The organism is Agrobacterium tumefaciens, assembly GCF_009649785.1.
GTDB lineage: Bacteria > Pseudomonadota > Alphaproteobacteria > Rhizobiales > Rhizobiaceae > Agrobacterium > Agrobacterium tumefaciens.
Genome location: NZ_WJOK01000005.1, coordinates 1 through 230,686, shown reverse-complemented (window position 1 = coordinate 230,686; position 230,686 = coordinate 1). Strand labels below are relative to the sequence as shown.

Sequence of the window (230,686 nt, the reverse complement as noted above, 5' to 3'; positions counted from 1 at the left end):
CCGCGTATCGAAGCCGCCTTGTCGATGCTGCTTGACGGACCGTTGCCGCAGGGCGCCCGGTCGCTTCATCACGTCCTTGTCGTTGGCGCAGCGCAAGTGCTTCACCTTGATGTCCCCGATCATTCTGCGGTCGATCTTGCCGTGGAACAGGCCCATCGCGACCCGCGCAACAGGCGTTTTGCCAAGCTGGTGAATGCCGTCCTCAGGCGATTGGGCCGGGAAAAAGCAGAAATCGAAAAGGCGATCGCGGATGTGCCCGTGCTGCCGGACTGGTTCTACGCTCGGCTTGTTTCAGCTTACGGAGATGAGGTTGCCAAACGGATTTCCGAAGCGCAGCTGACGCCCTCTTCCATCGATCTCACGGTGAAGAACGATCCGGCGGTCTGGGCGGAAAAGCTGGGCGGTACGGTTTTGCCGAATGGCAGTGTCCGTCTCGGTGAATTTGAAGGCCAGATTCCCTCGCTTGAAGGCTTTGCCGAGGGTGCCTGGTGGGTTCAGGATCTCGCGGCCAGCATGCCTGTCAAGCTGATGGGCGATATTTCCGGCAAACGTGTTGCCGATCTCTGTGCAGCTCCGGGCGGCAAGACCGCCCAGCTCGCGCTTGCCGGTGCGAAGGTGACTGCCCTGGACCAGTCCAGCAATCGTCTTCGCCGCCTCAGGGAAAATCTCGACCGGCTTGGTCTTCACGCCGAAACCGTTGAAGCCAATATGCTAAAGTACCAGCCGGAACAGCTTTTCGACGCCGTTCTTCTGGATGCCCCCTGCTCGTCTACCGGCACGTTGCGTAAACATCCCGATGTCTGCTGGACGAAGGACGAGGATGATATTGCCAAGCTTGCCGCTCTTCAGGGCCAGATGTTGCGACACGCGCTCACGCTGGTGGGAGCCGGCGGCATTGTGGTGTTTTCCAATTGCTCGCTCGATCCCTCTGAAGGGGAAGCGATGATTGCACAGGTCCTGGCGGAAAACCCGGACTTCGAGCGTGTTGCCGTTCGCAAGGACGATTGGCCGGGAATGGAAGCCGCCGTCACTGCCGAAGGCGATCTTCGTACAACGCCGGATATGTTCGGCGGCATCGATGGGTTTTTTAGCAGTGTCTTGCGTAAGAAGTAGAAAAAAGCCAAGCTTCCGCGAATCATTGGATAATTGCCGATACGTTCCGATCATCACGGTTCACTCATAAAAACAAAACATGTGAAACGGGAAACACAGCTTGTCAGGGTCCTTTGCAGGCAGCATCAATGCCGCCGGTCTTCTCTCGCGGATGGCGTATCGTCATCTGTGTGTGGGCCTCGCTCCTTTGCGCCTGCGCATATCCCGGTTTGCCAATCGCGTTCCCGATGTTCTCGTGGCGGCGCCGACTGATCTGAGGGCAATCGATCCGTATTTTGCCGAGGAATTGCTGCGGGGCCGGATTGCGCTCGCCGGCCGCGTCGTAGAAACCGGCGGTCTATCGCCATTTCAGGTGGACTATCCCTCGGTGGTTTTTGAAGAGCGGCTGCATGCATTCGGCTGGCTGCGGCATATCCGTTCCGACAGATCGAGTGAGGCCAGCAAGCGGGCGCGCCGTATCGTTGCCGAATGGATGACTATTCACGGCAAGCGGGTTGCGGGGATCGCCTGGTCTCCGGAGATCGCGGCACAGAGGCTGATTGCCTGGCTGTCCCATTCTCCCGTCGTTTTACATGAGGCCGATGCGGGTTTTTATCGTCGTTTCCTGAAAAGTCTTGCGTTTCACGTGCGTTATCTCGACAGGATCGTCAAACATGCGCCGGATGGCGAAGCGAGGCTGCGGATCAGGATTGCGCTGGCCGTCGCATCCATAGCCATGCCGACCCGCCTGTCCCATATTACTCGGCACGGAATGAAGCTGGCGCAGGAAATGGAACGCCAGATTCTTCCAGATGGCGGGCATGTTTCCCGCAATCCGAGGGTCATGCTGGATTTGCTGCTCGATCTTTTGCCGCTTAGGCAAAGCTACATCAATCTCGGTCACGATCTGCCCTCGGGGCTGGTGCCGGCGATTGACAGGATGTTTCCGGCCATCCGGTTTTTCCGCCATCAGGGCGGCGATCTGGCGCTGTTCAATGGCGCTACCGCCACGCTTGCCAATGAACTTGTGTCGGTACTTCGTTACGATGAGACAGCCGGCCGGCCGTCCAAAATGCTGCCGGATGTCAATTATCATCGTCTTGCAACCGATGAGACGGTCATCATCGTGGACACTGGTCATCCAGGCTCGGCGGAGCTTTCGCGTAACGCCCATTCGGGCTGCCTGTCCTTTGAGATGTCCTGTGGCAAGAGCCGGTTCATCGTCAATTCGGGCTTCCCGAAAAATGCAGCACCCGAATATCAGCGAGCGAGCCGCTCGACGGCGGCCCATTCAACGGTCACGCTGGCCGACACGTCGTCTTGCAGACTATCCCGCTCGAGACTGCTCGGGCCGATCATGGTTTCCGGTGTCAGTCAGGTGGAGAGCCGCCGCGGAACGGATGCAAATGGCAATGATGTCCTGTGGGCGTCGCATGACGGTTATTTGCAGAATTTCGGTTGCTATCACGATCGGGAAATTGAGCTGAATGTTGCCGGTACGAAGATAAAGGGCCGTGATCTGCTTCGGGCCGACGAGAATGTGGTGAAGGCGCAATTGCAATCCATATCGGCGGTATCGCGGTTCCATATCCACCCGCACATCCAGCTATACCAACAGGACGAGGAGTCGGTTTATCTGGAGGCAGCGGATGGAACGACCTGGCTGTTTTCGGCGCCGGGACTGGAGCTTTTCGTGACCGAGGATGTTTTTATGGCGGATGCATCCGGCATGCGGCCTTCGCAGCAGATCGAGCTGCCATTCAATCTGGCGAATACTCGGGAGATCCGCTGGATCATCGAACGCAAGGCGTAGAGGATTCCTGGCGAGTTTCAGGCAAAAACCGCCATAGTTTTCGCCGTTCCGCGTCCCCGCTGTTTATTAATATGGCAAGCTGTGTTAACGCGGCGGCAATTGCTGGATCAATCCCAGTCCAGCCTGTCCTCCCCGTTAAACGGAGTATGCCCGATGGCTGTCGTTTCCAAAAAAATCCCCGCTCCCGATAAAGTCAAAATCCGTACAGCCCTTCTTTCCGTTTCTGACAAGACGGACATTATCGAGCTGGCGACTGTCCTGTCCAAGCTTGGCGTCAAGCTGCTGTCGACGGGTGGCACGGCAAAGGCCATCGCTGACGCGGGACTGCCGGTAACGGATGTTTCCGATGTGACCAATTTCCCGGAAATTATGGATGGTCGCGTCAAGACCCTGCATCCCAACGTGCATGGTGGACTTCTGGCTATCCGGGATGATGCTGATCACGTCGAGGCAATGAAGGCTCACGGTATCGAGGCGATCGATCTCTCCGTCATCAATCTCTATCCCTTCGAGGAGGTTCGCGCCAAGGGTGGCGACTACCCCACGACGGTCGAGAATATCGATATTGGCGGCCCGGCAATGATCCGCGCTTCGGCCAAGAACCACGCCTATGTCACTGTTGTCACCGATCCGTCCGACTACCCTGCGCTGGTGGAAGCCCTGCAGGCCGATGACGGTCAAACCTCCTACGCGCTGCGCCAGACCTTCGCCGCCAAGGCATATGCCCGCACCGCCGCTTATGATGCGGTGATTTCCAACTGGTTTGCTGAGGCGCTGGCTATCGAAACGCCGGATTATCGTGCCATCGGCGGTGCGCTGAAGGAAAAAATGCGTTACGGCGAGAACCCGCACCAGAGCGCCGGTTTTTACCTGACCGGCGAAAAGCGCCCCGGTGTTTCCACGGCGACGCTTCTTCAGGGCAAGCAGCTTTCCTATAACAACATCAATGATACGGATGCAGCCTACGAGCTGGTAGCGGAATTCCTGCCGGAAAATGCGCCGGCTGTAGCGATCATCAAACACGCCAACCCCTGTGGTGTTGCGACGGGTCCTACACTTGCAGAAGCCTACCGGCGCGCGCTGGCATGCGATTCCGTTTCGGCCTTTGGCGGCGTCATCGCCTTGAACCGCACGCTCGATGCGGAAACGGCAGAAGAGATCGTCAAGCTCTTCACCGAAGTCATCATTGCACCCGATGTGACGGAAGAGGCAAAGTCCATTATCGCCCGCAAGCCCAATCTGCGACTGCTGGCAGCTGGTGGCCTGCCAGATCCGCGCGCTGCCGGCATTACGGCCAAGACGGTTTCCGGCGGTCTTCTGGTTCAGAGCCGTGACAACGGCATGGTCGAGGATCTGGAACTGAAGGTGGTCACCAAGCGTGTGCCGACACCTCAGGAACTTGAAGACATGAAGTTCGCCTTCAAGATTGCCAAGCACGTGAAGTCCAATGCGGTGATCTATGCCAAGGACGGCCAGACGGCAGGTATCGGCGCCGGACAGATGAGCCGGGTGGATTCCGCCCGTATCGCCGCCCAGAAGGCGGAAGATGCGGCCAAGGCACTCGGCCTTGCTGAGCCGCTGACGCGGGGCTCTGCCGTGGCTTCTGAAGCGTTTTATCCCTTCGCCGATGGTTTGCTTGCAGCTATTGCAGCAGGTGCCACCGCAGTCATTCAGCCTGGTGGTTCCATGCGCGACCAGGAGGTGATCGATGCGGCCAATGAGCACAATGTGGCGATGGTCTTTACCGGCATGCGTCACTTCCGCCATTAAGCAGAAACGGCGCACAGAATTTAAAAGGCCCGGAAAGTGATTTCCGGGCCTTTTGTTTCACGTGGGACAGTCCGATGCACATATTGGAAGCGGGTCAGGTAACCGCGCCCACCTGCCACGGCACAAATTCATTGTCGCCGTAGTCGTAAATCTCACTGACGGTCTTGTCTCCCGAAGCGACTGCAAGAATGTGCTCGAAAATTCGTTTGCCGGATTCCTCGATGGTTTCCGCGCCGGTAACGATCTCGCCGCAGTTGAGGTCCATGTCTTCCTTCATGTGTTCATACATTTCGGAATTGGTGGCGATCTTGATGCAGGGTGCCGGCTTGAATCCCGATACGGAGCCGCGGCCGGTGGTGAAACAGATGACGTTACAGCCGCCGGCGACCTGGCCGGTGACGGCAACAGGATCGTAACCGGGCGTATCCATGAAGACGAAGCCCTGCTCAGTAACGGTTTCCGCGAATTCGTAGACCGCTTTCAGTGGCATGGAGCCACCTTTGGCCACTGCGCCCAGCGATTTTTCCAGAATGGTGGTCAGTCCACCAAGCTTGTTGCCGTGCGATGGGTTGTTGTTCAGCTCATCGCCGTTGCGAGCGGTATAATCCCGCCACCAGTCGATGCGCTGCAAAAGCTTTTCGGCAACAGCAGGCGTGACGGCACGCTTCGTCAGCAGGTGTTCAGCACCGTAAATCTCCGGCGTTTCGGCAAGAACCGTTGTACCGCCGTTGCGGACGATGAGGTCTGATGCATATCCCAGGGCCGGGTTTGCCGATATTCCGGAGTAACCATCCGAACCGCCACATTCCAGCGCCACCTTCAGTTTCGAAAGCGGCTGTTCAGTGCGCTGGGCAGCATTGACCATTGGCAGCATCGCCTTAATCTCGGCAATGGCGGCATCGATCGTTTTTCGTGTGCCGCCGTGCTGCTGGATCGTCATGGTGCGCAGCCGTTCGCCCTCCTCCATCTTGTAATGTTCGAGGATGGGGGCGATCTGGTTGGTCTCACAGCCGAGGCCGATCAGCAGAATACCGCCGAAATTCGGGTGGCGGGCATAACCCTGAATGGTGCGGATCAGAAGACGATAACCTTCCGATTTCGTATTGAGCGCGCAGCCGCCGCCATGGGTCAGTGCCACAACGCCGTCGACATTGTCGAACCCTTCAAGGCCGCCCTGCTTGTTAAAATAATCGGCGATGTAACGCGACACGGTGGCGGAACAGTTCACGGATGCGATGACGCCGATGTAGTTGCGTGTGCCAACGCCACCGAGACCCCGGTCAAAACCCTTGAAGGTCCGGCGCTCGCCCTCGGGCAGCATGCCTTTTTCCTCGATATCGACACTGAACTGATGCGTGTGTTCGGAAGGCACCATGGCGAGATTGTGCAGATGCACATGCCGGCCAGGCTCGATATCCTGTGTCGCGATGCCGATCACCTGTCCGTATTTCAGGACCTCGTCTCCGGATCTGATAAACGTCAGGGCCACCTTGTGGCCGCGTCCGATCAGCTCCCGGGCTGTCAGATCGCCTCTGCCCGTCGCACCACCGGCCGGTATCGACCGGCGTGCCACCGCGACATTGTCGTTGGCGTTCAGCAAAATGGTTGCCTCGGAATTCTCACTCACGGGTTTTTCTCCTCCCCGGTACATTGCCTGCTATGTTTTGAATTCAGCCGTCTACCCAGCGTCTCTTGGAACCTTCCAGATGGGTATGCATGGCCGCCTGCGCCAGCAGCGGATCTTTCAACTCCAGGGCCGCCAAAATCGCCTCGTGCTCCTGAAGGGCGTGGGTCCAGGTATCGCGATCCTCAAATTTCACACGCAATTGTGCCGAAATCGGGCTGTGGCGCTCATCGAAGAGGTTTGCCACCAGCCGGGCCAGAACGCTGTTACCGGATTGTTCGGCAATGGTGACGTGGAAAAGCCGGTCCTGATCGAGAGGTTTGCGCGCGGCCTCGATTTCCTGCTGCATCGTGTTGAGAATCTGGCGAAGGTTTGCAATCGTTTCATCGGTCATGCGGCTCGCCGCCAGTACGATTGTTGCGCCTTCCAGCGCTGCGCGCGCTTGCATCAGTTCGGAGGGGCTGTCGCCCAAGGATTTGGTGTTGTGGGTTGTCTGAAGGGCCTCGGTGGACACATAGACACCGGAACCCATGCGGATTTCGACGGTGTTGTCGATTTCAAGCGCAATCAGTGCCTCGCGCAGTGATGGTCTCGAAACCCCGAGCTTCTGTGCCAGTTCCCGTTCGGCGGGAAGTCGTGTTCCAGGCAGAAACTCTCCCAGATCGATCAGCTCGCGTATCTGGTCCGCAATCTGCTGATAAAGCCTGCGTGGTTCCGCTATTTTGGCCTGACCATTCATGTGTTTTCTGACGAACCTTGTCTGTTATCTGAATTTGGCCTTACCGTAGCGCCAAGCGCATCAATACGCAAGAAATTACTTAAATACATGAATTTACAATGTTATTTCAATAAGTTTTTTGAGATGATTTTGCGTGTACCAGACGCGGGATTCAAATTTTGGGCTAATTGGCTTGACCATTTTAAAAAAGCGGCCTAACCATTTGGCTCATTATTGCCCCCGGTGGAGCGGGGAGCGCGGGTGGAGGTTTCTTGATGTCGCAGGGCGCATCGACAATTCGAGGCGATTTTTCGCCTGAGGAGACGGCGCGCGGCCTTGGTTCAGGCCTCCTGCGTCTCGAAAACATCAGCAAGGAATTTCCGGGCGTCAAAGCGTTGTCGAATGTGCATTTCGACTTGCGCAGCGGCGAGGTTCACGCTGTTTGCGGCGAAAACGGTGCCGGAAAATCCACCCTGATGAAAATCATCAGCGGCGTTTACCAGCCAAGCGACGGAACCATCCTGCACAAGGGCGTCAAAGTGCAATATGCATCGCCGCTGGAATCCGAAGCCGCCGGCATCGCCATCATCCATCAGGAACTCAACCTCGTTCCGCATCTTTCCGTTGCCGAGAACATCTATCTCGCCCGCGAGCCGCGCCGTGGTTTCCTCGTCGACCGCAAGAAGCTGCGGCTTGATGCAAAGCGCTGTCTCGATCGGCTGGGCGTCGATATCGACCCTGACCAGATTGTCCGCGGCCTCTCGGTCGCTCAATGTCAGATGGTGGAAATTGCCAAGGCGCTTTCCCTGGATGCTGAAGTCCTCATCATGGATGAGCCGACCTCCTCGCTGACCGAGCAGGAAACGCGGCTGTTGTTCAAGGTGATCCGCGATCTCAAGGCTTCTGGCGTCGGCATCGTCTATATTTCCCACCGGCTCGATGAAATGGCCGAAATCGTCGACCGCGTGACGGTTCTGCGGGACGGGCGTTATATTTCGACCGACGATTTTGCATCGATCACCGTTGACGATATCGTCACGCGCATGGTCGGGCGTTCGCTGGAGGAGAAGTTCCCGGAACGCACGTCGCGCCCTACGGATGATGTTATTTTCTCGGTGGAAGGGCTGACGCGCAAGGGTGTGTTCCACGATGTCGGTTTCTCGCTGCGGCGCGGTGAGATTCTCGGCTTTGCCGGACTGATGGGTGCTGGTCGCACGGAAGTCGCACGGGCGATTTTCGGTGCCGATCCTCTGGATGCTGGCAAGGTCGTTTTCAACGGGCGGGAGCTTTCCATCAGTTCCCCGCGAGATGCCATCGAAGAGGGTATCGCCTATCTGTCCGAAGACCGCAAAAGCGATGGTCTTGCGATCAAGATGTCGGTTGCGGCCAATACGACGCTTGCCAATATCGGCGAGGTCTCCAACCGCTTCGGGCTGATCGACTTCAAGAAGCACGACGATGTCGCCAGACGTTACGTCGATCTCCTGAACATTCGTACCCCTTCGATCGAACAGACGGTGCGGCTGCTTTCAGGTGGCAATCAGCAGAAAATCATCATTGGCAAATGGCTGTTCCGGCAGTCGCGCGTGCTGTTTTTCGACGAGCCGACGCGCGGCATCGATGTCGGCGCAAAATTCGCGATCTACAAGATCATGGACGAGCTGGCTGCACAGGGCATCGGCGTCATTCTCATCAGTTCGGAACTGCCGGAAATTCTGGGACTGACGGATCGTATCGCCGTTTTCCACCAGGGCCGGATCACGGGCGTGCTTGAGACCGCCAAGACCAATCAGGAAGAAATCATGCGGTACGCGTCCGGTTACGGCCGGGCCGCGCAGTGAGGAACGACATGGCTAATATTGCAGAACCCAAGAAGAGCTTCGCTTTCAGCGACCGCCAGAAGGACATCATCCAGAAGTTTGCGGCTCTTGGCAGTCTCGTTGTGCTGGTTATGGTGTTTTCCGCCACCAGCAGCGCCTTCTTCTCCGTCAACAATGCCATGACCATTGCGCTTCAGGTGACCTCCATCGCCCTTCTCGGCATTGGTGCGACCTGCGTCATCATCACCGGCGGCATCGATCTTTCCGTTGGTTCGGTGCTTGCTCTGGCCGGTGTCGTTGCCGCGCTTGCGGTGAAGGAGTTGGGTATGCCGGTGCCGGTCGGCATGCTGCTTGGCATTCTGACGGGGTCGCTTTGCGGTCTCATCAATGGCCTCATGGTCACGCGCTTCAAGCTGCCACCGTTTATCGCGACACTCGGCATGATGTTGATCGCCCGTGGCGTGGCACTGCAGATCACCGGCGCGCGAGCGGTTTCCGGCCTCGGCGAATCCTTCGGTGAACTCGGCAACGGCGCCCTCTTCCGCATCGTCAATATTGGTGATGACGGTTTTCCGAACGTAGTGTTTCCGGGCATTCCCTACCCCGTCATCCTCATGGTGGTTATTGCGCTGGCTGTTTCCTTCATGCTCAACCGCTCCATCCTTGGCCGTCACATCTATGCCGTCGGTTCGAATGCGGATGCTGCGCGTCTGTCCGGGGTAAACGTCGCACGCGTCACCAATTTCACCTACATCCTGTCCGGTACGCTCGCCGGGTTGACCGGTTGCGTGCTGATGTCGCGCCTCGTCACAGCCCAGCCGAATGAGGGCGTGATGTATGAGCTGGACGCCATTGCCAGCGCCGTTATCGGCGGCACATCGCTCATCGGCGGCGTGGGTACGATTTCCGGCACGGCAATCGGCGCCTTCGTCATAGGCATCCTGCGCAACGGTCTCAATATGAATGGCGTGTCCGCCTTCACGCAACAGATCATCATCGGTCTTGTCATTCTGGTCACCGTCTGGATCGACCAGCTGCGCAACCGCCGCTGATACAGGGCTGCGGACCCTATCCGCAAACAAGATCGGCACGGGAGGCCCGGTATGCCGACATCACGGAGGAAGAAATGAACAAGCTTACGACCGCCCTTCTGACATCCGCAATCGCGCTGTGGAGCGTCTCCACCGTGCAGGCCGGCGAAATCGCCGTCATCGTCAAGACCGTCAACTCCACCTTCTGGCAGAACGTTCAGAAGGGCGCCGATGCGGCGATGAAGGACTCTGCCGGCAACACCATGACCTTCCAGGGTCCGGCTTCTGAATCGGCCATCGCCGATCAGGTCAACATGGTTGAAAACGCTGTAAACCGTAAGGTTTCGGGTATCGTTCTTGCTCCTTCCGATCCTGATGCGCTGGTTCCGGCTGTCAAGAAAGCCTGGGAAGCCCGCATTCCCGTGGTTCTGATCGACTCACAGCTCGCCAAGGGTTCCGAGCAATATTATCAGTCCTTCCTGGCGACCGATAACAAGAAAGCCGGCGAACTGGCTGCTCAGGCGCTGATCGACAAGGTTGGCAAGGAAGGCAAGATCGCCGTGATGTCCTACGTCGCCGGTGCCGGTTCGGAAATCGGACGCGTTGGCGGTTTCACCGACTATATCCAGATGCATTCCAACCTTAAGATCGTAGGTCCGTTCTATTCGCAGTCGCAGATGGCGACGGCGCTGAACCAGACAACCGACGTTCTGGCCGCCAATTCCGATCTCAAGGGCATCTTCGGCGCCAACGAACCCACCGCAATCGGTGTAGGCCGCGCGCTCGCTCAGGCCGGTAAGGCAGGCAAGGTCGTCGGCATCGGCTTTGACGGTAACCAGGACCTTCAGGGCTTCGTCAAGGACGGCACGCTTGCCGGCATCGTCGTTCAGGGTTCGTATCAGATGGGCGAAAAGGGCATCCAGACCGTTTCGAAGCTCATCAGCAAGGAAAAGGTCGAAAAGTTCGTCGACACCGGCGTTGTTGTTGTCACCAAGGACAATATCGAGAAGCCGGAAGCCAAGAACGTTCTTTATTAACGCATGACGGCGCGCCGCTCTTTGAGCGGCGCGCCTCACAAATTTCAGAAGCGGGATTTCAGTCAATACCGCATACGGTTTTCACATCCGCTCTACCGAAAAATTCAGGAAGCCCTTGCGATGAAAGTCTCCGATACACGTAAATTGCCGCGCCGTGCCGTTGAAGTCACGGTCATGGGCCTTGGTTGCGCGCAGATGGGTAATCTCTACCGCGTTACGCCCTACGAGGAATCCAAAGGTGCGTTCGACAAGGCATGGGAAAGCGGCATTCGCTATTTCGATACCGCACCTTTTTACGGTTACACGCGTTCGGAGCGTCGTCTTGGAACCATGGTGACGGAGCATGACCGAAGCGAATACACCCTCTCCACCAAGGTCGGTCGCGTCATGGTTCCCGATGAAACTGTGGGCCCGGAAGAGGACGCCTATATTGCGCCGCTGCCTTTCCGCCCGGTCTATGATTATTCCTATGACGGTATTCTGCGCTCCTTCGAAGCGAGCCAGCAGCGGCTCGGCGTTCTGAAGCCGGATATTCTCTATGTGCACGATATCGGCTCTTTCACGCATGGCGAAAAGCACCAGCACTACTGGGAGCAGCTGACCACCGGCGGCGGCTTCCGGGCACTCGGCAAGCTGCGCGAGGAAGGGTCGACGGGTGCTATCGGCCTCGGCGTCAACGAGTGGGAAATCGTCGGCGACGCCGTGGATGTTTTCGACATCGACGTTGCCATGCTTGCCGGCCGTTATACGCTTCTGGAGCAGCAGAGCCTTGCCTTCATGAACCGCTGCGCGGAAACCGGCGTTGCGATCGTGGTCGCCGGTGCTTTCAATTCAGGCATTTTGGCAGGCAACCGCAAATTCAACTATGCCGATGCGCCTGCCGACATCATCACGCGGGTGGATGCGCTTCAGGGCGTTTGTGACGACGTTGGTGTTTCGTTGCAGGCGGCTGCGCTGCAGTTTCCGCTCGGGCATCCGGCTTCGGTCACGGTCGTATCCGGCGCGCGCAATGCGCAGCAACTTGCCGCAAACATCGAATGGTTCGAACAGGTTGTTCCGGACGAATTCTGGTCGGAGCTGCAAAAGCGTGGCCTGATTTCCGAAGGCGCACCCGTGCCCGGCACAAAGGCCTGAAGCGATGATCATCGATGCCCACCAGCATTTCTGGCTGATGAAGGATCGTGCCGGGCAATGGCCGCCACCGTCTCTGGCTGCCATCTACCGTGATTTTCTTCCGCAGGATCTGTTTCCTCTGCTGGCAAAGGCCGGAGTTTCCGGAACGGTGCTGGTGCAGACGATGGAAAGTACGGCCGATACGGATTTCATGCTCGATCTGGCTGGCAGCACCGATTTCATCAAGGGCGTTGTCGGCTGGGTGGACATGAAGTCCGTGGATGCTACGGCGGAAATCTCCCGGCGGGCAAAACATCCTGCCTTCAAGGGCGTACGGCCGATGCTGCAAGGCATGGAAGATGTGACCTGGATCGACGATCCCGCGCTCGATGCCGCCGTGGATGCGCTGGTGAAACATGCACTGGTGTTCGATGCGCTGGTCCTGCCGCCGCATCTGTCGCATCTTCTCGCTTTCGCGCGCCGCCATCCGCAATTGCCTGTTGTCCTCGATCACGGCGCGAAGCCGCTTATCGCCACGGGCCAATATGGCGACTGGCGCAGGGACATGGCAGCTTTGGCGGCCCTTCCCAACCTCCATTGCAAGCTGTCCGGCCTTTTGACCGAGCGTGGCGAGCAGAGACCGGAAGCCGTCCGGCCCTATGCCGAAACCATTCTGGAACTGTTCGGCGGCGAACGCGTGATCTTCGGCAGTGACTGGCCGGTATTGCGGCTGGCTGGCGACTATCAGGAATGGCTGGACTTCTGCCGCGAAATCGTGCCTGAGCACGACCATGCGGCCGTCTTTGGCGGCAACGCCGTTCGTTTTTATTCCCTTCCCAACAGGTGATGCATGCTGGCGATTTTCTGCGAGACCCCCGGTCAACTTGTCCCCAAGGAACTACCAAAGCCCGCCCGTGGCGAAGGTGAAGTGCTCGTGCGTATTCGTCGCATTGGTGTCTGCGGCACGGACCTGCATATTTTCACCGGTAATCAGCCTTATCTTTCCTATCCGCGCATCATGGGCCACGAGCTTTCCGGCACGGTGGAAGAGGCGCCGGAAGGCAGCCATCTTTCTGCGGGCGATGTGGTTACCGTCATACCCTATATTTCCTGTGGTGAGTGCAGCGCCTGCCGCAAAGGAAAGAGCAATTGCTGCCGCAACATCGGTGTGCTCGGCGTTCATCGCGATGGCGGCATGGTCGAATATCTGAGCGTTCCGCAGCAATTCGTGCTGAAGGCGGAGGGCTTGAGCCTCGATCAGGCGGCAATGACCGAATTTCTGGCGATTGGCGCGCATGCCGTGCGTCGTGGGTCGGTGGAAAAGGGTCAGAAGGTCCTGATCGTCGGCGCCGGTCCGATCGGCATGGCGGTTGCGGTTTTCGCCGTTCTCGATGGCGGTGAGGTGACGATGATTGACGGGCGCACCGACCGGCTGGATTTCTGCAAGGACCATCTCGGCGTTGCCCATACGGTGAAGCTTGGCGAGGGCGACAAGGATCGCCTGTCGGATATCACCGGCGGCGATTTCTTCGATGCCGTTTTTGATGCGACCGGTAATCCTAAAGCCATGGAGCGTGGCTTTTCCTTCGTCGGCCACGGTGGTTCCTATGTGCTGGTTTCCATCGTTGCCAGCGATATCTCCTTCAACGATCCGGAGTTTCACAAGCGTGAAACCACGCTGCTTGGCAGCCGCAACGCCACGCCGGAGGATTTCGAGCGGGTGTTGCAGGCGCTGCGGGAAGGCAAGGTACCGGAGGCACTCATCACTCACCGCATGACACTTGCCGATGTGCCTTCCAAATTCGCCGGGCTGACCGATCCAAAAGCCGGAGTCATCAAGGGCATGGTGGAGGTCGCATGACGACCGACACACCCATCCTGCAATTCGGTACCAGCCGCTTTCTTCTGGCCCATGCGGATTTGTTCATTTCGCAGGCGCTGGAAAAAGGCGAGGCTCTCGGGCGCATCGCAATCGTCCAGACGACCGGCAATGCGGAGAGCCTGAAGCGTGTGGCAGCATTGAACGATGGCACGCCCTATCCGGTGCGCATTCGCGGCATTCGCGACGGGCAAGAGGTGGATGAGGAAATTCCAGGTAAGGCTGTCGCGCGCGCGCTGACGGCGGCGGCCGACTGGGCCGAGGTGCGGCGCATCGCCTGCGGGGCAGGGGTCATTCTGTCCAATACGGGTGACCGCGGTTATGAGCTGGATTCGTTCGACGGGCCGGGTCTTGCCGACGACTTCACGCTTGTACCAAAGAGTTTTCCTGCAAAGCTCTGCCTGTTGCTGCTGGAACGTTTTCAGACCAATCCGGAAGCCCCTATATCGATCTTTCCTTGCGAGCTTGTTCCGCGCAACGGCGACCGGTTGAAAGAGGTTGTTCGCCAGCTTGCCGACGAATGGCAGCTGCCGGCGGGTTTCGGCTTCTACCTGAATGAGAAGTGCCGTTTTGCCAACAGCCTTGTAGACCGCATCGTTTCCGAGCCGATCGATCCGGTTGGCGCAGTTGCCGAGCCCTATGCGCTTTGGGCAATCGAGAAGCAGGAGGGCCTTGTTCTGCCCTGCACCCACCCTGCGGTGGTGCTGACTGATGATCTCGACCGCTATGAAAAGCTGAAGCTGTTCCTGCTCAATCTTGGCCATTCCTATCTGGCGGAGCGATGGTTGCGGGATGCCCGTGCGAAAAACGAGACCGTGCGGCAGGCAATGGCCGACGATGCGCTTTCGGGAGATCTGGAAACGCTCTGGCGGGACGAGGTTCTGCCGGTCTTTGCCGCAGAAGGCATGGGGGAAGAAGCGCAAGCCTATATCCGTGCGGTGCGGGACCGTTTCCTGAATCCCTTTCTCGCCCACCGGCTCGCGGACATTTCAGGCAATCACGATGAAAAGAAACGCCGTCGTTTTGTCCCGGTCATCGCTGCGGCGGAACGTCTGGGGTTAAACGTGCCGCAGCAGAAACTGCGTGCGGCGCTCGCCACCATCAAGCGATAACGGAGTTTTGTATGCAGCGCATGGGAATGGTCATCGGCGTCAAACCGGACATGATTGCGGAATATAGAAGACTGCACGCCGCCGTCTGGCCCGAAATTCTGGCGCTCATCAGCGATTGCAACATACGCAACTACACGATCTTCCTGCGCGAACCGGAAAATCTGCTGTTCGGATATTGGGAATATCACGGCACCGATTTCAGCGCCGATATGGCGAAGATGGCGGCAAGCCCAAAGAACCAGGAATGGTGGTCTTTCACCATTCCCTGCCAGCAACCACTCGAAAGCCGCAAGGAAGGCGAGTGGTGGGCAATGATGGAAGAAACCTTCCATCACGACTGAACGATTTCCTTTGACACTGACCGCGAGTGAACGGCCATGACCAAAATTACTGATCTGCGAGTTTTCGACCTGCGTTTTCCGACCTCCCAGAGCCTTGATGGTTCGGATGCGATGAACCCCGACCCGGATTATTCGGCGGCTTACGTCATTCTCGACACCGACGAACCGGAACTGAAAGGTCACGGGCTGACCTTCACCATTGGCCGCGGCAATGAGATTTGCTGCATGGCCATCAAGGCGATGCGCCATCTGGTGGTGGGAACCGATCTGGCGACGGTGACCGAGAACCCCGGCAAATACTGGCGCCACCTAACTGGTGATAGCCAGCTTCGCTGGATCGGCCCGGACAAGGGCGCGATGCATCTCGCCACCGGCGCTGTCGTCAATGCTGTCTGGGATTTGCTGGCCAAAAAGGCGGGTAAGCCGGTCTGGCAGCTTGTTGCCGATATGAGCCCTGAAGAAATCGCCGATATCGTCGATTACCGTTATCTAACTGACGTGCTGACGAAGGACGATGCGCTTGCGATCCTCAAAAAAGCCGAAAGCGGCAAAAAGGAACGTATCGAGACGCTGAAGAACGAAGGCTACGCCTGCTACACCACATCAGCCGGCTGGCTCGGTTATGACGACGCCAAGCTGCGCCGTCTTTGCCAGGAAGCGATAGATGCCGGTTTCAACCATGTAAAGATGAAGGTTGGCCGTGATCTCGAAGACGATATCCGCCGCCTCACCATCGCCCGCGAGGTGATCGGCCCCGACCGTTATCTGATGATCGACGCCAACCAGGTGTGGGAAGTGGATCAGGCGATTGAATGGGTCAAGCAACTTGCCTTCGCCAAGCCCTTCTTCATTGAAGAGCCGACCAGCCCGGACGATGTCGCCGGCCATCGCAAGATCCGTGCAGCCATCGGCTCCGTGAAGGTGGCAACCGGCGAAATGTGCCAGAACCGTATCATGTTCAAGCAGTTCATCGCCGAAGGTGCAATCGACGTCGTGCAGATCGACAGCTGCCGCATGGGTGGTCTCAACGAGGTGCTGGCGGTTTTGTTGATTGCTGCCAAATACAATTTGCCGGTCTGGCCGCATGCCGGTGGCGTCGGCCTTTGCGAATATGTGCAGCATCTGTCGATGATCGACTATCTCGTGGTTTCCGGCACCAAGGAAGGCCGCGTGATCGAATATGTCGACCATCTGCACGAGCATTTCATCGAACCCTGCGATATTCGCAATGCCGCGTACATGCCGCCGAAGCTGCCCGGTTTCTCCATTGAAATGAAGCCGGATTCTATTGCGACCTACACGTTCAAGGGATGATTGAAGGATAACAGCGCTTCCGTGAGGCGCTGCCACTCCGCTTCGCTGCCGGGAAGGCCGAAACGCATGTCGTTCGGCCTTTCATCAAAAATGCGCACCAGAATGCCGTGCAGGCCAAGGTGATCGAACAGTTCTTTGGCCCGGTGGTCCCGCACCAGGGTAAACAGGGACGTACCGCCGGCAATCTTCAGGCCCGCTTTTTCCAGCAATTCACTCATACGCTGTGCTTCTGCCGCAAGCCGGAGGCGCATGGATGATTGCCATTCCCTGTCCGCCAAAGCCTGCATCGCGATATTGAGCGCCGGCCCGGATACTGCCCAGGGGCCAAGCCTTGCCTCCAGTTCGGCAGCGATGTCGGGATGCGCAAGCGCAAAACCGAGCCGGACCCCTGCCATGCCATAGAACTTGCCGAAGGATCGCAGTACCACCAGCGCGTCGCGCCCTGCGGCATTTGCAAGGCTTTCCGTATGTCCCGTCTCGATAAAGGCCTCGTCTACGACGAGCAGGCCGCCTTTGCGGCGCATCGCCTCGGCCAGCGACAACAAAGCTTCTCGATCCGTGATGCGACCATCGGGGTTGTTGGGATTGACCACCACCGCATAGTCGTAAGCTGACAGACCACTGATATGGTCTACCTCGGTCACTGCCAGTCCGGCCATGCGCGCGGTTCGGGCATGTTCGGCATAAGCGGGGGAGAGCACGGCTCCGCTTTTCGCTCCGCGTTCGAGTGCCAGGTGAGCCAGCAATGGCATCAGCATCTGGGTGCCGGGGGACAGAGCCACATGCCCGGCTGATGGTGCGCCGAAAGAGGCGACGGCCAGCCTTTTCAATTCTTCGGCCGCGTCAGGCTCCGGCAGGCGGGCAAATGCGCTGGCGGGAACGGGAGAATGCGGGTAGGAGTGCGGATTGATCCCGGTCGACAGGTCGATCCACGGTTCCGGCGCTTCAGGAAACATCAGACGCGCCTTGCCGAGATTGCCGCCGTGACGGATCGTAGCCTGCGCCTTTTCCGGTACCTTATCGCCCATGTTCTTCGCTCTCGCTTTTCTGTCGCTCTTGATCGAACGCCTGACTGGATATCCGGACTGGCTGTTCAAACGCATCGGTCATCCCGTCACCTGGATCGGTTCGCTTATCGCGCTGCTGGACAAAAAATGGAACCGGGAGAGTGCTTCATTTTCGCAGCGCAAGGCGGCAGGCGTCGTGGCGCTTTCCGTTTTTCTGGCGCTGACGGTGCTTGTTGCATGGTTAGTGCAATCGGTTCTGCTTTTATTGCCCCTTGGTCTGTTGCTTGTTGCGGTGCTTGGGGCGTCACTTCCGGCCCAAAAAAGTCTGGAACAGCATGTGGAGGCCGTCGCCATTGCGCTGGAACGCGAGGGGATTGACGGCGGGCGCAAAGCTGTCTCCATGATCGTCGGGCGCGATCCGCAGGCGCTGGATGAGGCGGCAATCTGCCGGGCGGCGATTGAAAGCCTGGCTGAAAATTTCTCTGACGGCATTGTCGCCCCTTCCCTCTGGCTTGGTCTTCTGGGGCTGCCAGGCGGTGCGGGTTATAAGGCAATCAACACGGCCGACAGCATGATCGGTCATCGCTCGCCACGCCATGAGGCCTTTGGTTGTGCGTCGGCCCGGCTGGACGATCTGGTCAATTTGCCGGCATCGAGACTGAGCGGCGGTCTTTTCGTGGTCGCCGCGTTTTTCGTGAAGGGTGCATCACCGAAAGGGGCAATTGCCGCGATACGCCGCGATGCGCGGCATCACCGCTCTCCCAATGCCGGCTGGCCGGAGGCGGCATTGGCCGGGGCACTGGGCTTTGCGCTGGCCGGGCCGCGCTCCTATGGCGGGCAGATGATCGAGGCTCGTTTCATGGGCGAAGGCGGAAGAGCGACACTGGTTGCTGGCGATATTCGCACAGCGCTCAGGCTGGCGAGGATCGCAGACTTCCTGCTGATCGCGCTGTTCGGATTGCTGGCAATCCTTATCGCGCTATAGAAAGCAGTCTGTCGAGATCGAGGTGGTTCTCCATATGGGCCGCCAGGCGATCAAGAACGGCATCCACCTGCGCATCATAGTTCAATTCAGTGCCCTGCCCACCAAGCCGCTCAAGCCACGCCCCGCGTTGGCGGTCATCCGCAAACAGGCCGTGGATATAGGTGCCTAAGATGCGGCCATCGGGCGAAATTGCGCCATCGGCATGCCCGTCAATGGTCGAAAATGGCAGGTTGCACGCAGCACCCGTCGTCTCGCCAACATGCATTTCATAGCCGGATAAGGGAATTCCGTCGAAACTCTGTCCCTGCACGGAAACGAGCCTCTTGTCGCCGGTCAAAACCGTCGTCACATCCAGCAGGCCCAACCCCTCGACCGTCATTGGTGGTCCTTCGATGCCGTCAGGGTCGGCAACGGTTTTTCCAAGCATCTGGTATCCGCCGCAGAGACCGAGAACATAACCGCCGCGGCGCACATGTGCCTTGATGTCGATGTCGAGGTCTGCATTTTTCAGCACGGCGAGATCAGCTATGGTGGATTTCGAACCGCAGAGCAGAACCAGCCGGCAATCGGCGGGAATGGTCTCGCCCCGCCGCACTCGGATCAGTTCCACATCCGGCTCCATGTCGAGCGGATCCAGATCGTCGAAATTGGAAATATGCGGCAGGATCGGCACCGCAATGCGGATTTTCGCGCCGGGCTTTTGTTGCGCTGGGCCAGTAAGCCCAAGGGCGTCCTCCGCTGGCAATTTCGCAGCATCGGAAAAATGCGGCAATAGCCCGATGGACGCCCAGCCGGTCTTTTCCGCGATCATCCGCATGCCGTCTGAAAACAGCATAGGGTCACCGCGAAAGCGGTTCACGATGAAGCCCTCTATCATCGCGGCATCACCACGTTCGAGAACGGTTTTTGTGCCCACGAGGCTGGCGATGACCCCGCCCCGGTCGATATCGCCGATCAGAATCACGGGAGCATCTGCGGCGCGGGCAAAACCCATATTGGCGATGTCGTTAGCGCGGAGGTTGATTTCGGAAGCACTTCCCGCCCCTTCCACCAGCACCAGATCGGCCTGTTGTTTCAGGTGCTCGAAGCTCTCCAGCACACGCGGCATCAGCCCGGCTTTCATGTGCTGATAATCGGCAGCTTTGGCATTGCCGACAATTTTGCCCTGTACGACGACCTGTGCGCCGGTTTCGCTCTGCGGCTTTAAAAGCACCGGGTTCATGTGAACCGACAGCGGAACGCCTGCCGCCCGCGCCTGCAGCGCCTGCGCGCGACCGATCTCGCCGCCATCGGCGGTGACCGCCGCATTGTTCGACATGTTCTGCGGCTTGAACGGCATGACGGACAGGCCACGCCTGATGAAGGCGCGGGCAAGGCCAGCCACCATCAGCGATTTGCCGACATCCGAGCCGGTTCCCTGAAACATCAGCACACGTGCAGTCATGTCAGTATTCTATCCCGGCCTGCGCCTTTACGCCCGCCTTGAAGTGATGTTTGACGAGGGTCATTTCCGTCACCATGTCGGCAGCGTCGATCAACGGCTGTTTGGCGTTGCGGCCGGTAACGATGACATGCAGATCGGATCTACGGTTGGAAAGCGTTTCGACGACCTCTTCCAGCGGCAGGTAATCATAGCGGAGCGCAATGTTCAGTTCGTCGAGAACCAGCAATCCGATCGTTTCGTCGGCCATCAGTGCTTTCGCTTCCTCCCAGGCCTTTGTAGCTGCCGCGACATCGCGCTTCAGGTCCTGCGTGTCCCAGGTAAACCCCTCGCCCATGGTGCGCCATTCCACCCTGTCGCCGAACAAAGTCAGGGCCTGCTGTTCACCCGTCGACCATGCGCCCTTGATGAATTGCACGACGCCGACCCGCCGCCCGGTGCCGAGCATGCGCAAAGCAAGGCCGAAAGCGGCCGTGGATTTGCCTTTGCCAGGGCCGGTATTGATCATCAGCAGACCTTTTTCGATCGTCTTTTCCGCGACTTCGGCATCCTGAACCGTCTTGCGGTTGACCATTTTCTGCCGGTGGCGTTCGGCTTCGCTGTCGCTGATATCGCGTGTCATCGCGTTTTCCTTCTCGTCCAGCGGCGCGGGACCGTATGCCCCGCCATTCGGAGCGGCGACTATACTCAATTTGCCGCACCCGGCAATCGACAAGCCGGCAGCATTGACCGTCACGCCCGTTCAGCCTAAGGGTAAGGCACTGACGGTCTTTTCCCGGCAACGGGAAAAGCTAAGAGGGAACACGGTTCCACCCCATAACGGGTCATTCCGTGGCTGCCCCCGCAACTGTAAGCGGTAAGCCCGCACTATGAAGCCACTGGACCATAAAATTGGCCCGGGAAGGTGGTGCAGGGTGTTTTAAAGCCGCAAGCCAGGAGACCTGCCGTTTCAGGAAAAAACGTCTCCCGGGCGGGGTGCTCCGGTCAGCCGGTCGAATTGATTTGCAGCCGCGCTTTTCAGTGCGCTGTTTTCGACATCCGCACCCCGATGAGTTTAAAGGCGCGGAAAGCGGAACGGTTTGGATATTACCACAACATCTTCTTGTGCGGACGGGACAATGGAAGTCAACACAGCTTCCGGCGTGGTCGTTTTTGTCTGCCGAAGCTGTCGCGACGACACCGATCCCAATGCGGAGCCGCGCCCCGGCACCATCCTTGCGGAAGCTGCCATCGCAAAAGCGCGTGACTCCGGCATCGATGTTCGCTCCGTCAATTGCCTTGCCAATTGCAAACGAGGCCTCAGTGCCGTGCTGCGCGGTGCCGATGGCTGGTCCTATGTATTCGGCGGGCTGACGCCCAACGATGCGGAAGACCTGCTCACGGGCGCACAAATGCTGGCCGCCTCCGCAGATGGCCTGATGCCCTGGCGCTGCCGCCCCGACACATTGAAGCGCGGCATGGTGGCGCGCATTCCCCCATTCGATTTTACCGAGGAGAGATCATGAGCACCCTTCTGGACCGCGTTCCCTGCACCATCGTCACCGGCTTTCTGGGGGCTGGAAAAACCACGCTGCTGCGCGGTCTCCTCGAAAAGCTTGATGGCAAGCGGCTTGCCATCATCGTCAACGAATTCGGTGATATCGGCATCGATGGCGATATCCTCAAGGGATGCGGCATTGAGAGCTGCCCGGAGGAAAACATCGTTGAGCTGGCCAATGGCTGCATCTGCTGCACGGTGGCGGATGATTTCCAGCCGGCCATCGAACAGATTCTGAGCCGCCAGCCGAAGGTGGAGCACATCCTCATCGAGACCTCCGGCCTTGCCCTGCCCAAGCCGCTGGTGCAGGCATTTCAATGGCCGGCCATCAAGAGCCGCGTGACGGTTGACGCTGTGGTTGCCGTGGTGGATGGCGCTGCCCTTGCCGAGGGTCAGGTGGCGCATGACATGGAAGCCCTTGCCGCCCAGCGCGCAAATGACGAAGCCCTCGATCACGACGATCCGGTCGAAGAGGTTTTCGAGGACCAGATCGCCTGTGCCGATCTTATCGTGCTGACCAAGGCGGATCTGCTCGATAGCGCCGGTCTGGAAAAGGCGAAGGCTCATATTCTCGAGCATTTGCCGCGGGCCGCAAAGATCGTCGTCGCCTCGAATGGCGTCATCGATCCGGCCGTGCTGATCGGCCTCGGTCTTGCGGTTGAAGAGGATATCGAAAACCGCCGCACCCATCACGATGGTGAACTCGACCACGAACATGACGATTTCGACAGCTTCGTCATCGACCTGCCGGCCGTGACCGATCCGGAAGCGCTGGCGGCTCGTATCGCCGAGACGGCGGCTGCGGAAAATGTTCTGCGCATCAAAGGTTTCGTCGAAGTATCCACCAAGCCGATGCGCCTGCAGGTGCAGGCAGTCGGTAGCCGCGTCAACCATTATTATGACCGTCCCTGGGCGGCCGGTGAAGAGCGCCGCAGCCGCCTCGTCGTCATAGGCGAAAAGGGCCTCAACCGCGAAAAGATCGAACAGATGCTGGCCGCCTGATAGAAATGCACATTCTCGCCACCACATCTTCGTCTCTGGACGACCTGATCGAGCCGGTTGATCTCAACCAGCCGCGATCGGATGTGGTGATGCTGTCTTTTTCGGCAAGCGATCTTGCCGGGCTGGAACAGGCATGGCGGCAGGCAGAGGGCGCGCTTCCGTCCCTGTCCGCTGCCAACCTCTCCGAGCTTCGGCATCCGATGTCGGTCGATCTGTGGATCGAAAAGACGGCCGAACATGCCCGTGTCATCCTTATCCGGATTCTCGGCGGCGCGGAACGCTGGCGCTATGGCGTCGATCAGCTCAGCACGATGGCGCGGCGACGTGGCATAAAACTTATGCTCCTGCCGGGTGAATGCAGTGAGAGAGACGAAAAGCTCGAAGCGGCCTCGACTGTTGATCGCCAGACGTTGGCGTCCGTCCTCGCCTTCTTCCGCGAGGGTGGGCGGGAAAATATGGACCGGCTTGCCATTGGTCTTGCTGCCCTTGTAAGTGGTGGCGCATGGCCAGATATCGAGGCTCAACCGCTGCCGAAAGCCGGCTTTTACCGGCCGGGTAACGGCGTCGTGGATCAGGCGGAAGCCTGCGCCGGTTTTCCCGCCGGTGCAGCTGTCCTTCCCATTCTCTTTTACCGCTCCATGCTTCTTGCTGCCGATGCGGCGCCCGTGGATGCGCTTTTTCACGCGCTCTCTCAGCGCGGTTTTGCGCCATTGCCGATTTTCGTCAGCGGCCTCAAGGATGGGGAGGCGATCCGCTTTCTCGAAACCGTACTGCCCGAACTCCAGCCCGCCGCCATCGTTGCCGCCACGGCTTTTGCCAGTCAAATGGACGACAGCGGTAAAACCCTGTTTGACCGCCTCGGCGTGCCGGTGTTTCAGGTGGTTATGGCGACGACGCGACGGGACGGCTGGGCGGAAAATGCGCGCGGTCTCAACCCTTCCGATCTTGCCATGCATGTGGTTCTGCCGGAACTCGATGGCCGGATTCTTGCTGGCGCAATCTCGTTCAAGCAGGTGCGGACTGATGGCGGTATCAGCCTCATCAATGTACCGGAGGCTGATCGCGTCGAACAGGTGGCAAACCGAATCGCTGCCTTTCTGCAATTAAAACAGTCCACGCCACAGGAACGGCGGATCGTCATTCTGATGCCGGATTATCCCGGTGCTGCGCCGGGGCGCACGGGTTATGCCGTTGGTCTCGATGTGCCGCAAAGCGTGCTTGAAATGCTGCGCGATCTGGCCGCGGCAGGATATGTGGTTTCGGATATTCCCGAAACGGCGCGGGCTTTGCTGGATTGTGTCGAGCAGCAGGAAGCGGCTGTCGGACTTTTAGACTATCGTGATTTTCTTTTGGGTTTGCCTGAAGGGGTTGCCGCCTCCGTGGATAGCACGTGGGGTTCGGCCGAACAGGACGACGCACTAGCCGACGGCGCATTCCGTTTTCGCGTCGCCCGTTTCGGCCAGATATTCGTGGCCCTGGCACCGGATCGTGGGCGAAATGAGGATCGGCGGGTGGATTACCATGACCCTGCCCTGCCGCCACGTCATGCGTTGGTCGCTTTCGGCGCCTGGATGCAGCGTGTCGCAGGGGCGCATGCCATTGTGCATGTCGGTGCGCATGGCACGCTGGAATGGCTGCCCGGCAAGACAGTTGCGCTTTCCCGCGATTGTTTTCCTGAAATCGTCACCGGGTCTTTGCCGGTGGTCTATCCGTTCATCGTTTCCAATCCGGGCGAAGCGGCGGTTGCCAAACGGCGGATCGCTGCTGTCACGATCGGCCATGTTCCGCCTGTGCTGGTAGATGCCGGGCTTTCGCCGGAACAATCGGCTCTTGAACAGCTCGTCGACGAATATGCGCAGGCAGATGGGCTCGACCGCCGCCGCCGCGACCGGCTGGCGAAACTGATCGTAGAGAAGGCGCTGGAAACCGGTCTTGCGGCGGATGCCGGTGTCGGTGCAAAGGACGATGCCGATGCGGCGCTGTCGCGCATCGACGCCTTCCTCTGCGACCTCAAGGACTTCGCTATCAAGGATGGCCAGCATGTTTTTGGCCGCAGCCCCGAAGGCGAGACCGATCTTCTGAGGCTTGAAAGTGCTGCGGCGGAAAAAACGGCGCTGCTTGCCGCGCTCGATGGCCGCCATATTGTCCCCGGTCCTTCCGGCGCACCCGCGCGCGGGCGTCTCGATGTCCTGCCGACGGGCCGCAATCTTTATGCTGCCGATCCGCGCACCATGCCGACGCCGACGGCTTTCGAGCTGGGCCGCATGGCGGGCGAAGAAGTACTTCGGCACCATCTGCAATCCCATGGCGACTGGCCGAAACATCTGGTTTTTGATCTCTGGGGCAGCGCCAGCCTGCGCAATGGCGGCGAGGATGTGGCGCAGGCGCTGCATCTGATGGGAGCGAGACCGATCCATGACCTGGCGACGGGCCGCGTCACAGGCATCGAGGTTCTGCCGCCGGCCAGTATCGGGCGGCCGCGTGTCGACGTCACATTCCGGATTTCCGGCCTGTTCCGCGACATGTTTCCGGCGTTGATCGCTCTTCTAGACGCCGCCGCCAAGGCTGTCGCGCGGCGGGATGAAGCGCCGGGTGACAATCCGCTGGCGGAAGAAGCGGCGGCACTCGGGCATATACCGGCACGCATCTTCGGCTCCGCACCCGGCACCTATGGTGCGGGCACTGAGGAGAAACTCGCCAGCGGAAAATGGGAAGAACGTGAGGAACTAGGGCAAGCCTATCTGGATGCGGCAAGCCATGCCTTTGGCGGTGCGGATGGGCTTGAGATTTTCGAGGATGCCGGTTTTGTCGAGCTGGTGCGCCGTGCCGACCTTCTCGTTCACACCGGTGACGATCCGGGCCGGGATCTTCTCGACGGCTCGTCAGATGTCGCCTTCATCGGTGGTTTTTCCGCCGCAAAAGCACTCCTTGGCGGCGTTGCCGATATTGTGGCGCTGGATACGACCGATCCCGCGCGTCCGCGCGCGCGATCCATTTCGCAGGCGCTGACGCGCGTTGTTCGGGCCCGCGCCGTCAATCCGCGCTTCATTGCCGGCCAGATGCGGCACGGCCCGCGCGGGGCGGCGGAATTTGCCGAGACGGTTGACCGGCTGATCGGTTTTGCGGAAACCACCCATGCGGTATCTTCCTCGCTGATCGAGGCGCTTTACGACGCCTATTTCGGCAATGAGGATGTTCGCGATTTCATCCTGCGGGAAAATCCGAAAGCGGCGGAGGTCATGGCGACGCGCTTTTTATCCGCCCGTCGTCGCGGGTTGTGGCACAGCCGCCGCAATGCAGTGGATGCGGAACTTGAAATGCTGATCCTGCCCCGTTCTGAAAGGGTCGGCGCATGAGGACGGCCCCTTCCGATCCGGTCCAGCCGTTTGGCCGCCGTGGGACGTGTCCGGCCTTATCGACCCCGATGCTGACCGGTGACGGATACCTGTCGCGCATCGCATTCGAGGCGGATATTGCGCCCCATGATATGATAGCACTTTGCGAACTTGCCGAGCAGCACGGCAACGGGCTGATAGACATCACGGCACGCGGCAGCCTGCAATTTCGCGGCCTGACGCGGGAAAGCGCCTGCGACCTGGAGAATGATGTTCTGGCGCTCGGTTTGCCGCTTCGCGACGGACTGGCAGTCGAGACCTCACCTCTTGCCGGTCGGGACGATCGGGAAATCTCCGATGGCAGTGCCATTGCGGATGAGATTCGCAGAGAGGCTGCTGCGCTGGCGCTGCATGAAAAGCTCGCCGCCAAAATGTCCGTCATCATCGATGGGGGCGGCCGTCTTTCCATGGGCGATTTGCTGGCCGATATCCGTCTGAAGGCGGTGCGGCTCGATCATCGAGTTTTCTGGCAATTGCTTGTCGGAGGTCCGGAGAGCAAGGCGCTACGGGCGGGATTTGTTGAAGCCGACAAGGCAGCCGATGTGGTCCTGTTGCTGCTCGTCCATCTGGCCGGCAAAGGACCGCTTGCCCGTGGCCGCGATCTGGATTTGCGGACGATAAAGGCGATTTGCGGAGACCGCCTGGTAGATAGCGAGAACGAAGGCGAGATGCCTGCGCCTTCTTCGCCCCTGGGGCTGATGGCGGCCGGTAATGGTACCTTTGCTGCCGGTATCACTCCTGCTTTCGCGCAAGTTCGTGCTTCCGATCTGTCGCGGCTCTGTGGACTGGCGCGCGCATTTGATATCGAAACATTGCGGCCGTCGCTCAATCATAGCCTGCTATTTTTCGGGTCGCGGGATGCTTGCGATGCGCTGATGCAAACCGCGGACAGTGCCGGTTTCATCACAAGGGCAGGGGATGCGCGATCTTCCATCGCTGTCTGTCCCGGCACGCCGGGATGCGCTTCGGCTTTCTTTCCCACACATGATCTGGCGGCCTTTGCATCGCGGGAACTAGCTTCCATGCTCGATGGCTCCTTCACATTGCATCTCTCCGGCTGCGGAAAGGGTTGCGCGCATCCCGCCCCGTCGTTTTTGACCTTTTCCGGTACCGCCGATGGTCTGGCCTTTTCGTTTTCGGGCCGCGCCTGCGACCCGCAGGACGGTATTTTACCTTTCGAGCAACAGAGGACGGCGCTTTCGCGGCTTGCCCGTCTTTGCGAAAAAGAACATAAGCCCGGGGAAAACGCTGCCGACCTGCTTGCCCGTCTGGGTAAGGAGGCAATCGTTGCCGCGCTTCGACAGGATGACCGATGACCGACCATGACTATATTCGCGACGGCAATGCGATTTACGAGCGCTCCTTCGCCATCATTCGCGAGGAAGCGGATTTGTCCGCTTTTACCGAAGATCAGGCGGATATCGCCATTCGCATGATCCATGCTTGCGGGCTGGTGGAAGCGGCCAGCCATTTCCGTTTTTCTCCGGATTTCGTTGTCGCTGCACGTGGTGCTTTGCTGGCGGGCAAGCCCGTTCTGTGCGATGCGGAAATGGTCGCCCACGGCGTGACCCGCGCCCGCCTTCCGGCCAATAATGACGTGATCTGCACCCTTCGCGATCCGCGCACCCCTGAGCTTGCGAAAACGATTGGCAATACCCGTTCCGCCGCCGCACTCGATCTCTGGGCGGAAAAGCTGGACGGTGCTCTCGTTGCTATCGGCAACGCGCCGACAGCGCTGTTCTATCTTCTGGAGATGCTTGAAAAGGGCGCTCCACGTCCAGCTGCCATCATCGGCATGCCGGTCGGTTTTGTCGGTGCGGCGGAATCAAAGGATGCGCTGGAGGCTAGTTTGCTCGGCATTCCCTATGCCATCGTCAAGGGACGCATGGGTGGATCGGCCATGACGGCCGCTGCCGTCAACGCCGTTGCGAGGGCAGGTCTGTGAGCGCGGCTCTTTTCGAAAATTCCAAGGGTAAACTCGTGGGCGTCGGCACCGGCCCCGGCGATCCAGAGCTTCTCACGCTGAAAGCCGTGCGCGCCATCGAAAATGCCGATGTCCTCGCCTTCTTCTGCAAGAAAGGCAGCAGCGGCAATGGTCGCGGTATCGTTGAGGCCTTCATTCGTCCGGGCACACTGGAAATGCCGCTGGTCTATCCGGTAACCGTCGAGAGCGACAAAAACGGCGAGGATTATCGCGGTGCGATCGCCGCATTTTTCGATCAGTCGGCAATGGATATTGCTGCCCATCTCGATGCCGGGCGCAATGTCGCCGTGCTGTCGGAAGGCGATCCGCTGTTTTACGGTTCCTATATGCATCTTCATCTGCGGCTTGCGCCTTCCTATGAGGCGGAGGTCGTTGCCGGCATTACCGCCATGTCCGGCTGCTGGTCGATGGCCGGTCTACCGCTGGTGCAGGGTGACGATATCTTGAGCGTGCTTCCCGGCACGCTGGCCGAAGATGTGCTGACAGAGCGTCTGTCCGGCACGGATGGCGCCGTGATCATGAAGGTCGGGCGCAACCTGCCGAAGATCCGCCGGGCGCTGGAAAAGGCCGGCAAGCTTAATGAAGCGCTGTATGTCGAGCGCGGCACCATGGTGAACAGCCATGCGGTGCTGCTGATCGAGCGGGACGCATCGCCCGCCCCCTATTTTTCGCTGGTTCTGGTACCTGGCTGGAAAACCAGACCCGCTGGCGGTGAAGCGCCATGACCGGCAGGCTGGTCGTTGTCGGCCTTGGCCCTGGCAGTTCTGCGCAGGTGACACCGGAGGCGCTCGCCGCCGTTGAGGCGTCGGAGGATTTCTTCGGTTACATTCCCTATCTCGATCGGCTGTCGCTCAGACCCGACCAACGTCGCCATGCCTCTGACAATCGCGAGGAAATCTCCCGTGCCGAACAGGCTCTGCGGCTTGCAGCCGGGGGCGGCAAGGTCTGCGTGGTTTCGGGCGGCGATCCCGGCGTTTTTGCCATGGCGGCGGCTGTTTGCGAGGCGATTGAACATGGCCCGCGCGAATGGCGCGAAATAGACTTTTCGGTCGTGCCGGGCGTGACGGCCATGCTTGCGGTTGCTGCACGAGCCGGCGCGCCGCTCGGGCATGATTTCTGCGCCATCTCGCTGTCGGACAATTTGAAGCCCTGGGGCATTATTGAAAAGCGGCTGATCGCGGCTGCGGAAGCCGGATTCGTGATGGCTTTCTATAATCCCGTCAGCAAGGCGCGCCCGCACCAGCTTGGCACGGCCTTCGATCTTTTGCGCGCACATTTGCCCGGCTCGGTGCCGGTGATCTTTGGCCGTGCGGCAGGCCGTGCGGATGAGCGCATCCGGGTCGTGCCTTTGTCGGAAGCATCGAGCGACATGGCGGATATGGCCACCTGCATCATCGTCGGTTCGGTTGAAACCCGTCTGATCGAGCGTTCGGACAAAGATCCGCTGGTTTACTCGCCGCGTTTTTCGAAAAGAGAAAGCTGATGGCGGATGGCGGTGAGCGCAGTCGCTATATCCGGCACGTTCGCGCCATCGAGGATTGCGGCGTTCAGCTGTGGCGGCCGCTCGATCATGATAACCGACAGGCCAAGCCGCCTCGCCGCTTCGATCTTACCGTAACTGGCGTTGCCGCCGGAGTTCTTGGAAACCACAGTGCCGATACGGTTTTCCTCCAGCATGCGGATCTCTTCATCCAGCGCAAAGGGGCCGCGCGCTGTAATATAGCGAGCATCCGGCACCTTCAGCGGCGGCTCTACCGGATCAACGCTGCGAATGAGATAGCTGTGTTGGGGTGCGGCCTCGAAAGGAAGAAGTTCCTGCCGGCCGAGCGCCAGAAACACCCGCTTGCCTTCATCGCCGAGCGCGATAACAGCCTGTTCGACGGTATCGACCCTCTGCCATTTGTCATCCGGTTGGCGGTCCCAGGCGGGGCGAGAAAGTGCTACAAGCGGAACTTTGGCAAGTCTCGCCGCCTCCACGGCATTTGCGGAAATCCTCGCCGCATAGGGATGGGTGGCGTCGACCAGAATATCGAAATTCCCGGTGCGGATGAAATCCGCCAAACCCGCAGCACCGCCGAACCCGCCACTGCGCATCGGCACCGGCTGTTCCACTGGCGAAAGCGTACGCCCGGCCATGGAAAGCAGGATTCGGTAGCCGGAGTCCACCGCCAGCTTGCCGGCCAGAATGCGAGCATCCGCCGTGCCGCCAAGGATGAGTATGGAGCGTGTCATGACGTCTGAATATTCCGGAACGGGCAACGCTTCCACTCAAAAGAAGGCTTCCACTGAAAAGAAAGGCAAGCCATGGCTTTTCATCGTCGGCATTGGCGAAGATGGGCTGGATGGGCTCGGTCGGAATGCCGTGGCGGCAATAGAGGCGGCCGAGATTGTTTTCGGTGGCAAACGCCATCTGGAACTGGCGGCTGCAGCCATTCGTGGTGAGGCGCGCCCTTGGCCGGTGCCGTTCGATGCGGAGATGAGCGATGTCGTGGCGTTGCGCGGTAGACGGGTCTGCGTGCTCGCCTCCGGCGATCCGTTCTTTTATGGCGCCGGCGTCACACTTCTGCGGCGGATACCGTCGGAGGAGACAGTCTGCTATCCCTCACCTTCAGCCTTCTCCCAGGCCGCGGCGCGGCTTGGCTGGGCCTTGCAGTCGACCGAATGCGTGTCGTTGCACGGGCGTTCCATCGATCTTTTGCGACCGCATCTGCATCCCGGAGCGAGGATCATCGCGCTTACTTCGGATGAGCGCGCGCCCTCTCTCATCGCGGAATTGCTGTCTCAATCCGGTTTCGGCCAGTCGGAATTTGTCCTGCTCGAAGCTTTGGGCGGAAAGCGGGAGAGGCGGCGGCAAATCAGGGCGGTCGATTTTACCTTTGACGACATCGATCCTTTGAACGTCGTGGCTATCGATGTCGTTGCTGCTGAGGGCGCACGCGTCCTGCCTTTTGTGCAGGGGCTGGATGACAGCCTGTTCGAACATGACGGGCAGATCACCAAGCGTGAAATCCGTGCCGTGACGCTTTCATCGCTGGCTCCGCGCCGGGGCGAGCTGCTGTGGGATATCGGTGCCGGTTCGGGTTCGATTGGTATTGAATGGATGCTGTCGCACCCCTCGCTCCGTGCCATCGCCATAGAACAGCATCCGGAAAGAGCCGAACGTATCGCCCGCAATGCCGAGGCGTTTGGCGTTCCGGGGCTTGAAGTCATGATCGGTGCAGCACCTGCGGCTTTTGAAGGCCTGCCTCAACCGGATGCGATCTTCATTGGTGGTGGTGGCAGCGAAACGGGCGTGTTTGAGGCTGCTCTGGAGGCCTTGAAGCCAGGCGGGCGGCTGGTTGCCAATGCGGTGACGCTTGAAATGGAAGCGGTGCTGCTTGCGGCCCATGCCAGATTCGGCGGTTCGATGATCCGTCTCGATGTGTCGCGCGTTGTTGCTGTCGGCTCCATGTCGGGCTGGCGTCCGGCCATGCCGGTGACGCAATGGAGCTGGGTCAAGCCATGGTGACTGTCGCTGGCATAGGCTGCCGCAAGGGCACGGGTTCAGATGCAATTATTGCAGCCGTGCACGCTGCCGAGCTTGCTTTTGGCATGACCGTTGAATGCTTGGCGACTGCGCCGCTCAAGGCAAAAGAAGCTGGTCTTGTGGAAGCGGCGAAACGTCTGGCGCTGCCGCTTGAAATCGTATCGAAGGAACAGCTCGAGGCGGCTGCTTCGAAAACAATGACATTTTCACAGGCAAGCCTTGATCATGCCGGGACGCCCAGCGTCAGTGAAGCGGCGGCACTTGCTGCCGCCGGAGAAAATGCGCGGCTGGTCGCGGCGCGTCTCGTGGTTGGCGATGTGACGGTAGCCATCGCCACGACGAACGACGCGCGAAATGACCGCGCCATCGAACATGGAGAACAAAAATGACGGTTCATTTCATCGGCGCCGGTCCGGGCGCCGCCGATCTCATCACGGTGCGCGGGCGCGATCTTATCGCTGCCTGCCCGGTCTGCCTTTATGCCGGCTCGCTGGTGCCGAAGGCGCTGATCGAGTATTGCCCGACGGATGCACGCATTGTCGATACGGCAGCACTGTCGCTTGATGAGATCGAGGCGGAGTTCGTTGCGGCGGCAAAGGCCGGCAAGGATGTGGCACGGCTGCATTCCGGTGATCTGTCCGTCTGGAGCGCCATGGGTGAACAGATCCGCCGGCTGGAACGGCTGGGTCTCGATTATACCGTGACTCCAGGTGTGCCCTCTTTCGCTGCTGCCGCTGCCACCCTGCAGCGGGAATTGACGGTGCCGGAAGTGGCGCAAAGCCTTGTTCTGACCCGTATTTCGGGCCGCGCTTCGAAAATGCCCGAGGGCGAGACGCTGAAAGCCTTTGGTGCGACGGGGGCGACACTTGCCATCCATCTCGCCATCCATGCCATCGGCAAGGTGGTGGAAGAACTGACGCCGCTTTATGGTTCCGATTGCCCAGTCGCCATCGTTGTCCGCGCCTCCTGGCCGGATGAGCGGGTCATTCGCGGCACGTTGTTCGACATCGAAGGAAAACTGGCGGCCGAACCGGTGGAGCGGACGGCGCTGATCTTCGTCGGGCATGGGCTTGCCTCTACGGATTTTCGCGAGAGCGCACTTTATAGTACCGATTATGGCCGGCGGTTCCGCTCCCCGAAGGAAGATGCGAAGGGCTGATGCGACGGCGTAGAGGCGGTGCGTCCCTTGAGCGTGCCCTGACGATCGAACACCAGAATATCAAGCTCGATGCCGGGCACCTTCAAAGCGGCAGCCGCTGTTACCCAGGCTTTTTCCGCAACGATCGCACCGAGGTCTATCCCCGCGCGTTCGGCCAGCTCAAAGGCGTGCGCAACCATGTTGGCCTGACGAATGGCGAGGGCAAGATTTTCATCTCCGCCAGCCTCGGTTGCGAGTACCGCCAGCGCATCAAGATCGGCCAGGCCTTTCTTGGAATGAACGTCCAGCATGCCCTGGGCGAGCTTCGTCATCTTGGCGACGCCGCCGGCAATGGTTACCCGTTCGACGGGGTGGCTGCGCAGATATTTCAGCATGCCACCGATAAAATCACCCATGTCGATCAGTGCGGTCTCTGGCAGGCCGTACACTGCCTGCCCCGCCTTTTCCGAGGTGTTGCCGGTCGCGCCGAGCAGATGGGTGCAGCCGGTGGCGCGCGCCACATCGATGCCGCGCCAGATGGAGTGGATCCATGCCGAGCAGGAAAACGGGATGACGATGCCGGTGGTGCCAAGGATGGAAATGCCGCCGACAATACCGAGCCTGCCATTCAGGGTCTTTTCCGCGATTTTCTCGCCGTCCCGAACGGAAATCTCGACTTCGAAATCGGCATCGTCACCGGCTACTTCGCGAATGGCGGTTTCGATCATCTTGCGAGGTACGGGATTGATCGCGGGTTCGCCCGGCGGAAGGGGCAATCCAGGCCGGGTGATGGTGCCGACGCCTTTTCCGGCCTTGAAGGTTATGCCGCTGCCGGGCTTTCCCCGTCGCACGGTGCTTTCGATAAGCGCACCATGGGTCACGTCGGGATCGTCGCCTGCATCCTTGACGACGCCGGCTCTTGCGAAGTTTTCACCTTTTTCCTCGGTGGCGAGAAAAAATGCCGGCCTCGCGCCGCTTGGAAGTTCGACTTCGACAGGGTAAGGAAACTCGCCGGTCAGAAGGGCAGCGCAGGCCGCCTTCGTGGCGGCTGCCGCGCAAGTGCCCGTGGTCCAGCCGCGGCGAAGGGTCTTTCCATCCGTTTCCATATGAATTCCTATAGCCGGGACGGCTATTTCCGTCATCGTTAAAAAAGCAGCCGAGAAGAATGTCGATAGCGCAGGTTTTGAACAGCATCGCCGCAAAAGGTCCGGTCTTTGAGGACGGGCATGTCTGGCTCGCAGGCGCGGGTCCGGGCGATGTGCGTTATCTGACGCTCGAAGTGGCGCTCGCGCTTTCGCAGGCCGATGTGATCGTGCGCGACGCGCTGGTGAGCGACGATGTCGTTTCCCTCGGGCCCCAGGCTGAAATCGTGTTTGCCGGCAAGCGCGGCGGCAAGCCGTCGGCAACACAGGACGACATCACCGCCTCCCTGATTGATCTCGCCCGACAGGGTAAGAAGGTGTTGCGGCTTAAGGGTGGCGATCCGTTTATTTTCGGGCGTGGCGGCGAAGAGGCGGAGGCGCTTGTCCGCGCCGGCATCTCATTTCGTATCTTGCCGGGCATGACCTCGTCGCTTGCAGCCCTTGCTTCAGCGCGCATTCCCGCCACCATGCGCGGTATCAGCCGCGCTGTCACGCTTGCCACCGGCCATGCCGCCGGGACCGAAGAGGATCTGGATTGGCTGGAATTGGCGAAGACACAGGAACCCATCGTCGTTTATATGGGGCTTAAGAACATAGGCTCGATCGCCGGTCTTCTGATGCAGGGCGGTCGTTCGGGCAAGACGCCGGTCGCCGTCATCATGTCGGCAACGACCGCGCAAGAACGGATTTTCATCGGCACACTGGAAAGCATAGCTGACGATGCAAAACGGGAAAAATTCGAGGCGCCGGCGCTGATCGTTATTGGCGAGATCGTTTCGATGCGCGACCGACTTGGGGTGCCGACCTTATGACCACACGGGCGATCATCATCGGCGCACCGCGCTCTGGATCCGGCAAGACCAGCGTAACAATCGGCTTGCTCAGGGCCTTTGCCCGGCGCGGCATAAAGGTGCGCGGCATCAAGACGGGGCCGGATTATATCGACCCCGGCTTCCATGCCTTCGCCACCGGCACATCCGGCCTCAATCTCGACAGCTGGGCCATGCAGCCGGAATTGCTTCGACACCTGCTGTTGCAGCAGGCTGATGGTGCTGACCTCGTTTTGATCGAAAGCGCCATGGGCCTGTTCGACGGTATCCCCGTGGCGGAAAACCGCACCGGTTCTGCGGCGGATCTGGCCCGGCTGTTCGGCATTCCCGTGCTGCTGGTGTTGGATGTGTCGGGTCAATCGCAGACAGCCGCTGCTGTTGCCTATGGTTTTGCCCACTATGATCCTGTTGTCACCATGGCGGCGGTGGTGCTGAACCGCGCCGGCAGCGAAAGACACCGGACGCTGTGCACGGAGGCCATCGAAAAAATCGGTCTGCCTGTCGCAGGATGCGTCATGCGTGATCCGTCACTCATCCTGCCGGAACGGCATCTGGGGCTGGTGCAGGCCAGCGAACATCCGGAAATCGACGCGCATATAGAACGGCTGGCGGATGCGATGGAAAGGTCCATTGATCTCGATGCCTTGCTTTCGCTCGCTGCGCCTGTAGATGTGCCCTCCGGCTCGGTGGAGGCAGCGATTGCGCCGCCCGGCCAGCGCATCGCGCTTGCAGACGACGCGGCTTTCACCTTTCTTTATCCGCACCTCAAGAACCACTGGCATGCAGCGGGGGCGGAGATCGTGCCCTTCTCACCGCTGGCCGACGAGGCGCCCGATGAGACCTGCGACATTTGCTGGCTGCCAGGTGGTTATCCCGAACTTTACGCTGAAAGGCTTACCGATGCTGCCGGGTTTAAAGCGGGGATTGTCCGTTTTGCCGAGACGAAGCCGGTGCATGGCGAGTGCGGCGGCTATATGGTTTTGGGAGCGGCGCTGGAAGATGCCGATGGTGTCACCCATGCCATGACCGGGCTTCTGTCACATGCCACCAGTTTCGCCACGCGCAAGATGAACCTCGGTTACCGGCAGGCTGCAATCGTGGCAGATGGGCCGCTGGGCAAAGCGGGCGAAGTTCTGCGCGGCCACGAGTTTCACTATGCGCGTGTTATCGATCCGGGTCACGATGAGCCTTTCGCTCAGATCGCTGACGGACAGGGTCGTCCGCTCGGCCCCTCCGGTGGCAGGCGGGGTCTTGTTTCAGGCACTTTCTTCCACGCGATAGCCAAAGCCGGGTAAGCAATTTGGCGTCCGGATGCGGGGTTGCGTCAAAGTGGAGCGGGCTGAGAAAGTTTGTAGTCTGGTGCGATAGGTAAGTGCTATATAGCCACTGTCGTCCCGAGTTTCCGAAACGCTATTTCAATGAAAAGACTGCGCCTATTCATTTCTGCCGCCCTTGCCGTGGCCATGATACCGGTTCCGCTCGAGATCGGTGCTGGTCAAATGCGGGCTCATGGCGGCGAAGATTATGCAACGCTTGAAAAACTCGGCGCGGCGCTGTTCGATGATGCCAATCTCTCCATGAACCGGACGATGGCGTGTTCCACCTGCCATATGCAGGCGGCGGGTTTTTCCGATGCGCGCGAAAGCGACAAGGTCGGGCGGGACGTCTCTCTCGGCGATGACGGGATTTCGCTGGGCGACCGCAATGCGCCGACTGCAGCCTATGCCCGGTTCACGCCGCCATTCGGCAGGAACGCTGCGGGAGAGTATGTCGGCGGGCAATTCTGGGATGGTCGTGCCTCCCTGCTGGAAGACCAGGCGGGTGGACCACCGCTCAACCCGATCGAAATGGGCATGCCGGATAAAGCCTCTGTCGTCAAACGGCTGAAGGAAAACCCTGATTATGTTGCGGCGTTCGGCACACAGTTCGGCAGCGATGTTTTCCAGAGTGACGAAGGCGCCTTTGCTGCGATGACCAAGGCGCTGGCGAGCTTCGAGCGTTCCGATGAATTCTCCACCTTCGATTCCAGGTATGACCGTTTCCTGCGCGGCGAAGAAAAGCTGACCGATCAGGAGGAGCTGGGCCGGGTTCTGATCTCCTCGACACAGTTCACCAATTGCAATACCTGCCATGAAATCCGTGGCGCCAAGGGTTTGGAAGACGGCCTCTTCACCAACCACAAATATTTCAACATCGGTGTTCCGGCCAACACGTCGGTCAGGGCAGCCAACGGCTCCAAGCCGGATGCGGTCGATCTCGGATTGGCGCAAAATCCCGCCGTGGCCGGCGATCCGGCTCAGCGCGGCAAGTTCAAGGTGCCTACTCTTCGCAACGTCGCCGTCACTGGTCCCTACATGCACAATGGCGTGTTTAAGGATCTGCGCACGGTGGTGCTGTTTTACGTGAAATACAAAAGCAAGAAACCCAGCCGGCAGATCAACCCTGAAACGGGTAAAACCTGGGATGCGCCGGAAGTGCCTGATAATATCGCTATGACAGAGCTGACTTCCGCACCGGCGCTGGACGACAAGCGTGTGGACGCCATCGTCGCCTTTTTGAAGACGCTGACTGACAAAAGATATGAACATCTTTTGCCAAAGGAAGATGGGCAAGCGACCGTGCCGCCTGCCCAACCGGTTGCCGTCAGCGTTACGCCGAAAGCGCCTTGAATTCTGCGAGAACCGCGTCACCCATTTCGGAGGTGCTGACCTGACGGGAACCGTCGGACATGATGTCGGCGGTGCGGATGCCCTTGTCGAGCACGTTCGCAATTGCAGTTTCGAGCTTCGTTGCCTCATCAACCATATTGAACGAATAGCGCAGGCACATGGCGAATGACGCGATCATGGCAATGGGGTTGGCGATGCCCTTGCCGGCAATGTCAGGTGCCGAACCGTGCACCGGCTCGTACATGGCCTTGCGCTTGCCGGTCTTGGCATCTGGTGCACCAAGCGATGCCGACGGCAGCATGCCGAGCGAGCCCGTCAGCATGGCAGCGACGTCGGAAAGCATGTCGCCGAAGAGGTTGTCGGTCACGATCACGTCGAACTGTTTGGGCTTGCGCACCAGCTGCATGCCGCCGGCATCGGCCAGCATATGCTCCAGCTGAACGTCCTTGTATTTCGCAGCGTGGGTTTCGGTGACGACCTGGTTCCACAAAACGCCAGACTTCATGACGTTGCGCTTCTCCATGGAGCAGACGCGGTTGTCGCGTGTGCGTGCCAGTTCGAAAGCGACGCTGGCGATGCGCTCGATCTCGAAGGTGTCGTAGATCTGCGTGTCGATACCGCGCTTCTGGCCGTTGCCGAGGTCGATGATCTGCTTGGGCTCGCCGAAATAGACACCGCCCGTCAATTCGCGGACGATGAGGATATCGAGACCCTCTACCAGCTCCGGCTTCAGTGAGGAGGCTTCGGCAAGTGCCGGGTAGCAGATGGCGGGGCGCAGGTTGGCGAAAAGTTCGAGATCCTTGCGCAGGCGAAGCAGGCCGGCTTCCGGGCGGTGTTCGTAGGGAACGCCATCCCACTTCGGGCCGCCCACGGCGCCAAACAGGATCGCATCGGCGGCAAGGGCCTTTTCCATATCTGCGTCGGAAATCGCGACGCCATGGGCATCATAAGCGGAGCCGCCGACCAGACCTTCCTGCGTGGTGAAGCCGGCATTTTTCGCGCTGTTCATATAGTCGATCAGTTTGCGGACTTCGGCCATGGCCTCGGGGCCGATACCGTCACCGGGCAGAAGGAAAAGCGTGCGGACTGTCATGAGAACCCTCCTTGGGCGGCGCGCCGGAAACCATCATGAAGGGTTTTCGATTGCGGCGAGCGCGGCGTCAAACTCGTTTCCGTCCTGCCGCCTCACAAGTCACATCGCCAGCCGAACGGGATCGGGGGCTTCTTATCCCCGCCTCAACGGCATTTCAAGCAAAGCAAAAGCCGATCCGGTACGGTTTTGTACGGGATCGGCTTTTAAAAGAGGATAGAAGTGCGGTCAGGCCCAGGGGCGGACCGAGGCAGTTGCCTTTTCGAACGTGTCGATGGCGCCGGAATGCTCCAGTGTCAGGCCGATGTCGTCGAGGCCGTTCAGCATGCAATGGCGCTTGAATTCATCGATCTCGAAGGTGATCGTGCCGCCATCAGGGCCGCTGATTTCCTGACGTTCCAGATCGATGGACAGAACGGCGTTCGAGCCGCGCGAGGCGTCGTCCAACAGCTTTTCGAGATTCTCGGGGCTGACGACGACAGGCAGAATGCCGTTCTTGAAACAGTTGTTATAAAAGATATCGGCGAAGCTGGTGGAGATCACGCAGCGGATGCCGAAATCGAGAAGCGCCCATGGTGCATGTTCGCGCGAAGAGCCGCAGCCAAAATTATCGCCCGCGACGAGGATCTGGGCGTTCTGGTAAGCGGGCTTGTTCAGCACAAAATCTGGATTGGGCGAGCCATCTTCGAGATAACGCGACTCGGCAAAAAGGCCGGTGCCAAGACCCGTGCGCTTGATGGTCTTAAGATAGTCTTTGGGAATGATCATATCGGTGTCGATATTGACGACCGGCATGGGCGCAGCAACGCCCGTCAGCTTGGTGAATTTTTCCATCTGTCGCTTCCCGTGTTTCCCTGGTCACAAAATCCGGCGAGGACTGACGCCCGCCGGATATTTTCTGTCGGGAAATACTGCAAAACGGATCGCTTTAGAAGCGCAAACCCGCATTCTTCGGTACGCCGCGTGCAGCGTTCTCGCATTTTGGCAGGATTAACGATCTCAGAGATCGATGATCGTGCCTTTGCCGTCGTTCCAGACGCGCATGTCGCGCTGGTTGCGGGGCTTGACCGGAATGGGTGCCGGCTTCATACGCGCCGAAAGCAGACGGGCAGCGCTGAGAACGGCGAGCACGCCGATAAAAGCGACCGTAAGCGAGGCGGTAAAAAGAGCCACCAAAGCCAGAAGTGCGATGCCGGATGCGGCAATGAAAAATGAACGGATGCCTTGCATGATTCAACCTTTCTTTCCAGACGAATGTGGGCCTTCTTCTTCCGGCTTGCAAGAGGATTCAGTGGATTGTGGTGTTGCAGATGTCACAAAAGCTTGACACAAGTGCGGCATGACTAATTTTTTCGAAAATATTCCTGTGAGACCGCGCCGTTCGCTGCTGTCGGTTCCGGCAATCAATGTCAGGGCGCTCGAAAAAATCCGCGATCTCGATTGCGATGGGGTTATTCTCGATCTGGAGGATTCCGTTGCACCCGATGTGAAGGGCGAAGCGCGAGAGAATCTGGGCAGGCTGTTTTCGGATGCGCACTTTGCGGGACGCGAGATCATTATCCGTATCAATCCGCTGTCAACGCCGGATGGTATGGAGGATTTAAAGCTCGTGCTTTCCTGCCGGCCGGATGCGGTATTATTACCGAAGGTAGAGCAGCCCGCCGATATTAACGATGTGGCCGATCTTCTGGCGGAGGCCGATGCGCCCCAGGGCTTGAAAATCTGGGCGATGATCGAGACGCCGCTCGGTGTGTTGAACGCAGCGTCCATTGCTGACGCTGCCCATACGCCGGATGGACGGCTTGCCGCTTTCGTCCTCGGACTCAACGATCTGCGCAAGGAGACACGGGTTCCTTCCGTGCCCGGGCGAACCTACCTCGTGCCATGGATGATGCAGGTGGTGCTTGCCGCCCGCGCCTATGGGCTTGATGTCATCGATAGCGTGTCGAATGATTTTCGCGATATCGCGGCTTTTGGCACCGAGTGCGAGCAGGGCCACGCCATGGGCTTCGATGGCAAGATGCTGATCCACCCGGCCCAGATCGAGCCCGCCAATCGTCACTTCGGCCCCGATGAGGCCGCTGTCGCTGAAGCCAGGGTGATTATTGACGCTTTCGCAAAACCCGAATCTGTGGAATTGAACGTCATCAACATGAACGGGCGGATGATCGAACGGCTGCATGTTAGCCAAGCCGAAAGGCTGGTCGCCATGGCCGATATCATCGCACAACGAAAGGCGCAAAAGACGTGAAGGTCTATCGTTTCATTACAGGTCCCGATGACGCGAAGTTCTGTCACCGGGTCACCGAAGCTCTGAACAAGGGGTGGGAACTTGCCGGTTCACCCAGCTACGCCTTCAACGCCGCAAGCGGCGTCATGCATTGCGGCCAGGCCGTGACCAAGGTGGTCGAGGGCAAGGAATACCACCCGGATATGAAGCTCGGCGAGCAATAAGAGGAGTGGCTGCCGGCGGGCTCAGCGCTCCGCCGCGGCCTCGTCGGCGCTTTCTTCGATCCGCTCCATGTCGTCATCCGACAGGCCGAAGTGATGGCCGATCTCGTGGATGAGGACATGGGTGATGATGTCGCCTAGCGTTTCCTCATTCTCGGCCCAGTAGTCGAGAATGGGGCGGCGATAAAGCGTGATGCGGTTCACCATCTCGCCGGTTTCCATGGTGAAACGTTCGGAGATACCGCGCCCCTCGAACAATCCCAGCAAGTCGAACGGTGTTTCGAGCGCCATGTCCTCGAACACTTCGTCTGTTGGGAAATCAGAGATCTCGATGACGAGATCCTTGGTCAATGCACGGAATTCTTCTGGCAGGTGGCCATATGCCTCGATCGCAAGCGACTCGAAGGCGGAAAGTGTCGGCGCATGGCGGTCCCGCCAATCGTCGGTCTGGTCTATGCGGGCCATTTCTGCTCCTTGTTGAAGGCCCATATAAACACTTGCTGCGCAAATTTCGAGACCTGACTGCTTCGCTTGCCAAAAAAGCATGAAATTCTTGGCGTTAGAGTTACTTTTCAAACATCCGTCATCTTGACATAAACTGATGTCTCGCGTAATTCGCACCCAAATTGATGGCGTATTGCGCCTTCTGTTTATTCCGCCCTTCAAAGGCGGCTTCACCGGCAGACTTTCAAAAGGGCATTCAGTCCTGACGGATTTCCGCTACTCCGACTGATAAAAAGACGGCCAGCTTGCTTTGCGGGCAGAGCCGGAACGAACATGAAAGGATAACAAATGTTCGCAGTCATCAAGACCGGCGGTAAGCAGTACCGCGTAGCGGCCGATGCCGTGCTGACCATCGAAAAGCTGGAAGCAGAGGCAGGCGCAACCGTAGAATTCACCGAAGTTCTCGTGATCGGCGAAGGCGCCGACGCTCAGTTCGGTGCTCCCTTTGTCAAGGGTGCCATCGTCAAGGCTGAAGTTGTCGAGCACAATCGCGGCAAGAAGGTCATCGCCTTCAAGAAGCGTCGTCGTCAGAACTCCAAGCGTTCGCGCGGCCATCGTCAGCATCACACTGTCGTCCGCATCACGGACATCGTTGCTGCCTGATAGGCGCGACACGGGAAACAAGGTTTAAAGGAGAACTCCAATGGCACACAAAAAAGCTGGCGGTTCATCGCGTAACGGTCGCGATTCCGAATCCAAGCGCCTTGGCGTAAAGAAGTTCGGCGGCGAAGCTGTCATTCCAGGCAACATTATTCTGCGTCAGCGCGGAACCCAGTGGCATCCGGGCGCCAACGTTGGCATCGGCAAGGACCACACGATTTTCGCACTGACCGCAGGTAACGTGAACTTCCGTACGAAGGCCAACGGCCGCGTATTCGTATCCGTGGCCCCGAAAGCGGAAGCCGCAGAATAAGCCGGTAAGCGTCATATGCAGCCGGTGTCCCATCGACCCGGCTGAGACGTATCAGGTTCAGTCAAGAAAACAGGGGAGATGGGGTACCACCCAACTCCCCTTTTTCTTTAACCCCCAGGAGGGACTGAACCATGCAAGCTGAATTGTTGAGGGTTGACCAATCACGGTCACCCGAAGAGCGGCCGAGGCCCGATCGGTCGAGGAGCGATTGCCCCGTTTTACTGTCGCAGAGGCTGGTTTTACGCAAGCCTCACGAAGAAGACATCGACGCCCTTGCCCATCTTGCCAACAATGCCAATATCGCGACCATGGTGTCGCGTATGCCGCACCCGTACACGGCCAAAGACGCCGCGGACTTCGTGCGACGCACCAATGCTGGCGAGATCGGCAAGTGCGTCTATGCGATTACCCGCATGGACAATGGCGAGTTTCTGGGTTGCTGCGCGCTTGAGCCGCAGGAAGACGAAAAGACGCTGGAAATCGGTTACTGGCTGGGGGAACCCTACTGGAACCGGGGCTACATGACCGAAGCCACGCATGCGCTGATCGACATGGCCTTCCGCACGCGTGAAATCGACCAGATCGATGCCCGCTGCCGGGTCACCAACATCCCCTCGCGCCGGGTCATCCAGAAGTGCGGTTTCCAGTTCCAGGGCTCCGGCATGGTCGGTTCGCTGGCATTGGGCGGCATGGTACCGGTAGAATGGTACAGGCTGGACCGCAAGACCTGGGTTTCGCTAAAGAGCTGGGGGGACATGGGATGAGCACGATCGAGCTTACCCGTCACCGGGCAACTGCGACGGTCGCGCCGCCCGGCCCCTGCCCGGTCATCGAGACGTCGCGTCTGGTGCTGCGTCCGCAGCGGCTTTCCGATGCTGGCAGCATTGCGGAATCGCTTGGCGATTTTGCCGTGACCAGGATGCTTGCCCGTGTTCCCGCGCCGTATCATCGACAGGATGCGCTGGAATGGCTGGTCCTGCGTACTTCAGGCACCCTGCCCGATTGGGATTTCGCCATCACAAGCGGTGACGATACACTCATCGGCGTCGTCTCGGTCGAATTGCGGCACGGCGAGTGGCATCTCGGCTACTGGCTGAACCGGTTCTACTGGGGCAAGGGTTATATGACCGAGGCGGTGGCCGCCGTGGTCGAGCGGTTCTTCCGCCGCATGCCCGGTGTGGTTCTCCATTCCGGTGTGTTTGCGGATAATCCGGCTTCGCTGCGCGTGCAGGAAAAACTGGGCTTCCGGGTGACCGGCTGCCACCAGATTTACGCCACGGCGCGTGCTGCGATGGTGGCGCATATCGATACGGCGATCACGGCTGAGGATTTCGTTCAGCAGCACCGCTGACAATCAAAACAAGGCCGGTTTCCGCAAACCGGCCTTGTCTCACGCAGGCGCTTCCCGCACGATAGTCTTTGACCTTGTGGAGAAGCGCTTGTATTCGAAACGACGATATTTTTGTTTGGCACAACGCCTTGAGCTGATGTGCCCGCAAACCGACAGAACGGCAGTCCGATGAAATTTCTCGATGAAGCAAAAATCTATATCAAGTCCGGTGATGGCGGCGCGGGCGCCGTTTCCTTCCGGCGCGAAAAATTCATCGAGTTCGGCGGCCCTGATGGCGGCGATGGCGGACGCGGCGGCGACGTCTGGATCGAGGTGGTCAACGGTCTCAACACGCTGATCGACTTCCGCTTCCAGCAGCATTTCAAGGCCTCGATCGGACAGCACGGCATGGGTAAGACCCGCACCGGCGCCAAGGGTTCCGACGTGGTTCTGAAAGTGCCTGTCGGCACGCAGATTTTCGAGGAAGACAACGAGACGCTGATCGTCGACCTGACAAAGGAAGGCCAGCGTTTTCGTCTTGCCGCTGGCGGTAACGGCGGTTTCGGCAACGCCTATTTCAAGTCTTCGACCAATCAGGCGCCGACCCATGCCAATCCGGGCCTTGCGGGCGAAGAAAAGACGCTCTGGCTTCGCCTGAAGCTGATCGCTGACGCCGGTCTCGTTGGTCTGCCGAATGCAGGTAAGTCGACATTCCTCGCGACCGTGACGCGCGCGCGGCCGAAGATCGCCAATTATCCTTTCACGACCCTGCATCCGAACCTCGGCGTTGCGACCATCGATGGCCGTGAATTCGTGCTGGCCGATATTCCCGGCCTGATCGAAGGCGCGCATGAGGGTGTTGGCATCGGCGACCGTTTCCTCGGCCACGTGGAGCGCACCCGTGTGCTTCTGCATCTCGTCTCCGCTCAGGAAGAAAAGGTCGGGCAGGCCTATAAGACTGTTAAGGCCGAACTGGATGCCTATGGTGGCGGGCTGACCGACAAGCCAGAAATCGTGGCGCTTTCGCAGATCGACGTGCTGGACGAAAAAGAACTGAAAAAGAAGGCAAAGGAACTGGAAAAGGCCTGCGGCCGTCCTCCGCTCCTTCTGTCTGCCGCTGCCCACATCGGTATGACGGAGGCGCTGCGCGCCCTTCGCGATATCATCGTCTCGGCAAGCAATGGCGGCGAGACCGCCCTTCCCGACCGCTCAATGCCTGTGGATAGCGAGGCCGAGGAAGAGGACGATCGCCTATGAGCCTCACCCGCAAACCGCTGGGTAGCCACCACCGGATCGTTATCAAGATCGGTTCGGCACTTCTGGTGGACCGGAAAAGCGGGCTGAAGAAAGATTGGCTCGACGCCATTTGCGAGGACATCGCTGCGCTGAAGAAAAACGGCGCAGATGTTCAGGTGGTGTCTTCTGGCGCCATCGCGCTCGGCCGCACGGTGCTCGGTCTGCCCTCCGGCGCATTAAAGCTGGAGGAAAGTCAGGCAGCGGCGGCCGTCGGCCAGATCGCTCTGGCGCGGGCTTGGTCGGAAAGCCTGTCGCGGCATGAGATCGTCGCTGGCCAGATTCTGCTGACGCTGTCCGACACCGAGGAGCGCCGCCGTTACCTCAATGCGCGCGCCACCATCAACCAGCTGCTGAAGATCGGTGCCATTCCGATCATCAATGAAAACGACACGGTGGCAACCACCGAAATCCGCTACGGCGACAATGACCGTCTGGCCGCCCGCGTGGCCACCATGACCGGTGCCGATCTTCTGGTATTGCTGTCTGATATTGACGGGCTTTACACGGCTCCGCCGCATCTTGATCCGGATGCGAAGTTCCTTGAGACGATTGCAGATATTACGCCCGAGATTGAGGCCATGGCAGGCGGTGCGGCTTCCGAGCTTTCACGCGGCGGCATGCGCACCAAGATCGATGCTGGCAAGATCGCGACCGCTGCAGGCTGCGGCATGATCATCGCTTCCGGCAAGACGCTCAATCCGTTGAAGGCCATCGAAAACGGCGCCCGCTCCTCGTGGTTTGCGCCATCAGGCACACCGGTGACGGCGCGAAAGACCTGGATTGCCGGTCAGTTGCAGCCGGCAGGTGAGATTCATGTGGATGCGGGTGCGGAAAAAGCGCTCTATGCCGGTAAAAGCCTGCTTCCCGCGGGCGTGCGGGTGGTGAAGGGCAATTTTGGGCGCGGCGATGCGATTGCCATTATCGGCGTTGAAGGCCGAGAGGTCGCGCGCGGCCTTGCAGGCTACGATGCGGAAGAGGCGCGTCTTATCATCGGTCACAAGTCCAACGAGATCGAGGCGATACTTGGCTATGTGGGGCGTGCGGCGATGATCCATCGCGACGATCTGGTAATGACGGGTGCCGCCGTGAAAGTTAAAAATACTGAAAAGGATGAGGTCCATGCCTGAACAGGCCGTGAAGCAGAGCCATGATATTGATGCACTGATGATGACCATCGGTGCACAGGCAAAATCTGCTTCGCGACCGTTGTCCATCGCAGGTACGGATCAGAAAAACCGTGCGCTTCTCGCCATGGCGTCCGCCATCGAGGCGTCGAGGGAAACGATCCTTGCCGCCAACAGGAAAGATCTGGCGGCGGCGGATAATAGCGGCCTTGCCGCTTCCTTCATCGACAGGCTTACGCTTGAAGATGCGCGGATCGCCGGCATCGCCGAAGGCATCCGCTCGGTTGCCGCGCTGCCTGATCCGGTTGGCGAAGTTATTGCCGCCTGGGATCGCCCGAACGGTCTGAAGATCGAGCGCGTGCGCACGCCGCTTGGCGTCATCGGCGTGATTTACGAAAGCCGCCCGAATGTGACTGCAGATGCCGGCGCGCTCTGCCTCAAGGCGGGCAATGCGGTCATCCTGCGCGGCGGCTCGGATTCGCAACATTCATCGCGTGCTATCCATGCCTGCCTCGTCGAGGGCCTGAAGATCGCCGGCCTTCCCGAGCATGCCATTCAGCTGGTGCCGGTCACCGACCGCGCTGCCGTGGGCGCGCTTCTTGGTGGATTGAATGGCGCGGTTGACGTGATTGTGCCGCGCGGAGGCAAAAGCCTGGTTGCGCGGGTGCAGTCCGAGGCGCGTGTGCCGGTCTTTGCGCATCTGGAAGGTATTTGCCATATCTATGTCGACGGATCGGCCGATCTCGACATGGCGAAACGCATCGTCGTGAATGCCAAGATGCGCCGCACCGGCATTTGCGGCGCGGCGGAAACGCTGCTGGTGGATGTCGCTGTTGTTGCCACGCATCTTGAACCGCTCGTCAAGGGCCTGATCGAGGCCGGTTGTGAAGTACGCGGTTCGCAGGCCGTGCGTAATGTTGTCGAGGGCTTGAAAGCCGCAACGGAAGATGACTGGCGCACCGAATATCTCGATGCGATCATTTCGGTTGCTGTCGTGGACGGTATTTCCGGCGCGATCGAGCACATCAGCACCTATTCGTCCAACCACACGGAGGCGGTGATCGCCGAGGACCCAGGGGTGGTCGAGCGTTTCTTCAACGAACTCGATTCGGCCATTCTGCTGCATAACGCTTCCACGCAATTTGCCGATGGCGGTGAATTCGGAATGGGTGCGGAAATCGGCATCGCCACGGGCAAGATGCATGCACGCGGCCCGGTTGGTGTCGAGCAGCTCACCTCGTTCAAATACCGCGTGCATGGCACCGGTCAGACGCGGACCTGATAGTTGCTGGTCGAAACACGCCTCGACAGACGTTATCTCACCATGCCGCATGTGGAGCGCGGCATGGTCGTCGGGCTGTTTGGCGGCTCCTTCAATCCGCCGCATGCCGGCCATGCCCTTGTTGCCGAAATAGCGCTTCGCAGGCTGGGTCTAGACCAGCTCTGGTGGATGGTGACGCCAGGCAATCCGCTGAAAAGCCGCTCGGAGCTGGCATCTCTGGAGGATCGTATCGCTGCCTGCGAAAGGCTGGTCAGCGATCCCCGCATCAAGGTGACAGCTTTTGAAAAATCGCTGGGGATCAGCTACACGGCCAATACGCTTGCCAAGGTGAAAGCAAAAAATCCGCATGTTCGCTTCATTTGGATCATGGGAGCCGACAATCTGAAAAGCTTCCATCGCTGGCAACAATGGCGAAGGATCGCCGAGACCTTTCCGATTGCGGTGATCGACCGGCCGGGTTCCACCCTCTCCTACCTCTCCTCCACCATGGCGCAGGCCTATAGCCAGGCGCGGATCGATGAGGATGATGCGGGTGTTTTGTGGAAAAAAAAGGCGCCTGCCTGGGTCTTTATCCATGGTCCGCGTTCCACGCTCAGTTCGACGGCGCTCCGCAATAATCACAAATGATGTATGCGACAGCCGTTGAAGGCTCCATATCTTGAAAAGTTAATGCTTTGGTGCCACCTTAATCTGGTGACGCACAGATTCGCGTCGCCAGTGCCTGTTTTGTCATTCTTGGAAAGGGAAAACCTCTGACAACAGTACACGCCAAGGGAAGAGCATTTGTTGCTATCCCGAAGGGTCAGGACAGTGGCGCCGATGCCGCCGACCACGCCCTCGAAACCGTCCTCGCGAGCCTCGAGGACTCCAAGGCTGAAGATATCGTATCTCTCGACATTGCCGGAAAATCGGCGCTTGCGGACTACATGGTGGTGGTCTCCGGGCGATCGAACAGGCATGTCTCGGCGATCTGCGAGCATCTTCTCAAGGATATGAAGGATGAAGGGTTTGGAAGCGCCCGCGTCGAAGGTCTCGAGACCGGAGATTGGGTGCTGATCGATACCGGCGATATCATCGTTCATGTGTTCCGTCCGGAAATCCGTGTCTTCTACAACATTGAAAAAATGTGGGCGACGCCGGAAATGCCGGAAGACACGCTGCATTGATGCGGTGAGCCTTTGACGTCGCACATCGGGCCTCCCGAATATCATTTTTGATTTCGGGTCGATGTGTGTGGTCGGAAAGCAAGCCGGCCGCATAGGAATCCGTAGGCTATGCTGTTAAGAGCGTGACCCTGTTGGGTCACGATGGATGCAGGTTTGCGATGCGGATTTCGATTTTTGCGGTGGGACGGCTGAAATCCGGCCCGGAAAAGGATCTTGCGACCCGTTATATCGAACGCCTTGCCAAAACCGGCCCGGCGATCGGGTTGGAGTTTTCGCGCGTGATCGAGGTCGCGGAAAGCCGGGCATCGAACGCGGAGACGCGCAAGCGCGAAGAAGCGGCGATGCTGGAAAAACATCTGGCTGATGGTACCGTGCTTGTGCTGCTGGACGAGCGCGGCAAGGCGCTGGATAGCCCGGCCTTTGCCTCATTTTTTGGCGATCTGCGTGATAGCGGCAAGCGCGACCTCGTGATCGCGATTGGTGGCGCCGACGGCCTAGATCCTGCACTTTACGACAGAGCGGCGGCCGTTCTTAATCTCGGCAAGCTCACATGGCCGCACCAGATCGTTCGTATTCTGATCGCCGAACAGCTTTACCGCGCCGTCACCATCCTCTCCGGTCATCCCTATCATCGCGTTTGAGCGTGATCTTCATGTGGAAAATTGTCTCAATTTCAACATGAAGCTTCGCGAGACGGAAAGGCGTGGAAGGCTTTGAAGCCAGCCTGTTTCTGGCCTCTTGGAAGATTGGGGCAAAATCCCTAATATCGGCGCTCCTGCTTCGGCATCAAAGAAAGTTCAAATGGACAAGAGGTCTCAACGAAAACGCCACGCTGCCCTTGCGGGCGCGGTTTTCGCTGTCCTTGTCCTGGGGATTTCCCCCGTTGAACGCGCCTTTTCGCGCGACGATGCGGGTGCCGCGCCTGCTGGTGAGGGTGATTCGTCGCCGGAGGCGCTTCAGACGCTGGAAAAGCGCCGTGATCAGAACCGCCAGGATCTGGAAGAACTGGTCGACAGCATCGGACTTTCGGAAGACAAGACGCGAAATCTCGAGGAAAGCATTGCTTCCCTTAATCAGGATAGCGCCCGTATCCGCGACGAGCTGATAGCGTCGGCTGCGCGCCGCAAGGCACTGGAAACCAAGATCAGCGATGGCGAGGATCGTCTGGCCAAGCTTTCGGTCCGCGAAGATGGCGTCAAGGCATCACTGCGCGAGAGGCGTGGCGTGCTGGCGGAGGTTCTGGCGGCGCTGCAGCGTATGGGCAGAAACCCTCCCCCCGCCCTTCTCGTTTCGCCTGATGATGCGCTGGCTTCGGTGCGCAGCGCCATTCTTCTCGGCGCCGTCGTGCCCGGCATTCGCGGTGAGACCGACAAGCTGGTTTCTGCTCTCAAAGAATTGACCGACGTCAGGCAGGCAATCGCTCGCGAAAAGGACGATCTTACGGGTATGATGACGGCAAGTCTGGAAGAGGAAAAACGCCTCGACCTGCTGCTTGCTGAAAACGACCGCAGAAATTCGCAGACGGCCGCGGCGCTGGAGGCGGAACGTAAGCGATCCGAGGAGCTTGCAAGCAAGGCGACCAGCCTTGAGGGTCTGGTCGGTTCGCTTGAAAGTGAGATCAGTTCGGTGCGGGAAGCTATGGAAAGGGCGCGTGCGGAAGAGCAGCGCGTGGCCCGTCTTTCCGAAGCGGAACGTGAGAAGGAGCGTGCCGCAGCCGAGGCGGGAATGCCCGATAAAAACCGTATTGCGCCCGCATATCCCTTCGCGAGTTTGAAGGCAAAGCTGGACCTGCCGGTGGCTGGAGATGTGTTGCGCCGGTTCGGCGATGCGGATGGTACGGGCCACTTTTCCAAGGGAATTGTCGTCGCGACCGGACCTGAGGCCATCGTGACGGCACCCGCAGACGGCTTTGTTGTATTTGCCGGAGATTTTCGCAGTTACGGCCGAATGATCATCCTCAATACGGGTGACGGATACCATGTGGTCATGACGGGAATGGACAATGTGAGGACACGACAGGGAATGTTTGTGTTCTCCGGAGAGCCAATCGCCTCCATGGGTGCAAAAAGAGTAGCGAGTGCAGCAGCATTGGCGCTGGAAACCGACCGGCCAACGCTCTACATTGAGTTCAGGAAAGATGGTGTGCCGGTTGATTCCCAACCTTGGTGGACCGCAAAAAATACCGGAAGGGCGCACAATGATTCGTAAGGTTTCGCTTCTCCTTATCGGTGGGCTTATGGGCGCCACGGCGATGAGTGTGATTTATTCGGCGAGCATGCCGGCACAGGCGGCCGGGCCTTCGACCTATAAGGAACTGTCAATCTTTGGCGACGTGTTCGAACGTGTGCGTGCGCAATATGTGACGCCGCCGGATGACGAGAAGCTGGTCGAAAACGCCATCAACGGCATGCTCAGCTCGCTTGATCCGCATTCGAGCTTCATGAATGCCAAGGACGCCAACGACATGCGCACCCAGACCAAGGGTGAGTTCGGCGGTCTCGGCATCGAAGTGACCATGGAAAATGAACTGGTCAAAGTCATCTCGCCGATGGACGACACGCCGGCTTCGCGCGCAGGCATTCTTGCCGGCGACTATATTTCGGAAATCGACGGTACGCCGGTTCGCGGTCTGAAGCTGGAGCAGGCGGTCGAGAAGATGCGCGGCGCGGTCAAGACGCCGATCAAGCTGACGATCATCCGCCAGGGCGCCGACAAACCGCTCGAATTCACCGTCATGCGTGATGTCATTGCCGTACGCGCGGTCAAGTCCCGTGTCGAGGGCGATGTCGGTTATCTCCGCGTCATCTCATTTACCGAGAAGACCTATGACGATCTCGAAAAGGCGATCAAGAAGATCAAGACGGATGTGCCGGCTGACAAGCTGAAGGGCTACGTGCTCGATCTGCGTCTCAACCCCGGTGGTCTGCTCGATCAGGCGATCAATGTTTCCGACGCCTTCCTCCAGCGTGGCGAAGTCGTTTCGACCCGTGGCCGTAACCCGGACGAGACCCGTCGCTTCAATGCAACGGCTGGCGATCTGACCGATGGCAAGCCGGTTATCGTGCTCATCAACGGTGGCTCTGCTTCGGCGTCTGAAATCGTCGCCGGTGCGCTGCAGGATCTGCGTCGCGCGACTGTGGTCGGCACGCGCTCCTTCGGCAAGGGTTCGGTCCAGACGATCATCCCGCTCGGCGAGGCCGGCGCGCTGCGTCTGACCACGGCGCTTTATTACACGCCGTCTGGCAAATCGATCCAGGGCACGGGCATTACGCCTGATATCAAGGTCGAACAGCCGCTGCCGCCGGAATTGCAGGGCCGTGTCACGACCGAAGGTGAATCCAGCCTGACCGGCCATATAAAGGGCCAGAGCGAAACGGACGAAGGTTCGGGTTCTTCAGCTTACGTTCCGCCGGAAGCCAAGGACGATATCCAGCTGAATTATGCGCTGGACCTGTTGCGCGGTGCCAAGACCGATCCGTCGTTCCCGCCGAACCCGGACAAGGCTGTGGTCAACAAGCAGTAAGATGGATGCGCCGGCCAGCCGGCGCATTTTCTCGATTGCCTAACCGTTTGGACGGATCGTTCATTGCCTTCTGACCTGCGAAAACCGCTTCTGGGTCGACAGAAAAAAAGCGCCGGTATCAACCGGCGCTTTTCCGTCATTATGGTTCTGTCCGCGCTTGCAGTTCTGACGATCGGCGGGCTTTCCGTCTATACGGCCCTGTCGCCCGGCAATCTGCAGAAGACGGCTTCCGGGCCGGACACCCAGCCCCAGCTCCCCGAAGATGCTCCGAAAACGGCAGCAGCCGATGTGGCGGATCCCAACGATACGGCTGGTCTGAAGCCGGAAAGCGGCCGCTCCGGCGCGAATATAAATCGGGCGACGATGCCGGATGGCAATGTGGTATCGGTCTATTCTCCTCGCCCCCGTGACAGCGACGGACCGGTGCTGATGAGCGGCCAGACCTACGGTCAGGATCCGCGCATGGCCACGCGGCCGAATGATGCATTGCTGGAAGAAACCGCATTCGGCAGATTGCCGGTCGTCGGTGCCGATGGTTTGCGGCCGATGGAGCAATATGCCCGGCCATGGTCCGGCGCACGCGGCACCCGGGTGGCGATCGTGGTCGGTGGTCTCGGCCTCAGCCAGACGGGTTCGCAAAAGGCGATCCGGGAACTGCCGCCGGAGGTGACGCTCGGTTTTGCTGCAAGCGGTAACAGCCTGCAGCGCTGGATGCAGGAAGCACGCCGTGAGGGGCATGAAATCCTTCTCCAGATACCGCTGGAGCCCTTCGGGTATCCCGGCACCAATCCCGGCCCGGACACGCTGCTGGCGGGCGATCCCGCGAAGGTCAATATCGACCGGCTGCATCGCTCCATGGCGAAAATTACCAATTATACTGGCATCATGAATTATCTCGGCGGGCGTTTCCTTTCCGAGCAGGCGGCGCTCGAGCCGGTCATGCGCGATATCGGCAAGCGCGGGCTGCTTTTTCTGGACGATGCCTCTTCGGCGCAGTCGCTGAGCGGCGGGATTGCCAAAGCCATTTCCGCGCCGCAGGGCTTTGCCGATGTTCTGCTTGACGGTGAGGTCACCGAAGCCACTATCCTGCACAAGCTGGACGAATTGGAGCGGATCGCGCGACGTAACGGTCAGGCGATCGGCGTTGCCTCGGCTTTTGACGAAAGCATCGCTGCAATCTCGAAGTGGTCGCGGGAGGCGGGCGGTCGTGGTATTGAGATCGTTGGTGTTTCTGCGCTTGTTTCGCAGCAGGCGGGGCAGTAAACCTTCTGCGCGGCCATTCCTTAGCGCCTTTTCGGCGCGCAGACAGTGCGGGTTTCCAATGACAATCAAAGCAGAAGATTTGCCTTACCGTCCCTGTGCGGGGATTATGGTTCTGAACGCCGAAGGCCTTGTCTGGGCCGGCCGGCGCATCAGGGAAGGCAATTCGGAATATGACGGTTCACCGCAATTGTGGCAGATGCCGCAGGGCGGCATCGATGACGGTGAACGGCCTTTGACGGCCGCCATTCGCGAACTTTACGAAGAGACGGGGATGAAAACGGTGACGTTGCTGGCGGAAGCGAGCGACTGGATCCATTATGATCTGCCGCCCGAACTGATCGGCATCGGCCTGAGAGGCAAGTATCGCGGGCAGGCGCAACGCTGGTTTGCCTTCCGTTTCGATGGCGACGAAAGCGAAATCCAGATCGACCCACCTCCAACAGGGCATACGGCTGAATTCGACGCCTGGGACTGGAAGCCGATGGAAAGCCTGCCAGAGCTCATCGTGCCCTTCAAGCGCGCGGTCTACGAGAAAGTGGTTGCGGAATTCCGGCACCTTGCCGGCAAGTAATAAAAAAGGCGGCCACTGGCCGCCTTTTCTTTGGTCGATTGCGAAAGCTTATTCTGCCTCGTTGGCGGAATCGGCGTTGAGTTGGCCGTATTTTTCCGCACCGATCTTGCCGAGCAGTTCGAGCTGGGTCTCAAGGAAGTCGATGTGACCTTCCTCGTCGATCAGCAGTGCTTCGAACAGCTTCATCGAGACATAGTCTCCGGCCTCGGAACAGATGTCGCGCGATTTCTTGTAGGACGTCCGTGCGTCATATTCGCCCGCCAGATCGGCTTCGAGCACTTCCTTGACGTTCTGACCGATGCGCAGGGGAGCCAGGGTCTGGAGGTTGGGATGACCTTCCAGGAAAATGATACGATCGATGATCTTGTCGGCGTGCTGCATCTCTTCGATGGATTCCGCACGCTCCTTCTTTGCAAGCTTGGTGTAGCCCCAGTCATTCAGAAGTCGGTAGTGAAGCCAATACTGGTTTACCGCACCGAGTTCTAGAAAAAGGGCTTCGTTAAGCCGCTCGATGACTCTTGTGTCGCCTTTCAATGTCCGCTCTCCTGTTCTCTTCATGGAATCGCTTCAAGCGGGACATAAAATCAAAAACATCTGCTTCCGTCGAGTGGCGACGGGCGTGATATTCTTCAGTTGTCTGTATGATCAGGTCGACGACAGTCGGGAAACAGCCGCAGCAGCGGCCACGTTTTTCCATGGCATGATACACTTTTGCCGGAACGATAAGCTGCCAACAGTCCTCATCGAGGAGTTCGTTAATGACGTCCCGGATATCGTGGTCGGTGATGTAATTGCAGCTGCAAACCAGCATGATCGACTGCCTGTATGACGCAACACGTTGTTTTCGTTCTTAAACCAAAACAGGACACCCACTGTCAAGAAAAACCTCCGAGGATATCCGAAAGTGAACTCTGGATTCATTCTAAACTATACGAAAACTGTCGTATTTTCATTAGTTTAGCAGTTCCTATATTGCGGTATTTTTCGATCAAGTTTTTGTGCGTGGCGATATCATCAGGGCAAATATCACGAAAAGTTTACCTGCTTCCTTCCCGTTAGAAGGGTGCCGATCTCAGGCGAAATATTGCCCGCCATTTGCGGTCATCGTGGAGCCGGTTATGAAACCAGCCTCGTCCGACACGAGAAACAGGACGCAGCGCGCGATTTCTTCCGGTTCGCCCAGGCGCCCGACCGGGATTTGCGGCACGATCCGCTCGGCCAGCACTTTCTCCGGTATAGCCCTCACCATCTCCGTGCCGATGTAACCGGGGCAGATGGCGTTGACGGTAATGTTGCGGCTTGCGCCTTCCTGGGCGAGCGCCTTGGTGAAGCCGATATCGCCAGCCTTTGAGGCGGAATAGTTGACCTGGCCTGCCTGGCCCTTCTGGCCATTGATGGAGGAAATATTGACGATGCGACCGAAGCCGCGGTCGCGCATACCCGGCCAGACTGGATGCGTCATGTTGAAGACGCCGGTGAGGTTGGTGTCGATCACCTCGCGCCATTGCTGCGGTGTCATCTTGTGAAACATCGCATCGCGGGTGATGCCGGCATTGTTGACGAGAACCTCGACGGGGCCGAAGGCCTCTTCAACCTGGGCTATGCCTTTCACGCAGGCATCATAGTCTCGCACGTCCCATTGAAACGCGGGGATGCCGGTTTCTTTCTGGAAGGCCTCTGCCCTATCGGTCGTGAAGGCGTAATTGACGGCCACCTGGTAGCCGGCTGCCTGCAAGGCGCGGGCTATTGCTGCGCCTATGCCGCTTGTCCCGCCCGAAATTAACGCAACCCGGCTCATATGGCCTCCATTTCCTGAACTGTTTTAGCCGTGCTCAACGGCCACAGAAATGCGGCCAATGGGAGACCGCTTCTACCCTATTGGCCGCTGAACCGGAATTGCTTTTTGGAAGGCCGCACGGCGGTTTTCAGAGCGCCTCGATGCACATGGCAACACCCATGCCGCCGCCGATGCAGAGCGTCGCGAGCCCCTTCGATACGTTGCGGCGGCGCATCTCGAAAATCAGCGTGTTCAGCACACGGGCGCCGGATGCGCCAATCGGATGGCCGATGGCGATCGCACCGCCATTGACGTTGACGATATCAGGATCAAGACCAAGCTCACGCACGACAGCGCAGGACTGGGCGGCAAAGGCTTCGTTGGCCTCAACGAGGCCGATATCGCCGATCGACCAGCCTGCCTTGGCCAGCGCCTTGCGTGAGGCGGGGATGGGGCCGGTTCCCATGATCTGCGGATCGACACCCGCCGTCGCCCAGGAGGCGATGCGCGCCAGCGGTTTGATACCGCGCTTTGCCGCTTCCTGCTCCGACATCAAAAGTGTGGCAGCAGCGCCATCATTGAGGCCGGAGGCGTTGCCGGCCGTTACCGTGCCCTCCTTGTCGAAGGCGGGGCGCAGCTTTGCCATGATTTCCAGCGAAACACCGGTACGGATGTGTTCGTCAGCATCGATGATGATATCTGCCTTGCGGCCCTTGACCGTGAAAGCCACGATCTCATCCGCAAAACGGCCGGCGCTCTGCGCGGCTTCGGCCTTGTTTTGCGATGCGACAGCGAACTGGTCCTGTTCATCACGGGAAAGCTGCCATTGCCGGGCGATGTTCTCGGCGGTTATGCCCATGTGATAGCCGTAAAAGGCATCCGTCAGGCCGTCTTTCAGCATGGTGTCGATCATCTTGAAATCGCCCATCTTCACGCCGCCACGTAAATGGGCGCAATGGGGCGCCATGGACATGGATTCCTGACCGCCGGCAATGATGATGGCCGCGTCGCCGGTAACGATCTGCTGCATGCCGAGTGCGACAGCGCGCAGGCCGGAACCGCATAACTGATTGATGCCGAAGGCGGTTGCTTCCTGCTGAATGCCGGCTTTCATTGCCGCCTGCCGCGCCGGGTTCTGCCCTTCGCCTGCCGTCAACACCTGACCGAGGATGACCTCGTCGATTTCATGGGCTGCGACACCGGCGCGCTCCAGGACGGCGTTGATGACGGTTGCCCCAAGCTCGTGGGCGGGCGTATTGGCAAAGCCACCATTGAAAGAACCGACGGCAGTGCGCGCAGCGCTGGCAATCACGATTGAAGGCGTCATCTGTTTCTCCTCACTTGCGGGCGGAGACTGGCAAAGCTTTGAATACAAGTCAAATGCCGAAAGTTGCTTTAAAAGATGTTGCTAAATCAAGCCGGAATCTTGCGGAAAATTGCTGCGCAAAAAACAAACTGTTGCGATGCACAAAACATTTGTCACGAGGCTTGTTTTGCGCATACACTTCGCGCGGGAAGAGCAATAACACCAAAAAACAAGAAAATACCATCATCGCGAGGAGGCGGGCATGGCAAAACACGACGGCGAAACAATCATTAAAAAATATGCCAACCGGCGGCTCTACAACACCGGAACCAGCACCTATGTGACGCTGGATGATCTGGCGCAGATGGTTAAACGCGGCGAGGACTTCAAGGTTCAGGACGCCAAATCATCCGAAGACATCACTCATGCGGTTCTAACGCAGATCATTGTTGAACAGGAAGCCAAAACCGGCAATACGCTTTTGCCAACGGCGTTTTTGCGGCAATTGATCTCCTATTACGGTGACCAGATGCAGATGGTCGTTCCGACATTTCTCGAACATTCGATGAAAACCTTCTCCGATCAGCAGAGCCAGATGCAGGAGCATATGGCCAAGGCGTTCGGTGACGGGTCGCTTGCCCGGAATTTCCAGGCTCCATTGCAAATGATGGAAGAGCAGATCCGCCGCAATACCGAACTGTTCCGGCAGGCGATGCAGGGGTTCACGCCTTTTGCAATGCCGCAGGCGCCCAAGGAAACGCGCAAGCCGAATGCATCCGAAATCGATGAGCTGAAGTCGCAGCTGCGCGCATTGCAGCAAAAACTCGATCAGCTCTGAAGGAGGCTGGAGCATTTCGGGTGAGACCCCTCAAATGCTCTCTCCGGTTCTTTAGCTTGCCGCCCGTTCCGGGACGCGCAGCAACAGAACAAAGCCCAACCCCAGAAACACGATGAGGGTGGCCATGCCAATATGTGCGGAGCCACTGAGGTAGGTTGCTATTGAAAAGGACAGCGTCGCCATGAAGCTGGTGGCGCGGCCCGATAGCGCATAGATGCCGAAATAGCGTCCCGCCTCGGCAATGGTGATGTTGCGCGCCAGATAGGAACGCGACGAGGCCTGAACGGGACCGAAGGCGAGGCCAATCAATATGCCATAGAGCAGATAGGCCTTTTCCGCGCCGGTTGCGAAGATGCCGCCATTGTCCGCTGTGGGCAATTGGATCCAGCCAAACAGTGTCGAGCCCTTTCCTGTCGAGACGATGCCGACCGTCGCGATGAGCAGAAGAACCAGGCTGATGAGTATGGTGATCCGCGAGCCAAGTTTCTGATCGACGCGCCCGGCCGCAAAGCAACCCACGATGGCGACGACGTTGAGCAGGATGCCGAAGAGGCCGATTTCCATCGTCGCCCAACCGAACATTCCCGCCGCAAATACGCCACCCAGAATGAGCACGCCGTTGACGCCGTCCTGATAAAGCATACGTGCAATCAGGAACCGCAACAGGACGGGTCTGTCTCGAAGTTCGCGCAGGGTTGTCTTGAGCTCCGCAAGACCAGAGCGGATCGCCGCTCCGAAGGGTAGGCCCCTGTCCGCATCCGGGGTCAGCAGAAACATCGGCAGAATGAAGAGCAAATACCAGATTGCAGCTATCGGGCCGGTTATTCTGGCGTCCTCGCCGGTTGCGGGATCGAGACCGAAAAGCGGCTTGATACCGGCGATAGTCAGCCCTGTCTGTGGATTTGCGGCCAGAAGCGTCACCACGGCAATCAGCACCACCATGCCGCCGAGATAACCGAGCCCCCAGGCGAGATTGGAAATGCGTCCGACATTCTGCGGATTGGTCAGTCGCGGCATCATGGAATCGTTGAAGACGATCGAAAACTCCGCCGCGATGGATGCGAATATCATGCAGACGATGGGCAGGATGATCGGCGAACCCGGTGCTGCAAACCAGAGGAATAAAAGACTGACGATCTTGATGGCGGCAAAAAAGGCGATCCACGGTTTGCGCGCGCCGGACTGGTCGGCAATGGAGCCGAGGATGGGCGAGAAGAGGGCGATGATGATCGAGGAGACCGTCGCCATATTGCTCCATGTCGCCTGCGCCGAAATAGGATCATCGGTGAGGCGGGCGACAAAGTAGGGTCCGAAAACGAAGGTCGTAACGACCGTGAAAAAGGGCTGTGCCGCCCAATCGAACATGACCCAGCCCCAGATGCCGCGTTTGGCAACCACTGTTTCCGCATTTGGGGAGGGGACAGTCATTCATCGTCCTATCGGATATGGGGGATAAAATGCGTGATGCCGGCGCAAACGCTTCATTTATGGCCATCCGGGCCAGTCACCCGGATGGCGTTTGTCGAATGGTCGATCAGCGCGTCTGAACGATATCACCAAGCAGCCCTGCCGCCACTGTCAGGCGGGCGAGATTGGTATCGCCGCTTTCGCTCAGTGCACCGAGTTCCGAGACGATGCGATTGACGCGCACGCGGTCGGCCGCATACCAGGCCTGAACCGGGTCCTTTTCCTTCGCATACTCGGTGAGGGCCGAGATGACGATCCGGCGTCTCGACAAGGCGATCTGGTCCTGGCTGCGCAGAAGAGCCAGGCTCTCGTAGTGATCGGCCGGCGTGATGCGCTGGCTGGCATCCAGCAGCCGCGCGACACGGAAGGTCGAGGAGACCGTGGCGTAGCTTTCGGCGGCGCGGGCAAGCGTCGTGCCCGCATTTTCGGCGATACGCATGATCTCTGGCACATAGACCAGCAGGGAAAGCGTATCCAGCTCTTCCAGAAGGCCAGAGGGAACACCGTCGATTTCCGTGACCCCAAGCTCGCGGCGATATTTCGCCGCTGCCGGCGATAGCGTCTTGATGGCAGTTTTCAGGCGCTCGATTTCGGTTGCCATGTCGCTCGTTCCAGCGCCCACGCTCCCGGTTTGCAAATAAAGCCTGCTTGCATCGGAGTAGATGCGGGTGATCGTGGCATAAAGTCCGTTCTGGACTTCTCCGCCGATCTTTCCGTCAAGCGCGTCGACCTCGCTCCAAAGACGTTTGAGGCCGAAACCGTCCTCCACGATCACCGCTGCCTTGACGACATCCGCCGACAGGAGGCCGCTCGCATCGGCGAGTTTCTGCACGAAGCCAGGGCCGCCGCGGTTTACCACGGCATTGGCGAGCGCTGTCGCAACGATTTCGCGGTGCAGGCGATGCGCCTTGATATCGTCTGCATAGTTCTTCTGCATCTTGGCCGGGAAATAGTCTGCGAGCAGATGCTGGAGATAGGGTTCGTCGGGCAGCGGGCTTGCCACCAGAGCGTCGAACAGTGTCAGCTTGGCATAGGAAAGCAACACGCCGATTTCCGGCCGGGTCAGCGGCTTGCCGGTGGCATATCTTTCGCTGAGCTCGGCATTGCTCGGCAAGGTTTCGACCTTGCGGTTCAGTTGGCCGGTTGCCTCCAGCGCGCTCATCAGGCGGCCGAGTTCTTCCCGGTTTGCAAGCCCAAGCCGCTCCGTCAGCGAGATTGCCAGCGATTGCAGGTAGTTGTTGCGCAGCACCAGCTGCGCCACTTCCGGCGTCATGGAGGCAAGAAGCTGGTTGCGCTTCGGCATCGTCAGGCGACCGCTATTGACCGCGGAGGCGAGGGCGATCTTGATATTGACCTCGACGTCGGAGGAGTTCACGCCGGCCGAGTTGTCGATGGCGTCGGAATTGCAACGCCCACCCGCCAGCGCATAGGCGATACGGCCCTTCTGGGTAATGCCGAGATTGGCGCCTTCGCCGATGACCTTGGCGCGCAGCTCGGTGGCGTTGACGCGGATGGGGTCGTTCGCCCTGTCACCCACCTCGGCGTTGGTTTCCACCGCCGCCTTGATATAGGTGCCGATGCCGCCGAACCACAGAAGATCGGTTGGCGCCTTCAGAATGGCGGTCATGATCTCGAAGGGTGTAGCGACGGATTTGTCGATGCCGATGGCAGCGACGGCTTCCGGCGTCAGCGTCACCGATTTTTCGGAACGCGAGATGATCATTGCGCCTTTAGAGAGCGTTGAACGGTCGTAATCCTGCCAGCTTGAGCGTGGCAATTCGAAAAGCCGCTTGCGCTCAGCGAAGGATTTGTCGGTATTGGGATCCGGATCGATGAAGATGTCGCGATGATCGAAGGCTGCGATCAGCCTGATCTTTTCCGACAGCAACATGCCGTTACCGAAAACGTCGCCGGACATGTCGCCGACACCTGCCACTGTGAAGGGCGTGGTCTGGATGTCGGTGTCCATTTCGCGGAAATGACGCTTTACCGTTTCCCAGGCACCGCGTGCGGTGATTCCCATCTTCTTGTGGTCGTAACCGGCGGAACCACCCGATGCGAAGGCATCGTCCAGCCAGAAGCCGGCGTCGTGGGCGAGGCCGTTTGCCGTATCGGAGAATGTCGCTGTCCCCTTATCGGCGGCGACGACGAAGTAGGGATCGTCCCCATCAAGCCGCAACGTATCGGCCGGCGGTACGACGGCGTCGTCGACGATATTGTCGGTGATGGACAGAAGAGTGCGGATATAGGTCTTGTAGGCTTCACGGCCTGCATTGAAGACCTCGTCGCGGGAGCCGCCAACAGGCAGGTTCTTCGGGAAAAAGCCGCCCTTGGCGCCAACGGGAACGATCACCGCATTCTTGACCTGCTGCGCCTTGACGAGACCGAGCACTTCCGTGCGGTAATCCTGGCCGCGATCCGACCAGCGCAGACCGCCGCGCGCCACTTTGCCAAAGCGCAGATGCACGCCTTCTACTTCGGTTCCGTAGACGAAGATTTCGCGGAAGGGACGCGGATCGGGCAGGCCGTCCAGATGTTTGGGATCGAACTTGAACGCCAACAGGTCACGCGGCGTGCCATCGGTGTTTTTCTGGAAGTAGTTGGTACGAAGCGTGGCGTCGATGGCGTTGACATAACGCCGCAAGGTGCGGTCTTCGTCGAGATTGGGAACACCGCTCAATGCCGCTTCGATCGTCTTGTGCATCTCTGCCAGTTTCTTCAGCCGCTTCTTCTCGTCGATGGACGGATCGAAGCCAGTCTTGAACAGCGCGAAAATATTCCGTGAAATGGCCGGATATTTAAAGAGCGTTTCGGAAATATGCTCCTGGGAATAAACGATTCCGGTCTGGCGCAGATAACGCGCATAGGCGCGCAGGACGGACACTTCGCGCACGGTTAGGCCGCAGGCGAGGATCAGCCGGTTGAAGTTGTCATTATCGACCTTGCCCGAGAAGGCAGCAAGGAATGCTTCTTCGAGTTTCTGTCCGTATTGCGGCAGATCCAGCGTCACGCCCTTGGCGACGGCGAGTTCCATATCATGCAGCACGATGTCGCGCTTTTCGCCATCCGAGATGACGCCGATGTCGAAGGTGCGCTCACTGATGACGTTGAAACCGAGGTTTTCCAGCAGCGGCACACGGCGCGACAGTGGCAGATGGCCATCCCGATGGAAGATCTTCAGCGACAGCGTCTCAGCTGACTGGCCTTCCTGCTGGTAAAACTCGATGCGGACCGGCTCACCCTTCACGGTGGCCAGAATATCCGCCATGTCGCCAATCGCCTCTTCCGGCGTGAAGGCTTCCTGATAGGCCTGATCCACCTCCAGCACCGGTGCACCCGGTTCGGAAAGGGCAACGAAATGGTCTATCCAGCGTGCTGCGATATCGCTGACGGCATCCTCCAGCTTGTCCTGCGCGATACGCGGCGTCTTGCCTTCCGTGCGGCCGACGATGAAATGGACGCGGGCGACAGCGCCTTCGGGGAAGGCCGGGTAATAGGCGGAAATATGCCCGTCATAGACCTTGCTCAGATAGTCGCCGATCTTCTCGCGCACATAGGAATTGTATTCCTCGCGCGGCACGAAGATGATGGCCGAGACGAAGCGGTCGAAACGGTCGATACGTGCGAGGACGCGCACGCGTGGGCGGTCGCTCAGTTCCATGATTTGCTCGATGAAGCGGATCAGAAGATCCGTTTCGATCTGGAAGAGATCGTCGCGCGGATAGGCTTCCAGCGTGTTCTGCAGAATGCGGCCGGAGTGGCTGTTCGGATCAAAACCGAAATGCCGCTCGACATCCGCAATTTTGGCACGCAGCAGCGGGATGTGCTTTACCGAACGCGTATAGGCGGTGGCGGTGAAAAGGCCGACGATGCGCAATTCACCGATGACATTCCCATCCTCGTCGAAGCGCTTGATGCCGATATAATCCATATAAGCGCGGCGATGCACGATGGACTTCACATTTGCCTTGGTGACGATGAGGAAATCCGGACCGTCGAGGAAGGCGAGGATTTCAGGCGTCGTCGTCACGGCGTCCTTGCCAAGGCGCAGCACCCGCACATCCGGATCGCTCAAACTGCCGAGGCCGACGCCGTCACCGCGCTCGATTTTCGCGTTCTTTCCCGTTCCGGAATAGGTGTAATCGCGCATGCCGAGGAAGGTGAAATTGTCGTTGCGAAGCCAGTTGAGAAACTCGACGGCTTCCGCGCGCTCGGTCTTGCGCCGCGAGGAGCCGCGTTTTGACAATTCGTCTAGGGCTTCGTCGAGTTTCGACAGCATGGGCCGCCAGTCTCTGTAGGCGGACTGAACCTGCGCCAGCACGAAACGCAATCTTTCTTCCAGCGCCGTTGCGGCCTGCTGGGTCAGTGGGGCGATGTGCAGCTGGATGAGGCTGATATTCCCGGCGGGATCGTCATCAGGCTCCGCAAGGCGATAACCCGCCTGCGCCGTTTCATCCGGCACCAGAATGGGGTGGACCGCGAGATAGAGGCCGCGATAGCTGCTTGTGACCTCACCCATGACGGAATCGTAGAGGAAGGGCATATTGCGGCCGATAATCGTCAGAACCGTTACCGGAATATCTCGCGGGGTGACGCCCTCCACCTGGGCGATGCTGATATGGGGCGCGTCTCCAGTCCAGCGCGAAAGAGCCTCGAAACTGTGCGCCGCGCTTGCGGCCAGCATTTCGGCGGAATAATATTCTATGTCGTCGGCGCTTGCTCTTCCATAGAGTATACCCGGATCAAGAAATGGCGCGTTTTCGGCAATTGCCTGCTGTCGTGCTTTTTCGATCTGTTTTTCGCGTTTTGGATTATTTCTGTAGCCCATTTGATGTGGATTCCTCCAAAAATCACACTTTAACGTAAAAAAGCACCGTCAATTTGCGGATTTTGCCTTTTCATTCGAATCGGATATTGGCGTGTAATTACGAAGAGTTTAAGAGGCTTTCGTGTTTCTTCAGTTGGGAAGTGAAATTTTTTTGCTTCTTATACGGTAGGGACCGGTTACGAAGCATTTGACAGTATTCCGGTAGCCCATTTATAGGTGGTTCTTTGGCCGCCATGTGATGTTGCGGCCACGGTCGAAGCAAATTATTGATTTGTGCCTATTTTTGTGGTACACCAACGATACTGATCCACAGCGTGGCATTTGTGTGCCCAAAAACACCACGAAAGCAACACCTCTTTTGCACGCGGTTTCCGTGACATATCGAGCGTTTACGTTATCGAAGCCCGCAATGCGGGAAGGTGTGTTTTTGCGTGCACGGCTGGACCAGTGCGGAGTCACCTGACGGTTCCCCCGTCTCATCAGGGCCTGACCGACCCAACCCCGGCGTTGCCGGGTATGTAACAGGGAGTTTTTAGAACGAATGACGACCCAGCAGAAGAAATCTCCAGCACATCACGGTTTCAAAACCGGTGAAGCGATTGTGTATCCCGCTCATGGTGTCGGTACCATTTCTGCCATCGAGGAACAAGAAGTTGCCGGCATGAAGCTTGAGCTTTTTGTCATCGATTTCGAAAAAGACAAGATGCGTCTTAAAGTTCCCGTCGCTAAAGCCGTGAGCATCGGCATGCGCAAGCTTTCCGAAGGCGATTTTGTCGAGCGGGCGCTGAAAGTGGTGCAGGGCAAGGCGCGTGTGAAGCGTACCATGTGGTCGCGCCGCGCCCAGGAATATGATGCGAAAATCAATTCCGGCGATCTTATCGCGATTGCTGAAGTTGTTCGCGATCTTTACCGTGCGGAAAACCAGCCGGAGCAGTCCTATTCCGAGCGTCAGCTTTACGAAGCTGCTCTTGATCGCATGGCGCGCGAAATTGCTGCTGTCAACAAGATGTCTGAAACCGAGGCTGTCCGCCTGGTGGAAGTCAACCTTGCCAAGGGTCCGAAGCGCGGCAAGGCCGTCGAAGAGGACGATTCTCAGGAAGAAGCCGCGTAATCACCGGCTTTCTCTTTTTTTAAAAAAACCCGCCAAGAATGGCGGGTTTTTTTGTGCCTGATCTACAGGATGCGAATTTTCGTACCCTTGCGCATAAGAGGCAGAATGCGCCTCATGTCGCGGGGATGGAGAGCGACGCAGCCGGCGGTCGGCTCATATCCCGGGCGGATCATATGCATGAAGATTGCCGAACCGCGGTTCCGACTTCTCGACGTGATGTTCCAATCGAGCACGAGGCAAACGTCATAAAGGCCGTCCTTTCGCATCATCTCCTCGTGGCTCAGTGCGAAAGGGGACTTGACCAACCTGTTGTAACTGGCGCTGCGTGGCTCGTCGCACCAAAGCATGGATTGCTGCGTCCGTTGCATCGGCAATGTCGTGGCGATGGCGGGGTTACGGTCGCCGCGATAAAATCCGTGCAGCAGGCGCGTGACGGAAATCGGTGACTTTCCATCTCCCTCGCGTTTGAGCACGGTACGGCCGTTGCGCCCGATCGCTGCGGGAAAGGTGAGATGCCCGAGCTGAACGATGGCCCGGCTTATTTTCAAAGGCGCCGGCCGAACCATGAGCGTCGATGCGCGTTTATGTTGCTTTACGGGCTGTCTGCTCATGTTTTTCACGAGATTTTGCTTTGCAGGTTATCTAACGTGAAGTCATAGCACTTCGTAATATCATGGCAATGGGTTGACCTTTTATCGGCAAACCGCTGAATTGGCTGACAATTAGAGCGCCGTGCCTTATTTCGGAGGCACAATGGATGCTCTAACTCTTTTAAACTACGCATTGCGCTTTCCGAAAATCAACGGCGATTTTTGGGCCGATGCGCTAAAGTAAGAAAGGCTGAGAATCCGAATGACGGCTCGCACTATCCTTTTGGTGGACGACGACGACGATCTTCGGGAGACGCTGACTGAGCAACTATCTCCCTATGAGGAATTCTCGCTTCTGAGCGGCGCAAACGCTGCGCAGGCGATGCAGACCGCAAAGACTGCCCAGGTCGATCTTCTGATCATGGATGTCGGTCTTCCTGACATGGATGGCCGCGAGGCGGTGAAACTGCTGCGCAAGGGTGGCTTCAAGGCACCGATCATCATGCTGACCGGGCACGATACCGATTCCGACACTATCCTCGGTCTCGAAGCGGGCGCCAATGATTATGTGACGAAGCCATTCCGCTTCGCCGTCCTTCTGGCCCGCATCCGGGCGCAGCTGCGTCAATACGAGCAGAGCGAGGATGCGGTTTTCACCGTTGGCCCTTATCAGTTCAAACCCAGCCAGAAGCTGCTGACGACTGAAGACGGCAAAAAAATCCGGCTGACGGAAAAGGAAGCGGCGATCATCCGTTATCTGTACCGCGCCGGGAGCGCCGTCGTTACCCGCGACGTCTTGCTGGAAGAGGTCTGGGGTTATAATTCCGGAGTGACGACGCATACGCTCGAAACGCATGTGTATCGTCTGCGCCAGAAGATCGAGCGAGACCCCTCCAATGCCGAAATTCTGGTGACCGAGAACGGCGGATACAAGATCGTTCCCTGAACGAACGCCCTTTCTGCGTCCGAGAGGACGCAGAATATTCTAACATCTTGTCTTTTGAAGGCCGATATCCGAAAACCGCTATAGTGGTGCAGGCGGTTTTCTGGAGTAGCAATCGACATGGCCTTGACGGATGACATCATGCTTCTGGGGCAAGTGCCGTTGTTTGCGGGCTTCAGCGACGATCAGTTGCGGCTGATCGCCTTCGGCGCGGAACGCCGCCGCGTGGCGGCGGGTCAGACTTTGTTCCGGGAACATTCCCCGGCCGAGTGCGCCTTTGCGGTGACGTCAGGCCATTTCGAGCTATTTACGGCCGGGCGGGATGGAAAACCCGCGTTGCAGGCGACACCGGGCAAGGGGGCGCTTCTTTCGGAGCTGGCGCTTTTCACGCTCTGTGAGAGGAAATTCACCGCCATTGCCGCGGAGGATTCCGAGGTCATCCGGATAACGCGCATTCTCTTTCACCGGCTGGTGGAGGAGTTTCCCGAGGTTGCCGATATCGTGACGGCACGCATTCGCGATAATATCGCCGCACTCGCGGCGGGCGCGGCACGTTTGCAGAACCGCTTCTCCTGATTTTAAAGAGCCAGCGCTTCAGAAACGGAAATGGGCCGTAACCGGAACGTGGTCGGATGGCCGGTTCCAGCCGCGTGCTTCGCGCAAGATATCGATCTTTTCAAGCGAAGGGCCGAGATCCTGCGACGACCAGATATGGTCGAGACGGCGGCCACGGTCTGCGGCTTCCCAATCCTTGGCGCGGTAGCTCCACCAGGTATAAATCTTTTCACTATCAGGCACGTTCAGCCGCATCAGGTCGAGCCAGTTGCCCTTCTTCATGATATCGAGCATGCCGTCAGTTTCCACCGGTGTATGGCTAACGATCTTCAGCAGTTGCTTGTGCGACCAGACGTCATTTTCAAGCGGCGCGATGTTGAGATCGCCCACGAGAATGGAAGAAGTGCCGGGCACGCCGTCGGCGCGAAGCGCCTTCATCTCTTCGATAAAATCCAGCTTGTGGCCGAATTTCGGGTTTATCGACCGGTCGGGTTCGTCACCGCCAGCCGGAACATAGAAATTATGCAGCCGTATGCGGCGCGATCCAACCTGAAAAATCGCGGAAATGTGTCGTGCATCGCCTATACCGCAATAGTCCTGACGGTGATCTTCTGTCAGCGGAATTTTCGAAGCGATCGCCACACCGTGATAGCCCTTCTGGCCATGGATGATGACGTGCTCGTAACCGAGCGCCTTCAGCGGCTTCATCGGAAACTCGCCATTCGGGCATTTCGTTTCCTGCAGGCAGAGAATGTCGGGTTTGTAACGCACCAGAAACTGCTCCACGATCGGCATTCTGAGCCTGACCGAGTTGATGTTCCAGGTGGTTATCGAAAACGACATGCATGTGCTCCGCTTCTATAGCCTCGAAGCCGATTGTTTCGAGGCATGTTTCCGGGGCGCAGGCTTATAACATCGCGATGAAAACGGGAATGCATTTTAGCGGCAAAATGAAAAAGGCGACCGAAGGGCCGCCTTTTGAACTGTCGCCGTGGACCGCCCGGCCTTTAGCCGCGTTTGCGGACTTCTTCGTAGTTGATGTTGAAAACGCGTTCGTCGAGGTTAACGCCCGTCTGCACGTTGAAGATCATGACAGTTGTGTCCTTGTTCTGGGCATCGGTCGTCGTCCATTGCCTCAGATCGAAGGTTTTCGGGTCAAACATCAGGGTAATGGTGGAATCGCCGAACACGCTCTTGTCACCCAGTACGATGGTGGTCAGGTCCGACTCTTCCTTCACGTTCCGGACCTTCTGGTTGCTCAGATCGATCTTGTCGGACAAAAGCAGGCTGAGCGGGGTCTTTGACAGTGGATATAAATCCCATGTCTTCAGCTTCATGTTGCCGATGACGACATTCTTGCCGTCGGAGATGACCCGCATGGGCGAGGGGTCTTCATAATTGAATCGAAGCTTGCCGGGCCGTTCTATGTAAAATTTGCCGCCGGTCTGTTCACCGCGCGGGCCAAACTGGACAAACTCTCCCATCATGGTTTTGACCGACGAGAAGTGATTGGCAATTTTCTGCGCGGTCGCGCTGTTACCGGCAGCCTGAGCAAATGCGTTGAGCGGCGACAGGCCGGCCATGACCGCAGCCATGGAAAACGCCGTCAGCACGCCACGTCGCGTCACGCCGTTCTCTGGTGTGTTTGCGGTGGCAATCTCGCCGGTGGTGAGGTCGTTCATTCTGTTCTCCTTCATCGCAGCGATTTTCCGCATAAAGGCGGCGGCTTCATGACGTTGAAAGCGTGTATTAACGCTTCTTCGCCCCGCTTGGTTGCCGTCTTCGCCTCACGCATGTCGTTATCCCGAAACCACGACAGCCTTTTGGGCGACGTGCATTACCGCTCGATGATGTCTGCTTCCGTTGGTACGAGTATTTCGCGTTTTCCGGCATGATTGGCGGGGCCGATGATGCCCTCCTGCTCCATGCGTTCGATCAGCGAGGCGGCGCGGTTGTAGCCGATGCCGAGACGCCGCTGGACGTAGGAAGTGGAGGCCTTGCCGTCCCTCAGCACGACAGCCACGGCCTGATCATAGGGGTCTTCCGAATCGGAGAAATTGCCGGCGCCGGCCGGGCCGCCGCCATTGCCTTCCTCATCGTCTTCCTCGGTGATCGCTTCCAGATATTCCGGCGTGCCTTGCGTCTTGAGATAGGCGACGATCTCTTCCACTTCATTGTCGGAGACGAAGGGACCGTGCACGCGCTGGATGCGGCCGCCACCGGCCATATAGAGCATGTCACCCATGCCGAGCAGCTGTTCTGCGCCCTGTTCGCCCAGAATGGTGCGGCTGTCGATCTTCGACGTTACCTGGAAGGAGATGCGGGTCGGGAAGTTCGCCTTGATGGTGCCGGTGATGACGTCGACGGACGGACGCTGGGTTGCCATGATGACATGGATGCCAGCGGCACGCGCCATCTGAGCGAGGCGCTGTACGGCACCTTCGATATCCTTGCCTGCCACCATCATAAGATCCGCCATTTCGTCGATAATGACGACGATATAGGGCAGGGGCTTCAGGTCGAATTCTTCCGTCTCGTACATTGCCTCGCCGGTCTGGCGGTCGAAGCCGGTCTGCACCGTGCGGGTGAGGATTTCGCCCTTGTCGATCGCCTGCTGCACACGGCTGTTGAAGCCATCGATGTTGCGCACACCGATCTTCGACATCTTCTTGTAGCGCTCCTCCATCTCGCGCACCGTCCACTTCAGCGCCACGACAGCTTTTTTCGGATCGGTAACGACGGGCGAGAGCAGATGCGGAATACCGTCATAGATCGATAGTTCGAGCATTTTCGGGTCGATCATGATCAGGCGGCATTGCTCTGGCGACATGCGGTAAAGCAGCGACAGGATCATGGTGTTGATGGCGACCGACTTGCCCGAACCCGTGGTACCGGCAACGAGAAGATGCGGCATCTTGGCAAGATCGGCGATGACGGGTTCGCCGCCGATGGTCTTGCCGAGCGCCATGGCGAGCTTGGCCTTGCTGTTTTCAAAGTCGCGGCTGCCGACCAGTTCACGCAGGAACACGGTTTCACGCGTCTGGTTCGGAAGCTCGATGCCAATGGCGTTGCGGCCAGGCACGACGGCAACGCGCGCGGCGATCGCGCTCATGGAGCGGGCGATGTCATCGGCAAGGCCGATGACGCGTGAGGATTTTATGCCGGGTGCTGGTTCCAGTTCGTAGAGCGTGACGACCGGGCCGGGGCGGACGTGAATGATTTCACCCTTGACGCCGAAATCCTCGAGAACCCCTTCCAGAAGGCGGGCATTCTGCTCCAGCACTTCCTCGTTCAGCGTATGGTCGCGAACGACGTTCTTGGGTTCCGCCAGAAGATGCACGGTGGGCAACTGGAAACCGTCTGCGGCAATAAAGGAGGCCTGCGCTTCCCTTGCCACGCGCTCGCTGGGCTTCGGGCGTGCGGAAGGGGCGGTTATTCTGGGCTGGCCGCGCCCAGGTGCCTGTCTTGCCACGAACTTCGGGTCGTTCTCGTCCAGGCTGTGGTCGTCCGAGAGAATGCCGTTGGGCAACCGCCGACCGTCTGCGTCCAACGACGGTTCGTCGTCCTCGTCCGCATCATGATCGGGCGCGATGGAGGGAGGCGACATCTGGCGACGGGATGCGGCGCGTTCTTCGAAAGACGGTTCCGCGCGCTGGTCGAGGCGGTTGATCGCCGTCTTGAGGCGGGAGGGTTCGTTCAGCGTGCCGAATTCATATTCGTTGAAATCGTAAGGGTGTTCGAATTCGCCGTGCAGGGATTTCGACTTCAGGCCGAACAGGCGGCGAAGGCGGGCCTGCGAGATGTACCAGTAATGTGCGATTGCGCCGAAGGCGAGAATATTGGCGAAGAAGCCTTCGCCCTCGTCATCGTCTTCTTCCTCGACCTGACGGGTGGCACGGGCCTTGTTTGCGACCGGCGCGCGTTCTTCCTGTTCCAGGTCATCTTCCGGGCGTCCCACGAGACCGGCGGCAAACAGCATCATCAAGGCGGCGGGAGCAGCGAATATAGCGCCCAGCACCGTCGCAATCGTGCCGGTGGGGTAAGCGCCGATGAAGAGAGCAGGGAAGCGCAGGATCATATCGCCGATGACGCCACCGATGCCGTTCGGCAGCGGCCATGTCACGGGCGCGGGAAAACAGCCGAGCGAGGCGGCGCAGACGATGGCGCCGGCGATCCAGGCGACGAGGCGGGCGGGTATCCGGTTGAACTTGCGACCGGCGATCAGGGCGATCGCCCAGGCAATCACCGGCAAAAGCGCGATGATTGCGGAAAGGCCGAGGAACTGCATCACGATATCGGCGAAGATTGCGCCGCCGTAACCGAGAAGATTGGTGGGTTGGTTGCCTGTTGCATAGGACAGGCTCGGGTCCGCCACGTTCCATGTGGCAAGTGCGGTAATCCCCAGCGCAATCGTGGCAAGCAAGGCAAAACCGGCAAGAGCCATGACCTGCCGCACGAAAAACGCCGTCAGCACGAAACGCGTGTGACGACCGTCGAATGTCGGAGAATTCATTCTGCCCATGTCCCTGAACCCGTAGTTTTTGTGGTTTCGGCAAGATCCGGCAGTTGACCAGATCCCGGATTGACAGGGAAAACTAACAGCTTGCTGGTTAATGTCGTGTTAACCATGCGGTTTTTTAAAAGCCGCTTCCGGATTTGCGGCAAAGAAAAGGCCCGCCGAAGCGGGCCTTCTTTTGGGAGAGGGGATGGAGAACCCCTTTTCCCGGATATCAGGAGTGGTAGGCGGCTTCGCCGTGGGTCGCAAGGTCGAGACCTTCGCGTTCCGCTTCGACCGGAACCCGCAGACCAACGATCACGTCGACGATCTTGTAGAGGATTGCCGAGACGACTGCGCACCATACGATGGTGATGGCGACGGCAACGAACTGCGTCCAGAGCTGCGAGGAGATGGAGAAGTCCGCCTTACCCGTGCCGCCAAGCAGCGGCGACGTGAAGATGCCGGTGCCGAGGGCGCCGATGATGCCGCCGATGCCGTGGACACCGAAGACGTCAGCTGTGTCGTCGTAGCCGAACTTGTTCTTCACAACCGAGACGAAGAAGTAGCAGATCGGCGAGACGATGAGGCCGAGAACGATAGCGCCCATGGGTCCGACGGAACCGGCCGCAGGCGTTACGGCGACGAGGCCGGCGATCATGCCCGAAGCTGCGCCCAGCATGGAAGCCTTGCCGCGGGTGAAGCTTTCAACCAGCGACCAGGAAACGATGGCTGCTGCAGTGGCGAGGAAGGTGTTCATGGTTGCAAGAACCGCACCGCCAGATGCTTCGAGGTTGGAGCCGGCGTTGAAGCCGAACCAGCCGAACCACAGCATGGCTGCGCCAACCAGCGTCAGCGTCATGGAGTGCGGGGCCATCATGTCCTTGCCGAAGCCAGTACGCTTGCCGACCATGATCGCGCCGATCAGACCGGCGATACCGGCATTGATGTGGACGACCGTGCCGCCGGCGAAGTCGAGAGCGCCCATGCCGAAGATCAGGCCATTCGCGTCCCAGACCATGTGAGCGATCGGGAAGTAGACGAAGGTGGCCCACAGGATGGTGAACAGGATGACTGCCGAGAACTTCACGCGTTCCGCAAATGCACCGATGATCAGCGCAGGCGTGATGGCCGCAAAGGTCATCTGGAAGGCGATGAAGGTGTATTCGTAGATCACGACGCCCTGGGAGAAGGTTGCCGAGGTGCTGTCAAGCGAAACGCCGGACAGGAACAGCTTGCCGAAACCGCCGAAATACGAGCCGGTGCCGCCGCCGAAGGCGAAGGAGTAACCGTAGATTACCCAGACGAGCATCATGACCGCGCCGATGACCGTGCACTGCATGAGAACGGAGAGCATGTTCTTGGTGCGCACGAGGCCGCCATAAAACAGGGCGAGACCCGGAATGATCATGAAAAGCACGAGGATCGTCGCGACATACATGAATGCGGTATCGGCTTTTTCCGGAACGGGGGCCGCCGCTGCTGCTGCCGGCGCGGCATCCTGCGCAAAGGCGATTGCCGGGGCCATCAGGGCCGCCACACCGGCACCCAGTTTGCCGAGCGTTGAAAACTTGTTGAGTTGCATAGCTAGAAAACTCCCTGTCAGCCGTGCTTCAAAGCGCTTCTGTGTTGGTTTCGCCGGTACGGATGCGCACGGCCTGTTCGATAGAGTAAACGAAGATCTTGCCGTCACCGATCTGCCCGGTTTTTGCAGCCGACGCGATTGCCTCGACAGCCTTGTCGACGACGTCTGATGCAACCGCGATCTCGATCTTCAGTTTGGGAAGAAAGCTCACCGCATATTCCGTGCCGCGATAAATCTCGGTATGTCCCTTCTGGCGTCCGTAACCCTTTACCTCGGTCACGGTCAGGCCTTGGATGCCGACGCCGGTGAGCGCTTCGCGCACTTCATCCAGCTTGAACGGCTTGATAATGGCCATCACAATTTTCATCTGGTTTCCCATCCTTTGTTTGTCCTCGGCACGGAGCCGACTCTCCTCGCGCTGGCAGATCAGTAACAGCGACTACGGACATACATTCAAAGGGCGTGCCAGTTTTGATGCGGCATCTAAGTTATTGAAATATAAAAATTATATGACGGGCGTCTGAAAAACGGGCATTGGGTGGCGCAATTTTCGTCTATTAAATGTGCGATTTTTCAAAAAAGCGCATTATTTAAGCATTTGCCCTTTTGCGGATCAAACCTTCCTGTGCGACGGAGGCGATCAGTTCACCCTGTCTGGTGAAAATATTGCCACGGGTCAGACCGCGTGCTCCCGAGGCGCTGGGGCTGTCCTGCGTGTAGAGCAGCCAGTCGTCCAGCCGGCAGGGACGGTGGAACCACATGGCGTGATCGAGGCTCGCCACCTGAATGGCCGGATCGAAGATCGTCGTTCCGTGGGCATAGAGCGACGTGTCGAGCAACGTCATATCCGAGAGATAAGCGAGAATGGCCGACTGGAAACGTGGATCGTCCGGCACATCGCCGACAGCGCGAACCCAGATATCCTGCTGCGGTTCCAGCTTTTCTTTCGAAATATAATGTGTCAGCGAAACCGGCCGGATCTCTATCGGGCGCTTGTTGCTCCAGTATTTTCGGATCGAAGCGGGTGCGTTGGCGAGGAAGGCCGCCTGCATCTCATCTTCACTCATCAGCCTTTCGGGCGGCGTCACATCCGGCATTTTTATCTGATGATCGAATCCGTCCTCGACGATCTGGAATGACGCCGACATGGAGAAGATTGCCTTGCCATGCTGGATGGCGACCACGCGCCGGGTGCAGAAGCTAGCACCGTCGCGAATGCGCTCCACCTGGTAGAGGATGGGCACCAGCGGGTCGCCGGGGCGCATGAAATAGGAATGCAGTGAATGAACGAAACGGTCGTCATCCACGGTTCGTTGAGCTGCGATCAATGCCTGCGCGATGACCTGGCCGCCGAAAACGCGCTGCCAGCCGATTTGTGGGCTTTCACCCCGAAACAGGTTTTCTTCCAGCTTCTCGAGATCGAGTGTGGATATCAGATTGGCCATCGGATCTGACGTTTGCGAGGGATGCGACATTTTTTCGGCCTGCTCCGGCTGTAGGAAGACGTCACATGGTCTATAGTGCGCCGATGATGCGTGCACAAGATTTGAGGAGAAGCGCGATGGTGGACGTGGTGGTGGCAGGCGGCGGTTATGTCGGCCTTTCCGTTGCTGTCGCAATTAAGCAGGCAGCCGGACATCTTAATGTGCAGGTGGTTGAAGCCGCTCCCGAGGATGTCTGGAAGAAGGACGTCCGCGCCTCCGCCATTATCGCGGCGGCCACGCGTATGCTCGACGTTTTCGGCATATGGAACGAGATCGAGCCGGAGGCCCAGCCGATCCACAAGATGATCGTCACCGATTCGAAGACCGCCGATCCGGTTCGCCCGGTGTTTTTGACATTCGACGGCGCGGTGGAGGAGGGCAGGCCCTTCGCTCATATGGTCCCGAATGTCGCGATGGTGGGTGCGCTGCGAGGCCTGTGTGAGCGCCTCGGCGTCGAAATCCGCCATGGTCTCAGTGTTTCCGGTTTTTCCGCCGGCCCGCAATCGACGGCTATTTCACTTTCCGACGGCTCGTCGCTTGAGGCGCGACTGCTCATAGCCTGCGATGGGGTCCGCTCGGCTTTGCGGGATATGGCAGGAATAAAAACCGTACACTGGAATTACGATCAGTCCGGGATCGTCACCACCGTTGAACACGAGCGGCCGCATGAGGGCTGCGCGGAGGAACATTTTCTGCCGTCGGGGCCTTTCGCCGTGCTTCCCTTGAAAGGGAACCGCTCCTCGCTTGTCTGGACCGAACGTACGGCCGATGCCGACAGGCTGGTTGCTGCCGACGATCTGGTGTTCGAGGAGGAACTTGAACGCCGGTTCGGCCACAAGCTCGGTCCGGTCCGTCCCGTCGGTCCCCGTCGCGCCTTTCCGCTGGGCTTGACGCTGGCGCGTTCCTTCGTCGCGCCACGTTTTGCACTTGCCGGCGATGCGGCGCATGGAATTCACCCGATTTCCGGTCAGGGCCTCAATCTCGGCTTCAAGGATGTTGCGGCACTGGCCGAAACCGTGGTCGAGGCCGACCGCCTCGGCCTTGATATCGGCTCTCTCAACGTTCTCGACCGTTACCAGTCCTGGCGGCGTTTCGACACGTTGCGGATGGGTGTGACGACGGATGTGCTGAACCGGCTTTTCTCCAATGATGTCGGTCCCATTCGCGTCATGCGTGATTTCGGTCTGGGTGTGGTCGATCGTTTGCCGGGTCTCAAATCCTATTTCATCGGTCAGGCTGCCGGTACGACAGATGCGGGCGCGCCGCGCCTGCTTGCCGGCGAGGCGCTCTGATACTGCCGTTCCTGCCTGTGCCGGAGCGGCTTTTCAGCGATTGCCGCTTGACAGTCGATTCCGGTATTTTCCGCCGGAAGCCGGTGCCGCAAAGCTGAATCCGGACAAGGACTTATCCGGATTCACAATCTGGTATAGGGCAGGCATCTGCCAACCAGATGTTGCGGAGAACAAAAGCTGAATCCATTGGAGTCAGCGATTCGTATTCGATTCGTTCGCAGACTGTTCCGTATCCGAATCAATTCCGGTTTCGCCGGATTCTTTTTAATATTTCAAGTATCTGAATCAAAAAGGAAAATTCCGGCGAGGAAGGACCTGTTACCACTTTGCGGACAAGGCCTATTGCCTTTGTCGGCGGGCATTGCCATGTGTGTTGCGTGTGCGGCCCGTATCAGTGAATGGCGGGCGGTACAGCAAGCAGATGAAGTCGATTCACGGATAGTACGTTGAATTTTCGCCCCATGATCCTGAGCGGCCGCGGTGTCACGGCCGTTCTCGGCCCCACCAATACCGGCAAGACCCATTACGCCATCGAGCGCATGGTGGCACATGGCAACGGTGTCATCGGCTTTCCGCTGCGCCTTCTGGCGCGTGAGGTCTATACCCGTCTTGTCGAAAAGGTGGGCGCGCCGAATGTGGCGCTGATAACCGGCGAAGAAAAGATCGCCCCTCCTAAAGCCAAATATTCCGTCTGCACGGTGGAAGCCATGCCGCGCGAGACGACGGCCGCATTCGTCGCCATCGATGAAGTGCAGCTGGCGGGTGATCTGGAGCGCGGGCATATCTTTACCGACCGCGTGCTGCATCTGCGCGGGCGGGAGGAAACGCTGCTTCTGGGTGCGGGCACGATGCGCCCGATCCTCGAAAAGCTGCTGCCGGGAATTACCGTGGTCGAACGTCCGCGCCTGTCGCAGCTTTTTTATGCGGGCCAGAAGAAGATAACCCGCCTGCCGCAACGCACGGCAATCGTCGCCTTTTCGGCTGAAGAGGTCTATGCCATTGCCGAGCTGGTACGCCGCCAGCGTGGTGGCGCAGCCGTTGTGATGGGCGCGCTTTCGCCGCGTACGCGCAACGCCCAGGTGGGGCTCTACCAGTCCGGCGACGTAGAATATCTCGTGGCGACTGATGCCATCGGCATGGGCCTCAACCTTGATGTCGATCATGTCGCCTTTGCGCAGGACCGCAAGTTCGACGGCTATCAGTTCCGCAATCTCAATCCGGGCGAGATCGGCCAGATCGCCGGCCGCGCCGGCCGCCATCTTCGCGATGGCACCTTTGGCGTGACGGGGCGCGTCGATCCATTTGACGACGAGTTGGTGGAGCGTATCGAAACCCATCAGTTCGACTCGGTGAAGGTGCTGCAATGGCGGACGAAAAATTTCGATTTTTCCTCCATCACCAATCTGCGTCTGAGCCTCGAAGCTGCCCCGGCGATCCAGGGACTGTCACGGGCCTTGCCGGCGATCGACCAGCAGGCGCTCGAATATCTGTCGCGCTACCCTGAAATCATCGACGTGGCGACGACGGAGGCGCGGGTGGAAAAACTCTGGGAGGCCTGCGCGCTTCCGGATTATCGCCGCATTGCGCCCGCTCAACATGCTGATCTGATCTCAACGCTCTATTTCGATCTGGTAAAACGTGGCACGGTGAACGAAGATTTCATGGGCGAACAGGTGCGCCGCGCCGATCGTACCGATGGAGAGATCGATACCTTGTCTGCAAGGATTGCGCAGATCAGAACATGGACTTATGTATCGAACCGCCCAGGATGGCTTGCCGATCCGACACACTGGCAAGAAAAGACGCGGGAAATCGAAGATCGATTGTCCGATGCTCTACATGAAAGGTTGACGAAACGCTTTGTTGATCGCAGGACATCTGTGCTCATGAGGCGCCTGAGAGAGAATGCGATGCTTGAAGCTGAAATCAGTGTAAATGGTGATGTCTTCGTAGAAGGACATCACGTCGGCCAGTTGGCCGGGTTCCGGTTCACGCCGGTGCCGGGAATGGAAGGGCCGGATCAGAAGGCCGTGCAGGCTGCTGCGCAGAAGGCGCTCGCGCTCGAATACGAGGCGCGTGCCGCGCGTCTGCACGCCAGCGGAAACGGTGATCTCGCTTTGAGCTCCGATGGTCTGGTTCGCTGGTTGGGCGAACCGGTGGCCCGCCTTTCGGCAGGCGACAATATCATGAAGCCGCGCGTGATCCTCTTTGCCGACGAGCAGTTGAGCGGCAATGCCCGCGATCATGCGCTGGCGCGCGTCGAACGTTTCGTCAATCATCAGATTGCGACCGTGCTGAAGCCGCTGGACGATATTTCGCGCGCCGAAGACCTTCAGGGTCTGGCGAAGGGGCTGGCGTTCCAGCTGGTCGAAAATCTCGGTGTCCTGTTCCGCCGCGACGTCACCGAAGACGTGAAGTCGCTGGATCAGGATGCGCGTGCCTCCATGCGCCGCTACGGCGTGCGTTTCGGCGCCTATCACGTCTTCCTGCCCGCGCTTCTCAAGCCCGCTCCGGCGGAGCTTGTCACGCTGCTCTGGGCGCTGAAGAACGATGGTCTCGGCAAGCCGGGTTACGGCGATCTCATTCCGGTGCTGGCCGCCGGTCGCACCTCTGTCGTGACGGACCCGACCTTCGAGCGGATGTTCTACAAGCTCGCCGGTTTCCGTTTCCTCGGAAAGCGCGCCGTGCGTATCGACATTCTCGAGCGTCTGGCCGATCTCATCCGTCCGCTGTTGCAGTGGAAGCCCGGTCAGCAGCCGCGTCCGGAAGGCGCTTATGACGGCCGCCGTTTCACGACGACGACCGCAATGCTTTCCATTCTCGGCGCAACGCTCGACGACATGGAAGAAATCCTCAAGGGTCTCGGTTATCGTGCCGATCAGGTAACGGCGGAAGAGGCGCAGGCCTTCCTCGCCAACCAGACCGGTGCTGCCGCTCCGGCCGCTTCTGAAGCGGTGACGGAAGACGAGAGCGCAGAGACCGAACACGAGGAACCGGCTTCGGAAGAGCAGGTTCCCGAGACGACCACTGTCGAAGCTGCTGAAGAAGCGCCGGTTGCGGAAGCTGTGGGCCAAGAGGCTGCTGTTAGCGAGGCTGCGCCGACGGAAAGCGCCGAGGCTGCCGAGCCGAAGCCTGTTCTTCTGTGGCGTCCGGGTGGTCGCAACGAAAACCAGCGTGGTGAAAACCGTCGTCCCGGCAACCGCGGTCAAGGCCGTGGCGAGGGTCGCGATCAGGCGCCACGCGAACAGGGTGAACGTCGTGGCGAAGGCCGTCGCGATAATCGTGACGGAGCAAATCGCGAGGCTGCCAATCGTGGCGGTGACGGCGAGCGCAAGCGTGATGGCGGACGTCCCGACCGTGGCAACAACCGCAATAATGATCGTCAGGATCGCGGGGAGCGCAAGGACAGGCCGGACCGCAACGACCGTGGCGGGAAACCGCAGGGTCAGCAGCGTAAGGAAAAGCCGATCGATCCGGATTCGCCCTTCGCCAAGCTTGCTGCTCTCAAGGAGCAGCTGAAGAAGTAAGCTATGGGGAGCAACGAACAGCCACTCGAAAGCACGCGTCAGCGTCTGGACAAGTGGCTGTTCTTTGCCCGCATGGCCAAATCCCGTTCACTTGCCCAGAGCTACATTCAGTCGGGCAAGGTCAAGGTCAACGGTGTCTCCATTCGCCAGCCCAGCCATCTGGTAAAGGCTGGTGACAGGCTCGATATCGGTTTCGAGCGCATGGACAAGGTGCTTGTCGTCAAATCCGGGGGCGAGCGGCGCGGGCCCTATGAAGAGGCCAAACTTCTCTACGACGATCTGACGCCGCCGCGCGAGCCTTCCGACAGGCTGAGCCCGCTGGAGCAGGCGATACGTCAGCCGGGAAGCGGTCGCCCCACCAAAAAAGAGCGCAGGGCGCTCGACAGGTTCCTGTCGGACAGCGACGGAAACAAAGAATAGAATAAACCTTCAAGTCTTAGCGGTTTTTCAGAATTGTTTATCCTTGCTATCTGAAGGCAAAGGCATTACCTCACTTGCAAAATTGCCCTGTCTGAATTCCGGGCGACGGCTTGTGTTCCGAAGCCCACAGACCCGGCCTGCATATTCTGGAGTTCATCATGACATATGTCGTGACCGACAATTGCATCCGCTGCAAATACACCGATTGCGTTGAAGTCTGCCCTGTCGACTGCTTTTACGAGGGTGAAAATTTCCTCGCTATCAATCCTGACGAATGCATCGATTGTGGTGTGTGCGAACCGGAATGTCCTGCCGAAGCGATCAAGCCCGACACTGAGCCGGGTCTCGACAAGTGGCTGAAGCTGAATACGGAATATGCGGCGATCTGGCCGAATATCACCATCAAGCGCGACCCCTTGCCGGAAGCCAAGGAAATGGATGGCGTGACAGGCAAGCTCGAGCTTTATTTCTCTGCCGAGCCGGGTAAGGGCGACTGAGTTCTCAACGACTGGTGTCCTTGGTATCATGATTTTAAAAGCCCTCGCAGCGTCAGCGTGAGGGCTTTTTGCCGACCTTCAGCGAGTTATCCGCCGCGGCCTGATTGCAATGTGGTCGATAGCAGGGTCAAAAGCGCCACGCTGTCTTCCAGGCTTTGGCGCTGGCGGCTTTGCAATATGGCCGCTTGCAGGCGGTTCATCTCACGGGCGATCGCCGCTGGCTGCCAGGTTCGCAACGCTCTCTCGATCACCGGTTTCCTGCGAAAATGGATGTGGCGTCCAAGCGTTTGCATGACCTGCCCGGCCTGCTGCTTTTTCTCATCCATTTCGGCACGCATCTGATCCAGCAACTGAAATTGCTTGAGGCATCCCTGAAGCACGAGAAAGATCGGCGTCTTCGACGAGACGATCTTCTGGGTGGCGTGGAAAAAGGCGTTTCTGTCGCCCTTCAGGATGGCATCGACGGCGTCGTCAGCCGAAACCGTGCTGGCATCGCCGATGATTGCCAGCACATCATCTTCCTCGATCACCTCTGCGCCACGGCAATAGAGCGCAAGCTTGCGGATCTCGTTGCGCGAGGCAATCCGGTCGCCGCCCAACTGCTCGATCAGCCTCTGCCGTGCGGCCGGGGCAATGCGCAGATTGTCGGCAGACAGTTCCTGATCGATCAACGCATTCAACGAACGGGCGTCATCCGCATAACACGGGATTGCTGCGATAGAGCGAGCGGGTTCTGCGATCTTGCGCAGGCCCGTGCCTTTTTTGATGTCGCCGGCCTCGATGATGAGAAAGCTGGCTTCGGGCGGCGTCTCAGCCAGAATCTGGAGAGCATCCACCAGCGCCTTTTCAGCCGAGGCACTTTTGATCCAGACGAGTTTTTCGCCACCGAAAAGGCCGATGGCGTTCACCTCGTCGAGAAGGCGGCCGGGATCGCCCTGCAGGTCGGATGCGCTCAGCTTCAACGATGCAAAGGCGTCATCCGGGTCAATGCCGGTCTTTTTGGCGATGAGGTTGGCCCGCTCCGACACGAGGCCGCGATCCGGGCCGTAGAGCACGAAAACGCGAAAGCGCTCCGCCGGATTTTCGGCGAAGCGCTCAAATTCATGCGATTTTATCTCTGCCATGGCCGCCGCTCTCAGCGGCCAAGGGTGGCAGCGATATCGGTACGGATGATTTCAGCCAGTTCCCGGGCCGCACGGTTTTCTGCGTCGCGGATCGCCCTGATCTTGGCGAATTCCTGCTGTGGCAGATCCACCTGCGCCGTTACGCTACGCCGCGCGGAGCGCAGGATCTGGCCGTCGGAAATACGCGTCAGGACGTAATTACCGTTCATCACAACACGGCCTGGGTAAGGGCCGTTATAATTGCTGTTGGTACGGGTCGTCAGATCGTAGTTCTCGACTTCCGTGGACGTGGCGCTCGAGCTTACGGATAACTTGACGTTGTACTGAGCCGTAGCCGGTTCACCCGCACCGCCGGACACCAGGAAGATCAGCTGATTGCGCACTTCCTGCGTTATGCGGTCGCCGGCATTAGAGATGCTGACAGCCGCCAGTCTCTCCTTGGTTCCGGAAGCCTCGCCGTAAAGCGGGCGAACCTGGCAGCCTGCCAGAAGACCGGCCATCATCACGACGGAAACTGCTGCCGCAACTCGGCTCCATCTCGAAAAAACGTCAGACAACAATGTTCACAATCCTCTGCGGAACCACGATGACTTTTTTGGGCTCGCCACCGGCAAGAATGGATTTGACGGCATCCAGCGCAAGGGCAGCCGCTCGGACCGCATCTTGATCCGCATCGCGCGCGATTGTCAATTCGCCGCGCTTCTTGCCGTTGACCTGAACGGGCATGACCACATCGTTTTCCTCGACCAGCGAGGGTACAAAAGTTGGCCACGGCGTCTGGGCGACGAGACCCTCGTTGCCCAGCGCCGACCAGCATTCTTCGGCCAGATGCGGCGTCATGGGGGCAATGATGCGAATGAGGATTTCGACGGCATCACGCGCCGCCGCCTTGACGTCATCAGGCTTGCCACCAGCCGCGACATCCGCCAGCGGAGCTGCGAGCGCGTTGACCAGTTCGTAGATGCGGGCGATCGCCTTGTTGAAGGCAAGCTTGTCCAGATCCTCCTGAACGGCCTTCAGCGTCTTATGGGCCGCCTTGGATACTGCCAGGCCCTCGCCCTCGCTCGCGTGCTTCGGCGTGACGCTCTTCAGTTCGGTCGCGACTTCGCCGATGATGCGCCAGACGCGCTGTACGAAGCGGTTTGAGCCTTCCACACCGGCTTCGGACCAGATGACGTCGCGGTCGGGCGGGGAATCCGACAGGACGAAGAAGCGAGCGGTATCCGCACCGTAGGATGCGATGATGTCATCCGGGTCGACCACGTTCTTCTTCGACTTCGACATCTTCTCGATCGAGCCGATTTTCACTTCCGCGCCGGAGGACAAGAGGAATGCCCGGCGGGCGCCGTCAGTCTCTTCGATGCGCAGGTCGGCGGGCGCTACCCATTCACGGGTCAGGCCTTCACCGTGGCTGTAGGTCTCGTGCACAACCATGCCCTGCGTGAAGAGGCCCTTGAAGGGCTCCTTGACGCCGACATGGCCGGTCTCGCGCATGGCGCGGGTGAAGAAGCGCGAATAGAGCAAGTGCAGAATAGCATGCTCGATGCCGCCGATATACTGGTCCACCGGCAGCCAGTGGTTTGCGGCCTTCGGATCCGTCGGCTCATCTTCCCAAGGCGCGGTGAAGCGCGTGTAGTACCAGCTGGAATCGACGAATGTGTCCATCGTGTCGGTTTCACGGCGTGCGTCATGGCCGCATTGCGGGCAGGCAACGTGACGCCATGTGGGGTGGCGATCCAGTGGGTTGCCGGGCACGTCGAAGGTCACGTCGTCGGGCAGCTTGACCGGCAGGTCCTTCTTCGGAACCGGAACTACGCCGCAGACTTCGCAATGGATGACGGGTATCGGGCAACCCCAGTAACGCTGGCGGGAAATGCCCCAGTCGCGCAGGCGGAAATTGACCTTGCGCTCGGCCTGCGGCGTGTTGCCCAGCGTCTGGGCAGAGAGCTTCTGCACGACCGCCTCAAAGGCGTCAGTCGTGTTCATGCCGTTCAGGAAGCCGGAGTTGATCATCACGCCATCATCGGTGAAGGCGACGTCTTGAATGGTGAAGCTGGCAGCGTCGGGGCCTTCCGGTGCAACGACGGCCACCACCGGCAAATCGTATTTACGGGCGAAATCCAGATCGCGCTGGTCACCCGAAGGGCAGCCGAATATCGCGCCGGTGCCGTAGTCCATCAGCACGAAGTTGGCGACATAGACCGGCAGTTCCCACGTCGGGTCCAGCGGATGCACGACCTTGACGCCGGTATCGATACCCTTCTTTTCCGCTGTTTCCAGCGCTGCGAGAGACGTGCCATGGCGGCGGCACTCGTCGCAGAACTCGGCAATATCAGGGTTCTTCTCCGACAGCTCTCTTGCCAGCGGATGGTCGGCGGCGATTGCCAGGAAGGATGCGCCGAACAGAGTGTCGGGACGCGTGGTATAAACAGTGATGTCGGCAAAGCCTTCCGGCACTGTGCCAGCAACGGTCTGCCAGCGCAGCGAAAGGCCTTCGGAGCGGCCGATCCAGTTCTTCTGCATCAGGCGTACTTTTTCCGGCCACTGATCCAGCGTGTCCAGCTCGTCCAGCAGATCCTGGCTGAAATCGGTGATTCGGAAGAACCACTGCGTCAATTCGCGCTGTTCGACCAGCGCGCCGGAACGCCAGCCGCGGCCGTCGATGACCTGCTCATTGGCCAGAACGGTATGGTCGACCGGATCCCAGTTGACCTTGGACTGCTTGCGGTAGACCAGACCCTTTTCCATGAAATCGACGAACAGCGCCTGCTGGCGGTGGTAATATTCCACATCGCAGGTCGCAAATTCGCGGGTCCAGTCCAGCGACAGGCCCATGGATTTCAGCTGGCCACGCATGGTGGCGATGTTCTGATAGGTCCAGTCCTTCGGGTGAACCTTGTTCTGCATAGCCGCGTTTTCGGCAGGCATGCCGAAGGCGTCCCAGCCCATGGGGTGCAGAACGTTGAAGCCGCGCGCGCGCTTGTAGCGCGCAACGACATCGCCCATCGCGTAGTTGCGGACGTGGCCCATGTGAATGCGTCCCGACGGGTAGGGAAACATCTCTAGAACGTAATACTTCTCGCGCGGATCGCTGTTGTCGGTCACGAAAACCTTGTCTTCGTTCCATTTCTGCTGCCAGCGCGGCTCGGCGTCGCGAGGATTGTAACGTTCGATGGCCATTGTTTAGAATTCCGGGTATCGAGGGGAAAAATTTGCGCTGACCTTCACCATGAAACGACCGGGGCGTCAAGTTTGGCGGGGCCTCCGGGCGTTCAATCTTGGCCAGCGTGCCTCAAATGGTGCTAAACCCGCTTGGCATCAAGGCAATCGGCGTCTAGTTAGCGTTCAGAATGTTTCAAATAGAGGTCCTGTGATGGAAATCGAAGCACGTCTTGAGGATGTCAGGCAACGCATAGCGGAGACAGCGGAAAAGTCCGGCCGCAAGGCGACGGATGTTTCTCTCGTCGCCGTCTCGAAGACGTTCGATGCGCAAGAGATCCAGCCGGTGATCGACAGCGGCCAGCGCGTGTTCGGCGAGAACCGCGTACAGGAAGCGCAGGGCAAGTGGCCTGCGCTTAAAGAAAAGACATCGGGTATAGAGCTGCACCTGATCGGGCCGCTGCAATCCAACAAGGCGGCGGATGCAGTTGCGCTGTTCGACGTCGTACAGAGCGTTGATCGGGAAAAGATCGCCCGTGCGCTTTCTGAGGAATGCGTCAAACAGGGCCGCAGCCTTCGTTTTTATGTGCAGGTCAATACCGGGCTGGAGCCACAGAAGGCTGGCATCGATCCACGCGAGACCGTCGCCTTCGTGGCTTTTTGCCGGGACGAGCTGAAATTGTCGGTAGAGGGCCTGATGTGCATTCCGCCTGCGGATGAAAATCCCGGTCCGCATTTTGCGCTTCTGGCGAAGCTTGCCAGACAATGCGGCCTCGAGAAGCTTTCCATGGGCATGTCGGGGGACTTCGAGACTGCGATAGAATTCGGCGCCACCAGCGTGCGTGTCGGCTCGGCAATCTTCGGTGCCCGCTAGAGCATTTCCGGCAAAGCGCATAGCCGGTTTACTGGAAGTGCCCTGAAGCTCTGAAAACAAAAAACCCGGCACGACGGCCGGGTTTTCATAAACGGAAAGACTTTCGATCAGTAGTGATCGTCCTCGTCTTCGTCCTTCGGAGCCGATTTCAGCGAGCTGAGCTTCTTGAAGACGGCGTCCGCGTCGATCTGCTTTTCTTCTTCGTCGCGCTGGAAGTTGTAATCCAGACCTTCCGTCGCCGTTGCCGGCTGCAGCGTGTTGCCAAGCTCTTCTGCTGTCGGCAGCGGGCGGCCGCGCGATGCGCGTTCAACTTCAAGATCGAGATCGATCTGGCTGCAGAGACCAAGCGTTACCGGGTCCATCGGGGTGAGGTTTGCCGAGTTCCAGTGGGTGCGGTCGCGGATCTGCTCGATGGTGGATTTGGTGGTGCCAACAAGACGCGAAATCTGCGCGTCCTTCAGCTCAGGATGATTGCGGACCAGCCAGAGAATGGCGTTCGGACGATCCTGACGCTTGGAAACCGGCGTGTAGCGCGGGCCACGGCGCTTGGATTCCGGCACACGAACCTTTGGCTCGGAAAGCTTGAGCTTGTGGTTCGGGTTGCCTTCAGCGCGGGCGATCTCGTCGCGGGAAAGCTGTCCGGTCGCGATCGGGTCGAGGCCCTTGATGCCCTGCGCGGCTTCACCGTCGGCGATTGCCTTGACTTCGAGCGGATGCAGTTTGCAGAACGTGGCGATCTGATCGAACGACAGCGCGGTGTTGTCTACCAGCCATACAGCCGTAGCTTTTGGCATGAGCAATTGTTGAGCCATAGATACAGTCCTTCTGTCCGTCCGCGCCGGGGTCGCGGGCGTGGTATCAACCACTGATTTCCGGGATATTGGCGCTCTATAACCGGATTGCATCATAATTGCAATTCTTTGCGAAACAAATGCCTTTGTCTAATTGCCGTGTGCATTTGAACTGCTATGAATTCAACACATGCCTGAGGTGGGAGTCTCAAGGTCGCGCATATCAAGCCATATCTGGTTCCAGGAGGAGTTCATGTCTGCCAAAATCTACCCCGTGCTCAAATCGGCGAAAGCCCGCACGCTCATCGACAATGAGCGTTACCAGAAATGGTATCAGGAGAGCGTCGAGGATCCCGAGAAGTTCTGGGACAAGCACGGCCGGCGGATCGACTGGTTCAAGCCCTATACCAAGGTCAAGAACACGTCCTTCAAGGGAAGAGTGCCGATCAAGTGGTTCGAGGACGGCCTGACGAACGTCTCCTACAACTGCATCGACCGGCACCTGAAGACGCATGGCGAACGCACGGCGATCATCTGGGAAGGTGACAATCCCTATATCGACAAGAAGATCACCTACAATCAGCTCTATGACTATGTCTGCCGCCTGGCGAACGTGCTGAAGAAGCATGGTGTCAAGAAGGGCGACCGGGTCACCATCTATATGCCGATGATACCCGAGGCGGCCTATGCCATGCTCGCCTGCGCCCGCATCGGCGCCATTCATTCGGTCGTGTTCGGCGGCTTCTCGCCGGAAGCGCTGGCCGGCCGCATCGTCGATTGCCAGTCCACCTTCGTCATCACCTGCGATGAAGGCGTGCGTGGCGGCAAGCCGATCCCGCTCAAGGAAAATACCGACAAGGCGATCGATATTGCCGCCAAGCAATATGTCATCGTCAACAAGGTTCTGGTCGTGCGCCGCACCGGCGGCAAGACCGGCTGGGCGCCCGGCCGCGACATCTGGTACCATCAGGAAATCGCCACGGTGAAACCGGATTGCCCGCCGGTGAAGATGAGGGCGGAAGATCCGCTGTTCATCCTCTACACGTCAGGCTCCACCGGCAAGCCGAAGGGCGTGCTGCACACCACGGGCGGCTATCTCGTCTATACGTCGATGACGCATGAATACGTCTTCGACTACAAGGACGGGGAGGTCTTCTGGTGTACCGCCGATGTCGGCTGGGTCACCGGCCATTCCTACATCGTCTACGGGCCGCTGGCGAACTGTGCGACGACGCTGATGTTCGAAGGCGTTCCCAACTTCCCGGATCAGGGACGGTTCTGGGAAGTCATCGACAAGCACAAGGTCAACATCTTCTACACCGCACCGACGGCGCTCCGATCCCTGATGGGGGCGGGCGACCAGTTCGTCACGCGTTCGTCGCGCGAAAGCCTGCGGCTTCTCGGCACGGTGGGCGAGCCGATCAATCCCGAAGCGTGGGAGTGGTATTACCATGTGGTCGGCGAGGACAAGAGCCCCATCGTCGATACCTGGTGGCAGACGGAAACGGGCGGCATTCTCATCTCGCCGCTGCCGGGTGCGACGGACCTGAAGCCGGGTTCGGCGACGAGGCCGTTCTTCGGCGTGCAGCCGCAGCTGGTCGATGCCGAAGGCAACGTGCTGGAGGGGCCGGCCGACGGCAATCTCTGCATCATTGATAGCTGGCCGGGCCAGTCGCGATCTGTTTACGGGGATCACCAGCGCTTCGTCGACACCTACTTCTCGACCTATAAGGGCAAGTACTTCACCGGTGACGGCTGCCGGCGCGATGAGGACGGTTATTACTGGATCACTGGCCGCGTCGATGACGTGCTTAACGTCTCCGGCCACCGCCTCGGCACCGCCGAAGTCGAGTCGGCACTTGTTTCGCATCATCAGGTTTCGGAAGCGGCGGTCGTGGGTTACCCGCATGCCATCAAGGGGCAGGGCATTTATTGTTATGTCACGTTGATGGCAGGCCAGAGCGGCGACTATGCGCTGCGCGAGGAGCTGGTAAAGCACGTCCGCAACGAGATCGGGCCGGTTGCGACGCCAGACAAGATCCAGTTCGCGCCAGGCCTGCCGAAGACCCGTTCGGGTAAGATCATGCGGCGTATTCTGCGCAAGATCGCGGAGGATGATTTCGGCGCGCTTGGGGATACATCGACGCTTGCAGATCCCGCGGTGGTCGAAGATCTCATCGCCAACCGGCAAAACCGCACGGCGTCCTGATTTTCTGGAAGAGGCTGCTTTGGCAGCCTTTTTCTTTTCTGTATTCGCATAAACAAAAACACCCGGAGGCTGACCTCCGGGTGTTTTAATTTTATCCAGACAGGATTACTGGCCGCGGATCTTCTTCAGGTCCGCCAGAACGGCGTCAACGACGTCGGCACCGATTTCAGCCTTGTGCTTTTCGTAGACGACCATCGACTTTTCGCGGATACGTGCCTGCTCTTCCGCAGACAGCGAGTTCACTTCAAGTCCTGCAGCCTTGATCTTTTCCAGCGACTTCTGGTTCAGTTCGCGGATGACCTTGCGCTCTTCGTCACGGCCGACGACTGCGCATTCGCGCAGGGCCGTCTGTTCTTCGGGCGTGTAGCTGTCGAAGATCGGCTTGGAGAAGAGGAAGAGGAACGGCGTGTAGGCGTGGTTCGTCTCGGTGATGTACTTCTGCACCTCGTAGAACTTGGAGGTGTCGATCGTCACATAGGGGTTTTCCTGTGCGTCGATCGCGTTGGTTTCAAGTGCCGAGAACACTTCACCGAAAGCCATCGGCGTTGCATTGGCGCCGAGGTTCTGGAAGGTGTCGAGGAAGATGTTGTTCTGCATCACGCGAACCTTCAGGCCGGAAAAGTCTTCCCACTTGTTCACGGCGTGCTTGGAGTTCGAGAGGTTGCGGAAACCGTTTTCCCAGTAGGCCAGGTTTACGAGGCCCTGTTCTTCCAGCTTCTTGTTCATCATGTCGCCGAAGGCGCCATCCATCACGGCATCGGCTTCCTTGGCGTTGGAAAACAGGAACGGCAGGTCGAAGACGCCGAGCGACGGGATCAGGCCGACGAGCGGTGACGAGGACGTAACAACCGCTTCCTGAACGCCGGAGCGTAGGGCCTGCGTCGCCTGAAGGTCGCCGCCGAGAGCGCCGCCCCAGAATGCCGTCAGCTTCAGCTTGCCGCCCGACTTGTCGTCGAGGCAGGCCTGCATGGCCTTGATGCCGTTGCCGACCGGGTGGTCCTGGTTGATGCCGTTCGAAACGCGGATGTTGCGGCTGTTGAATTCAGCCATTGCCGGGGCTGCGGCGCCCACCGCGAAAGCGATGGCCGTGGTGGTCAGAAGAAGCTTTCTCATAATATCCTCCCTTGGATTTTGGTTGAGAAGTGGCGATTAACGAAGGTACTGCAGCGGAACCATCACGATGTCCGGGAAAATCACGAGCAACGCCAGAACGATGGTTTCTGCAACGAGGAAAGGCCATACACCGATCGTGACCTTGCCGAGCGGGATGCGTCCGACGCCTGAGACGACGTTCAGCACGACACCGACCGGCGGGGTAATCAGGCCGATGGCATTGTTGATGATGAAGAGGACGCCGAAATAGACCGGGTCGATGCCTGCCTGCTTGACGATGGGCATCAGAACGGGCGTCAGGATCAGGATGGTCGGTGTCAGGTCGAGCGCGGTTCCTACGATGAAGACCAGCACCATCATGGCAACCATCAGAAGCATCGGACGATCGATCAGCGGTTCGATATAACCGGCGACTTCGTTTGGAATGTTCGCAGCCGTGATGAGCCATGCGGAGACGAGGGCTGCGCAGACAAGGAACATGATGATCGAAGTGCTCTTGGCAGCGCGCAGAAGAACGTGGAACAGATCCGCCGGCTTCAGTTCGCGGTAGATCACCATGCCGACGAAAAGAGCGTAGCCGGCAGCGACAACGGCGGCTTCCGTCGGCGTCATGATGCCTGCCTTGATGCCGCCCAGAATGATGACCGGCATGCCAAGCGCCCAGCCGGCGCGGACCGTGGCAACCAGACGTTCCTTGCCCGAGGTCTTGGGCAGGGGCTTGATGTTATCCTTTCGGACCACGATCAGCCAGGCGATGATCAGCGAAATGCCCATCAGAATGCCGGGTACGATACCAGCAAGGAAAAGCTGGGTGATCGAAACGTTGGCGGCGACGCCGAAGACGATGAAGGCCATGGAGGGCGGAATGACCGGGGCAATGATGCCGCCTGCAGCGATGAGGCCGCCGGAGCGCGGAATGTTGTAACCGGCTTTCGCCATCATCGGGATGAGGATTGCGGCAAGGGCTGCGGTGTCGGCAGCGGCCGAACCGGAGATGCTGGCCATGATGATGGCCGCGACAATCGCCACGATGCCGAGACCGCCCCTGATATGGCCCACAAGCGCAATCGCAAAGTCGATGATGCGGCGGGAAAGACCACCGGAGTTCATCAGTTCGCCAGCCAGAATGAAGAAGGGGATGGCGAGCAGCGTGAAGGTGTCCGCGCCCGAAATCATGTTCTGGGCGATGATCGCGGTGTTGAACATGCCCATGTACCACATGAGCACGACGCCACAGAACATCAGCGAGAAAGCGACGGGAACGCCAATCGCCATGGCTCCGAGAAGAGAGCCGACAAAAACGAAAAGTGTCATGGTATCAGCGCTCCGAAAGCTGTTCGATCGTGAGGTTCTCGCCGGCGAACTGGGCGATTTCATCCTCTGTCACGCGGCCCGTCACATAACGGTAGAGGCGTTCCAGAGCGATGATGAACATCAGACCGCCGGTGAACATGCCGATGCCGTAGACCCAGATCATCGACAGCTTGGTGACAGGCGCATGCATGCTGGCGTTGATGGCAGACTGCTTCCATGTTCCCCAGAAGAAGATGGCGGAACAGCCCAGAATGATAATGTTCGACAAGACCATGCACACGACACGGGCGCGGCGCGACAGGAACATCACGAGAGTTTCGATGCCCATATGGCTGTTTTCACGGAAGGTCAGTACGGCGCCGATGAAGGTCAGCCATACGAAGAAGTATCGCGACAATTCTTCCGAGATATTGATGCCGGAATTCATGGTGTAACGCATGACAACGTTGACGAAGACCATGATCGACATGCCGGCGAGCAGCAGGACGAGAATGATTTCGAGAATCCGGTAAAAGAGATTGATGGTCTTTTGCATTTTCCCCTCCCGAAGAAATATCTGGAGCATTTTCGACGAAGGATCGCCCTCAATGCTCCACCTATGGGTTTTCGCAATTCTGGGCGCAAAACCGCGATGCAGTTTTGCTGGATTGCCTAGAGCAGCCCGCGTTTCGCTAGGTTGCGCATGAGGGCCGCGGTGCCGAATGTCCATTCCGGGCATTCGTCTGTCGTCGTGACCCAGTTGATCAGCTTGCCGAGCTTGGGCGTGGAGATTTCGACACGGTCGCCCTTGGAGTGGGTGAAGCCGAGACCCGGGCCATGGCGGTCCTTTACCGGCGCGAACATCGTACCAAGGAAAAAGACGGCGCCGTCAGGATACTGATGGTTGCGGTTCAAGAGCTGGGAAGCGAGGTTTTCCGGCGTGCGGCTGATCGCCTGCATTGCGCTTGCACCGGTCATGGTGAAGCCGTCCTCGCCTTCGACCAGAAGCGATATCTGCGCCTTCTTCACGTCTTCGATGGTAAAGCGTCCATCAAACAGGCGGATGAAGGGACCGATTGCGCAGGATGCGTTGTTGTCTTTTGCCTTGCTGAGCAGGAGGGCGGAGCGGCCCTCGAAGTCACGCAGGTTGACGTCGTTGCCGAGCGTCGCGCCAACGATACGGCCGTCGGAGGCAATGGCCAGCACCACTTCCGGCTCCGGGTTGTTCCACTGCGACTTCGGGTGAACGCCGATCAGCGCGCCGCAGCCGACGGAGGCCATGGCCTGCGCCTTGGAGAATATCTCCGCATCCGGACCGATGCCAACTTCCAGATATTGCGACCACAGGCCCATTTCCTGTAGCAGTTTCTTCACTTCCGCTGCTTTTTCCGAACCGGCCTCAAGTCCCTTGAGATTGTCGCCGAGAACCGGCGCCAGCCGTCCGCGTATTTCCTGCGCGCGAAGTGGATCGCCCTTGGCCTGCTCCTCGATCACGCGTTCCAGCATGCTGTCGGCGAAGGTCACGCCTGCAGCCTTGACGGCCTGAATATCGTTGGGGGCGAGAAGTTCACCAGCGGAGCCATCCAGAAAGGCCTCGAGCGCGCCAAGCGCCACGAATGTGCCGGTGTCTGCAAGGAGCTCCAACAGATCCGTCTTTTCCAGAAGTTCCGACATGGTCGGCGAAAGAGAGGTGAGGTCGTAAAGCACGCCGCCTTTGAGCAGAACGGGGCAGGGGCCGCCTTCGCTTTTCGACCATACGCGGCCGACGAGCAGGGCGTTTTCAAAGTCTTCAGGCAAAATAGCGGTAGCGTCGATGGACCTTGAGCCGGTCATATATATCCTCCCCTTCAGCCCTCCGACAGCCGCCTCCTGCGGTCATATTGTCTGGATGTCTGACAACCTAATCTCATTCTTCTTAGTATGACTTTTACAGCGAGTCTAGCGGCACCGCAGACAAAATTATCGTCTTTCGCCTCTGGATTGCCGGAAAGCAGCGAAACCTGTCCTATAGCTTTGCCGTTTAAGCTTCTGTTTGCGGCTCAGAAGATATCCAGTTCCAGATTGACCCGGCTTGCTGCCCCGAGCAGATGTTTGCGCATCGCATCCTTGGCCGCAGTCGCATCGGCGCGTTCGACGGCTTCGAAGATTGCCACGTGTTCGGCGATCGTCACCTCGAGGATTTCCCCGAAAATAGCACGGGAGAAGGCGATGTTGATAGCCGAGCTGATGCGTTCTGCGATAAAGCCGAGAAACATCAGGAAATATTCGTTCTGCGTCGCTTCCGCCAGAATACGGTGAAAGTCTAGATCGGCCGCAACGCCCTCCGTCGACCAGTCGTCGGTTGTTCGCATCTTTTCCAGTGCCGCCGCCAGCCGCGCCAGCTGCTGCGGGTTGCGGTGGAGTGCTGCCAGACCCGCCGCCTCGATTTCCATCGGCATGCGAAGCTGGAAGAGATCGCGGAAATTTTCCGGATCGTTCAGACGGGACCGCTCGATGCGAATGGACAGTCTCTGCCGGGGATCGGTAACGAAAGCGCCCACGCCTTGCCGTGTTTCGACAAAACCTTCGTTGCGCAATTGCGCGATCGCTTCACGGATGACCGAGCGGCTGACGCCGAAGGTTTTGGCCAGAACATGTTCCGTCGGCAGCCTGTCGCCCGGCCCGAGTTTCGAATCATTGATTTCGCGGGCGATCTCCGCGGCGATCCGGCCGGGCAGATGATCGTTGCGATGTATCTGACTGAACTCCAGCGTCATGATTGCTCCCGTTCCACAGAAACGATTGGTCCGTTTTTTCCCGCGGCAGGCGACTTCCTCCTTCGCCGTCAGCGGGGTTTTCAGAGGCGGCGTATTCCGCCGCCTTTGCTGTTTCTCGATTAGCTATCCGGTTGCAGGGTTATCTGGCAACCGGGATTCATCCGCAAATCGGGGTCAAAGGCATTTTTCAAACCCGTGATCATCCGGCGCTGCACATCAGATAGCCGGCTTTCGAAATCGGAGCGTTTCAGGCGGCCGATGCCGTGCTCGGCGCTGATGCTGCCGACGTAACGGTCAAGGACTTCGTTGACGAGGGTTTTCGATTTGTAGATGAAGGCTTCGCGCTCCTGCGGCGTTGCTCCGTTTGGCGGCAGCACGTTGAGATGGACGTTGCCGTCTCCGACATGGCCATAGGAAACCGCCAGGCATTCCGGCAGTTTTTCCGCCAGTTCAGCCTCTGCTTCGGCCACGAACGCCGCAAGTTTTGACAGCGGCACGGAAATATCGGTGCGCATATGGCTGCCGCGTAGCGCCTGACCCTCGTTCATGCCCTCGCGGAAAAGCCACAGCGATTGCGCCTGTGCTCGCGAGGAGGCGATGACGCCGTCCAGCACCAGACCGTCTTCCATGACGCCCTCGAGGAACCGTCCCATCAGGTCGGCAGTGTCTACTAGCCCCGAGCCGGAAATTTCCATCAGCACGTAGGCCGGATAATCTCCGGCGATCGGCATTTTAAGGTCGGGGATTGCTTCGATTGCGAGCGTGAAGGCGACGGGCGGCATGAATTCGAAGGCGGACATCAGGTCGCAGCATTCGCGGCGGGCGCGGCGATAAAGCTTGATGGCGTCATCCAGCGAATTGAGGCCGAGCAGTGCCGTCTCGACATGTTCTGGATTGGGGTAGAGCTTTACGGACACGGCCGTTATGATGCCGAGTGTTCCTTCCGCGCCAATGAAAAGCTGCTTCAGGTCAATGCCACGATTGTCCTTACGCAGCGTCGACAGGCCATTCCAGATGGTGCCATCAGGCAATACCACTTCGAGACCGAGCACCAGTTCGCGGGTCATGCCGTAACGCAGAACGTTGATGCCGCCAGCATTGGTGGAGACGTTGCCGCCGATGCGGCAGCTGCCCTGCGCGCCGAGCGACAGCGGAAAGAACATTCCCTTGTCCTGAACCGCATCCTTGAATTCCGACAGAATGCAGCCGGCTTCAACGACAGCCGAAAAATCGTCGCTGTCTATGGTGCGGATGGCGTTCATGCGCTCGAGGCTCAGCACGACCTGACGCTTTGGCTCATCGGGAATGCCGCCGAGCACCAGCCCGGTATTGCCGCCCTGAGGGATGATGGCGAGACCGAGTTCAGCGCAGGCGCGAACCGTATCGGAGACTTCCTTGGTCGAACGGGGGCGGATGACGGCTACCGCCGAACTGGTGACGTCGCCATGCCAGTCGCGGCAATAGCGCAGCATGTCTTCCTGCGATGTCAGCAGCAATGCCTCGCCCAGCCTGTTCTTCAGCGAGAACCGCAATTCCTCGATATCGTGTTCGCTCACGATCGTCATTCCACCCTCTCCGTCCAATCCGCCCTAAAATATCCGGGCAAAGGTCTTTCGCCCTTGCTTTTGCCGGTTTGTGAAAAAATACTATTTTCAATCAAACCATATAAGGTTATCAGACAACCTTACAAGCTAATTTATCGGTTCACGAGCCGATGATGTTTTTTCGGTCTCGGGAGAATGACCGGGCCAAAGAGGAGGAAGATATGCATATCGCAATCATCGGTGCTGCAGGCATGGTTGGCCGTAAGCTGACGCAGCGTCTCGTCAAGGATGGATCGCTTGGCGGCAAGTCGATTGACAGATTCACGCTTATCGACGTGTTTCAGCCTGAAGCGCCCGCCGGCTTCTCCGGTGCGGTTGATGCGCGCGCAGCCGATCTGTCCGCGCCGGGCGAAGCCGAAAAGCTGGTCGAAGCCCGCCCCGATGTGATCTTTCATCTTGCTGCCATCGTATCCGGTGAAGCCGAACTTGATTTCGACAAGGGCTACCGTATCAATCTCGATGGCACGCGTTATCTCTTCGACGCCATCCGCATTGCCAACGGCAAGGACGGTTACAAGCCGCGCGTGGTCTTCACCTCGTCGATCGCCGTATTCGGTGCGCCGCTCCCTTATCCGATTCCGGATGAGTTCCACACCACGCCGCTGACCAGCTACGGCACGCAGAAAGCGATCTGCGAGCTGCTGCTCTCCGACTATAGCCGTCGCGGTTTCTTCGACGGTATCGGCATTCGCCTGCCGACGATCTGCATTCGCCCCGGCAAGCCCAATGCGGCTGCTTCCGGCTTCTTCTCCAATATCCTGCGCGAGCCGCTGGTTGGTCAGGAAGCGGTTCTGCCGGTGCCGGAAAGCATTCGCCATTGGCACGCTTCGCCGCGTTCCGCTGTTGGTTTCCTTCTTCATGGCGCGACGATCGACGTGGAAAAGGTCGGTCCGCGCCGCAACCTGTCCATGCCCGGCCTCAGCGCCACCGTTGGCGAACAGATTGAAGCGCTGCGCAAGGTTGCCGGCGAAAAGGCCGTTGCCCTCATTCGCCGCGAGCCGAATGAGATGATCATGCGCATGTGCGAAGGCTGGGCGCCCGGTTTCGAAGCAAAGCGCGCCCGTGAACTTGGCTTTACGGCTGAAAGCTCCTTCGAAGAGATCATTCAGGTTCATATCGAGGACGAACTGGGAGGTTCACTGAAATGAGTGTCGGCGGGGAGGAGAAGAAGCGGTCGGTTGCCTTTATCGGCACAGGCCTGATGGGCGGGCCGATGGCCCGGCGTCTGCTGGGCGCGGGCTTTTCGGTTGCGGTGTGGAACCGCAGCGTCGAAAAGGCTGAGGCGCTGGTTGCCGATGGCGCGGTTCTCGCGGCATCGCCGGCCGAAGCCGCCAGGGGTGCCGATATCGTCATCACCATGCTGAGCGACGGCAAAGCCGTGGGCGAGGTGCTGTTCGAGGCGGGTGTGGCGGACGCGCTGGAAAAAGGCGCTGTTGTCATCGACAGCAGCTCCATTGCGCCGCCTATTGCGCGCGAACACTCCTCCCGGCTACGGGCAATGGGCATTCATCATGTCGATGCGCCGGTCTCCGGCGGTGTGCCGGGCGCAACGGCGGGTACGCTCGCGATCATGGCCGGTGGCGATGAGGCGCTGATCTCTGGTCTTTCGGATTTCTTCGCGCCGATGGGCAGGCTCACCTATGTCGGCCCCTCCGGTGCGGGCCAGCTTTGCAAACTCGCAAACCAGCAGATCGTCGCCATCACCATCGGCGCGGTTGCCGAGGCGATGATGCTTGTGGAAGCGGGCGGGGCATCCCGCGAAGGGTTCCGTAACGCCATACGTGGCGGTTTTGCCGAAAGCCGGATATTGGAATTGCACGGCGAACGCATGGTGAAGCGCGATTTCGCGCCAGGCGGACCCTCCAAGTTCCAGCTCAAGGATCTGAACGGGGTGCTGGCGACGGCGAAGGATTTGTCCCTGACGTTGCCTTTGACCCAGCAGGTAACGCGGGAGTTCGATGATTTCGTCAGCGATGGTGGAGCCGATATCGACCATAGCGGTATCCTGCTTTACCTCGAAAAACTCAACAACCGGGAACAGGGCTGAGGCGGTCTCATGAGCGACGACAAGACACCCGTGCGGCGGCTGCGATCCCAGGACTGGTTCGACAACCCTGACCATCTCGACATGACGGCGCTCTATCTGGAGCGCTTCATGAATTATGGCGTGACGCCGGAAGAGCTGCGTTCCGGTAAGCCGGTCATCGGCATCGCGCAGAGCGGCAGCGACCTGACGCCCTGCAACCGCGTCCATGTCGAACTGGTCAAGCGGGTGCGCGATGGTATCCGTGATGCGGGCGGCATCCCCATCGAGTTTCCGACCCATCCGATGTTCGAAAACTGCAAGCGACCGACAGCGGCGCTTGACCGCAATCTTGCTTATCTCAGCCTGGTGGAAGTGCTTTACGGTTATCCGCTCGATGGCGTCGTGTTGACCACGGGCTGTGACAAGACCACGCCTTCGGCGCTGATGGCGGCAAGCACGGTTGATATTCCGGCTATCGTCTTATCCGGTGGGCCGATGCTCGACGGATATCATGACGGCGATCTGGTTGGTTCCGGCACGGTCATCTGGCGCATGCGCCGCAAATACGGCGCCGGCGAAATCACCCGCGAGGAATTCCTGCAGGCGGCGCTCGAATCCGCTCCTTCGGTCGGTCACTGCAACACCATGGGCACGGCCTCTACCATGAATGCCATTGCCGAAGCGCTCGGCATGTCGCTGACCGGCTGCGGCGCAATCCCGGCCGCTTACCGCGAACGCGGCCAGATGGCCTATCGCACCGGCCGCCGTGCCGTCGAACTGGTTGTCGAGAATATCAAGCCTTCGGATATCATGACGCGCGAGGCGTTTTTGAACGCGATCCGCGTCAATTCGGCGATCGGCGGTTCGACAAATGCCCAGCCGCATCTGGCGGCGATGGCGAAACATGCGGGCGTCGAACTTCGCGAGGAAGATTGGCAGGTTCACGGTTATGACATTCCGCTCATCGCCAATGTCCAGCCCGCCGGAAAATGGCTGGGCGAGAAATATCACCGTGCCGGCGGTACGCCCGCCATCATGTGGGAGCTTCTGAAGGCAGGCAAGCTTGACGGGAGCTGTCCGACCGTGACCGGCAAGACCGTGGCGGAAAATCTGGACGGGCGGGAATCGACCGACCGCGATGTGATACTGCCTTACGATAAGCCGCTCAAGGAACGGGCCGGTTTCCTCGTCCTCAAGGGCAATCTGTTCGATTTCGCCATCATGAAGACGAGCGTGATCTCGGCGGAATTCCGGCAGCGTTATCTGAGCGAGCCGGGTCGTGAGGGGATTTTCGAGGGCAAATGTGTGGTTTTCGATGGTTCGGAAGACTATCACGCCCGTATCAACGATCCGTCTCTCGATATCGATGAGCGCACCATTCTCGTCATTCGCGGGGCCGGACCGCTCGGCTGGCCGGGTTCGGCTGAGGTCGTCAACATGCAGCCGCCGGACGCGCTGTTGAAAAAAGGCATAACCAGCCTGCCGACAATCGGCGACGGCCGGCAATCGGGAACCGCGGATAGCCCGTCGATCCTCAATGCCTCGCCAGAAAGTGCCGCCGGTGGAGGACTGGCATGGCTTCGCACGGGTGATGTAATCCGCATCGACTTCAATCAGGGCAAGTGCGACGCGTTGGTACCGGATGCAGAGCTTGCTGCCCGAAAGGCCGATGGCATTCCTGCGGTGCCTGCGGATGCCACGCCCTGGCAGCGCATCTATCGTCAATCGGTGACCCAGCTTTCGGACGGTGCGGTTCTGGAAGGGGCCGCGGATTTCCGCCGGATTGCCGAGAAGATGCCCCGGCACAACCATTGACCATTCATTTGCAAGCGCATGACGAAAGATCCCCGGCCAAGACCGGGGATTTTTCTTGTCCAGCCGGTTTCACTATTAATTGCGACCTCCTAATGTACACCCAACATCCGCATTACAGGGGCAGGGCATGACAGATATTTCGATGATTGAGGCAGCGCGCCAGCGCATCGGCGAACATGCGGTGCGGACACCGCTTCTGTCGTCGCATTTTCTGGATGAGATTGCCGGGCGAAAGCTGTTCGTGAAGGCCGAGTGCCTGCAAAGAACGGGTTCGTTCAAATTTCGCGGCGGCTGGTCGGCGGTATCCGGTCTGCCGGCCGATGTGCGCGCCCGTGGCGTGATCGCCTTTTCCTCGGGCAACCATGCGCAGGGCGTCGCGCTTGCTGCTCGTCTGCACGGCGTGCCTGCCGTCATCATCATGCCCTCCGATGCACCAAAAATCAAAATCGACAATACCCGCGACTATGGTGCGGAAGTGGTGCTCTATGACCGGGCGAATGACGATCGCGATGCCATTGGCGACCGCCTGTCGAGCGAGCGCGGACTGACCCTTATCAGGCCCTACGACGAACCGCTGGTGATTGCAGGGCAGGGGACTGTCGGGCTGGAAATCGCCGAACAGGGCTTGGAACTCGGTATCGATGCGGCCGAGGTTCTCGTGCCCTGCGGCGGCGGCGGCCTTACATCCGGCATCTCCCTTGCCCTTGCGGCGAAAGCGCCGAACTACAAGGTCAGGACGTCAGAACCCGAGCGGTTCGACGATGTGGCGCGCTCACTCGCAGCGGGCAAGATCGAGCGGAATGCAACGACTTCCGGTTCGATCTGCGATGCAATCGTCACGCCTCAGCCCGGTAACATCACCTTCCCGATTATGGTTGGGCTTTGCGGAAAAGGCATTGCCGTGACCGAAGAGGAAGCATTGCGGGCCATGGTTCTCGCCTTCAACAGGCTGAAGGTCGTTGTCGAGCCGGGCGGCGCGGTGGCCTTGGCGGCGGCGCTGTTTCACGGCAACGAGCTGGAGAGCGAAACGGTGATTGCGGTTGCCTCCGGCGGCAATGTCGATCCGGAGATCATGGCGAGCGCACTGTCCCGTTTCGGCTGAGATCCGGGTGGGATCAGGCCTCGAGCCGTGCCGCAACCTCGTTGGCTATCGCCAGTGAGGCGGTGAGGCCGGGGCTTTCGATGCCGAAAAGATTGACGAGACCGGCAAGGCCGTGGCTTTCCGGCCCGTCGATGCGAAAATCCATGGCCGGTTCGTCGGGTCCTGAAATCTTCGGCCGGATGCCCGAATAGGCCGGGATCAGCGCGTGTTCCGGTAGGCCCGGCCAATAGCGGCGGATCGCGTCGCCAAAACCCTCCATGCGGCGGGGATCGACGGCATAATCAATGGTGTCGACCCACTCCACATCCGGCCCGAAACGGGCCTGGCCGGCAAGATCCAGCGTCAGGTGCACGCCAAGGCCGTGGGTGTGCGGAGCGGGGTAGATGAGCCGTGAAAAAGGCGACTTGCCGGTCAGCGAAAAATAGCTGCCTTTGGCGAAACGCGCCTCCGGGATCGTGTGCTTCGGCAATCCCTCGATCTGTTTTGCTGCCAGCGGTGCCAGAAGGCCGGCGGAGTTGACGAGTAGCCGGCATGTCAGGCTGAGAGGTTCCTTGCCGCCAACGTGAACGCGGAAACCGTTGCCGGTCGCTTCCGCCCTTTCGAATGGTGCATTCAGGGCGAGGGCTGCGCCATGGTCTTGCGCGTCGCCGAGCAGCGCCAGCATATAACCATGGCTATCAATGATGCCGGTCGAAGGTGAAAGCAGGGCCGCTACGCAGTTGAGCGCAGGCTCGAGCGACAGCGCCTGCGTGGCATCGACCAGTTCGAGGTCGTCGCAGCCATTGGCGTTACCCTTTTCCTTGAGGGTCGCCAAGAGAGCCGTCTCGTCCGCGTTCGCTGCCACGATGAGTTTGCCGCAGCGGCGGTGCGAAACGCCATGGCTCTGGCAGAACGTATAAAGCCGCTCCCTGCCTTCAACACAAAGGCGTGCCTTGAGGCTGCCTTCAGGATAATAAAGCCCGGCGTGAATAACCTCGCTGTTGCGTGAAGAGGTGGCGGAACCGAATTCCTTTTCGCCTTCGAGGATGATGACGGAAAGACCACGCATCGCCAGCTCGCGGGCCGTCGCCAGTCCGATCACCCCGGCTCCTATGATGATGGCGTCTATATCCGTCATGGTCCTTATCCGAGCCTGCCAATGATTTTGAACGGAAATGCCGTCTGCGACGTTGATCCTGCGCAATGGGTAGATTGATGCTTGTCCGGCGGCAAGTCGCGATCCGTATTTTTCCCAATGCGCCGAACTTATGGAATTTTATCTCTACTGAAACAGTGGGGAATAAAGCTATTCTTTACGGGAAATAAGCAGTGCCCGCTTTGACGGGCCGAGCAAGGAAGGGAGTTGTACAATGTCTTATTCCAAGGCCGGAAAAGCAAAAGACTTTGTCTCGCAGCCCCAGTCGCAGCGAAACTGGAGAGATTCGGTTCACGCGGCTCTTGTCGGCGTGTGCGTGGCTTTTGTCGCGGCGGTCATACTCGGTCTCGTTCCCTGATCCTCCCAGATTTTCTCATCAGGAAACTTGAGAAAAAAAGGCCGGTCGCTCCTCCGACCGGCCTTTTTATATTCATTCACGCCTTGAGATAATCCTCCGCCAGATCGACCCAGAAGGCGGTTCCGATTGGCAGGATATCGTCGTTGAAGTCGAATTTCGGATGGTGCAGCGGCGGGTCGTTTTCGGTGCGCGCGGTGCCGAGGAAGAAGTAGCAGCCGGGCCTTTTTTCAAGCATGTAGGCGAAGTCTTCCGCGCCCATGGACGGGCGCTGCATTTCAACCACCTTTTCCGCCCCGGCGAAACGACGGGCCAGACCGGCGACATAGTCCGTTTCCGCCTTGTGGTTGACGGTCGCATTGTAGCCGCGCTCGTAATCGAGCGTGACACTCATGCCATAGCTGGCCGCCTGGCCTTCGGCTATCGCCCGGATACGCTTTTCCAGTTCGTCGCGCACACCCGCGTCGAAGGAACGGATGGTGAGCAGCATCTCCGCCTTCTCGGGAATGACGTTGCTCGCAACACCAGCATGGAATGCGCCAACAGTGACGACCGCCGACAGTTGCGGATGGATGTTACGGGACACCACCGTCTGCAAGGCCATGATGATACTGGCGCCCGCAACGATAGGGTCGGCCGCATCCTGCGGTTCTGCGCCGTGGCCGCCATATCCGTTGACGGTGATCCTGCATTCATCGACGGCGGCAAGGATCGGGCCGTCGCGCAGGACGAATTGTCCGAAGGGCACGCCGGGATCGTTATGGAGGGCAAAAACCGCATCGCATGGGAAGCGGTCGAACAGTCCGTCCTCGATCATGATGCGGGCGCCGCCGAAATTCTCCTCCGCCGGCTGGAAGATCAGATGCAGGGTCCCATCGAAATTCCTGCGTTCGGCGATGATCTTCGCGGCTCCCAGGAGCATGGCCGTGTGTCCGTCATGGCCGCAGGCATGCATGACGCCATCATAGGCGCTTGCATATTCCGCTCCGGTTTCCTCACGGATCGGCAGGGCATCGATATCGGCGCGAATGCCGAGCGTGCGGGCACTGTCGCCATTGCGGAGCGTGGCGACGATACCGGTTCCGGCAAGTCCGCGCGTTACTTCGTAACCCATTTCCACCAGCTGCCCAGCAATGAAATCCGAGGTCTGGAATTCGGAAAGACCGATTTCGGGATGCCGGTGCAGGTGGCGGCGGATTGCTACCACATCCGGCATATGGTTGGCGAAGGAGGCTATGTTTGCGGTCTGTCTGGTCATTTTCGAAGTCCCTGGTTACGCCGCTTTTTTCCAGCGCTTTTTGCAAATTTCATAGCAGCATATACGCGGGCATGTAAGGGGCGTTCCCGGAGCCGGAATGCCTTGAAATTCATCGCTTGCATCGTATCGCGACAGGTGGCATGGAACTATAGACGTCCTGGGGCATTAGCGTTTCGGATGTGGCGCAGGCCTTCTCGGCCTCGCGTTGCCCTTCAGGTGTCAAAGGGGGACTATCTGACGTTGCGCGAACAATTTTCGCCGTGGGGGAAGGTGCGAAATCCGGTTGGAACGGCATTGCCGGGCCATAGGGCGAAATTTTCCTGTCGTCGAAAATCCATTCTCCGCAGAGATCCCCGGCTTTGCATGGTCGGAGGGATCGCGCAGCAAAACGCCGTGCTTGCGGATATTCGCCGTTTGACGATGCGTTGCACACAACGTCTGATCCGGTTCACCGAAGGTTCAGGATAAGTCATAAATATAGCGTGGCCCGATTTCGTGCGTATTCCCGCCACGGACGAAACGCCGGTCAAGTCGAACAATTCTCCATAAAGTTCAGAATACGAGCCGATGTCATTTCATATTACCCCGACCGCCGCCGCCCGTGATTCCGAGACGAAGCAGATCGATCACAATGATTCGATCCGCGCGTCCTATATGACGGTCGAGGAACTGCATGATGCCGGTGCCGCGCTTTCGCGCGACGGTGCCGATACCCTTCCCGGCTTCATGGAGTTCGACTTCTTCGAGCGCCACCGTGAGAACGAGAAGGAAATCCTGCGGGTCTACCGCACAACGGCCGTCGACGCGGAAAATGGCGCGACGATAACGCCGGCGGCGGAATGGCTGCTCGACAACCACTACGTCATCGAAGAGGCGATCCAGGAAGTCCGCCGCGATTTCCCGCGCAAGTTCTATCGCCAGCTGCCGACAATGACGGTGGGCGGCGTGACGATCCCGCGGGTCATGGCGCTCGGCTGGCTTTATGTCGCCCATACCCACAGCACGGTCTCGCGCGAGAATATGACGGCGCTGGTGGATGGCTACCAGACGTCGAAGACGCTGCAGATCGGCGAATTGTGGGCGCTGCCCTCCATCATCCGTTTTGTCCTCATCGAAAATCTTCGCCGCATTTCCATTCGCGTGGAACGCTCGCGCCGCATGCGCCAGAAGGCGAATGAAGTCGTCGACGAAATCATTCGCCTGAACGATGCGGAAGCCTCCGCGGCACTTCTCAAGCAGGTCGATTCGCTGGTCGATGACCCGACCTTTGCGACGCAGTTCCTCTATCGCCTCAGAAACGGCTCGCAGACTTCGGGTTTTGCGGTGGCCTGGCTTGAAGAACGCCTGCATGCTGCGGGCACCGACGCTGAAAACGTCATGATGTCGGAACACAACCGGCTGGCCTCTGGCAATGTGACGATGGGCAATATCGTCAAGAGCCTGAGGGAAATCGACGATACCGAATGGTCGGTGTGGTTCGAGGAAGTCAGCCATATCGACAAGGTCCTGCGCGAGGAAACCGATTACGAGATTCTCGATTTCGGTTCGCGCAACACCTATCGCAACACGATCGAGCTTCTGGCGCGTCGCTCCCCCAAGACAGAGGTAGAGGTCGCGCGTGCCGCCGTGGAAATGGCGAGATCCGGCGAGCCTGCCGAGGTGTCTGAAAACCATCGCGTCAATGTCGGCTCCGTACTCGTCGGCGAGCGCCGGTTCGAGCTTGAAAAGGTGCTCGCTTACAGGCCGCTGGTCTCGCAGCATATCGTCCGGTCTATGCGCAAGTTCAACTGGCTCGCAATTGCGGCGCCAGTGTTTCTCATCACCGCGCTCGTCATGCTTGCCGTCGGCTGGTTCCTGGCCGAAGCGGGCATGCCCTGGTATGTGGTGACCGCATTCCTCTTGATGTTTGCATTGCCTGCTTCGGAAGGCGCGACCGGTTTGTTCAACACGCTCGTCACTTTCTTCGTGAAGCCGTTCCGGTTGGTCGGATACGAGTTCAAGAACGGTATTCCACAGGACGCCCGCACGCTTGTTGCCGTGCCCTGCATGTTGACCAGCCGCGACAGCGTCGACGAGATGATGCGCAATATCGAGGTGCATTATCTCGCCAATCCGCATGGCGAGATTTATTTCGCGCTGGTCAGCGACTGGCGCGATGCCCAATATGAGCAGTCCGGCGACGATCTCGAGATTCTCGAATATGCCAAGCGCGAACTGGCGGCGCTGAACAGCCGTTATGCCTTCGATGGCAAGACGCGTTTCTACCTGCTGCACCGCCGCCGCATCTACAACCCGTCCGAAGGCTGCTGGATGGGCTGGGAGCGCAAGCGTGGCAAGCTGCATGAACTGAACATGCTGCTGCGCGGCGACAAGGACACGACATTCCTCGGTGGCGCCAATATTGTGCCGGCCGATGTCAAATACGTCATGACGCTTGATGCCGATACGCGCCTGATGCGCGATGCGGTGACCAAGCTCGTCGGCAAGATGCATCACCCGATCAACCGCCCCGTCATCGATCCGGTCTCGGGACGTGTGGTTGAAGGTTATGGCCTGTTGCAGCCGCGCGTTACGCCTTCGCTGACGACGGGCAAGGATGCCTCCGTCTTCCAGCGTGTCTTCTCGATCAATCGCGGTATCGACCCTTACGTCTTCACCGTTTCCGACGTTTATCAGGACCTGACCTCCGAAGGCACCTTCACCGGCAAGGGTCTTTACGACGTGGATGCCTTCGAGGCGGCGCTTAAGGGCCGGATCGAGGAAAACTCCATCCTCAGCCACGATTTGCTCGAAGGATCCTTTGCGCGCTGCGCGCTGGTGACCGATGTGGAACTGGTCGAGGATTTCCCGACCCGCTACGAGGTGGAAGTCTCGCGCCAGCATCGCTGGGCGCGTGGCGACTGGCAGCTGCTTCCCTATATTCTCGACCGCGCCCGTGGTGTTACCGCGATCGGCCGGTGGAAGATGGTCGATAACCTTCGCCGTTCGCTGACGCCGATTGCATGGTTCTTCGCCTCGATCCTCGGCTGGTATTTCATGGACCCGCTCGGTGCGCTGATCTGGCAGATCCTGCTGATCTTCTCGCTGTTCGTCGCTCCGACGCTCTCGCTGCTTTCCGGCCTCGTGCCGCGCTCCACTGATATCGTGCCTCAGGCGCATTTCCACACCATCTGGTCGGAAATCCGCGCCACCAATGCGCAGGTTGCGCTGCGTATCGTCTTCATTGCCGATTCTGCCTGCATGATGACGGATGCAATTGTCCGTTCGCTCTACCGTCTGCTCGTCAGCCACAAGCTGATGCTGGAATGGCGCACCGCCGCCAGCATGCAGTCTAGCGCCCAGGGCGGCATCACCTATTATTTCCGCCAGATGTGGCATGCGCCTGTTGTGGCCATGCTCGGCCTGTTGTTTGCGGCGCTGCCCGGTGACAACGCCTTCCTGATCGGCATTCCCTTCACATTGCTCTGGGTTCTGTCTCCCGCCGTTGCCTGGTATGTCAGCCAGTCGGCGGAAACCGAAGACCGGCTGTTCGTTTCGGAACACGTCTCTTTCGAGCTTCGCAAGATCGCGCGTCGCACGTGGCGTTATTACGAAGCCTTCGTGACGCCGCAGGAAAACCACCTGCCGCCGGACAACTTCCAGGAAACGCCGGAGCCGATTGTTGCCTCGCGTACATCGCCTACCAATATTGGCGTTTACCTGCTTTCCATCATTTCGGCGCGCCAGTTTGGCTGGATCAGCTTTGCCGATACGCTGGAGCGGATCGAGAACACGATCCAGACCGTAGAGAAGATGGAGAAACATCGCGGCCATCTCTACAACTGGTACCATACGGACACGCTGCAGACGCTTGGTCCCCGTTACGTTTCGGCGGTGGACAGCGGTAATCTCGCCGGTCACCTGATTGCGGTTTCGTCTGCCTGCCGCCAGTGGGCAGAAGCGCCTTCCGCGCATCTTCAGGGTAATCTCGACGGTATCGGCGATCTCGCCGGTATTCTGCGCGAAACGCTGAAAGCGCTGCCTGACGACCGCAAGAACCTGCGTCCGCTGCATCGCCGCCTTGAAGAACGCATCATCGGTTTTTCGAACGCTCTTGCCTCGGTCAAGCGCGAGCATGAATTCGCATCGATCCGCGTCATCAATCTTGCGGTACTCGCGCGCGACATCCAGAAGCTCGCTACCAATGTCGATCACGAAGTGAAGTCTGCGCAGAGCGCGGAAGTGACACGCTGGGCACAATTGCTCGTGGATTGCTGCGAGGCGCATATTTCAGACAGCGCCATCGACCTCACCAATATGGAGCCGCTACGCCAGCGTCTTGCATCGCTGCGTGACCGCAGCCGCAACCTCGCTTTCTCGATGGATTTCACGTTCCTTTATCGCAAGGATCGCCGTCTTCTGTCGATCGGCTACCGCGTCGAAAGCAAGGAACTGGACGAGGCCTGCTACGACCTTCTGGCGTCCGAATGCCGCCTGACCAGCCTGTTTGCCATCGCCAAGGGCGATCTGCCGACCGAGCACTGGTACCGTCTCGGCCGCCAGGTCGTGCCGATCGGTGCGCAGGGCGCGTTGGTCTCCTGGTCGGGTTCGATGTTCGAATATCTGATGCCTCCGCTCGTCATGCAGGAGCGTCAGGGTGGCATTCTCAACCAGACCAACAATCTGATCGTCAAGGAACAGATGAACCACGGCCGCCGTCTCGGCACGCCATGGGGCATTTCCGAAGCGGCGTTCAACGCCCGCGATCACAACATGAACTACCAGTACACCAATTTCGGTGTGCCGACGCTTGGCCTCAAGCGCGGTCTCGGCCAGAATGCTGTCATCGCACCCTATGCGTCGATCCTCGCAAGCCAGTACGATCCTGACGGTGCGCTGGAAAACCTCGACAAGCTGCGCAAGCTTGGCGCGCTTGGACAGTACGGCTTCCATGATGCCGTGGATTTCACGCCGACACGTGTGCCTGACGGCAAGGTCTGCGCGGTGGTCTACAACTATTATGCCCACCACCACGGCATGTCGATCGCGGCTGTCGCCAACGTCGCCTTTGACGGTGTGTTGCGCGAACTCTTCCATTCCGACCCGGTAATCGAGGCGGCCGAACTCCTGTTGCAGGAAAAGGCACCGCGCGAAGTGCCTGTCATGAGCGCCAAATACGAGCCGGAAACCCCCGGCAAGGAACAGGCAGACCTGCTGCGTGCGGAAGTGCGCTCCATCGCCGACCCGGCCGTGCGCGACCGCGAAGTGGTGTTCCTGTCGAACGGCCATTATTCGACGATGCTCACCTCAACGGGTGCTGGATATTCGAAATGGAACGGTCAGGCGATTTCCCGCTGGAAGGCCGACCCGACCGAAGATCGTTGGGGAACCTTCATCTTCCTGCGCGATACCACCAATGGACAATGGTGGAGTGCGACGGCTGAGCCGCGTGTCATCGAAGGCGAAAAGACAAAGACGATCTTCACCGACGACAAGGCCGAATTCCACAAGAATGTCGGCGATCTGCAGAGCGTCGTTGAATGCATCGTCGCCACCGAGCACGATGCCGATGGCCGCCGCGTCACGCTGCTCAATGTCGGTTCCGAGGATCGTTACATTGAAGTGACCTCCTATATGGAGCCGGTCATTGCGTCGGAAGACGACGACAACGCCCATCCGCTGTTCTCGCGCATGTTCGTGCAGACGGAGATCGGCCGGCGCGGCGATGTCATCCGCGCCTGGCGTAACCGCCGCAGCCCGAATGAGCCCGGAACGATCATCGCGCATCTTGCTGCCGATAACGCCGGCCCATCGCGCCCGACGGAGTTTGAGACGGACCGTGCCAAGTTCATCGGCCGCGGCAGATCGCTCGGTGAAGCGGCTGCATTCGATACCGGTGCCACGCTTTCCAACACCGATGGCTTCACGCTCGATCCAATCCTGTCGTTGCGCCGCACTGTGCGCGTACCGGCCGGCAAGAAGGTGAGCGTGATTTTCTGGACGATTGCCGCGCCGAGCCGCGAGGAAGTCGACAAGGCGATCGACCGTTATCGCCATCCGGACGCATTTGCCCATGAACTCGTGCATGCATGGACGCGCACGCAGGTGCAGATGCGCCATGTGGGTGTCACTTCGCAGCAGGCCGCCGCTTTCCAGCATCTCGGCCGTTATCTGACCTATCCGGACATGCATCTGCGCGCGGATTCGGAAACGCTGAAAACGGGCCTCGCTTCGCAGCGGGCGCTCTGGCCGCTTGCCATTTCGGGCGATTTTCCGATCTTCAGCCTGCGTATCAACGACGATATGGACATGGATATTGCCCGTGAGGCGCTCAGCGCCCACGAATATCTGCGTTCGCGCGGCGTGATCTTCGATCTCGTCATCGTCAACGAACGGGCCGCGTCGTATGCACAGGATATGCAGCATGCGCTGGATCATATTTCCGAGGCACAGCGTCGAATCAATCCCGCCGATGGTGGTAGGCCGCATGTGTTCTCCGTTCGCCGCGACTTGATGGACGAAGAGACCTGGAGCGCGCTTCTGGCGGCCTCCCGTGTCGTGCTGCATGTGAGGAATGGCAAGATTGTCGACCAGATCAACCGCGCCGTGTCGCTTTTTGCGGCGCATCGCGGTCCTGACGGCGCGACTGAGGCCGCGCAGGCTCGCCTGCCGGTGCCTGCGTTCCCCGTCGCTGAGGCTGTCGAGGATGCGGGCGATCTCGATTTCTGGAACGGTTTTGGTGGTTTCGCCAAAAGCGGAGAGGAATATGTCGTGCGCCTGCATGGTGGGCAATCCACGCCGCATCCTTGGATCAACGTCATCTCGAACGAAAGTTTCGGCTTCCATGTGTCGGCGGAAGGCGCTGGTTTCACCTGGAGCCGCAATTCCCGTGACTATCAGCTGACACCCTGGAGCAACGATCCGGTCATCAACCGGCCGGGCGAGGCCTTCTATGTTGCCGATGTGGAAACAGGAAAGCTCTATACGCCCTGTGCTGCCCTTTCGCGTGATCCGGAAGCCCTGTTCGAAACCCGTCACGGTCTCGGTTACTCCGTAATGACCGGCAAGACGGATAAGCTTGAAGTTGAGGTGACGCAGACGGTAGACCGTGAAAAGCCGGTCAAGTTCTCGCAGCTCATCGTACGCAACAAGGGTTCGAAAAGCCGCCGCCTGAAGGTCTATGCTTATGTGGAATGGGTGCTGGGCAATAATGGCCAGAAATCTGCGCCGTTCATCCTGAGCAGGCACGATGCCGGCAGCAATGCGATTTTTGCTTCCAACCCTTACAGCATCGACTATAGCACCCGCACTGCCTTCCTGACGCTCGACAGCGAGGCAAGCGGCTTCACCACCAGCCGCCGTGAATTCATCGGCCGCTTCGGTTCTGCACAGGCTCCGCAGGGCATTGTGTCCGGTGCGGCACTCAGTGGCAGCACCGAGGTGGACGGCGATCCCTGCGCCGCCTTGATGCAGGAAATCCACCTGAAGCCCGGTGAAGAACGGCATATGACCTTCATTCTCGGCGATGCCGACAATGCGGAGGAGGCGGCAACGCTGGTCGAACAAGTCCGTGCGGCGGATTTCCAGTCGGTGCTGGAGGGCAGCAAGGCGTTCTGGACTGGCTTTACCGGCCAGTTGCAGGTTACCACGCCCGATGCCGGCTTCAACCACATGGTCAATAGCTGGTTGCCCTATCAGGCGCTGGCGTGCCGCATCCTGGCGCGCACGGCCTTCTATCAGTCGAGCGGCGCCTTCGGCTTCCGTGACCAGCTTCAGGACACGCTGGCATTCCTGCTCTACCAGCCGGATCTCGCTCGCAAGCAGATCCTGCGTGCGGCAGGCCGCCAGTTTGCTGAAGGCGACGTCCAGCATTGGTGGCTGCCTTTGACCGGTGCAGGTGTCCGCACGACGATCTCTGATGACGTGGTCTGGCTCGCTTATGCGATCAACCAGTATGTCTCGGCTACGGGCGATGCGGCCATCCTTGATGAAAGCATCCCCTTCATCAAGGGACCGGCATTGATGCCGGGGCAGCACGATGCCTTCTTCCAGCCGGAGACGAGCGACAAATCCGCTAGCCTCTACGAACACGCGGCTCTGGCGCTTGATCTCGCGATCCATCGCACCGGCGAAAACGGTCTGCCGCTGATTATCGGCGGTGACTGGAACGACGGCATGAACCGTGTCGGCATCGGCGGCAAGGGCACCAGTGTCTGGCTTGGCTGGTTCCTGGCCGGAGCGCTTCGCGACTTCATCGCGATCGCCGAAAAGCGCGGTGATACAGACCGTGTCGGCAGGTGGTCGGCGCATCGCGAAAAGCTTCGCAATGCTCTCGAAACTGCGGGTTGGGACGGCAGCTATTACCGTCGCGGTTATTTCGATGACGGCACGCCGCTCGGTTCCGCCACCAGCGAGGAATGCCAGATCGATTCACTTGGCCAGAGCTGGAGCGTTCTTTCCGGCGAGGGTGAGGAAGGCCGGTCACGGCAGGCGATGGACGCCGTCATTGAGCATCTGGTCGATGAAAAGGCCGGTATCATCCGTCTGTTCACCCCGCCATTCTCGCGGGCGCCGCATGACCCGGGTTATATCAAGGGATATCCGCCGGGTGTGCGCGAAAACGGCGGACAATATACCCACGCGGCGACCTGGGTAGTGCTTGCCCTTGCCAAGCAGGGGCGTGCGCAGGAGGCGTGGAACTGCTTCAAGCTGCTCAACCCCGTCAACCATGCGCTCGACGCGGCATCGTCCGAAACCTATCGGGTCGAACCCTATGTGGTGACCGCCGATGTCTATGGTGAGGGCGCTTATGCGGGTCGCGGCGGCTGGAGCTGGTACACGGGTTCCGCCGGCTGGCTCTATCGCGCCGCGATCGAGGGCATTCTCGGTATCACCCGAACCGAAGGCAAGCTTCACATCGCGCCGTCGCTGCCCGAAGACTGGAGCGGCTTCTCGGTGAAGATCACGCTGGACGGTAAAGCAAAGGACATCGTCGTCAGCCGTAAGGCCGGCACGGCGGAGGTCTCCGTGTCCGTTGACGGCAAGCCCCTGTCGGCTGACGATCGGGTGATCCCGTTCGACTGATACGACCGGCTCTACGTTTGCTTTTAAAATCAGGCTCCTGCGGTGACGCAGGGGCCTTAATTTTTATTGTGGCTGCCCTGGTATTGTTTGTCTGCACGGAGGCGCGGTAACAGCTTTGTCCTGGCGGGTATCTCCAGCATCATCTCATGAGAGAAATGACACAGCCTCGCGAAGGTCTTGCAAGCGCCAACGAGAATGTAAGCCGTGCTCCTCTCGACGTGGCACGCAGGCAGAGCAGTTTTACAGAGCCATGTTTCTGCGCTGTTGGATCGCTGAATGCTGATGGCTAAGGCTAAGGCTTGGCCCTTTCCTGCATTATCAAGGCACATGTCTGCTGCTTCGCAGACTTTGGAGAAAGGACAAAGAAAAAGGGCGGACACCACGGTGCCCGCCCTTATTATATTCCGTAAGCCAGAGTGTCAGGAGGCGATGGCTTTAGGCCGGGGCTGGCCCTCGTCCTCTGTCAGCAGGCCGCTGGTGCGCAGCAGCGAGGTGAAGCGTCCGCCACGCTGGCTGAGCTCGTCGAACGTGCCCTTTTCAATGATACGGCCCTGATCGAGGAACAGCACCTGATCGGCATCGCGCACCGTGGAAAGGCGGTGGGCGATGATGAAGGTCGTGCGGTTCATTCTCAGCGCGTCCACGGCGGCCTTAACCCGAGCTTCCGTTTCCACGTCCAGCGCGCTGGTTGCCTCGTCAAGGACCAGGATGGGAGCGTTCTTCAGGATAGCACGCGCAATGGCGATACGCTGGCGCTCGCCACCGGACAGGCGGTTGCCGCGTTCACCCACCTGGGTCAGGTAGCCGGTGATACGGCTGTCGATGAAATCCGTCGCAGCAGCAGCTGCTGCTGCTTCCACGACCTCCGCGTCGGTAGCAGATTCGCGACCAAGGCGGATGTTTTCGCGGATGGAGCGGTTCAGAAGGCCGGCATCCTGGAACACCGTGGCGATGGAGTTTCTGAGCGAGTTCTTCGTCACCGTCGAGATGTCGGTTCCATCGATCAGAATCTGGCCTGAATCCGGATCATAGACACGCTGCAGAAGATTGATGAGCGTGGTCTTGCCCGCGCCCGTCGGTCCGACGATGGCAATCGTCTGGCCGGCCTTGGCCGTAAACGAGATGTCGTGGACGCCCTGCTTGGTGTTGGCGAAACCGAAATTGACGTTGCGGAACTCCACGGTGCCGGAGACATTGGACAATTCGCGGGCGTCGCCCGGTTCTTCCCGTTCCTTGACGGAATCCTCCAGCACGAAGAAATCCTCGAGCTTTGCGCGCGCCTCGAAAATCTGGGTCACGAACTGACGCATCTGATCGAGACGGCCGATGAGAAGATTGGCGAAACCGATGAAGGCAATCACGTCACCGACGCGCAATTCGCCGTTCTTCACCAGCACGGTGCCGATGACGAGGATGATCATCATCGAAACGGTGGAGGCAGTGCGGTTCAAGGCACTTGCGAAGGCCCACCAGTCGAGCACCGGATATTGGGCGCTCAGCAGTTTTTCGGTGAAGGATTTCAGCGCCTTCGTTTCAGCCTCGATGCGGTTGTAGCTGTGCAGGACGGACACGTTGCTGATGGAATCGCTGACATGGGCAAAAACGCTGTGATAATGCTCCTCGACCGAAGCCTGGCCATCCTTGGTGCGGCCCATCACCCACTTGCCAATGAACCAGTAGACGATGCCAAGACCGATCAGGACGAAGCTGAGGCGCAGGTCCATGGCAATGGCTGTCGGAATAAGCAGTACGAGCGCGACGAAAGTCGCCAGATGCGTGCGCATGAATTCGAGCCAAAGGCCGAACAGCGTCTCGCTGGCGCGCAGAAGCGTATGCAGCGCGTTCGAGGTGCCTCGCAGATGGTGCCAGGAGAGCGGCATGGAGATGATCCGGCCGAAGGCTTCCGTCAGCAGGGTCGCGCGGCGACCATGGGCCAGCCGGTCGGCCTCGCGGGCGACAGCGACATAAGCCACGGTGTTGAAGACGCCGAAACCCGCCCACAGGATGAGGATGGACGTGACATCGGAGCCGGAGGAGATGGCGTCGATGATCCGTCCAAACAGCACGGGTTCGGCAATGGTGATCGCTGCAAGAATGATGTTGGCGATGACAACGATCAACACCCGCCATTTATGTACGGTCAGATAGCGCAGGGCGCGTGTGTAAACCTGAAACAAAGTCAAATTTTCAATCCAGTCCAGCGTCGGTTTCGAGCGGTTGATTGTTCGGTCTCAATACAATGCTGTTTTAGCAAGGTTGCATGAGACGGCGAAATTTGTGTAATTATCGCTCTTTCAGTCTGAATGGCGGCTTAACAAACCGAGCACGCGTGCGAACCGAAAAAAAACTGAACCCGATGTTTCTAGGGGACGCCGTCACAAGATTTTGCATGTTCGTTTCAGGGATTGCTAACGACGATATGTTCAGTCTGAACCGACCGGCGCCCGAGTAACATGACGTCCTCGCGGGACCATGTCCTTCATGTCATCCCTTCCAGCCAAGCTCCGGGCATGTGTCTTTATGCATGATATTCTTCACTTCATCTCTGCGTGCTACCAGGCGGGAAACGCTGATCGTGTTCGCTCCGAATTTGTAACACTTATTCGCGAATATGGTTTCGAATATTTCCTCGTCAGCCGGCGGATGACCGGGGAGCTTGCTTCCACCGGCCAGATTCTCGCACAACATCTCCCGGAAGGGTGGATCGAGGTCTACCGCGCCAAGAAATATAATCTCGTCGATCCCGTCCGTAAGGTGATCGGCATGGTGCACAAGCCGTTTCAGTGGAAAGAGGCGCTTGAGGGCCTGCCCCGCGCGATGCATCGAAAAAGGGCGAATGTGTTTTTTCACGATGCCGGCCGTTACGGTCTGCAGGGTGGGTATGCCTTTCCGGTGCACGGGCGCGCGGGATTCATCGGCGCGGTGTTCCTTGGCGGCGAGGACCGGCAATTGCCTTCGTTGCACGTTGAGCTGCTGGATGCGGCCACGCGCGCGGTGTTCTGGCGTCTGCTCGATCTTTCAGGCCAGGTCCATAACCTCAACAACGCGCCGAATGTTTCCGCTCTTGAACTTACAAGGCGGGAAATGGAAGTTCTGACGCTGATGGCTGATGGCATGACCTCAACCGAAATTGGACGCCAGCTATCGATCTCCAATCACACGGTCGACTGGTATATCAATGGAATCCAGCGTCGGTTCAGCGCCAAGAACAGGCAGCATACTGTAGCACTCGCCTTTCGCAACGGCCTGCTGAGCTAGTTACGACAGTACGCTTCTCTCCCGAATTGCCCTTTTCAAGACCGGGTTTTGCTGCTTAATTCCGCAGTGCAGCAGAAATTCTGTTTTGGCGTGTGGGGAGACCGTCTTGAAAATATCGAAAATACTTGTTGCCAACCGATCCGAAATTGCGATCCGAGTTTTCCGGGCAGCGAACGAGCTGGGGATAAAAACCGTCGCCATTTGGGCGGAAGAGGACAAGCTGTCTTTGCACCGCTTCAAGGCGGATGAAAGTTATCAGGTCGGCAGGGGGCCGCATCTCGCCAAGGATATGGGACCAATCGAGAGCTACCTCTCGATTGAGGAGGTCATCCGCGTGGCCAGACTTTCCGGCGCGGACGCGATCCATCCCGGTTACGGCCTTTTGTCCGAAAGCCCCGAATTCGTTGAGGCCTGTAACAAGGCTGGCATCACCTTCATCGGACCCACGGCAGATACGATGCGCCAGCTCGGCAACAAGGTTGCCGCCCGCAATCTGGCGATCTCGGTCAATGTTCCCGTTGTTCCTGCAACCAAGCCGCTGCCGGATGACATGGCCGAGGTGGAGCGGCTGGCCGAAGAGATCGGTTATCCCGTGATGTTGAAGGCCTCCTGGGGCGGCGGCGGTCGCGGCATGCGCGCCATCCGCAAAAAGGAGGATCTGGCACGCGAGGTCACCGAGGCCAAGCGCGAGGCGAAGGCCGCTTTCGGCAAGGACGAGGTCTATCTCGAAAAGCTGCTCGAGCGCGCCCGCCACGTCGAGAGCCAGGTTCTCGGTGATACCCATGGCAATGTCGTGCATCTGTTCGAGCGCGATTGTTCGATCCAGCGCCGCAATCAAAAAGTGGTTGAGCGCGCGCCGGCACCCTATCTCAGCGAAGCGCAGCGTCAGGAACTGGCCGCCTATTCCTTGAAGATCGCGGCTGCGACCAATTATATCGGCGCCGGCACGGTCGAATATCTGATGGATGTCGATACCGGCAAATTCTACTTCATCGAGGTCAATCCGCGCATTCAGGTGGAGCATACCGTCACCGAAGTCGTGACCGGCATCGATATCGTCAAGGCGCAAATCCATATTCTGGAAGGGGCCGCCATCGGCACGCCGGAATCGGGTGTGCCGAAACAGGAGGATATCCGCCTCAACGGCCATGCGCTGCAGTGCCGTATCACCACGGAAGACCCGGAGCACAATTTCATTCCCGACTACGGCCGTATAACGGCGTACCGCTCGGCGTCCGGCTTCGGCATTCGTCTGGATGGCGGGACGTCCTATTCGGGGGCGATCATTACCCGTTATTACGATCCGCTTTTGGTGAAGGTAACGGCCTGGGCGCCGCAGCCGGATGAAGCGATCAGCCGCATGGACCGCGCGCTGCGCGAATTCCGAATTCGCGGTGTTGCGACCAACCTGACCTTCCTCGAGGCCATCATTGGCCATGCGAGTTTCCGCAACAACACCTATACGACCCGCTTCATCGATTCGACGCCGGAGCTGTTTGCACAGGTCAAGCGTCAGGACCGCGCTACGAAACTGCTCACCTATCTTGCCGATGTGACGGTGAACGGGCATCCGGAAACCAAGGGCCGCGTTAAGCCACCGGCAAATGCGGCACAGCCGGTGGTTCCCTACATCGATGCGCCGACGCCTGATGGCACCAAGCAATTGCTCGACCGGCTGGGGCCGAAGGGCTTTGCCGACTGGATGCGCAACGAAAAGCGGGTGCTGGTAACGGACACGACGATGCGCGACGGCCATCAGTCGCTGCTGGCCACGCGCATGCGTACCCATGACATTGCCGGCGTCGCAAGCGTCTATGCCAAGGCCTTGCCGCAGCTTCTGTCTCTGGAGTGCTGGGGCGGCGCCACTTTCGACGTTTCCATGCGCTTCCTGACGGAAGACCCGTGGGAGCGCCTGGCGCTGATCCGCGAGGGTGCGCCGAACCTGCTGCTGCAAATGCTGCTGCGCGGTGCGAACGGCGTCGGGTACAAGAACTATCCAGACAATGTCGTGAAATATTTCGTCCGTCAGGCTGCGAAGGGCGGTATCGACCTGTTCCGCGTGTTCGACTGCCTGAACTGGGTGGAGAATATGCGCGTATCGATGGATGCGATCGCCGAGGAGAACAAGCTCTGCGAAGCGGCCATCTGCTACACGGGCGATATCCTCAATTCCGCGCGTCCAAAATACGACCTGAAATATTATACCAACCTCGCCGCCGAGCTGGAGCGTGCAGGCGCGCACATCATCGCCGTCAAGGATATGGCGGGACTTCTGAAGCCTGCCGCTGCCAAGGTGCTGTTCAAGGCGCTGAGGGAGGCGACCAGCCTGCCTATCCATTTCCACACGCATGACACATCCGGCATTGCGGCTGCGACCGTCCTTGCCGCCGTCGATGCGGGCGTGGATGCGGTGGATGCCGCCATGGATGCGCTTTCGGGCAACACGTCCCAGCCCTGCCTCGGTTCCATCGTGGAAGCGCTGGCCGGATCGGAACGCGATACGGGTCTCGATACCGAATGGATCCGCCGCATCTCGTTCTACTGGGAGTCGGCGCGCAACCAGTATGCGGCTTTCGAAAGCGATCTGAAGGGCCCTGCCTCGGAAGTCTATCTGCATGAAATGCCCGGTGGGCAATTCACCAATCTCAAGGAGCAGGCGCGCTCGCTCGGTCTTGAGAGCCGCTGGCACGAGGTCGCGCAGGCCTATGCCGACGCCAACCGGATGTTCGGCGATATCGTCAAGGTCACGCCGTCCTCCAAGGTTGTCGGCGATATGGCGCTGATGATGGTGAGCCAGGATCTGACGGTCGCCGACGTGGAAAATCCTGATCGCGAAGTGTCCTTCCCGGACTCGGTGGTTTCGATGCTGAAGGGCGATCTTGGACAGTCGCCAGGCGGCTGGCCGGAAGCCCTGCAGAAAAAGGCGCTGAAGGGTGACGCGCCCTATACGGTTCGTCCAGGCTCTTTGCTGCCGGATGCCGATCTCGATGCGGAGAGAAAGGCGATCGAGACCAAACTCGAGCGTTCCGTGAACGACTTCGAATTCGCATCCTATCTGATGTATCCGAAGGTGTTTACCGATTTCGCGCTGACATCCGAGACCTACGGTCCGGTATCCGTGCTTCCCACCCATGCGTATTTCTATGGCATGGAGGACGGTGAAGAGCTGTTTGCCGATATCGAGCGCGGCAAAACGCTGGTCATCGTCAATCAAGCCTCTTCCGGCACTGACGATAAGGGCATGGTGACGGTGTTCTTCGAGATCAACGGCCAGCCGCGCCGCATCAAGGTGCCGGATCGCGCTCATGGCGCATCCGGCTCTGCGGTGCGCCGCAAAGCGGAACTCGGCAATGGCACACATATTGGTGCGCCGATGCCGGGTGTCATCAGCCGCGTCTTCATCAATCAGGGTCAGGAGGTCAAGGCCGGCGACGTGCTGCTCTCCATCGAGGCCATGAAGATGGAAACCGCGCTTCACGCCGAACGCGATGGCAAGGTCGCCGAGGTTCTCGTGCGCCCGGGTGACCAGATCGACGCAAAGGATCTGCTGATCGCCTACGCGGAATGATGCCCACACGGCATCGCTAGCCGCGATATTTTGTCTTTCGTTATAAACGCCCGCCCTCCCGGCGGGCGTTTTGCTGTTGCACCTTCACTAAAACTCAAATATGCATGTTCGTGCACGTTTGTTCCTGTTTATGCATGAGTCCCGATGAGCGATCATTTTGTCAGCGAGCGGCAGGCGCTCATCCTTGCACAGTTGCGGCAAAGCGGCCGCGTGCTTGCACAGGATCTGGCCCAGAATTTCGGCGTTTCGGAAGACACGGTCCGCCGGGATCTGCGGGATATGGCGGCGCGCGGGGAGTGTCTGCGCGTCTATGGCGGGGCGTTGCTTTCCGATAGCAAGACGGTGCCGCTGAAGACACGGATCGCCGAGGATGCCGATCGCAAGGCTTCGTTGGCGCGGGCAGCAATTCCGCTTTTTGAGCCGGGCATGGTCGTCTTTATCGATGCCGGCTCCACCAATCTGGCCATTGCAAGAGCTATCCCCGCCGGTCTCAAATTGACGGTGGTAACGAATACGCCTGCTATTGCCGCTGAACTCACGGGGCGGGCCGATATCGATTTGATCATGATCGGCGGCAAGGTCGATCCGGCCGTCGGTGCGGCCATCGACGCCTTGGCGTTGCGGCAACTCGAGCTGATGCGGCCCGAACTGTGTATTCTTGGCGTTTGCGGTGTTGCGGCTGAGACCGGCCTGTCGGCGGATATTTTCGAGGATGCCGTGTTCAAGCGGCTTGCCTGCAGCGCCAGCCAGCGGATTGTTGCCGCCATCACCACGGAAAAGCTGGGCCTCAAGGCGGCGTTTCACGTGCACGACTTTTCTCCGCCTCTTTCCCTGGTGCTCGAACATGACGCCGACCGCACATTGGTCGAGGCGCTGTCGGCAAAAGGCGTACAAGTTCATTTCGGCGACGATGACGCCGTCCAACTCTCTCACGGTCAAGTCTGAAGGATATTACCGATGAACGGCCCCACGACATTTTCGCCGACGGTCAAGCGCTCGTCCTATCTGACGCGGCACAGGCTCGGTGTATCCCTGCTGTTTTTGATGAACGGTTTCATGATGGGATCGTGGGCGCCCAAAATACCGGAATTTGCGGCGCGCTTATCCCTCAGTGAAAGTGCGCTTGGCCTGATCATTCTGGTTTTCGGCGTCGGCTCGCTGGTTTTCATGCCGATCGCCGGTTCCCAGATCGCCCGTTTCGGATCGCGAACGGTCAGCCTTGCGAGTGCGGCTATTTTCTTGCCGACACTGCTTTTCATCTCCTGGGCAGACACGATCTGGGCAGGTGTGATTGCGGTTTTCCTGTTCGGCGGGCTGACAGGGGCGATGGATGTCGCCATGAACGCCAATGCGGTGGCGGTCGAGCGTGACATGCGCCGCGCCATCATGTCGTCGTGCCATGCTTTCTGGAGCCTGGGCGGCCTGATCGGTGCCGGTCTTGGCGGTTATCTCATCACGACCATTGGCGTGCAGGGGCATGCGATCGCGTTGACGGTCATCGCCCTTGTTTTGCTCGTCGTCGCGTGGCCGCGCGTTCTTGCGGATCGCCCGCATGCCGAGGAGGAGCGTCCGAAAGGTGGCTTGCCGCTGACGCCCTTGCCGTGGATTATCGGTCTGATGGCGCTGTTTTCGATGATTCCGGAAGGCGCGATCCTCGATTGGGGTGCCCTTTATCTGCGCAATGAACTCGGCGCTTCCGTGTCCCAGTCCGGTTTCGCATTCGCGGCCTTTTCCATGACCATGGCGGCCATGCGTTTTGCCGGCGATCTGGTGCGCGACCGGTTCGGCGCGGTCAATACCCTGCGGTTCTGCTCGGTCATGTCGATTGCGGGCCTTCTGATTGCGGGTCTTGCGGGAAATTCCACGTTTGTGATCATCGGCTTCGCTATTGCCGGCATCGGTATTTCCAACATGGTGCCGATCGCCTTTTCGGCGGCGGGGAACATGCCGGGATTGGCACCCGGCATCGGCCTGTCGGTCGTCACCACCATGGGTTATTCCGGGATTCTGGTAGCACCCTCGGCCATCGGCTTCATTGCCGAACATACCGGCCTGGCCAGCGTATTTCTCGCTCTGCCGTTGTTGCATGTGGTGGTTTTGCTGCTTTCGCGGCTCGCCCGGCATGCGGATGGTGCGGGCAAGGAATAGGCGTCTCGAATTTTGCCATGATTGCGGTAAAGTAGAAGCTCTTATGCGTTGGGTGTTGACAAGCAGGCCCCCTTGTTTCACCTCAATTGCCAGACCTTGCCGCAAGCTCCAGAGACCGCCATGACGTCACACGCCGATTACGATCCAAAGCCCCGCCGTGCATCCGTTGCCGTCGACGTAGGGGGCGTCATCGTGGGTGGCGGTGCGCCTGTCGTCGTACAATCCATGACCAATACCGACACGGCGGATATCGACGCCACCGTGCAGCAGGTGGCGGCACTCTTCCAGGCCGGTTCTGAAATGGTGCGCATCACCGTCGATCGCGATGAGAGCGCTGCCGCTGTGCCGAAAATCCGCGAGCGGCTGCTGCGCCTTGGCATGGACGTGCCGCTGATTGGCGATTTCCACTATATCGGCCACAAGCTTCTGGCCGATCATCCGGCCTGTGCCGAAGCACTGGCGAAATACCGCATCAATCCCGGCAATGTCGGCTTCAAGGACAAGAAGGACAAGCAGTTCGGCGAAATCGTCGAAATGGCGATCCGTTATGACAAGCCGGTTCGCATCGGCGTGAACTGGGGGTCGCTCGATCAGGAATTGCTGACGACGCTGATGGACAAGAACAAGGAGCAGGATTTTCCGCTCTCTGCCCGTCAGGTCACCCGCGAAGCCATCGTCCAGTCGGCACTGATTTCCGCAGAGCTTGCCGAAGAAATCGGCCTGCCGCGCAACCGCATCATACTGTCTGCCAAGGTCAGCCAGGTACAGGACCTGATTGCCGTTTATTCGATGCTGTCGGAACGCTCCAACCATGCACTGCATCTCGGTCTTACCGAAGCCGGCATGGGTTCCAAGGGCATCGTCGCCTCGTCTGCTGCCATGGGTTATGTGCTGCAGCACGGTATTGGCGACACGATTCGCGTCTCGCTGACGCCGGAGCCGAACGGCGACCGCACCCGCGAGGTGCAGGTGGCGCAGGAATTGCTGCAGGTCATGGGTTTCCGCCAGTTCATTCCGGTGGTTGCGGCATGTCCCGGCTGCGGGCGCACCACCTCTACCGTCTTTCAGGAACTTGCCCAGAATATCCAGAATGACATTCGCAAGAACATGCCGATCTGGCGTGAAAAATATCCCGGTGTGGAAGCGCTCAATGTTGCTGTCATGGGCTGCATCGTTAATGGCCCCGGAGAAAGCAAACATGCCGATATCGGCATTTCACTGCCCGGAACCGGCGAAAGCCCCGCTGCACCGATCTTCATCGATGGCGAGAAGGCGCTCACCCTGCGCGGTCCCAACATCGCCGCGGATTTTGAAGCGCTTGTGATCGATTACATCGAAAAGCGTTTTGGCCGGAAAGATGCGGCGGAGTAAAAACTACCGTGAAAATGCCGAAATTCCACTGTCATACCGCCTGAACCCTTCGGAGCATCAAAACACATGATCAAAAAAATCGCGATCGTTGCCCTTTGCGGGACCTATCTTTCCGCGTGCACCACCACCGATCCCTATACGGGTGAGCAGAAGATGTCGAACACGGCGGGCGGCGCTGGTATCGGCGCTGTCGTCGGTGCTCTCGGTGGTCTGGCTGTCGGCGGTTCGCCGGTCGGTCGCCGCAACGCAGCCCTCATCGGCGCCGGCATCGGTGCACTCGCCGGTGGCGCAATCGGCAATTACATGGATGGTCAGGAATCCGAGCTTCGCGCCCAGCTTCAGGGCACTGGCGTTTCCGTTAGCCGCCGTGGCGACAGCATCGTTCTCAACATGCCGTCGAACATCACCTTCGCGACGGATCAGGATCAGGTCATCCCGCCCTTCTATCAGACACTCGATTCCGTCGCTATCGTGCTGAACAAGTTCAACCGCACGCTCATCGACATCAACGGCCATACCGACTCCACCGGCAGCCAGCAGCACAACCAGGCGCTTTCCGAGCGTCGTGCGGCGTCTGTTGCAAACTATCTCGGCGCACGCGGCGTCGACCAGCGCCGTATTTCGACTCTCGGCTTCGGCCCCTCGCAGCCGATCGCTTCGAACGCAACGCCGGATGGCCGCGCCCAGAACCGTCGCGTCGAAGTGCTGATTTCGCCGCTCAAGGGCTGATTGGCTGAAAAACGGTGAGCCGGGAAACCGGCTCAGCTTTTCCGTTCGGCGATGAATCTGGCGGCCGCGATGAGTATCGCGGCCTTTTCGCCGTAGGGGGCCAGAAGTTCGGAGGCTTCTGCCACCTGTTCCTGAAGCTTGAGGCGCGCCCAGTCTTCACCGCGTAGTGCCACCAGCGTTCCCTTGCCGCGTGCGGCGTCCTTGCCGGTTGCCTTGCCCATGGTGGCGGCATCGGCGGTCAGATCCAGGAGATCGTCGGCAAGCTGGAAGGCAAGGCCGATCTTTTCACCGAAGAGGCGCAGTCTTTGCCTTTCGGAAACATCGCTGCCGGCGATGATCGCGCCTGCCTCGCAGGCGAAGCGCAGCAGCGCACCGGTTTTCATAGCCTGCAATGTAATAATGCCGGTCTCATCAGGTGCGTTCTTTTCCGCAGCCAGATCGAGCGCCTGACCGCCCGCCATGCCGCCGATGCCTGCGGCGCGGGCGAGCGAGAGCACGAGAGCCGCCTTGCGGTCTGCCTGGAGAGGATTTTCGTCCGATGCGATAATGTCGAAAGCGAGTGTCAGCAGGCTGTCGCCTGCGAGAATGGCGGTCGCCTCGTCGAATTTGCGGTGCACTGTCGGCTGGCCGCGGCGCAGGTCGTCGTCATCCATCGCTGGCAGATCGTCGTGCACCAGCGAGTAACAATGCAGGCATTCCAGCGCGGCACCGACATGATGGGCTGCTTCGGCATTTCCGCCGAGCAAGGCCGTGCTTTCTATGACCAGGAAGGGCCGCAGGCGTTTGCCGCCGTTCAGTACACCATGACGCATGGCGTCGAGCAGGTTTTGCGGGCGCGTAATCTCATCCGCACGCGCCTCTGCGGAAAGCAGGCGACCAAGCAGGGATTCGGTCTGTGCCGCGTTATCGCGCAGCTTCGTTTCGAAATTCGTCATCTGAGCGTCCATGCCGCGCTCTTTGGCATGGCGCGCGGGGTCAGGCAACCTTTTCGTGATTCCTGAGGTCAACTGTTTGACCGGACTCGCCTTGAAGGCGGCAATGGAATATGAAAGGCTTCGATTGGTGCGGGGCTTTGACGAATATTGAGCAGTACGCCTGAAAGCGACGCAGATTACGCCGTGCTGGCGGAAGACCGGAGCAGTCCGAAGGTGGATTTTCGCACGTTGGCAAAGCGTATCATCATGACCTTGCTGGCTTTGCTGATCCTGCCCTATCTGCTGATCCCGGTTTATGCCCTGCCTTTCATGCGGCCGGTCTCGACGCTGATGCTTGCCGATCTGGTGACACTTCAGGGTTATGACCGGCGCTGGGTGCCGCTCGAGGATATTTCGCCGCGCCTTGTGCAATCCGTGATGATGTCCGAGGACGGACAATTCTGTTTCCACGGCGGCGTTGACTGGAACCAGATGCAGTCCGTGGTCAACAACGCGCTCGAAGGCGCGTCCACCCGTGGCGCCAGCACCATTCCCATGCAGACGGCCAAGAACCTGTTCCTCTGGAACGGTCGCTCGTTCTTGCGCAAGGGGCTGGAGTTGCCGCTGGCGATTGCTGCCGATTTCGTCTGGTCCAAAAAACGGATGATGGAGATTTATCTCAACGTTGCGGAATGGGGACCCGGCATTTACGGCATCGAGGCCGCAGCACAGCACCATTTCAAGGTACCGGCGGCAAAGCTAAGCTCCCGCCAAGCGGCACTGCTTGCCGTTTCCCTACCCAATCCCATCGATCGCGTTGCCAGCAAGCCGGGGCGTGGTTTGCAACGGCTTGCCGGCCTTATCGAACGGCGTGCCCGAGCATCGGGCGGTTATGTGGGATGCGTGCTGGACTGAGCCCAGCCCGCCGTCTCAACCCTTCTTGAAAATATAGTCGGTTTCCTGACGCAGGGTCTCGCCGGGACGCAGGATCGCGTAGGGGAAATCGGGATGATTGACGGCATCCGGCCATATCTGCGTTTCCAGACAGAAACCGGCAAAGGGGCCATAATGGCGGCCATCGAGGCCTGGAACGGGAACATTCAGCTTGAAGGCTGAATAAAATTGCACGCCGGGTTCGGTGGTGTGAACCTCAAGGGTAATGTCGGAGGCGGGCGAATAGGCGCGGGCAACCTTGCGCTTGGCGCGACGCTCGGGCGAAAGGCAGAAATTATGGTCGTAGAGCACCTGCTCGCCATCCTCCGTTCGCCGCATCGGCGTCGGGTGGCGCAGGTCGAAGACGGTGCCTTCGACGGAGCGGATTTCGCCTGTCGGGATCTGTTTGTCGTTGGTTGGCAGATAAAAGTCAGCGGCGATGCTGATCTCATGTCCAAGTGCGGTATCAGCACCGTCGAGGTTGAAATAGGAATGCTGGCAGATATTGGCGATGGTCGGTTGGTCGGTCACCGTTTCATAGACCACCGAAAGCACGCCGCCGTCGCGGATCGTATAGGTCGCGGTCACCGTGCAATTGCCGGGATAACCGGCGCGGCCGTCGGGATCGATGATCTGCAGAACCGCATGGCTTTCGCCGTGTTCCATCAGCATCCAGTTACGTTTGCCCATCCCGTCGCTGCCGCCATGCAGGTGGCTGACGCCTTTTTCGTTCAGTTCCAGCTGGTATTCGTGCCCGTCGATCGAGAATTTTCCGTCACCGATACGGTTGGCATTGCGACCGGGTGTGGCGCCGAAATAGGATGAATATTTGTAGTCCTCGAATGTATCGAAGCCGAGAACGAGCGGCGGCTGGTGCCCATCGAGGCGCAGGTCCTGAATGACGGCGCCCCAGGTGATAACCTTGGCCGTCAGCCCGCCCTTCGAGATGGTGACGCGCTCAACCTTTTCGCCGGTTGCCGTGAAACCAAAATTCTCCCGTGCCGCCGCGTCGCTCATTGCGTCATTCTCCCGATATCTTTGAATTGCCGGCGGACGTTGCGTCATTTTCCGGCAATTCGCAATCCCGCAATTTACGCCGCTAGTTTGCCGATTGCTTCGAGGTCATAAGGCGTCGTCTGATATATCTCGTTGATCCAGTTGCCGAAAAACAGATGGGCATGGCTGCGCCAGCGGTTGAGCGGGGCAAGCTCCGGATCATTGTGCGGAAAATAATCATGCGGCAGCTTGATTGGGACGCCCGAGTTCACATCGCGGAAATATTCATCCGAAAGCGAGGTTGAATCATATTCGACGTGGTTGAACATATAGAGGCGGTTGCCCTCTTTTTCATGCACCAGACATACGCCCATTTCCTCTGACTCCATCAGGATTTCGAGTTCCGGGTGTTTTTCGATGTCGGCGCGGCGCACTTCCGTCCAGCGTGAGACCGGAACCTGAAAGTCGTCGGAAAAACCGTTGAGATATATCGACGAGGGGCAGAGATTGCGGTGACGATAGACACCGAAAGCCTTTTCCTTCAGTTCGTATTTCGGCACACCATGGAAATGATAGATGGCGGCCATCGCGCCCCAGCAGACGTTCAGCGTCGAATGGACGTTGGTTTGCGTCCAGTCGAAAATCTTTTGCATCTCGTTCCAGTAGGTCACGTCTTCATAATCAAGCATCTCGATGGGCGCGCCTGTGATGATGAAACCGTCGAACTTGCGGTGGCGCACTTCCTCCCATGTCTCATAGAAGGACAGAAGGTGCTCTTCCGGCGTATTCTTGGCACGATGGCCGCCAATGCGGATCAGCGAAAACTCCACCTGCAGCGGCGATGCGCCGACGAGGCGCGCCATCTGCACTTCCGTCTTGATCTTGTTCGGCATGAGATTGAGAAGCCCGATCTGGAGCGGGCGGATATCCTGCCGGATGGCCGCCGTTTCTGTCATGACCCGCACGCCCTCATGAACGAGGGTGTCGAAGGCGGGAAGCGTATCGGGAATCTTGATCGGCATGTCGAACTCTCTTTTCGGATGACGTAAAGAACGTTGCGAAAACAAAAAAACCGGCAGCGAAATCGCAGCCGGTCCCAGGAAATTACCCTTTTCCTCGACCCTTTAGCGACTTCTTTAAAGTGGCTGCAAGCCGGTCGGCAAATCACCACTGAGGCGTTTCATAATCCCGAAGCCGACGAAAATCAATATCGGCTTATTTCATCGGGTTTCTGCCTTTCCATTTTTGCCTGAGGTGCGATAAGGCAGGGCATGGATAGAGAACGCTTCACCATTCTGCTTGGCGGCGATGTCACCGTTACCGACCGCCTCAAAGCGGCGGTTGAGGGTAGCCGTGTGATTGCGGCCGATGGCGGCATGCGCCATGCCGCACCGCTCGGGCTCACACCCGAGCTCTGGGTGGGGGATTTCGATTCCACCGACAAGGACCTGCTGGACGCCTGGCCCGATGTGGTGCGACAGCCCTATCCCGCTGCAAAGGCTGTGACCGATGGCGAAATTGCGGTGTCGGAGGCACTTGCCCGCGGCGCGCGTTCTCTGGTGCTTGCCGGTGCGCTTGGTGGAGCGAGAAGCGACCACGCACTTCAGCACCTTCTTTACGCGGTGGCGCTTACTGAGCGTGGTCTCAACGTTACGCTGACCTCCGGCGAAGAGGAGGCCCGCCCGCTGCTGGCAGGGTCGTTCGACCTTGATCTGCCACCCGGTGCGCTGTTTTCCGTTGCCGGGTTTACCGACCTTGTGGGGCTCGATATCGGCAATGTGCGTTATCCTCTCAAGGATTTCCCGCTTGCTTTCGGCTCTTCCCGCACTATTTCCAATGTCGCGAATGGCGGCCCTGTGCATTTCTCGCTGAAAAGCGGAAAAGCCATCGTGCTCGCCCGCCCTTATGATCTGACCGGAGCCTGACGCCTTGGCACCCCCAATTTTGAAACTCGATGACATCAAGCTGACCTTCGGCGTGACCCCGCTGCTCGACGGCGCCAATCTTCAGGTGGAGCCGGGCGACCGCATCTGCCTTGTCGGACGCAACGGTTCGGGCAAGTCGACCCTGATGAAGATCGCCGCTGGTCTGGTCGAGGCGCAGTCTGGCGAGGTTTTCCGTCACCCCTCCGCCACCATCCGTTATCTGGAACAGGCGCCGGATTTTGCCGGTTACGACACCGTGCAGGCCTATGCCGAGGCGGGGCTGGGACCTGGCGACGATCCCTATCGCGTTACCTATATTCTCGAGCATCTGGGCCTGACGGGACAGGAACATCCGGATAGCCTGTCCGGCGGCGAAGCGCGGCGCGCGGCCCTTGCCCGCGTCATGGCGCCTGAACCCGATATTCTGATGCTGGACGAGCCGACCAACCATCTGGACCTGCCCACCATCGAATGGCTTGAAGGCGAGTTGCAGCAGACGCGTAGCGCGCTGGTGCTGATCTCGCACGACAGGCGTTTTCTGGAGAAGGTTTCGACCTCGACCGTGTGGCTGGATCGCGGCCAGTCCCGTCGTCTCAATCGCGGTTTTGCGCATTTCGAGGAATGGCGCGACAAGGTGCTGGAAGAGGAAGAGCTGGAGCAGCACAAGCTCGGCAAGGCCATCGAGCGTGAAGAACACTGGATGCGTTACGGCGTGACCGCGAGACGCAAGCGCAACATGCGCCGCGTGGGCGAGCTTCAGGCAATGCGTGCGGACTATCGCGGCCACAAGGGACCGCAGGGCAGCGTGCAGGCGACGGCTGCGGAGGTGCGGGAATCCGGCAAACTGGTCATCGAGGCAGACGCAATCACCAAGTCTTACGGCGAGCGCGTGATCATCGCGCCGTTTTCGCTACGGGTGCATCGCGGTGATTGCATCGGTCTCGTCGGGCCGAACGGTGCCGGCAAGACAACGCTTTTGAAGATGCTGACCGGCCAGCTTCAGCCCGATAGCGGCACGGTAAAGCTCGGCACCAATCTGGAAATCGCGACGCTTGACCAGAAGCGCGAGGATCTCAATCCAAACGATACGCTCGCTCATTACCTCACCGACGGTCGCGGCGACAATTTGCTGGTCAATGGCGAGTTGAAACATGTGACGGGTTACATGAAGGACTTCCTGTTCCAGCCGGAACAGGCCCGCACGCCCATCCGCAACCTCTCCGGTGGTGAGCGCGCCCGTCTTATTCTTGCGCGCATTCTGGCGCGGCCTACCAACCTGCTGATCCTTGACGAGCCGACCAACGATCTCGATATCGAAACGCTCGATCTGTTGCAGGAAATCGTTGCGGGCTTTTCCGGCACGGTCATTCTCGTCAGCCACGACCGCGATTTCCTCGACCGTACCGTCACCTCCACAATCGCGCCCGCCAATCCGGACCAGCCGGATGGACGCTGGATCGAATATGCCGGCGGCTATTCGGACATGATGGCGCAACGCAAGGGTGCCGCAGAAGAAAAGCGCAAGGCGGAGAAGCAGGAAAAGGCAAAGACCACCCCTTCCGCCTCCGCGTCGCAGGACCCTTCAAAGGCCAAGGGCAAGCTTTCTTTCAAGCAAAAATTTGCGCTCGAAAACCTTCCAAAGGAGATGGAGAAGGCGCAGGGCGAAATCGCCAAGCGTGAGCAGCGCATGGCCGACCCCAATCTGTTCACCAAGGACCCGGCTACCTTCAATACGCTGGCGCAGGAAATGACAAAGCTGCGCGAAAAGCTCGAAGCCATGGAAGAGGAATGGCTGGAGCTGGAGATGCTGCGCGAGGAAATTGAAGGGTGACTTGGTCGCGATTTCTTGACTGAGGTCTCATCCACCTTTGACAGGGAGGCGGAATTGCCGTTTCCTGTGCGGGTTCGGAGGAGTTCAGAAAATGCGCATGATCTTCGTCAATCTGCCGGTCAAGAATATCGAGACATCGAGAAGCTTCTTCACGGCTCTCGGTTTCACCTTCAATCCGGAATATTCGGATGACCGCACGCTCTGCATGATCGTTGAGGAGAACATCTTCGTGATGCTTCTTCAGGAGGAGCGTTTTCGCGATTTCATCAATGGCGATATCGCCGACGCCACACGCAGCACCGAGGTCCTGACCTGTCTCACAGCGGGAAGCCGTGAGGAAATCGACCGGATGATCGAAACGGCGCTTGCCTCCGGTGGCAACACCTGGAAACCGGTTCAGGATCACGGTTTCATGTATGCCGGTAGTTTTCAGGATCCCGACGGCCATGTCTGGGAACTGGTGCACATGGTGCAGCAGGCCTGACGGCAGCCATCTTGCCAATCAGAGACAGCGGGACTACATCATCATCTTGATCTAACGGGGTGTCTTTTGTGCTTGCGTGCAAAAGGCTGAGAGGCTTGCCAACCCGAAGAACCTGATCCGGTTCATACCGGCGGAGGGATTAGACGGCTTAAGGCAAGCGGCTATTTCCCTTTTCGTTTTTTGAGGAGATACCCGTGCGCCGTCGTCTTTTCCTGAATTCCCTCGTTGCCGTTTCGTTGTTTCTGCCCGGTCTTGCCACTGCTCAGGACAGACAGGAACTGACTGTCTACACCTATGAAAGCTTCGTTTCCGAATGGGGTCCCGGCCCCAAGGTGAAAGAGGCCTTCGAGAAAGTGTGCAATTGCACGGTCAATTTCGTCGGTGTGGCGGATGGCGTGGCGCTGCTCAACCGCCTGAAGCTTGAAGGGGCGGCGTCGAAGGCGGATGTCGTTGTTGGTCTCGACACCAATCTGGTCGCGGAAGCGAAACAGACCGGCCTCTTCGATATCAGCGGTATCGATGCATCGGCGGCCAAGGTGCCGGGCGGTTACAAGGACGACGTTTTCGTCCCTTACGACTACGGTCATTTCGCCGTTGTCTATGACACGCAGACGATAAAAAATCCGCCGACGAGCCTGAAGGATCTGGTGGACGGCGATCCTTCACAGAAAATCGCCATTCAGGACCCGCGCACCTCCACGCCGGGGCTTGGCCTGCTGCTCTGGGTGAAGTCCGTTTACGGCGACAAGGCACCGGAAGCCTGGGCGAAGCTCCGGAAGCGCATTCTCACCGTCACGCCGGGCTGGTCGGAATCCTATGGCCTTTTCACCAAGGGTGAGGTGCCGATGGTGCTCTCCTACACCACGTCGCCTGCCTATCACATGGTCTCGGAAAAGACGGATCGCTATCAGGCCGCGGGTTTTTCCGAGGGGCACTACATTCAGATCGAGGTTTCCGGCCTTCTCAAAAACGCGCCGCACAAGGAACTGGCGAAGCAGTTCCTCGCTTTCACGCTCACATCAGGATTTCAGGATGCCATTCCGGAAAACAACTGGATGATGCCGGTCGCGGCAACGTCCACGCCCCTGCCCGAGGCATTTTCCAAACTCGTCGTACCGCAGAAGACCTTCCTGATGGACCCGGAAGAGGTGGCGAAGAACCGCAAGGCCTGGATCGATGAATGGCTTGCGGCCATGAGCATGAACTGAGCAAGAGGCACGCCCGCGCATGATGCTGCGTCGCGACTACAGATGGTCGATCATTGGCGGAACGGCGGCGTTTGCCGCCGTTTTCCTGTTCATGGCGCTTGCTGTCTCAGCACTCCTGTCTTTCGATGCCGGCACATCCGCCGCCGGAATCGTGGATGCCTACACGCTGCGCATCCTGCGCTTCACGCTCTATCAGGCAACGTTGTCCACTGTTCTTTCCATTGTTCTCGGCCTGCCGGTGGCGCTTGCGCTCTCCCGCAGACAGGATTTTCCGGGGCGGATTTGGATTATCAGGTTGATGGCTGTGCCGATGGGGCTGCCGGTCATCGTCGGCGCCTTCGGCATCATCACGATCTGGGGCAGGCAGGGTGTTTTGAATACTGCCCTTGTTTTTGCCGGTGCGGAGCAGCCCTTCAGTATTTACGGCCTCTCCGGCATTCTCGTCGCCCATGTGTTTTTCAATCTGCCGCTTGCGGTGCGGCTGATGCTGGCCGGGCTGGAGCGGATTCCGGGCGAATATTGGCGGATGGCGGCAAGTCTTGGCATGGGGCCGGTTTCGGTTTTCCGCTTCATCGAGTGGCCGGCCGTCTCGCGGCTTGTTCCCGGTATTGCCGGGCTTGTCTTCATGCTGTGCGCCACCAGCTTCACGCTAGTGCTTCTGCTGGGCGGTGGACCGGCGGCAACGACACTTGAGGTCGCAATCTATCAGGCGCTGCGGTTTGATTTCGATCCGCAACGGGCAATCGCGCTTTCGGTTTTGCAGATTGCAATCACAGCAGTTCTGCTCGGCCTTCTTGCCTTTTTGCCATTGCCCGAGGCGGAAATTGCCTCGCTTGGCCGCCCTGTTCGCCGTTTCGACGGCAAGCGTGTTGGCGCGCGCCTGTGGGACGGAGCGGCAATCATTTTTGCGGTTCTGCTGGTCGGCCTGCCGCTTGTTGCCATAACCGTCTCGGGTTTGGGGGCCGATCTGCCGCGTCTTTTGTCCGCGCCGATCTTCCTGCGTGCGGCGGCGACCAGCCTTGCAATCGCTGCGCTCTCCGCAACTCTCGTCGTGCTCTGCTGCTTTGCGATCATCGGTGCGCGACAGGCCGTGGGTTCCAAACGGCGCGCGGCTCAACCCTTGCGCCTTTTGTCCGCCACGCTCGGGGCGGGGTCATCGCTGGTGCTGCTGGTGCCGCCCGTCGTGCTGGGAAGCGGGTGGTTCCTGTTGCTGCGGCCCTTTGGAGATGTCAGTTTTTATGCTCCCGTTCTCGTGGCGCTCATCAACATGCTGATGGCGTTGCCGCTTGCCATGCGGGTGCTGGAGCCAGCCTTCACCAGCCATTTTTTACGCACGTCCCGGCTCTCCGCCAGCCTTGGGCTTCAGGGATTGACGCGGCTGCGGTTCGCCGATCTGCCGGTATTGCGGCGGCCACTGCTGATGGCGTTTTCCTTTGCCATGGCCCTGTCGCTCGGTGATCTCGGGGCGGTTGCGCTGTTCGGGTCGGAAAATTTCGTCACGTTGCCATGGCTGGTCTATAGCAATATGGGCAGCTACCGCACCAATGATGCCGCCGGATACGCGTTCATCCTTGGCGTCGTCTGCCTGCTGCTTGCCGCGGGCGGCGTTTCACGGCAATCCCAATCAGCAAGGGCGAGCATATGACGGGTGACGAATTTGCCGTGGGGCTGGACAAGGTCAGGCTGCGGCTCGGAACGCAGGATTTCGATCTCGATTGTGCATTCCCGCAAGGCCAGATGACCGCCGTTGTCGGTGCCTCCGGTTCTGGCAAGTCGACGCTCCTCAATCTCATCGCCGGTTTTGAATTGCCCGATTCCGGGCGCGTCCTGATCGGCGGGCGGGACATGAAGGCGCTCGATCCTTCCGAGCGACCGGTCTCCTTGATCTTCCAGGATAATAATCTTTTCGCCCATCTCGATATCTTCACCAATGTCGCGCTCGGCATCAGCCCCGGGCTGAAGCTGGGGGAGGAAGACAGGCAGAGGATCGACGTGGCGCTCACACGCGTTGGTCTTGCGGGTTTTGACAAACGTTTGCCGGGCACGCTTTCCGGCGGGGAAAGGCAAAGGGCGGCGCTGGCGCGTGCGCTGGTCCGGAAAAAACCGGTCATGCTGCTGGACGAGCCTTTCGCGGCCCTAGATCCGGGGCTGCGGGCGGGCATGACCTCCCTGCTTCTCGACTTGCATGCCGAAACAAAAAATACGGCGATTATTGTTACGCACCATCCAGACGACATAAAAAAGCTGGCGCAGCGGGTGGTTTTTCTTGATCGTGGCCGCGTTGTCTATGCGGGCTCGACCACAGATTTCTTCGCCACACAAAATGTGAAGGCGGTCGACAGTTTTCTGAACGGCTGATCGCCTTATTTTCGACGCGTGCCGCTGGCAATCGCTTTAGATAACTTCAATGGCCTTAATTTGCACTTGCCAGTTTCAAGTCGTTGCCCGAGAAAAGACGAGAATTATTGCGTTCTTCAGGAATATTCCGGACTTGATGGATCGTTTTTACCGTTTCGACATTCATGGCTCGTTGGGGCGAATCTGTTATTCTGGTCTGCAATTAACGGATGATCAGGAACGTTAGAGGCAGGCATAGAGAATGAGAAATAGCATGACTGCGCAGTGGAGGCTTTTCTCCCGTTCAGGCCTTCGCCGTTCGGGCAGGATGGCTGCCGTGTGTTCCGTGCTGACGGCGTCTGCCGTATTCCTGTCATCGTGTCAGTCTCTCTTCAGCCCGGCCTACCAGTCCACCTTGCGGCCTTCGGACAATCCGCAGACCGTGGAAGAGGTGCAGAAGAATGATCCCCGTGCGCAGATGGGCGCGCGCGAACATCCGCGTATTGTGGCGAGTTATGGTGGCGAATATCGTGATGCCAAGACGGAGCGGCTTGTCGCCCGTATTGCCGGCGCGCTGACGGCTGTTTCGGAAAATCCGCAGCAATCCTATCGCATCACCATCCTCAACTCGCCTGCTATCAACGCTTTTGCGCTGCCGGGGGGGTATCTTTACGTGACGCGCGGGCTTCTGGCACTCGCCAACGATGCATCGGAAGTGGCCGCCGTGCTTTCGCATGAGATGGGCCACGTTACCGCAAACCACGGCATCGAGCGCCAGCGCCGGGAAGAGGCGGAGGTGATTGCAAGCCGTGTGGTCGCCGAGGTTCTGTCGAGCGATCTCGCCGGCAAGCAGGCGCTTGCGCGCGGCAAGCTGCGGCTTGCGGCTTTTTCGCGCCAGCAGGAATTGCAGGCAGACGTGATTGGTGTGCGCATGTTGGGTGAGGCCGGCTACGACCCCTTCGCATCGCCGCGGTTTCTGGATTCCATGGCAGCCTATGCGCGTTTCTCCTCGGCTGATCCCGAAAATGACCAGAGCCTCGACTTTCTTTCCAGCCACCCCAACACGCCGCAGCGCATCGAGCTTGCACGCCGGCATGCCCGCGCCTTCGGTCAGGACGGTCAGGTCGGGGATCGTGGTCGCGACTGGTTTCTGGATGGCATAGATGGCCTGCTTTACGGCGACAGCCCGCAGGAGGGTTATGTCCGAGGCCAGACCTTCCTGCACGGAACGCTCGGTATCCGTTTCGATGTGCCGGAAGGTTTTGTCATCGACAACAAGGTCGAGGCCGTTCTTGCGACGGGTCCGGGCGATGTGGCGATCCGTTTCGACGGCGTGGCCGATCCGAAACAGACCACTCTTGCCAATTACTTGACCAGCGGCTGGGTTGCCGGCCTAATGCCGGAAACCGTGAAGGAAACGCAGATCAACGGTCTGGAGGCTGCGACAGCCCGTGCGACGGCGGACAAATGGGACTTTGACGTTACCGTCATCCGTGTCGGTCAGCAGATATTCCGCTTCCTGACGGCCGTGCCGAAGGGGAACACGCAGCTCGATTCCATCGCCAACGTGTTGCGAACGAGTTTCCGCAAGATGACGCCGCAGGAGATCGCATCGTTAAAACCTCTGCGCGTGCGCGTGGTGACGGTCAAGCCCGGTGAAACCGTGGCAACGATTGCCGCACGTATGATGGGGACCGACCGCAAGCTCGACATGTTCCGCATGATGAATGCGATGAGCGCCACCGCCACGCTTCAGCCCGGCCAGCGGGTGAAGATCATTGCGGAATGAGATGCTAACAAAAAACCCCGGATTGTGATCCGGGGTTTTTCGTTTCAGACGTTATCGATAATTACCGCCACTCGCGCACATCGACGAAATGACCGGCGATGGCCGCCGCCGCTGCCATGGCGGGGGAGACGAGGTGGGTGCGGCTCTTATAGCCCTGGCGGCCCTCGAAGTTGCGGTTCGAGGTGGAGGCGCAACGTTCGCCAGGCTTGAGGCGGTCGTCATTCATGGCAAGGCACATGGAGCAGCCCGGTTCGCGCCATTCGAAACCGGCTTCGAGGAAAATCTTGTCCAGACCTTCCTTTTCCGCCTGCTCCTTCACGAGACCGGAGCCGGGCACGATCATGGCCGAGACGGTGGGCGCGACCTTGCGGCCGTCGACGATCTTTGCCGCTGCGCGCAAATCCTCGATACGGCCATTGGTGCAGGAGCCGATGAAAACGCGGTCGATGGCGATATCGGTGATGCGCGTGCCGGGTTTCAAGCCCATATAATCCAGCGCACGCCACTTGGAAGTACGCTTGTTTTCTTCCTCGATATCATCCGGATTGGGAACGATGCCCTCGACGGACGTCACGTCCTCAGGCGATGAGCCCCAGGAGACGATCGGCGGCAGATTGGCGGCGTCCAGCACCACGATCTTGTCGTAATGGGCGCCTTCATCGGATTTCAGCGTTTTCCAGTAGGCGATGGCCTGTTCCAACGTCTCGCCCTTTGGCGCGCGCGGCTTGTCCTTGATGTAGTCGAAGGTGGTCTCATCAGGCGCGATCAGACCTGCACGGGCGCCGCCCTCGATGGTCATGTTGCAAACCGTCATGCGGCCTTCCATGGAGAGCGAGCGGATCGCCTCACCGGCATATTCAATCACATGGCCGGTGCCGCCCGCTGTGCCGATCTCACCGATAATGGCGAGGATGATGTCCTTGGCGGTGACGCCTTCCGGAACCTTGCCATCGACACGCACCAGCATGTTCTTGGCCTTTTTCTGGATCAGCGTCTGGGTCGCCAGCACATGCTCCACTTCCGACGTGCCGATGCCGTGCGCCAGCGCGCCGAAAGCACCATGGGTGGAGGTGTGGCTGTCGCCGCAAACAATCGTCATGCCCGGCAGGGTGAAGCCCTGTTCCGGGCCAACGATGTGGACGATGCCCTGACGCTTGTCGCGCTCGGAATAATATTCGACACCGAAATCCTTGGCATTCTGCGCAAGCGCTTCCACCTGGATACGGCTTTCCTCGTTCTTGATGCCTTCCAGCCGGTCGGCTGTGGTTGGCACGTTATGATCGACGACGGCAAGCGTGCGGGTGGGCGAATGAACCGGACGGCCGGCGATGCGCAGGCCTTCAAAGGCCTGCGGGCTCGTCACCTCATGGACCAGGTGACGGTCGATATAGAGAAGACAGGTTCCGTCCGGGTCACGATTGACGACGTGGTCGTCCCAGATCTTGTCGTATAAGGTGCGGGGTGCGCTCATGGCTCTATGCCTTGTCATGGAAAGGTAAAATCAGGGTTCAGTAAGGCGGTGGACAGCGGGTGCTGTCAGGCGAGCCTAAGTCGGCTGTTGAGCGCCCCGGAAATGCGCGCAAAAAACCGTGCCGGCAGACGCTTGTGGTCCTGCAGCACATAAACATTCTGCGCGAGACATCCGAATTTAGATCCCATGGCGGTCTTCATAGCAGATTGCCGGTTTCGCGGCAATATGAATGCGCGCAGACCGTAAAACGGTGACCCGGCGGCTTTGATGTGCGCCGCATCATGCACTCAGGGCATTTAAAATGCCGGTTTCGCAGCCTTTTCGGCATTGGTTATGATGCAATGCAACTTGCGTATCTTGCGGCGCACATATAGATGGGTCCCCTTATCATTTGCATTTCGACGAGCAATCGAAGGGAGGGAAAAGCACATGGTATCGGAAAAATCCCTAATCTCGAAGATCACCTGGCGGCTGATGCCGTTTCTTGGCCTTCTCTATCTCATCGCCTATATCGACCGGCAGAATGTCAGCTATGCCAAGCTGCAGATGGTCGATGCGCTGAGCCTCAGCGAATATGCCTACGGACTTGGCGCTTCGCTGTTCTTCATCGGCTATTTCCTCTTTGAGGTTCCGAGCAACCTTTTCCTCAACCGTTTCGGCGCCAGCAAATGGTTCGCCCGCATTCTGGTGTCCTGGGGTGCCGTCACCATCGCGCTTGCCTACACGCAGAATGCGACGATGTTCTACATCCTGCGCTTCCTGCTCGGGCTTTGCGAGGCCGGTTTCTTCCCGGGCGTGCTGTTCCTGATGACGCTGTGGTTCCCGCGCGATTATCGCGGCCGCATGATCGGCCTGTTCATGATCTTCAGTGCGCTTGCCAATGCCATCGGCGCACCGCTTGGCGGCATGCTGCTCGATCTCGATGGTTTCCTCGGTTATGCTGGCTGGGAATGGGTGTTCCTGGCGACGGGTATTCCCGCCGTGATCGCCGGTATCGTTACCTTCTTCTATCTGGACGATACGCCGGAAAAGGCGAAGTTCCTGACGCAGGCCGAGAAGGACTGGTTGAAGAACCGCCTGGCCGAAGAAAACAAGGGCATGGAAGAGCATGCGGAGGACGGCTTCAAGGCGCTGATCAATCCGCGCGTGCTGTTCATGGCGCTCTGCTATGTCGGCTTTCCGCTGGCGGCCTATGGTCTCAGCTACTGGCTGCCGACGATCGTAAAGAGCTTCGGCGTTTCCAACACCGCCAACGGCTTCATCAATATCATCCCCTGGGTGATCGTGGCCGTCGCTCTCTTCGTCGTGCCCCTGGCGGCTGACAAGGCAAAAAACAAAACGCCTTATATCGTCGGCCCTGCCTTCGTCGGCGCGTTTTGCCTGCTGATGTCGGCGCTGCTCAGCGATCCGGTATTGCAGTTCGCCTTCCTTTGCATCGCCGCTGCGGGCATTTTTGCCGGCCAGCCGGTGTTCTGGAGCCTGCCCGGCCGCTTCCTCAAGGGAGCCGGTGCTGCTGCCGGCATCGCCGCCATCAATTCCGTCGGCAATCTCGGTGGTTTCGTGGCGCAGAACGTGGTGCCCTGGATCAAGGACCAGACCGGCAGCACCATTGCGCCGATGTTCTTCCTTGCCTTCTGCCTGGCGCTGGCAGGTGTGCTCGTCATCATCGCGGCGCGAAAAATGGGCAATCAGGCCGAGGCCGCCTGATCTGCAAGATTGCGGCAGCCGGCATAATTTCCGAACCGCCGCATATGTAAAAAATCATGGCCCGGATATGTCCGGGCCATGATCCATTTAAACGGTAACCGATGAAATTCTCTTCGAGAGAAATTACGCCGTAAACCAATCGCTGCCGGTCAGGTGAACGCCGGAGAGAATGATCTTCTCACCCTTGTGCTCGCCAGTAACGTTGTAGCTAAGGACGGTATCGTTATCATAGGTCGAAACCGCCCAGTTATCGATCACTGTACCGACCAGCTTGAGCTTGTCCATGGAGGCGTTGAAGCCTTCGATGGTATCTGTGGCAAAGCTCTTCGCCATGTCACCCAGATTGAAGACGAAGGTATCGGCGCCACCGCTTGCGATGATGTGGTCGATGCCCTTGCCACCGGTGACCAGCGACGAAGCGAGCTTTACACCGCTCAGGTCGATAGAGTCGTTACCCGCACCGGCATCGATCTTGACGGAGGTGTAGCTGCCGTCGGTGATACCAGCACCACCATTCACAGCGCCGGTATTGGCGGCAAGACCGCCCGTGCCCGCAGCCGACGTGTCATTGAAGGCAGCGCCGGCCTTGACGGTGATCGTGTCGTTGCCTGCGCCGGTGTCGATGTTGAAATTGTTGACCCAGGTCTTTTCGTTCGAAACGACAGATACGGTAACCGTGTCGTTGCCTGCGCCGGTCGTGATGTTACCGCGCTTGGCATTGAGAACTTCAACGGTGGACGAACCGGTGCCGCCGAGGTGAACGTCTACCTGTACGAAATCCTTGAACTTAAGGTTTTCAGAGGTGTCAGACTGGGCGAGAGCGTTCTTCACCGAATTCCATGCCGAGGATACGTCAAATGTGAAGCCGTTTGCGTTGGGGTCGTAGCCGACATCGACAGTGCCACCAGCACCGGTACCGGCAACCGCCACAGCGCCAACGCTGACAGCGCCTGAATCGAGCGTAGAGCCGTTTTTGACCTGTGCTGTGGATTCCGTGAGGAGCTTATATGCTTCCTGATCGATCAGGCTGGTGAGCGACGAAACCGATGCCGCGCCGCCATTACCGAAAGTTACTTTTAACGCCATTTTACTCTCCTATAAATTTTTGAGAATTCGATGTATCGAAATTAAATTTAATAAATATTGCGGGTGATAATTAGTACATTATAAATGGCAAGACAATATGAGAAATTGTTTTTTTTGGAAAAATTCTCGCTCTTGGTGTATTTGCGAATCGTTTCTAAGAAAACATGTAATGTAAGTCTTTTATTCCTGCAGGAACGTCTTTCTAAGCCTGTCCTGGAACGGTTTGACAAAATAGGAAAGAACGCTTCTTTCGCTTGTCTGTATGAAGACTTCGGCCGGCATGCCCGGATACAACCGTCCACCTGGTATATGGTCCATTCCAGTTTTGCTCGGCTTGATGCGCAGTGCGTAAAATGACGCCCCGCTTCGGGAATCTGTCTGCAAGTCCGGGGCGACGACTGCGACTTCAGCGCTTACATCCGGCGTCGTGCTCTGATTGAAAGCCGTGAACCGAATGGTCACTGGCTGCCCGACATAGATTTGGTCTATGTCGTTTGGAAGAACATTGGCGTCGATTGCAAGATCTTCCTTTGCCGGCACCACCAGCATAAGCACTTCGCCCGGCTGGATGACGCCGTTTATGTTGTGTACCGACAGCTGGTAGATACGCCCCGCAATCGGCGAGCGAATATCGAGGCGGTCGAGCTGGTCGCGTGTTGCCGCAAGCCGTTCCTCGTATTCCGCAACGGTGGCTTCGATTGACGTCAGATCTTTTGTGACCTCGGACTTGCGGTCCTCGTCAAGCTGAAGCGACTGCAAGTCCATTTCGCTCAGCTTGCCTACCGTCTGCGCACGCGCGGCCATATACTGGCCCTGCTGACCTTCGAGATTGGAAAGCTGCCGCTTGAGAAGGTTGAGGCGCTGAAGCGTTACCAGCCCCTTGGCATATAGCTCCCGTGTCTTTGAGACGTCTTCCCTTACGATAGCAAGTTCATTGTTGGTCGCCTCAATCTGCACGTCCATGCCCCGCGCTTCATCGGCTAGCTGATCCTTGCGCGTTACCAATTGCTTCTTCATGCCGATCAGTGCACTGCGACGGCTGTTGAAAAGGTTCTGCTCACTGTCGATGAATGTTTTGGCAGCTTTCGAATTGGTCAAGACGGCCAGATCTTCCGGCGTTGTGAAAGAGGTGGCGTCGGAGATTTCGGCACGCAGACGCGCGCGGCGTGCATAAAGCTGCGCGAGCGTATTTTCGACAATGGACAGGTTTGCCTGAACGATCGTGCCACTCAGCCGCAGCAAAACCTGACCGGCCTCCACCGTGTCACCTTCCGCAACATTGATCTGGCTGACAATACCGCCGGAAAGGTGCTGAATTTTCTTGGAGTTGCCTTCGACAACGACCCGGCCCGTGGCGACGACCGCCCCCGAAAGCTTCGCGAGAGCCGCCCAGCCACCCAGGCCGAAAAGAAGGCCGGCAGCAAGAACGACTACGGCGGTTGAGTGTTTGACGATAGATGTTTTCGTCACGCCGGTTTTTTCTCCCTCAACCATTTTCACCCACCCGGCTTTCCAGCTTACGTACTTCTTCTTCTGTTTCCGGCACCTGGCGAATATTTTGACGCAGGATTTGCGCAAGCACCTCTTCCTTGGTGCCGAAGCGAAGCATGCGGCCATTGCTCATCACCATCACAAGATTGACGCTTTCGATGGCGCTCGGACGATGGGCAATGACGACCACGATGCCGCCTCGCGCCCTTATGTCGCCAATGGCGTTGCGCAAGGCTGCCTCGCCTTCGCTGTCCAGATTGGAGTTCGGCTCATCGAGGATGACAAAGAAGGGATCCCCGAAAAGCGCCCGCGCCAGGCCGATGCGCTGTTTTTGCCCGCCTGACAATGCCTCTCCTCGGTCGCCGATATAGGTGTCGTAACCGTGGGGCAGGTTCAGGATGAGATCATGAACCTGAGCGGCCTTGGCTGCCGAAACGATGGCTTCCGCCGTTGCGTCACGGTCGAAGCGCGCGATATTTTGCGCGACCGTGCCTGGCATCAGCTCCACCTGCTGGGGCATGTAACCGATGGATTTACCGAGAACCTCGAAATCCCACTGGTTCAGTCCGGCGCCATCGAAGCGCACGGAGCCGCGCTCATAGGGCCAGATACCGGTTATCAAACGTGCCAGCGTGGATTTACCGGAAGCGCTCGGCCCAATGATGCCAAGGCCATCGCCCGCGTTCAACGTGAAGGAAATATCGGCCACGGTATCTCGCGCACCATTGGGCGGACCGCCGGTCACGCGATCGATGGCAACGGTATATTTCGGTGGCGGCAGGGAAAGCGGCTGTGCGGGTTCCGGTACGAGTTCGAGAAACTCGTTGATGCGTTTCCAGCCCTGTCGCGCAGTCATGAAGCTGCGCCAGTTTGCAATTGCGTGTTCGACAGGGCCCAGCGCTTTGGCCGAGAGGATGGAGCCTGCGATGATGCTACCCGCTGACGCATGCCCCTCGATAACCAGCAGGGCGCCGATTGCCATCACACCCGACTGTAACAAAAGGCGGAATGTTCGGGAAATTGCGGCGAGCATGCCCGCCGTGTCCGACGTCGAGAGTGTGACGGCGCGGTAATTGGAGTGCAGATCGTCCCACATCGACGTCACCGCATTCATCATGCCCATGGTTCTTATGGACTCGATGTTGCGCTGGCTGCTGCCGACGAGTGCATTTCTCTGTCCGCGCACGGTGTAGGCCTGTTTGGTCGCCCTTTCGGTCAGCCAGTTGGTTATGAGCGTCAACACGACAAGGACCAGGGCGCCGCCAAGCACGGCAAAACCGATCCAGGGATGCAAGGCAAAACAGATCAGCAGATAGATGGGCAGCCAGGGAATATCAAAGAAAGCTGCTGGTCCCGGCCCGGACAAGAATTGACGTATCTGATCGAGATCGCCGACGATCTGCAGCCCGTCTACCTTGCCATAGGCGGCAAGTGGTGCGCTGATTGATGCCCTGAAGAGCTTCTGATTGAGCTCGTCGTCCATATTGTCCGAGATGCGAGCCAATATCCGGCCGCGCAGAGCATCGAACCCCACGAGAAAGGCATAGAGAATAACCAGCAGAACAACGAGAGCGACAAGAGAAGGAATACTCTTGCTCGGCAGAATCCGGTCATAAACCTCCAGCATGAAAAGTGAGCCGGAAAGGTTGAGAATATTCATGAGTGCGCTGGCAAGGCCGACAGCGAAGAAAGCGCGCTTATTTTTTGTTAAAAAAGAATTAAAAAAAAACATATCAACACCTAAAACTGCGCGAAAATTGCACAATAAGTGAAACTAGGCAATGCTATTAGAGAATGTTCTAAATAAATTAGGCAAAGAGATAAGTGGCAATACGACTTTGATCTTGATCTGTCGATACGGAGATGGGGTCGAAGGCTGGACGTGACGCTATGTCGCCCACCAGAGTGTTATGGCGCAACGATGCAACAAAAAAGGCGGTCCAAAGACCGCCTTCTCCGTAAATCCATCAAAATGGAAATCTTATTCCGCTGCAGTTTCCGCAGCCTTTGCTGCTTCTTCCGCTGCCTTGGCTTCTGCTGCTTCGGCTGCTGCCTTTTCGGCGGCGAGAGCCTGTGCTGCTGCTACCTTTTCAGCTTCCAGACGTGCCTTTTCTTCGGCGACTGCCTGGCGCTCGGATTCGTTCAGCTTGCGGGCGCGCGTACCGGTGTTTTCAACGATACGGGCAGCCTTGCCGCGACGATCGCGCAGGTAGTAGAGCTTCGCGCGGCGAACCTTACCGCGGCGAACGATTTCAACGCCTTCGACCAGCGGGGAGTAGATCGGGAATACGCGCTCGACGCCTTCGCCGTAGGAGATCTTGCGAACGGTGAAGCTCTCGGAAAGGCCGCCGCCTGAACGGGCGATGCAAACGCCTTCGTAAGCCTGAACGCGGGTACGGTTACCTTCGGTAACGCGCACGTTGACGCGCAGCGTGTCGCCCGGAGAAAACTCAGGCAGGGTGCGCTTCGCTTCGATCTTGGCAGCCTGTTCGGCTTCCAGCTGCTGAATGATATTGGTCATGTTAACCTCTGATTTCTTCTGAAACAGCCAGAGCGCTCAACGTTTCGTCTGTCGGTCAATGCCTTCAGACCATGCCGTGCGGCAGGAGCGGGTTCGCCATTCTTTGCTTGCGGTTAAAGGGGAAAACCCCAATTCCACGCGGGCACATACACGAGGCAGCGGCATTTGTCATCCCTTCATGACAATATTTTATCAATTGTGGGCGACGTACGGGCTGTTGCGAAGGTGCGTTTCCCCGGTTATGGCATGGAAACCTTGGGAGGGGCCATGTCCGTACTTATTATCATGATGCTGTTTGCGACCGGCTTTCTATCTGGCGTGGTCAATGCGATCGCCGGTGGCGGCACCTTTTTGACCTTCGGGGCGATGACGCTTGCAGGCCTGCCGCCGATTGTCGCCAATGCCACGTCGGCGATCGTGCAGTTTCCCGGTTACATCACCTCCGTGATCGCCTACGGGCCTGAAATCCGCGCCCACTGGCGCGAGGCGATCCTCCTGTCGGCCGTCTCCATCGTCGGCGGGCTGGCGGGGTCGCTTTTGCTCCTGTCGCTCGACAACCCCTCCTTCCGCCAGCTTGTGCCATGGTTGCTTCTGGCCGCAACCGTTGTTTTTGCCGCTGGCCCGTGGCTGCGACCGAAGGCCAGTGCCGAGCGTTCACCCGGTAATGTGCCGAGCCTCTTCTTTCAGTGGCTCGCCTCCATCTATGGTGGTTTTTTCGGGGCGGGCATGGGCATCATGATGCTGGCCATCCTCGGAATGACCTCGGGTGGCAGCTATCATCATCTGAATGCCCTGAAGAACCTGCTCTCGGTGGTGATCGCGATCATCGCCATTACGATCTTCGTCAGCGGCGGCGTCGTTTCCTGGTGGGCCGCCCTCATCATGTTCCCGGCGGCCGCGCTTGGCGGATATGTGGGAGTGCACACGGCAAGGCGGGTGCCGCAGTGGATCATCCGCTGGCTGGTCATTGCAGTCGGGCTGGTGCTGACGGCCTATTATTTCGTCTCGGTTTAAACCTTGGCCTTTTCCAGCAGGTCGGGCCGTCTTTCCTTCGTCAACGCCAGCGCCTGCTCGTGCCGCCATTTGTCGATGACGGCGTGATTGCCCGAGGTGAGAACGGCTGGGATGTCGCGGCCTTCCCAGACCTGCGGACGGGTGTAGTGCGGATGCTCCAGAAGCCCACCCTCGAAGCTTTCATGCACGCCTGAGAGATCGTTGCCCATGACGCCCGGCAGAATGCGGACAATGGCGTCCAGAAGCGTCAGCGCGGCCGGCTCGCCGCCGGAGAGAATGTAATCGCCGATCGACACTTCCTCCAACCCGCGCGCATCTATGACCCGCTGGTCGACGCCTTCGAAGCGTCCGCACACGATAATCGCGCCGTCGCCTGCCGCCAGTTCGCGCACTCGGTCCTGCGACAGTGGCCTGCCGCGCGGGCTCATCAGCAGACGCGGTCGCGTATCTCCATCTGAAACATTGTCGATGGCTGCGGCCAGAATGTCGGGTTTCAGCACCATGCCGGCGCCGCCGCCTGCCGGGGTGTCGTCCACGCTTCTGTGCCTGTCGGTGGCGAATTCACGGATCTGCACGGCCTCAAGCGACCATTGCTCGCGCTCCAGCGCCTTGCCCGCCAGCGAATATCCGAGATGCCCGGGAAACATTTCCGGGTAGAGCGTCAGAACGGTAGCCTTGAACGTCATGGCCTTATTTCTTGCCGAAAGGCGATGCGCCGGTTTCGTCTTTGTCGTCCGGATTGTCGATCAGGCCAGCAGCCATGGGATCGATGAGAATGCGTCTCGCCTCCAGATCGATTTCAAGCACGGCTGCTTCCGAAAAGGGGATGAGGGCGGGACGGCGGCCCGCACCTTTCAGCTCCAGGAGGTCGCCTGCGCCGAAATCGTAAACGGCGCTGACGGCGCCATAGCTTTTGCCTTCGGCATCGACGGCTTCCAGCCCTTCGAGGTCGGCATAATAAAATTCGTCGTCGTCCAGCTCATCGTCCGGCAGATTGTCGCGTTCGATGAACAGTTCGAGCCCGTTCAGGCTTTCCGCCGCATTGCGGTCGTTGATACCCCTGAAGCGGACGACAACCACATTCTTGCCCTCGCGGACTTCCAGAATTTCGAAGACGCGGCCATCGGCGCTCACCAGATTACCGTAATCGCCGAGCGCCATCGGTTCGTCCGTATAGGTGCTGACGCGGACTTCGCCGCGCAATCCCTGTGCGCCGCCGATCTTTGCCATGAGTATCGGGTTTTCCAGCTTTGCCATCGGGCCGTCCGTCTTCTGGTGTTGGTTGCGTCTGGTTTACAGCATCAGCGTGAAAATCGGAATCGATTTTCACAGTGCACGATGCGCAGATCCAACGCGTTAGAGCATAGTTCCTGACGCTCTAAAGTTTGTTGATACCAAAATAAACAAAAAACGGGCGGCATGGAAAACCACGCCACCCGTTCTCTAAAATTCTATTGCAGATTATTCTGCAGCAGAAGCTTCTGCTGCGGCAGCAGCGGCGTCTTCAGCCTTCTGCTTCTTTTCTGCAACGCGTTCCAGAGCGCGCTTGCCCGGCAGTGCCTTTTCCGGGTTGCTGCGAGCGGCGCGATCGGCAAGGCCTGCCTCTGCGAGGAAGCGCAGAACGCGGTCGGTCGGCTGTGCGCCCTTGGCGATCCATTCCTTGATGAGGTCAGCCTTCAGCTCGATGCGCTGCGGGTTGTCCTTGGCGAGCATCGGGTTCCAGGAACCGACCTTCTCGAGGAAACGGCCGTCGCGGGGCGAACGGGCGTCAGCAACGACGATCTGGTAGTACGGGCGCTTCTTGGAACCACCGCGTGCGAGACGAATTTTAAGTGCCATGTTATTTACTCCTTGAGATAGCTTGCCCGCCGGTTAGGCGGTCTTTTCATTACCGCCATGTTCGGCGGCTATTGCTTCATGATGCCGGATGACTTCCTTGATGACGAAGTTTAGAAACTTCTCGGCGAAATCCGGATCCAGATTTGCATCCTTTGCCAGACGGCGAAGGCGTTCGATCTGGTATTCCTCGCGCGCCGGGTCCGCCGGCGGCAAATTGTATTTTGCCTTCAGCACGCCCACCGCCTTGGTACAGCGGAAACGTTCGGCAAGAATGTGAACCAGTGCGGCATCGATATTGTCGATCGACTGGCGGTATTCGGAAAGCTGGGCTTTCACTTCTGCGTTGTTCACTGGCGTCGCCCTCACTTCTTTTTCGGGAAGCCGGGCAGGCCCGGCATGCCGCCAAGACCCGGCAGCTTTGTCCCGCCCAGACCGGGTAGCCCGCCGGGCAGACCACCGAGACCGGGCATTGCGCCCGGCTTGCCAAGACCGGCAGCTTCAGCCTGTTTTTGAAGTGCTTCGAGCTGCTTCGGGTCGATGTTCGACAGATCAGGCATGCCGCCGCCCATCATGCCACCAAGCCCCATCTTGCCCGCAAGGCCGCCCATCATCTGCTTCATGATGCCGCCCTTGCCCTTGCCGCCCATGGCTTTCATCATGTCGGCCATGCCACGGTGCATCTTCAAGAGCTTGTTGATTTCGGCGGCATCGGTTCCGGAACCGGCGGCGATGCGCTTTTTGCGGCTGTGTTTGAGGATATCGGGATTGGCGCGTTCGGCCTTGGTCATCGACGAGATGATGGCGATCTGGCGGTCGAACATCTTGTCGTTGAGGCCTGCGGAAGCCATCTTGTCCTTCATGCCGGCCATGCCGGGCATCAGCCCCATGATACCGCCCATGCCACCCATCTTCTTCATCTGGGCAAGCTGGTCGGAGAGATCGTTGAGGTCGAACTTGCCCTTGGCCATCTTCTCGGCCATGGCACGGGCTTTTTCCGCATCGATGTTTTCGGCAGCCTTCTCGACCAGCGAAACGATGTCGCCCATGCCGAGAATACGGTCGGCGATACGGCGCGGATGGAACTCGTCGAGTTCGTTCATGCGCTCGCCGATACCGATCAGCTTGATCGGCTTGCCGGTGACGGCGCGCATGGAGAGGGCCGCACCACCGCGCCCGTCGCCATCCATACGGGTGAGCACGAGACCGGTGATGCCGACGCGCTCATCGAAATTGCGCGCCAGATTGACGGCGTCCTGACCGGTCAGCGAATCCGCGACCAGCAGGATTTCATGCGGGTTGGACTTCTTCTTGATGTCGGCCATTTCCAGCATCAAGGGTTCGTCGATATGGGTGCGGCCGGCGGTGTCGAGAATGACGACGTCATGGCCGCCGAGCTTGGCGGCCTGCACGGCGCGTGCGGCGATATCTGTCGGCGACTGGCCGGCGATGACCGGCAGCGTATCGACACCGGTCTGCACGCCCAGCTGGCGAAGCTGTTCCTGTGCGGCCGGACGACGCGTGTCGAGAGATGCCATCAGCACCTTCTTCTTGTCGCGGTCGGTCAGGCGCTTGGCGATCTTGCCTGTGGTCGTGGTCTTGCCCGAACCCTGCAGACCCACCATCATGATGACGACGGGGGCGGCCGCATGCAGGTCGATTGAGACGCCTTCGGTGCCGAGCATCTCGACAAGTTCGTCATGCACGATCTTGACGACCATCTGGCCGGGCTTGATGGATTTCAGAACGGCTGCGCCGACAGCCTTTTCACGCACCCTGTCGGTGAAGGAACGCACGACTTCCAGCGCAACGTCCGCTTCCAGAAGCGCACGGCGAACCTCACGCAGGGCGGCGGCAACATCGGCTTCCGTCAGCGCGCCACGGCCGGTCAGTCCATTCAGAATGGAACCAAGGCGGTCCTGGAGGTTTTCAAACATCGTTTCTTCCTTCTTCGTTCCGGGATCTCCGAAACGTCGGTGCTTTCGCTGCCAAAAACAAGACGCAAAGCCAAAAAGCACCCGAGGGCGCATCGCGCTGTCGGGTGTTGACCTCCGGGATCTCTTTATACCTTTGCGGGTCCCGGTCGGCGGCTTGGAGTCATGAAACTGCCAGCTGATTGGCCGCGATAAACAGGAAAGTGCCGTGAAAGTCAAGACAGTGCCGGTTTTCATGCGGCAAAGCATGCCTTGTCATCTTTACGTGATCAGACGAAAGCTGCGATGGCGGTGCTTGAACGGCGTCGCCTGGCTTCTTATACCTTTCCCATGAAACGTCGAAACTTCTTTCGTTTTTCCGCACTTGGTCTGCTTGCTCTTGCGGGCGGCGGCCTGTTTGCGCGCCGCTCTAACGCCAGCGCCTATTATAGTGGGCCGGTCTCCGATCATTTCGACGGGGTGCGTTTCTTCAATCCCGGCGGCTCGCCGCCCGGCAATTTCATGGGCCTCCTGAAATGGCGCTTCAACGGCGAGCGCGCCACGTGGCCGGAAAACTATCCCAGCCCGTTTCCGTTCGCAAAGCCGGAACCCCGCATCGACGGCAAGGACATTCGCGTCACCTTCGTCGGTCACGCCTCCTTTCTTATCCAGACGGCAGGGCTGAATATTCTCATCGATCCGGTGTGGTCGCAGCGTACCAGCCCGTTCAGCTTCGCCGGTCCCAAACGCGTCAACCCGCCGGGCATCCGTTTTGAGGATTTGCCGCCTATCGATCTGGTGCTGGTGACGCATAATCACTACGACCATCTGGATATGGAAACGCTGAAGCGCCTGCATGTCGCGCACAAGCCGCTTTTCATCACGCCGCTTGGCAATGACGCCATCATCCGCACCGGCGTCGAGGCAGCGCGCATCAAGGTGGGGGACTGGGGCGATGTCCTTGAGATTGGTTCGGTCAAAATTCATTTCGAGCCGTGCCACCATTGGTCGGCGCGTGGGCTGAACGACCGGCGCATGGCGCTGTGGGCTGCCTTCGTCATCGAAACGCCTTATGGCAAGATTTATCATATCGGCGATACCGGCTTCCACGACGGCCTCAATTATCACGCCGCGCGCAAGAAACACGGTGAGTTCCGTCTCGCCAACCTGCCTTTCGGCGCCTATGAGCCGCGCTGGTTCATGAAGGGCCAGCACCAGAACCCTGCGGAAGCCGTGGAAGGCATGAAGATCTGCGGTGCGGCACATGTCTGCGGCCACCATTGGGGCACTGTGTAACTAACCGATGAAGCGGTCGAAGCTCCTCTTGTCGCGCTGAAGGCAGCGCTTGCTGAGCAGGGGATAGACGAGAGCCGCTTCCAGCCCATGCGGCCCGGCGAAGTCTTCGACGTACCTTCCGCCTGAGCGGCTCAGCGGTTTGCGCCGCAACAGTCTGGTAATTTGCCGTCCTTTCCGCCATATAGAGCGAAAGTGCGGGCAAAGCCCGTCTTTATTCCGGTTTCAGGTGGTTTTCAGGTTCAGTACGATGGCGGATACGGTCGAATTTGCGAAGATGAACGGGCTTGGCAACAAGATCCTCGTTGTCGACATGCGCGGCCGCAGGGATATGGTGACGCCTTCGGCGGCCATCGCGCTCAATGCCGATCCCGCCACGCAGTTCGATCAGATCATGGCGATCCACGATCCGCGTGTCGGCGGCACCGATGCATTCATCGATATCCTTAATTGCGACGGCACGAAGGCGCAGGCCTGCGGCAACGGCACGCGCTGCGTGGTGCAGGCGCTGTCCTCTGAAACCGGCAAGACCACCTTCACCTTCCAGACGGTGGCGGGCATCCTGAACGCCGTTGAGCATGAAGACGGCATGATTTCCGTTGATATGGGCCTGCCGCGTTTTCGCTGGAGCGACATTCCGCTTTCTGAAGAGTTCCACGATACGAGCCGCATCGAGTTGCAGATCGGGCCGATCGACGCGCCAATCCTGCATTCGCCCGCCGTCATGTCCATGGGAAACCCGCACGCCATTTTCTGGGTGGATCGCGATCCGATGGAGTTCGATCTGGAGCGCTTCGGCCCGCTTCTGGAAAACCACCCGATGTTCCCTGAAAAGGCCAATATCACCCTGGCGCAGGTTATTTCCGACAGTGCGCTTCGCACCCGCACCTGGGAGCGCGGCGCCGGGCTGACGCTCGCCTGCGGTTCTGCCGCATGTGCCGCTGCCGTTTCCGCTGCGCGCACCGGCCGCACGGGCAGGAAAGTCACCATCGATGTCGCCTCCAGCCCCGTGCGTGTGCCGCTGACAATTGAATGGCGCGAGGACAACCACGTCATCATGACGGGGCCGGCCGAATGGGAATGGTCCGGCATGGTCGATCCCATCAACGGCACCTGGTCGCGCGATGCCGTGGCTGAGCAGGGGGCCATATGAGCGGCGTCGAGGTCATAACCTTCGGCTGCCGTCTCAATACCTATGAATCGGAAGTGATGCGGGGGGAGGCCGAAAAGGCCGGGCTCAACAATGCCGTCTTGGTCAATACCTGCGCGGTGACGGGCGAGGCGGTGCGCCAGGCGCGCCAGGCCATCCGTCGGGCAAGGCGCGACAATCCGCATGCGCGCATCATCGTGACCGGCTGTGCTGCCCAGACTGAAAAACAGATCTTTGCCGAGATGCCCGAAGTGGATGCGGTGCTGGGCAATGAGGAAAAGCTGAAAAGCGCCTCCTATCGCGCACTGCCGGATTTCGGCGTTTCGGCGGAAGAAAAGCTGCGCGTCAACGACATCATGAGCATCAAGGCGACGGCGCCGCAGATGGTCAAGCACATTGACGGGCATGTCCGTGCCTTCATTCAGGTGCAGAACGGCTGCGACCATCGCTGTACCTTCTGCATCATTCCCTATGGGCGGGGCAATTCCCGCTCCGTGCCGATGGGCGCTGTGGTCGAGCAGGCGCGCAGGCTGGTGGAAAGCGGCTATTGCGAAATCGTCCTGACCGGGGTGGATGCTACCAGCTACGGTGCCGACCTGCCGGGCGAACCTTCGCTAGGGCTTCTTGCCAAAACATTGCTGAAGCAGGTGCCGGAAATCTTGAGACTTCGGCTATCCTCGATCGACAGCATCGAGGCCGACCACCATCTGATGGATCTGATTGCCGGTGAGGCGCGTTTCATGCCGCATCTTCACCTGTCCCTCCAGCATGGCGACGACATGATCCTGAAACGCATGAAACGCCGTCATTTGCGGGCCGATGCCATCCGTTTCTGTCACGAGGTGCGGTCGCTCCGGCCGGATATCGCATTCGGTGCTGATATGATCGCAGGTTTTCCGACCGAGAACGAAGAGATGTTCGAAAACGCCGCGACGCTTGCGGAAGAATGCGGCATTTCCAGCCTGCACGTATTTCCCTACAGCCCGCGTTCCGGCACGCCGGCGGCGCGTATGCCGCAGCTCGACCGTGCGCTGGTGAAGGAGCGGGCGGCGAGGCTTCGCGAACGTGGCGAGGCACTCAGGCTCGTGCATCTGCAAAATATGGTTGGTTCGACGCAAACGATCCTCGTTGAAAACACCGGTTTTGCGCATACCGACAATTTCACGCTGGTGGCGGCGCCCGATCTTCTCACGCGCACTCTTGCGCAGGTTGAGATTACCGGCCACAACGGCAAACATCTGAACATGAAGCTTCTCGCAGCGGACGCGGCCTGAAGCGGCACAGGAAAAGACACGGGAACGACCATGGCCCTCGGCTTCATCAAAAAAGTCTTTTCTTTCGGCAAGGACAAGGCCGGGACTGACGGCAAGCCGCAAGAGGATTCCGCGCTTGAACGCGCCAGAGAAAATGTCTCTTTCGATGAGGCGCTGAGCGAAGCCGAAGCGCATCCCATTGTCGAAAAAGACCCTGTTTCCGAACTCGAGATCGAGACGGCCGGTGGGCCCGCTCCGGATGCCGATGCGGCCCTTTCCGATGACCAGGAGGAAGAGGACGCGCCACTTCTGCCCGGTGCCGAGCAGGCCGGAGACATCGGCGTTGTTCCGCTGTCGCTGTTGCAGGCCGAAGCCGCCGCCGAAGAACAGGCCGAGGTTTTGCCCGAAGCTGCCGATGCCGTGCTCGATGCAGATGCGATGGATGCGCTGCTCGATGAGGCGGAGGCTGCCGGTGCCGTTGAGCCCTCTGCCGTTTCGCCGATCTTGCCGAAAGGTTTTGCGGCGGCAAGCGAGCGCGAAGAGCCTGTCGCCGAAGCGCCGCAGCCGAAGCTCAGCTGGTTCCAGCGCCTGCGGGCCGGGCTTGCGCGCACCTCCTCGCAACTTACCACCCAGATTTCGGCGCTGTTCACCAAGCGCAAGCTGGATGAGGATACGCTCGACGAACTGGAAGACCTTCTCATCCAGTCGGATCTGGGTGTCGAGACCGCCATGCGCATCACCGGCGCCCTGTCTTCGGAACGTTACGGCAAGGATGTCAGCGGCGAGGACGTGGCGCGCATCATGGCAGGTGAGATCACCAAGGTCCTGAAACCTGTCGCCAAGCCGCTGGAACTCGATCTTTCACACAAGCCGCATGTCATTCTCGTCGTCGGCGTGAACGGCACCGGCAAAACCACGACCATCGGCAAGCTCGCCTCCAAGCTCTCGGGCTCTGGCCTCAAGGTCATGCTCGCGGCCGGCGATACGTTCCGTGCGGCGGCAATCGAGCAGCTCAAGATCTGGGCGGATCGCACCGGCTCGCAATTCATCGGCACCAAGCTCGGTGCGGATGCCTCGGGTCTCGCTTACGACGCCTATGAGCAGGCGCGTGCGCAAAAAAGCGATGTGCTCATCATTGATACTGCCGGCCGTTTGCAGAACAAGACGGAGCTGATGGCGGAGCTGGAAAAGATCGTGCGCGTGCTCGGCAAGCTCGATCCCGATGCGCCGCATACCGTGCTTCAGACACTGGACGCCACGACCGGGCAGAACGCCTTGAACCAGGTGGAGATATTCCGCAATGTTGCGGGTGTTTCGGGCCTGATTATGACAAAATTGGATGGCACGGCGCGGGGCGGTATCCTCGTGGCCATTGCCGCCAAACACAAGCTGCCGGTGTATTTCATTGGTGTGGGTGAAGGCGTGGACGATCTGGAGCCCTTCGAGGCGGAAGATTTCGCCAAAGCCATTGCGGGAGTTTGAGTATGGATATTGAAAGCAATTCCAAGGAAAGCGAAAAGATGGTGGCGGAAATCAGCCCGCTCCTGAAATTCGTGCTCGAGCTTGGCCCGCTTATGGTGTTCTTTTTCGCCAATTCCCGCGGCGAATGGCTGGCCTCCACTTTTCCGGTACTGACGGAGTTCGGCGGGCCGATCTTCATCGCCACCGGCCTGTTCATGATCGCAACCGCAATTGCGCTTTCCGTCTCATGGATGCTGACACGCAAGCTGCCGATCATGCCGCTGATATCAGGCATCGTGGTTCTCGTGTTCGGTGCGCTGACGCTGTGGCTGCAGAACGATACCTTCATCAAGATGAAGCCAACCATCGTCAATGCGCTGTTCGGCGTCATTCTGCTGGGCGGCCTGTTTTTCGGCCAGTCGCTGCTTGGCTATGTCTTCAATTCGGCCTTCAGGCTGAACGATGAGGGCTGGCGCAAGCTGACGCTGCGCTGGGGCGTGTTCTTCCTCTTTCTCGCCGTGCTGAACGAGGTGGTCTGGCGCATGTTCTCAACCGACGCATGGGTTGCGTTCAAGGTGTGGGGCACGATGCCGATCACGATCATCTTCACCATGGCGCAAATGCCGCTCGTCATGCGTCATTCGCTCGAACCGCTGAACAAGGACGAAAAATGACAGTTGCAGAGATGCCGGCTTCCCGTCCGCGCTCGTTCAAATGGTTCGGTGTCGCCGCCGGACTTCTTCTCCTGCAGATCGTCATCCTCTATGCCATGGGCCGCATTCCCATTTGCGAATGCGGTTATGTGAAGCTGTTCGAACCCGGTGTGAACACGCCGGGCAATTCCCAGCATCTTGCCGACTGGTACACGCCCTCACACATTATCCACGGCTTCCTGTTTTACGGGCTCGCCTGGCTGCTGTTTCGCAAGAAACCCCTTTCCATGCGGCTTTCTTTTGCGGTTTTGATAGAGGCAGCGTGGGAAATTCTCGAAAACTCGCCGCTCATTATCGATCGTTACCGCACGGCGACCATGGCGCTGGGTTATACCGGCGACAGCATCCTGAACTCCGCTATGGACACCGTTTTCATGGCGCTGGGTTTCCTCTTCGCCGCCCGCGTGCCGGTGTGGCTGACGGTTGTGATCGCCATCTTCTTTGAAATCTTCACCGGCTGGCTGATCCGCGATAATCTGACGCTGAACGTAGTGATGCTTGTCTGGCCCGTCGAAGCGATCAAGCAATGGCAGAACGCGCTCCCGCCAATGTGAAGATATCTGCCCGTACGTGCGTCGGAAAGGCACGAAAACCCTGCGTTATATGCAAGTTTTCTTAAGGGCATTGCGGTAGTGTCCGGGCTCAAAGGCTCGTCTTTCCGTCCGGCAGAACACTGTGCAAGATAATTTCGCCTACCTTCTCCCCTTCATCATGCTGACATTCGGTGTGGTATTCCTGTTCCTGCAGAGGACCGGCCACGCTTCGGCGCGATATTGGGGTTTCGGATATCTTTCGGCGGCGTTTGGTTTTGCCGCACCTCTGGTGCTTGGCGGCTTGCCCTTCGAAGTACAGGCGATCGTCTCGAACCTGTTGTTTTTCTCTGCCTTTTTTCTCTACGGCCATGCGCTGCTTACCCATTTCGGACGGCCGCTTTATACGACGACGCGACTGTCGATCGTGGCTGCGGCGGTTTTGCTGGTCTCGTTCCATGTCTTCGTCACACCGGATCTGAAACGTGAGCTGGTCATCGGTGATCTTGTCTGCGCCCTGCTGCTCGCCATCCCGGTCTGGATCGTGCGGAAGCGACCCCTGGCGCTTGCAGACAGGCTGATGGTGGCGATTGCGTCACTCGTGGTGCTCGAAACGCTGGTGCGCATCGGCATGTTGCTGGTGATGACGCCGAACGGTTCGATGATCGAACTCAGTGAATTCTTCGAATCCGACTATGCTTTCTACATGCAGCTTGCCGCGAGCATATTCGGCTTTCTCCTTGCGCTATCCGTACTCGCGAGCCAGATTTCCGTGACTGTCGACCGGCACCTGCAAGCGGCTGAGCACGATCCGCTGACCGATGTGCTGAACCGCCGTGGGTTCGACCGGCGCGTTCCCGATTTTCGCAGCGGGACACCAATAGGCGCAGTAATTGCGTGCGACATAGATCATTTTAAGCGTATCAACGATGACTATGGCCACGCCGCCGGTGATATCGTTCTCATCGGCCTTTCAGACCTTCTCAGGAAAAGCGCGCGTAGCGACGCTCTGGTGGCGCGTTTCGGTGGCGAGGAATTCGTGGTTTTCCTGCCCGGCCACACCGCCGCCGCGGCCGGTCACCTTGCCAATGCCATGCGTTTGAACCTTCTGTCGCTGGATTGGCGTAGCCGTGGCGTGGCCACCAAGGTCACGGCGAGCTTCGGCGTTTCAGCTGTCGCGAGGGGAGATCATTCAATTCACGATGCGATCAAACGCGCTGACGACAGCCTGTATGCGGCAAAGCGTGGTGGCCGCAATCAGGTCGTGCTTGAAGGGATGGGTTTGCAGGCGACAGCCGAAGGGCCGTCGCTAAGGGTGATTTCCAAGGTATAATACCGTTCGGCGCGCGGGCTACTTTCCGGCCGCAGCGGTGATCGCCGGCAATAAATCCCGCTCGACGCTGCGGGCATCGAAGGGGCCGACCTTTTTGTAGAGGATCGTGCCGTCGGCGCCGACCAGATAGCTTTCAGGGATACCATAGACACCCCAGTCGATCGCGGCCTTGCCGTTCGGGTCGACGCCTATCGCGGCAAAGGGATTGCCGAGTTCGCCGAGAAAACGAAGCGCGTTGTCCGGTTTGTCCTTATAGTTGATGCCGACGACGGTGATGCGTTTGTCTTTCGCCAATTCCTGAAGGATGGGATGCTCCTGACGGCACGGAATGCACCAGGAGGCGAAGACGTTGACCAGCGTCAGCTTACCCTTGACGGCGGCCTCGTTGAGGGCCGGCAGGTTTGAGCCTTCCAGCGGCGGCAGCGACAGTGCGGGCGCCTTGGTTCCGATGAGCGCCGATGGAATGGCGCTGATATCCAGCCCGTTGACGTCCTGATCGTAGAGCATCTTGCCGGCGATAATGGCAAAACCGCCGAAAAGCAGAAGCGGCAGAAGCGCCAGGGCATATCGTGTGCGCCCCGTGCTTTTGGCTTTGGTGTTCTGGTCCTGGCTGGCCTGCGTCATCGGGTTTCACCCGCAGAAGCGGCTTTTGCCCTGCGGCGCACGCCGGATGCTTCCAGTTCTTTCAGTTCCCGTTTGCGCGCCTGACCATCCAGGATGACCCAGGCGATGAGACAGAGGACAACAAGGCCGGTCGCCGCATAGGACATGCCGATATAAAAGGCGTGTGTCATGTTGTCATGCCTCCCGGTTTGCCATGCGGGCGGCAAGCCGCCGTTGGGCTGCCACGCGCCGGCGCCAGATTTCGTTACGCATTGCGGCGATGTGCAACGTGAAGAACAGTAGCGTGAAGCCGATCGCCATGGTCAGAAGCGGCCAGAGAAACTCCGAATCGATTGCCGAGCCGCCCATGCGGATGACGCTTGCCGGCTGGTGAAGCGTGTTCCACCATTCAACTGAAAACTTGATGATGGGAATATTCACAAAACCAACGAGGATGAGCACGGCGCTGACACGGGCGGCCCTGGAAGGGTCGTCCATGGCGCGGTTGAGCGCTATCAGGCCAAGATACATCAGAAAAAGCACAAAGACGGACGTCAGCCGCGCGTCCCATACCCACCAGGTTCCCCACATGGGTTTACCCCAGAGCGAGCCGGTAACAAGCGCAATCAGCGTGAAGGCGGCGCCTATGGGTGCGGCCGCCTTGTGGCTGACATCCGCAACCGGATGACGCCAGACGAGCGTGCCGATCGCTGAGACCGCCATGACCGTATAACACATCATCGAAAGCCAGGCGGAGGGGACATGCACATACATGATGCGCACGGTATAACCCTGCTGGTAGTCGCCATCTGTCGTGAAAGACAGATAGAGACCGGCGGCCAGCACCAGTGCCGTCAGGACCGCAAGCCAGGGCAGAATGCGTGCCGAGAGCGCCAGAAACCGCGTGGGATTGGCGAGATCACTGAATTTGGTGATGGTGAAAGTCTGCTGGTTCATGCCGTTTGTGTAACCCGAGAATGGCTGCCCCGCAATTGATCGCCGTCAATCGTAGATCGGCAATTGCGGTTTCATCAATCCATAACATTGCGCAATGCCAAAGCGGCAAAGAAAGGACCGGTCACGGCTGAAAATAACGTGATCGCGCAGAGAATGAGGAAGGGCGGCAGAAAGGGTGCCGGATCCTGCACCGCCGCATAGGACGCGCTGACGCCGAAGATCAGTACCGGAATGGCCAATGGCAGCACAAGGATGGAGACCAGAAGGCCGCCGCGCGGCAAGGCAACGGCGACAGCGGCACCCACCGCGCCGATGAAGGTAATGGCGGGCGATCCGACAAGGAGTGTGAGCATCACCGCGCCGATCGCCACTTCGTCCATGTTCATGAACAGGCCGATGAGCGGCGAGGCGATGACCAGTGGCAGACCCGTTCCCACCCAATGTGCCAGGCATTTGACGAGCACGGTCAGCACAAGCGGGTTTTCCTGCATGAGTATGAGGTCTAGCGAGCCGTCATCCCGCTCTGCCTGAAACAGCCTGTCGAGGCCGAGGAGGGTGGAGAGCAGCGCGCCGATCCAGACAATGGCTGGGCCGATGCGTGCAAGCAGATTGAGATCAGGCCCGACACCGAAGGGGATGACGGCGACAACGGTCATGAAGAACAAGACGCCGATCAGCGCGCCACCGCCGGCGCGGATGGAGAGTTTCAGGTCGCGGAGGAAGAGGGCGGTCATTGGAGGCGCCTCGGTAGGCGGGCATACCCCGCACACGCACCCATCACGCCCAAGCCTCCACACCTGCAAAGCCCGTCATCTGCAATTCCCGCGCATTGTCGAGCCCAAGCGGCTGATGGGTCGCAGCCATGACGATGCCGCCTCTCCTCAGGTGGCTCTTGACCAGATCCGTAAACATGCCGTCCGCTGCTTTGTCGAGCGCCGCTGTCGGCTCGTCGAGAATCCACACCGGCCGCCACGCGATCAAAAGTTTTGCCATGGCAAAACGTCGCTGCTGGCCTGCGGACAGGTAACCGAAGGGCAGGTGGGTGATGCCCGCAAGGCCGACGATGTCTGCCGCCTCATCGATATCGACACCGGCGCCGCCGGTGAAGTCACCGAGAAAGTCTTTCCAGAACCGCAGATTCTCCGAAACCGTCAGTTCCGTTTTCATTGCGTTGCGATGGCCGAGATAATGGCAGGCCTCCGATGGACGCATGTCCGCTTCTATTCCTTTGCCGGCTATCTTTACCCAGCCCTGCTCGGGGCGCAGCAGGCCGGCTACAGTGCGCAGAAGCGTGGATTTTCCCGAGCCGTTGCGGCCGGTCAGCACCAGCGCTTCGCCGTCACTTAACTTGAAGGAAATGTTCATGAATATGAAATCTTCGCCGCGTCGCACGCCAAGATTTTCCGCGGTCAAATCCATGCTGCGTTTCCGTATAAGATTTTCATCGTCTCGCATAAAAAAATCGATTTGATTTCCTGAATGGTCTGGCACGTTTCTGAGAAATTATCTATATGGGTGTCAACCACGCCAGCGGCCGGCGTGAACATCATCTTGCGCCGGACTTGACGATTGCGAGGAGCAATTTTCACGTGCGGACAGCGGAAATGGTCGTACCCGCATCCTGATGTGCATGAGTGCATAGGTGTCCGCACGCACGTGTTGGCTATCAGAGTAAGCGGGGTTTTTTATCCATGCCCAAATCACTCGACAGTTTTCATTGTCGTTCCGTCCTTACCGTTGATGGTAAGGACTACGTCTATTTCAGCCTTCCCAAGGCTGAGGCAAACGGCCTGAAGGGCGTTTCCAAGCTCCCCTATTCCATGAAAGTTCTTCTGGAAAACCTGCTTCGTTTCGAGGACGGCCAGTCCGTCACCAAAGAGCATATTCTGGCCGTTGCAGAGTGGCTGAACAATAAGGGCCTGACCGAAAACGAAATCGCTTATCGTCCCGCCCGCGTTCTCATGCAGGACTTCACCGGCGTTCCGGCTGTGGTCGATCTCGCCGCCATGCGCGATGCCATGGTGTCGCTCGGTGGCGACCCGGAAAAGATCAATCCGCTCGTTCCCGTCGACCTCGTGATCGACCACTCTGTTATCGTTGACGAATTTGGCACGCCGACGGCGTTTGCCCGAAACGTCGAGCTTGAATATGAGCGCAATGGCGAGCGTTACCGCTTCCTGAAGTGGGGCCAGCAGGCATTCAAGAACTTCCGCGTGGTTCCGCCCGGTACCGGCATCTGTCACCAGGTAAACCTCGAATATCTCGGCCAGACCATCTGGACCAAGGAAGAGGACGGCGAAACGATCGCTTACCCGGATACCTGCGTCGGCACCGACAGCCACACCACCATGATCAACGGTCTTGGCGTTCTCGGCTGGGGCGTTGGCGGTATCGAGGCTGAAGCAGCGATGCTCGGCCAGCCTGTCTCCATGCTCCTGCCCGAGGTCATCGGCTTCAAGCTGACCGGCAAGGTGAAGGAAGGCGTGACTGCGACCGACCTCGTGCTGACCGTCGTGCAGATGCTGCGCAAGAAGGGCGTGGTTTCCAAATTCGTCGAATTCTTCGGCCCCGGCCTCGATTCGATGACGCTGGCCGACCGTGCCACCATCGGCAATATGGGTCCCGAATATGGCGCTACCTGCGGCTTCTTCCCGGTTGACGGCGAGACCATCAACTATCTGACCATGTCCGGTCGCACCAAGGACCGTATCGCGCTTGTCGAAGCCTATTCGAAGGCGCAGGACATGTGGCGGACGGGCGACGGTTCCGACCTCGTCTTCACCGACACCCTTGAACTCGACCTCGGCGACGTCGTGCCATCCATGGCCGGTCCGAAGCGTCCGGAAGGCCGTCTGCCGCTCGAAACCATTGCACCGAATTTCGCGGCGGCTCTCGAGAACGACTACAAGAAGCCCGGCCAACTCCACAGCCGCTATGCGGTTGAGGGTGAGGAGTTCGATCTCGGCCATGGCGATGTGGCGATTGCCGCCATCACCTCCTGCACCAACACGTCCAACCCTTCCGTTCTCATCGCTGCCGGCCTTCTCGCCCGCAATGCGGTTGCCAAGGGTCTGAAGTCCCAGCCGTGGGTGAAGACCTCGCTGGCGCCGGGGTCGCAGGTCGTTGCCGAATATCTCGACAAGTCGGGTCTGCAGAAGGATCTCGATGCGATTGGCTTCAACCTCGTCGGTTTCGGCTGCACCACCTGCATCGGCAACTCCGGCCCGCTGCCCGCACCGATCTCCAAGACGATCAACGACAAGGGCCTGATCACGGCCGGCGTCCTCTCCGGCAACCGCAACTTCGAAGGCCGTATCTCGCCCGATGTTCAGGCGAACTATCTCGCCTCGCCGCCGCTCGTCGTGGCCTACGCGCTTGCCGGCACAGTCCAGAAGGACCTGACGAAGGAGCCGATCGGCGACGACCAGAACGGCAATCCGGTCTATCTCAAGGATATCTGGCCGACTTCGCAGGAAATCCAGGAATTCATCCTGAAATACGTCACACGCGAACTTTACGAATCGAAGTACGCTGATGTCTTCAAGGGTGACGCGAACTGGCAGGCCGTTCAGGTTCCCCCGGGCCAGACCTATGCCTGGGACGACAAGTCGACCTATGTTCAGAACCCGCCTTACTTCGTGGGCATGGGCAAGACTGGTACGGGCCTTACGAACATCAAGGGCGCCCGCGTTCTCGGTCTCTTCGGCGACAAGATCACAACCGACCACATTTCCCCGGCCGGTTCGATCAAGGCTGCTTCGCCCGCCGGCGCCTATCTGACGGAGCACGGCGTGGGCGTTGCCGACTTCAACCAGTACGGTACGCGTCGCGGCAACCATGAAGTCATGATGCGCGGCACCTTCGCCAATATCCGCATCCGCAACCACATGCTCGGCCCGAACGGCAAGGAAGGTGGCTACACCATCCACTATCCGTCGAAGGAAGAGATGTCGATCTACGACGCTGCCATGAAGTACAAGGCGGAGGGCGTTCCGCTCGTCATCTTCGCCGGTGTCGAATATGGCAACGGTTCTTCCCGCGACTGGGCGGCGAAAGGCACCAACCTGCTCGGCGTCAAGGCAGTCATCGCACAGTCCTTCGAGCGTATCCACCGCTCCAACCTCGTCGGCATGGGCGTCGTTCCCTTCGTCTTCGAGGAAGGCACGACCTGGGCAAGCCTTGATCTCAAGGGTGATGAAGTCGTCGAGATCGATGGTCTCGAAGGTGAAATCAAGCCGCGTGAAAAGAAGATCGCCAAGATCACCTACAGCGACGGTTCGGTGAAGGAAGTTCCGCTTCTTTGCCGCATCGATACGCTGGATGAAGTGATCTACATGAACAATGGCGGCATTCTGCAGACGGTTCTTCGCGATCTGGTTGCCTGACAAAGCTCAGACCAGCAAAGGACGCCGGGATTTTTCCCGGCGTCTTTGCGTTTCATCATCTCTTTTTTTGTGATTGCCACTCACCCCTTCGTGACTTTCTATTGAAGTGGAATAGACGTTATTTTCCGGTTTGAATCCGGTTGGGTTGATCGCATCAATTCGTCTGGATATCTGCTCCGGACAAAGGTTCTTGTAATGCCGCTGAAATTGCCCCTGTCGATATGTCTTCTCGGCACGTTCCTCGTCACATCCGCGCATGCGCAGGAAGCTGTGAAGGGCGTTGTCGAGTTGTTTACATCGCAGGGATGCGCGTCCTGCCCGCCGGCGGACGAAGCGTTGCGCAAGATGATCCAGAAGGGTGATGTGGTCGGCCTCTCCTACCATGTCGACTACTGGAATTATCTTGGCTGGACAGATTCCCTGGCATCGAAGGAAAATACAGAGCGGCAATATGGCTACATGCGCGCCCTCGGCCGCAACGGTGTCTATACGCCGCAGGCCATCCTGAACGGTCGCGACCACGTCAAGGGTGCGGATGTCCGCGGGATTTACGACAGGCTGGATGCTTTCAAGCGGGAGGGCCAGGGGCTGAACGTGCCGGTCGCGTCCAAATTTGCCGGTGACGAGGTGGAGATCGATATTGGCGCCGGTAGCGGCAAGGCCGATGTCGTGGTCGCCTATTTCACGCGCGAACAGACGGTGGATGTGCAGAAAGGCGAAAACCAGGGGAAGAAAATGTCCTACTGGCACAGCGTCTATGACGTGCAAACGGTTGGAATGTGGGATGGTTCACCGATGACGGTGAAGCTCCCGGCGAGCGTGGTGGCAAAGGTGAAAAAGGGCGGCTGCGCCGTGCTGTTGCAAACGGCAAATGCCAGCGGCGATCCGGCGGCAATCGTCGGCGCAAGTATTTTACTGGGGAATGAAACACCCTGATCGCCTGTCTGGCGATGGAAGATCCGATCCGGGCATTGGGGGCTGGGGGTAAAGGGTCAATGCACCGGATCGGGTCATCTTGGTGCCTAGGCATCAATTGACAATAGGACTATTCCATTCAATTCGGGCCATGGTTTGACCGAAATACGGCAGGCCGTGCTAAAATGGCTGCCTAAATGGTTACCTTTTTTACCCCTGCTTTTTTCTAAGGCAACGTCCTTATGGGCATCGGAGGGCGTCTTTCTGCGTCGCAGACGCCGGGTTTCGCTGCCGTCCTAAGACCGTAAAACCCGCCTCCAAAGTTGCGATCTCATGTTCAATGGCTGTTCGAGACTTGCAATTTTGTCTTCTCCGGCTCACATTAATCGGACGACTTGGGTGGAATCGGAGGTATTGGATGACCGATCAACCGGATGTGCAGCAGGTTCAGACCGCTTCACGCGACAGTTCCACCGTTGTCGATCTCCGCGAGTACAAAAAAGATAAAGACCCTCTGCCAATTACATTCCACCGGCGTGAGCTGGATGCGATCCTGCGCATCTATGGCCGCATGGTGGGAGAGGGCGAGTGGCGCGACTATGCCATCGACCACTTGAAGGAAAAGGCGGTATTTTCAGTCTTTAAACGCTCGGGTGAAATGCCGCTCTACAGGATCGAGAAGAACCCCAAGCTGGCGGCGAAACAGGGGGCCTATTGCGTGGTGAATACGGATGGCCGCATTCTCAAACGTGGCCACGAGCTGCCGCAGGTTCTCAAGGTTTTCGACAAGGTCCTGAAGCTCATCGAGTGAGATGAGACGGGACGAGCTACCCTGCCGCAGCTTCGTGCGGACACGCGGGTGGAGAGGCGATCAAGTCTCGAATTTCGGTAAATAAAAAGGCGGCCGAATGGCCGCCTTTTGCATGTTTGCCAGTTGGGTTGCTGCCCTTACTTGTCACGGTTGCCCATGAACTGCAGGAGGAACATGAACAGATTGATGAAGTCGAGATAGAGCGTCAGCGCACCCATGATCGCCTTGCGGCCAGCCACGGCAACTTCGTCGCCATCGAAATACATTTCCTTGATCTTCTGCGTGTCATAGGCGGTGAGGCCAGCGAAGATCAGCACACCAATCGCGGAGATCGCGAACTGCAGCGCGGAAGAGGCGAGGAAGATGTTGACGATGGACGCGATGATCAGGCCGAACAGACCCATGATCAGGAACGAACCCATGCCCGAAAGGTCTTTCTTCGTGGTGTAACCGTAAAGCGAGAGCGCGCCGAACGAGGCAGCGGTCACGAAGAACGTCTGTACGACGCTCTGGCCGGTATAGACCAGGAAGATCGAAGACAGGGACACGCCCATCAGCGCCGCATAGACCCAGAAGGTCATCTGGGCGGCAGAAACGCTCATGTTCTGGATACGGAAGCTAAGAAAGAACACCAGTCCGAGCGGTGCGAGCATCACAACCCAGCGCAACGGCGATGCATAGAGCAACTGGGCGAAAGCCGGATTGGTGGTCGCGAGCGTGAAGGTAGCGAACGCCGCAACACCGGTGATGACCAGAGCCAGTGCCATAAGGTTGTAAACCTTGAGCATGTAGGCACGAAGACCTTCATCGATCATCGCACCAGTCTGTGCACGGGTCTGGGCCATGCGGTTCTGGTAGTTATTGAAGTCAGCCATTGTTTCCTCTTTTGAGCTCCGTAATTGCTACGGTGTCGGGATACCTCCCGGGCGCCGCTGCGGAGCTTCAGCAAGCCTGCCCAAGAATATGATGGCAGAACGTGTCCGATACAAGGCCTTTTGCAGTCGAAAAGACACCATATGCGCGAAAAGCGCTCACGTTTCAGCGATCATTACAAAGAATTAATCGTTAAAGTTAAGCAGCGCACAACCGAAGATTATTCACCCGCCTGCCGCAAAACCGGAGCGGCCTTCTGCCCGAGAATTCGCCATGTACCCATGAGGCCGATGCCTACCGTCATGACGAGGGCGACGACGACCGTGCCGATCGCCACATCCGGCAGGAAACTGGAGGGCAGCTTCATGATGCGGGAAATGACGAACCAGGCGGAGACGCCGCCGGCAAAAAGCGCAAAAACGGCGGTGGCGAGACCGAGCATCATATATTCATAGGAGAAGGCGCGGATCAGCAGGCTGCGTGTACCGCCCAGTGTTTTCAGGATCACCGCATCATGGGTGCGGGCACGGTTTCCGGCGGCAAGAGCGCCGGCGAGAACGAGGACGGAGGCTATGAGCGCAACGGCCGCTGCTGCGCGTATGGCGGTGGCAAGCTGGCCGACCAGCCGGTTGACCACATCGAGCGCGTCCTTCACGCGTACGCTTGTTATCGTCGGGTAGGCGTTGGTGACGGCGCGCAATATCTGGCCCTCCTCGCTTGCGGATGCGGAGGGGTCAGCGAGTGTGGCAAGCCAGGTATGTGGTGCGCCACGGAAGGTATTGGGTGAAAACACCATGACGAAATTGATCGACAGCGATTCCCATTCGACATTGCGCAGATTGGCGATCTTTGCCGTGATGCTGCGGCCGAGCACGTTGACGGTAACGGTGTCGCCGATCTTGAGGCCCAGTTCCTGCGCCTCTTTCGCCGCAAAAGAGACCAGCGGCTCGCCGCTATAATCCGGTCCCCACCATGTTCCTTCGGTCAGCTTGGCGTTTTCGGGAGCATCCTGCGAATAGGTTATGCCCCGATCACCGCGCAGCAGCCAGCGACCGGATGGCGGCACGTCTATCTTCGTCACGTCCTCGCCATTGAGCGCCAGAATGCGGCCGCGCAGCATCGGCACCTCGGTCAGCGTGCCCTGAGGCGCTTCTTGCCTGAGAAGATCGCGGAAACCCTGCAACTCGGTGCCCTGAATATCCACGAAGAAGAAATTCGGCGCTCGTTCCGGCAGGCTGTCGGTCAGTTCGCGGCGCAGATTGCCGTCGATAAGCGTCAGGGTCACCAGCAACGTCAGCCCGAGGCCGAGGGAGAGAACGACGGAGGGGGTGAGCGCACCCGGCCGGTGAATATTGCCGATCGCCAGGCGAAGGGCGGCGGAATGAACGCGCGGGCTGCGTTTGGCGATGGCCTTGACGCCCGACGCCACCAGTCGCAGCACCACAAACGCGAAGGCGATGGCGGCAAGGAAAACCGAGGCGATGAAACGTTCTTCTGCCGAAAAGATGGCAAGTATGGCCAGCGCAGCCAACAACAAGCCCGTCACTGCGAGATAAGGCCAGGATGGCCAGCTGCCCTCCTCGAACCCCTGCTCTCGAAAAAGGGCGGTCGCGGGAACTTCGCGCGCCTGGCCGAGTGGCACGATGGCGAAGGCAAGTGTCGTCAAGATGCCGAACAGGGCGGCAAGACCAAGTGCTGCCGGATAAAAGGCAAGCTCTTTCGGCACCGGAAGCACACCCTCCAGAAACCGCATGGCAATCAGCGGGGCGATGGCGCCCACAGCGAGGCCTATGATGATGCCAACGGCGGCAATGAACACGATCTGGAAGAGATAGGTCATGGTGACCACGGAAGCCGGCGCGCCGAGGCATTTCAGCGAGGCGATCGTGGTGCGCTTGGAATCAAGAAAGGCGCGAACGGCGTTCGCAACGCCGACGCCGCCAACGATGAGGGCGGTCAGGCCCACCAGCGTCAGGAATTGCGAGAAGCGGTTGACGTTTTCGGTAAGCGATGGCGCTGCCCGGTCACTCGTGCGGATGGACCAGCCGGCATCGGGAAACGTCTTGTTGGCCGCATCGGTCATCGTGGCCCGCGCTGCAGGATCGTTCAGCATGATCTTGTAGGCGTGTTCGACCAGACTTCCGTTCTGAACGAGGCCTGAGGCGAAAAGCGCATCGCGGCTGACCATCAGCCTTGGGGCAAAACCGAAGCCGTCGGACAGGGCATCCGGCTCGTCGACAACCGTGCCGGTCAGTTTCAGCTTCACATTACCGAGAAGGATGTCGTCGCCGACCTTGATGCCCAGCCGCTCCAGGAGAAGCGGCGCGGCAACGGCGCCATAGGTATCGCCGTTCGCAGCCAGAAGCTCGCTCAGAGGCCGGTTTGGATCTGCTACGAAGGCGCCGTAAAGCGGATAGGCGCCGTCTACGGCCTTCACTTCCGTCAGCGTCTGTTCGGAACCATCGGCAAGGCGCGCCATGGAGCGCAGCCCGGTGGAAACGGCGATTTTGCCGAGGCCATCGAGGTAGGCCCGCTCCTCTGCGGTTGCCTCCCTGTTGCGCAGCTCGAAGCGCACATCGCCAGCCAGTATCGATTGGCCTTCCGTCGCAATCGCGCTGGTGACGGCGCGTGACACGGAGTTGACAGCGGCAATGGCGCCGGTTCCGAGCGCGATGCAGGCGAGGAAAATATAGAAGCCACGCAAACCGCCGCGAATTTCGCGCCGCGCGAGCCTCAATGCGTTTTTGATGTTGGCAACAGACGGGAGAATGGAGCCGATCATGCCGATACCGCCCTAGCCATATGGGCAGCGGCGCTGTCACCCTCTATCTCGCCGGAGCGCACCTTGATCTGTCTTGAGCAACGGGCGGCCAGTGACGGATCATGGGTGACAAGGATCATCGTCATGCCGCGTTCGGCCTGTTTTGAGAAAAGAAGATCGGCGATCTGCTGGCCCGTATCCGCATCCAGATTGCCGGTCGGTTCGTCTGCGATCAACACGGCGGGGGAGGGTGCAAGCGCGCGGGCGATCGCAACACGCTGCTGTTCGCCACCGGAGAGCTGGCCGGGATAATGGTTGAGGCGTTCGCCGAGACCGACAGCTACGAGTTCCCGTTTGGCGATCTCGAAGGGGTTCGGCACGTTGGCCAGTTCCAGCGGAACGGCTACGTTTTCCAGCGCCGTCATATTGGCGATGAGGTGGAAAGACTGGAAAACGATGCCGATATTCTTGCCGCGGAAATCCGCGAGAGCATCCTCGCCGAGCTTATGCAATTCCGTGCCCGCTATGAAGATCTCGCCGCTATCCAGCCTTTCGAGACCGGCAAGCACCATCAGAAGGGTCGATTTTCCCGAACCGGAAGGGCCGACGATCCCCACCGCCTCGCTTTCGCCAATGGCAAGATCGATGCTCTTGAGAACGTGAACGGAGGCGGCGGCGTTGCCGAGCGTGAGGTCGGCCTTCTTAAGCTCTATGATGCTTTTCGTCACAATTCTCGTTCCTATATATGATGAAAACAGTCTGGCGGTGTCGATGCGGACGGTATTTCAGACAATGCAAACCAAGTTAGGAAAGCCGTGATGAGATTTAAAGCTGCCCTGTTTCACTTCATCGTCATTTTAGCCGCCGCCTTTTCCGCCTCGGCGGCCATGGCGCAGGAGCGGACATTGCAACTGGTTGGCCTGGGCGACAGTCTCATGGCGGGTTACCAGTTACCCCCCACCGATGGCTATACGGCACAGCTTGAAGCTGCATTAAAGGCCAAGGGCATCAATGTTACCGTCACCAATGCCGGTGTGTCCGGCGATACGTCCTCAGGCGGTCTGGCTCGGGCGGAGTGGTCGGTTCCCGATGGCACGGACGGGGTCATTCTGGAACTCGGCGCCAATGATGCGTTGCGCGGTATTGCGCCGGAACAGACGGAAAAGAACCTCGACGCCATCATTTCCGGCTTTCAGAAACGCAACATAGCGGTGCTGCTAGTCGGCATTATGGCACCGCCGAACATGGGTGACGATTACGCCAAGCGCTTCAACCCGATCTATCCGAAGCTTGCAGAAAAATACAACCTGCCGCTTTATCCGTTTTTTCTGGATGGCGTGGTGACGGATGATAAGTTGAAGCTGGAGGACAAGATGCATCCCAATACGCAGGGTGTGGCGATGATGGTGGAGAAATCTTTGCCGGCTGTTGAAAGCTTCATCAAGACAATCGGTGCGCAAAAAAAATAAGCACTTGCGCCCGCCTGCATTGCATGATTCGCTATGCTTGTTCTGCCAAGAGATTCGGGGAGCTCGCCATGCCGAGACTGTTTATCGCCCTCGAAATTCCGCGCAATGCGGCTATGAGCCTGTCATTGTTGCGCGGTGGTCTGCCGGGAGCCCGGTGGATCGATGTGGAGAATTATCACATAACCCTGCGTTTTATCGGCGATATCGACGGGAGAACCGCCGATGAGGTCGTTGACAGGCTGGACCGGATCGACAGGCCGGAATTCCAGCTCAGTCTCAACGGGATGGGTTCCTTCGGCTCCAAGAAACCGCATTCGATCTGGGCGGGGGTTTCCCCCTCGCCGGAAATGAATGCGCTTCAGGCGGAGGTCGAGAGGATCTGTCAGAGGATCGGCCTGCCGCCGGATCCGCGCAAGTTCATGCCGCATGTGACGCTGGCGCGGTTGCGCTCTTCACGGCTGGACGATGTGGTGCAGTATCTTTCCGGACGCGGCAATTTCCGCACATCGGCCTTCACGGTCGGTCGTTTCGTGCTGATGTCGTCCAAGGAATCGGTGGGTGGCGGACCTTACATCGTGGAAGAGGTGTTCCCGCTTCACGAAGCGCGGTCCAGCGCCATCTTCTCGAGCAACGAGCTGCATCCTGCAAAAAGCATGTTGTAGACGGCCAGAAATCCGTCGTCGCCACCGAAATAGGGATCGGGCACGTTTTCGTGGCGTCCCGAAGCGTAGTCCAGGAACAGGTGGATTTTGTGCTTCCGGTTTTCGGGCGCCTTTCGGAGCAGTTTCGCGAGATTTCCTCCGTCCATGGCAAGGATGAGATCGAAGGTCTCGAAATCGGCCTGGCTGACCTGCCGTGCACGCTGCAGGGAAATATCGATCCCATGCTTGCGGGCGATTGCGATGGATCTGCGATCCGGGGCGGTACCGGTGTGCCAACCGCCGGTGCCGGCGGAATCGACAGTGAGTTGGCGAGATACGCCTTCGGTTTCGGCAAGGTTTGTCAAAATGCCTTCGGCAAGCGGTGAGCGGATGCCCATGCAGACAAAAAGAACGGCTGTATGTTTCATTGAATATGCGTCGATCCGGTCGTTGAGGCGTTAATGTTTCTCCGAAACAGCGGATCGCATGTCAAGCGGAGGCAAGATGCATGAAATATCCAAGACTTGAACCGGAAGCCGTCCGGCAGGCGCTTTTAAAACTCGAAGGCTGGTCCTTGCGCGAGGACGGGGCAGCAATCGTCCGGTCGTTCAAGTTTGCGAGTTTTGCGGAGGCTTTCGGTTTCATGGCCGAGTCCGCACTCGTGGCAGAAAAGCTCAATCATCATCCAGAATGGTCTAACGTCTATTCGCGCGTCAGGGTCTGCCTCACCACCCACGATTCGCAAGGCGTTACCGAGCGGGATTTCCTGCTCGCGGAGGCCATGCAGAAGGCGGCAACGGGCCGTGGGAATTGAACGGCGGGCTTTAACTCCCATATAATAACCGTGACCGGAGGACCGTCGATCATGGATGATGTGAAAATCGGTGAAATTCTTTTGCCCGGGGAAACGGGCAGCGAGGGCGAACGCGAACGCGTCGTGCGCGCCAAATTCTGGCCGAAGCTGAAGCGTGTGATGACAAAGGTGCCCTTCGCGCGCGATGCGGCAGCAGCCTATTATTGCGCGATCGACCGGGATACTCCGCTGCGTGCCAAGGGCATCATTCTGGCCGCGCTCGCCTATTTCATCATGCCGTTTGATGCCATACCGGACATGCTGGCGGTCGTTGGATTTACCGACGACATCGCGGTCATTACGGCCGCGCTTGCGATGATCCGCGCCCACATCAAGATGGAGCATTACGATGCGGCGGATGCCATGCTGAAACGGCAGCAGGAGGCCGAATAACACGTCTGTGATGACGAGGCTCCTCGGAGCCGGGCAGGTGACAAATTGTTGCCTGAATTTGTGTGTCATAGACATGACGGGGAGGGCGTGCCACGCCTTTCTTCTCAGGGTGCGGGCGTAGCCGATCTGTAACACTTCAAGACGTTTTCGGCATTTTATACGTGTTGTTGACGGTTTGGTAACCGCTTCCTGACCACAATGAGAAAAGACGATCCGCACCTGAACGTGGCCGATCCATACACATGGAGCCCGCCGCTGCTTCGGGCCAATGGAAGACAATAACCCGGCAGGAAATTCTATGTTTGTAAGAAGTGTAGCAACCGCAGTGGCCATTTTGCTGACCAGCGTCGGCGTAGCATCTGCACAGTCGCCCACGCGCATCCAGCAGTTCAATGCATGGGGCGCCTATTCGTACAAATCGGGCAACAGCACCGTCTGCTACGTTCTTTCCATCCCCACTTCCAAGGAACCGGCGAGCGTCGATCACGGCGATATCTTCTTCATCGTGTCGCAGCGTCCGGGCCAGAATATTTCCTACGAGCCGCAGGCCATGGTGGGTTACCCGCTGAAGCAGGGCTCCAAGGTCAATGTCACGATCGACAACAAGAACTTCGTGATGTTTACCAAGGACAAGGCTGCCTGGGTTGAAAATGCTGCCGAAGAACCCGCTCTCGTTGCCGCGATGAAGGGCGGCAAGTCGATGACGGTGAAGGCGGTGTCCGGCCGCGGCACCGCGACTTCCTATTCCTATTCGCTTTCTGGCATTTCGGCTGCTTTCAAGCAGATCGAAAGCTGCAAGTAATCCTGACGCTTCGTCAGCTTCGTGATTGGCCGGTCATCGACCGGCCATTTGCGTTTTTGCTTGTTTGATGCTAAAGGCGCGGCAACATTGACAGGCGGATGCGCGAAAAGTGCTCCGCCTTTGATTTTCTCGACATGCAGACGATTTTCCGCCTTTCCTAAAGGCCGGTCGTGCGATGCATTGGATGATGGGATAGCGTGATGTCCGTATTGCATGCCCCTGCCGGTCTGGCAGTCAAAACTCCCCTGATCGCCAATAGCGATCTCATGTCCGGCAAGCCGTCGCTGATCGGCATGACGCGTGAGGAAATGGGCGAGGCGCTGGCCGAGATCGGCGTGCCGCAGAAGCAGGTGAAGATGCGTGTCAGCCAGTTGTGGAACTGGCTGTATGTGCGCGGCGTCTCGGATTTCGACAACATGACCAATGTTGCCAAGGAACTCAGGGAAAAGCTGAAAGCAGCCTTCACCATTGCCCGCCCCGAAATCGTCGAGGAGCAGATTTCCAACGACGGCACCCGCAAATGGCTGATGCGTTTTCCGCCGCGCGGTGCGGGACGTCCTGTCGAGATCGAGACGGTCTATATTCCCGAAGAAGGACGCGGCACGCTTTGCATTTCGAGCCAGGTGGGCTGTTCGCTGACGTGTTCCTTCTGTCACACCGGCACGCAGCGTCTGGTGCGGAACCTGACGGCCGAGGAAATTCTCTCCCAGCTTCTGCTCGCCCGCGACCGGCTCGGCGATTTTCCTGACGGTTCGACGCCGGTCGGCGCCTATGTGCCGAGCGAAGGCCGCAAGGTCTCCAACATCGTGATGATGGGCATGGGCGAACCGCTCTACAATTTCGAACATGTGAAGACCGCACTTCTGATCGCCACCGATGGTGACGGCCTGTCGCTCTCCAAGCGTCGCGTGACCCTGTCCACCTCGGGCGTCGTGCCGGAAATCTTCCGCACGGGCGATGAGATCGGCGTCATGCTGGCGATTTCACTGCATGCGGTGCGCGACGATCTGCGCGACATGCTGGTGCCGATCAACAAGAAATACCCGCTGAAGGAGCTGATCGAGGCTTGCCGCAATTATCCGGGTGTCTCCAACGCCCGCCGCATCACCTTCGAATATGTGATGCTGAAGGATGTGAACGACAGTCTGGAAGACGCCAAGATGCTGGTGCAGCTTCTGAGGGGCGTTCCAGCCAAGATCAATCTCATTCCGTTCAATCCGTGGCCAGGCACGAATTACCAGTGCTCCGAATGGGCGCAGATCGAGAAGTTCGCGGATTTCATCAATCAGGCGGGTTACGCTTCGCCGATCCGTACGCCGCGCGGCCGCGATATTCTCGCTGCCTGCGGCCAGCTGAAATCGGAATCCGAGCGCATGCGCAAAACCGAAAGGCTGGCTTTCGAGGCGATGATGATTGCCAACCACGGTGCGGACGACTGAATCGACGCCAATCGCGGCAGAAAGCTTGGTTCGTTACGGTTCTTTGATTGATTTCGGGCGGTCTTGTTTCTAATAAGACGGCAATAAGAAACCAACTGGAGGATACCTATGCGTGCATTCATTCTGGCGCTCGCAGCCGCGAGCGCCCTCGTTCTGCCGGCCAAGGCTGAAAACGTCACCGTTGCCGTCACCGCCATTGTCGAACATCCGGCGCTTGACGCCGCACGTGACGGCGTCAAGGCAGCGCTTGCCGAAGCCGGTTACAAGGAAGGCGAGAACCTCAAGTTCCTCTACGAGTCCGCGCAGGGTAATCCAGGCACCGCAGCGCAGATTGCGCGTCAGTTCGTGGGCGAAGCCCCCAATGTCATCGTGCCGATCTCCACACCGTCCGCTCAGGCCGTCGTTGCGGCGACGCGCGACATTCCGGTTGTCTTCACGGCTGTTTCCGATCCGGTTGGCGCACAGCTCGTCAAGGACATGCAAAAACCCGGCCGCAACGTGACCGGACTTTCCGACATGCTGCCGATTGCTGAGCATCTGGCGCTGATCAAGGAAATTTCGCCCAACGCCAAGTCCATCGGCTTTATCTACAACTCCGCCGAGGCCAACTCCGTCTCGACGCTTGCAGCGCTGAAGGCTGAGGCTGAAAAGGCCGGCCTGAAGGTCGTTGAATCTGTCGCCACAAAATCCGCCGAAGTGCAGGGCGCGACGCGCGCACTGGTCGGCAAGGCCGACGTGATCTACGTGCCGACCGACAATACCATCGTTTCCGCTTTCGAGGCGGCAGCTGGCGTTGCGAGTGAGGCGAAAATTCCGCTTTATGCCGCCGATACGGATTCCGTTGCGCGCGGTGCGGTTGCGGCTCTCGGCTTCAACTATTTCGACGTTGGCAAGCAGACCGGCGCTGTCGTTGTTCGCATTCTCAAGGGTGAGAAGCCCGGCGACATTCCGGCAACCGTTGCCGTCGGCACCGATCTGGTGATCAACAAGAAGGCTGCTGAAAAAGCTGGCGTCACCTTCCCCGAAAGCGTGACGAAGCGCGCCACCAAGGTCATCGACTAAACCGGACTTCGGGCGGCGGTCACTCGCCGCCCGCTTTGCGCGGCACGCAACGGTGCCCGTATCCGCCGACGCGGCGGCAATAACAAGGACATTACCGTGAGCCAAATCGCTTTCTGGGGTGCCGTGGAACTGGGACTGGTCTTCGCCTTCGTGGCGATCGGCGTCTATCTCGCTTTCCGGGTACTTGATTTTCCTGATCTGACCGTTGACGGTTCCTTTCCGCTCGGCGCAGCCGTTGCGGCCGTGATGATCATCGCCGGCCTCAATGCGTGGGTCGCGACGGCGATTGCGATGGTTGCCGGCGCCGGTGCTGGCATCGTTACGGCCACGCTCAACGTTCGGTTCAAGATACTCAACCTGCTTGCGTCAATCCTGACGATGATCGCGCTATTTTCGGTGAACCTTCGGGTGATGGGAAAACCGAATGTGGCGCTGCTCAATCAGGATACGATGATCTCGCCGTTCTACGGTCTCGGTCTTTCCGAATATCTCGTGCGGCCACTCTTTATCGGCGTTCTGGTATTGCTCGCTGTCATTCTCGTCTGGCGTTTCCTTGAGAGCGACGCGGGCCTTGCCATGCGGGCGACGGGCGCGAATGCGCGGATGGCGCGCGCCCAAGGGGTGAAGACCGGCAACCAGATCTATCTTGGCATGGCGCTTTCGAATGCACTGGTCGCGCTCGGCGGCGCGCTTTTTGCGCAGACCAATGGCTTTGCCGATGTGACTGCCGGTGTCGGCACCATCGTCGTCGGGCTTGCGGCCGTCATCATCGGCGAAACGCTGTTCGGCTCGCGGGGCATTCTGATTGCGCTCATCGGCTGTGTTTTCGGCTCCATCGCCTACCGCCTTGCCATCCAGCTCGCTTTGTCGAGCGATGCGCTGGGTCTCAAGGCCTCCGATCTCAATTTCGTTACGGCAGTATTGGTAGCCATCGCATTGATCCTGCCTCGACTGCGCCGCGGGGGAGCAACATCGTGATTTCCCTTTCCGACATTCAGGTCATCTTCGGGCGTGGCACACCGCTGCAAAAGCAGGCGCTGGCCAAGATCGATCTTACCATCGAGGATGGTTCCTTCGTTACCGTGATCGGCTCCAACGGTGCCGGCAAATCCACGCTTCTCGGCGTTCTCGCGGGCGATGTCCTGCCGACGGCCGGAAAGGTGATGGTTGGTGGCGCCGATGTCACACGCAAAACGACCGCCAGCCGGGCTGGGCGGGTGGCGCGCGTGTTTCAGGACCCATTGGCTGGCAGCTGTGGCGCGCTCACAATTGAGGAGAACCTTGCGCTTGCGGCGTCTCGCGGAGAGCGTCGCGGCTTGTTGCCGGCGCTTGGGCGCGGCAGGCGGGATTTCTTCCGGGAGCGTATCGCTTCGCTCAATCTCGGTCTGGAAAATCGTTTGAAGGACCGCATGGACCTGTTGTCCGGCGGGCAAAGGCAGGCGGTCTCGCTTGTCATGGCAACGCTTTCCGGTTCGGACGTGTTGCTGCTTGACGAACATACGGCAGCACTCGATCCCGGCATGGCGGAGTTCGTGATGGAGCTGACCCGCAAGGTGGTTTCCGAGCGCAAGCTGACGACGCTGATGGTTACCCATTCCATGCGTCAGGCGCTGGACTATGGCGACCGCACGATCATGCTGCACGCCGGTGAGATCGTGCTCGATGTGTCCGGCGAAAGCCGCAAGGGTCTTCAGGTCGAAGATCTTATCGACATGTTCCGCAAGATACGCGGCCAGACGCTTGATGACGATGAGCTATTGATCGGCTGATGAGTTATCCGAAAGGCGCCTGCGGGCGCCTTTTTTATTTGTGCGTCATCGCGTCTGGGTGAGGAAAATCTTGACGGCGAAAAGCGAAAATACACCGGCGATCGTATAATCCAGCCCGCGCAGAACCTTCTTGTTGCGCTGGAGCCAGGCCGACAGCACATCGGCGGCAACGACGATGCCGATGCCGATCGGCAGCGCCACGATGATTGACCAGAGCCCAAGGAAAATAAGCTTGCCGGTGACATGCGGATCGGATGCGCTGACGAATTGCGGCAGGAAGGTCATGAAAAAGATGATGACCTTTGGATTGAGCAGATTGACCCAAATACCGTTCAGCAAGGCGGATTTAAGTGAGGATTGCTGTTTTTCGCCCGTGGTCTTGACCATCACGAAATCCGAGCCCTTGCGGATCGCCTGAATGGCGAGCCAGACAAGATAGGCGGCCCCGCCGGTCTTCAGGATGAGGAAGGCTGTCGGCGATGCGACGATGAGGGCCGCGACGCCGAAGGCAACCAGCATTGTATGCACGGTAATGCCGAGATTGGTGCCCACAAGGGTCATGAAACCCGCTGCCCGGCCCTCGCGTATTGACCGGCTGATCCATAGCGTCATGTCAGGCCCGGGCGTGACCGCCAGAAGCAGGATGGCGACGGTGAAGGCGGCAAGTGTTGGCAGGCTCGGAACGAAATCCATCGCGGCACCCGTAAAGCTGGAGACTGCCGTTGCTTAACGCGAATTCGCGTTTCTGCCAATGTTTTTGCGCGCCGGGACATTGGTACGAAAACCGGGGATGATCAAAAGTGGATAGCCGCCGCAACTTTCAAAGTGCGGCGGCGTCGGGCGATCAGTTTTTGAGGAAGCTGGTGAAGGCGGCGGAATATTCGGTGTGCCAGCGCGACAGTGGCGGACGATTTTGGACGATGTCTTGAGCTGCCCACAGAATGCGTTTCTCGTCCGTCGGGCGATCCACTTCGCCATCCGGGCAGAGAATGTAGAAATCGCCCCTGGCGATGCGCTCGATCATGAAATCAACGGTTTGCTCGCCGGTCCAGGCTCCTGCTGGTTTTTCCGTCCTGCCATTTGCCGTGAGGCCGGTAAAGACGAAACCGGGGATCAGGAGATGGGCGGAAACCGCGCTGTTCGGAATATTGCGCAGCTCGTGCTGTAGCGCTTCCGTGAAGGCTTTGACGCCGGCCTTCGAGACATTATAGGCCGGATCGCCCGGCGGGGTGGTGATGCCCTGTTTCGAACCGGTATTGATGATGAGCGCGGCCTCGCCATGGGCGACCATGCCCTGCCCAAACACCCGGCTGCCGTTCACGACACCCATCAGGTTGACGTTGATAACTTTTTCCCAGTTGGCCTGAGCGCCGAAGATGGCGCTGCCCGGCTGGATGCCGGCATTGTTCATCAACACATGAACCCGCCCGAAACGCTGGATGACAGCGCGTTCCAGCGCCTCCAGCTCATCGAGTTTCGACACGTCGGTCGGTATTGCAACGATCTGTGCTTCGCCGTCCTTTGCGATGGTCAGAATATCAGCATGCGCTGCGGCAAGCTTGTCACCGTCGAGATCGACGAGGACGACGCTCATGCCGAAACCGGCGAATTTCCGGGCCGCGGCAAGTCCGATACCGGAGGCCGCGCCGGTGATGACGGCGACATTATCTTCCTTGAATGCGGGGTGGATGGTCGTCATAGGTTTTCCTTTCGCGTCGTTTTGTGCTGTTTCCAGCCGTTTGCAACGTTGCCTGAACCCTGAGTGGCTTCATTCACGGTCTTCAAGTTGATCGCGCCGCTTCATGTTAAAGCGCGAAATCGCATAATGCATGTGACAATTCGTTCGTTCCAGTCATGACGCGCTGTTGCGGGGATCTGACCTTTCGCAAATGCCTATTGCCCTTTCGTCCTATTCGTTGTTTTGTCGGGCATCTTTTCCGAAAATCGCTTCACAGTTTTCGGGTTGCACTGTAAAAGTGCCGAAATCCCAAGGAAATGGCGGTACCCCGATGCCGTCATCATGCAGATGGACATCATAATGGCACTCCCGAAAGACGTTAAGAAAGTCGTTCTCGCCTATTCCGGCGGCCTCGACACCTCGATCATCCTGAAGTGGCTTCAGACGGAACTCGGCGCTGAGGTCGTGACCTTTACCGCCGATCTCGGCCAGGGCGAAGAGCTTGAGCCGGCGCGCAAGAAGGCCGAGTTGCTGGGCATCAAGGAAATCTTCGTCGAGGACGTCCGCGAAGAGTTCGTGCGTGATTTCGTTTTTCCGATGTTCCGTGCCAACGCCGTTTATGAAGGTGTCTATCTGCTCGGTACCTCCATCGCCCGCCCGCTGATTTCCAAGCACCTGATCGAGATCGCCAAGAAGACCGGTGCCGATGCCATTGCGCATGGCGCCACCGGCAAGGGCAACGACCAGGTCCGTTTCGAGCTTTCGGCCTATGCGCTGAACCCGGATATCAAGATCATCGCCCCATGGCGCGACTGGACTTTCAAGAGCCGGACCGACCTTCTGGAATTTGCCGAAAAGAACCAGATTCCCGTGGCCAAGGACAAGAAGGGCGAAGCGCCGTTCTCCGTCGACGCCAACCTGCTGCACTCCTCGTCCGAGGGCAAGGTTCTGGAAGACCCGGCTAAGGAAGCCCCGGAATATGTGCACATGCGCACCATTTCCCCGGAAGCAGCGCCTGACAAGGCAACCGTTATCAAGGTCGGTTTCCGCAAGGGTGATGCCTGCTCCATCAACGGTGTGGAAATGTCGCCTGCCACGCTTCTGGCGACGCTCAACAATTATGGTCGCGAAAACGGCATCGGCCGTCTCGATCTGGTCGAGAACCGCTTCGTCGGCATGAAGTCGCGCGGCGTCTACGAAACGCCCGGCGGCACCATCCTGCTGGCTGCGCATCGCGCGATCGAATCCATCACGCTCGACCGGGGTGCCGCGCATCTGAAGGACGATCTGATGCCGCGTTACGCCGAACTCATCTATTACGGCTTCTGGTTCTCGCCCGAGCGCGAGATGCTGCAGGCCCTGATCGACAAGAGCCAGGAGCATGTGGAAGGTGAAGTGACGCTGAAGCTCTACAAGGGCAATGTCATGGTGACCGGCCGCGAGAGCGCGAAGTCGCTCTATTCCGACGCGCTGGTGACGTTCGAGGACGACCACGGTGCTTATGACCAGAAGGACGCAGCTGGCTTCATCAAGCTCAATGCCCTGCGCCTGCGCACCCTTGCGAAGCGTAATCTCGGCAAGTAATTCTGCTTAAGTATGAATTGGAAAAACCCGCAGGTGGCAACGCCTGCGGGTTTTTTCATGTCTCTCTTCTGGAAACGGCGCGAAAGCCGATGTAGCTGGCAACGGCCACGAATTCCATAACCGGAATGATGATGCCGAAGCTGGTCAGCGGGGAACCTATGAGCGAGGCCATTGCCCCACCCGCAAAGCCAGATCCCATCTGGATGAAACCCATCATGGCCGATGCCGAGCCGGCGATATGCGGGAAGGGGGCGAGGGCCGCCGTGACCATCGAAGGCGTCAACAGCGCGATCCCGACGGTCGCCACTGCGACGGGGCCCATGATGGAGAGGAAGGATGGCGGCACGAGGAAAACCAACAGCATGATGAGAAGACCGCCCGTGCCGGAAAAACAAAGGCCAAGCACGACGGAACGCCGGTCGCCCAGTCTCGGCGCGATGTAACGCAACGCAATCGACCCGAAGAAATAGGCGCCTGTTTGCATCAGCATGCCGACACCGAAGGCCGTGGGGGACATGCCGACTTCGTTGATAAGGATGAAGGTCAGCATGGTGGCTTGCGCATAAAGTGCGCCGATGGAGCCGCCGAGCACGAGGGCGGCCAGAAGAAAACGCGGCTGCTTCAGCAATGTGCCATAGGCCGACAGAAGGTGTCGGGGTCGGATCCTGGTTTTGTCAGGCACCGTCGTTTCACGCAGAAAAAGCACCACCGAAAGGATGGCGATAGCTCCGAGACCGGCCATGAGGAAAAACACCGATTGCCAGCCAAAAGCCGCAAGTGACAGACCACCGATCGTCGGCCCCATCGCAGGGCCGATCGCCAGCATGATGCCGATGAGGTTCATGATGCTGGAGGCTTCCGGGCCGGTGAACTGATCGCGCACCACGGCGCGCGCAACAGTCATGCCGACGGAAGCGCCGATGCCCTGAACGAGGCGCGCGAACAGCAGCACTTCGATGGTTGGGGCCAAGAGGGCGAGCACACCACCGCCCAAAAAGATCGACAGGAAGACGAGGCTCGCCTTGCGCCGCCCGAAGGCGTCGGATGCCGGCCCGGCAAGCAATTGGGCAAAGGCAAAACCGGCAAAATAGAGCGACAGGCTGAGTTTTATGGCGGAGTCGGTGGTTGCGAAAACCCGTGTCAGTTCCGGCATGGCCGGCGTGTAAATCGACATGGAAATGGGCGCCAGCGCTGTCAGCAATGCTCCGAGCAAAGCCGTGCGTTTTCTGGACATGATCGTTTTCGACATTGCGATCAGCCGTTCTGGCCCTGCTGTTCCGGTTGCAGATTGTTGCGAAGCGTCTGCAGGAAGCTACGGAAAAGCGCGACTTCCTCTTCGTTCAGTCCCTGTGTGGCCTGAAGAACGAGCTGGTCGATTTCATGACCGACAGCTTCCAGCATGTCCGCGGAGGTTTTCGTCAGGACGATACGTTTGGAACGCCTGTCCTGCGGGTCCTGCTGGCGTTCTATCAGATTGAGTGACTGCAACTTGTCGAGATAGGCGCAGATCGTCATGGGTTCGATGCCGAGACGGGCGGCGATGTCAGCCTGTTTGCTGCCATCGATAACCGCAACTGTCAGCAATGCTCTTGCTTCGCCGGGGGTAAGGCCCAGTCCGGCTTCCGAGATACGGCGCTCAAATGCACTGTTCAGCAGGCGTGCGCCGCTGTTCAGCAAAAATGCCAATGAATCTTTTTCGCGTGTGCCCATGCTTCGCCTTTTGGTAAGTCAGCCTTACTAAGTTTCGGACGATAAGCAATGGCGCATAAATCATATTATCGAAAATTGCGTAAAGTATTCGTCAGTTTGATTGCGGGACGTCCAACAACATTGCCTGTCATCGTCACGTCGAAGCAAAAAAAGACAATACGTCCTGCATTTTTTCCACTTCATCCGTCGTGCCAATGGAACGGGCAATCTCGATCCGGTCAGAAAAATACGTCACAAAGTCGAAATCCGTGTCGTCGGTCACGTCGGCAATGTCAATCACCTCGCCATTGGCATTCAGCGTTTGTGCCGGAAGTTCGGACGAAAGCTCAAGCCAGGTATCGTGGCTGATTTTTCCGGTATCGTAATATGCCTGCGCGATTTCCCGCAATTGCCGGGGGCTGACACTGGTGAAATCGATGCGGTCTATCGTTTCTTCAAAGCCGGTGGCCGTGTCGGATGGGGATGCCTTGCCGAAATCGGGGCTTCCCACGGGTCTGCTGTTTTTGGGATTGTCCCTGAAAAGGAAACTATTGGCAGACCTTAAAGAATAAATCTCCATAATACATATCTCCATCATGGGATATTATTGCGAGAAATCAAAACATGCCGTCGCCATGCCGGTCAATACTTGGCGGTGTTGACGATCATGTCTTCCACACCAAATTCCGGCATATTGAATTGGCGGTGGAGGCATGCCCATATGGGCGTAAACCGGAATTGTACAAGGAAGATGAAATGCCATCCACGACCGCGCCCTATCCCGCACTCGTTATCTGGAACGGTCAGAACGGTCTGCCGAAATTCGATGCGGTCAAGGATGAGGATTTTGCTCCGGCCTTTGAAGCCGCCCTTTTGTCCCATGAACAGGAAATCGATGCGATTGCCGGCAATCCGCAGGCGCCGACCTTCGAAAACACCGTGACCGCGCTTGAAATCGCCGGCGACGAACTCTCGCGCATTTCGGCGCTGTTCTGGAACAAGGCGGGTGCCCACACCAACAGTGTCATTCAGGCACTGGAGCGGGAAATCGCGCCGAAAATGTCACGGCACTATTCCAAGATCGGCATGAACGAGTCGCTGTTCAGACGCATCGACACTCTATGGGAAACGCGCGATGCGCTTTCCCTGACCGGCGAGGAAAAACGCGTTCTCGAACGGCACTGGAAGGGTTTCGTGCGCTCCGGCGCAAAGTTGCAGAAAGACCGTCAGGAGCGTCTGGCTGCCATCAATGAAGAGCTTGCCAGTCTCGGCGCCAAATTCGGGCAGAATGTTCTGGCGGATGAAAAGAGCTGGAAACTTCTGCTTTCTACCGACGACGAGCTTTCCGGCATTCCCGGTTTTCTGCGTGATGCCATGGCAGGCGCCGCGCGCGAACATGGCGAAGACGGCAAATTTGCCGTTACCCTTTCCCGCTCCATCATCGAGCCATTCCTGACCTTCTCCGAACGCCGCGACTTGCGCGAGCAAGCCTTCAAGGCCTGGGTGGCTCGCGGCGAAAATGGTGGCGATACCGACAACCGCGCGACCGTCCGCCGTACGCTGGAACTGCGTGAGGAAAAGGCACAGCTTCTCGGCTACAAGAATTTTGCTGCCTACAAGCTGGACGACACGATGGCTAAAACGCCGGATGCCGTGAACGGTCTTCTGGGCCAGGTCTGGGAAAAGGCCGTGCTGCGCGCAGGTGAGGAGGAGGCTGAACTTGCCGCCATCATCGCCGCGGAGGGCAAGAACCACGAGGTGATGCCCTGGGACTGGCGCCATTACGCCGAAAAGCTGCGGGCACAGAAATTCAGCTTCTCCGAGACTGAATTGAAGCCGTATCTGCAATTGGAAAAGATCATCGATGCGTGTTTCGATGTGGCCAACCGGCTCTTTGCAATTCGTGCCGTCGAGATCAAGGGTGTCTCCGCCTATCATCCCGATGTGCGGGTTTTTGAAATCCGCGACGACAAGGGCGACCTGAAGGCCATGTTCCTCGGCGATTATTTCGCCCGCCCGTCCAAGCGTTCCGGCGCGTGGATGAGTTCGTTCCAGTCGCAGCACAAGCTGCCTTTGAAGAACGGCACTGTCGGTGAAATACCGATCATCTACAATGTCTGCAATTTTGCAAAACCGGCAGAGGGAAAGCCTGCGCTGCTTTCGCTCGATGATGCGCGCACGCTGTTTCACGAATTCGGCCACGCCCTGCACGGCATGTTATCTGATGTCACCTATCCTTCCGTTTCCGGAACGGGTGTGTCGCGCGATTTCGTCGAGTTGCCGTCGCAGCTTTACGAACACTGGCTGACCGTGCCGGAAATTCTGGAGAAATATGCCCTGCATTATGAAACCGGGGCACCGATGCCAAAGGCGCTGCTGGACAAGGTTCTGGCAGCACAGACCTTCAATGCCGGTTTCAGCACGGTGGAATTCACTTCTTCGGCCATCGTCGATATGGCGTTCCATACCCGTGACAGCGTCGGCGATCCCATGGTCGTACAAGGTGAGGTGCTTTCCGCCCTGAACATGCCGAAGTCCATCGTCATGCGGCATGCGACGCCACATTTCCAGCATGTGTTTTCCGGTGATGGTTATTCGGCCGGTTATTACTCCTACATGTGGTCGGAGGTGCTGGACGCCGACGCGTTTTCTGCCTTCGAGGAAACCGGCAACGCCTTCGATGGTGAAATGGCGCGCAAGCTGAAAGAGAATATCTATTCAGTCGGTGGCTCGATCGATCCGGAGGAGGCCTATCTCGCTTTTCGCGGCAAGATGCCAAGTCCCGATGCCATGCTTTTGAAGCGCGGCCTCGTATAAAAGACTGTCATATTCTTGAGCTAGAACCTGAGCGCAGGGGGCATATGACAATGCCCCCCTTTCGCATTTGCAAAAAAAAGGTTATGAGCGCGCCAAACTAAATTGGCGCATCTCACGACGGTAGCGCCCAACCTCAGAGATTTTGAACAATGGCAATTCGCAACATCGCGATTATCGCGCACGTTGACCATGGAAAAACGACGCTCGTTGACGAGCTTCTGAAGCAGTCCGGCTCGTTCCGCGACAACCAGCGCGTTGCGGAACGCGTGATGGATAGCAACGATCTCGAAAAGGAACGCGGCATCACCATTCTTGCCAAGGCGACTTCGGTGGAGTGGAAGGGTGTTCGCATCAACATCGTCGACACCCCCGGCCACGCCGATTTCGGCGGCGAAGTTGAGCGTATCCTGTCGATGGTGGATGGCGCGATCGTTCTGGTCGATAGTTCCGAAGGCCCGATGCCGCAGACGAAGTTCGTCGTCAGCAAGGCGCTGAAGGTTGGTCTTCGCCCGATCGTCGCGATCAACAAGATCGACCGTCCGGATGGCCGCCATGAAGAGGTCATCAACGAAGTTTTCGACCTTTTCGCAAACCTCGATGCTACCGACGAGCAGCTCGACTTCCCGATCCTTTACGGTTCCGGCCGTGACGGCTGGATGAACGTCAACCCAGAAGGTCCGAAGGATCAGGGTCTTGCACCGTTGCTCGATCTGGTTCTCGAGCATGTTCCGGAGCCTACGGTTGAAGAAGGTCCGTTCCGTCTGATCGGTACGATCCTCGAAGCCAACCCCTTCCTCGGCCGTATCATCACCGGCCGTATTGCTTCCGGTTCGATCAAGCCAAACCAGGCCGTGAAGGTACTTGGCCAGGACGGCAAGACGATCGAAACCGGTCGTATTTCCAAGATCCTCGCATTCCGCGGCATTGAGCGCACATCCATCGATGAGGCCCATGCGGGTGACATCGTCGCCATCGCTGGTCTTTCCAAGGGCACTGTTGCCGATACCTTCTGTGACCCTTCCGTCACCGAGGCGATGACCGCGCAGCCGATCGATCCGCCGACCGTTACCATGTCCTTCATCGTCAACGACAGCCCGCTTGCCGGCACCGAAGGTGACAAGGTCACGAGCCGCGTCATCCGCGACCGTCTGTTCAAGGAAGCCGAAGGCAACGTCGCGCTGAAGATTGAAGAGGCTGAAGGCAAGGATTCGTTCTTCGTTTCCGGGCGTGGCGAATTGCAGCTGGCAGTTCTCATCGAAACCATGCGTCGCGAAGGCTTTGAGCTTGCAGTTTCGCGTCCGCGCGTTGTCATGCACAAGGATGAGAACGGCGCTATGATGGAGCCGATCGAAGAAGTCGTGATCGACGTCGATGAAGAGCATTCCGGCGTCGTCGTTCAGAAGATGTCCGAGCGCAAGGCTGAAATGGCTGAGCTCCGTCCGTCCGGCGGTAATCGCGTTCGTCTGAAGTTCTACGCTCCGACCCGCGGCCTGATCGGCTACCAGTCGGAACTTTTGACTGACACGCGCGGCACGGCGATCATGAACCGTCTGTTCCACGACTATCAGCCGTACAAGGGTGCGATTGCTGGTCGCGTTAACGGCGTTCTTTTGTCGAACGGTTCGGGCGAAGCTGTCGCCTACGCCATGTTCAACCTGGAAGATCGTGGCCCGATGATCATCGAGCCGGGTGAGAAGGTTTATGCCGGCATGATTATCGGCATTCACTCTCGTGATAACGATCTCGAAGTGAACGTGCTGAAGGGCAAGCAGCTGACCAACATCCGCGCCGCCGGCAAGGATGAAGCCGTAAAGCTGACGCCGCCGATCCGCATGACGCTCGACCGCGCGCTTTCCTGGATTCAGGACGACGAGTTGATGGAAGTGACGCCGAAGTCCATCCGTCTGCGCAAGATGTTCCTCGACGCCAACGATCGCAAGCGCTTCGAAAAGGCGAAGCTCGCAGTTTGATTGCGGCTTCCCGTCAAGAATTGAAAAAACCCGGCCGCGAGCCGGGTTTTTTTATGCGCATGTTTTATTTGTGCATGAGTCGAAAGACCCTTGTGTCAAAGGTTAAGGATGCGTTAATTTTTCTCGGTCGTCCACATGAATAGGCTGTGGGTAAGCTTGCTGTCGTTAACCTTTATGGCTGGCAAGTTTTCATGGTCGGGGCCAGAATCGCGTTATGAAAACGTTATCCATAGATGTTCGCCGAGCCGAACCGCAAGATGCGCGCGCAATAGCCGAAGCGCACCGTCTGTCATGGCAACAGGCCTATGCCGGGCTGATCCCGCACCGACCGCTGACGCAGATGCTGGAGCGCCGCGGCGAAATCTGGTGGAAGAAGGCGACCCGGGGTTCCGCAACCATGCTGGTGGTTGAAGTGAAGGGCGTGGTTGCCGGATATGCCACGCTGGGCTTAAGCCGTGCGCGTGGGCTGCCGCATGACGGCGAGATCTACGAGCTTTATCTGCGGCCGGAATATCAGGGCATCGGGCTTGGCTCGCTGCTGTTCACGGAAGCTCGCCGGCTGCTGACCTCGCTCGGCTGCAACGGTGTTGTGGTCTGGTGCCTCGAAGATAGCGAGGTCGCCAATCGGTTTTTCCGTTCCCATGGCGGCCGGGACATCGCCGAGGGCATGGAAGATTTCGGCGGCAGGTCGCTGCGCAAGATCGGTTTCGTCTGGAACTAAGTACGCAGCCGGGTGATTTCACGCCGGTTTCATTTTTTCCGGTCGGCCATTCGCAATCCCGATGCCCTCAAATTCGGCATTCTGCCTTATCCGCCTAAAGCCATGTTGCAATACGGCGACTTTCCCAGTATCGAAAACCAAATCCAACCCCGTCGAATGAGGGAAGCGAATGCGTATCGATGCAATTTCCATTGGCAAGAATCCGCCGGAAGACGTGAATGTTATTGTCGAGGTGCCGGTTGGCGGCCAGCCGATCAAGTACGAGATGGACAAGGACGCCGGTGCGCTGATCGTCGATCGCTTCCTCTACACGCCGATGACCTATCCGGGTAACTATGGCTTCGTGCCGCACACGCTTTCCGACGATGGCGACCCGATCGACGTTCTTATCTGCAATACCCGCCCGCTGGTTCCCGGCTGCGTGATCAATGTGCGCCCCATCGGCGTCATGATCATGGAAGACGACGGCGGCAAGGACGAGAAGATCCTCGCCGTTCCGGTTCCGAAGCTGACGCGCCGTTACGACAAGGTCCACAACTACACCGACCTGCCGGAAATCACGCTGAAGCAAATCGAGCACTTCTTCGAGCACTACAAGGATCTGGAGCCCGGCAAGTGGGTGAAGATGGGCGGTTGGCAGGATGTCGACGTTGCCAAGAAGCTGATCGTCGAAGCCATCGAGCGCTACAAGACGCAGGGCTGATTTCAGCCCGTTGCCTTAGACTTCCAGCTTTCTAAAAAGCTTTTCGAAATCCTCCGGGTCGGTATCGATCCGGAGGATTTTTTTACGCGCTGTTTCACCTGAAATGAAGGTGATGGACGATTTGGGCAGGCCGAATTTTTTCGCCAGCAAAATGACCAGGGCCTTGTTCGCCTTGCCGCCTTCAGGCACTGCGCTGACGCGGGCCTTTAGATGGGCATTTCCGGCAGCATCCTGCTCCACGCCGTCAATGGCATCGCGTCCCCCGTTCGGGGTGAGGCGAACGGACAGGCGTATGTGATCGCCGTGTCTTTGCCAGAGGTCGCTCAAGCGACCATGGGATAGAGCGTATTCCACATGAAGGAGCGAATGAAGAAGATGATCAGCAGCAGGATGATCGGCGAAATATCGATGCCGCCGAGATTAGGCAGAATGCTACGGATTGGGCGCAGAACCGGCTCGGTGACGTTGACCAGAAAGCTGCCGATGGCATTCACGAACTGGTTGCGGGAGTTGATGACGTTGAAGGCGTAAAGCCAGGAAAAAATGGCGCTGGCGATCAGCACCCACGTATAGAGGTTCAAAGCCAGATCGATGGTCTGAAACAGGGCAAGCATCAATATCTCCGTATCTTGATTGCAAGACATTTAGACATTCGCTCGTGAACCGGCAAGTGTTGCGCCTATAGGGCTGGCGATTCTTGTCGTATCGCTCTATTGCAGACTTCTCATATTGTCTCGAGAGCACCCAGCCGATGTCCCTGCCTTCTGCCGAAAACCGCTTCGGTGCATTCCGGCATAGTTCCTATCGCCGTTTTTTCAGCGCCCGGTTTTTTTCGGCCTTCGCAATCCAGATCGTCAGCGTTTCCGTGGGCTGGCAGATGTATGAGGTCACCGGCAATGCCTTTTATCTCGGCTTGATCGGTCTTTTCCAGTTTCTGCCATCGCTGCTTTTGATCCTCGTCACTGGAACGGTGGCGGACAGGCACAATCGCCGGCGCATTATGGCCGTATGCCTTCTGATCGCGGCCGGTTGCGCGGCGGCTCTGCTTGGCCTGACGCTGGCACACAGCTTTTCTCCCTGGCCGGTCTTTGCCATTCTCGTCGTGTTCGGCATAGAGCGGGCTTTCATGGGGCCGGCGGTGCAATCGCTGGCTCCCAATCTTGTGCCTGTCGAGGATTTGCCGAACGCCATCGCCTGGAACTCCTCTTCATGGCAGATGGCGTCCATTCTTGGCCCTGTCGCCGGTGGCCTGCTTTATGGTCTCGGCGCTTCCGTGGCCTATAGCGTGGCGCTCGTGCTGTTCATCGTGTCCGCTATGCTGGCGGTGACGATCCGCAAACCGGAGCAACGGGGTCCTGCAAAAGCGATCAGCCTCGAGACCATGCTGGCCGGGTTCAAATTCATCTCGCAGGAAAAAGTGGTTCTCGGCGCCATCTCGCTCGATCTTTTTGCCGTGTTGCTCGGCGGCGCTGTCGCCCTGATGCCGATTTTCGCCAAGGAAGTGCTGACACTCGGGCCTTGGGGGCTTGGGCTTCTGCGCGCGGCACCCGGTATCGGCGCCATAACCGTCGCGGTCATTCTGGCCTTCAGGCCCATCCGCCACCATGCCGGCCTGCTGATGTTCGTCGGTGTCGGGTTTTTCGGCATTTCCACCGTGGTGTTCGGACTTTCTCAAACCGCATGGGTGTCCATTGCCGCTTTGGTGGTCATGGGCGCATCGGACATGGTGTCGGTTTATGTGCGGGAAACGTTGATTGCGCTCTGGACGCCGGATGAGGTGCGCGGACGCGTGAATGCGGTGAACATGGTGTTTGTCGGGGCGTCCAACGAGCTGGGTGAGTTCCGCGCCGGCACCATGGCCCATGTCGTCGGGGCCGTGCCAGCCGTCGTCATCGGCGGGGCGGGCACGCTTGCGGTTGCGGTCATCTGGGCACTCGGCTTTTCGAAGCTGCGCAGGATCGATAATCTCGACGCACCACGCTGACGCTGACGCGCCTCAGCGCTGCGGTTTGCCTTCGAAAACCAGATCAAGGAAATTGCCAAGCCAGGACCGGAGCGGTGTGTCGAACAACATGCGCCCCTCCAGATGCTGGCTGCCGACCTGCGCATTGGGCATGCCGAAACGCTGTGCGCCACGCACCACCCAGCTGTGCATCATCGCGCGGGTCAGTTCTGCGTGAAACTGAAGGCCCCAGGCGTTTTTTCCGTATCGGTAAGCCTGGTTGGGATAGGTTTCGCCCGATGCCAGAAGCTCCGCTCCCCGCGGCAAATCGAACCCTTCGCGGTGGAAATGATAGACCATCTTCGGCCAATGCGGCATCAGCAATCGCCCGTGTTCGGTCGCATGAAGCGGATACCAGCCGATTTCCACCTTGCCTTCACGGTCGGCCTCTACCTTACCACCCAGATGTTTGGACAGCATTTGTGCGCCGAGGCAGATACCGAGAAAGGGTTTGTTTTCCTTCAGCGGCACTTTTAGCCAGTCAATTTCGGCTTTGATATAGTCATGCGGGTCGTTGGCGCTCATGGGACCGCCGAAGATAATGGCGCCCGCATGTTTCTCCAGCGTTTGCGGCAGATCGTCTCCAAGCGCGGGGCGCCTTATATCCAGCCGATAGCCTTTTTCCACCAGCATCTGGCCGATGCGGCCGGGCGTGGAACGTTCCTGATGCAGGATGACGAGCAGCGAAGGCTGTTTTCTCTGTTGCCTGGAGGGGTCAAACAGCATCGTCTTCGTTTTCGCTTTCTTCAGCGGGTCCGGACCTGGTGGCGGCCTGCTGACGTTGCAGAACCCTGTCGCGCACGGAAACACCGAGTAGATCGGCCACGCGCCAGATCACATGATCTTCCATCTCGCTTCGTTCGCCGTCAGCGTAAACAATATCCCAGAGGATGCCAATAAGCTCCACGCGCTGCTCTTCATCGAGATGGCGGCGGATATCGGTGGTGAAGCGATAATAGTCTACGGCTTCCTTGCCGGCCTCCTGGCCGGCGGCAAGAAGCGCGTCCAGCTTGCCGGCATCGAGATGATAATAGTCGTGGAGGATCTCACGAAGGCGATCACGCTCGCTTTTGGAGACCGTGCCGTCCGCTTCCATCACCTGAAAACAGAGGGCGGCCACCGCGACCCTCAGATCATCGGGGCTGAATTCATCCGCATGCTGGCCAACGAGGTTTTGAATAAACGACTGGATCTGGTTGAACATCGATAGCCTGTCAGAAGAGTTTTAGCCGGGTTTTGGGTTCGGCTTCCACGCCGGGTTTCTTGACGCCGGGATCATCCGGTGCACCACCGAAAAATGGCACTGGTTCTGTCTTCGCATCCGCTGGCTTGGCTTCCACCGGAACTTCATTTGTTGCCGGCTTTTTCTCCTTCGGGGCAGATACGTCCGGCTTGACCTCGATTGGTGCGGGTTTGGTCACAACAATGGGCTGAGGTGCCACTTCAACAACGATCGGGGTCGGAGCCTGTTCGGTCCTTGCCGGTGCTGCTGCAATCGCATTTTCGATTGTCAGGTCTTCGACAGGTCCTTCAAGCTGGCCAAAAGGCGCTTTCCACTCGAACGCGTCGAGACGGCCTGTCACGGGCGAAACCGGAAGCCATTTTTCCGAAGTGACACCATCTGCCACCCAGACGGGATCACGCGGTGCGCGCAGCGCCTGCGCCATCCAGTAACGCACCCGTCCCTGATCGCCGGTTTCGGCTTCCTCGATGTCGGCCATCAGCAGGAAGATGCTTTCGCGCGGCTCGATCCGGGCGGCGGCTTCCGCTTTGGCACGCGCCTTGGCAAATTCCTTGGCGTCGAGAGCTGCCTGCGCCACGGCAAACAGGGATTCGATGTTGTTGGGTTTCAGGCTCTCAAGCCGTTCGGCACGTTTAAGGCGATCAATGGCCGTATCGCCGCTGCGCGCCCGAACATAGAGATCGGCGATCTGCGAGTGGGGATCGTTCTTCCATACCGGTTCCAGAACCGCTGCGGCCTTGCGTAGATTGTCTTCGCGCAGATAGGATTTTGCTGCGATCAATGCTGCGGGCACAAGGCTTTTTGCAAGCTTCAGGGCTTGTTTTGCGTCTTCGCGCGCACCCACCGGGTCGCTCTCCAGTTTTTCACCGGCCTTTGCGGTAAGAAGCACAGCTTTCAGCCGCTCCGCCTCGCCGCGTTGGATGACGCCTGCTGCTTTTTGCTGGTCGAGCAGGCGGATCGCGTCATCCCACTCGCCGTTGCGGCAGCGGGTTTCCAGCGTCGCCTGTGCTGCCCAAGGCAGGTAGGGGGCTTTTTCGGCTGCGTCCTCGGCATATTGCTGGGCTGCTTCATGGGCTCCCTGTCGGCGCGCCTCGATATAAAGGCCGCGAAGGCCAAGTTCGCGGGTTTCAGGATCGCGGGCCATCGCCTCGAATTTGCGCCGCGCCTCGTCATATTTGCCTTCGATGAGGTCGGCCTGCGCATCGAGCAGGTGGATCAGCGGCTCCTGATCAGCACTGAGAAGCCCCTGCGTGCGGGCCGTCATCTTGCGGGCCAGAATGGCATTGCCGGCGCCGGCAGCGATGAGGCCGGTGGAGAGCGCCTGATAACCTCGGTCGCGCTTGCGGGCGCGAAAATAGCGTCGTGCCGCGTTCGGCGATGTCCATATGGCATTGACGACCCACCAGACCAGCATGACGGCCGCAACCAGTGCAGCAACGATGGAGGCGGCGACCATCAGGCTCATTTCGATCAGCTGGCCCTGCCAGACGATTGAGAGGACACCGGGCCTATCCGCCAGCCAGGAGAAACCGAAACCGAGCGCCAGAACGATGAGGACGAAAGTCAGAATTCTGGTCATGCCTTACCCCTGCTTGCCGGTGCTGGTGATGGCGCGGTTTAACGTGCCTCCCACCAGGTTTTCGACCTCGATGCGCGCATCCAGAGATTTTTTATAGTCGGCGGATGCTGTCTTGGCGGCCTCGGGAAGCCCATTCCATTCAAGTGCCGCACCCTGCAGATCTCCGTTGCGCAACTTGTTTTCCATGCGCGCGATCATGGCGTCGGGGGTCTCGCCTTCGATGTTTCCGACGGGGCGGACCTTCACCAGCGAAAAGGCGCTTTCCGTCAGACGTTCCATGATGCCCTGATTGGGGTCGGGCCGATTGATCGCCGAGAGCATCGCATTCGCAACGTCGGGGAATTTCTGCATCAGCTCCGAGCGCGACGGCACGCCGGTTGCGGCGAAAGACTGCAAGGATGCGATTGCCGGATCGTCCGGGGTTACCTTAGACAATGTGTCGAGTTCAGTGAGGAACGGCCCACCGCGATCGATCGCGGCTTTCAGTGCGGCCGACGCAATGGCGCGGGCGACTTCTATATCGTCGCGCGGTTCATTGATCTTGGTTTCCGCGTCAGTCAGGCGGCGTGTCAGCTCCGCCGTTGCTGAGGCCTGCGCGGAACGCTCTGACGTGAGCGCGGATTCCAGCGCGGTTATTTTTTCCGAAAGTGCGTCCACCTGCGGGGCTTCGCCCTTTGCGCCCTCAAGAGCGGCGATGCGCTGTTCCAGCGCCGAGGTATCCCCTCCTGCCGCGGGAACATTGGCGAGCTGCTGACGCAGGCTCCCTAGCTCGGTTCTCAATGCGGCAATCTCATCGCTTCCGGTCTTGCTCACATTAAACGAGGGCAGAATGCCGGCATATTGCATGCTGCCGGCAGCTGCGAGCGCCACAAGGCCACCCACGATACCCGCCGCGATCACACCGGAGGTTGCCGCCTGTTTGCGCTCGGGGTGCTGTGGCGTGGATGGCTTGGCCGGTCCGGAGGATGACGCGCCTGTCGATGGCTTTGCACCAGTAGTCGCGCTTCCGGATGCTGCGGACGACGATGTGGAAGCAAAAGTCGCAGGCTTTGCGCCCGCCGCGGAAGCGGAAGCAGCGTTTGCGTCAGTCGCGCTGGTCACCGGTTTCGCTTCGGCTTTTGGCGAAGTTGTCTCGGGCTGTTTGTCGGCAGGTTTTTCCACCTGGGGCTTGCCGGTTGCCGGTTCTGCCTTGTGAACGTTCGGTGCAGGCTCCATGGGTGTTTTATGCGTCTGTTCCCAAACGGGAGCCGGGCTGGACGTTTCGGCTGCTTCTGGCTTGGGAGGAACGTTTGGCTGAGCTGCTGCCGGTGTCGTCTCGCCGGTCTTGTCATCAGTCTTCGCAGCATCCACGTCGGCGGAAATTGCTTTCACGTCTTTTGCGTCCAGGTCGATGGTGACCGGTTCGGCGTTTGACTTGGAGTGGCGTGGCGGCTTTCCCGATACCATGACAACCTCATTTCTGCCTGCAATAGTCTAAACCTAGTCAGTGACGGCGGCAAAGGAAAGAGGCGAGCCTGAATTAGGTTCCAGACTTTCGGTGGAGAAGTTCAAACATGGCTGCCTCGTTTGCCCCTTCGGCGGCTGCGGCGTTCGCGCGGAAGATTTCCGGAACCAGTGAAAGCACATTGCGGCTGATGCAGACGAATTGTGTGGTGGTCAGCGCCGCCACATATTTTTCCGACGATGCGTGGCGGAAAAAGGCCCGTGCGGCTTCCGACGAATAGAGCAGGACCACATCGGCAGCTGTCTTCACAAGCGCTGTCTCGAGCATATCGTCTGAAAGATCTGACGGCTGCATTTCGTAACAATCGACGGTTCGGAAGGAAATTCCCGCAGCGGCAATGCCGTCCTCGAACACGGCGCCTCGCGGCGTGCCGGCAAGATAGAGCAATGGATCTGTGCTCTCCGTTAGGGGGCGATGCTCCGAGACAAGCCCCGCGAGAGCCACCGCATCGCCAGATCCGGTGAGGATGTTTTGGAAGCCAACTTCCCTCGCCGCTTCCGCCGTCGCCTCGCCGACGGCGAAAAGCGGTTTCGAAAGATGGGGCGCAAGTCGGTGGCGGAAATCTCTAAGCGCCCGCAAGGCCTCGGCGCTGGTCACGGCGATGGCCGACAGCGGCTCCGATAGCGCTGATATTGCGCGCTCGCCGTGGTGGACAGGATGAAACAGCGGAAGAAGCACCGGCTCGTGACCGAGGGCTTCAAGCTTTGCGGCCGTCTTTTCGCCCGAACGAAGCGGCCGGGTGACGACGATCCGCATCGGCTCAGCTCCAGCCGTCAAAGAAGTTGCTGCCTGCCCTGGCGCGCACGTCTTCACCGGCCTTGCGACCCAAGTCCTTGGCATCCTTGCGAGCACCGGAAATCTCGACGCTGTGGCTCGTCTGTCCGTCCGGTGTGAGAATCAGGCCGGAGAAATGAAGTTCCTCGCCGTGGCAGGTAGCAAAGCCTGCAATCGGGGTGCGACATGAACCATCGAGGGCGGCCAGAAAGGCGCGCTCGCAGGTAACGGCATCGGAGGTGGGTATGTCGTTGATAGGTGAAAGCAACTCGTCCATGCGTGTGTCGCGAATACGACTCTCGACGCAGATCGCGCCCTGCGCGGGGGCTGGTGGAAATTCCTTCGGGTCGAGAATGTCCGTCGGGACGTTCTCCATGCCCAGCCGTTTCAGGCCGGCAAAGGCGAGAAGCGTGGCATCCGCCTGGCCTTCCTCCAGTTTGCGCAGGCGGGTTTCGACCTGGCCGCGAAAGATGATGACGCTCAGGTCCGGACGCAGGCGGCGGATCAGCGCTTGGCGGCGCAAGGATGCGGAGCCGACAACGGCGCCCTGCGGTAGTTCCAGAAGCTTTGGTGCGGTGCGACCAATAAAGGCGTCGCGCATATCCTCGCGCGGTAGGAAAGCGGAAAGATAAAGGCCCTTCGGCAAAACGGTCGGCATGTCCTTGGAGGAATGCACGGCAATATCGAGCTCGCCGGAAAGAAGCTGGCTCTCCAGTTCTTCCGTGAACAGACCCTTGCCGCCGATCTCCGACAAAGCGCGGTCGGTTATCCGGTCACCCTTGGTGGAAAGCACGACGATTTCGAACATATCTTCCGGCAGACCGTGTGCCGACATCAGCCGGTTACGGGTCTCGTAAGCCTGTGCGAGCGCCAGAGGGCTGCCGCGCGTGCCGATTCGGAAAGGTTTTGTTTGCATCCGCGTCTATCCATTGTTACCGGAGTTGTCTTAGACCAACTCAGCGCATGATCGCAATGAACGAACAGAATTGATGACCCCCTTTCTTCGTATCCTCGGCATAGAGACAAGCTGTGACGAAACCGCTGCATCCATTGTGGTTCGGCATGCGGACGGACGTGGCGAGATCGTGTCCGACGTCGTTTTGTCGCAGCTTGAGGAACACAGCGCCTATGGCGGCGTGGTGCCCGAAATTGCTGCCCGCGCCCATGTCGAGGCGCTGGACACGCTGGTGGAAGAAGCGCTGGAACAGGCGGGTGTCACCCTTGCGGACGTCGATGCCATCGCGGCCACATCCGGCCCCGGCCTCATTGGCGGTCTGCTGGTGGGCCTGATGACCGGCAAGGCGATTGCGAAGGCTGCAGACAAGCCGCTTTACGCCATCAACCATCTCGAAGGCCATGCGCTGACGGCGCGTCTGACCGACGGTCTTTCCTTCCCCTATCTGATGCTGCTGGTCTCCGGCGGCCACACCCAGCTTGTGCTGGTTCGCGGTGTGGGTGAATACGAGCGCTGGGGTACGACCATTGATGACGCGCTTGGGGAAGCCTTCGACAAGACTGCGAAGCTTCTGGGATTGCCCTATCCCGGCGGGCCTGCGGTTGAAAAGGCAGCAGCGAAAGGCAACCCTGACCGTTTTGCACTACCGCGCCCGATGGTCGGCGAGACGAGACTCGATTTTTCCTTCTCCGGTCTGAAGACAGCGGTGCGGCAGGCGGCAACCGCGATCGCTCCGCTTTCGGATCAGGATATTGCCGATATCTGCGCCTCCTTCCAGAAGGCGGTGTCACGCACGCTCAAGGACCGTATCGGCCGTGGCCTTGCCCGCTTTAAGGAAGAGTTTCCGCATCTCGAGACGGAGCCCGCTTTGGTCGTGGCCGGCGGCGTTGCCGCCAATACGGAAATCCGCCAGACCCTCCAGGCGCTTTGTGATGCCCACGGGTTCCGCTTTGTCGCACCGCCGCACCGGCTCTGCACCGACAATGCCGCGATGATTGCCTGGGCCGGGCTGGAGCGGATGGCATGCGGCCGGGAACCCGATGCGCTGGAGATCGCGCCGCGCTCGCGCTGGCCGCTTGATGGCAGCGCGGAGACATTGATCGGTTTCGGCAAAAGGGGAGCCAAGGCCTGATGCAGCGGGAGAAAATCGTCGTCATCGGCGCTGGCGCCTTCGGAACCGCGCTCGCCGTCGTCATCGCGCTGGAGAACCGGCATGACGTGACCCTGCTCGGCCGTGATCCGTCCCTGATGGCCGATCTCAGGGCTGATCGTATTCACGAGGCTGTCCTGCCGGGTGTAGACCTGCCGGATGCGCTGGAATTTTCCGTTGAGCCGGATGTACTGGCCGATGCAGGCATCGTGTTGTTTGCCATGCCCTCTCAGGCCCATGCCGATGCGGCGCGCCATTACGGTCCTTATCTGGCTAATGATTGTATCATCGTTACCTGCGCCAAGGGCATCGACCGGGTGTCCGGCCGGCTGCTGACGGAACTTCTGGAAGCGGAACTGCCGCATCATCCAATCGCCGTTCTCTCCGGTCCGGGGTTTGCGGCCGATATCGCGCGCGGACTGCCGACGGCGATGGCGATAGCGGCGGAAGACGCTGTCATCGCCGAGCGGCTGGCGACCACGATTTCCGGCAGAACCTTCAGGCTTTATGCCTCGACCGACCGCACGGGCGTGCAGCTTGGCGGAGCGCTAAAGAATGTGCTCGCCATTGCCGCCGGCATCGTTGAAGGTGCGGGCCTCGGCGATTCCGCACGGGCGGCGTTGATTTCGCGGGGGCTTGCCGAGATGTCGCGTCTGGTCGTTGCCATGGGCGGCAAGGCCGATACCGTGCGCGGTCTTTCCGGCCTTGGTGATCTCGTGCTGACCGCCACAAGCCACCAGTCGCGAAACCTGCGTTTCGGCATCGCGCTTGGCCGGGGCGAAGGCAAGGACATGTCCGGCGGGCTGGTGGAGGGCGCCTTTGCGGCAGCCGTTGCCGCCCGGCTCGGCGAACATCACGCTGTCGACATGCCGGTGACCGAGGCGGTTGCGGCCATCATCGACGGCAATCTGGACGTGGCGAGCGCCATGCAACAATTGATGACAAGGCCCATCACCACTGAATGAGTGTGGCCTTCGAATAGTTTTTACGCATGTCCTGGTCCCAAAACCGCTTACACTTTTGGGAGACATGCGCCAGCGAGGAGACGAAAATGCTGTTTGCCTTTATCTGCAAGGACAAGCCCGGCCATCTGAACGTGCGCATGGACACGCGCCCGGCTCATCTGGAGCACCTGAACAAATTGAACGCCGAAGGCACGCTGAAGATTGCCGGACCGTTTCTGGATGCCGAAGGCAAGCCGAATGGCAGCCTTGTCATCGTGGAAGCTGCCGACATCGATGCGGCCAAGGCCCTTGCCGATGCCGATCCCTATGCAAAGGCCGGCCTGTTCGAAAGCGTGGATGTGAAGCCCTATAACTGGGTCTTCAACAATCCGGGGGCGTGACCGGCCATGGCGAATTACTGGCTTTACAAGTCTGAGCCGTTCAAATGGTCCTGGGAAATGCAGAAGGCCAAGGGCGAGGCCGGCGAAGAATGGACCGGCGTGCGCAATTATCAGGCCCGCAACAACATGCGCGCCATGAAAATCGGCGACAAGGGTTTTTTCTACCACTCGAATGAAGGGCTTGATGTCGTCGGCATCGTCGAAGTCTGCGCCCTTTCGCACCCGGATTCGACCGCAGAGGGCGATCTGAAGTGGGATTGCGTGGATATCCGCGCTGTTTGCGACATGCCTAAACCGGTTTCGCTGAAGGATGTGAAGGCCAATCCGAAACTCGAAAAGATGTCGCTGGTCACATCCATGCGGCTTTCGGTGCAGCCTGTGACGGAAGAGGAATATCTCGAAGTCTGCCGCATGGGTGGCCTTTCCAATCCACCGAAATCTCCGGACTGAGCTTTCGGTGAGGACCGATCCCGAACGCTTCATTCTCGACAATACCGGCATCATGCATCCACCACATGTGCCGGAATTGCGCCTTCATCTTGCGACCGAAGCGCATGAGCTGTGGCTGAAGACGGAGGAGGAGTTGGAAGAGATCGGCCTGCCGCCGCCATTCTGGGCTTTCGCCTGGGCTGGTGGACAGGGGCTTGCCCGCTACATTCTCGATCATCCTGAAAGTGTCTCCGGCAAACGTGTGCTGGATTTCGCCAGCGGTTCCGGACTGGTCGCCATTGCCGCCGTAAAGGCGGGCGCCGCGGCTGTTGTCGCCGCCGATATCGATCCGTGGACGGAAACGGCCATTCGGCTTAATGCGGCTCTCAATGGTGTGGCCATCGATTTTACCGGCCGCAATCTGGTTGGGACGCCGGTTGAGGCGGATGTTCTGCTGGCGGGCGACGTGTTTTATGATCGCGCCTTTGCCGATCTCCTCGTGGCTTGGTTTCTGGAGCTGGCGGATAGGGGCGTGACCGTGCTCGTCGGCGATCCGGGACGGGCCTACCTGCCCAAACAGCGCCTTTACGCCGAGGCAACCTATCAGGTGCCGGTGACGCGGGCTCTGGAAGACAGTGAAGTCAAAAAGACCACCGTCTGGCGTTTTGTCTGATTATATCAGGGCCTGATGATGCAGACGCCGTGCTGGTAATCGCAGGCGTCGCCTGCCGTTTCGGCGCGGACGTTGATGATTTTCGCCTTCGGTGCCAGCTGCGCGCCCATATTGACGGTTGCGCCTTGTCGCGAAAGCCCACCATTGATCGCGAAATAATTGCCGTTCCCACGGACCCTCAAGGCGGATATTCCACCCACATAAGTGCCGCCGGTAAGGGTTGAGGGCAGTCCGTCCGTGGAGAAGCTCAACTGTGACTGACGATGCTGATAATGGTGGCGACTATAAAAATCACCTGCCGCAGCAGGAGGCAGTGCCGTGAAAATAATGCCTGCAGTCATCACCGCAAGAGCTGCGATTCGACGCTGTAACATGAGCCTCATTCTCCGGATTTTTTTCGGTTAACGAATAGTAAATTACATGATTTCGAAATTACGTAAAGGTAAATATTTTGAAGGCGTAAATCTTGGAAATGCTCGTTTTTTTATTTTCGAGCAAAAAAATTCCAAAAAAAATTCGTGAACCAATCGATTAAATTGGAATCGGTCATGAAATGTGCTTGTCGTGATGCTCCCATGTGATTAAACGTCGCGGTTGGTGCAATGCACATTCTTTCGTCATGTGCTGTTGCTTGGGGGCGCCCGATCTGACGGGTGCACGGGAAAACGCCGCGAGGTTCTGATGGCGAACGTGACAAATAACCGGCCTCTGTCGCCGCATCTTCAAATTTACAAGCCGATTCCGACGATGGTTGCATCCATCGTGCACCGCATCACGGGTGCGGCGCTTTATTTCGGAACGCTTCTTGTCGCCTGGTGGCTTATCGCACTTGCTTCCGGCCCTGCCTATTACGACTGGGTCAGCTGGGCAATGGATACGATCATCGGCAAGCTTATCCTGATCGGATATACCTGGGCTCTCGTTCACCACATGCTGGGCGGCCTTCGCCACTTCATGTGGGACCTCGGCCATGGCTTCGAGAAGAACTTCAACACGAAACTCGCCAAGGCGACCTTTGTAGCGTCGATCTGTCTGACCGCGCTGATCTGGGTCATCGCCCTGATCGTGCGCTAAGGAGATAGCCTGTCATGGATATGCGTACACCTCTCGGAAAGGTTCGTGGCCTCGGCTCCGCCAAGGAAGGCACCGACCATTTCTGGCGCCAGCGCCTTACGGCCGTCGCCAACGTGCCCTTGCTGATCTTCTTCGTGGTCTTTCTCATCAAATATGCCGGCGCTCCCTATCCGGAAGTTGCGGCGGCGCTTTCCAACCCTCTCGTTGCGGTCATCATGGGTCTGGTGCTGGTTTCCGGCCTCATTCACATGAAGCTCGGCATGCAGGTCATCATCGAAGACTACGTGCACGGCGAGGTTTCGAAGCTCGTTCTTCTGATGCTCAATACGTTTTTCGCGGTTCTCATTGGCGGTCTTTGCATCTTCGCCATTCTGAAAATCGCATTCGCAGGATAAATCGGCCATGGCATCGATCAGTTCACCTTCCCAGAATGGCAAGGCTTACACCTACGTCGATCACTCCTATGACGTGATCGTGGTGGGCGCCGGCGGCGCGGGTCTGCGCGCAACGCTCGGCATGGCGGAACAGGGGTTCCGCACGGCCTGCATCACCAAGGTTTTCCCGACGCGCTCCCACACGGTCGCGGCGCAGGGCGGTATCGCCGCTTCTCTCACCAACATGACACCCGACTGTTGGCAGTGGCACCTTTACGACACCGTAAAGGGCTCCGACTGGCTGGGCGACGTCGACGCGATGCAATATCTCGCCATGGAAGCGCCAAAGGCGGTCTATGAGCTGGAGCATTACGGCGTGCCCTTCTCGCGTAATGCCGAAGGCAAGATCTACCAGCGCCCGTTTGGCGGCCATATGCAGAACTACGGCGAAGGCCCACCGGTGCAGCGCACCTGCGCCGCCGCCGACCGTACCGGCCACGCCATTCTGCACACGCTTTATGGCCAGTCGCTGCGCAACAATGCGGAATTCTTCATCGAATATTTCGCGCTCGATCTCATTATGGCGCCCGATGGCCGCTGCACCGGCGTCGTGGCGTGGAACCTCGATGACGGCACGATCCATCGCTTCTCCGCCAAGATGGTGGTGCTGGCGACCGGTGGTTACGGCCGCGCCTATTTCTCGGCAACGTCTGCCCATACCTGCACCGGCGACGGCGGCGGTATGATCGCACGTGCCGGCCTGCCGCTTCAGGATATGGAATTCGTTCAGTTCCACCCGACCGGCATTTACGGCGCGGGCTGCCTGATCACCGAAGGCGCGCGCGGCGAGGGCGGTTATCTCGTCAACTCCGAAGGCGAGCGCTTCATGGAGCGTTATGCTCCTTCGGCGAAGGACCTTGCTTCGCGTGACGTGGTGTCTCGCTGCATGACCATGGAAATCCGCGAGGGTCGTGGCGTCGGCAAGAACAAGGACCACATCTTCCTGCATCTCGATCACCTTGATCCGGCGATCCTGCACGAGCGTCTTCCGGGCATTTCCGAAAGCGCCAAGATTTTCGCCGGCGTTGACGTGACGCGCGAGCCGATCCCGGTCCTGCCGACCGTTCACTACAATATGGGCGGCATTCCGACCAACTATTGGGGCGAAGTGCTGAACGCCAACGCCGAGAACCCGGAACGCATCGCTCCCGGCCTGATGGCCGTTGGCGAAGCCGGTTGCGCCTCGGTTCACGGCGCGAACCGTCTCGGCTCCAACTCGCTGATCGACCTTGTGGTCTTCGGCCGCGCTGCCGCCATCCGTGCAGCCCAGGTCATCGACCGCGATGCGCCGGTTCCTGCTCTTGACACGGCTGCCTGCGACAAGATCATGGATCGATTCGACAGCCTGCGTTATGCCAACGGCTCGACGCCGACGGCGGTGCTGCGTGACAAGATGCAGCGCGCCATGCAGGACGATGCCGCCGTATTCCGCACACAGGAATCGCTGGAAAGCGGTTGCCAGCGCATTTCCGCCATCTGGAAGGAACTGCCTGACGTCAAGGTTACCGACCGGTCGATGGTCTGGAACTCCGATCTGGTGGAAACGCTCGAGCTGCACAATCTGATGGCCAACGCGATCACCACGGTCTACGGCGCGGAAGCGCGCAAGGAAAGCCGCGGTTCGCATGCCCGCGAGGATTTCGTCGATGGTCCGTTCGGCGGTCGCGACGATGTGAACTGGCGCAAGCACACGCTTGCCTGGGTCAGCCCTGAAGGTGATGTCAAGCTCGACTACCGCCCTGTTCACACCGACCTGATCGCCGACGGCATCGATCCGAAAAAGATCGAGCCGAAGGCTCGCGTCTACTGATTTGAGGAACTGGATATGGTTGAACTCGCTCTCCCCAAGAATTCCCAGATCAGCGAAGGCAAAGTCTGGCCGAAGCCGGATGGTGCCAAGAACGTTCGCGAATACCGGATCTATCGCTGGAACCCGGATGATGGCCAGAACCCGCGCATCGATACCTATTATATCGATATCGACGATTGCGGGCCGATGGTTCTCGATGCGCTGCTGTACATCAAGAACAATATCGACCCGACGCTGACACTGCGCCGCTCCTGCCGTGAAGGCATTTGCGGTTCCTGCGCTATGAACATCGACGGCACCAACACGCTCGCCTGCACCAAGGGCATGGAAGAGATCAAGGGAACGGTGAAGGTCTATCCGCTGCCGCATATGCCAGTGGTGAAGGACCTCGTTCCGGACCTGTCGAACTTCTACGCGCAGCACCGCTCCATCGAGCCGTGGCTGAAGACGGTTTCGCCGACGCCTGCCAAGGAATGGAAGCAGAGCCATGAGGACCGCCTGAAGCTCGACGGTCTCTACGAGTGCATTCTGTGCGCCTGCTGCTCCACTTCCTGTCCCAGCTACTGGTGGAACGGCGACCGTTACCTCGGCCCCGCCGTTCTGCTGCAGGCCTATCGCTGGCTGATCGACAGCCGCGACGAAGCGACCGGAGAACGTCTTGATGATCTCGAAGATCCGTTCCGTCTTTATCGCTGCCACACCATCATGAACTGCGCGCAGGCTTGCCCGAAGGGTCTCAACCCGGCCAAGGCGATCGCGGAAATCAAGAAGATGATGGTCGAGCGTCGCGTCTAACTAAAAAATATGCTCTCGAGTTGTGGTATACTTTGGTATTCAACCCGATTCGAGGGCATCTATATGGCAAGAAGATCGCGTGCAGCTAAGACCAAATCGCAGTTGTGGGAAATTACGTCGGAGAAATCTAAAGAGGGTACAAATTCTCTTGAAGTTGTAACGATATTCAAGAAGCGTTTTCCCAATATAGATCAACAAGAACAAGATGACTTAATTGACCTTGGGCTTATGGTGTTAGCTGGTCGTGTTGCAGTATCGAGCAGACCCAATAATGACCAAGCTGACATGTTTGCCACATCTGGTTACCCTGAATTTATACCAATTAGAATCACTTCTGGAAATCGATCTAAGTTGGTTAGGAAAGATGGCAGGGTTGTAACAGCCAGAGAATATTTTAAAAGTCAGACTGTGTCAGCAGAAGAAAATACGAAGCCCCATAAGCAAACTAGCCGCGAATTGTTCCATCAAAGTATGGAGGAAATGCGGGAAAAAGAGCTTTGGGATATGACCGTGCCAGAGTATCTCGAGCAAAAAAAAGATAGCTAGTACCGGCATAACGGTCGTAGGGTAGTGGCCGAAATGTTCTGATAGAACTTCATTAACCAAATCGCTTTACGATAATTCGGTCTCAATTCGATGGCATTTGGATGGAAGCGAATTGATAGCAGGAGCGAGATGATGCAATTCAGATATGTGGTGACGGGTCTTGCGGTTGTAATGAGCCTGGCCGGTTGCCAACGTACCTCCTACGATTACAACAACAACACCAGCAACAATCCCGGTTATACGCCGCCGTTGCAGGCACAGCCGGTTCCCTCCGTTCAGTCTGGCGCCCTGCCGCCACCCGGTGGTGCTTCCGGCAGTCAGTTCCCGTCAGCACCCGCTTCTGCGACGCCTGGCGGCACTGATATGGCGTCTGCCGCTCCGCCGACAACGGCGCTTGATGTCACCAAGGAATCCATGGTTGGCAACTGGCGCGTTTCCAATGGCGGCGCCAATTGCGACATGTTCCTGACGCTTACCAATCTCGGCAGCGGTTCTCGTGGCGGCACGCGTGGCTGCTCCGGCGAACTCACGGCGATGGGGTCCTGGGAAGTGTCCGGCAAGATGGTCCTCTTCAAGAACCGTTCCGGCGATACGATCGGCCGCGTCTACAAGAGCGCCGATGCACGTTTTGACGGCACGACGAATAGCGGCCAGCCGCTGAGCCTCAGCCGATAGAGCATCTCCGGTGCATCCGGATCGCCTCGCCTGTTTCAAGCCATTCCATTCGTCGCGGGCGTCCGTCCGCGACCGGGGCGTTTTTCCATGAAGCCATTGCCTGACTACAACCACAGTGTCGTTGAACAGCTCAACGCATTGACGGCAGCTGGCACCTTGCAGGCGGATGCCGCACAACGCGGCGTTGCGGCCCACCTCGACCGTATCCTTGCCGATTTGAAAGCGCGCAAACCCGCCAGGAAAAAAAGCGCACTCGGCTGGATGTTCGCTCGCAAGGCTGGCCCTGCCGCCTTCGTCAAGGGACTGTATGTCCATGGCAGCGTTGGCCGCGGCAAGACGATGCTGATGGACATGTTCTACGAGATGGCGCCCGTCTCTTCCAAACGGCGGTGCCATTTTCACGAATTCATGGCTGATGTCCATAATCGCGTGCACGCGCATCGGCAGAAGCTCAAGAATGGCGAGACCAAGCAGGCCGATCCCATTCCTCCAGTGGCAGCCCAGCTTCTGGCGGAAGCGGAGCTTCTTTGCTTCGATGAGTTCACCGTCACGGATATTGCCGATGCGATGATCCTCGCCCGGCTGTTCAGCGAGCTTTTTGCCAATGGCTGCACATTGGTAACAACGTCCAATGTTGTGCCCGACAATCTTTACAAGGACGGGCTTAATCGCGGCCTGTTTCTGCCCTTCGTCGATTTGCTGAAGAAGCATGTGGAAGTGGTGACGCTGGACAGTCCCACCGATTACCGCATGGAAAAGCTGGAAAGCCTGCCGGTCTATGTCACGCCACTCGACGGTGCGGCGGATCAGGCGATGGATATGGCCTGGCGGCACATGACCGGCGGCCATCTTGTCGCGCCAACCGAAATACCGATGAAGGGTCGCTCCATTCTGGTGCCGCGCGCCAGCGGCCGTGTTGCCCGCTTTTCCTTCTCCGACCTTTGCGAAAAGCCGCTTGGCGCTTCTGATTTTCTCGCGATAGCCAATCGTTTCGATACAGTCTTCATCGACCACATCCCGTTTCTCAATGCCGACAAACGGAACGAAACCAAGCGTTTTATCATTCTCATAGACGCGCTGTACGATCACAGCGTCCGCCTCTTCGCCTCCGCTGCGGCCATGCCCGAAGACCTGCTCGGCAAGCGCAAGGGCACCGAAGGTTTCGAGTTCGATCGCACCGCCTCGCGCCTGTTTGAGATGCGCAGTGCAGATTATCTGGTGCTCCACCATGAAAAACGGCAGAAAGTTTGACACTTTCGTGACGCATTCTCTTACGTTTACGTAAGAAAATAATGATCTAAACGATTGAAAATATTCATGCCAAAAGAATCTGTTGCCAATTTTGGTCAATGGGGCTAATCGAAGTGCGACAATTTGGCTGCCGGTGGCGTGGTGAAATTGAATTGAAGCTCTAGAGGAAGCATTCGATGGCTCGCAAAAAGATTGCACTTATTGGTTCTGGCATGATCGGCGGCACGCTGGCGCATCTCGCCAGCCTGAAGGAACTGGGCGATATCGTCCTCTTCGATATTGCCGACGGCATCCCGCAGGGCAAAGGTCTGGATATTGCCCAGTCCGGGCCGGTTGAAGGTTTCAATGCCAAGCTCACTGGCGCGTCCGACTACGCTGCCATCGAAGGCGCTGATGTCTGCATCGTCACCGCTGGCGTCGCCCGCAAGCCCGGCATGAGCCGCGACGATCTTCTCGGCATCAATCTCAAGGTCATGGAGCAGGTCGGCGCCGGCATCAAGAAATATGCCCCGAACGCTTTCGTCATCTGCATCACCAACCCGCTGGACGCCATGGTCTGGGCGCTTCAGAAGTTCTCCGGTCTTCCGAAGAACAAGGTCGTCGGCATGGCCGGCGTTCTCGACAGCGCTCGCTTCCGCCTGTTCCTCGCCGAAGAGTTCAACGTTTCGGTTCAGGACGTAACGGCATTCGTTCTCGGCGGCCATGGCGATACGATGGTGCCTTTGGCGCGTTACTCCACCGTTGGCGGCATTCCGCTGACCGATCTCGTCAAGATGGGCTGGCTCACCGCCGAGCGTCTCGAAGAGATCATCCAGCGCACCCGCGACGGCGGTGCGGAAATCGTCGGCCTGCTGAAGACCGGCTCGGCCTATTACGCGCCAGCCGCTTCGGCGATCGAAATGGCTGAATCCTACCTCAAGGACAAGAAGCGCGTTCTGCCCGCGGCTGCCCATCTGTCGGGCCAGTACGGCGTGGACGATATGTATGTCGGCGTGCCCACCATCATCGGCGCCGGTGGTATCGAGCGCATCATCGAGATCGAGCTGAACAAGGATGAAGAAGCCGCCTTCCAGAAGTCCGTCGGCGCTGTTGCCGGTCTTTGCGAAGCCTGCATCAACATCGCTCCGTCGCTGAAGTAATAGCCTGACGCATCGGCGCAAAACCGGATTGGATTTTTGCAAGGCACGATGCGTAGATTCAACAGCTTGAAGCGCCCTGCGTCAGATAAGGATGCTGGGCGCTTCAAGCGGCTCCAAACAGGGATTATTCCATGAATATTCACGAATATCAGGCCAAGGCTCTTCTGAAGGGCTATGGTGCGCCGGTCGCTGAAGGCGTCGCCATCCTCAAGGTCGAAGAAGCCGAAGCCGCCGCAAAGCAGCTTCCCGGCCCGCTCTACGTCGTCAAGAGCCAGATTCACGCTGGCGGCCGCGGCAAGGGCAAGTTCAAGGAACTTGGCCCCGATGCTAAGGGTGGCGTCCGTCTCGCAAAGACGATTGAAGAAGTCGTTTCCCACTCCAAGGATATGCTCGGCAACACGCTGGTAACGGCGCAGACGGGCGATGCCGGCAAGCAGGTCAACCGCCTTTACATCGAAGACGGCGCGGATATCGCTCGCGAGCTTTACTGCTCGCTGCTGGTCGATCGCTCGGTCGGTCGCGTTGCTTTCGTGGTTTCCACCGAAGGCGGCATGGATATCGAAGCTGTTGCCCACGACACGCCCGAGAAGATCCACACCATCGCCATCGACCCGGAAAAGGGTGTGAGCGACGCCGACGTTGCTGCGATCTCCAAGGCGCTCGAGCTTGAGGGTGTTGCTGCGGAAGACGCCAAGGCGCTGTTCCCGATCCTCTACAAGGCCTTCAACGAGAAGGACATGGCTCTCCTCGAGGTTAACCCGTTGATCGTCATGGAAAACGGTCATCTGCGCGTTCTCGACGCCAAGATGTCCTTCGACGGCAACGCGCTGTTCCGCCATGACGACGTCAAGGCGCTGCGCGACGAGACCGAAGAAGACGCCAAGGAAATCGAAGCCTCCAAGTGGGACCTCGCTTACGTTGCGCTCGATGGCAACATCGGCTGCATGGTCAATGGTGCCGGTCTCGCTATGGCGACGATGGACATCATCAAGCTTTACGGCAAGGAGCCGGCAAACTTCTGTGACGTCGGCGGCGGCGCTGGCAAGGAGAAGGTTGCTGCAGCTTTCAAGATCATCACTGCTGACCCGAAGGTCGAGGGTATCCTCGTCAACATCTTCGGCGGTATCATGAAGTGCGACGTCATCGCCGAAGGTGTTATCGCCGCGGTGAAGGAAGTCGGTTTGCAGGTTCCGCTCGTTGTTCGCCTCGAAGGCACCAACGTCGAACTTGGCAAGAAGCTCCTGAACGAATCGGGCCTTGCGATTACGGCTGCTGACGACCTGGACGACGCAGCCAAGAAGATCGTCGCGGCGATCAACGGCTAATTGAGGGACCGGAAATAATGTCTATTCTCGTTAATAAAGACACCAAGATCCTCGTTCAGGGTCTGACCGGCAAGACCGGTACCTTCCACACCGAACAGGCGCTTGCTTATTACGGCACGCAGATGGTCGGTGGTATTCACCCGAAGAAGGGTGGCGAAACCTGGACCGGCTCCAAGGGCGAAAGCCTGCCGATCTTCGCAACGGTTGCCGAAGCCAAGGAAAAGACCGGTGCAGACGCATCCGTGATCTATGTTCCGCCGGCAGGTGCAGCCGACGCCATCATCGAAGCCATCGAGGCTGAGATTCCCTTCATCACCTGCATCACCGAAGGTATTCCGGTGATGGACATGGTGCGCGTCAAGGCTCGCCTCGACCGTTCGAACTCGCGGCTGCTCGGTCCCAACTGCCCGGGCATCATGACGCCTGAAGAATGCAAGATCGGCATCATGCCGGGCTCGATCTTCCGCAAGGGTTCGGTCGGTATCGTTTCGCGCTCCGGCACGCTGACCTATGAAGCCGTATTCCAGACATCCAACGAAGGCCTCGGCCAGACGACGGCTGTCGGCATCGGCGGCGACCCGGTCAAGGGCACCGAGTTCATCGACGTCCTGGAAATGTTCCTGGCCGACGAAGCCACGCAGTCGATCATCATGATCGGCGAAATCGGCGGTTCGGCTGAAGAAGATGCGGCACAGTTCCTGATCGACGAAGCCAAGAAGGGCCGCAAGAAGCCGATGGCTGGCTTTATCGCGGGCCGTACGGCTCCGAAGGGCCGCACCATGGGCCACGCCGGCGCTGTCGTTTCCGGCGGCAAGGGCGATGCGGAATCGAAGATCGCGGCAATGGAAGCTGCAGGCATCAAGGTATCGCCTTCCCCGGCGCGCCTCGGCAAGACGCTGGTTGAAGTCCTCAAGGGCTGAGACCACATGAGACCGGTAACGGGCGGTGCGGCTTTAACGCCACGCTGCCCGAAGCCGCAAAGAACGACAGACAGACGGCATGCCGCCCCGGCGGCAGACAGCAATAATCAAGCGGCAGGCCGATAAACGGCCCTAACGGCATCGAGGAGGCGGACGGACAAGTCCGCAAGAACACAATGGCAAGGCAAGAAGCGAACGAGCAGTTTCAGATCACGTCGTTTCTGGACGGCGCGAATGCAGCCTATATCGAGCAGCTCTATGCCCGGTACGAAGAGGATCCATCTTCCGTGTCGCCGGAGTGGCAGAGCTTCTTCAAGGCGTTGTCCGACAATCCGGAAGACGTGAAGAAGGCAGCCAAGGGCGCCTCTTGGAAGCGCTCCAACTGGCCGATCCCGGCAAACGGCGACCTGGTATCCGCGCTTGATGGCAACTGGGCTACGGTCGAGAAGGCCATCGAGAAGAAGGTTCAGGCGAAAGCCGAGGCCAAGAGCGCCGATACCGGCAAGGCCGTCAGCCCAGCCGAAGTGCTTCAGGCGACCCGTGACAGCGTCCGCGCCATCATGATGATCCGCGCCTACCGCATGCGTGGCCATCTGCACGCCAAGCTCGACCCGCTCGGCATCGCTAGCGCCGTTGAGGACTATAACGAGCTTTCGCCGAAGTCCTATGGCTTCGAGGAAAGCGACTACGACCGCAAGATTTTCATCGATAACGTCCTCGGTCTCGAATACGCGACCGTGCGCGAAATGGTCGATATTCTCGAGCGCACCTATTGCTCGACGCTCGGCGTCGAATTCATGCATATGTCCAACCCGGAAGAAAAGGGCTGGATCCAGGAGCGCATCGAAGGTCCTGACAAGGGTGTGGACTTCACGCCGGAAGGCAAGAAGGCCATTCTGTCCAAGCTCGTCGAAGCCGAAGGCTATGAGCAGTTCCTCGACGTGCGTTTCAAGGGTACCAAGCGTTTCGGCCTCGATGGTGGTGAATCGCTGATCCCGGCACTTGAGCAGATCATCAAGCGCGGCGGCCAGGACGGTCTGGAAGAAGTCGTGCTCGGCATGGCTCACCGCGGCCGCCTGAACGTTTTGACCAACGTGATGGGCAAGCCGCACCGCGCCGTGTTCCACGAGTTCAAGGGCGGTTCGTTCAAGCCTGATGACGTCGAAGGTTCCGGTGACGTGAAGTACCATCTCGGTGCCTCCTCAGACCGCGAATTCGACGGCAACAAGGTTCACCTCTCGCTGACGGCCAACCCGTCGCACCTTGAAATCGTCAACCCTGTCGTCATGGGCAAGGCCCGCGCCAAGCAGGACCAGCTTGCCAAGACATGGGACGGCGACATCATTCCGCTGTCGGAACGCGCAAAGGTGCTGCCGCTCCTGTTGCACGGCGACGCCGCTTTTGCGGGTCAGGGCGTGGTTGCCGAAATTCTCGGCCTCTCCGGCCTGCGCGGTCACCGCGTTGCCGGTACCATGCACTTCATCATCAACAACCAGATCGGCTTCACGACGAACCCGGCCTTCTCGCGCTCGTCGCCCTATCCGTCCGACGTTGCCAAGATGATCGAGGCGCCGATCTTCCACGTTAACGGTGATGATCCGGAAGCGGTGGTTTATGCGGCAAAGGTTGCAACCGAATACCGCATGAAGTTCCACAAGCCTGTCGTCATCGACATGTTCTGTTACCGTCGCTTCGGCCATAACGAAGGCGACGAGCCTGCGTTCACGCAGCCGAAGATGTACAAGGTCATCCGTGGCCACAAGACTGTTGCCCGCATCTATGCTGACCGCCTGATTGCGGAAGGCCTGATCACCGAAGGCGATTTCGAGAAGATCAAGGCCGATTGGCGCGCCCATCTCGAGCAGGAGTTCGAGGCAGGCCAGTCCTACAAGCCGAACAAGGCCGACTGGCTGGATGGTCAGTGGTCCGGTCTGCGCGCCGCCGACAATGCCGATGAGCAGCGTCGTGGCAAGACCGGCGTGCCGATGAAGCAGCTGAAGGAAATCGGCAAGAAGCTGTCGACCATTCCGGAAGGCTTCAGCGCACACCGCACGATCCAGCGCTTCATGGAAAACCGTGCTCAGATGGTCGAGACCGGCGAGGGGCTGGACTGGGCGATGGCTGAGGCTCTGGCCTTCGGTTCGCTGGTCGTAGACGGCCACAAGATTCGTCTGTCCGGTCAGGACTGCGAACGCGGCACCTTCTCGCAGCGCCACTCGGTTCTCTATGATCAGGAGACTGAAGAGCGTTACATCCCGCTTGCCAATCTTTCGCCGACGCAGGCCCGTTACGAAGTCATCAACTCGATGCTTTCGGAAGAAGCGGTTCTTGGTTTCGAATATGGCTATTCGCTTGCCCGCCCGAATGCACTGACGCTCTGGGAAGCCCAGTTCGGCGACTTCGCCAACGGAGCCCAGGTGGTATTCGACCAGTTCATCTCTTCGGGTGAACGCAAGTGGCTGCGCATGTCCGGTCTCGTCTGCCTCCTGCCGCATGGTTATGAAGGTCAGGGTCCGGAACATTCGTCCGCCCGTCTGGAACGCTGGTTGCAGATGTGCGCCGAGGACAACATGCAGGTTGCCAACGTTACGACGCCGGCTAACTACTTCCATATCCTGCGCCGCCAGATGAAGCGTGACTTCCGCAAGCCGCTCATCCTGATGACGCCGAAGTCCCTGCTGCGTCACAAGCGCGCCACCTCGTCGCTTGCGGAGCTTGCAGGCGAGTCCTCCTTCCACCGTCTCCTGTGGGACGATGCGGAGGTCATCAAGGATGGTCCGATCAAGCTGCAGAAGGATTCGAAGATCCGCCGCGTCGTCATGTGCACGGGCAAGGTCTATTACGATCTGCTCGAGGAGCGTGAAAAGCGCGGTATCGACGACATCTACCTGCTGCGTGTCGAACAGCTCTATCCGTTCCCGGCCAAGGCGCTCATCAACGAGCTTTCCCGTTTCCGTAACGCGGAAATGGTGTGGTGCCAGGAAGAGCCGAAGAACATGGGTGCGTGGTCGTTCATCGATCCTTACCTTGAATGGGTTCTGGCGCATATCGACGCCAAGTACCAGAAGGTCCGTTACACGGGCCGTCCGGCTGCCGCCTCTCCGGCGACCGGCCTGATGTCCAAGCATCTGGCGCAGCTTGCTGCGTTCCTGGAAGACGCGCTGGGAGAGTGAGAACTCTCCCGCATCGCCCCGCAAAAAAGACACCCGAATAACGGAACTAGATCATGGCCACTGAAATCCGCGTACCAACCCTCGGCGAATCCGTCAGCGAAGCGACCGTCGGCACCTGGTTCAAGAAGGTCGGCGATACCGTCAAGGCCGACGAACCTCTCGTTGAACTCGAAACCGACAAGGTTACCGTCGAAGTTCCGGCGCCCGCCTCCGGCGTGCTGACCGAAATCGTCGTGCAGAACGGCGAAACCGTCGGTCTCGACGCCCTTCTCGGCCAGATCGCCGAAGGTGCTGCCGGCGCTGCAACTTCTGCACCCGCAGCAAAGCCTGCTGCGCCTGCTGCTGCACCGGCACCTGCCGCAGCCGTGGCCGCCGCTCCGGCTGGAAGCGCCATGCCGCCGGCACCTGCCGCCGGCAAGCTGCTCGCTGAAAACAACCTTTCCGCCGATCAGGTCGACGGTTCGGGCAAGCGTGGCCAGGTTCTGAAGGGCGACGTTCTCGCCGCTGTTGCCAAGGGTGTTTCGGCACCTGCCGCCGCTCCAGTCGCTGCTGCTGCTCCCCGTCCGGTTTCGGCCGAGCAGGATCAGGTTCGCGAAGAGCGCGTCAAGATGACCCGCCTGCGCCAGACGATCGCACGTCGCCTCAAGGATGCACAGAACACGGCCGCCATGCTGACCACCTATAACGAGGTGGACATGAGCGCCGTCATGGATTTGCGCAACCGCTACAAGGACGTTTTCGAGAAGAAGCACGGCGTCAAGCTGGGCTTCATGGGCTTCTTCACGAAGGCCGTGACCCACGCGCTGAAGGAACTGCCCGCGGTTAACGCTGAAATCGACGGCACGGACATCATCTACAAGAACTATTGTCACGTCGGCATGGCTGTCGGCACCGACAAGGGTCTCGTCGTTCCGGTCATTCGCGATGCCGACCAGCTCTCCATCGCTGGTGTCGAAAAGGAACTCGGCCGTCTCGCCAAGGCAGCGCGCGACGGTTCGCTCGGCATGGCCGACATGCAGGGCGGCACCTTCACCATCACCAATGGTGGCGTCTACGGCTCGCTGATGTCCTCGCCGATCCTTAATGCGCCGCAGTCGGGCATCCTCGGCATGCACAAGATCCAGGAGCGTCCGGTCGCCATCGGTGGTCAGGTCGTCATCCGTCCGATGATGTATCTTGCGCTCTCCTACGATCACCGTATCGTTGACGGCAAGGAAGCCGTGACCTTCCTCGTTCGCGTCAAGGAAAGCCTCGAAGATCCGGAACGTCTGGTTCTCGATCTCTGATCGGTCTTGCTTTTCGTTTCAGCGGGGTTTCAAGTCGATCCCGCTGAAATGCCATCAGGAGAGCGAAAGTGCAGCCGACATTTCTTGCCGCGTCACCCTTTTTGCCGCTGATCGGGCTCAGCGTCCTGCTGCTGGCCGCCCACATTGCGCTGCAGGGAATGACGGCAACGCGGGAATTCGGGCTGGACTGGAATGCCGGTCCGCGGGATGCTGAAAAAAAGCCGCAGGGCAGGGTTGCCGGACGCGCCGCGCGTGCCTCGGCGAATTTTCGCGAGACCTATCCCGCTTTCATTGCGCTCGCCTTCGGTGTCATCATGGCCGGCGATCCGTCCGGGCTGGCCTTCACCGGCGCTTTGATCTGGCTGATCTGCCGGGTGGTCTATATTCCACTTTATCTCGCTGGTGTGCCCTATATCCGCTCGCTGGTCTGGCTCGGTTCGATGCTCGGTCTTGGGCTGATGCTTTTCGTGTTGATGTTTTAGAGGTTGATTTTCCCATGCATCAGTATCTGATCGAACTTGCATCCCTGATGGCGATCTTCTTTTTCGCGATCGTTTCTCCCGGCGCGGATCTGGCGATGGTCATGCGTCAGGCCATGGTGCATGGGCGCAAGCAGGCCATCATCACCAGCTTCGGTGTTGGCACATCCCTGATGTTCCACGTCACCTATACGATCCTTGGACTTGGTCTCATCATTTCCCAGTCGATATATCTCTTTAACATCGTCAAGTGGTTGGGTGTCGCCTATCTGATCTATATCGGCATCAAGGCGCTGCGCGCAGGCAAGACCGAATTGCCGGCTGCGGAAGGCGAAGATGGCGTTCGGGCAAGAAGCGGCCAGACTGCATTGAAGGCCTTCACGCTCGGTTTTGCCGCCAACGCGCTTAACCCCAAACCGGTGTTTTTCTTCCTGTCGATCTTTTCGACGGTGGTTCACGCGCATACGCCTGTTGGCATCAAGTTCGGATATGGGCTCGTCATGGCAAGCTGCCTTATCCTGTGGTTCGTCGGCGTCAGCCTGTTCATGACGACACCTCGCATGCGCGCAGCTTTTCAGCGCGCCAGCCAATGGATCGACCGCACCAGTGGCGTGGTCTTCATCGCTCTCGGTATAAAACTCGCAACGGAAAAAGCGGCCTGAGTTTCAGGTCAAACGGAAGCAGGGCGGTTCAAAATCCTGCCCGCAATCAATCAGGAACAGAAACATGGCATATGATGTAGTGGTAATCGGTACGGGTCCCGGCGGTTATGTTTGCGCGGTCAAGGCGGCACAGCTTGGCTTGAAGGTCGCAGTGATCGAAAAGCGCGCGACCTATGGCGGCACCTGCCTCAATGTCGGCTGCATTCCTTCCAAGGCATTGCTGCACGCTTCCGAAACCTTCGCGCATGTGGCCCATGGCGTTGATACGCTTGGTATCGAAGTCGCCGCTCCGAAGCTGAACCTCGAGAAGATGATGGGGCACAAGGACAGCGTGGTGAAAGCCAATGTCGACGGCGTTGCCTTCCTGTTCAAGAAGAACAAGATCGATGCCTTCCAGGGCACAGGCAAGGTTGTATCCGCCGGCAAGGTCTCCGTCACCAATGACAAGGGCGAGAGCCAGGAAATCGAAGCCAAGAACATCGTCATCGCCACCGGTTCTGATGTTGCTGGTATTCCCGGCGTCGAGGTGGATATCGATGAAAGCGTCATCGTTTCCTCCACCGGCGCGATTGCGCTCTCCAAGGTTCCGGAAAAGCTCATCGTGGTGGGCGGCGGTGTCATCGGCCTCGAGCTTGGTTCGGTCTGGTCGCGTCTTGGCGCGAAGGTCACCGTCGTCGAATATCTCGACACCATTCTCGGCGGCATGGATAGCGAAGTCTCCAAGCAGGCTCAGCGTCTGCTCGCCAAGCAGGGTCTCGATTTCAAGCTCGGTGCCAAGGTGACGGGCGTTGAAAAGACGGGAACCGGCGCAAAGGTGGTGTTCGAGCCGGTCAAGGGTGGCGCGGCTGAAACGCTGGAAGCCAACGTTGTGCTGATCTCCACCGGTCGCAAGCCCTACACCGAGGGTCTCGGCCTTGCGGAAGCCGGTGTCGTGCTCGACAGCCGCGGCCGTGTCGAAATCGACGGCCACTTCAAGACCAATGTGGATGGCATCTACGCCATCGGCGACGTGGTGAAGGGCCCGATGTTGGCACATAAGGCGGAAGACGAGGGCGTCGCTCTTGCGGAAATTCTTGCCGGCCAGCGCGGCCATGTGAACTACGATGTCATTCCGGCCGTGGTCTATACGCAGCCGGAAGTCGCTTCCGTCGGCAAGACGGAAGAAGAACTGAAGGCCGCTGGTGTCGCCTACAAGGTCGGCAAGTTCCCCTTCACCGCCAATGGTCGCGCCCGCGCCATGCAGGTGACTGATGGGTTCGTGAAGATCCTCGCTGACAAGGAAACCGACCGGGTTCTCGGCGGCCATATCGTTGGTTTCGGCGCTGGCGAAATGATCCACGAGATCACCGTGCTCATGGAATTCGGTGGTTCCTCGGAAGATCTCGGCCGTACCTGCCATGCGCATCCGACCATGTCGGAAGCGGTGAAGGAAGCGGCGCTGGCAACTTTCTTCAAGCCGATCCATATGTGATTGTAGCCAATATTAAATTTCAGCCATAAAGCGAACCCCGGCTTGCAATGCAGGCCGGGGTTCAGCATATTTGCGCCATAGCCTGTCTAACCTTTTGATAAAAGGCAATAAAATGGCGTCCTCTACTCAAGTTTCCTTCTCCGCTCCGCAGCGTATCCTTCACTGGACGATGGCGCTTCTGATCTTCTTCAACCTTCTGTTTCCAGATGGCATGGCCCATGCGTATCGGTTGATGCGGCGGGGTGAAACGCTGACGCCGGACCAGATCTCCTCGGCCAATATTCACGCGTATGTCGGCTTTGCCGTCCTGTCCCTTGCGGTTCTGCGCCTCTGTCTGCGGTTTTTCCAGGGGGTGCCGCCGCATCCCGCCAATGAACCGCGCGCTTCTCAAATCGCCGCGAAGGTCGCCATTTCACCTTTTACGCGCTGTTTTTTGCCCTGCCATTGTCGGGCATTGCGGCCTATTATTTCGGCGCGCGAGTAGCAGGAGAATTGCATTCCGGGCCGTTCAAGGGGCTGATGTGGGTGTTGATCGCCGGCCACGTCGCCGCAGTTCTGGTTCACCAGTTCTACTGGCGCACCAATGTTTTGAAGCGTATGACGCACGGCTAAAGCACTACGCTTTTCCAAAAGTGAAAACGCTCCATGTGTCTGTCTCTTCGTATTTTCTGAAGCTAAACCCGCTCGAATTGCCATTAGCGGCGGTTTGTCACGTTCCCGGATGATCGGAAATAGTGATGATGAGCCTCGCCACACAAGGCGGCAATGAGGTTATGGGATGCGGGATAGCGAAGACATATTGCCGGGCGCGGACTGGCGGGATTGCTTTGAAGGAGAGATGGTGACGGCCGCATCGAGTTCACTCGACGTGAGCAGACTTCTCCTCGATCATCCTCCGGCATGGATCAGCGGCCTTATGGCGCTTCGAAACCGTCTCGTATCGCTTTTCGGTCTCAGAACGGTCGAGCTGGCGGCGGGTACTTCGGCGGGCGGATTTCCCGTGCTGTCGTCTACTGCGGACCGGACAGTGCTCGGCTTTGACGACAACCATCTCGATTTCCGTATCGTCGTCGATGTGGAACAGGAGCCTGGTCGGCAGATCGTGAAGGTCACGACTATCGTCCGGCGCAAGAACCTGTTCGGGCGTCTCTATCTTTTCGTCGTCGGTCCGTTTCATCGTCGCATCGTGCCGGCGACGATGCGGCCGTTTTGCGCCAATGTCCGCCCCGTCAAGGCCGGAGACGAGTGGATCAGTCGACCCGTGTGAGGGTAAAGCCCTGCGCACGCAGGAGTTCAATTACGCCTTCTTCGCCCGGCAGGTGCAAAGCGCCGACGGCCATGAAGACATTGCCTTTGGCAAGCTCAGGGGCCGATCGCTCCGCCATGACGTGGTTGCGATCGGTGATGATGCGTTGCTCGAAGGCGGCGTAGCCCTGGTCATTTTCAGACGCTTTCTTGGGATCGATGCTCTTCAGCATGGGCATGGTCATGCCGATGTCACCGCTGACATAAAGATCGGTCATGGTCGTCATGATGTCGTCCATGCGGTCGCCCAATTCGAGCGTTTCGATCAGCGCCTGCAGATGAAATTCCATTGGCAGCTCAGACATGGCCGCAAGCTGCTCCACCATGGTCTCCAGCCCGACAAGGTGCTTTCCATCCGCGACCGCATCTTCAGCGAGCTTCTTATCCAGGAAAGACAGGCCTGTGGCCTTGCGGGCAAATTCGCAGGCGGGAAGGGCGACGAAACTCGACAGCATCCATGGCTTCATGCGCGAAACGGCACTCAGCGGAATGCCGCGCTCCTTAAGACCCTTTTCAAGGCGTGCGACATTTTCGGGTGACAGGATGTCGGTGATCGACTTGCCGTCCAGAAACATGGTGAGGTCGGGTCTTGTCAGCAGCGATGCCGCAATTTTCTTGTCATCGACGATTTCGTCCGATTCCACGATGACCGTCGCGGCTTTTTCAAATGCGGGTGTTGCGGCCGCTGGCATGCCAAGAACACGTGGATCGGTGACATGCATGGTGCCGAGAAGAAAGGACGGTGCCGTTCCAGCTTTTTCGATGCGCCAGAAGTTGCCCTTGCCGTTCGGTATAGCTGCCGCTTCCTGTTCGATCTTCGCGAAGCTCTGCGGGTCGCTCTTGCGCATCTCCACGAGAATATCGCTGCCCGTGCAGCTTATCTCCTGTTCGGCGGCTTGCGCCTCACCCAACGATAGCAACGTCGCGAAGAGGATTGCGACAGCAGTGACGTGCAGCGCGGCGAGCAACCAGAGCAGGGTGTCGCCGGTCTTGCCCATCAGGGTGGCGGTGAGATTTTGTGGCTTTATCAGGCTTTGCATAGGTACCATCCGGTTCTAGTCCACTTATAGAACGGCGGCTTGGACGTCTGATTAATGACTATGGTTAAGCATTTCCCGCTTCATGCGCGCGGGTGGGCATTATCGTAGATTTCCAGCAATCTTGCGGTATCGACGCCGGTATAGATCTGCGTGGTGGAGAGGCTGGCATGGCCGAGCAGTTCCTGAATGGTGCGCAGGTCGCCGCCGCCGGCCAATAGATGGGTGGCGAAGGAGTGGCGCAGCGCATGCGGTGTGGCGTTTTCCGGCAGGCCGAAAGCGCCACGCAACTTCTGCATCTCGCGCTGGATGATGGCAGGTTGCAGCTTGCCGCCGCGCGCGCCGAGGAATAGCGGCTGGTCGGCAGCCAGATGATAGGGGCAGAGCTTTTTGTAGGCCTCAACCGCTTCCGTTACCACCGCCAGCAAAGGCACCATCCGGGTCTTGTTGCCTTTGCCGGTGATGCGAAGGCTGCGGGCGTCGGGCGTGAAATCGGCCGGAGCCAGCCCGAGCGCCTCGGAGATGCGAAGACCGCAGCCATAAAGAAGCGAGAGAACCGCAGCGTTACGGGCGGCAATCCACGGCTCTTCATTCAATTGCGCCTCGGTGGTGGTTATTTTCAGCGCCTGCCGGTCCGTCAGCGGTTTCGGCAGAGATTTCGGCTGTTTCGGCGAGCGCATGGCGGTGGCCCCGGCCGCATTCACCAGACCTTTCTTTTGCAGATAGTGCAGAAAGGAACGCAGGCCCGCCAGATGCCGCCCCAGCGAGCGTGCGCCGGCGCCTTCCCTGCGACGACTGGCCAGAAAGGCGCGAAGATCGACCGGGCGCAGATCGGCGATATCGGCGATTGAAGCTGGCTTGCCGATATAGCCGGTGAGGAATGTCAAAAACTGGCGAGTGTCGCGCTCGTAGGCCTCGACGGTATTGTCCGCAAGGCGGCGTTCACCGGCAATCGCGGCAAGCCAGGATTGGCGCTCGTTCAAGAGATCGGGTGTGGCAAAAGTCAGAATTTCGGTCACGGGGCGCTCCATTCCTCTCCCAACGCTATGCCCTTATGGTCAGTATTTGGTTAAGGCTTGCGCCTGGGTTTTGCATCTGGCGTGGACTTTACCGGGGTCTGCCATTACATCCGGGCGGTTTCCTTTTTCATTCCGCCGGGGCATGTTCGCCACATCATGGCAAAAGATTCGTCCGATCTGTTTGGGGCTCTGTTCGACCCGCCGTCGCTCACGCGCACGGTGCCCGTTCTCGTGCCGATGCCGGCGCCTGGACCCTACAGTTATGCCGTGCCTGACGATATGGTGGTGGAGACCGGCTCCATCGTTCAGGTGCCGCTTGGACCACGGCAGGTCTTCGGCGTGGTGTGGGACGATGCAGGAGAGAAGAGCGTCGATCCGAAAAAGCTGCGGCCCATCACCAAGAGTTTCGAGTGCCCGCCGCTGAAAGCGGAAATGCGGCGCTTCATCGACTGGGTTGCCGCTTACACGCTTTCTCCGCCCGGCCTTGTGGCGCGCATGGCCCTACGCGCCCCCGCCGCCTTCGATCCCGAACCTATGATCGAGGGGCTGCGGCTGACCGAAGGCAGGCCGGAGCGGCTTACTCCCGCCCGCGAGAGAGTGATGGAACTGGCGGCCGAGGGCCATGGCTGGACGAAGAGTGGCCTTGCCCATGCCGCCGGCGTTTCTACCAGCGTTGTCGATGGTCTGGTCAAGCAGGGCGTATTCGAGACGGTATTTCTGCCCGCGCCGCCCGTTGTGGCCGAGCCTGATCCTGACTATGCCGAGCCGCGACTGGAAGGCCCGCAGAAACAGGCGGCATCGGAAATTCTCGAGGATGTGCGCAAGGGTGGTTTCCATGTTTCACTGATTGATGGTGTGACCGGCTCCGGCAAAACCGAGGTCTATTTCGAGGCGGTGGCGGAAACGCTGCGACAAGGCAAGCAGGTTCTCATCCTGTTGCCGGAAATCGCGCTGACGGCGGCCTTCCTGGATCGCTTTCACGACCGCTTCGGCGCTAAGCCGGCGGAATGGCATTCTGACCTGTCGCCGCGCATGCGCGAAAAGGTCTGGCGACAGGCGGTGACGGGTGAGGTGAAGGTGGTGGCCGGCGCGCGCTCGGCGCTGTTCCTTCCCTTCGACAATCTCGGCCTCATCATCGTCGATGAGGAGCATGACCCGGCCTACAAGCAGGAAGACCGCGTCTTTTACAACGCCCGCGACATGGCGGTCGTCAGAGCCCGGATCGGGGATTTCCCGGTGGTGCTGGTCTCCGCCACGCCGTCAGTGGAAAGCCAGGTCAACGGCAGTTCTGGCCGCTATAACACCATCCATCTGCATACGCGCTTCGGCGATGCGGCGATGCCCGATCTGCATCTGATCGATATGCGTCGCCATCCGCCGGAAAGGGGAGGGTTTCTTTCGCCGGTTCTCCTGCGCGGCATCGGCAAAACCATCGAAAAGGGCGAGCAGTCCCTGCTCTTTCTCAATCGTCGCGGTTACGCGCCGCTGACGCTCTGCCGGGTCTGCGGTCACCGTTTCCAGTGCCCGCAATGTTCGAGCTGGCTGGTGGAGCACCGGTTCCGCAATCAACTGCAATGCCACCAGTGCGGTCACAACGAGCCGACGCCGGACCATTGCCCGGAATGCGGCACCTTCGATCATCTGGTGGCCTGCGGGCCTGGGGTAGAGCGGATCGCCGAGGAGGTGGAGAAACACTTTCCCGAGGCCCGCACCATCGTGCTCTCCTCTGACCTGATGGGCGTCAAGCGGCTGCGTCTGGAGCTGGAGGCGATCGTCAAGGGAGAGGCGGACATCGTCATCGGCACGCAGCTGGTTGCCAAGGGGCACAACTTCCCCCTTATGACGCTTGTCGGTATTGTCGACGCCGATCTCGGGCTTGCCAATGGCGATCCGCGCGCAGCGGAGCGAACGTTCCAGCTGCTCTCGCAGGTGACCGGTCGCGCCGGGCGAACCGGGCTGAAAAGCCACGGCCTGTTGCAAACCTATCAGCCGCAACACCCTGTTATGCAGGCAATCGTCTCCGGCGATGCATCTGCCTTTTACGAAAGGGAGATCGTGGAGCGGGAAAAAGCCGTTCTTCCGCCTTTCGGACGGCTTGCCTCAATCATCGTTTCCGCCGATACGCGTGCGGAGGCCGAAACCCATGCGCGGGGTTTAAGGGCAGCAGCACCGCAGGTTACGGGCATCATGCTGCTCGGCCCGGCGGAAGCGCCGCTGGCGCTTATCCGTGGCCGGCACCGTTTTCGCCTGCTGGTGCATGGTCGGCGCAATTCCGACATGCAATCCTTCCTTCGAACGCTTATGGCCAATGGCCCGAAGGAACGCGGCAGCGTGCATGTGCAGCTCGATATCGATCCGCAAAGTTTCCTTTGAACTTTATCAATGGGGACGTTTTCCCGCTGTCATGACCGTGTCATAACGCAGCAGGCAAAAATGATTTGGGGAACGAGATGGAGTTTTATTTTCCCGCCGAATTCGGCGAGCAGCTGGCCTTCGGCGCTGCGGTGGTGTCGGTCGTGATCGGCCTCTTTTTCATGTTTGCACCAGGCGTTACTCTGCGTGCCTTCGGTCTGCAGGCGATCGGCGAGCGCCGGGATGGTTACGCGCTTGTGCGCTCGTCGCTTGCCGGTTTTTATCTCGGCCTCGGTGCTTCCGCCCTGCTTCTGGCGCAGCCCATGGTCTATCTCGCCTTCGGTGCGGCTTTCGGTCTCAGCGTGTTCGGCGGCATTCTCTCCATTCTCTCGGATGGAGGCGCAACAGTGCGGAATTTCATACTTCTGGTTGTACACCTTCTGTTGTCTGCACTGTCGTTGAGCTACGTGTTCGGACTGGTCTGAGACGGGCTTTTTGGCTTTTGTGCCGCACCTGCGGCGCATCCTGGGCGGAATCGGAAAATTTAAACGCATTCCCCCTTGCCCAAACGGCGCTTTCCGCTATTACGCGTGTTGCGAGTCCCGGCGTCCTATGCTAGACGGACCGCGAAATTGGGAAAAGGCAGGGGGGAATTCCGGTCTTTTTCGGGGAAATTGAAACGATTTCAAGAATTTGATGCGGAGGATCCCCCTCGCTGATGTTCTTGGACGATTAGCAGGGAAAAAGTGCCCGTGGCAGATACCTCCCATGGAACATCCGGTGTAGCCGAAAGGTATGCATCGTCGCTTTTCGAGCTTGCTTTGGAAGCGGGTGCGGTCGAGGCAGTTGGAGCCGATCTGGACAGGTTCGGCGCACTTCTCGATGAAAGTGACGATTTGAAGCGTCTGGTTGCGAGCCCGGTGTTTTCCGCCGAGGATCAGTTCAAGGCAATCACCGCAATCTGCGAGAAGGCCGGTATTGCCGGTCTTGCTGTCAATTTCCTCAAGGTCGTTGCGAATAACCGCCGTCTGTTTGCCGTTCCCGGCATGATCCGCGCCTATCGCTCCATTGCTGCTGCCCATCGCGGCGAAATTACCGCCGAGGTCACCTCGGCACATGCGCTCGACGAAGCGCAAGAAACTGAACTGAAGGCGGCGCTGAAGAGCGTTACCGGCAAGGATGTGACGGTTTCCGTTACCGTTGATCCTTCGATCCTCGGTGGCCTGATCGTCAAGGTTGGTTCTCGCCAGATCGATACGTCTCTTCGCACCAAACTTTCCACCCTTAAGCTTGCACTGAAAGAGGTTGGCTGATGGATATCCGCGCCGCGGAAATTTCCGCAATTCTGAAAGATCAAATCAAAAATTTCGGCAACGAGGCGGAAGTCTCGGAAGTCGGTCAGGTGCTTTCCGTCGGTGACGGTATCGCCCGCGTCTATGGTCTCGACAATGTTCAGGCCGGCGAAATGGTCGAGTTTCCTGGCGGCGTTCGCGGCATGGCGCTCAACCTCGAAGCCGACAACGTCGGTGTGGTTATCTTCGGTTCCGACCGTGCCATCAAGGAAGGCGACACCGTAAAGCGGACTGGCGCTATCGTTGACGTTCCGGTCGGTCCGGAACTGCTCGGCCGCGTCGTTGACGCCCTCGGCAACCCGATCGACGGTAAAGGCCCGATCAACGCCGCCAAGCGTTCGCGCGTTGACGTCAAGGCTCCCGGCATCATTCCGCGTAAGTCGGTTCATGAGCCGATGTCGACCGGCCTCAAGGCTATCGACGCCCTCATCCCGGTTGGCCGCGGCCAGCGCGAGCTCGTCATCGGCGACCGCCAGACCGGCAAGACCGCGATCATTCTCGACGCGATCCTGAACCAGAAGGCCATTCACGACAATGGTCCGGAAGGCGACAAGCTTTATTGCGTCTACGTTGCTATCGGCCAGAAGCGTTCGACCGTTGCCCAGTTCGTAAAGGTTCTGGAAGAGCGCGGCGCCCTGCAGTATTCGATCATCATTGCTGCCACGGCTTCCGACCCGGCTCCGATGCAGTACCTTGCACCGTTTGCCGGTTGCGCCATGGGCGAATACTTCCGTGATAACGGCAAGCACGCCCTCATCGGTTATGACGACCTTTCCAAGCAGGCCGTTGCTTACCGTCAGATGTCGCTTCTGCTGCGCCGTCCTCCGGGCCGCGAAGCTTATCCGGGCGACGTCTTCTACCTTCACTCCCGTCTTCTGGAGCGCGCTGCAAAGCTCTCCGACGAAATGGGTGCTGGCTCTCTGACGGCTCTGCCTGTCATCGAAACCCAGGGCAACGACGTTTCGGCCTTCATTCCGACCAACGTGATCTCGATCACCGACGGTCAGATCTTCCTTGAAACCGACCTGTTCTACCAGGGTATCCGTCCGGCCGTTAACGTCGGCCTGTCGGTTTCGCGCGTTGGCTCTGCCGCCCAGATCAAGGCGATGAAGCAGGTCGCCGGTTCGATCAAGGGTGAACTTGCCCAGTATCGCGAAATGGCCGCCTTCGCCCAGTTCGGCTCGGACCTTGACGCTTCCACGCAGCGCCTGCTTAACCGCGGTGCCCGCCTGACCGAGCTTCTGAAGCAGCCGCAGTTCTCTCCGCTCAAGACGGAAGAGCAGGTCGCGGTGATCTTCGCCGGTGTCAACGGTTATCTCGACAAGATTCCGGTCGCGCAGGTCGGCAAGTTCGAGCAGGGTCTGCTCTCCTACCTCCGCTCGGAAGGCAAGGCGATCCTCGACACCATCCGCACGGAAAAGGCAATCAGCGACGATACCAAGAGCAAGCTTAAGGGCGCTCTTGATAGCTTCGCGAAGTCTTTCTCGTAATTAGGGCTCTTTTACTCGGACGGATAACGGATGCCTTCACTAAAGGATCTGAAAAACCGCATTGCCTCCGTAAAGGCGACGCAGAAGATTACCAAGGCGATGAAAATGGTCGCCGCGGCGAAGCTTCGGCGCGCCCAGGAAGCTGCGGAGGCCGCCCGGCCTTATTCTCAGCGCATGGGCGCCGTTCTTGCCAACATCGCCAAGGCGGTAGAGGCGGACGTCGCTCCGGCGCTGATGACCGGCACCGGCAAGGACAACGTGCATCTGCTCGTTGTCTGCACGGCTGAACGTGGTCTTTGCGGCGGTTTCAACTCGCAGATTTCCCGTTTTGCCCGCGATCAAGCCCGCAAGCTGATTTCCGAAGGCAAAACGGTCAAGATCATCACGGTCGGCAAGAAGGGTTACGACAGCCTTCGTCGCGAATTCGCAGCTAATATCATCGAGCGTATCGAACTGCGCGAAGTGAAGAAGGTCGGTTTCGAAAACGCCGACCAGATCGCCAAGAAGGTGATCTCCCTGTTCAATGCGGGTGAATTTGACGTCTGCACGCTGATCTACTCGGAATTCAAGTCCGTCATCAGCCAGATCCCGACCGGTCTGCAGCTTATTCCTGCCGCAGTCCCTGTTGTGGAAGAGGTTGAGGTAACGCAGAGCGCCGTCTACGAATATGAGCCTGATGCGGCTTCTATTCTGGAAGACCTTATTCCGCGCAACATTTCGGTTCAGGTTTTCCGGGCTCTGCTCGAAAACGTTGCCGGTGAAATGGGCGCCAAGATGAGCGCGATGGACAACGCAACGCGCAATGCCGGTGATATGATCAACAAGCTGACGCTTTCCTACAACCGTCAGCGTCAGGCTCAGATCACCAAGGAACTCATTGAAATCATTTCGGGCGCGGAAGCGCTCTGAGGTAAGGAAAGAGGGTAAGGATAATGGCTAAGGCAGCTACCCCCAAGAAAACCGCAGCGGTGAACGGCGCGGGCAAGGTTACCCAGGTTATCGGCGCTGTTGTCGACGTGGCGTTCGAAGGCGAACTGCCTCCGATCCTCAACGCGCTCGAAACCGATAACAACGGCAACCGCCTCGTTCTGGAAGTCGCTCAGCATCTCGGCGAAAACGTCGTACGCACGATCGCCATGGACTCGACCGAAGGTCTCGTCCGCGGTCAGGTCGTCGCTGATACGGGCGCCCCGATCGAGGTTCCGGTCGGTCTGGAAACGCTCGGCCGCATCATGAACGTCATCGGTGAGCCGGTTGACGAAGCAGGTCCGATCGTAACGGCCAAGAAGCGCGCCATCCACCAGGACGCACCGTCTTACGTCGAGCAGTCGACTGAAGGCCAGATCCTTGTTACCGGCATCAAGGTCGTTGACCTTCTGGCTCCTTACGCCAAGGGCGGCAAGATCGGCCTGTTCGGCGGCGCTGGCGTTGGCAAGACGGTTCTCATCATGGAACTGATCAACAACGTCGCCAAGGCGCACGGTGGTTACTCGGTATTCGCCGGCGTGGGTGAGCGTACCCGCGAAGGTAACGACCTCTATCACGAAATGATCGAGTCGAACGTCAACAAGCTTGGCGGCGGCGAAGGTTCCAAGGCAGCTCTCGTTTACGGCCAGATGAACGAACCGCCGGGCGCCCGCGCTCGCGTCGCTCTGACCGGTCTGACGATCGCTGAAAACTTCCGCGACGAAGGCCAGGACGTTCTGTTCTTCGTGGACAACATCTTCCGCTTCACGCAGGCTGGTTCGGAAGTGTCGGCTCTTCTCGGCCGTATTCCTTCGGCTGTGGGCTATCAGCCGACGCTCGCAACCGACATGGGCCAGATGCAGGAACGCATCACCACCACGAACAAGGGTTCGATCACCTCGGTTCAGGCGATTTACGTTCCCGCCGACGACTTGACCGACCCTGCACCGGCCACTTCGTTCGCGCACCTTGACGCAACGACGGTTCTGTCGCGTTCGATCGCAGAAAAGGGTATTTACCCGGCTGTTGACCCGCTCGACTCCACCTCGCGCATGCTCGACCCGATGATCGTCGGTGAAGAACACTACGAGGTTGCCCGTAAGGTTCAGTCGACCCTGCAGCGCTACAAGTCCCTTCAGGACATCATCGCCATCCTCGGCATGGACGAACTGTCGGAAGAAGACAAGCTGACGGTTGCCCGCGCCCGTAAGATCGAGCGCTTCCTGTCGCAGCCGTTCTTCGTTGCCGAAGTCTTCACCGGTTCTCCGGGCAAGCTCGTCGCACTCGAAGACACGATCAAGGGCTTCAAGGGCTTGGTCAACGGCGAATACGACAGCCTGCCGGAAGCAGCTTTCTACATGGTCGGTTCGATGGAAGAAGCCATCGAAAAGGCAAAGAAGCTGACTGCTGAAGCTGCCTGATTATGAATTGGCGGGCGCGTGGTTCGACCACGCGCCTTGCCGACGGTGACGGTGAAACCGGAACGGCTTTGCCGGCGTTTTAATAAACAAGTCCGTGACGCCCGCGTAATTGAAAAGAAGTGAATAGCCATGGCTGACAGTTTCAAATTCGATCTCGTTTCCCCGGAACGTCTGCTGGTTTCCGAAACGGTTACGGAAGTCGTCATTCCGGCTACGCTGGGTGAGATGACGGTTCTGGCGAATCACGCGCCCACCATGACGACGATCAAGCCGGGCCTGGTGACGGTGAAATTCGCCTCTGGCGAAACCCATAAATACGTCGTTTTCGGTGGTTTTGCCGATATTCTTCCGACAGGTTGCACGCTTCTCGCCGAATCCGCTGTTTCGGCTGACGATATGTCCCCTGACACGCTGCAGAAGCGCATCGATTTGGCCAAGGCCGAAATCCAGGAAGGCAATCATCACCACGAACATCTGACCAAGCTTGAAAAGCATCTCTACGAACTGACGAACCTGCATGAGGTTCTCGTCGCCGCTTGAAAGCACCGGGCGGGTTCGAAAGAATGACTGTCCACACAATACCGAAAACAAAAAAGCGGCCGTTTCGGTCGCTTTTTTGTTTTCGGCCACTGCCTGTTTTCTTAAGCAGGCAGAAAAATCTGAGTTCTCGTTCCAGTAAAAGCGTCTCGGTCCGCTCATTACGTTTGCGGAAATCGATTCCGATTTTCAGGGCGATAGGCTAGACATGAGGGTGAAAAGTAACATCGCTGTTGTCGATCGAGAGCAGACGAGAAGTCATGTTTCTTGTCATGGAGGGATGATCGCCGTGTCGATAGAAGCCAGTTATCGAAGGGTCGCAAGATCCGCGCTGCGACAGGGCGCCCTCAGCACGGGGGAGCGCGCCGTGCCGGAGGAGGTGCCGGTTGCCTTTTCTTACGGCGGCAGCACCCATGCCGTGATGATGGCTAGTCCCGCTGATCTTGTCGATTTCGCCGTCGGCTTCAGCCTGACGGAGGGCATCATATCGGCACGCACCGAAATCCGGGCGATAGAGGTCATTGAAGCCGGGCAGGGCTATGATGTCCAGGTGGATCTGATGGATGCCGAGGCTGATGCCCTGCGGGCGAGACGGCGGCATATGGCGGGTCCGGTTGGTTGCGGTCTGTGCGGGATCGAATCCATAGAACAGGCGGTTCGCGTGGTCCCCGATCTCAGCGGCGCGAGAATGTCGATCCACGGTGATGATATCGTTGCCGCGGTGAAAGCACTGAGCGACGCACAAAGCCTCAACCGCGAAACGAGAGCCGTTCACGGTGCGGGTTTTTATAGTCCTCAAGATGGTTTGCTTGCGGTGCGCGAAGATGTCGGTCGCCACAATGCGCTGGACAAGTTGGCCGGTGCTGTCGTGAATGCCGGTATTTCCGCCAAGACAGGCATTGTTGCCGTCACCAGTCGCCTGTCGGTGGAGATGGTTCAGAAGACAGCGATCCTTGGTAGTCCGGTTATGGCAGCAATTTCGGCTCCTACCGCGCTTGCCATCGAAACCGCCGAGAGTGCGGGCATCACGCTTGTTGCGCTGGTGCGGGGTGAAGACTTCGAAATCTTCACCCGTGCGGACCGCGTCATTTTATAATGCCAGTTGCCGGCCGGCATTGGCATCCGGGCTTCGAAGCATACTAAAACTCCGCCCATTCGGGCGCAGCATTTCCGTGAGACCTTGCCGTTGTGTATCGCGGCTGTGGTGCTGTCAGCCTCGTTATTGCAGCGGGTCTTTTATTGATCGGCTGGGCGGATGATACCTGTCCTTCGCGCGATATTCTGAACTGCCGCAGCAATTCGTGCAGGTTGTCCGCTTCATTGGCGAGGCCGTGGCTGGCGGCAGTGGTTTCTTCCACCATGGCGGCGTTTTTCTGGGTCGCCTGATCCATAACGTTGACGGCCTGGTTGATTTCTCTCAGACCGTTGGCCTGTTCGCGCGAGGCCTCGACGATGGCCGAGACGTTGGCATCGATTTCGCCCATTTGCGATTGAATATCCCGCAGCGCACCGCCGGTTCTGCCAACCAGATCGACGCCATTGGCGACCTGTTCGCGGGAGGTGTTGATGAGGGACTTGATTTCCTTGGCAGCAACGGCGGATCGTTGCGCGAGTTCCCGCACCTCTTGGGCGACCACCGCGAAACCCTTGCCCGCTTCACCGGCACGAGCAGCTTCCACGCCCGCATTCAGCGCCAGTAGATTGGTCTGGAATGCGATGTCGTCAATGACGCCGATGATGTTGGTGATTTCACCGGAGGAGCGCGAAATCGCGTCCATGGCGGAAATTGCCTGCTGAACGACTTCACCGGAATGTTCGGCATGTTCTCTCGTGCGCAACACCAGTTTCCCGGCCTCGCCGGCGCGCTGGCTGGCATCGGTCACGGTGGTGGTGATTTGCTCCAGCGCCGCTGCTGTTTCTTCCAGCGAGGCCGCCTGCTGTTCGGTTCGCTGCGACAGCTGATCGGCGGCTATGCGGATTTCACCCGAGCCGGATGCGATTGTCGAAGCATTGTGAGCGATCGTCTGCATGGTGGACTGAAGCTTGCCGACCACGTCGTTGAAGTCCTGGCGCAATTTCTCCATGCTGGGCACGAAGCTGCTATCGAGGCGCTGCACCAGGTCACCCTCGGCCAGTGCCTGCAAGGCATCGGCGAGAAGGGTGATGGCGCTCATACGCGGCGTCACGTCGGTTGCGAATTTCACAACCTTCACCACCTTGCCTGTCTCATCCAATACCGGGTTGTAAGCGGCCTGGATCCATATCTCCTTGCCGTTCTTTCCATAACGAACAAATTCGTCCGAGATGAATTCTCCGGATGCCAGCCGCGGCCAGAAATTGGCATAGGCTGGCGATGCTGCATAGGCCGGATCGCAGAACATACGGTGGTGCCGGCCTTCGATTTCCTTGAGGTCGTAGTTGACAGTGGCGCAGAAATTCGGATTGGCGGTAATGATCGTGCCATCCGGCAAAAATTCGATGGTGGCCTGGGAGCGTGAAAGCGCTTCGAGTTTGCCAGCATCTTCTACAGCCTTGATCTTCTTGGCTGTGATGTCGGTCGCTATCTTGACAACCTTATAGGGTTTGCCTGACCTGAAGACGGGGTTGTAGGAGGCCTCGATCCATATGGTCGATCCATCCTTGCGTATGCGGCGATATTCCTTGCCCTGAAATTCGCCGCGCGCAAGAGATTCCCAGAATTCCTGGTATGCGTGCGATGCGACAAATTCCCGGTCGCAGAAGATACGATGATGCTTGCCGACGATCTCCGCGAGATCATAGCCCAGCGTCACACAGAAATTGCTGTTTGCCGTAAGAATATTGCCTTTAAGATCGAATTCTATGACTGCCTGCGATCTGGATATCGCATCGAGCATATTTCGATTGTCTGCGCTTTTCCCTAACCCCAGCATTAACGTCCCCCAAATAGCGGCCTCGGCGCGCGCTGCCGCACAGGAGGTGTGGTCGGCGCCGTATCATGTTGAACAACGAACAGGTTCTGCCGCCAAAGGCAGCAATGCAGGCACTTGCGACTTGTCTGCCTCGGTCAGGTATCGGACCCCGCGTGATGTGATGTAGGCGCGATACTGTTCGTCGGCTTTTAATATTAGATATCTATAATATTAAAATG

Annotated in this window: 201 protein-coding genes, 3 pseudogenes and 3 riboswitches (1 of these 207 cut by a window edge); of the genes and pseudogenes, 128 read left to right on the top strand and 76 right to left on the bottom strand. The window is 58.8% G+C overall.

The features are described 5' to 3' along the window. From GH784_RS07675 to purH, 3 genes are all read left to right on the top strand, one after another. Positions 1-1,113, top strand: partial view of an RsmB/NOP family class I SAM-dependent RNA methyltransferase gene (locus GH784_RS07675; protein ID WP_065705246.1) — the 3' portion only. Its footprint begins 273 nt before the window's first position; only the last 1,113 of its 1,386 coding nucleotides appear in the window; the start codon falls outside the window, past its left edge; it ends in the stop codon at positions 1,111-1,113. A gap of 151 nt (positions 1,114-1,264) precedes the next feature. Beyond that, positions 1,265-2,905, top strand: coding sequence for a heparinase II/III family protein (locus tag GH784_RS07670; protein WP_083211686.1), 1,641 nt, complete (start codon positions 1,265-1,267; stop codon positions 2,903-2,905). 153 nt (positions 2,906-3,058) lie between these two features. Further along, positions 3,059-4,675, top strand: coding sequence for a bifunctional phosphoribosylaminoimidazolecarboxamide formyltransferase/IMP cyclohydrolase (purH, locus tag GH784_RS07665; RefSeq protein WP_065705073.1), 1,617 nt, complete (start codon positions 3,059-3,061; stop codon positions 4,673-4,675). Positions 4,676-4,769: 94 nt separating this feature from the next. Here purH and GH784_RS07660 read toward each other — a convergent pair whose 3' ends face one another. After that, positions 4,770-6,302: a UxaA family hydrolase gene (locus GH784_RS07660; RefSeq protein ID WP_025594703.1), complete on the bottom strand. Its 1,533-nt coding sequence runs from the start codon at positions 6,300-6,302 to the stop codon at positions 4,770-4,772. Positions 6,303-6,345: 43 nt separating this feature from the next. Next, positions 6,346-7,038 (bottom strand): FadR/GntR family transcriptional regulator, encoded by a 693-nt coding sequence (locus tag GH784_RS07655; protein ID WP_013637003.1) that lies wholly within the window; start codon positions 7,036-7,038, stop codon positions 6,346-6,348. 254 nt (positions 7,039-7,292) lie between these two features. Between GH784_RS07655 and GH784_RS07650 the strand changes: the two genes are divergently transcribed. From GH784_RS07650 to GH784_RS07610, 9 genes are all read left to right on the top strand, one after another. Beyond that, positions 7,293-8,858, top strand: coding sequence for a sugar ABC transporter ATP-binding protein (locus tag GH784_RS07650; protein ID WP_013637002.1), 1,566 nt, complete (start codon positions 7,293-7,295; stop codon positions 8,856-8,858). Positions 8,859-8,866: 8 nt separating this feature from the next. After that, positions 8,867-9,889: an ABC transporter permease gene (locus GH784_RS07645; RefSeq protein WP_003516396.1), complete on the top strand. Its 1,023-nt coding sequence runs from the start codon at positions 8,867-8,869 to the stop codon at positions 9,887-9,889. Between the two features lie 74 nt (positions 9,890-9,963). Continuing rightward, a complete protein-coding gene (locus tag GH784_RS07640; protein ID WP_003516397.1) occupies positions 9,964-10,905 on the top strand; it encodes an ABC transporter substrate-binding protein in 942 nt (313 codons plus the stop codon). A gap of 120 nt (positions 10,906-11,025) precedes the next feature. Next, on the top strand, positions 11,026-12,039 hold the full coding sequence (locus GH784_RS07635; RefSeq protein ID WP_065705250.1) for an aldo/keto reductase: 1,014 nt from the start codon (positions 11,026-11,028) through the stop codon (positions 12,037-12,039). Between the two features lie 4 nt (positions 12,040-12,043). Beyond that, positions 12,044-12,865, top strand: a complete 822-nt coding sequence (locus GH784_RS07630; RefSeq protein ID WP_065705074.1) for an amidohydrolase family protein — start codon at positions 12,044-12,046, stop codon at positions 12,863-12,865. 3 nt (positions 12,866-12,868) lie between these two features. Next, a complete protein-coding gene (locus tag GH784_RS07625; protein ID WP_065705075.1) occupies positions 12,869-13,879 on the top strand; it encodes a zinc-binding alcohol dehydrogenase family protein in 1,011 nt (336 codons plus the stop codon). After that, positions 13,876-15,009, top strand: coding sequence for a mannitol dehydrogenase family protein (locus tag GH784_RS07620; protein ID WP_065705076.1), 1,134 nt, complete (start codon positions 13,876-13,878; stop codon positions 15,007-15,009). The genes GH784_RS07625 and GH784_RS07620 overlap by 4 nt, the downstream gene beginning before the upstream one ends. A gap of 11 nt (positions 15,010-15,020) precedes the next feature. Then, on the top strand, positions 15,021-15,350 hold the full coding sequence (locus GH784_RS07615; RefSeq protein ID WP_003516404.1) for an L-rhamnose mutarotase: 330 nt from the start codon (positions 15,021-15,023) through the stop codon (positions 15,348-15,350). Positions 15,351-15,386: 36 nt separating this feature from the next. Then, on the top strand, positions 15,387-16,664 hold the full coding sequence (locus GH784_RS07610) for an L-fuconate dehydratase (protein WP_003516405.1): 1,278 nt from the start codon (positions 15,387-15,389) through the stop codon (positions 16,662-16,664). On the opposite strand, the gene cobD is transcribed toward GH784_RS07610, so the two are convergent. Continuing rightward, positions 16,646-17,692 (bottom strand): threonine-phosphate decarboxylase CobD, encoded by a 1,047-nt coding sequence (cobD, locus tag GH784_RS07605; RefSeq protein WP_065705077.1) that lies wholly within the window; start codon positions 17,690-17,692, stop codon positions 16,646-16,648. The two genes, GH784_RS07610 and cobD, sit on opposite strands and share 19 nt — an antisense overlap. Here cobD and cbiB point away from each other — a divergent pair. After that, positions 17,691-18,656 (top strand): adenosylcobinamide-phosphate synthase CbiB, encoded by a 966-nt coding sequence (cbiB, locus tag GH784_RS07600; protein ID WP_065705079.1) that lies wholly within the window; start codon positions 17,691-17,693, stop codon positions 18,654-18,656. The genes cobD and cbiB overlap by 2 nt on opposite strands. On the opposite strand, the gene GH784_RS07595 is transcribed toward cbiB, so the two are convergent. After that, a complete protein-coding gene (locus GH784_RS07595) occupies positions 18,643-20,100 on the bottom strand; it encodes a cobyric acid synthase (protein ID WP_065705080.1) in 1,458 nt (485 codons plus the stop codon). The genes cbiB and GH784_RS07595 overlap by 14 nt on opposite strands. 1 nt (position 20,101) lies before the next feature. Beyond that, the gene (gene cobO / locus GH784_RS07590) at positions 20,102-20,719 is read right to left on the bottom strand and encodes a cob(I)yrinic acid a,c-diamide adenosyltransferase (RefSeq protein WP_035252400.1); all 618 of its coding nucleotides are present in this window, start codon (positions 20,717-20,719) and stop codon (positions 20,102-20,104) included. 126 nt (positions 20,720-20,845) lie between these two features. Further along, positions 20,846-21,060, top strand: a riboswitch (cobalamin riboswitch). A 155-nt stretch (positions 21,061-21,215) separates the two neighbouring features. Between cobO and GH784_RS07585 the strand changes: the two genes are divergently transcribed. From GH784_RS07585 to GH784_RS07555, 7 genes are read left to right on the top strand one after another with little or no spacing between them, the layout of a single operon-like run. Beyond that, positions 21,216-21,602 (top strand): DUF1636 family protein, encoded by a 387-nt coding sequence (locus GH784_RS07585; protein WP_065705082.1) that lies wholly within the window; start codon positions 21,216-21,218, stop codon positions 21,600-21,602. Then, on the top strand, positions 21,599-22,636 hold the full coding sequence (gene cobW / locus GH784_RS07580) for a cobalamin biosynthesis protein CobW (RefSeq protein WP_013636993.1): 1,038 nt from the start codon (positions 21,599-21,601) through the stop codon (positions 22,634-22,636). Before GH784_RS07585 ends, cobW begins: the two co-directional genes overlap by 4 nt. A gap of 5 nt (positions 22,637-22,641) precedes the next feature. Further along, on the top strand, positions 22,642-25,992 hold the full coding sequence (cobN, locus tag GH784_RS07575; protein WP_065705084.1) for a cobaltochelatase subunit CobN: 3,351 nt from the start codon (positions 22,642-22,644) through the stop codon (positions 25,990-25,992). After that, positions 25,989-27,347, top strand: a complete 1,359-nt coding sequence (gene cobG, locus GH784_RS07570; RefSeq protein WP_065705086.1) for a precorrin-3B synthase — start codon at positions 25,989-25,991, stop codon at positions 27,345-27,347. Before cobN ends, cobG begins: the two co-directional genes overlap by 4 nt. Continuing rightward, positions 27,344-27,976 (top strand): precorrin-8X methylmutase, encoded by a 633-nt coding sequence (locus tag GH784_RS07565; protein WP_003516424.1) that lies wholly within the window; start codon positions 27,344-27,346, stop codon positions 27,974-27,976. Before cobG ends, GH784_RS07565 begins: the two co-directional genes overlap by 4 nt. Next, complete coding sequence (locus GH784_RS07560) at positions 27,973-28,740, top strand: precorrin-2 C(20)-methyltransferase (protein ID WP_111828566.1); 768 nt, start codon at positions 27,973-27,975, stop codon at positions 28,738-28,740. Before GH784_RS07565 ends, GH784_RS07560 begins: the two co-directional genes overlap by 4 nt. After that, positions 28,737-29,498, top strand: coding sequence for a precorrin-3B C(17)-methyltransferase (locus GH784_RS07555; RefSeq protein WP_038492574.1), 762 nt, complete (start codon positions 28,737-28,739; stop codon positions 29,496-29,498). Before GH784_RS07560 ends, GH784_RS07555 begins: the two co-directional genes overlap by 4 nt. Here the strand turns inward: GH784_RS07555 and GH784_RS07550 are convergent. Next, positions 29,465-30,247, bottom strand: a complete 783-nt coding sequence (locus tag GH784_RS07550) for a cobalt-precorrin-6A reductase (protein ID WP_065705089.1) — start codon at positions 30,245-30,247, stop codon at positions 29,465-29,467. The two genes, GH784_RS07555 and GH784_RS07550, sit on opposite strands and share 34 nt — an antisense overlap. On the opposite strand from GH784_RS07550, the gene GH784_RS07545 reads away from it, so the two are divergent. From GH784_RS07545 to cobM, 3 genes are read left to right on the top strand one after another with little or no spacing between them, the layout of a single operon-like run. After that, positions 30,246-31,523 carry a bifunctional cobalt-precorrin-7 (C(5))-methyltransferase/cobalt-precorrin-6B (C(15))-methyltransferase gene (locus GH784_RS07545; RefSeq protein ID WP_065705091.1) on the top strand — a complete coding sequence of 426 codons (1,278 nt, stop codon included), beginning with the start codon at positions 30,246-30,248 and terminating at the stop codon, positions 31,521-31,523. The genes GH784_RS07550 and GH784_RS07545 overlap by 2 nt on opposite strands. Continuing rightward, positions 31,517-31,930 carry a cobalamin biosynthesis protein gene (locus GH784_RS07540; RefSeq protein ID WP_065705093.1) on the top strand — a complete coding sequence of 138 codons (414 nt, stop codon included), beginning with the start codon at positions 31,517-31,519 and terminating at the stop codon, positions 31,928-31,930. The genes GH784_RS07545 and GH784_RS07540 overlap by 7 nt, the downstream gene beginning before the upstream one ends. Beyond that, entirely contained in the window at positions 31,927-32,700 is a 774-nt protein-coding gene (gene cobM / locus GH784_RS07535; protein ID WP_065705095.1) for a precorrin-4 C(11)-methyltransferase, read from the top strand. Before GH784_RS07540 ends, cobM begins: the two co-directional genes overlap by 4 nt. Here cobM and GH784_RS07530 read toward each other — a convergent pair. Then, positions 32,655-33,785 (bottom strand): cobalt-precorrin-5B (C(1))-methyltransferase, encoded by a 1,131-nt coding sequence (locus GH784_RS07530; protein WP_065705097.1) that lies wholly within the window; start codon positions 33,783-33,785, stop codon positions 32,655-32,657. The two genes, cobM and GH784_RS07530, sit on opposite strands and share 46 nt — an antisense overlap. 59 nt (positions 33,786-33,844) lie before the next feature. Between GH784_RS07530 and cobA the strand changes: the two genes are divergently transcribed. The 3 genes from cobA to GH784_RS07515 all read left to right on the top strand — a co-directional run bounded on the left by cobA (position 33,845) and on the right by GH784_RS07515 (position 37,320). Further along, positions 33,845-34,633, top strand: coding sequence for a uroporphyrinogen-III C-methyltransferase (gene cobA, locus GH784_RS07525; RefSeq protein WP_153793304.1), 789 nt, complete (start codon positions 33,845-33,847; stop codon positions 34,631-34,633). Continuing rightward, complete coding sequence (locus GH784_RS07520) at positions 34,630-35,946, top strand: cobyrinate a,c-diamide synthase (RefSeq protein WP_065705101.1); 1,317 nt, start codon at positions 34,630-34,632, stop codon at positions 35,944-35,946. Before cobA ends, GH784_RS07520 begins: the two co-directional genes overlap by 4 nt. A 123-nt stretch (positions 35,947-36,069) precedes the next feature. After that, the gene (locus GH784_RS07515; protein ID WP_065705103.1) at positions 36,070-37,320 is read left to right on the top strand and encodes a cytochrome-c peroxidase; all 1,251 of its coding nucleotides are present in this window, start codon (positions 36,070-36,072) and stop codon (positions 37,318-37,320) included. On the opposite strand, the gene leuB is transcribed toward GH784_RS07515, so the two are convergent. From leuB to GH784_RS07500, 3 genes are all read right to left on the bottom strand, one after another. Next, a complete protein-coding gene (gene leuB, locus GH784_RS07510; RefSeq protein WP_003516442.1) occupies positions 37,301-38,413 on the bottom strand; it encodes a 3-isopropylmalate dehydrogenase in 1,113 nt (370 codons plus the stop codon). The genes GH784_RS07515 and leuB overlap by 20 nt on opposite strands. Positions 38,414-38,638: 225 nt before the next feature. Further along, positions 38,639-39,244 (bottom strand): 3-isopropylmalate dehydratase small subunit, encoded by a 606-nt coding sequence (gene leuD, locus GH784_RS07505; protein WP_065705105.1) that lies wholly within the window; start codon positions 39,242-39,244, stop codon positions 38,639-38,641. Between the two features lie 165 nt (positions 39,245-39,409). Then, complete coding sequence (locus tag GH784_RS07500) at positions 39,410-39,640, bottom strand: hypothetical protein (protein WP_003516445.1); 231 nt, start codon at positions 39,638-39,640, stop codon at positions 39,410-39,412. Between the two features lie 109 nt (positions 39,641-39,749). On the opposite strand from GH784_RS07500, the gene GH784_RS07495 reads away from it, so the two are divergent. Then, positions 39,750-40,661 carry an HpcH/HpaI aldolase/citrate lyase family protein gene (locus tag GH784_RS07495; protein ID WP_065705106.1) on the top strand — a complete coding sequence of 304 codons (912 nt, stop codon included), beginning with the start codon at positions 39,750-39,752 and terminating at the stop codon, positions 40,659-40,661. Continuing rightward, positions 40,658-40,864: a DUF1737 domain-containing protein gene (locus GH784_RS07490; RefSeq protein WP_003505258.1), complete on the top strand. Its 207-nt coding sequence runs from the start codon at positions 40,658-40,660 to the stop codon at positions 40,862-40,864. Before GH784_RS07495 ends, GH784_RS07490 begins: the two co-directional genes overlap by 4 nt. A gap of 21 nt (positions 40,865-40,885) precedes the next feature. Here GH784_RS07490 and GH784_RS07485 read toward each other — a convergent pair whose 3' ends face one another. Beyond that, on the bottom strand, positions 40,886-41,326 hold the full coding sequence (locus GH784_RS07485) for a metallopeptidase family protein (protein ID WP_003516449.1): 441 nt from the start codon (positions 41,324-41,326) through the stop codon (positions 40,886-40,888). A gap of 327 nt (positions 41,327-41,653) precedes the next feature. On the opposite strand from GH784_RS07485, the gene rplU reads away from it, so the two are divergent. From rplU to GH784_RS07415, 14 genes and pseudogenes are all read left to right on the top strand, one after another. Then, entirely contained in the window at positions 41,654-41,968 is a 315-nt protein-coding gene (rplU, locus tag GH784_RS07480) for a 50S ribosomal protein L21 (protein ID WP_003516451.1), read from the top strand. 40 nt (positions 41,969-42,008) lie between these two features. Continuing rightward, the gene (gene rpmA, locus GH784_RS07475) at positions 42,009-42,278 is read left to right on the top strand and encodes a 50S ribosomal protein L27 (protein ID WP_003492686.1); all 270 of its coding nucleotides are present in this window, start codon (positions 42,009-42,011) and stop codon (positions 42,276-42,278) included. Between the two features lie 131 nt (positions 42,279-42,409). Further along, the gene (locus tag GH784_RS07470; protein WP_003516453.1) at positions 42,410-43,042 is read left to right on the top strand and encodes a GNAT family N-acetyltransferase; all 633 of its coding nucleotides are present in this window, start codon (positions 42,410-42,412) and stop codon (positions 43,040-43,042) included. Next, on the top strand, positions 43,039-43,629 hold the full coding sequence (locus GH784_RS07465) for a GNAT family N-acetyltransferase (protein WP_065662945.1): 591 nt from the start codon (positions 43,039-43,041) through the stop codon (positions 43,627-43,629). The genes GH784_RS07470 and GH784_RS07465 overlap by 4 nt, the downstream gene beginning before the upstream one ends. A gap of 168 nt (positions 43,630-43,797) precedes the next feature. Continuing rightward, a complete protein-coding gene (obgE, locus tag GH784_RS07460) occupies positions 43,798-44,865 on the top strand; it encodes a GTPase ObgE (RefSeq protein ID WP_003516456.1) in 1,068 nt (355 codons plus the stop codon). Then, positions 44,862-46,031 carry a glutamate 5-kinase gene (gene proB, locus GH784_RS07455; RefSeq protein ID WP_003516458.1) on the top strand — a complete coding sequence of 390 codons (1,170 nt, stop codon included), beginning with the start codon at positions 44,862-44,864 and terminating at the stop codon, positions 46,029-46,031. The genes obgE and proB overlap by 4 nt, the downstream gene beginning before the upstream one ends. Further along, the gene (locus GH784_RS07450; RefSeq protein WP_065705109.1) at positions 46,024-47,310 is read left to right on the top strand and encodes a glutamate-5-semialdehyde dehydrogenase; all 1,287 of its coding nucleotides are present in this window, start codon (positions 46,024-46,026) and stop codon (positions 47,308-47,310) included. Before proB ends, GH784_RS07450 begins: the two co-directional genes overlap by 8 nt. A 42-nt stretch (positions 47,311-47,352) precedes the next feature. Beyond that, a complete protein-coding gene (locus GH784_RS07445) occupies positions 47,353-47,937 on the top strand; it encodes a nicotinate-nucleotide adenylyltransferase (RefSeq protein WP_083211690.1) in 585 nt (194 codons plus the stop codon). A gap of 94 nt (positions 47,938-48,031) precedes the next feature. Further along, a pseudogene (rsfS, locus tag GH784_RS07440) lies at positions 48,032-48,476 on the top strand (ribosome silencing factor). 158 nt (positions 48,477-48,634) lie between these two features. Then, positions 48,635-49,117, top strand: coding sequence for a 23S rRNA (pseudouridine(1915)-N(3))-methyltransferase RlmH (rlmH, locus tag GH784_RS07435; RefSeq protein ID WP_003516464.1), 483 nt, complete (start codon positions 48,635-48,637; stop codon positions 49,115-49,117). Between the two features lie 160 nt (positions 49,118-49,277). Beyond that, positions 49,278-50,684, top strand: a complete 1,407-nt coding sequence (locus tag GH784_RS07430) for a murein hydrolase activator EnvC family protein (RefSeq protein ID WP_065660031.1) — start codon at positions 49,278-49,280, stop codon at positions 50,682-50,684. Continuing rightward, positions 50,674-51,999 (top strand): S41 family peptidase, encoded by a 1,326-nt coding sequence (locus GH784_RS07425; protein WP_003516467.1) that lies wholly within the window; start codon positions 50,674-50,676, stop codon positions 51,997-51,999. Before GH784_RS07430 ends, GH784_RS07425 begins: the two co-directional genes overlap by 11 nt. 63 nt (positions 52,000-52,062) lie before the next feature. After that, positions 52,063-53,262 (top strand): divergent polysaccharide deacetylase family protein, encoded by a 1,200-nt coding sequence (locus GH784_RS07420; RefSeq protein WP_065705111.1) that lies wholly within the window; start codon positions 52,063-52,065, stop codon positions 53,260-53,262. A gap of 58 nt (positions 53,263-53,320) precedes the next feature. Continuing rightward, positions 53,321-53,833: an RNA pyrophosphohydrolase gene (locus tag GH784_RS07415; RefSeq protein ID WP_013636972.1), complete on the top strand. Its 513-nt coding sequence runs from the start codon at positions 53,321-53,323 to the stop codon at positions 53,831-53,833. Positions 53,834-53,881: 48 nt separating this feature from the next. On the opposite strand, the gene bfr is transcribed toward GH784_RS07415, so the two are convergent. The 4 genes from bfr to GH784_RS07395 form a co-directional block, all read right to left on the bottom strand. After that, entirely contained in the window at positions 53,882-54,367 is a 486-nt protein-coding gene (gene bfr, locus GH784_RS07410) for a bacterioferritin (RefSeq protein ID WP_003516472.1), read from the bottom strand. Next, complete coding sequence (locus GH784_RS07405) at positions 54,333-54,644, bottom strand: (2Fe-2S)-binding protein (RefSeq protein ID WP_013636971.1); 312 nt, start codon at positions 54,642-54,644, stop codon at positions 54,333-54,335. The genes bfr and GH784_RS07405 overlap by 35 nt, the downstream gene beginning before the upstream one ends. A gap of 261 nt (positions 54,645-54,905) precedes the next feature. Next, complete coding sequence (phbB, locus tag GH784_RS07400; RefSeq protein WP_013636970.1) at positions 54,906-55,631, bottom strand: acetoacetyl-CoA reductase; 726 nt, start codon at positions 55,629-55,631, stop codon at positions 54,906-54,908. A 127-nt stretch (positions 55,632-55,758) separates the two neighbouring features. After that, complete coding sequence (locus GH784_RS07395) at positions 55,759-56,937, bottom strand: acetyl-CoA C-acetyltransferase (RefSeq protein WP_065705113.1); 1,179 nt, start codon at positions 56,935-56,937, stop codon at positions 55,759-55,761. Positions 56,938-57,178: 241 nt separating this feature from the next. Between GH784_RS07395 and phaR the strand changes: the two genes are divergently transcribed. Further along, entirely contained in the window at positions 57,179-57,754 is a 576-nt protein-coding gene (gene phaR, locus GH784_RS07390) for a polyhydroxyalkanoate synthesis repressor PhaR (protein ID WP_003516476.1), read from the top strand. A gap of 51 nt (positions 57,755-57,805) precedes the next feature. On the opposite strand, the gene GH784_RS07385 is transcribed toward phaR, so the two are convergent. Beyond that, positions 57,806-59,182 (bottom strand): MFS transporter, encoded by a 1,377-nt coding sequence (locus GH784_RS07385; RefSeq protein WP_111782544.1) that lies wholly within the window; start codon positions 59,180-59,182, stop codon positions 57,806-57,808. Positions 59,183-59,288: 106 nt separating this feature from the next. Continuing rightward, complete coding sequence (locus GH784_RS07380) at positions 59,289-64,049, bottom strand: NAD-glutamate dehydrogenase (RefSeq protein ID WP_065705117.1); 4,761 nt, start codon at positions 64,047-64,049, stop codon at positions 59,289-59,291. Positions 64,050-64,590: 541 nt separating this feature from the next. Here GH784_RS07380 and GH784_RS07375 point away from each other — a divergent pair. Continuing rightward, a complete protein-coding gene (locus GH784_RS07375) occupies positions 64,591-65,160 on the top strand; it encodes a CarD family transcriptional regulator (RefSeq protein ID WP_003492641.1) in 570 nt (189 codons plus the stop codon). 62 nt (positions 65,161-65,222) lie between these two features. Here the strand turns inward: GH784_RS07375 and GH784_RS07370 are convergent, their stop codons facing one another. Beyond that, positions 65,223-65,726, bottom strand: a complete 504-nt coding sequence (locus GH784_RS07370; protein ID WP_153793313.1) for a L,D-transpeptidase family protein — start codon at positions 65,724-65,726, stop codon at positions 65,223-65,225. 286 nt (positions 65,727-66,012) lie between these two features. Here GH784_RS07370 and GH784_RS07365 point away from each other — a divergent pair, with 286 nt between their 5' ends. Then, positions 66,013-66,696, top strand: a complete 684-nt coding sequence (locus GH784_RS07365; protein WP_003492637.1) for a response regulator transcription factor — start codon at positions 66,013-66,015, stop codon at positions 66,694-66,696. A 117-nt stretch (positions 66,697-66,813) separates the two neighbouring features. Beyond that, entirely contained in the window at positions 66,814-67,269 is a 456-nt protein-coding gene (locus GH784_RS07360) for a cyclic nucleotide-binding domain-containing protein (RefSeq protein WP_013636965.1), read from the top strand. A gap of 18 nt (positions 67,270-67,287) precedes the next feature. On the opposite strand, the gene GH784_RS07355 is transcribed toward GH784_RS07360, so the two are convergent. The 6 genes from GH784_RS07355 to tesB all read right to left on the bottom strand — a co-directional run bounded on the left by GH784_RS07355 (position 67,288) and on the right by tesB (position 74,803). Then, positions 67,288-68,091: an exodeoxyribonuclease III gene (locus tag GH784_RS07355; protein ID WP_013636964.1), complete on the bottom strand. Its 804-nt coding sequence runs from the start codon at positions 68,089-68,091 to the stop codon at positions 67,288-67,290. 164 nt (positions 68,092-68,255) lie between these two features. Continuing rightward, on the bottom strand, positions 68,256-68,930 hold the full coding sequence (locus tag GH784_RS07350) for an outer membrane lipoprotein carrier protein LolA (RefSeq protein WP_013636963.1): 675 nt from the start codon (positions 68,928-68,930) through the stop codon (positions 68,256-68,258). Positions 68,931-69,085: 155 nt separating this feature from the next. After that, complete coding sequence (locus GH784_RS07345; protein ID WP_194842954.1) at positions 69,086-71,761, bottom strand: DNA translocase FtsK; 2,676 nt, start codon at positions 71,759-71,761, stop codon at positions 69,086-69,088. A 217-nt stretch (positions 71,762-71,978) separates the two neighbouring features. Continuing rightward, positions 71,979-73,328 (bottom strand): ammonium transporter, encoded by a 1,350-nt coding sequence (locus GH784_RS07340; protein WP_065705119.1) that lies wholly within the window; start codon positions 73,326-73,328, stop codon positions 71,979-71,981. 28 nt (positions 73,329-73,356) lie between these two features. Beyond that, positions 73,357-73,707, bottom strand: coding sequence for a P-II family nitrogen regulator (locus GH784_RS07335; RefSeq protein ID WP_019565993.1), 351 nt, complete (start codon positions 73,705-73,707; stop codon positions 73,357-73,359). Positions 73,708-73,918: 211 nt separating this feature from the next. Then, positions 73,919-74,803 (bottom strand): acyl-CoA thioesterase II, encoded by an 885-nt coding sequence (tesB, locus tag GH784_RS07330; RefSeq protein ID WP_026330899.1) that lies wholly within the window; start codon positions 74,801-74,803, stop codon positions 73,919-73,921. Between tesB and GH784_RS07325 the strand changes: the two genes are divergently transcribed. From GH784_RS07325 to fdxA, 4 genes are all read left to right on the top strand, one after another. After that, positions 74,752-76,104 (top strand): ubiquinone biosynthesis hydroxylase, encoded by a 1,353-nt coding sequence (locus tag GH784_RS07325; protein ID WP_410170277.1) that lies wholly within the window; start codon positions 74,752-74,754, stop codon positions 76,102-76,104. The genes tesB and GH784_RS07325 overlap by 52 nt on opposite strands. 461 nt (positions 76,105-76,565) lie before the next feature. Next, positions 76,566-79,631 carry a helicase-related protein gene (locus tag GH784_RS07320; RefSeq protein WP_153793312.1) on the top strand — a complete coding sequence of 1,022 codons (3,066 nt, stop codon included), beginning with the start codon at positions 76,566-76,568 and terminating at the stop codon, positions 79,629-79,631. A 3-nt stretch (positions 79,632-79,634) separates the two neighbouring features. Continuing rightward, positions 79,635-80,051, top strand: coding sequence for an RNA-binding S4 domain-containing protein (locus tag GH784_RS07315; RefSeq protein ID WP_003516506.1), 417 nt, complete (start codon positions 79,635-79,637; stop codon positions 80,049-80,051). Positions 80,052-80,209: 158 nt separating this feature from the next. Continuing rightward, positions 80,210-80,548: a ferredoxin FdxA gene (fdxA, locus tag GH784_RS07310; protein WP_003516508.1), complete on the top strand. Its 339-nt coding sequence runs from the start codon at positions 80,210-80,212 to the stop codon at positions 80,546-80,548. Between the two features lie 86 nt (positions 80,549-80,634). Here the strand turns inward: fdxA and holA are convergent, their stop codons facing one another. The 3 genes from holA to leuS are packed head-to-tail and all read right to left on the bottom strand — an operon-like array spanning position 80,635 to position 84,852. Continuing rightward, positions 80,635-81,672 carry a DNA polymerase III subunit delta gene (gene holA, locus GH784_RS07305; RefSeq protein WP_003516510.1) on the bottom strand — a complete coding sequence of 346 codons (1,038 nt, stop codon included), beginning with the start codon at positions 81,670-81,672 and terminating at the stop codon, positions 80,635-80,637. An 11-nt stretch (positions 81,673-81,683) separates the two neighbouring features. Then, the gene (lptE, locus tag GH784_RS07300; protein ID WP_003516512.1) at positions 81,684-82,175 is read right to left on the bottom strand and encodes an LPS assembly lipoprotein LptE; all 492 of its coding nucleotides are present in this window, start codon (positions 82,173-82,175) and stop codon (positions 81,684-81,686) included. A 46-nt stretch (positions 82,176-82,221) separates the two neighbouring features. Further along, a complete protein-coding gene (leuS, locus tag GH784_RS07295) occupies positions 82,222-84,852 on the bottom strand; it encodes a leucine--tRNA ligase (RefSeq protein ID WP_065705124.1) in 2,631 nt (876 codons plus the stop codon). A gap of 193 nt (positions 84,853-85,045) precedes the next feature. Between leuS and GH784_RS07290 the strand changes: the two genes are divergently transcribed. After that, complete coding sequence (locus GH784_RS07290; RefSeq protein WP_003516516.1) at positions 85,046-85,705, top strand: YggS family pyridoxal phosphate-dependent enzyme; 660 nt, start codon at positions 85,046-85,048, stop codon at positions 85,703-85,705. 107 nt (positions 85,706-85,812) lie between these two features. Here the strand turns inward: GH784_RS07290 and GH784_RS07285 are convergent, their stop codons facing one another. Next, complete coding sequence (locus GH784_RS07285) at positions 85,813-86,517, bottom strand: DUF1013 domain-containing protein (protein WP_003516519.1); 705 nt, start codon at positions 86,515-86,517, stop codon at positions 85,813-85,815. A 232-nt stretch (positions 86,518-86,749) separates the two neighbouring features. Between GH784_RS07285 and acs the strand changes: the two genes are divergently transcribed. Beyond that, a complete protein-coding gene (gene acs / locus GH784_RS07280) occupies positions 86,750-88,705 on the top strand; it encodes an acetate--CoA ligase (RefSeq protein ID WP_003516521.1) in 1,956 nt (651 codons plus the stop codon). Positions 88,706-88,810: 105 nt separating this feature from the next. Here acs and GH784_RS07275 read toward each other — a convergent pair whose 3' ends face one another. The 6 genes from GH784_RS07275 to GH784_RS07250 form a co-directional block, all read right to left on the bottom strand. After that, positions 88,811-89,818 carry a TRAP transporter substrate-binding protein gene (locus tag GH784_RS07275; RefSeq protein WP_003516523.1) on the bottom strand — a complete coding sequence of 336 codons (1,008 nt, stop codon included), beginning with the start codon at positions 89,816-89,818 and terminating at the stop codon, positions 88,811-88,813. Between the two features lie 36 nt (positions 89,819-89,854). Next, complete coding sequence (locus GH784_RS07270; RefSeq protein WP_003516526.1) at positions 89,855-91,132, bottom strand: TRAP transporter large permease; 1,278 nt, start codon at positions 91,130-91,132, stop codon at positions 89,855-89,857. A gap of 4 nt (positions 91,133-91,136) precedes the next feature. Beyond that, positions 91,137-91,667, bottom strand: a complete 531-nt coding sequence (locus GH784_RS07265) for a TRAP transporter small permease (protein ID WP_003516529.1) — start codon at positions 91,665-91,667, stop codon at positions 91,137-91,139. 116 nt (positions 91,668-91,783) lie between these two features. After that, positions 91,784-92,944 (bottom strand): fumarylacetoacetate hydrolase family protein, encoded by a 1,161-nt coding sequence (locus GH784_RS07260; RefSeq protein WP_065705126.1) that lies wholly within the window; start codon positions 92,942-92,944, stop codon positions 91,784-91,786. A gap of 206 nt (positions 92,945-93,150) precedes the next feature. Then, a complete protein-coding gene (locus GH784_RS07255; protein WP_003516533.1) occupies positions 93,151-93,867 on the bottom strand; it encodes a FadR/GntR family transcriptional regulator in 717 nt (238 codons plus the stop codon). 119 nt (positions 93,868-93,986) lie between these two features. Then, positions 93,987-95,432 carry an FAD-binding oxidoreductase gene (locus GH784_RS07250; RefSeq protein WP_003516535.1) on the bottom strand — a complete coding sequence of 482 codons (1,446 nt, stop codon included), beginning with the start codon at positions 95,430-95,432 and terminating at the stop codon, positions 93,987-93,989. A 200-nt stretch (positions 95,433-95,632) separates the two neighbouring features. Here GH784_RS07250 and denD point away from each other — a divergent pair, with 200 nt between their 5' ends. The 4 genes from denD to GH784_RS07230 all read left to right on the top strand — a co-directional run bounded on the left by denD (position 95,633) and on the right by GH784_RS07230 (position 100,414). Further along, positions 95,633-96,619, top strand: coding sequence for a D-erythronate dehydrogenase (gene denD / locus GH784_RS07245; RefSeq protein ID WP_003516536.1), 987 nt, complete (start codon positions 95,633-95,635; stop codon positions 96,617-96,619). Continuing rightward, a complete protein-coding gene (locus GH784_RS07240) occupies positions 96,616-97,518 on the top strand; it encodes an NAD(P)-dependent oxidoreductase (RefSeq protein ID WP_013636953.1) in 903 nt (300 codons plus the stop codon). Before denD ends, GH784_RS07240 begins: the two co-directional genes overlap by 4 nt. 9 nt (positions 97,519-97,527) lie before the next feature. Further along, positions 97,528-99,312, top strand: coding sequence for an IlvD/Edd family dehydratase (locus GH784_RS07235; protein ID WP_003516539.1), 1,785 nt, complete (start codon positions 97,528-97,530; stop codon positions 99,310-99,312). A 127-nt stretch (positions 99,313-99,439) separates the two neighbouring features. After that, positions 99,440-100,414 (top strand): threonine ammonia-lyase, encoded by a 975-nt coding sequence (locus GH784_RS07230; RefSeq protein ID WP_038492492.1) that lies wholly within the window; start codon positions 99,440-99,442, stop codon positions 100,412-100,414. A gap of 13 nt (positions 100,415-100,427) precedes the next feature. On the opposite strand, the gene GH784_RS07225 is transcribed toward GH784_RS07230, so the two are convergent. Further along, the gene (locus GH784_RS07225) at positions 100,428-101,531 is read right to left on the bottom strand and encodes an NAD(P)/FAD-dependent oxidoreductase (protein WP_065705130.1); all 1,104 of its coding nucleotides are present in this window, start codon (positions 101,529-101,531) and stop codon (positions 100,428-100,430) included. Positions 101,532-101,983: 452 nt separating this feature from the next. Further along, positions 101,984-103,162, bottom strand: a complete 1,179-nt coding sequence (locus GH784_RS07215) for a M20 aminoacylase family protein (protein ID WP_065705132.1) — start codon at positions 103,160-103,162, stop codon at positions 101,984-101,986. 567 nt (positions 103,163-103,729) lie between these two features. Here GH784_RS07215 and GH784_RS07210 point away from each other — a divergent pair. Beyond that, complete coding sequence (locus tag GH784_RS07210; protein ID WP_153793302.1) at positions 103,730-112,225, top strand: GH36-type glycosyl hydrolase domain-containing protein; 8,496 nt, start codon at positions 103,730-103,732, stop codon at positions 112,223-112,225. A gap of 419 nt (positions 112,226-112,644) precedes the next feature. Here the strand turns inward: GH784_RS07210 and GH784_RS07205 are convergent, their stop codons facing one another. Next, a complete protein-coding gene (locus GH784_RS07205; RefSeq protein WP_013636948.1) occupies positions 112,645-114,408 on the bottom strand; it encodes a glucan ABC transporter ATP-binding protein/ permease in 1,764 nt (587 codons plus the stop codon). A gap of 337 nt (positions 114,409-114,745) precedes the next feature. On the opposite strand from GH784_RS07205, the gene GH784_RS07200 reads away from it, so the two are divergent. The 6 genes from GH784_RS07200 (at position 114,746) to GH784_RS07175 (ending at position 123,299) form a co-directional block, all read left to right on the top strand. Further along, on the top strand, positions 114,746-115,483 hold the full coding sequence (locus GH784_RS07200; protein WP_003516548.1) for a LuxR family transcriptional regulator: 738 nt from the start codon (positions 114,746-114,748) through the stop codon (positions 115,481-115,483). Between the two features lie 106 nt (positions 115,484-115,589). Further along, positions 115,590-119,051 (top strand): pyruvate carboxylase, encoded by a 3,462-nt coding sequence (gene pyc / locus GH784_RS07195; RefSeq protein WP_038492474.1) that lies wholly within the window; start codon positions 115,590-115,592, stop codon positions 119,049-119,051. Between the two features lie 144 nt (positions 119,052-119,195). Then, positions 119,196-119,996 (top strand): DeoR/GlpR family DNA-binding transcription regulator, encoded by an 801-nt coding sequence (locus GH784_RS07190; RefSeq protein WP_065705138.1) that lies wholly within the window; start codon positions 119,196-119,198, stop codon positions 119,994-119,996. A gap of 12 nt (positions 119,997-120,008) precedes the next feature. Continuing rightward, positions 120,009-121,199, top strand: coding sequence for an MFS transporter (locus GH784_RS07185; protein WP_065705140.1), 1,191 nt, complete (start codon positions 120,009-120,011; stop codon positions 121,197-121,199). Between the two features lie 120 nt (positions 121,200-121,319). Further along, positions 121,320-122,570 carry a flavodoxin-dependent (E)-4-hydroxy-3-methylbut-2-enyl-diphosphate synthase gene (gene ispG / locus GH784_RS07180; protein WP_065705142.1) on the top strand — a complete coding sequence of 417 codons (1,251 nt, stop codon included), beginning with the start codon at positions 121,320-121,322 and terminating at the stop codon, positions 122,568-122,570. A 66-nt stretch (positions 122,571-122,636) separates the two neighbouring features. Next, a complete protein-coding gene (locus GH784_RS07175; protein ID WP_019566011.1) occupies positions 122,637-123,299 on the top strand; it encodes an OmpA family protein in 663 nt (220 codons plus the stop codon). Positions 123,300-123,331: 32 nt separating this feature from the next. Here the strand turns inward: GH784_RS07175 and GH784_RS07170 are convergent, their stop codons facing one another. Further along, the gene (locus GH784_RS07170) at positions 123,332-124,246 is read right to left on the bottom strand and encodes a polyprenyl synthetase family protein (protein ID WP_065688696.1); all 915 of its coding nucleotides are present in this window, start codon (positions 124,244-124,246) and stop codon (positions 123,332-123,334) included. Positions 124,247-124,381: 135 nt separating this feature from the next. On the opposite strand from GH784_RS07170, the gene mtgA reads away from it, so the two are divergent. Continuing rightward, a complete protein-coding gene (gene mtgA, locus GH784_RS07165) occupies positions 124,382-125,128 on the top strand; it encodes a monofunctional biosynthetic peptidoglycan transglycosylase (RefSeq protein ID WP_003516563.1) in 747 nt (248 codons plus the stop codon). A 15-nt stretch (positions 125,129-125,143) separates the two neighbouring features. Here mtgA and GH784_RS07160 read toward each other — a convergent pair whose 3' ends face one another. After that, a complete protein-coding gene (locus tag GH784_RS07160; RefSeq protein ID WP_065705144.1) occupies positions 125,144-126,163 on the bottom strand; it encodes an aldose epimerase family protein in 1,020 nt (339 codons plus the stop codon). Positions 126,164-126,237: 74 nt separating this feature from the next. Next, positions 126,238-127,164 carry a homoserine O-acetyltransferase MetA gene (gene metA / locus GH784_RS07155; RefSeq protein WP_003516567.1) on the bottom strand — a complete coding sequence of 309 codons (927 nt, stop codon included), beginning with the start codon at positions 127,162-127,164 and terminating at the stop codon, positions 126,238-126,240. A gap of 82 nt (positions 127,165-127,246) precedes the next feature. After that, positions 127,247-127,323: riboswitch (SAM riboswitch) on the bottom strand. A 90-nt stretch (positions 127,324-127,413) separates the two neighbouring features. Here metA and GH784_RS07150 point away from each other — a divergent pair. The 7 genes from GH784_RS07150 to GH784_RS07115 all read left to right on the top strand — a co-directional run bounded on the left by GH784_RS07150 (position 127,414) and on the right by GH784_RS07115 (position 135,716). Further along, positions 127,414-128,067 (top strand): thiamine diphosphokinase, encoded by a 654-nt coding sequence (locus tag GH784_RS07150; RefSeq protein ID WP_025594605.1) that lies wholly within the window; start codon positions 127,414-127,416, stop codon positions 128,065-128,067. Between the two features lie 4 nt (positions 128,068-128,071). Next, positions 128,072-129,898, top strand: coding sequence for an ABC-F family ATP-binding cassette domain-containing protein (locus GH784_RS07145; protein WP_065705146.1), 1,827 nt, complete (start codon positions 128,072-128,074; stop codon positions 129,896-129,898). A gap of 91 nt (positions 129,899-129,989) precedes the next feature. Further along, entirely contained in the window at positions 129,990-130,382 is a 393-nt protein-coding gene (locus GH784_RS07140; protein ID WP_065705148.1) for a VOC family protein, read from the top strand. Positions 130,383-130,427: 45 nt separating this feature from the next. After that, positions 130,428-130,538: riboswitch (TPP riboswitch) on the top strand. A gap of 38 nt (positions 130,539-130,576) precedes the next feature. Beyond that, entirely contained in the window at positions 130,577-131,590 is a 1,014-nt protein-coding gene (gene thiB, locus GH784_RS07135; protein WP_065705150.1) for a thiamine ABC transporter substrate binding subunit, read from the top strand. Positions 131,591-131,609: 19 nt separating this feature from the next. Next, positions 131,610-133,235: a thiamine/thiamine pyrophosphate ABC transporter permease ThiP gene (gene thiP, locus GH784_RS07130; protein ID WP_065705153.1), complete on the top strand. Its 1,626-nt coding sequence runs from the start codon at positions 131,610-131,612 to the stop codon at positions 133,233-133,235. Further along, on the top strand, positions 133,232-133,948 hold the full coding sequence (locus GH784_RS07125; RefSeq protein WP_065705155.1) for an ATP-binding cassette domain-containing protein: 717 nt from the start codon (positions 133,232-133,234) through the stop codon (positions 133,946-133,948). Before thiP ends, GH784_RS07125 begins: the two co-directional genes overlap by 4 nt. 307 nt (positions 133,949-134,255) lie before the next feature. Continuing rightward, positions 134,256-135,716, top strand: a complete 1,461-nt coding sequence (locus GH784_RS07115; protein ID WP_025594597.1) for a M48 family metalloprotease — start codon at positions 134,256-134,258, stop codon at positions 135,714-135,716. Positions 135,717-135,777: 61 nt separating this feature from the next. On the opposite strand, the gene leuC is transcribed toward GH784_RS07115, so the two are convergent. Continuing rightward, positions 135,778-137,187, bottom strand: a complete 1,410-nt coding sequence (gene leuC, locus GH784_RS07110; RefSeq protein WP_153793301.1) for a 3-isopropylmalate dehydratase large subunit — start codon at positions 137,185-137,187, stop codon at positions 135,778-135,780. Positions 137,188-137,616: 429 nt separating this feature from the next. On the opposite strand from leuC, the gene GH784_RS07100 reads away from it, so the two are divergent. Further along, entirely contained in the window at positions 137,617-138,894 is a 1,278-nt protein-coding gene (locus GH784_RS07100; protein ID WP_003516599.1) for an MFS transporter, read from the top strand. Positions 138,895-139,017: 123 nt separating this feature from the next. On the opposite strand, the gene GH784_RS07095 is transcribed toward GH784_RS07100, so the two are convergent. The 4 genes from GH784_RS07095 to rplS all read right to left on the bottom strand — a co-directional run bounded on the left by GH784_RS07095 (position 139,018) and on the right by rplS (position 143,992). Further along, on the bottom strand, positions 139,018-139,980 hold the full coding sequence (locus GH784_RS07095; protein WP_019566020.1) for a hypothetical protein: 963 nt from the start codon (positions 139,978-139,980) through the stop codon (positions 139,018-139,020). 180 nt (positions 139,981-140,160) lie between these two features. Next, positions 140,161-141,474 carry an HlyD family type I secretion periplasmic adaptor subunit gene (locus tag GH784_RS07090; protein WP_019566021.1) on the bottom strand — a complete coding sequence of 438 codons (1,314 nt, stop codon included), beginning with the start codon at positions 141,472-141,474 and terminating at the stop codon, positions 140,161-140,163. Next, positions 141,467-143,131 (bottom strand): type I secretion system permease/ATPase, encoded by a 1,665-nt coding sequence (locus GH784_RS07085; protein WP_236761808.1) that lies wholly within the window; start codon positions 143,129-143,131, stop codon positions 141,467-141,469. The genes GH784_RS07090 and GH784_RS07085 overlap by 8 nt, the downstream gene beginning before the upstream one ends. A 321-nt stretch (positions 143,132-143,452) precedes the next feature. Further along, entirely contained in the window at positions 143,453-143,992 is a 540-nt protein-coding gene (rplS, locus tag GH784_RS07080) for a 50S ribosomal protein L19 (protein WP_003492508.1), read from the bottom strand. 267 nt (positions 143,993-144,259) lie between these two features. Here rplS and GH784_RS07075 point away from each other — a divergent pair, with 267 nt between their 5' ends. Next, entirely contained in the window at positions 144,260-145,006 is a 747-nt protein-coding gene (locus tag GH784_RS07075; RefSeq protein WP_065705158.1) for a sulfite exporter TauE/SafE family protein, read from the top strand. Here the strand turns inward: GH784_RS07075 and trmD are convergent. The 5 genes from trmD to ffh all read right to left on the bottom strand — a co-directional run bounded on the left by trmD (position 145,003) and on the right by ffh (position 148,779). Next, positions 145,003-145,692 (bottom strand): tRNA (guanosine(37)-N1)-methyltransferase TrmD, encoded by a 690-nt coding sequence (gene trmD, locus GH784_RS07070; RefSeq protein ID WP_065705160.1) that lies wholly within the window; start codon positions 145,690-145,692, stop codon positions 145,003-145,005. The two genes, GH784_RS07075 and trmD, sit on opposite strands and share 4 nt — an antisense overlap. 4 nt (positions 145,693-145,696) lie before the next feature. Further along, positions 145,697-146,263, bottom strand: coding sequence for a ribosome maturation factor RimM (rimM, locus tag GH784_RS07065; RefSeq protein WP_003516610.1), 567 nt, complete (start codon positions 146,261-146,263; stop codon positions 145,697-145,699). A gap of 204 nt (positions 146,264-146,467) precedes the next feature. Beyond that, complete coding sequence (rpsP, locus tag GH784_RS07060; protein WP_003516612.1) at positions 146,468-146,845, bottom strand: 30S ribosomal protein S16; 378 nt, start codon at positions 146,843-146,845, stop codon at positions 146,468-146,470. A 33-nt stretch (positions 146,846-146,878) separates the two neighbouring features. Further along, positions 146,879-147,196, bottom strand: coding sequence for a chorismate mutase (locus GH784_RS07055; RefSeq protein ID WP_013636924.1), 318 nt, complete (start codon positions 147,194-147,196; stop codon positions 146,879-146,881). A gap of 11 nt (positions 147,197-147,207) precedes the next feature. Further along, positions 147,208-148,779, bottom strand: a complete 1,572-nt coding sequence (gene ffh / locus GH784_RS07050; protein ID WP_065705162.1) for a signal recognition particle protein — start codon at positions 148,777-148,779, stop codon at positions 147,208-147,210. 282 nt (positions 148,780-149,061) lie between these two features. Between ffh and GH784_RS07045 the strand changes: the two are divergent. The 7 genes and pseudogenes from GH784_RS07045 to GH784_RS07015 all read left to right on the top strand — a co-directional run bounded on the left by GH784_RS07045 (position 149,062) and on the right by GH784_RS07015 (position 156,488). Continuing rightward, a pseudogene (locus tag GH784_RS07045) lies at positions 149,062-150,177 on the top strand (MBL fold metallo-hydrolase). A 121-nt stretch (positions 150,178-150,298) separates the two neighbouring features. Continuing rightward, positions 150,299-151,201, top strand: coding sequence for a diaminopimelate epimerase (gene dapF, locus GH784_RS07040; protein WP_065705164.1), 903 nt, complete (start codon positions 150,299-150,301; stop codon positions 151,199-151,201). Next, positions 151,198-152,472 carry a tRNA (N(6)-L-threonylcarbamoyladenosine(37)-C(2))-methylthiotransferase MtaB gene (gene mtaB / locus GH784_RS07035; protein WP_065705166.1) on the top strand — a complete coding sequence of 425 codons (1,275 nt, stop codon included), beginning with the start codon at positions 151,198-151,200 and terminating at the stop codon, positions 152,470-152,472. Before dapF ends, mtaB begins: the two co-directional genes overlap by 4 nt. A gap of 30 nt (positions 152,473-152,502) precedes the next feature. Then, positions 152,503-153,933 carry a signal recognition particle-docking protein FtsY gene (ftsY, locus tag GH784_RS07030; RefSeq protein ID WP_065705167.1) on the top strand — a complete coding sequence of 477 codons (1,431 nt, stop codon included), beginning with the start codon at positions 152,503-152,505 and terminating at the stop codon, positions 153,931-153,933. Between the two features lie 2 nt (positions 153,934-153,935). Continuing rightward, a complete protein-coding gene (locus GH784_RS07025) occupies positions 153,936-154,586 on the top strand; it encodes a septation protein A (protein WP_003516625.1) in 651 nt (216 codons plus the stop codon). Continuing rightward, a complete protein-coding gene (locus GH784_RS07020; RefSeq protein WP_003516627.1) occupies positions 154,583-155,179 on the top strand; it encodes a DUF2585 domain-containing protein in 597 nt (198 codons plus the stop codon). The genes GH784_RS07025 and GH784_RS07020 overlap by 4 nt, the downstream gene beginning before the upstream one ends. 121 nt (positions 155,180-155,300) lie before the next feature. Then, positions 155,301-156,488 carry a GGDEF domain-containing protein gene (locus GH784_RS07015; RefSeq protein ID WP_065705169.1) on the top strand — a complete coding sequence of 396 codons (1,188 nt, stop codon included), beginning with the start codon at positions 155,301-155,303 and terminating at the stop codon, positions 156,486-156,488. Between the two features lie 18 nt (positions 156,489-156,506). On the opposite strand, the gene GH784_RS07010 is transcribed toward GH784_RS07015, so the two are convergent. The 5 genes from GH784_RS07010 to ccmA form a co-directional block, all read right to left on the bottom strand. Then, the gene (locus GH784_RS07010) at positions 156,507-157,112 is read right to left on the bottom strand and encodes a DsbE family thiol:disulfide interchange protein (RefSeq protein WP_065688687.1); all 606 of its coding nucleotides are present in this window, start codon (positions 157,110-157,112) and stop codon (positions 156,507-156,509) included. Next, a complete protein-coding gene (gene ccmD, locus GH784_RS07005) occupies positions 157,109-157,282 on the bottom strand; it encodes a heme exporter protein CcmD (protein WP_003516630.1) in 174 nt (57 codons plus the stop codon). The genes GH784_RS07010 and ccmD overlap by 4 nt, the downstream gene beginning before the upstream one ends. Before the next feature lie 4 nt (positions 157,283-157,286). After that, positions 157,287-158,048 (bottom strand): heme ABC transporter permease, encoded by a 762-nt coding sequence (locus tag GH784_RS07000; protein ID WP_025594583.1) that lies wholly within the window; start codon positions 158,046-158,048, stop codon positions 157,287-157,289. Between the two features lie 74 nt (positions 158,049-158,122). Next, positions 158,123-158,782 (bottom strand): heme exporter protein CcmB, encoded by a 660-nt coding sequence (gene ccmB, locus GH784_RS06995; protein WP_003516632.1) that lies wholly within the window; start codon positions 158,780-158,782, stop codon positions 158,123-158,125. 43 nt (positions 158,783-158,825) lie between these two features. Further along, on the bottom strand, positions 158,826-159,467 hold the full coding sequence (gene ccmA, locus GH784_RS06990; RefSeq protein WP_065705171.1) for a heme ABC exporter ATP-binding protein CcmA: 642 nt from the start codon (positions 159,465-159,467) through the stop codon (positions 158,826-158,828). A 272-nt stretch (positions 159,468-159,739) separates the two neighbouring features. Here ccmA and acnA point away from each other — a divergent pair, with 272 nt between their 5' ends. From acnA to GH784_RS06975, 3 genes are all read left to right on the top strand, one after another. Continuing rightward, entirely contained in the window at positions 159,740-162,433 is a 2,694-nt protein-coding gene (gene acnA, locus GH784_RS06985) for an aconitate hydratase AcnA (RefSeq protein ID WP_065705173.1), read from the top strand. Positions 162,434-162,628: 195 nt separating this feature from the next. After that, on the top strand, positions 162,629-163,369 hold the full coding sequence (locus GH784_RS06980; protein ID WP_003516643.1) for a DUF1223 domain-containing protein: 741 nt from the start codon (positions 162,629-162,631) through the stop codon (positions 163,367-163,369). Positions 163,370-163,766: 397 nt separating this feature from the next. Beyond that, positions 163,767-164,159 (top strand): DUF2794 domain-containing protein, encoded by a 393-nt coding sequence (locus GH784_RS06975; protein WP_065705175.1) that lies wholly within the window; start codon positions 163,767-163,769, stop codon positions 164,157-164,159. Between the two features lie 137 nt (positions 164,160-164,296). Here GH784_RS06975 and GH784_RS06970 read toward each other — a convergent pair whose 3' ends face one another. From GH784_RS06970 to GH784_RS06960, 3 genes are all read right to left on the bottom strand, one after another. Then, entirely contained in the window at positions 164,297-165,034 is a 738-nt protein-coding gene (locus tag GH784_RS06970) for a Bax inhibitor-1/YccA family protein (protein WP_013636912.1), read from the bottom strand. A 218-nt stretch (positions 165,035-165,252) separates the two neighbouring features. After that, positions 165,253-167,814, bottom strand: a complete 2,562-nt coding sequence (locus GH784_RS06965; RefSeq protein ID WP_065705177.1) for an ABC transporter permease — start codon at positions 167,812-167,814, stop codon at positions 165,253-165,255. Further along, positions 167,811-168,521, bottom strand: coding sequence for an ABC transporter ATP-binding protein (locus tag GH784_RS06960; protein ID WP_065705179.1), 711 nt, complete (start codon positions 168,519-168,521; stop codon positions 167,811-167,813). Before GH784_RS06960 ends, GH784_RS06965 begins: the two co-directional genes overlap by 4 nt. Before the next feature lie 90 nt (positions 168,522-168,611). Here GH784_RS06960 and GH784_RS06955 point away from each other — a divergent pair, with 90 nt between their 5' ends. Both GH784_RS06955 and thpR read left to right on the top strand, forming a co-directional pair. Continuing rightward, on the top strand, positions 168,612-169,262 hold the full coding sequence (locus tag GH784_RS06955) for an arylesterase (protein WP_065705181.1): 651 nt from the start codon (positions 168,612-168,614) through the stop codon (positions 169,260-169,262). Positions 169,263-169,330: 68 nt separating this feature from the next. Beyond that, a complete protein-coding gene (thpR, locus tag GH784_RS06950) occupies positions 169,331-169,924 on the top strand; it encodes an RNA 2',3'-cyclic phosphodiesterase (RefSeq protein WP_003516655.1) in 594 nt (197 codons plus the stop codon). Here thpR and GH784_RS06945 read toward each other — a convergent pair. Continuing rightward, positions 169,858-170,331 carry a low molecular weight protein-tyrosine-phosphatase gene (locus GH784_RS06945; RefSeq protein ID WP_065705183.1) on the bottom strand — a complete coding sequence of 158 codons (474 nt, stop codon included), beginning with the start codon at positions 170,329-170,331 and terminating at the stop codon, positions 169,858-169,860. The two genes, thpR and GH784_RS06945, sit on opposite strands and share 67 nt — an antisense overlap. An 80-nt stretch (positions 170,332-170,411) precedes the next feature. On the opposite strand from GH784_RS06945, the gene GH784_RS06940 reads away from it, so the two are divergent. From GH784_RS06940 to GH784_RS06910, 7 genes are all read left to right on the top strand, one after another. Continuing rightward, complete coding sequence (locus GH784_RS06940; RefSeq protein WP_025594571.1) at positions 170,412-170,717, top strand: 4a-hydroxytetrahydrobiopterin dehydratase; 306 nt, start codon at positions 170,412-170,414, stop codon at positions 170,715-170,717. 51 nt (positions 170,718-170,768) lie between these two features. After that, positions 170,769-171,149 carry a YkvA family protein gene (locus tag GH784_RS06935; RefSeq protein WP_038492401.1) on the top strand — a complete coding sequence of 127 codons (381 nt, stop codon included), beginning with the start codon at positions 170,769-170,771 and terminating at the stop codon, positions 171,147-171,149. Positions 171,150-171,447: 298 nt separating this feature from the next. Beyond that, positions 171,448-171,951 (top strand): invasion associated locus B family protein, encoded by a 504-nt coding sequence (locus GH784_RS06930; protein WP_003516662.1) that lies wholly within the window; start codon positions 171,448-171,450, stop codon positions 171,949-171,951. Positions 171,952-172,217: 266 nt separating this feature from the next. Further along, positions 172,218-173,390 carry a 23S rRNA (adenine(2503)-C(2))-methyltransferase RlmN gene (gene rlmN, locus GH784_RS06925; protein ID WP_075807724.1) on the top strand — a complete coding sequence of 391 codons (1,173 nt, stop codon included), beginning with the start codon at positions 172,218-172,220 and terminating at the stop codon, positions 173,388-173,390. A 108-nt stretch (positions 173,391-173,498) separates the two neighbouring features. Further along, the gene (locus GH784_RS06920) at positions 173,499-174,452 is read left to right on the top strand and encodes an ABC transporter substrate-binding protein (RefSeq protein ID WP_065705186.1); all 954 of its coding nucleotides are present in this window, start codon (positions 173,499-173,501) and stop codon (positions 174,450-174,452) included. 96 nt (positions 174,453-174,548) lie between these two features. After that, the gene (locus GH784_RS06915) at positions 174,549-175,430 is read left to right on the top strand and encodes an ABC transporter permease (RefSeq protein WP_065705188.1); all 882 of its coding nucleotides are present in this window, start codon (positions 174,549-174,551) and stop codon (positions 175,428-175,430) included. Continuing rightward, positions 175,427-176,221, top strand: a complete 795-nt coding sequence (locus tag GH784_RS06910; protein ID WP_019566037.1) for an ABC transporter ATP-binding protein — start codon at positions 175,427-175,429, stop codon at positions 176,219-176,221. The genes GH784_RS06915 and GH784_RS06910 overlap by 4 nt, the downstream gene beginning before the upstream one ends. A gap of 45 nt (positions 176,222-176,266) precedes the next feature. Here GH784_RS06910 and GH784_RS06905 read toward each other — a convergent pair whose 3' ends face one another. Both GH784_RS06905 and GH784_RS06900 read right to left on the bottom strand, forming a co-directional pair. After that, entirely contained in the window at positions 176,267-176,914 is a 648-nt protein-coding gene (locus GH784_RS06905; protein ID WP_003516674.1) for a LysE family translocator, read from the bottom strand. 151 nt (positions 176,915-177,065) lie between these two features. Then, the gene (locus GH784_RS06900) at positions 177,066-177,920 is read right to left on the bottom strand and encodes an SDR family NAD(P)-dependent oxidoreductase (protein ID WP_153793299.1); all 855 of its coding nucleotides are present in this window, start codon (positions 177,918-177,920) and stop codon (positions 177,066-177,068) included. A gap of 339 nt (positions 177,921-178,259) precedes the next feature. Here GH784_RS06900 and GH784_RS06895 point away from each other — a divergent pair, with 339 nt between their 5' ends. Beyond that, positions 178,260-179,483 carry an argininosuccinate synthase gene (locus tag GH784_RS06895; protein ID WP_003516677.1) on the top strand — a complete coding sequence of 408 codons (1,224 nt, stop codon included), beginning with the start codon at positions 178,260-178,262 and terminating at the stop codon, positions 179,481-179,483. Between the two features lie 55 nt (positions 179,484-179,538). Here the strand turns inward: GH784_RS06895 and GH784_RS06890 are convergent, their stop codons facing one another. The 3 genes from GH784_RS06890 to GH784_RS06880 form a co-directional block, all read right to left on the bottom strand. Beyond that, the gene (locus GH784_RS06890) at positions 179,539-180,717 is read right to left on the bottom strand and encodes a multidrug effflux MFS transporter (protein WP_083211697.1); all 1,179 of its coding nucleotides are present in this window, start codon (positions 180,715-180,717) and stop codon (positions 179,539-179,541) included. Between the two features lie 20 nt (positions 180,718-180,737). Then, on the bottom strand, positions 180,738-181,193 hold the full coding sequence (locus tag GH784_RS06885; RefSeq protein WP_003516681.1) for a MarR family winged helix-turn-helix transcriptional regulator: 456 nt from the start codon (positions 181,191-181,193) through the stop codon (positions 180,738-180,740). A gap of 133 nt (positions 181,194-181,326) precedes the next feature. Beyond that, complete coding sequence (locus GH784_RS06880) at positions 181,327-181,752, bottom strand: hypothetical protein (protein WP_065705195.1); 426 nt, start codon at positions 181,750-181,752, stop codon at positions 181,327-181,329. Between the two features lie 176 nt (positions 181,753-181,928). On the opposite strand from GH784_RS06880, the gene GH784_RS06875 reads away from it, so the two are divergent. The 4 genes from GH784_RS06875 to ppa all read left to right on the top strand — a co-directional run bounded on the left by GH784_RS06875 (position 181,929) and on the right by ppa (position 187,383). Continuing rightward, positions 181,929-183,989, top strand: coding sequence for a M3 family metallopeptidase (locus GH784_RS06875; RefSeq protein WP_065705197.1), 2,061 nt, complete (start codon positions 181,929-181,931; stop codon positions 183,987-183,989). A 149-nt stretch (positions 183,990-184,138) separates the two neighbouring features. Further along, positions 184,139-185,959, top strand: coding sequence for a translational GTPase TypA (typA, locus tag GH784_RS06870; protein ID WP_003516684.1), 1,821 nt, complete (start codon positions 184,139-184,141; stop codon positions 185,957-185,959). 214 nt (positions 185,960-186,173) lie between these two features. Beyond that, positions 186,174-186,680 (top strand): GNAT family N-acetyltransferase, encoded by a 507-nt coding sequence (locus tag GH784_RS06865; RefSeq protein ID WP_003516685.1) that lies wholly within the window; start codon positions 186,174-186,176, stop codon positions 186,678-186,680. A 169-nt stretch (positions 186,681-186,849) separates the two neighbouring features. Next, complete coding sequence (gene ppa / locus GH784_RS06860; RefSeq protein WP_003516686.1) at positions 186,850-187,383, top strand: inorganic diphosphatase; 534 nt, start codon at positions 186,850-186,852, stop codon at positions 187,381-187,383. A 15-nt stretch (positions 187,384-187,398) separates the two neighbouring features. Here the strand turns inward: ppa and GH784_RS06855 are convergent, their stop codons facing one another. Beyond that, complete coding sequence (locus GH784_RS06855) at positions 187,399-187,710, bottom strand: DUF167 domain-containing protein (protein WP_019566041.1); 312 nt, start codon at positions 187,708-187,710, stop codon at positions 187,399-187,401. Continuing rightward, on the bottom strand, positions 187,707-187,997 hold the full coding sequence (locus GH784_RS06850; RefSeq protein WP_003516688.1) for a YggT family protein: 291 nt from the start codon (positions 187,995-187,997) through the stop codon (positions 187,707-187,709). The genes GH784_RS06855 and GH784_RS06850 overlap by 4 nt, the downstream gene beginning before the upstream one ends. Positions 187,998-188,134: 137 nt before the next feature. On the opposite strand from GH784_RS06850, the gene GH784_RS06845 reads away from it, so the two are divergent. Then, positions 188,135-189,367 (top strand): MFS transporter, encoded by a 1,233-nt coding sequence (locus GH784_RS06845; protein WP_003516689.1) that lies wholly within the window; start codon positions 188,135-188,137, stop codon positions 189,365-189,367. A gap of 12 nt (positions 189,368-189,379) precedes the next feature. Here the strand turns inward: GH784_RS06845 and GH784_RS06840 are convergent, their stop codons facing one another. From GH784_RS06840 to hemC, 6 genes are all read right to left on the bottom strand, one after another. Next, positions 189,380-190,111 carry a glutamine amidotransferase gene (locus tag GH784_RS06840; RefSeq protein ID WP_065705199.1) on the bottom strand — a complete coding sequence of 244 codons (732 nt, stop codon included), beginning with the start codon at positions 190,109-190,111 and terminating at the stop codon, positions 189,380-189,382. After that, positions 190,101-190,589, bottom strand: a complete 489-nt coding sequence (locus tag GH784_RS06835) for a tellurite resistance TerB family protein (protein ID WP_003516699.1) — start codon at positions 190,587-190,589, stop codon at positions 190,101-190,103. The genes GH784_RS06840 and GH784_RS06835 overlap by 11 nt, the downstream gene beginning before the upstream one ends. 10 nt (positions 190,590-190,599) lie before the next feature. After that, positions 190,600-192,207 carry a heme biosynthesis protein HemY gene (locus tag GH784_RS06830; protein WP_065705209.1) on the bottom strand — a complete coding sequence of 536 codons (1,608 nt, stop codon included), beginning with the start codon at positions 192,205-192,207 and terminating at the stop codon, positions 190,600-190,602. Between the two features lie 3 nt (positions 192,208-192,210). Then, complete coding sequence (locus GH784_RS06825) at positions 192,211-193,653, bottom strand: COG4223 family protein (protein ID WP_065662991.1); 1,443 nt, start codon at positions 193,651-193,653, stop codon at positions 192,211-192,213. Between the two features lie 73 nt (positions 193,654-193,726). Beyond that, positions 193,727-194,467, bottom strand: a complete 741-nt coding sequence (locus GH784_RS06820) for a uroporphyrinogen-III synthase (protein ID WP_065705210.1) — start codon at positions 194,465-194,467, stop codon at positions 193,727-193,729. 4 nt (positions 194,468-194,471) lie between these two features. Continuing rightward, positions 194,472-195,401, bottom strand: coding sequence for a hydroxymethylbilane synthase (gene hemC, locus GH784_RS06815; RefSeq protein WP_065705212.1), 930 nt, complete (start codon positions 195,399-195,401; stop codon positions 194,472-194,474). A 73-nt stretch (positions 195,402-195,474) separates the two neighbouring features. On the opposite strand from hemC, the gene tsaD reads away from it, so the two are divergent. The 5 genes from tsaD (at position 195,475) to GH784_RS06790 (ending at position 199,037) form a co-directional block, all read left to right on the top strand. Then, on the top strand, positions 195,475-196,572 hold the full coding sequence (gene tsaD / locus GH784_RS06810; protein WP_013636893.1) for a tRNA (adenosine(37)-N6)-threonylcarbamoyltransferase complex transferase subunit TsaD: 1,098 nt from the start codon (positions 195,475-195,477) through the stop codon (positions 196,570-196,572). Next, positions 196,572-197,555 carry an NAD(P)H-dependent glycerol-3-phosphate dehydrogenase gene (locus GH784_RS06805; RefSeq protein WP_065705214.1) on the top strand — a complete coding sequence of 328 codons (984 nt, stop codon included), beginning with the start codon at positions 196,572-196,574 and terminating at the stop codon, positions 197,553-197,555. Before tsaD ends, GH784_RS06805 begins: the two co-directional genes overlap by 1 nt. A gap of 86 nt (positions 197,556-197,641) precedes the next feature. Beyond that, positions 197,642-197,935, top strand: a complete 294-nt coding sequence (locus tag GH784_RS06800) for a YciI-like protein (protein ID WP_003516711.1) — start codon at positions 197,642-197,644, stop codon at positions 197,933-197,935. Positions 197,936-197,941: 6 nt separating this feature from the next. Then, positions 197,942-198,385 (top strand): EVE domain-containing protein, encoded by a 444-nt coding sequence (locus GH784_RS06795; protein WP_003516712.1) that lies wholly within the window; start codon positions 197,942-197,944, stop codon positions 198,383-198,385. 7 nt (positions 198,386-198,392) lie between these two features. Next, a complete protein-coding gene (locus tag GH784_RS06790) occupies positions 198,393-199,037 on the top strand; it encodes a class I SAM-dependent methyltransferase (protein ID WP_065705217.1) in 645 nt (214 codons plus the stop codon). Between the two features lie 5 nt (positions 199,038-199,042). On the opposite strand, the gene GH784_RS06785 is transcribed toward GH784_RS06790, so the two are convergent. Then, positions 199,043-199,411 carry a hypothetical protein gene (locus GH784_RS06785; RefSeq protein WP_065705220.1) on the bottom strand — a complete coding sequence of 123 codons (369 nt, stop codon included), beginning with the start codon at positions 199,409-199,411 and terminating at the stop codon, positions 199,043-199,045. A gap of 307 nt (positions 199,412-199,718) precedes the next feature. Here GH784_RS06785 and sdhC point away from each other — a divergent pair, with 307 nt between their 5' ends. The 17 genes and pseudogenes from sdhC to GH784_RS06700 all read left to right on the top strand — a co-directional run bounded on the left by sdhC (position 199,719) and on the right by GH784_RS06700 (position 217,344). After that, positions 199,719-200,111 carry a succinate dehydrogenase, cytochrome b556 subunit gene (gene sdhC, locus GH784_RS06780; RefSeq protein WP_065705222.1) on the top strand — a complete coding sequence of 131 codons (393 nt, stop codon included), beginning with the start codon at positions 199,719-199,721 and terminating at the stop codon, positions 200,109-200,111. A 14-nt stretch (positions 200,112-200,125) separates the two neighbouring features. Further along, positions 200,126-200,506 carry a succinate dehydrogenase, hydrophobic membrane anchor protein gene (gene sdhD / locus GH784_RS06775; RefSeq protein ID WP_003516716.1) on the top strand — a complete coding sequence of 127 codons (381 nt, stop codon included), beginning with the start codon at positions 200,126-200,128 and terminating at the stop codon, positions 200,504-200,506. Positions 200,507-200,513: 7 nt separating this feature from the next. Then, positions 200,514-202,355: a succinate dehydrogenase flavoprotein subunit gene (gene sdhA / locus GH784_RS06770; protein ID WP_013636888.1), complete on the top strand. Its 1,842-nt coding sequence runs from the start codon at positions 200,514-200,516 to the stop codon at positions 202,353-202,355. A 15-nt stretch (positions 202,356-202,370) separates the two neighbouring features. Further along, complete coding sequence (locus tag GH784_RS06765; RefSeq protein ID WP_003516718.1) at positions 202,371-203,150, top strand: succinate dehydrogenase iron-sulfur subunit; 780 nt, start codon at positions 202,371-202,373, stop codon at positions 203,148-203,150. Positions 203,151-203,213: 63 nt separating this feature from the next. Further along, positions 203,214-203,696 (top strand): hypothetical protein, encoded by a 483-nt coding sequence (locus GH784_RS06760; RefSeq protein ID WP_065705224.1) that lies wholly within the window; start codon positions 203,214-203,216, stop codon positions 203,694-203,696. 132 nt (positions 203,697-203,828) lie between these two features. Continuing rightward, complete coding sequence (locus GH784_RS06755; protein WP_003516719.1) at positions 203,829-204,371, top strand: protease inhibitor Inh/omp19 family protein; 543 nt, start codon at positions 203,829-203,831, stop codon at positions 204,369-204,371. An 87-nt stretch (positions 204,372-204,458) separates the two neighbouring features. Next, a complete protein-coding gene (gene zapE / locus GH784_RS06750) occupies positions 204,459-205,622 on the top strand; it encodes a cell division protein ZapE (RefSeq protein WP_013636887.1) in 1,164 nt (387 codons plus the stop codon). Between the two features lie 176 nt (positions 205,623-205,798). Further along, positions 205,799-206,761, top strand: a complete 963-nt coding sequence (gene mdh / locus GH784_RS06745) for a malate dehydrogenase (RefSeq protein WP_003516723.1) — start codon at positions 205,799-205,801, stop codon at positions 206,759-206,761. Positions 206,762-206,892: 131 nt separating this feature from the next. Beyond that, positions 206,893-208,086, top strand: a complete 1,194-nt coding sequence (sucC, locus tag GH784_RS06740; RefSeq protein WP_003516725.1) for an ADP-forming succinate--CoA ligase subunit beta — start codon at positions 206,893-206,895, stop codon at positions 208,084-208,086. A 17-nt stretch (positions 208,087-208,103) separates the two neighbouring features. Then, positions 208,104-209,006 (top strand): succinate--CoA ligase subunit alpha, encoded by a 903-nt coding sequence (sucD, locus tag GH784_RS06735; protein ID WP_003516727.1) that lies wholly within the window; start codon positions 208,104-208,106, stop codon positions 209,004-209,006. A gap of 176 nt (positions 209,007-209,182) precedes the next feature. Then, positions 209,183-212,179: a 2-oxoglutarate dehydrogenase E1 component gene (locus GH784_RS06730; protein ID WP_065705226.1), complete on the top strand. Its 2,997-nt coding sequence runs from the start codon at positions 209,183-209,185 to the stop codon at positions 212,177-212,179. A gap of 53 nt (positions 212,180-212,232) precedes the next feature. Then, positions 212,233-213,465, top strand: a complete 1,233-nt coding sequence (gene odhB, locus GH784_RS06725) for a 2-oxoglutarate dehydrogenase complex dihydrolipoyllysine-residue succinyltransferase (RefSeq protein WP_019566052.1) — start codon at positions 212,233-212,235, stop codon at positions 213,463-213,465. A 68-nt stretch (positions 213,466-213,533) separates the two neighbouring features. Then, on the top strand, positions 213,534-213,947 hold the full coding sequence (locus GH784_RS06720; protein WP_013636885.1) for an MAPEG family protein: 414 nt from the start codon (positions 213,534-213,536) through the stop codon (positions 213,945-213,947). 14 nt (positions 213,948-213,961) lie between these two features. Next, entirely contained in the window at positions 213,962-214,606 is a 645-nt protein-coding gene (locus GH784_RS06715; protein WP_003516732.1) for a LysE family translocator, read from the top strand. 64 nt (positions 214,607-214,670) lie between these two features. Then, positions 214,671-216,077 carry a dihydrolipoyl dehydrogenase gene (gene lpdA / locus GH784_RS06710; protein WP_065705228.1) on the top strand — a complete coding sequence of 469 codons (1,407 nt, stop codon included), beginning with the start codon at positions 214,671-214,673 and terminating at the stop codon, positions 216,075-216,077. A gap of 112 nt (positions 216,078-216,189) precedes the next feature. Continuing rightward, positions 216,190-216,689, top strand: a pseudogene (locus GH784_RS06705) (cytochrome b). 166 nt (positions 216,690-216,855) lie between these two features. Next, positions 216,856-217,344 (top strand): DUF2867 domain-containing protein, encoded by a 489-nt coding sequence (locus GH784_RS06700; protein ID WP_038492351.1) that lies wholly within the window; start codon positions 216,856-216,858, stop codon positions 217,342-217,344. Here the strand turns inward: GH784_RS06700 and GH784_RS06695 are convergent. Together GH784_RS06695 and GH784_RS06690 are read right to left on the bottom strand one after the other, a co-directional pair. Beyond that, positions 217,328-218,422: a TraB/GumN family protein gene (locus GH784_RS06695; RefSeq protein WP_065705232.1), complete on the bottom strand. Its 1,095-nt coding sequence runs from the start codon at positions 218,420-218,422 to the stop codon at positions 217,328-217,330. The genes GH784_RS06700 and GH784_RS06695 overlap by 17 nt on opposite strands. Positions 218,423-218,502: 80 nt before the next feature. Next, positions 218,503-219,450 carry a tyrosine recombinase XerC gene (locus tag GH784_RS06690; RefSeq protein WP_035252387.1) on the bottom strand — a complete coding sequence of 316 codons (948 nt, stop codon included), beginning with the start codon at positions 219,448-219,450 and terminating at the stop codon, positions 218,503-218,505. 144 nt (positions 219,451-219,594) lie between these two features. Between GH784_RS06690 and GH784_RS06685 the strand changes: the two genes are divergently transcribed. The 8 genes from GH784_RS06685 to fdhD all read left to right on the top strand — a co-directional run bounded on the left by GH784_RS06685 (position 219,595) and on the right by fdhD (position 228,652). Further along, positions 219,595-221,811, top strand: coding sequence for a primosomal protein N' (locus GH784_RS06685; protein WP_065705254.1), 2,217 nt, complete (start codon positions 219,595-219,597; stop codon positions 221,809-221,811). 77 nt (positions 221,812-221,888) lie between these two features. Next, positions 221,889-222,275 carry an AGROH133_08824 family phage infection protein gene (locus GH784_RS06680; RefSeq protein ID WP_019566060.1) on the top strand — a complete coding sequence of 129 codons (387 nt, stop codon included), beginning with the start codon at positions 221,889-221,891 and terminating at the stop codon, positions 222,273-222,275. A 261-nt stretch (positions 222,276-222,536) separates the two neighbouring features. Next, positions 222,537-223,103, top strand: a complete 567-nt coding sequence (locus tag GH784_RS06675) for a F0F1 ATP synthase subunit delta (protein WP_026330904.1) — start codon at positions 222,537-222,539, stop codon at positions 223,101-223,103. Next, positions 223,103-224,632 (top strand): F0F1 ATP synthase subunit alpha, encoded by a 1,530-nt coding sequence (gene atpA, locus GH784_RS06670; RefSeq protein WP_003516747.1) that lies wholly within the window; start codon positions 223,103-223,105, stop codon positions 224,630-224,632. The genes GH784_RS06675 and atpA overlap by 1 nt, the downstream gene beginning before the upstream one ends. Before the next feature lie 30 nt (positions 224,633-224,662). Further along, on the top strand, positions 224,663-225,541 hold the full coding sequence (locus GH784_RS06665; protein ID WP_065705234.1) for a F0F1 ATP synthase subunit gamma: 879 nt from the start codon (positions 224,663-224,665) through the stop codon (positions 225,539-225,541). A 23-nt stretch (positions 225,542-225,564) separates the two neighbouring features. Then, entirely contained in the window at positions 225,565-227,019 is a 1,455-nt protein-coding gene (gene atpD / locus GH784_RS06660; protein WP_003516750.1) for a F0F1 ATP synthase subunit beta, read from the top strand. A 129-nt stretch (positions 227,020-227,148) separates the two neighbouring features. Then, on the top strand, positions 227,149-227,559 hold the full coding sequence (locus tag GH784_RS06655) for a F0F1 ATP synthase subunit epsilon (RefSeq protein WP_003516751.1): 411 nt from the start codon (positions 227,149-227,151) through the stop codon (positions 227,557-227,559). A 277-nt stretch (positions 227,560-227,836) separates the two neighbouring features. Next, positions 227,837-228,652 carry a formate dehydrogenase accessory sulfurtransferase FdhD gene (gene fdhD, locus GH784_RS06650; RefSeq protein ID WP_080800154.1) on the top strand — a complete coding sequence of 272 codons (816 nt, stop codon included), beginning with the start codon at positions 227,837-227,839 and terminating at the stop codon, positions 228,650-228,652. Between the two features lie 43 nt (positions 228,653-228,695). On the opposite strand, the gene GH784_RS06645 is transcribed toward fdhD, so the two are convergent. Further along, entirely contained in the window at positions 228,696-230,468 is a 1,773-nt protein-coding gene (locus tag GH784_RS06645) for a methyl-accepting chemotaxis protein (RefSeq protein ID WP_038492338.1), read from the bottom strand. Between the last annotated feature and the right edge of the window lie 218 nt (positions 230,469-230,686).

Coding starts and splice junctions, on each gene's coding strand:
- GH784_RS07670 (WP_083211686.1), top strand. CDS start 1,265: ATGGCGTATCGTCATCTGTGTGTGGGCCTCGCTCCTTTGCGCCTGCGC.
- purH (WP_065705073.1), top strand. CDS start 3,059: ATGGCTGTCGTTTCCAAAAAAATCCCCGCTCCCGATAAAGTCAAAATC.
- GH784_RS07655 (WP_013637003.1), bottom strand. CDS start 7,038: ATGAATGGTCAGGCCAAAATAGCGGAACCACGCAGGCTTTATCAGCAG.
- GH784_RS07650 (WP_013637002.1), top strand. CDS start 7,293: ATGTCGCAGGGCGCATCGACAATTCGAGGCGATTTTTCGCCTGAGGAG.
- GH784_RS07645 (WP_003516396.1), top strand. CDS start 8,867: ATGGCTAATATTGCAGAACCCAAGAAGAGCTTCGCTTTCAGCGACCGC.
- GH784_RS07640 (WP_003516397.1), top strand. CDS start 9,964: ATGAACAAGCTTACGACCGCCCTTCTGACATCCGCAATCGCGCTGTGG.
- GH784_RS07635 (WP_065705250.1), top strand. CDS start 11,026: ATGAAAGTCTCCGATACACGTAAATTGCCGCGCCGTGCCGTTGAAGTC.
- GH784_RS07630 (WP_065705074.1), top strand. CDS start 12,044: ATGATCATCGATGCCCACCAGCATTTCTGGCTGATGAAGGATCGTGCC.
- GH784_RS07625 (WP_065705075.1), top strand. CDS start 12,869: ATGCTGGCGATTTTCTGCGAGACCCCCGGTCAACTTGTCCCCAAGGAA.
- GH784_RS07620 (WP_065705076.1), top strand. CDS start 13,876: ATGACGACCGACACACCCATCCTGCAATTCGGTACCAGCCGCTTTCTT.
- GH784_RS07615 (WP_003516404.1), top strand. CDS start 15,021: ATGCAGCGCATGGGAATGGTCATCGGCGTCAAACCGGACATGATTGCG.
- GH784_RS07610 (WP_003516405.1), top strand. CDS start 15,387: ATGACCAAAATTACTGATCTGCGAGTTTTCGACCTGCGTTTTCCGACC.
- cbiB (WP_065705079.1), top strand. CDS start 17,691: ATGTTCTTCGCTCTCGCTTTTCTGTCGCTCTTGATCGAACGCCTGACT.
- cobD (WP_065705077.1), bottom strand. CDS start 17,692: ATGGGCGATAAGGTACCGGAAAAGGCGCAGGCTACGATCCGTCACGGC.
- GH784_RS07595 (WP_065705080.1), bottom strand. CDS start 20,100: ATGACTGCACGTGTGCTGATGTTTCAGGGAACCGGCTCGGATGTCGGC.
- cobO (WP_035252400.1), bottom strand. CDS start 20,719: ATGACACGCGATATCAGCGACAGCGAAGCCGAACGCCACCGGCAGAAA.
- GH784_RS07585 (WP_065705082.1), top strand. CDS start 21,216: ATGGAAGTCAACACAGCTTCCGGCGTGGTCGTTTTTGTCTGCCGAAGC.
- cobW (WP_013636993.1), top strand. CDS start 21,599: ATGAGCACCCTTCTGGACCGCGTTCCCTGCACCATCGTCACCGGCTTT.
- cobN (WP_065705084.1), top strand. CDS start 22,642: ATGCACATTCTCGCCACCACATCTTCGTCTCTGGACGACCTGATCGAG.
- cobG (WP_065705086.1), top strand. CDS start 25,989: ATGAGGACGGCCCCTTCCGATCCGGTCCAGCCGTTTGGCCGCCGTGGG.
- GH784_RS07565 (WP_003516424.1), top strand. CDS start 27,344: ATGACCGACCATGACTATATTCGCGACGGCAATGCGATTTACGAGCGC.
- GH784_RS07555 (WP_038492574.1), top strand. CDS start 28,737: ATGACCGGCAGGCTGGTCGTTGTCGGCCTTGGCCCTGGCAGTTCTGCG.
- GH784_RS07545 (WP_065705091.1), top strand. CDS start 30,246: ATGACGTCTGAATATTCCGGAACGGGCAACGCTTCCACTCAAAAGAAG.
- GH784_RS07550 (WP_065705089.1), bottom strand. CDS start 30,247: ATGACACGCTCCATACTCATCCTTGGCGGCACGGCGGATGCTCGCATT.
- GH784_RS07540 (WP_065705093.1), top strand. CDS start 31,517: ATGGTGACTGTCGCTGGCATAGGCTGCCGCAAGGGCACGGGTTCAGAT.
- cobM (WP_065705095.1), top strand. CDS start 31,927: ATGACGGTTCATTTCATCGGCGCCGGTCCGGGCGCCGCCGATCTCATC.
- GH784_RS07530 (WP_065705097.1), bottom strand. CDS start 33,785: ATGGAAACGGATGGAAAGACCCTTCGCCGCGGCTGGACCACGGGCACT.
- cobA (WP_153793304.1), top strand. CDS start 33,845: ATGTCGATAGCGCAGGTTTTGAACAGCATCGCCGCAAAAGGTCCGGTC.
- GH784_RS07520 (WP_065705101.1), top strand. CDS start 34,630: ATGACCACACGGGCGATCATCATCGGCGCACCGCGCTCTGGATCCGGC.
- GH784_RS07515 (WP_065705103.1), top strand. CDS start 36,070: ATGAAAAGACTGCGCCTATTCATTTCTGCCGCCCTTGCCGTGGCCATG.
- leuB (WP_003516442.1), bottom strand. CDS start 38,413: ATGACAGTCCGCACGCTTTTCCTTCTGCCCGGTGACGGTATCGGCCCC.
- leuD (WP_065705105.1), bottom strand. CDS start 39,244: ATGGAAAAATTCACCAAGCTGACGGGCGTTGCTGCGCCCATGCCGGTC.
- GH784_RS07500 (WP_003516445.1), bottom strand. CDS start 39,640: ATGCAAGGCATCCGTTCATTTTTCATTGCCGCATCCGGCATCGCACTT.
- GH784_RS07495 (WP_065705106.1), top strand. CDS start 39,750: ATGACTAATTTTTTCGAAAATATTCCTGTGAGACCGCGCCGTTCGCTG.
- GH784_RS07485 (WP_003516449.1), bottom strand. CDS start 41,326: ATGGCCCGCATAGACCAGACCGACGATTGGCGGGACCGCCATGCGCCG.
- rplU (WP_003516451.1), top strand. CDS start 41,654: ATGTTCGCAGTCATCAAGACCGGCGGTAAGCAGTACCGCGTAGCGGCC.
- rpmA (WP_003492686.1), top strand. CDS start 42,009: ATGGCACACAAAAAAGCTGGCGGTTCATCGCGTAACGGTCGCGATTCC.
- GH784_RS07470 (WP_003516453.1), top strand. CDS start 42,410: ATGCAAGCTGAATTGTTGAGGGTTGACCAATCACGGTCACCCGAAGAG.
- GH784_RS07465 (WP_065662945.1), top strand. CDS start 43,039: ATGAGCACGATCGAGCTTACCCGTCACCGGGCAACTGCGACGGTCGCG.
- obgE (WP_003516456.1), top strand. CDS start 43,798: ATGAAATTTCTCGATGAAGCAAAAATCTATATCAAGTCCGGTGATGGC.
- proB (WP_003516458.1), top strand. CDS start 44,862: ATGAGCCTCACCCGCAAACCGCTGGGTAGCCACCACCGGATCGTTATC.
- GH784_RS07450 (WP_065705109.1), top strand. CDS start 46,024: ATGCCTGAACAGGCCGTGAAGCAGAGCCATGATATTGATGCACTGATG.
- GH784_RS07445 (WP_083211690.1), top strand. CDS start 47,353: ATGCCGCATGTGGAGCGCGGCATGGTCGTCGGGCTGTTTGGCGGCTCC.
- rlmH (WP_003516464.1), top strand. CDS start 48,635: ATGCGGATTTCGATTTTTGCGGTGGGACGGCTGAAATCCGGCCCGGAA.
- GH784_RS07430 (WP_065660031.1), top strand. CDS start 49,278: ATGGACAAGAGGTCTCAACGAAAACGCCACGCTGCCCTTGCGGGCGCG.
- GH784_RS07425 (WP_003516467.1), top strand. CDS start 50,674: ATGATTCGTAAGGTTTCGCTTCTCCTTATCGGTGGGCTTATGGGCGCC.
- GH784_RS07415 (WP_013636972.1), top strand. CDS start 53,321: ATGACAATCAAAGCAGAAGATTTGCCTTACCGTCCCTGTGCGGGGATT.
- GH784_RS07405 (WP_013636971.1), bottom strand. CDS start 54,644: ATGCTGGTTTGCAGCTGCAATTACATCACCGACCACGATATCCGGGAC.
- phbB (WP_013636970.1), bottom strand. CDS start 55,631: ATGAGCCGGGTTGCGTTAATTTCGGGCGGGACAAGCGGCATAGGCGCA.
- GH784_RS07395 (WP_065705113.1), bottom strand. CDS start 56,937: ATGACGCCTTCAATCGTGATTGCCAGCGCTGCGCGCACTGCCGTCGGT.
- phaR (WP_003516476.1), top strand. CDS start 57,179: ATGGCAAAACACGACGGCGAAACAATCATTAAAAAATATGCCAACCGG.
- GH784_RS07385 (WP_111782544.1), bottom strand. CDS start 59,182: ATGACTGTCCCCTCCCCAAATGCGGAAACAGTGGTTGCCAAACGCGGC.
- GH784_RS07380 (WP_065705117.1), bottom strand. CDS start 64,049: ATGGGCTACAGAAATAATCCAAAACGCGAAAAACAGATCGAAAAAGCA.
- GH784_RS07375 (WP_003492641.1), top strand. CDS start 64,591: ATGACGACCCAGCAGAAGAAATCTCCAGCACATCACGGTTTCAAAACC.
- GH784_RS07370 (WP_153793313.1), bottom strand. CDS start 65,726: ATGGTTCGGCCGGCGCCTTTGAAAATAAGCCGGGCCATCGTTCAGCTC.
- GH784_RS07365 (WP_003492637.1), top strand. CDS start 66,013: ATGACGGCTCGCACTATCCTTTTGGTGGACGACGACGACGATCTTCGG.
- GH784_RS07360 (WP_013636965.1), top strand. CDS start 66,814: ATGGCCTTGACGGATGACATCATGCTTCTGGGGCAAGTGCCGTTGTTT.
- GH784_RS07355 (WP_013636964.1), bottom strand. CDS start 68,091: ATGTCGTTTTCGATAACCACCTGGAACATCAACTCGGTCAGGCTCAGA.
- GH784_RS07350 (WP_013636963.1), bottom strand. CDS start 68,930: ATGAACGACCTCACCACCGGCGAGATTGCCACCGCAAACACACCAGAG.
- GH784_RS07345 (WP_194842954.1), bottom strand. CDS start 71,761: ATGAATTCTCCGACATTCGACGGTCGTCACACGCGTTTCGTGCTGACG.
- GH784_RS07340 (WP_065705119.1), bottom strand. CDS start 73,328: ATGCAACTCAACAAGTTTTCAACGCTCGGCAAACTGGGTGCCGGTGTG.
- GH784_RS07335 (WP_019565993.1), bottom strand. CDS start 73,707: ATGGGAAACCAGATGAAAATTGTGATGGCCATTATCAAGCCGTTCAAG.
- tesB (WP_026330899.1), bottom strand. CDS start 74,803: ATGTCGCATCCCTCGCAAACGTCAGATCCGATGGCCAATCTGATATCC.
- GH784_RS07320 (WP_153793312.1), top strand. CDS start 76,566: ATGATCCTGAGCGGCCGCGGTGTCACGGCCGTTCTCGGCCCCACCAAT.
- GH784_RS07315 (WP_003516506.1), top strand. CDS start 79,635: ATGGGGAGCAACGAACAGCCACTCGAAAGCACGCGTCAGCGTCTGGAC.
- fdxA (WP_003516508.1), top strand. CDS start 80,210: ATGACATATGTCGTGACCGACAATTGCATCCGCTGCAAATACACCGAT.
- holA (WP_003516510.1), bottom strand. CDS start 81,672: ATGGCAGAGATAAAATCGCATGAATTTGAGCGCTTCGCCGAAAATCCG.
- lptE (WP_003516512.1), bottom strand. CDS start 82,175: ATGATGGCCGGTCTTCTGGCAGGCTGCCAGGTTCGCCCGCTTTACGGC.
- leuS (WP_065705124.1), bottom strand. CDS start 84,852: ATGGCCATCGAACGTTACAATCCTCGCGACGCCGAGCCGCGCTGGCAG.
- GH784_RS07290 (WP_003516516.1), top strand. CDS start 85,046: ATGGAAATCGAAGCACGTCTTGAGGATGTCAGGCAACGCATAGCGGAG.
- GH784_RS07285 (WP_003516519.1), bottom strand. CDS start 86,517: ATGGCTCAACAATTGCTCATGCCAAAAGCTACGGCTGTATGGCTGGTA.
- acs (WP_003516521.1), top strand. CDS start 86,750: ATGTCTGCCAAAATCTACCCCGTGCTCAAATCGGCGAAAGCCCGCACG.
- GH784_RS07275 (WP_003516523.1), bottom strand. CDS start 89,818: ATGAGAAAGCTTCTTCTGACCACCACGGCCATCGCTTTCGCGGTGGGC.
- GH784_RS07270 (WP_003516526.1), bottom strand. CDS start 91,132: ATGACACTTTTCGTTTTTGTCGGCTCTCTTCTCGGAGCCATGGCGATT.
- GH784_RS07265 (WP_003516529.1), bottom strand. CDS start 91,667: ATGCAAAAGACCATCAATCTCTTTTACCGGATTCTCGAAATCATTCTC.
- GH784_RS07260 (WP_065705126.1), bottom strand. CDS start 92,944: ATGACCGGCTCAAGGTCCATCGACGCTACCGCTATTTTGCCTGAAGAC.
- GH784_RS07255 (WP_003516533.1), bottom strand. CDS start 93,867: ATGACGCTGGAGTTCAGTCAGATACATCGCAACGATCATCTGCCCGGC.
- GH784_RS07250 (WP_003516535.1), bottom strand. CDS start 95,432: ATGACGATCGTGAGCGAACACGATATCGAGGAATTGCGGTTCTCGCTG.
- denD (WP_003516536.1), top strand. CDS start 95,633: ATGCATATCGCAATCATCGGTGCTGCAGGCATGGTTGGCCGTAAGCTG.
- GH784_RS07240 (WP_013636953.1), top strand. CDS start 96,616: ATGAGTGTCGGCGGGGAGGAGAAGAAGCGGTCGGTTGCCTTTATCGGC.
- GH784_RS07235 (WP_003516539.1), top strand. CDS start 97,528: ATGAGCGACGACAAGACACCCGTGCGGCGGCTGCGATCCCAGGACTGG.
- GH784_RS07230 (WP_038492492.1), top strand. CDS start 99,440: ATGACAGATATTTCGATGATTGAGGCAGCGCGCCAGCGCATCGGCGAA.
- GH784_RS07225 (WP_065705130.1), bottom strand. CDS start 101,531: ATGACGGATATAGACGCCATCATCATAGGAGCCGGGGTGATCGGACTG.
- GH784_RS07215 (WP_065705132.1), bottom strand. CDS start 103,162: ATGACCAGACAGACCGCAAACATAGCCTCCTTCGCCAACCATATGCCG.
- GH784_RS07210 (WP_153793302.1), top strand. CDS start 103,730: ATGTCATTTCATATTACCCCGACCGCCGCCGCCCGTGATTCCGAGACG.
- GH784_RS07200 (WP_003516548.1), top strand. CDS start 114,746: ATGCATGATATTCTTCACTTCATCTCTGCGTGCTACCAGGCGGGAAAC.
- GH784_RS07190 (WP_065705138.1), top strand. CDS start 119,196: ATGAGCGATCATTTTGTCAGCGAGCGGCAGGCGCTCATCCTTGCACAG.
- GH784_RS07185 (WP_065705140.1), top strand. CDS start 120,009: ATGAACGGCCCCACGACATTTTCGCCGACGGTCAAGCGCTCGTCCTAT.
- ispG (WP_065705142.1), top strand. CDS start 121,320: ATGACGTCACACGCCGATTACGATCCAAAGCCCCGCCGTGCATCCGTT.
- GH784_RS07175 (WP_019566011.1), top strand. CDS start 122,637: ATGATCAAAAAAATCGCGATCGTTGCCCTTTGCGGGACCTATCTTTCC.
- GH784_RS07170 (WP_065688696.1), bottom strand. CDS start 124,246: ATGGACGCTCAGATGACGAATTTCGAAACGAAGCTGCGCGATAACGCG.
- GH784_RS07160 (WP_065705144.1), bottom strand. CDS start 126,163: ATGAGCGACGCGGCGGCACGGGAGAATTTTGGTTTCACGGCAACCGGC.
- metA (WP_003516567.1), bottom strand. CDS start 127,164: ATGCCGATCAAGATTCCCGATACGCTTCCCGCCTTCGACACCCTCGTT.
- GH784_RS07150 (WP_025594605.1), top strand. CDS start 127,414: ATGGATAGAGAACGCTTCACCATTCTGCTTGGCGGCGATGTCACCGTT.
- GH784_RS07140 (WP_065705148.1), top strand. CDS start 129,990: ATGCGCATGATCTTCGTCAATCTGCCGGTCAAGAATATCGAGACATCG.
- thiP (WP_065705153.1), top strand. CDS start 131,610: ATGATGCTGCGTCGCGACTACAGATGGTCGATCATTGGCGGAACGGCG.
- GH784_RS07125 (WP_065705155.1), top strand. CDS start 133,232: ATGACGGGTGACGAATTTGCCGTGGGGCTGGACAAGGTCAGGCTGCGG.
- GH784_RS07115 (WP_025594597.1), top strand. CDS start 134,256: ATGGCTGCCGTGTGTTCCGTGCTGACGGCGTCTGCCGTATTCCTGTCA.
- leuC (WP_153793301.1), bottom strand. CDS start 137,187: ATGAGCGCACCCCGCACCTTATACGACAAGATCTGGGACGACCACGTC.
- GH784_RS07100 (WP_003516599.1), top strand. CDS start 137,617: ATGGTATCGGAAAAATCCCTAATCTCGAAGATCACCTGGCGGCTGATG.
- GH784_RS07095 (WP_019566020.1), bottom strand. CDS start 139,980: ATGGCGTTAAAAGTAACTTTCGGTAATGGCGGCGCGGCATCGGTTTCG.
- GH784_RS07090 (WP_019566021.1), bottom strand. CDS start 141,474: ATGGTTGAGGGAGAAAAAACCGGCGTGACGAAAACATCTATCGTCAAA.
- GH784_RS07085 (WP_236761808.1), bottom strand. CDS start 143,131: ATGAATATTCTCAACCTTTCCGGCTCACTTTTCATGCTGGAGGTTTAT.
- rplS (WP_003492508.1), bottom strand. CDS start 143,992: ATGACCAATATCATTCAGCAGCTGGAAGCCGAACAGGCTGCCAAGATC.
- GH784_RS07075 (WP_065705158.1), top strand. CDS start 144,260: ATGTCCGTACTTATTATCATGATGCTGTTTGCGACCGGCTTTCTATCT.
- trmD (WP_065705160.1), bottom strand. CDS start 145,692: ATGACGTTCAAGGCTACCGTTCTGACGCTCTACCCGGAAATGTTTCCC.
- rimM (WP_003516610.1), bottom strand. CDS start 146,263: ATGGCAAAGCTGGAAAACCCGATACTCATGGCAAAGATCGGCGGCGCA.
- rpsP (WP_003516612.1), bottom strand. CDS start 146,845: ATGGCACTTAAAATTCGTCTCGCACGCGGTGGTTCCAAGAAGCGCCCG.
- ffh (WP_065705162.1), bottom strand. CDS start 148,779: ATGTTTGAAAACCTCCAGGACCGCCTTGGTTCCATTCTGAATGGACTG.
- dapF (WP_065705164.1), top strand. CDS start 150,299: ATGGCGGATACGGTCGAATTTGCGAAGATGAACGGGCTTGGCAACAAG.
- mtaB (WP_065705166.1), top strand. CDS start 151,198: ATGAGCGGCGTCGAGGTCATAACCTTCGGCTGCCGTCTCAATACCTAT.
- ftsY (WP_065705167.1), top strand. CDS start 152,503: ATGGCCCTCGGCTTCATCAAAAAAGTCTTTTCTTTCGGCAAGGACAAG.
- GH784_RS07025 (WP_003516625.1), top strand. CDS start 153,936: ATGGATATTGAAAGCAATTCCAAGGAAAGCGAAAAGATGGTGGCGGAA.
- GH784_RS07020 (WP_003516627.1), top strand. CDS start 154,583: ATGACAGTTGCAGAGATGCCGGCTTCCCGTCCGCGCTCGTTCAAATGG.
- GH784_RS07010 (WP_065688687.1), bottom strand. CDS start 157,112: ATGACGCAGGCCAGCCAGGACCAGAACACCAAAGCCAAAAGCACGGGG.
- ccmD (WP_003516630.1), bottom strand. CDS start 157,282: ATGACACACGCCTTTTATATCGGCATGTCCTATGCGGCGACCGGCCTT.
- GH784_RS07000 (WP_025594583.1), bottom strand. CDS start 158,048: ATGAACCAGCAGACTTTCACCATCACCAAATTCAGTGATCTCGCCAAT.
- ccmB (WP_003516632.1), bottom strand. CDS start 158,782: ATGACCGCCCTCTTCCTCCGCGACCTGAAACTCTCCATCCGCGCCGGC.
- ccmA (WP_065705171.1), bottom strand. CDS start 159,467: ATGGATTTGACCGCGGAAAATCTTGGCGTGCGACGCGGCGAAGATTTC.
- acnA (WP_065705173.1), top strand. CDS start 159,740: ATGCCCAAATCACTCGACAGTTTTCATTGTCGTTCCGTCCTTACCGTT.
- GH784_RS06980 (WP_003516643.1), top strand. CDS start 162,629: ATGCCGCTGAAATTGCCCCTGTCGATATGTCTTCTCGGCACGTTCCTC.
- GH784_RS06975 (WP_065705175.1), top strand. CDS start 163,767: ATGACCGATCAACCGGATGTGCAGCAGGTTCAGACCGCTTCACGCGAC.
- GH784_RS06970 (WP_013636912.1), bottom strand. CDS start 165,034: ATGGCTGACTTCAATAACTACCAGAACCGCATGGCCCAGACCCGTGCA.
- GH784_RS06965 (WP_065705177.1), bottom strand. CDS start 167,814: ATGATCGGCTCCATTCTCCCGTCTGTTGCCAACATCAAAAACGCATTG.
- GH784_RS06955 (WP_065705181.1), top strand. CDS start 168,612: ATGAGATTTAAAGCTGCCCTGTTTCACTTCATCGTCATTTTAGCCGCC.
- thpR (WP_003516655.1), top strand. CDS start 169,331: ATGCCGAGACTGTTTATCGCCCTCGAAATTCCGCGCAATGCGGCTATG.
- GH784_RS06945 (WP_065705183.1), bottom strand. CDS start 170,331: ATGAAACATACAGCCGTTCTTTTTGTCTGCATGGGCATCCGCTCACCG.
- GH784_RS06940 (WP_025594571.1), top strand. CDS start 170,412: ATGAAATATCCAAGACTTGAACCGGAAGCCGTCCGGCAGGCGCTTTTA.
- GH784_RS06935 (WP_038492401.1), top strand. CDS start 170,769: ATGGATGATGTGAAAATCGGTGAAATTCTTTTGCCCGGGGAAACGGGC.
- GH784_RS06930 (WP_003516662.1), top strand. CDS start 171,448: ATGTTTGTAAGAAGTGTAGCAACCGCAGTGGCCATTTTGCTGACCAGC.
- rlmN (WP_075807724.1), top strand. CDS start 172,218: ATGTCCGGCAAGCCGTCGCTGATCGGCATGACGCGTGAGGAAATGGGC.
- GH784_RS06920 (WP_065705186.1), top strand. CDS start 173,499: ATGCGTGCATTCATTCTGGCGCTCGCAGCCGCGAGCGCCCTCGTTCTG.
- GH784_RS06905 (WP_003516674.1), bottom strand. CDS start 176,914: ATGGATTTCGTTCCGAGCCTGCCAACACTTGCCGCCTTCACCGTCGCC.
- GH784_RS06900 (WP_153793299.1), bottom strand. CDS start 177,920: ATGACGACCATCCACCCCGCATTCAAGGAAGATAATGTCGCCGTCATC.
- GH784_RS06895 (WP_003516677.1), top strand. CDS start 178,260: ATGGCACTCCCGAAAGACGTTAAGAAAGTCGTTCTCGCCTATTCCGGC.
- GH784_RS06890 (WP_083211697.1), bottom strand. CDS start 180,717: ATGTCCAGAAAACGCACGGCTTTGCTCGGAGCATTGCTGACAGCGCTG.
- GH784_RS06885 (WP_003516681.1), bottom strand. CDS start 181,193: ATGGGCACACGCGAAAAAGATTCATTGGCATTTTTGCTGAACAGCGGC.
- GH784_RS06880 (WP_065705195.1), bottom strand. CDS start 181,752: ATGGAGATTTATTCTTTAAGGTCTGCCAATAGTTTCCTTTTCAGGGAC.
- GH784_RS06875 (WP_065705197.1), top strand. CDS start 181,929: ATGCCATCCACGACCGCGCCCTATCCCGCACTCGTTATCTGGAACGGT.
- typA (WP_003516684.1), top strand. CDS start 184,139: ATGGCAATTCGCAACATCGCGATTATCGCGCACGTTGACCATGGAAAA.
- GH784_RS06865 (WP_003516685.1), top strand. CDS start 186,174: ATGAAAACGTTATCCATAGATGTTCGCCGAGCCGAACCGCAAGATGCG.
- ppa (WP_003516686.1), top strand. CDS start 186,850: ATGCGTATCGATGCAATTTCCATTGGCAAGAATCCGCCGGAAGACGTG.
- GH784_RS06850 (WP_003516688.1), bottom strand. CDS start 187,997: ATGCTTGCCCTGTTTCAGACCATCGATCTGGCTTTGAACCTCTATACG.
- GH784_RS06845 (WP_003516689.1), top strand. CDS start 188,135: ATGTCCCTGCCTTCTGCCGAAAACCGCTTCGGTGCATTCCGGCATAGT.
- GH784_RS06840 (WP_065705199.1), bottom strand. CDS start 190,111: ATGCTGTTTGACCCCTCCAGGCAACAGAGAAAACAGCCTTCGCTGCTC.
- GH784_RS06835 (WP_003516699.1), bottom strand. CDS start 190,589: ATGTTCAACCAGATCCAGTCGTTTATTCAAAACCTCGTTGGCCAGCAT.
- GH784_RS06830 (WP_065705209.1), bottom strand. CDS start 192,207: ATGACCAGAATTCTGACTTTCGTCCTCATCGTTCTGGCGCTCGGTTTC.
- GH784_RS06825 (WP_065662991.1), bottom strand. CDS start 193,653: ATGGTATCGGGAAAGCCGCCACGCCACTCCAAGTCAAACGCCGAACCG.
- GH784_RS06820 (WP_065705210.1), bottom strand. CDS start 194,467: ATGCGGATCGTCGTCACCCGGCCGCTTCGTTCGGGCGAAAAGACGGCC.
- hemC (WP_065705212.1), bottom strand. CDS start 195,401: ATGCAAACAAAACCTTTCCGAATCGGCACGCGCGGCAGCCCTCTGGCG.
- tsaD (WP_013636893.1), top strand. CDS start 195,475: ATGACCCCCTTTCTTCGTATCCTCGGCATAGAGACAAGCTGTGACGAA.
- GH784_RS06805 (WP_065705214.1), top strand. CDS start 196,572: ATGCAGCGGGAGAAAATCGTCGTCATCGGCGCTGGCGCCTTCGGAACC.
- GH784_RS06800 (WP_003516711.1), top strand. CDS start 197,642: ATGCTGTTTGCCTTTATCTGCAAGGACAAGCCCGGCCATCTGAACGTG.
- GH784_RS06795 (WP_003516712.1), top strand. CDS start 197,942: ATGGCGAATTACTGGCTTTACAAGTCTGAGCCGTTCAAATGGTCCTGG.
- GH784_RS06785 (WP_065705220.1), bottom strand. CDS start 199,411: ATGTTACAGCGTCGAATCGCAGCTCTTGCGGTGATGACTGCAGGCATT.
- sdhC (WP_065705222.1), top strand. CDS start 199,719: ATGGCGAACGTGACAAATAACCGGCCTCTGTCGCCGCATCTTCAAATT.
- sdhD (WP_003516716.1), top strand. CDS start 200,126: ATGGATATGCGTACACCTCTCGGAAAGGTTCGTGGCCTCGGCTCCGCC.
- sdhA (WP_013636888.1), top strand. CDS start 200,514: ATGGCATCGATCAGTTCACCTTCCCAGAATGGCAAGGCTTACACCTAC.
- GH784_RS06765 (WP_003516718.1), top strand. CDS start 202,371: ATGGTTGAACTCGCTCTCCCCAAGAATTCCCAGATCAGCGAAGGCAAA.
- GH784_RS06760 (WP_065705224.1), top strand. CDS start 203,214: ATGGCAAGAAGATCGCGTGCAGCTAAGACCAAATCGCAGTTGTGGGAA.
- GH784_RS06755 (WP_003516719.1), top strand. CDS start 203,829: ATGCAATTCAGATATGTGGTGACGGGTCTTGCGGTTGTAATGAGCCTG.
- zapE (WP_013636887.1), top strand. CDS start 204,459: ATGAAGCCATTGCCTGACTACAACCACAGTGTCGTTGAACAGCTCAAC.
- mdh (WP_003516723.1), top strand. CDS start 205,799: ATGGCTCGCAAAAAGATTGCACTTATTGGTTCTGGCATGATCGGCGGC.
- sucC (WP_003516725.1), top strand. CDS start 206,893: ATGAATATTCACGAATATCAGGCCAAGGCTCTTCTGAAGGGCTATGGT.
- sucD (WP_003516727.1), top strand. CDS start 208,104: ATGTCTATTCTCGTTAATAAAGACACCAAGATCCTCGTTCAGGGTCTG.
- GH784_RS06730 (WP_065705226.1), top strand. CDS start 209,183: ATGGCAAGGCAAGAAGCGAACGAGCAGTTTCAGATCACGTCGTTTCTG.
- odhB (WP_019566052.1), top strand. CDS start 212,233: ATGGCCACTGAAATCCGCGTACCAACCCTCGGCGAATCCGTCAGCGAA.
- GH784_RS06715 (WP_003516732.1), top strand. CDS start 213,962: ATGCATCAGTATCTGATCGAACTTGCATCCCTGATGGCGATCTTCTTT.
- lpdA (WP_065705228.1), top strand. CDS start 214,671: ATGGCATATGATGTAGTGGTAATCGGTACGGGTCCCGGCGGTTATGTT.
- GH784_RS06700 (WP_038492351.1), top strand. CDS start 216,856: ATGCGGGATAGCGAAGACATATTGCCGGGCGCGGACTGGCGGGATTGC.
- GH784_RS06695 (WP_065705232.1), bottom strand. CDS start 218,422: ATGCAAAGCCTGATAAAGCCACAAAATCTCACCGCCACCCTGATGGGC.
- GH784_RS06690 (WP_035252387.1), bottom strand. CDS start 219,450: ATGGAGCGCCCCGTGACCGAAATTCTGACTTTTGCCACACCCGATCTC.
- GH784_RS06685 (WP_065705254.1), top strand. CDS start 219,595: ATGGCAAAAGATTCGTCCGATCTGTTTGGGGCTCTGTTCGACCCGCCG.
- GH784_RS06680 (WP_019566060.1), top strand. CDS start 221,889: ATGGAGTTTTATTTTCCCGCCGAATTCGGCGAGCAGCTGGCCTTCGGC.
- atpA (WP_003516747.1), top strand. CDS start 223,103: ATGGATATCCGCGCCGCGGAAATTTCCGCAATTCTGAAAGATCAAATC.
- GH784_RS06665 (WP_065705234.1), top strand. CDS start 224,663: ATGCCTTCACTAAAGGATCTGAAAAACCGCATTGCCTCCGTAAAGGCG.
- atpD (WP_003516750.1), top strand. CDS start 225,565: ATGGCTAAGGCAGCTACCCCCAAGAAAACCGCAGCGGTGAACGGCGCG.
- GH784_RS06655 (WP_003516751.1), top strand. CDS start 227,149: ATGGCTGACAGTTTCAAATTCGATCTCGTTTCCCCGGAACGTCTGCTG.
- fdhD (WP_080800154.1), top strand. CDS start 227,837: ATGATCGCCGTGTCGATAGAAGCCAGTTATCGAAGGGTCGCAAGATCC.
- GH784_RS06645 (WP_038492338.1), bottom strand. CDS start 230,468: ATGCTGGGGTTAGGGAAAAGCGCAGACAATCGAAATATGCTCGATGCG.